This is a genomic window from Pseudomonas sp. LBUM1655, assembly GCF_059716085.1.
Map to the genome: position 1 here is coordinate 5981335 of NZ_CP166801.1, position 229364 is coordinate 6210698.

At 58.6% G+C, this 229364-nt stretch carries 211 protein-coding genes and 5 pseudogenes (2 of these 216 only partly in view); 88 read left to right on the top strand and 128 right to left on the bottom strand.

The features are described from left to right. Positions 1-483, top strand: the 3' portion of a protein-coding gene (elbB, locus tag ACA074_RS26970) for an isoprenoid biosynthesis glyoxalase ElbB (protein WP_401264517.1). 186 nt of this gene lie to the left of the window's left edge; only the last 483 of its 669 coding nucleotides appear in the window; its start codon lies off the left edge, out of view; it ends in the stop codon at positions 481-483. Positions 484-549: 66 nt separating this feature from the next. On the opposite strand, the gene ACA074_RS26975 is transcribed toward elbB, so the two are convergent. Both ACA074_RS26975 and ACA074_RS26980 read right to left on the bottom strand, forming a co-directional pair. Then, positions 550-1005 (bottom strand): YaiI/YqxD family protein, encoded by a 456-nt coding sequence (locus ACA074_RS26975; RefSeq protein WP_187678228.1) that lies wholly within the window; start codon positions 1003-1005, stop codon positions 550-552. A 109-nt stretch (positions 1006-1114) separates the two neighbouring features. Further along, the gene (locus ACA074_RS26980) at positions 1115-3010 is read right to left on the bottom strand and encodes an FTR1 family protein (RefSeq protein WP_497678089.1); all 1896 of its coding nucleotides are present in this window, start codon (positions 3008-3010) and stop codon (positions 1115-1117) included. A 233-nt stretch (positions 3011-3243) separates the two neighbouring features. Between ACA074_RS26980 and ACA074_RS26985 the strand changes: the two genes are divergently transcribed. The 5 genes from ACA074_RS26985 (at position 3244) to ACA074_RS27005 (ending at position 8015) form a co-directional block, all read left to right on the top strand. Beyond that, the gene (locus tag ACA074_RS26985; RefSeq protein ID WP_497678090.1) at positions 3244-4653 is read left to right on the top strand and encodes a COG3014 family protein; all 1410 of its coding nucleotides are present in this window, start codon (positions 3244-3246) and stop codon (positions 4651-4653) included. Positions 4654-4857: 204 nt separating this feature from the next. Beyond that, positions 4858-6252 carry a COG3014 family protein gene (locus ACA074_RS26990; RefSeq protein ID WP_497678091.1) on the top strand — a complete coding sequence of 465 codons (1395 nt, stop codon included), beginning with the start codon at positions 4858-4860 and terminating at the stop codon, positions 6250-6252. Positions 6253-6267: 15 nt separating this feature from the next. Continuing rightward, the gene (locus ACA074_RS26995) at positions 6268-6642 is read left to right on the top strand and encodes a YcfL family putative periplasmic lipoprotein (RefSeq protein WP_187678232.1); all 375 of its coding nucleotides are present in this window, start codon (positions 6268-6270) and stop codon (positions 6640-6642) included. A gap of 38 nt (positions 6643-6680) precedes the next feature. Next, positions 6681-7268: a penicillin-binding protein activator LpoB gene (gene lpoB, locus ACA074_RS27000; RefSeq protein ID WP_016772610.1), complete on the top strand. Its 588-nt coding sequence runs from the start codon at positions 6681-6683 to the stop codon at positions 7266-7268. A 3-nt stretch (positions 7269-7271) separates the two neighbouring features. Next, positions 7272-8015, top strand: coding sequence for a penicillin-binding protein activator LpoB (locus ACA074_RS27005; protein WP_401264528.1), 744 nt, complete (start codon positions 7272-7274; stop codon positions 8013-8015). 203 nt (positions 8016-8218) lie between these two features. On the opposite strand, the gene ACA074_RS27010 is transcribed toward ACA074_RS27005, so the two are convergent. The 3 genes from ACA074_RS27010 to ACA074_RS27020 all read right to left on the bottom strand — a co-directional run bounded on the left by ACA074_RS27010 (position 8219) and on the right by ACA074_RS27020 (position 11409). Further along, positions 8219-8851 carry a LysE family transporter gene (locus tag ACA074_RS27010; protein ID WP_497678092.1) on the bottom strand — a complete coding sequence of 211 codons (633 nt, stop codon included), beginning with the start codon at positions 8849-8851 and terminating at the stop codon, positions 8219-8221. A 66-nt stretch (positions 8852-8917) separates the two neighbouring features. Continuing rightward, on the bottom strand, positions 8918-9499 hold the full coding sequence (locus ACA074_RS27015; RefSeq protein ID WP_187678235.1) for a mechanosensitive ion channel family protein: 582 nt from the start codon (positions 9497-9499) through the stop codon (positions 8918-8920). Then, positions 9499-11409 carry an ATP-binding cassette domain-containing protein gene (locus ACA074_RS27020; protein WP_497678093.1) on the bottom strand — a complete coding sequence of 637 codons (1911 nt, stop codon included), beginning with the start codon at positions 11407-11409 and terminating at the stop codon, positions 9499-9501. Before ACA074_RS27020 ends, ACA074_RS27015 begins: the two co-directional genes overlap by 1 nt. A gap of 50 nt (positions 11410-11459) precedes the next feature. Here ACA074_RS27020 and ACA074_RS27025 point away from each other — a divergent pair, with 50 nt between their 5' ends. Beyond that, positions 11460-11921, top strand: coding sequence for a TIGR02444 family protein (locus tag ACA074_RS27025; protein WP_497678094.1), 462 nt, complete (start codon positions 11460-11462; stop codon positions 11919-11921). On the opposite strand, the gene ACA074_RS27030 is transcribed toward ACA074_RS27025, so the two are convergent. Then, entirely contained in the window at positions 11918-13066 is a 1149-nt protein-coding gene (locus tag ACA074_RS27030) for an AlgP family protein (RefSeq protein ID WP_497678095.1), read from the bottom strand. The genes ACA074_RS27025 and ACA074_RS27030 overlap by 4 nt on opposite strands. Positions 13067-13258: 192 nt before the next feature. Here ACA074_RS27030 and ACA074_RS27035 point away from each other — a divergent pair, with 192 nt between their 5' ends. Further along, positions 13259-13924 carry an FKBP-type peptidyl-prolyl cis-trans isomerase gene (locus tag ACA074_RS27035; protein WP_187678239.1) on the top strand — a complete coding sequence of 222 codons (666 nt, stop codon included), beginning with the start codon at positions 13259-13261 and terminating at the stop codon, positions 13922-13924. 55 nt (positions 13925-13979) lie between these two features. Here the strand turns inward: ACA074_RS27035 and rsd are convergent, their stop codons facing one another. The 7 genes from rsd to ACA074_RS27070 all read right to left on the bottom strand — a co-directional run bounded on the left by rsd (position 13980) and on the right by ACA074_RS27070 (position 20373). Next, positions 13980-14438 carry a sigma D regulator gene (gene rsd, locus ACA074_RS27040; RefSeq protein WP_497618318.1) on the bottom strand — a complete coding sequence of 153 codons (459 nt, stop codon included), beginning with the start codon at positions 14436-14438 and terminating at the stop codon, positions 13980-13982. Between the two features lie 182 nt (positions 14439-14620). Beyond that, positions 14621-15172 carry a disulfide bond formation protein B gene (locus ACA074_RS27045; protein ID WP_187678240.1) on the bottom strand — a complete coding sequence of 184 codons (552 nt, stop codon included), beginning with the start codon at positions 15170-15172 and terminating at the stop codon, positions 14621-14623. Positions 15173-15390: 218 nt separating this feature from the next. Beyond that, positions 15391-16629: a heme biosynthesis protein HemY gene (locus ACA074_RS27050; RefSeq protein WP_497678096.1), complete on the bottom strand. Its 1239-nt coding sequence runs from the start codon at positions 16627-16629 to the stop codon at positions 15391-15393. Then, entirely contained in the window at positions 16626-17768 is a 1143-nt protein-coding gene (locus ACA074_RS27055) for a uroporphyrinogen-III C-methyltransferase (RefSeq protein ID WP_497615586.1), read from the bottom strand. Before ACA074_RS27055 ends, ACA074_RS27050 begins: the two co-directional genes overlap by 4 nt. Before the next feature lie 16 nt (positions 17769-17784). Then, positions 17785-18552, bottom strand: a complete 768-nt coding sequence (locus ACA074_RS27060) for a uroporphyrinogen-III synthase (RefSeq protein WP_497678097.1) — start codon at positions 18550-18552, stop codon at positions 17785-17787. Continuing rightward, positions 18549-19490, bottom strand: coding sequence for a hydroxymethylbilane synthase (hemC, locus tag ACA074_RS27065; protein WP_497678098.1), 942 nt, complete (start codon positions 19488-19490; stop codon positions 18549-18551). Before hemC ends, ACA074_RS27060 begins: the two co-directional genes overlap by 4 nt. Before the next feature lie 136 nt (positions 19491-19626). Further along, positions 19627-20373, bottom strand: a complete 747-nt coding sequence (locus ACA074_RS27070; RefSeq protein WP_187678245.1) for a LytR/AlgR family response regulator transcription factor — start codon at positions 20371-20373, stop codon at positions 19627-19629. Positions 20374-20843: 470 nt separating this feature from the next. On the opposite strand from ACA074_RS27070, the gene argH reads away from it, so the two are divergent. Beyond that, positions 20844-22238, top strand: coding sequence for an argininosuccinate lyase (gene argH / locus ACA074_RS27075; RefSeq protein ID WP_497678099.1), 1395 nt, complete (start codon positions 20844-20846; stop codon positions 22236-22238). Between the two features lie 118 nt (positions 22239-22356). Here the strand turns inward: argH and ACA074_RS27080 are convergent, their stop codons facing one another. Next, a complete protein-coding gene (locus tag ACA074_RS27080) occupies positions 22357-23016 on the bottom strand; it encodes a glutathione S-transferase family protein (RefSeq protein ID WP_401264553.1) in 660 nt (219 codons plus the stop codon). A 123-nt stretch (positions 23017-23139) separates the two neighbouring features. On the opposite strand from ACA074_RS27080, the gene ACA074_RS27085 reads away from it, so the two are divergent. The 3 genes from ACA074_RS27085 to ACA074_RS27095 all read left to right on the top strand — a co-directional run bounded on the left by ACA074_RS27085 (position 23140) and on the right by ACA074_RS27095 (position 26906). Beyond that, positions 23140-23430, top strand: a complete 291-nt coding sequence (locus ACA074_RS27085; protein ID WP_489880577.1) for a hypothetical protein — start codon at positions 23140-23142, stop codon at positions 23428-23430. A gap of 192 nt (positions 23431-23622) precedes the next feature. Next, on the top strand, positions 23623-23868 hold the full coding sequence (locus ACA074_RS27090; protein ID WP_401264557.1) for a TIGR02647 family protein: 246 nt from the start codon (positions 23623-23625) through the stop codon (positions 23866-23868). A 194-nt stretch (positions 23869-24062) separates the two neighbouring features. Continuing rightward, complete coding sequence (locus tag ACA074_RS27095) at positions 24063-26906, top strand: class I adenylate cyclase (protein ID WP_497678100.1); 2844 nt, start codon at positions 24063-24065, stop codon at positions 26904-26906. A gap of 7 nt (positions 26907-26913) precedes the next feature. Here ACA074_RS27095 and rnk read toward each other — a convergent pair whose 3' ends face one another. From rnk to cyaY, 3 genes are all read right to left on the bottom strand, one after another. After that, positions 26914-27324, bottom strand: a complete 411-nt coding sequence (rnk, locus tag ACA074_RS27100; RefSeq protein WP_187678250.1) for a nucleoside diphosphate kinase regulator — start codon at positions 27322-27324, stop codon at positions 26914-26916. A 128-nt stretch (positions 27325-27452) separates the two neighbouring features. Further along, positions 27453-27674 (bottom strand): DUF1289 domain-containing protein, encoded by a 222-nt coding sequence (locus ACA074_RS27105; RefSeq protein ID WP_497615590.1) that lies wholly within the window; start codon positions 27672-27674, stop codon positions 27453-27455. Between the two features lie 4 nt (positions 27675-27678). After that, the gene (gene cyaY, locus ACA074_RS27110; protein WP_187678252.1) at positions 27679-28011 is read right to left on the bottom strand and encodes an iron donor protein CyaY; all 333 of its coding nucleotides are present in this window, start codon (positions 28009-28011) and stop codon (positions 27679-27681) included. Between the two features lie 319 nt (positions 28012-28330). On the opposite strand from cyaY, the gene lptM reads away from it, so the two are divergent. Genes lptM through ACA074_RS27140 form a run of 6 tightly spaced genes read left to right on the top strand, consistent with a single transcriptional unit; the run spans position 28331 to position 32940 of the window. Beyond that, positions 28331-28504, top strand: coding sequence for an LPS translocon maturation chaperone LptM (gene lptM, locus ACA074_RS27115; RefSeq protein ID WP_042561715.1), 174 nt, complete (start codon positions 28331-28333; stop codon positions 28502-28504). Between the two features lie 9 nt (positions 28505-28513). Further along, positions 28514-29761 (top strand): diaminopimelate decarboxylase, encoded by a 1248-nt coding sequence (gene lysA / locus ACA074_RS27120; protein ID WP_187678253.1) that lies wholly within the window; start codon positions 28514-28516, stop codon positions 29759-29761. A 3-nt stretch (positions 29762-29764) separates the two neighbouring features. Further along, positions 29765-30595 (top strand): diaminopimelate epimerase, encoded by an 831-nt coding sequence (gene dapF / locus ACA074_RS27125; protein ID WP_497678101.1) that lies wholly within the window; start codon positions 29765-29767, stop codon positions 30593-30595. Between the two features lie 13 nt (positions 30596-30608). Then, positions 30609-31334 carry a DUF484 family protein gene (locus tag ACA074_RS27130; protein WP_305440452.1) on the top strand — a complete coding sequence of 242 codons (726 nt, stop codon included), beginning with the start codon at positions 30609-30611 and terminating at the stop codon, positions 31332-31334. Between the two features lie 2 nt (positions 31335-31336). Further along, entirely contained in the window at positions 31337-32236 is a 900-nt protein-coding gene (gene xerC / locus ACA074_RS27135; protein WP_497678102.1) for a tyrosine recombinase XerC, read from the top strand. Further along, entirely contained in the window at positions 32233-32940 is a 708-nt protein-coding gene (locus ACA074_RS27140; protein WP_497678103.1) for an HAD family hydrolase, read from the top strand. Before xerC ends, ACA074_RS27140 begins: the two co-directional genes overlap by 4 nt. Positions 32941-33179: 239 nt before the next feature. On the opposite strand, the gene sutA is transcribed toward ACA074_RS27140, so the two are convergent. The 4 genes from sutA to glnK form a co-directional block, all read right to left on the bottom strand. Beyond that, entirely contained in the window at positions 33180-33506 is a 327-nt protein-coding gene (sutA, locus tag ACA074_RS27145; protein ID WP_187678258.1) for a dormancy-specific transcriptional regulator SutA, read from the bottom strand. 101 nt (positions 33507-33607) lie between these two features. Then, positions 33608-34033, bottom strand: a complete 426-nt coding sequence (locus tag ACA074_RS27150) for a secondary thiamine-phosphate synthase enzyme YjbQ (protein ID WP_100846853.1) — start codon at positions 34031-34033, stop codon at positions 33608-33610. Between the two features lie 215 nt (positions 34034-34248). Further along, positions 34249-35586 carry an ammonium transporter gene (locus ACA074_RS27155; protein WP_497678104.1) on the bottom strand — a complete coding sequence of 446 codons (1338 nt, stop codon included), beginning with the start codon at positions 35584-35586 and terminating at the stop codon, positions 34249-34251. 37 nt (positions 35587-35623) lie between these two features. Then, positions 35624-35962 carry a P-II family nitrogen regulator gene (glnK, locus tag ACA074_RS27160; RefSeq protein ID WP_002555808.1) on the bottom strand — a complete coding sequence of 113 codons (339 nt, stop codon included), beginning with the start codon at positions 35960-35962 and terminating at the stop codon, positions 35624-35626. 413 nt (positions 35963-36375) lie between these two features. On the opposite strand from glnK, the gene ACA074_RS27165 reads away from it, so the two are divergent. From ACA074_RS27165 to ACA074_RS27175, 3 genes are all read left to right on the top strand, one after another. Next, positions 36376-36636: an accessory factor UbiK family protein gene (locus ACA074_RS27165; RefSeq protein ID WP_007920416.1), complete on the top strand. Its 261-nt coding sequence runs from the start codon at positions 36376-36378 to the stop codon at positions 36634-36636. A 364-nt stretch (positions 36637-37000) separates the two neighbouring features. Continuing rightward, a complete protein-coding gene (locus ACA074_RS27170) occupies positions 37001-37519 on the top strand; it encodes a BRO-N domain-containing protein (protein ID WP_497678105.1) in 519 nt (172 codons plus the stop codon). Continuing rightward, positions 37516-37725 (top strand): hypothetical protein, encoded by a 210-nt coding sequence (locus ACA074_RS27175; RefSeq protein ID WP_497678106.1) that lies wholly within the window; start codon positions 37516-37518, stop codon positions 37723-37725. The genes ACA074_RS27170 and ACA074_RS27175 overlap by 4 nt, the downstream gene beginning before the upstream one ends. A 109-nt stretch (positions 37726-37834) precedes the next feature. Here the strand turns inward: ACA074_RS27175 and ACA074_RS27180 are convergent, their stop codons facing one another. Together ACA074_RS27180 and ACA074_RS27185 are read right to left on the bottom strand one after the other, a co-directional pair. Continuing rightward, the gene (locus tag ACA074_RS27180) at positions 37835-38140 is read right to left on the bottom strand and encodes a HigA family addiction module antitoxin (RefSeq protein WP_093097040.1); all 306 of its coding nucleotides are present in this window, start codon (positions 38138-38140) and stop codon (positions 37835-37837) included. Positions 38141-38147: 7 nt separating this feature from the next. Next, positions 38148-38426: a type II toxin-antitoxin system RelE/ParE family toxin gene (locus tag ACA074_RS27185; RefSeq protein WP_331693068.1), complete on the bottom strand. Its 279-nt coding sequence runs from the start codon at positions 38424-38426 to the stop codon at positions 38148-38150. Positions 38427-38749: 323 nt separating this feature from the next. Here ACA074_RS27185 and ACA074_RS27190 point away from each other — a divergent pair. From ACA074_RS27190 to ACA074_RS27200, 3 genes and pseudogenes are all read left to right on the top strand, one after another. Further along, positions 38750-39601, top strand: a pseudogene (locus ACA074_RS27190) (YifB family Mg chelatase-like AAA ATPase); the annotation flags it as partial. A 329-nt stretch (positions 39602-39930) separates the two neighbouring features. After that, positions 39931-40704 (top strand): hypothetical protein, encoded by a 774-nt coding sequence (locus ACA074_RS27195; RefSeq protein WP_497678107.1) that lies wholly within the window; start codon positions 39931-39933, stop codon positions 40702-40704. 49 nt (positions 40705-40753) lie between these two features. Beyond that, positions 40754-41665, top strand: a complete 912-nt coding sequence (locus tag ACA074_RS27200; RefSeq protein WP_497678108.1) for a hypothetical protein — start codon at positions 40754-40756, stop codon at positions 41663-41665. A gap of 568 nt (positions 41666-42233) precedes the next feature. Here the strand turns inward: ACA074_RS27200 and ACA074_RS27205 are convergent. From ACA074_RS27205 to ACA074_RS27225, 5 genes are all read right to left on the bottom strand, one after another. Then, positions 42234-43097, bottom strand: a complete 864-nt coding sequence (locus ACA074_RS27205; RefSeq protein ID WP_497678109.1) for an SGNH/GDSL hydrolase family protein — start codon at positions 43095-43097, stop codon at positions 42234-42236. 21 nt (positions 43098-43118) lie between these two features. Continuing rightward, positions 43119-44396 carry a cytochrome P450 gene (locus ACA074_RS27210; RefSeq protein WP_497678110.1) on the bottom strand — a complete coding sequence of 426 codons (1278 nt, stop codon included), beginning with the start codon at positions 44394-44396 and terminating at the stop codon, positions 43119-43121. 10 nt (positions 44397-44406) lie between these two features. Further along, on the bottom strand, positions 44407-45774 hold the full coding sequence (locus ACA074_RS27215; RefSeq protein ID WP_497678111.1) for a Dyp-type peroxidase: 1368 nt from the start codon (positions 45772-45774) through the stop codon (positions 44407-44409). A gap of 17 nt (positions 45775-45791) precedes the next feature. Next, positions 45792-46265, bottom strand: coding sequence for a hypothetical protein (locus ACA074_RS27220; protein ID WP_497678112.1), 474 nt, complete (start codon positions 46263-46265; stop codon positions 45792-45794). Between the two features lie 1157 nt (positions 46266-47422). Beyond that, positions 47423-47695: a hypothetical protein gene (locus tag ACA074_RS27225; RefSeq protein WP_497678113.1), complete on the bottom strand. Its 273-nt coding sequence runs from the start codon at positions 47693-47695 to the stop codon at positions 47423-47425. Positions 47696-47888: 193 nt separating this feature from the next. Here ACA074_RS27225 and ACA074_RS27230 point away from each other — a divergent pair, with 193 nt between their 5' ends. Beyond that, positions 47889-48524: an antitoxin Xre/MbcA/ParS toxin-binding domain-containing protein gene (locus tag ACA074_RS27230; protein WP_497678114.1), complete on the top strand. Its 636-nt coding sequence runs from the start codon at positions 47889-47891 to the stop codon at positions 48522-48524. 21 nt (positions 48525-48545) lie between these two features. Here ACA074_RS27230 and ACA074_RS27235 read toward each other — a convergent pair whose 3' ends face one another. Further along, positions 48546-49160 carry an HAD family hydrolase gene (locus ACA074_RS27235; protein ID WP_497678115.1) on the bottom strand — a complete coding sequence of 205 codons (615 nt, stop codon included), beginning with the start codon at positions 49158-49160 and terminating at the stop codon, positions 48546-48548. 347 nt (positions 49161-49507) lie between these two features. On the opposite strand from ACA074_RS27235, the gene ACA074_RS27240 reads away from it, so the two are divergent. Beyond that, positions 49508-49777, top strand: a complete 270-nt coding sequence (locus ACA074_RS27240; RefSeq protein ID WP_497678116.1) for a hypothetical protein — start codon at positions 49508-49510, stop codon at positions 49775-49777. A gap of 297 nt (positions 49778-50074) precedes the next feature. Beyond that, positions 50075-51148 carry a PIN domain-containing protein gene (locus ACA074_RS27245; protein WP_497678117.1) on the top strand — a complete coding sequence of 358 codons (1074 nt, stop codon included), beginning with the start codon at positions 50075-50077 and terminating at the stop codon, positions 51146-51148. Positions 51149-51352: 204 nt separating this feature from the next. On the opposite strand, the gene ACA074_RS27250 is transcribed toward ACA074_RS27245, so the two are convergent. The 3 genes from ACA074_RS27250 to ACA074_RS27260 form a co-directional block, all read right to left on the bottom strand. After that, positions 51353-52153: a hypothetical protein gene (locus ACA074_RS27250; protein ID WP_497678118.1), complete on the bottom strand. Its 801-nt coding sequence runs from the start codon at positions 52151-52153 to the stop codon at positions 51353-51355. An 88-nt stretch (positions 52154-52241) separates the two neighbouring features. Beyond that, positions 52242-52973 carry a hypothetical protein gene (locus ACA074_RS27255; RefSeq protein WP_497678119.1) on the bottom strand — a complete coding sequence of 244 codons (732 nt, stop codon included), beginning with the start codon at positions 52971-52973 and terminating at the stop codon, positions 52242-52244. Next, positions 52970-56020 carry an HsdM family class I SAM-dependent methyltransferase gene (locus ACA074_RS27260; protein ID WP_497678120.1) on the bottom strand — a complete coding sequence of 1017 codons (3051 nt, stop codon included), beginning with the start codon at positions 56018-56020 and terminating at the stop codon, positions 52970-52972. The genes ACA074_RS27255 and ACA074_RS27260 overlap by 4 nt, the downstream gene beginning before the upstream one ends. A gap of 797 nt (positions 56021-56817) precedes the next feature. Between ACA074_RS27260 and ACA074_RS27265 the strand changes: the two genes are divergently transcribed. Continuing rightward, positions 56818-57819: a toll/interleukin-1 receptor domain-containing protein gene (locus ACA074_RS27265; protein WP_497678121.1), complete on the top strand. Its 1002-nt coding sequence runs from the start codon at positions 56818-56820 to the stop codon at positions 57817-57819. On the opposite strand, the gene ACA074_RS27270 is transcribed toward ACA074_RS27265, so the two are convergent. After that, positions 57813-58529 (bottom strand): hypothetical protein, encoded by a 717-nt coding sequence (locus tag ACA074_RS27270; RefSeq protein ID WP_497678122.1) that lies wholly within the window; start codon positions 58527-58529, stop codon positions 57813-57815. The two genes, ACA074_RS27265 and ACA074_RS27270, sit on opposite strands and share 7 nt — an antisense overlap. A gap of 856 nt (positions 58530-59385) precedes the next feature. Between ACA074_RS27270 and ACA074_RS27275 the strand changes: the two genes are divergently transcribed. The 3 genes from ACA074_RS27275 (at position 59386) to ACA074_RS27285 (ending at position 61900) form a co-directional block, all read left to right on the top strand. Next, positions 59386-60168 carry a GAF domain-containing protein gene (locus ACA074_RS27275; RefSeq protein WP_497678123.1) on the top strand — a complete coding sequence of 261 codons (783 nt, stop codon included), beginning with the start codon at positions 59386-59388 and terminating at the stop codon, positions 60166-60168. After that, positions 60161-61323, top strand: a protein-coding gene (locus ACA074_RS27280) for an IS3 family transposase (RefSeq protein WP_497677316.1) whose coding sequence is annotated in 2 segments (ribosomal slippage) — positions 60161-60416 and positions 60416-61323 — 1164 coding nt in all. Because the reading frame shifts where the segments join, the coding sequence is not laid out codon by codon here. Before ACA074_RS27275 ends, ACA074_RS27280 begins: the two co-directional genes overlap by 8 nt. A 145-nt stretch (positions 61324-61468) precedes the next feature. Continuing rightward, a complete protein-coding gene (locus tag ACA074_RS27285; RefSeq protein ID WP_497678124.1) occupies positions 61469-61900 on the top strand; it encodes a hypothetical protein in 432 nt (143 codons plus the stop codon). Positions 61901-62242: 342 nt separating this feature from the next. On the opposite strand, the gene ACA074_RS27290 is transcribed toward ACA074_RS27285, so the two are convergent. Beyond that, positions 62243-62464: a hypothetical protein gene (locus ACA074_RS27290; protein WP_497678125.1), complete on the bottom strand. Its 222-nt coding sequence runs from the start codon at positions 62462-62464 to the stop codon at positions 62243-62245. Positions 62465-62549: 85 nt separating this feature from the next. Further along, positions 62550-62777: a hypothetical protein gene (locus tag ACA074_RS27295; protein WP_497678126.1), complete on the bottom strand. Its 228-nt coding sequence runs from the start codon at positions 62775-62777 to the stop codon at positions 62550-62552. A 264-nt stretch (positions 62778-63041) separates the two neighbouring features. Between ACA074_RS27295 and ACA074_RS27300 the strand changes: the two genes are divergently transcribed. Next, positions 63042-64439: a hypothetical protein gene (locus ACA074_RS27300; protein ID WP_497678127.1), complete on the top strand. Its 1398-nt coding sequence runs from the start codon at positions 63042-63044 to the stop codon at positions 64437-64439. Position 64440: 1 nt separating this feature from the next. Here the strand turns inward: ACA074_RS27300 and ACA074_RS27305 are convergent, their stop codons facing one another. The 5 genes from ACA074_RS27305 to ACA074_RS27325 all read right to left on the bottom strand — a co-directional run bounded on the left by ACA074_RS27305 (position 64441) and on the right by ACA074_RS27325 (position 70306). Next, positions 64441-65367: a hypothetical protein gene (locus ACA074_RS27305; RefSeq protein WP_336356479.1), complete on the bottom strand. Its 927-nt coding sequence runs from the start codon at positions 65365-65367 to the stop codon at positions 64441-64443. A 505-nt stretch (positions 65368-65872) separates the two neighbouring features. Then, positions 65873-66994, bottom strand: coding sequence for a TniQ family protein (locus ACA074_RS27310; RefSeq protein ID WP_497678128.1), 1122 nt, complete (start codon positions 66992-66994; stop codon positions 65873-65875). Continuing rightward, positions 66952-67842, bottom strand: coding sequence for a TniB family NTP-binding protein (locus tag ACA074_RS27315; RefSeq protein WP_497678129.1), 891 nt, complete (start codon positions 67840-67842; stop codon positions 66952-66954). The genes ACA074_RS27310 and ACA074_RS27315 overlap by 43 nt, the downstream gene beginning before the upstream one ends. Next, positions 67839-69761, bottom strand: coding sequence for a transposase (locus tag ACA074_RS27320; RefSeq protein ID WP_497678130.1), 1923 nt, complete (start codon positions 69759-69761; stop codon positions 67839-67841). Before ACA074_RS27320 ends, ACA074_RS27315 begins: the two co-directional genes overlap by 4 nt. Next, a complete protein-coding gene (locus ACA074_RS27325) occupies positions 69758-70306 on the bottom strand; it encodes a TnsA endonuclease N-terminal domain-containing protein (RefSeq protein WP_497679351.1) in 549 nt (182 codons plus the stop codon). The genes ACA074_RS27320 and ACA074_RS27325 overlap by 4 nt, the downstream gene beginning before the upstream one ends. Positions 70307-70564: 258 nt before the next feature. Here ACA074_RS27325 and ACA074_RS27330 point away from each other — a divergent pair. Beyond that, positions 70565-71212 (top strand): annotated as a pseudogene (locus tag ACA074_RS27330) (ATP-binding protein); the annotation flags it as partial. On the opposite strand, the gene ACA074_RS27335 reads toward ACA074_RS27330, so the two are convergent. From ACA074_RS27335 to ACA074_RS27345, 3 genes are all read right to left on the bottom strand, one after another. Continuing rightward, complete coding sequence (locus ACA074_RS27335) at positions 71209-72423, bottom strand: aldose 1-epimerase family protein (protein ID WP_497678131.1); 1215 nt, start codon at positions 72421-72423, stop codon at positions 71209-71211. The pseudogene ACA074_RS27330 and the gene ACA074_RS27335 overlap by 4 nt on opposite strands. A gap of 219 nt (positions 72424-72642) precedes the next feature. Further along, positions 72643-74619 (bottom strand): methyl-accepting chemotaxis protein, encoded by a 1977-nt coding sequence (locus ACA074_RS27340; RefSeq protein WP_401264613.1) that lies wholly within the window; start codon positions 74617-74619, stop codon positions 72643-72645. 181 nt (positions 74620-74800) lie between these two features. Beyond that, entirely contained in the window at positions 74801-75721 is a 921-nt protein-coding gene (locus ACA074_RS27345) for a LysR substrate-binding domain-containing protein (RefSeq protein WP_187680366.1), read from the bottom strand. Positions 75722-75879: 158 nt separating this feature from the next. Between ACA074_RS27345 and ACA074_RS27350 the strand changes: the two genes are divergently transcribed. Beyond that, complete coding sequence (locus ACA074_RS27350) at positions 75880-77277, top strand: NorM family multidrug efflux MATE transporter (protein WP_497678132.1); 1398 nt, start codon at positions 75880-75882, stop codon at positions 77275-77277. 182 nt (positions 77278-77459) lie between these two features. On the opposite strand, the gene ACA074_RS27355 is transcribed toward ACA074_RS27350, so the two are convergent. After that, positions 77460-79133, bottom strand: coding sequence for a putative bifunctional diguanylate cyclase/phosphodiesterase (locus ACA074_RS27355; protein WP_187680364.1), 1674 nt, complete (start codon positions 79131-79133; stop codon positions 77460-77462). A 262-nt stretch (positions 79134-79395) separates the two neighbouring features. Between ACA074_RS27355 and rep the strand changes: the two genes are divergently transcribed. Together rep and ACA074_RS27365 are read left to right on the top strand one after the other, a co-directional pair. Next, on the top strand, positions 79396-81405 hold the full coding sequence (rep, locus tag ACA074_RS27360; RefSeq protein ID WP_038359196.1) for a DNA helicase Rep: 2010 nt from the start codon (positions 79396-79398) through the stop codon (positions 81403-81405). A 57-nt stretch (positions 81406-81462) separates the two neighbouring features. Then, a complete protein-coding gene (locus ACA074_RS27365; protein ID WP_007920398.1) occupies positions 81463-82035 on the top strand; it encodes a xanthine phosphoribosyltransferase in 573 nt (190 codons plus the stop codon). 124 nt (positions 82036-82159) lie between these two features. Here ACA074_RS27365 and ACA074_RS27370 read toward each other — a convergent pair whose 3' ends face one another. From ACA074_RS27370 to dadA, 6 genes are all read right to left on the bottom strand, one after another. Further along, a complete protein-coding gene (locus ACA074_RS27370) occupies positions 82160-84082 on the bottom strand; it encodes an acetyl-CoA hydrolase/transferase C-terminal domain-containing protein (RefSeq protein ID WP_497678133.1) in 1923 nt (640 codons plus the stop codon). 135 nt (positions 84083-84217) lie between these two features. Next, positions 84218-84634 (bottom strand): c-type cytochrome, encoded by a 417-nt coding sequence (locus ACA074_RS27375; protein ID WP_497679352.1) that lies wholly within the window; start codon positions 84632-84634, stop codon positions 84218-84220. Positions 84635-84816: 182 nt separating this feature from the next. Continuing rightward, a complete protein-coding gene (locus ACA074_RS27380; protein WP_187680362.1) occupies positions 84817-85365 on the bottom strand; it encodes a cupin domain-containing protein in 549 nt (182 codons plus the stop codon). An 88-nt stretch (positions 85366-85453) separates the two neighbouring features. Beyond that, entirely contained in the window at positions 85454-86527 is a 1074-nt protein-coding gene (gene alr / locus ACA074_RS27385; RefSeq protein ID WP_401271967.1) for an alanine racemase, read from the bottom strand. A 96-nt stretch (positions 86528-86623) separates the two neighbouring features. Next, the gene (locus ACA074_RS27390; RefSeq protein ID WP_401271968.1) at positions 86624-86977 is read right to left on the bottom strand and encodes a RidA family protein; all 354 of its coding nucleotides are present in this window, start codon (positions 86975-86977) and stop codon (positions 86624-86626) included. Then, a complete protein-coding gene (gene dadA, locus ACA074_RS27395; RefSeq protein WP_401271969.1) occupies positions 86949-88253 on the bottom strand; it encodes a D-amino acid dehydrogenase in 1305 nt (434 codons plus the stop codon). The genes ACA074_RS27390 and dadA overlap by 29 nt, the downstream gene beginning before the upstream one ends. Positions 88254-88406: 153 nt before the next feature. On the opposite strand from dadA, the gene ACA074_RS27400 reads away from it, so the two are divergent. Next, positions 88407-88895, top strand: a complete 489-nt coding sequence (locus tag ACA074_RS27400) for an Lrp/AsnC ligand binding domain-containing protein (RefSeq protein ID WP_003177284.1) — start codon at positions 88407-88409, stop codon at positions 88893-88895. 69 nt (positions 88896-88964) lie between these two features. Here ACA074_RS27400 and ACA074_RS27405 read toward each other — a convergent pair whose 3' ends face one another. Beyond that, the gene (locus ACA074_RS27405) at positions 88965-89318 is read right to left on the bottom strand and encodes a YkgJ family cysteine cluster protein (RefSeq protein ID WP_187680379.1); all 354 of its coding nucleotides are present in this window, start codon (positions 89316-89318) and stop codon (positions 88965-88967) included. A 138-nt stretch (positions 89319-89456) separates the two neighbouring features. On the opposite strand from ACA074_RS27405, the gene ACA074_RS27410 reads away from it, so the two are divergent. Then, positions 89457-90746 (top strand): NAD(P)/FAD-dependent oxidoreductase, encoded by a 1290-nt coding sequence (locus ACA074_RS27410; protein WP_497678134.1) that lies wholly within the window; start codon positions 89457-89459, stop codon positions 90744-90746. Between the two features lie 60 nt (positions 90747-90806). On the opposite strand, the gene ACA074_RS27415 is transcribed toward ACA074_RS27410, so the two are convergent. Further along, positions 90807-91052 carry a DUF1127 domain-containing protein gene (locus ACA074_RS27415; protein WP_187680358.1) on the bottom strand — a complete coding sequence of 82 codons (246 nt, stop codon included), beginning with the start codon at positions 91050-91052 and terminating at the stop codon, positions 90807-90809. A 179-nt stretch (positions 91053-91231) separates the two neighbouring features. Here ACA074_RS27415 and ACA074_RS27420 point away from each other — a divergent pair, with 179 nt between their 5' ends. Together ACA074_RS27420 and ACA074_RS27425 are read left to right on the top strand one after the other, a co-directional pair. Continuing rightward, complete coding sequence (locus tag ACA074_RS27420) at positions 91232-92653, top strand: aminotransferase-like domain-containing protein (protein ID WP_187680357.1); 1422 nt, start codon at positions 91232-91234, stop codon at positions 92651-92653. Positions 92654-92713: 60 nt separating this feature from the next. Beyond that, positions 92714-94282, top strand: coding sequence for a phospholipase D family protein (locus ACA074_RS27425; RefSeq protein WP_401271971.1), 1569 nt, complete (start codon positions 92714-92716; stop codon positions 94280-94282). A 16-nt stretch (positions 94283-94298) separates the two neighbouring features. Here the strand turns inward: ACA074_RS27425 and ACA074_RS27430 are convergent, their stop codons facing one another. Together ACA074_RS27430 and ACA074_RS27435 are read right to left on the bottom strand one after the other, a co-directional pair. Further along, entirely contained in the window at positions 94299-95444 is a 1146-nt protein-coding gene (locus ACA074_RS27430; RefSeq protein WP_497678135.1) for an MFS transporter, read from the bottom strand. A gap of 261 nt (positions 95445-95705) precedes the next feature. Continuing rightward, on the bottom strand, positions 95706-97199 hold the full coding sequence (locus ACA074_RS27435) for an aldehyde dehydrogenase (protein WP_187680354.1): 1494 nt from the start codon (positions 97197-97199) through the stop codon (positions 95706-95708). Positions 97200-97436: 237 nt separating this feature from the next. Between ACA074_RS27435 and ACA074_RS27440 the strand changes: the two genes are divergently transcribed. Both ACA074_RS27440 and ACA074_RS27445 read left to right on the top strand, forming a co-directional pair. Beyond that, on the top strand, positions 97437-97796 hold the full coding sequence (locus ACA074_RS27440; protein WP_401271973.1) for a cupin domain-containing protein: 360 nt from the start codon (positions 97437-97439) through the stop codon (positions 97794-97796). 86 nt (positions 97797-97882) lie between these two features. Further along, positions 97883-98083 (top strand): hypothetical protein, encoded by a 201-nt coding sequence (locus ACA074_RS27445; RefSeq protein WP_401271974.1) that lies wholly within the window; start codon positions 97883-97885, stop codon positions 98081-98083. Between the two features lie 109 nt (positions 98084-98192). Here ACA074_RS27445 and rpmG read toward each other — a convergent pair whose 3' ends face one another. Together rpmG and rpmB are read right to left on the bottom strand one after the other, a co-directional pair. Then, on the bottom strand, positions 98193-98348 hold the full coding sequence (gene rpmG / locus ACA074_RS27450; RefSeq protein WP_016772554.1) for a 50S ribosomal protein L33: 156 nt from the start codon (positions 98346-98348) through the stop codon (positions 98193-98195). A gap of 11 nt (positions 98349-98359) precedes the next feature. Beyond that, the gene (rpmB, locus tag ACA074_RS27455) at positions 98360-98593 is read right to left on the bottom strand and encodes a 50S ribosomal protein L28 (protein ID WP_007920377.1); all 234 of its coding nucleotides are present in this window, start codon (positions 98591-98593) and stop codon (positions 98360-98362) included. 448 nt (positions 98594-99041) lie between these two features. Here rpmB and ACA074_RS27460 point away from each other — a divergent pair, with 448 nt between their 5' ends. Next, positions 99042-100628 carry an ABC transporter substrate-binding protein gene (locus tag ACA074_RS27460; protein WP_187680351.1) on the top strand — a complete coding sequence of 529 codons (1587 nt, stop codon included), beginning with the start codon at positions 99042-99044 and terminating at the stop codon, positions 100626-100628. 130 nt (positions 100629-100758) lie between these two features. Here ACA074_RS27460 and radC read toward each other — a convergent pair whose 3' ends face one another. Further along, positions 100759-101433 (bottom strand): RadC family protein, encoded by a 675-nt coding sequence (radC, locus tag ACA074_RS27465; RefSeq protein WP_401272146.1) that lies wholly within the window; start codon positions 101431-101433, stop codon positions 100759-100761. A gap of 134 nt (positions 101434-101567) precedes the next feature. On the opposite strand from radC, the gene coaBC reads away from it, so the two are divergent. The 7 genes and pseudogenes from coaBC (at position 101568) to ACA074_RS27500 (ending at position 107204) form a co-directional block, all read left to right on the top strand. Further along, complete coding sequence (coaBC, locus tag ACA074_RS27470; protein ID WP_187680377.1) at positions 101568-102776, top strand: bifunctional phosphopantothenoylcysteine decarboxylase/phosphopantothenate--cysteine ligase CoaBC; 1209 nt, start codon at positions 101568-101570, stop codon at positions 102774-102776. Between the two features lie 5 nt (positions 102777-102781). Then, positions 102782-103237, top strand: a complete 456-nt coding sequence (dut, locus tag ACA074_RS27475) for a dUTP diphosphatase (protein WP_016985816.1) — start codon at positions 102782-102784, stop codon at positions 103235-103237. A gap of 228 nt (positions 103238-103465) precedes the next feature. Further along, positions 103466-104869 (top strand): annotated as a pseudogene (locus ACA074_RS27480) (phosphomannomutase/phosphoglucomutase); the annotation flags it as partial. 17 nt (positions 104870-104886) lie between these two features. Next, entirely contained in the window at positions 104887-105795 is a 909-nt protein-coding gene (gene argB / locus ACA074_RS27485) for an acetylglutamate kinase (RefSeq protein ID WP_187680348.1), read from the top strand. 187 nt (positions 105796-105982) lie between these two features. After that, positions 105983-106243, top strand: coding sequence for a hypothetical protein (locus ACA074_RS27490; RefSeq protein ID WP_187680347.1), 261 nt, complete (start codon positions 105983-105985; stop codon positions 106241-106243). Between the two features lie 18 nt (positions 106244-106261). Next, the gene (locus ACA074_RS27495) at positions 106262-106834 is read left to right on the top strand and encodes a hypothetical protein (RefSeq protein WP_187680346.1); all 573 of its coding nucleotides are present in this window, start codon (positions 106262-106264) and stop codon (positions 106832-106834) included. Beyond that, positions 106821-107204: a hypothetical protein gene (locus ACA074_RS27500; RefSeq protein WP_497658320.1), complete on the top strand. Its 384-nt coding sequence runs from the start codon at positions 106821-106823 to the stop codon at positions 107202-107204. Before ACA074_RS27495 ends, ACA074_RS27500 begins: the two co-directional genes overlap by 14 nt. A gap of 75 nt (positions 107205-107279) precedes the next feature. On the opposite strand, the gene pyrE is transcribed toward ACA074_RS27500, so the two are convergent. Continuing rightward, positions 107280-107924: an orotate phosphoribosyltransferase gene (gene pyrE, locus ACA074_RS27505; protein WP_187680344.1), complete on the bottom strand. Its 645-nt coding sequence runs from the start codon at positions 107922-107924 to the stop codon at positions 107280-107282. 82 nt (positions 107925-108006) lie between these two features. Here pyrE and crc point away from each other — a divergent pair, with 82 nt between their 5' ends. Beyond that, a complete protein-coding gene (crc, locus tag ACA074_RS27510; RefSeq protein WP_007920349.1) occupies positions 108007-108786 on the top strand; it encodes a catabolite repression control protein Crc in 780 nt (259 codons plus the stop codon). A 95-nt stretch (positions 108787-108881) separates the two neighbouring features. Here crc and gltS read toward each other — a convergent pair whose 3' ends face one another. The 3 genes from gltS to rph form a co-directional block, all read right to left on the bottom strand. Continuing rightward, on the bottom strand, positions 108882-110090 hold the full coding sequence (gene gltS, locus ACA074_RS27515) for a sodium/glutamate symporter (RefSeq protein ID WP_497678136.1): 1209 nt from the start codon (positions 110088-110090) through the stop codon (positions 108882-108884). 391 nt (positions 110091-110481) lie between these two features. After that, entirely contained in the window at positions 110482-110850 is a 369-nt protein-coding gene (locus ACA074_RS27520; protein WP_401272182.1) for a DUF4870 domain-containing protein, read from the bottom strand. A gap of 28 nt (positions 110851-110878) precedes the next feature. Then, on the bottom strand, positions 110879-111601 hold the full coding sequence (gene rph / locus ACA074_RS27525) for a ribonuclease PH (RefSeq protein WP_095187917.1): 723 nt from the start codon (positions 111599-111601) through the stop codon (positions 110879-110881). Between the two features lie 270 nt (positions 111602-111871). Here rph and ACA074_RS27530 point away from each other — a divergent pair, with 270 nt between their 5' ends. From ACA074_RS27530 to ACA074_RS27555, 6 genes are all read left to right on the top strand, one after another. Beyond that, entirely contained in the window at positions 111872-112735 is an 864-nt protein-coding gene (locus ACA074_RS27530) for a YicC/YloC family endoribonuclease (RefSeq protein WP_187680376.1), read from the top strand. A gap of 12 nt (positions 112736-112747) precedes the next feature. Beyond that, positions 112748-113368 (top strand): guanylate kinase, encoded by a 621-nt coding sequence (gmk, locus tag ACA074_RS27535; RefSeq protein ID WP_187680341.1) that lies wholly within the window; start codon positions 112748-112750, stop codon positions 113366-113368. A gap of 167 nt (positions 113369-113535) precedes the next feature. Further along, positions 113536-113799 carry a DNA-directed RNA polymerase subunit omega gene (gene rpoZ / locus ACA074_RS27540; RefSeq protein ID WP_007894670.1) on the top strand — a complete coding sequence of 88 codons (264 nt, stop codon included), beginning with the start codon at positions 113536-113538 and terminating at the stop codon, positions 113797-113799. Between the two features lie 57 nt (positions 113800-113856). Continuing rightward, the gene (spoT, locus tag ACA074_RS27545; RefSeq protein WP_187680340.1) at positions 113857-115962 is read left to right on the top strand and encodes a bifunctional GTP diphosphokinase/guanosine-3',5'-bis pyrophosphate 3'-pyrophosphohydrolase; all 2106 of its coding nucleotides are present in this window, start codon (positions 113857-113859) and stop codon (positions 115960-115962) included. Between the two features lie 24 nt (positions 115963-115986). Then, complete coding sequence (locus ACA074_RS27550) at positions 115987-116367, top strand: RidA family protein (protein ID WP_003229509.1); 381 nt, start codon at positions 115987-115989, stop codon at positions 116365-116367. Positions 116368-116436: 69 nt separating this feature from the next. After that, the gene (locus tag ACA074_RS27555) at positions 116437-117177 is read left to right on the top strand and encodes a putative periplasmic lipoprotein (RefSeq protein ID WP_401269773.1); all 741 of its coding nucleotides are present in this window, start codon (positions 116437-116439) and stop codon (positions 117175-117177) included. 71 nt (positions 117178-117248) lie between these two features. Here ACA074_RS27555 and ACA074_RS27560 read toward each other — a convergent pair whose 3' ends face one another. Next, positions 117249-118106: an SDR family oxidoreductase gene (locus ACA074_RS27560; RefSeq protein ID WP_497678137.1), complete on the bottom strand. Its 858-nt coding sequence runs from the start codon at positions 118104-118106 to the stop codon at positions 117249-117251. A gap of 188 nt (positions 118107-118294) precedes the next feature. On the opposite strand from ACA074_RS27560, the gene exbB reads away from it, so the two are divergent. The 6 genes from exbB to ACA074_RS27590 all read left to right on the top strand — a co-directional run bounded on the left by exbB (position 118295) and on the right by ACA074_RS27590 (position 125198). Beyond that, entirely contained in the window at positions 118295-119248 is a 954-nt protein-coding gene (gene exbB / locus ACA074_RS27565; RefSeq protein WP_497615611.1) for a tonB-system energizer ExbB, read from the top strand. A gap of 6 nt (positions 119249-119254) precedes the next feature. Beyond that, on the top strand, positions 119255-119683 hold the full coding sequence (exbD, locus tag ACA074_RS27570; protein ID WP_095187912.1) for a TonB system transport protein ExbD: 429 nt from the start codon (positions 119255-119257) through the stop codon (positions 119681-119683). Then, positions 119680-120426 (top strand): energy transducer TonB family protein, encoded by a 747-nt coding sequence (locus ACA074_RS27575; RefSeq protein ID WP_497658323.1) that lies wholly within the window; start codon positions 119680-119682, stop codon positions 120424-120426. Before exbD ends, ACA074_RS27575 begins: the two co-directional genes overlap by 4 nt. A gap of 277 nt (positions 120427-120703) precedes the next feature. Then, on the top strand, positions 120704-121633 hold the full coding sequence (locus ACA074_RS27580) for a hydrogen peroxide-inducible genes activator (protein WP_187680335.1): 930 nt from the start codon (positions 120704-120706) through the stop codon (positions 121631-121633). A gap of 9 nt (positions 121634-121642) precedes the next feature. After that, a complete protein-coding gene (gene recG / locus ACA074_RS27585) occupies positions 121643-123718 on the top strand; it encodes an ATP-dependent DNA helicase RecG (protein ID WP_401269781.1) in 2076 nt (691 codons plus the stop codon). 79 nt (positions 123719-123797) lie between these two features. Next, complete coding sequence (locus ACA074_RS27590) at positions 123798-125198, top strand: aminoacyl-tRNA deacylase and HDOD domain-containing protein (RefSeq protein WP_187680333.1); 1401 nt, start codon at positions 123798-123800, stop codon at positions 125196-125198. Positions 125199-125376: 178 nt separating this feature from the next. On the opposite strand, the gene ACA074_RS27595 is transcribed toward ACA074_RS27590, so the two are convergent. Together ACA074_RS27595 and ACA074_RS27600 are read right to left on the bottom strand one after the other, a co-directional pair. Continuing rightward, a complete protein-coding gene (locus tag ACA074_RS27595) occupies positions 125377-126744 on the bottom strand; it encodes an NHL repeat-containing protein (RefSeq protein WP_489881434.1) in 1368 nt (455 codons plus the stop codon). Between the two features lie 178 nt (positions 126745-126922). Further along, positions 126923-127306, bottom strand: coding sequence for an SCP2 sterol-binding domain-containing protein (locus ACA074_RS27600; protein ID WP_497678138.1), 384 nt, complete (start codon positions 127304-127306; stop codon positions 126923-126925). A gap of 431 nt (positions 127307-127737) precedes the next feature. On the opposite strand from ACA074_RS27600, the gene ACA074_RS27605 reads away from it, so the two are divergent. After that, positions 127738-128100: a DUF6124 family protein gene (locus ACA074_RS27605; RefSeq protein ID WP_497678139.1), complete on the top strand. Its 363-nt coding sequence runs from the start codon at positions 127738-127740 to the stop codon at positions 128098-128100. A 115-nt stretch (positions 128101-128215) separates the two neighbouring features. On the opposite strand, the gene ACA074_RS27610 is transcribed toward ACA074_RS27605, so the two are convergent. From ACA074_RS27610 to ACA074_RS27665, 12 genes are all read right to left on the bottom strand, one after another. Beyond that, the gene (locus ACA074_RS27610) at positions 128216-128377 is read right to left on the bottom strand and encodes a hypothetical protein (RefSeq protein WP_194935780.1); all 162 of its coding nucleotides are present in this window, start codon (positions 128375-128377) and stop codon (positions 128216-128218) included. Positions 128378-128523: 146 nt separating this feature from the next. Next, positions 128524-129123, bottom strand: coding sequence for a lysozyme inhibitor LprI family protein (locus tag ACA074_RS27615; protein WP_497678140.1), 600 nt, complete (start codon positions 129121-129123; stop codon positions 128524-128526). Next, the gene (locus ACA074_RS27620; protein WP_497679353.1) at positions 129120-130199 is read right to left on the bottom strand and encodes a tetratricopeptide repeat protein; all 1080 of its coding nucleotides are present in this window, start codon (positions 130197-130199) and stop codon (positions 129120-129122) included. The genes ACA074_RS27615 and ACA074_RS27620 overlap by 4 nt, the downstream gene beginning before the upstream one ends. Positions 130200-130201: 2 nt before the next feature. After that, complete coding sequence (locus ACA074_RS27625) at positions 130202-131050, bottom strand: tetratricopeptide repeat protein (RefSeq protein WP_497678141.1); 849 nt, start codon at positions 131048-131050, stop codon at positions 130202-130204. Further along, complete coding sequence (locus ACA074_RS27630) at positions 131037-131582, bottom strand: hypothetical protein (RefSeq protein WP_497678142.1); 546 nt, start codon at positions 131580-131582, stop codon at positions 131037-131039. Before ACA074_RS27630 ends, ACA074_RS27625 begins: the two co-directional genes overlap by 14 nt. A 4-nt stretch (positions 131583-131586) precedes the next feature. Next, positions 131587-132042 carry a hypothetical protein gene (locus ACA074_RS27635; protein WP_489881441.1) on the bottom strand — a complete coding sequence of 152 codons (456 nt, stop codon included), beginning with the start codon at positions 132040-132042 and terminating at the stop codon, positions 131587-131589. A gap of 86 nt (positions 132043-132128) precedes the next feature. Continuing rightward, positions 132129-132638 (bottom strand): hypothetical protein, encoded by a 510-nt coding sequence (locus ACA074_RS27640; protein ID WP_497678143.1) that lies wholly within the window; start codon positions 132636-132638, stop codon positions 132129-132131. Continuing rightward, positions 132635-135085, bottom strand: a complete 2451-nt coding sequence (locus tag ACA074_RS27645; protein ID WP_497678144.1) for a PEP-utilizing enzyme — start codon at positions 135083-135085, stop codon at positions 132635-132637. Before ACA074_RS27645 ends, ACA074_RS27640 begins: the two co-directional genes overlap by 4 nt. 9 nt (positions 135086-135094) lie before the next feature. Then, positions 135095-136489 (bottom strand): TIGR01777 family oxidoreductase, encoded by a 1395-nt coding sequence (locus ACA074_RS27650; protein ID WP_497678145.1) that lies wholly within the window; start codon positions 136487-136489, stop codon positions 135095-135097. A 139-nt stretch (positions 136490-136628) separates the two neighbouring features. Next, the gene (locus ACA074_RS27655; RefSeq protein WP_497678146.1) at positions 136629-137993 is read right to left on the bottom strand and encodes a lysozyme inhibitor LprI family protein; all 1365 of its coding nucleotides are present in this window, start codon (positions 137991-137993) and stop codon (positions 136629-136631) included. A gap of 20 nt (positions 137994-138013) precedes the next feature. Then, the gene (locus tag ACA074_RS27660; protein WP_497678147.1) at positions 138014-138475 is read right to left on the bottom strand and encodes an XAC2610-related protein; all 462 of its coding nucleotides are present in this window, start codon (positions 138473-138475) and stop codon (positions 138014-138016) included. 9 nt (positions 138476-138484) lie between these two features. Further along, positions 138485-138910, bottom strand: coding sequence for a hypothetical protein (locus tag ACA074_RS27665; RefSeq protein WP_497678148.1), 426 nt, complete (start codon positions 138908-138910; stop codon positions 138485-138487). 507 nt (positions 138911-139417) lie between these two features. On the opposite strand from ACA074_RS27665, the gene ACA074_RS27670 reads away from it, so the two are divergent. Further along, positions 139418-139804 carry a DUF6124 family protein gene (locus ACA074_RS27670; RefSeq protein WP_497678149.1) on the top strand — a complete coding sequence of 129 codons (387 nt, stop codon included), beginning with the start codon at positions 139418-139420 and terminating at the stop codon, positions 139802-139804. 55 nt (positions 139805-139859) lie between these two features. Here the strand turns inward: ACA074_RS27670 and ACA074_RS27675 are convergent, their stop codons facing one another. The 27 genes from ACA074_RS27675 to ACA074_RS27805 all read right to left on the bottom strand — a co-directional run bounded on the left by ACA074_RS27675 (position 139860) and on the right by ACA074_RS27805 (position 171841). After that, positions 139860-140474: a hypothetical protein gene (locus ACA074_RS27675; RefSeq protein WP_497678150.1), complete on the bottom strand. Its 615-nt coding sequence runs from the start codon at positions 140472-140474 to the stop codon at positions 139860-139862. A 225-nt stretch (positions 140475-140699) separates the two neighbouring features. Continuing rightward, positions 140700-141629, bottom strand: coding sequence for a tetratricopeptide repeat protein (locus tag ACA074_RS27680; RefSeq protein WP_497678151.1), 930 nt, complete (start codon positions 141627-141629; stop codon positions 140700-140702). Continuing rightward, on the bottom strand, positions 141629-144415 hold the full coding sequence (locus tag ACA074_RS27685; RefSeq protein ID WP_497678152.1) for a glycoside hydrolase family 19 protein: 2787 nt from the start codon (positions 144413-144415) through the stop codon (positions 141629-141631). Before ACA074_RS27685 ends, ACA074_RS27680 begins: the two co-directional genes overlap by 1 nt. Positions 144416-144466: 51 nt before the next feature. Then, positions 144467-146521 carry a type VI secretion system Vgr family protein gene (locus ACA074_RS27690; RefSeq protein ID WP_497678153.1) on the bottom strand — a complete coding sequence of 685 codons (2055 nt, stop codon included), beginning with the start codon at positions 146519-146521 and terminating at the stop codon, positions 144467-144469. 28 nt (positions 146522-146549) lie between these two features. Further along, positions 146550-147551: a serine/threonine-protein kinase gene (locus ACA074_RS27695; RefSeq protein WP_187677127.1), complete on the bottom strand. Its 1002-nt coding sequence runs from the start codon at positions 147549-147551 to the stop codon at positions 146550-146552. Next, the gene (locus ACA074_RS27700; RefSeq protein WP_187677128.1) at positions 147548-148276 is read right to left on the bottom strand and encodes a PP2C family protein-serine/threonine phosphatase; all 729 of its coding nucleotides are present in this window, start codon (positions 148274-148276) and stop codon (positions 147548-147550) included. The genes ACA074_RS27695 and ACA074_RS27700 overlap by 4 nt, the downstream gene beginning before the upstream one ends. Continuing rightward, positions 148276-151815: a type VI secretion system membrane subunit TssM gene (gene tssM, locus ACA074_RS27705; RefSeq protein WP_497658340.1), complete on the bottom strand. Its 3540-nt coding sequence runs from the start codon at positions 151813-151815 to the stop codon at positions 148276-148278. Before tssM ends, ACA074_RS27700 begins: the two co-directional genes overlap by 1 nt. A 13-nt stretch (positions 151816-151828) precedes the next feature. Then, positions 151829-152704 (bottom strand): type IVB secretion system protein IcmH/DotU, encoded by an 876-nt coding sequence (gene icmH / locus ACA074_RS27710; RefSeq protein ID WP_095187890.1) that lies wholly within the window; start codon positions 152702-152704, stop codon positions 151829-151831. Between the two features lie 5 nt (positions 152705-152709). Further along, positions 152710-154041, bottom strand: a complete 1332-nt coding sequence (gene tssK / locus ACA074_RS27715) for a type VI secretion system baseplate subunit TssK (protein WP_187677130.1) — start codon at positions 154039-154041, stop codon at positions 152710-152712. Positions 154042-154043: 2 nt separating this feature from the next. Next, positions 154044-154544 (bottom strand): type VI secretion system lipoprotein TssJ, encoded by a 501-nt coding sequence (gene tssJ / locus ACA074_RS27720; protein ID WP_401269840.1) that lies wholly within the window; start codon positions 154542-154544, stop codon positions 154044-154046. A 5-nt stretch (positions 154545-154549) separates the two neighbouring features. Beyond that, positions 154550-155746: a type VI secretion system-associated FHA domain protein TagH gene (tagH, locus tag ACA074_RS27725; protein ID WP_187677132.1), complete on the bottom strand. Its 1197-nt coding sequence runs from the start codon at positions 155744-155746 to the stop codon at positions 154550-154552. A gap of 18 nt (positions 155747-155764) precedes the next feature. After that, positions 155765-155905, bottom strand: coding sequence for a hypothetical protein (locus tag ACA074_RS27730; RefSeq protein ID WP_003229566.1), 141 nt, complete (start codon positions 155903-155905; stop codon positions 155765-155767). A 93-nt stretch (positions 155906-155998) separates the two neighbouring features. After that, on the bottom strand, positions 155999-157519 hold the full coding sequence (locus tag ACA074_RS27735) for a sigma-54 interaction domain-containing protein (protein WP_497615634.1): 1521 nt from the start codon (positions 157517-157519) through the stop codon (positions 155999-156001). A gap of 10 nt (positions 157520-157529) precedes the next feature. Further along, entirely contained in the window at positions 157530-160187 is a 2658-nt protein-coding gene (gene tssH, locus ACA074_RS27740; RefSeq protein WP_497678154.1) for a type VI secretion system ATPase TssH, read from the bottom strand. 11 nt (positions 160188-160198) lie between these two features. Beyond that, on the bottom strand, positions 160199-161206 hold the full coding sequence (gene tssG / locus ACA074_RS27745; protein WP_187677135.1) for a type VI secretion system baseplate subunit TssG: 1008 nt from the start codon (positions 161204-161206) through the stop codon (positions 160199-160201). Continuing rightward, entirely contained in the window at positions 161170-162957 is a 1788-nt protein-coding gene (gene tssF, locus ACA074_RS27750; RefSeq protein ID WP_187677136.1) for a type VI secretion system baseplate subunit TssF, read from the bottom strand. The genes tssG and tssF overlap by 37 nt, the downstream gene beginning before the upstream one ends. Positions 162958-163016: 59 nt before the next feature. Next, complete coding sequence (locus tag ACA074_RS27755) at positions 163017-163331, bottom strand: hypothetical protein (RefSeq protein ID WP_401269850.1); 315 nt, start codon at positions 163329-163331, stop codon at positions 163017-163019. 152 nt (positions 163332-163483) lie between these two features. Continuing rightward, on the bottom strand, positions 163484-163921 hold the full coding sequence (locus ACA074_RS27760) for a hypothetical protein (protein ID WP_497678155.1): 438 nt from the start codon (positions 163919-163921) through the stop codon (positions 163484-163486). Positions 163922-163926: 5 nt separating this feature from the next. Next, positions 163927-164847 carry a hypothetical protein gene (locus tag ACA074_RS27765; protein WP_497678156.1) on the bottom strand — a complete coding sequence of 307 codons (921 nt, stop codon included), beginning with the start codon at positions 164845-164847 and terminating at the stop codon, positions 163927-163929. After that, entirely contained in the window at positions 164840-165358 is a 519-nt protein-coding gene (locus tag ACA074_RS27770) for a PAAR domain-containing protein (protein WP_401269858.1), read from the bottom strand. The genes ACA074_RS27765 and ACA074_RS27770 overlap by 8 nt, the downstream gene beginning before the upstream one ends. Positions 165359-165369: 11 nt before the next feature. Further along, positions 165370-165777, bottom strand: a complete 408-nt coding sequence (gene tssE, locus ACA074_RS27775; protein ID WP_497615636.1) for a type VI secretion system baseplate subunit TssE — start codon at positions 165775-165777, stop codon at positions 165370-165372. Positions 165778-165786: 9 nt separating this feature from the next. Beyond that, positions 165787-167262 (bottom strand): type VI secretion system contractile sheath large subunit, encoded by a 1476-nt coding sequence (gene tssC, locus ACA074_RS27780; RefSeq protein WP_497615637.1) that lies wholly within the window; start codon positions 167260-167262, stop codon positions 165787-165789. Between the two features lie 26 nt (positions 167263-167288). Beyond that, positions 167289-167792 carry a type VI secretion system contractile sheath small subunit gene (gene tssB / locus ACA074_RS27785; protein ID WP_042561805.1) on the bottom strand — a complete coding sequence of 168 codons (504 nt, stop codon included), beginning with the start codon at positions 167790-167792 and terminating at the stop codon, positions 167289-167291. A gap of 32 nt (positions 167793-167824) precedes the next feature. Continuing rightward, positions 167825-169387: a type VI secretion system protein TssA gene (gene tssA, locus ACA074_RS27790; RefSeq protein WP_187677144.1), complete on the bottom strand. Its 1563-nt coding sequence runs from the start codon at positions 169385-169387 to the stop codon at positions 167825-167827. Between the two features lie 651 nt (positions 169388-170038). Then, positions 170039-170314: an HU family DNA-binding protein gene (locus ACA074_RS27795; RefSeq protein WP_003213368.1), complete on the bottom strand. Its 276-nt coding sequence runs from the start codon at positions 170312-170314 to the stop codon at positions 170039-170041. Between the two features lie 190 nt (positions 170315-170504). Beyond that, the gene (locus tag ACA074_RS27800) at positions 170505-171653 is read right to left on the bottom strand and encodes an NAD(P)/FAD-dependent oxidoreductase (protein WP_497678157.1); all 1149 of its coding nucleotides are present in this window, start codon (positions 171651-171653) and stop codon (positions 170505-170507) included. Positions 171654-171673: 20 nt separating this feature from the next. Beyond that, positions 171674-171841, bottom strand: coding sequence for a rubredoxin (locus ACA074_RS27805; protein WP_003437744.1), 168 nt, complete (start codon positions 171839-171841; stop codon positions 171674-171676). Positions 171842-172041: 200 nt separating this feature from the next. Here ACA074_RS27805 and ACA074_RS27810 point away from each other — a divergent pair, with 200 nt between their 5' ends. Together ACA074_RS27810 and ubiA are read left to right on the top strand one after the other, a co-directional pair. Further along, positions 172042-172602: a chorismate--pyruvate lyase family protein gene (locus tag ACA074_RS27810; RefSeq protein WP_497678158.1), complete on the top strand. Its 561-nt coding sequence runs from the start codon at positions 172042-172044 to the stop codon at positions 172600-172602. Continuing rightward, positions 172602-173492, top strand: coding sequence for a 4-hydroxybenzoate octaprenyltransferase (gene ubiA, locus ACA074_RS27815; protein ID WP_497678159.1), 891 nt, complete (start codon positions 172602-172604; stop codon positions 173490-173492). The genes ACA074_RS27810 and ubiA overlap by 1 nt, the downstream gene beginning before the upstream one ends. A gap of 50 nt (positions 173493-173542) precedes the next feature. Here the strand turns inward: ubiA and ACA074_RS27820 are convergent, their stop codons facing one another. Continuing rightward, positions 173543-173926: a COG4315 family predicted lipoprotein gene (locus ACA074_RS27820; RefSeq protein ID WP_497678160.1), complete on the bottom strand. Its 384-nt coding sequence runs from the start codon at positions 173924-173926 to the stop codon at positions 173543-173545. Positions 173927-174077: 151 nt separating this feature from the next. Between ACA074_RS27820 and phoB the strand changes: the two genes are divergently transcribed. The 3 genes from phoB (at position 174078) to ACA074_RS27835 (ending at position 177592) form a co-directional block, all read left to right on the top strand. After that, complete coding sequence (phoB, locus tag ACA074_RS27825) at positions 174078-174767, top strand: phosphate regulon transcriptional regulator PhoB (protein WP_007896474.1); 690 nt, start codon at positions 174078-174080, stop codon at positions 174765-174767. Between the two features lie 74 nt (positions 174768-174841). Further along, positions 174842-176128 carry a phosphate regulon sensor histidine kinase PhoR gene (gene phoR / locus ACA074_RS27830; protein ID WP_497679354.1) on the top strand — a complete coding sequence of 429 codons (1287 nt, stop codon included), beginning with the start codon at positions 174842-174844 and terminating at the stop codon, positions 176126-176128. A 123-nt stretch (positions 176129-176251) separates the two neighbouring features. After that, the gene (locus ACA074_RS27835) at positions 176252-177592 is read left to right on the top strand and encodes a hemolysin family protein (protein ID WP_116028549.1); all 1341 of its coding nucleotides are present in this window, start codon (positions 176252-176254) and stop codon (positions 177590-177592) included. Positions 177593-177778: 186 nt separating this feature from the next. Here the strand turns inward: ACA074_RS27835 and ACA074_RS27840 are convergent, their stop codons facing one another. The 8 genes from ACA074_RS27840 to ACA074_RS27875 form a co-directional block, all read right to left on the bottom strand. Next, positions 177779-178675, bottom strand: coding sequence for a peptidoglycan DD-metalloendopeptidase family protein (locus tag ACA074_RS27840; protein WP_187677151.1), 897 nt, complete (start codon positions 178673-178675; stop codon positions 177779-177781). Between the two features lie 127 nt (positions 178676-178802). Continuing rightward, entirely contained in the window at positions 178803-179759 is a 957-nt protein-coding gene (locus ACA074_RS27845; protein WP_187677152.1) for a response regulator, read from the bottom strand. Between the two features lie 166 nt (positions 179760-179925). Further along, positions 179926-180687, bottom strand: a complete 762-nt coding sequence (phoU, locus tag ACA074_RS27850; RefSeq protein WP_007954334.1) for a phosphate signaling complex protein PhoU — start codon at positions 180685-180687, stop codon at positions 179926-179928. Between the two features lie 72 nt (positions 180688-180759). Further along, entirely contained in the window at positions 180760-181593 is an 834-nt protein-coding gene (gene pstB, locus ACA074_RS27855) for a phosphate ABC transporter ATP-binding protein PstB (RefSeq protein WP_187677153.1), read from the bottom strand. A 132-nt stretch (positions 181594-181725) separates the two neighbouring features. Continuing rightward, a complete protein-coding gene (gene pstA, locus ACA074_RS27860; RefSeq protein WP_497678161.1) occupies positions 181726-183396 on the bottom strand; it encodes a phosphate ABC transporter permease PstA in 1671 nt (556 codons plus the stop codon). 16 nt (positions 183397-183412) lie between these two features. Beyond that, entirely contained in the window at positions 183413-185446 is a 2034-nt protein-coding gene (locus ACA074_RS27865; RefSeq protein WP_401271903.1) for an ABC transporter permease subunit, read from the bottom strand. Between the two features lie 422 nt (positions 185447-185868). Then, a complete protein-coding gene (locus ACA074_RS27870) occupies positions 185869-186867 on the bottom strand; it encodes a phosphate ABC transporter substrate-binding protein PstS (protein WP_095137738.1) in 999 nt (332 codons plus the stop codon). 233 nt (positions 186868-187100) lie between these two features. Then, positions 187101-188399 carry an MFS transporter gene (locus tag ACA074_RS27875; protein ID WP_497678162.1) on the bottom strand — a complete coding sequence of 433 codons (1299 nt, stop codon included), beginning with the start codon at positions 188397-188399 and terminating at the stop codon, positions 187101-187103. 375 nt (positions 188400-188774) lie between these two features. Here ACA074_RS27875 and ACA074_RS27880 point away from each other — a divergent pair, with 375 nt between their 5' ends. Both ACA074_RS27880 and ACA074_RS27885 read left to right on the top strand, forming a co-directional pair. After that, positions 188775-189179 (top strand): acyl-CoA thioesterase, encoded by a 405-nt coding sequence (locus ACA074_RS27880; RefSeq protein WP_003229628.1) that lies wholly within the window; start codon positions 188775-188777, stop codon positions 189177-189179. Between the two features lie 58 nt (positions 189180-189237). Further along, positions 189238-190137: a D-hexose-6-phosphate mutarotase gene (locus ACA074_RS27885; RefSeq protein WP_497678163.1), complete on the top strand. Its 900-nt coding sequence runs from the start codon at positions 189238-189240 to the stop codon at positions 190135-190137. Positions 190138-190309: 172 nt separating this feature from the next. On the opposite strand, the gene ACA074_RS27890 is transcribed toward ACA074_RS27885, so the two are convergent. From ACA074_RS27890 to purE, 4 genes are all read right to left on the bottom strand, one after another. After that, the gene (locus ACA074_RS27890; protein WP_187677157.1) at positions 190310-190846 is read right to left on the bottom strand and encodes a DUF3299 domain-containing protein; all 537 of its coding nucleotides are present in this window, start codon (positions 190844-190846) and stop codon (positions 190310-190312) included. Positions 190847-190936: 90 nt separating this feature from the next. Then, a complete protein-coding gene (locus ACA074_RS27895) occupies positions 190937-191182 on the bottom strand; it encodes a GlsB/YeaQ/YmgE family stress response membrane protein (protein ID WP_187677158.1) in 246 nt (81 codons plus the stop codon). A 112-nt stretch (positions 191183-191294) separates the two neighbouring features. Next, positions 191295-192377, bottom strand: coding sequence for a 5-(carboxyamino)imidazole ribonucleotide synthase (locus tag ACA074_RS27900; protein ID WP_489880205.1), 1083 nt, complete (start codon positions 192375-192377; stop codon positions 191295-191297). A gap of 10 nt (positions 192378-192387) precedes the next feature. Then, on the bottom strand, positions 192388-192879 hold the full coding sequence (gene purE, locus ACA074_RS27905) for a 5-(carboxyamino)imidazole ribonucleotide mutase (protein WP_095081226.1): 492 nt from the start codon (positions 192877-192879) through the stop codon (positions 192388-192390). A 476-nt stretch (positions 192880-193355) separates the two neighbouring features. Between purE and ACA074_RS27910 the strand changes: the two genes are divergently transcribed. Beyond that, positions 193356-194327, top strand: a complete 972-nt coding sequence (locus ACA074_RS27910; protein ID WP_497657519.1) for an IS110 family RNA-guided transposase — start codon at positions 193356-193358, stop codon at positions 194325-194327. Positions 194328-194412: 85 nt separating this feature from the next. On the opposite strand, the gene ACA074_RS27915 is transcribed toward ACA074_RS27910, so the two are convergent. Beyond that, positions 194413-195321 (bottom strand): LysR substrate-binding domain-containing protein, encoded by a 909-nt coding sequence (locus ACA074_RS27915; RefSeq protein ID WP_497678164.1) that lies wholly within the window; start codon positions 195319-195321, stop codon positions 194413-194415. Positions 195322-195501: 180 nt separating this feature from the next. Here ACA074_RS27915 and aspA point away from each other — a divergent pair, with 180 nt between their 5' ends. The 6 genes from aspA (at position 195502) to ACA074_RS27945 (ending at position 207171) form a co-directional block, all read left to right on the top strand. Next, entirely contained in the window at positions 195502-196926 is a 1425-nt protein-coding gene (gene aspA / locus ACA074_RS27920; protein ID WP_187677160.1) for an aspartate ammonia-lyase, read from the top strand. A 608-nt stretch (positions 196927-197534) separates the two neighbouring features. Then, complete coding sequence (locus tag ACA074_RS27925) at positions 197535-198986, top strand: alanine/glycine:cation symporter family protein (protein WP_187677161.1); 1452 nt, start codon at positions 197535-197537, stop codon at positions 198984-198986. A 106-nt stretch (positions 198987-199092) separates the two neighbouring features. Next, positions 199093-200097 carry an asparaginase gene (locus tag ACA074_RS27930; RefSeq protein ID WP_497678165.1) on the top strand — a complete coding sequence of 335 codons (1005 nt, stop codon included), beginning with the start codon at positions 199093-199095 and terminating at the stop codon, positions 200095-200097. 153 nt (positions 200098-200250) lie between these two features. Further along, positions 200251-201246 carry an AraC family transcriptional regulator gene (locus ACA074_RS27935; protein ID WP_187677164.1) on the top strand — a complete coding sequence of 332 codons (996 nt, stop codon included), beginning with the start codon at positions 200251-200253 and terminating at the stop codon, positions 201244-201246. Positions 201247-201401: 155 nt separating this feature from the next. Further along, positions 201402-202430: a histone deacetylase family protein gene (locus ACA074_RS27940; RefSeq protein WP_497678166.1), complete on the top strand. Its 1029-nt coding sequence runs from the start codon at positions 201402-201404 to the stop codon at positions 202428-202430. 148 nt (positions 202431-202578) lie between these two features. Beyond that, the gene (locus tag ACA074_RS27945; protein WP_497678167.1) at positions 202579-207171 is read left to right on the top strand and encodes a dermonecrotic toxin domain-containing protein; all 4593 of its coding nucleotides are present in this window, start codon (positions 202579-202581) and stop codon (positions 207169-207171) included. On the opposite strand, the gene pdxR is transcribed toward ACA074_RS27945, so the two are convergent. Further along, positions 207128-208681, bottom strand: coding sequence for a MocR-like pyridoxine biosynthesis transcription factor PdxR (gene pdxR, locus ACA074_RS27950; RefSeq protein WP_497678168.1), 1554 nt, complete (start codon positions 208679-208681; stop codon positions 207128-207130). The genes ACA074_RS27945 and pdxR overlap by 44 nt on opposite strands. Positions 208682-208773: 92 nt before the next feature. Here pdxR and ACA074_RS27955 point away from each other — a divergent pair, with 92 nt between their 5' ends. From ACA074_RS27955 to ACA074_RS27965, 3 genes are read left to right on the top strand one after another with little or no spacing between them, the layout of a single operon-like run. Continuing rightward, positions 208774-209397, top strand: a complete 624-nt coding sequence (locus ACA074_RS27955) for an FMN-binding negative transcriptional regulator (RefSeq protein ID WP_401266656.1) — start codon at positions 208774-208776, stop codon at positions 209395-209397. 9 nt (positions 209398-209406) lie between these two features. Beyond that, on the top strand, positions 209407-209853 hold the full coding sequence (locus tag ACA074_RS27960; RefSeq protein ID WP_401266659.1) for a GNAT family N-acetyltransferase: 447 nt from the start codon (positions 209407-209409) through the stop codon (positions 209851-209853). A 12-nt stretch (positions 209854-209865) separates the two neighbouring features. After that, on the top strand, positions 209866-210537 hold the full coding sequence (locus ACA074_RS27965) for a GNAT family N-acetyltransferase (RefSeq protein ID WP_497678169.1): 672 nt from the start codon (positions 209866-209868) through the stop codon (positions 210535-210537). 100 nt (positions 210538-210637) lie between these two features. Here the strand turns inward: ACA074_RS27965 and ACA074_RS27970 are convergent, their stop codons facing one another. The 4 genes and pseudogenes from ACA074_RS27970 to ACA074_RS27985 form a co-directional block, all read right to left on the bottom strand. Continuing rightward, positions 210638-210916, bottom strand: coding sequence for a helix-turn-helix domain-containing protein (locus tag ACA074_RS27970; protein WP_489880199.1), 279 nt, complete (start codon positions 210914-210916; stop codon positions 210638-210640). A gap of 179 nt (positions 210917-211095) precedes the next feature. Continuing rightward, a pseudogene (locus tag ACA074_RS27975) lies at positions 211096-211307 on the bottom strand (type II toxin-antitoxin system HipA family toxin); the annotation flags it as partial. A 199-nt stretch (positions 211308-211506) separates the two neighbouring features. Beyond that, positions 211507-211872, bottom strand: a complete 366-nt coding sequence (locus ACA074_RS27980; RefSeq protein WP_497678170.1) for a DUF6124 family protein — start codon at positions 211870-211872, stop codon at positions 211507-211509. A gap of 403 nt (positions 211873-212275) precedes the next feature. Then, positions 212276-213175, bottom strand: coding sequence for a homocysteine S-methyltransferase family protein (locus ACA074_RS27985; RefSeq protein ID WP_497658352.1), 900 nt, complete (start codon positions 213173-213175; stop codon positions 212276-212278). 113 nt (positions 213176-213288) lie between these two features. Here ACA074_RS27985 and ACA074_RS27990 point away from each other — a divergent pair, with 113 nt between their 5' ends. From ACA074_RS27990 to ACA074_RS28000, 3 genes are all read left to right on the top strand, one after another. After that, entirely contained in the window at positions 213289-214110 is an 822-nt protein-coding gene (locus ACA074_RS27990; RefSeq protein WP_497615667.1) for an ABC transporter substrate-binding protein, read from the top strand. Next, positions 214107-214943, top strand: coding sequence for an amino acid ABC transporter permease (locus ACA074_RS27995; protein ID WP_497678171.1), 837 nt, complete (start codon positions 214107-214109; stop codon positions 214941-214943). The genes ACA074_RS27990 and ACA074_RS27995 overlap by 4 nt, the downstream gene beginning before the upstream one ends. 85 nt (positions 214944-215028) lie before the next feature. After that, positions 215029-217986, top strand: a complete 2958-nt coding sequence (locus ACA074_RS28000) for an autotransporter outer membrane beta-barrel domain-containing protein (protein WP_497678172.1) — start codon at positions 215029-215031, stop codon at positions 217984-217986. Here ACA074_RS28000 and ACA074_RS28005 read toward each other — a convergent pair whose 3' ends face one another. Then, entirely contained in the window at positions 217987-218151 is a 165-nt protein-coding gene (locus ACA074_RS28005; RefSeq protein WP_497678173.1) for a hypothetical protein, read from the bottom strand. 365 nt (positions 218152-218516) lie between these two features. On the opposite strand from ACA074_RS28005, the pseudogene ACA074_RS28010 reads away from it, so the two are divergent. Beyond that, positions 218517-219686, top strand: a pseudogene (locus tag ACA074_RS28010) (autotransporter outer membrane beta-barrel domain-containing protein); the annotation flags it as partial. Positions 219687-219821: 135 nt separating this feature from the next. Here ACA074_RS28010 and oadA read toward each other — a convergent pair. After that, positions 219822-221630, bottom strand: a complete 1809-nt coding sequence (oadA, locus tag ACA074_RS28015) for a sodium-extruding oxaloacetate decarboxylase subunit alpha (RefSeq protein WP_187677178.1) — start codon at positions 221628-221630, stop codon at positions 219822-219824. Between the two features lie 11 nt (positions 221631-221641). Continuing rightward, a complete protein-coding gene (locus ACA074_RS28020; protein ID WP_187677179.1) occupies positions 221642-223057 on the bottom strand; it encodes an acetyl-CoA carboxylase biotin carboxylase subunit in 1416 nt (471 codons plus the stop codon). A gap of 190 nt (positions 223058-223247) precedes the next feature. On the opposite strand from ACA074_RS28020, the gene ACA074_RS28025 reads away from it, so the two are divergent. After that, entirely contained in the window at positions 223248-224210 is a 963-nt protein-coding gene (locus ACA074_RS28025; protein WP_187677180.1) for a LysR family transcriptional regulator, read from the top strand. Here ACA074_RS28025 and ACA074_RS28030 read toward each other — a convergent pair. The 3 genes from ACA074_RS28030 to ACA074_RS28040 form a co-directional block, all read right to left on the bottom strand. Continuing rightward, the gene (locus ACA074_RS28030) at positions 224152-224355 is read right to left on the bottom strand and encodes a PA3496 family putative envelope integrity protein (protein WP_187677181.1); all 204 of its coding nucleotides are present in this window, start codon (positions 224353-224355) and stop codon (positions 224152-224154) included. The genes ACA074_RS28025 and ACA074_RS28030 overlap by 59 nt on opposite strands. 175 nt (positions 224356-224530) lie before the next feature. Continuing rightward, positions 224531-225397, bottom strand: a complete 867-nt coding sequence (gene hexR, locus ACA074_RS28035; RefSeq protein WP_007962240.1) for a transcriptional regulator HexR — start codon at positions 225395-225397, stop codon at positions 224531-224533. 127 nt (positions 225398-225524) lie between these two features. After that, positions 225525-228398 carry a putative bifunctional diguanylate cyclase/phosphodiesterase gene (locus ACA074_RS28040; RefSeq protein ID WP_497678174.1) on the bottom strand — a complete coding sequence of 958 codons (2874 nt, stop codon included), beginning with the start codon at positions 228396-228398 and terminating at the stop codon, positions 225525-225527. Positions 228399-228654: 256 nt separating this feature from the next. On the opposite strand from ACA074_RS28040, the gene uvrD reads away from it, so the two are divergent. Beyond that, positions 228655-229364: the beginning of a DNA helicase II gene (gene uvrD / locus ACA074_RS28045; protein WP_187677183.1), read on the top strand. The gene runs 1474 nt beyond the window's last position; only the first 710 of its 2184 coding nucleotides appear in the window; its start codon is at positions 228655-228657; the stop codon falls past the right edge of the window.

Consider the following 229364-nt stretch of genomic DNA (forward strand, 5'->3'; position numbering starts at 1 on the left):
AACGTGCTGGTGGAGTCGGCGCGCATCGCCCGGGGCAACATCAAGGACATTCGTGAGGCCGACGTCGACGACTTCGATGCGCTGATCGTGCCGGGTGGCTTTGGGGCGGCGAAGAACCTGTCGAACTTCGCCATCGAAGGCGCCGGCTGCACCGTGCAGCCAGACGTTCTGGCCCTGGCCGAAGCGTTTGCCGAAGCAGGCAAACCAGTGGGGCTGATCTGCATCTCGCCGGCACTCGCGGCAAAGATCTACGGCCCGGGCGTGACCTGCACCATCGGCAACGATGCCGACACCGCCACCGCGATGAACAAGATGGGCGCCACCCACGAAGAGTGCGCAGTGACCGACATCATCGAAGACAAGGCACGCAAACTGGTGACGACCCCGGCTTATATGCTGGCGCAGAACATCAGTGAAGCGGCTTCGGGGATTAACAAACTGGTCGACCGCGTCCTTGAGCTGACTCACGAGAACGACGCCTGATCCGATCATGCTGAAGAGATTTTGTGGTGAGGGGATTTATCCCCTCACCACAGATATTCGGATGAATCAGGATTGGCGTGAAAGACGGGTGAGGATTCGATCCAGCGCATTGGCAAACGCCTGCTTCTCGCGCTCGCCAAACGGCGCCGGGCCGCCGCTCATCTGGCCTTGTTCACGCAGGTCGGTGAACAGATTACGCACGGCCAGGCGCTCGCCCATGTTCTGCGCATCGAACTCTTTGCCTCGCGGATCAAGCGCCGCCACACCCTTTTTCACCAACCGATCGGCCAGCGGAATATCGCTGCAGATCACCAGCTCACCGGGCACGGCGTGCTCGACCAGATAATCGTCCGCCGCATCCGGGCCGCTGGGCACCACGATCAACTTGACGATGGCCAGCCCCGGTTTGGTCTGCGGCTGCCCCGCCACCAGCACCACTTCGAACTGGCGCTTGAGCGCGAACTTCACCACGAGATCCTTCGCCGCCCGTGGACAGGCGTCGGCATCGATCCATACACGCATGTTGTTTTCCTCAATTCAAAAAGCATCGCGGGCAAGCCCGCTCCCACAAGGTTAACGCTAAACCTGTGGGAGCGTGGCTTGCCCGCGAATGTGAGCGCAGCGAATGCCGTTAGGCGGCGACTCGCTTCTTCTCAGCCAGCCGACTACGGCTATACAGCACGATGATCGCCACAATCGCCACTGCCTGGGCCGTCAGCGAATAGGCATCGGCATGAATCCCCAGCCAGTCGAAATCGAAGAACACCACCGGCCGCGTGCCGAAGATCCCCGCTTCCTGCAACGCCTTCACGCCATGCCCGGCAAACACCACCGACAGCGCACACAGCAGCGCGGCGTTGATGCTGAAGAACAGCGTCAGCGGCAGTTTTGCCGAACCGCGCAGGATCACCCAGGCCAGACCGACCAGCAGCACCAGCGCCGTCGCACCGCCTGCCAATACCGCGTTGTGTCCGGCAGGACCGGCCTGCAACCACAGGGTTTCGTAGAACAGGATCACTTCGAACAGCTCGCGATACACCGAGAAGAACGCCAGGATCGCGAAGCCAAAACGCCCGCCACCGCCGACCAGACTGCTCTTGATGTAATCCTGCCAGGCTGCTGCGTGACGGCGGTCGTGCATCCACACACCGAGCCACAACACCATCACACTGGCGAACAGCGCCGTAGCGCCCTCGAGCAATTCACGCTGCGAGCCGCTGACATCGATCACATACGCCGCCAGCGCCCAAGTCCCCAGGCCGGCCAGCAACGCCAGGCCCCAACCAACGTTAACGCTACGCACCGCCGATTGCTGACCGGTGTTGCGCAGGAACGCGAGGATCGCCGCCAGCACCAGAATCGCTTCCAGCCCTTCGCGCAGCAAAATCAGCAGACCGGAGATAAAGCTCAGCGACCAGCTCAAACCATCGCTGCCGAGCAGACCGGCGGATTCCTTGAGTTTGGCCTTGGCCGCGTCCAGACGCTGTTCGGCCTGGGCCACCGGTAACCCGTCCTGCAACGACTGCCGATAAGCCATCAGGGATTTTTCAGTGTCTTTGCGCACGTTGGCATCGACGTTATCCAGCGAACTCTCGACCAGTTCGAAGCCTTCCAGATACGCCGCCACCGACAGGTCGTAGGCCTGATCGTGGTCGCCAGCGCGGTAAGCCACGAGGCTCTTGTCCAGCGTTGCAGCGGTGTAGTCGAGCAACTGCGCCGGGCCACGCTTGACCTGCGGCGGCTGCGCACGCTGGGCGCGGAACGTCGCGGCGGCTTGCGCGCCTTCGGCAATTTGCACTTCGGCCGGGGTCTGGCGGGCCAGATCGGCGATGTTGTAGGTCTGCCCGGATTTGGCTGCCGAGGCATCGGCGCTGAGCCCGGCGACGTATGTCGCCATGTCCCAGCGCTGGCGATCATCCAGTTGATCGGCAAACGACGGCATATCGGTGCCTTCGACGCCTTGACCGAGGGTGCTGTAGATCGCGTAGAGGCTCAGGTGATCCAGACGGGCGGCGTCGCGCAGGTTGGCCGGGGGCGGTGTCAGGCCGACACCGGCCGGGCCATCGCCCGCGCCCGTTTCACCGTGGCACACCGAGCAGTGCTGGGCGAAGAGCGGTGCGGCACGCGCCGGATCGGGCGTGATGACCGGCGCCTGGCTGACCTCATAGGCCACGGCCAGTTTCGCCCCCAGTTGCCGCGCCTGACGGGCAACTTCCGCGCCGTCCTGCCGAGCGGTGACCGCCGCGCGCAAGGCAATCACACCTTGCTCCAGCCCGGCCTTTTCCGGTTTAACCGGCAAATCCGCGATCAGCCCCTGCAACACCTGAATGAATTCCAGTTGCTCACGGTATTCAGAGTCGTCGACGACTTTGCCCGCTTCCACCGTCGGCGGATAGTCGGCACTGATGTAATCGAGCATGTGCAGCGCTTGCGGCGCGCCTTCCACCGTATCGGCCAACAGGTTTGAGCAACTCAGGGCGCACAACGGGAACAACAGCCAGGCCAGAAAACGGGACGGCGCAGTCATGAACGAATCTCAATTGGTAATACGAAGTAACACATTGTTCACTTCCAATGAGATTCCCTCAAGCTTTGTCAGCGCGGCGGTCGTTTTTTTCAGCGTAACGGTGCAGCTTTTGTCCGGTAATGTGCGTGCTTGAACTCGACGAACACCTGCACCTTGAGTGCGACATGCCGGGGCAAACAGCCCTTATACTGCGTCACCTCCCGCCCTTGCCGTTCAAGGAAGAACCTGCCTCCATGCGCCGTAGCCTGCCGTTTTGCCTGTTGTTCAGCGCCCTCATGCAACTGAACGGTTGCGCCGCTTACCGCGATTACGATGCAGAGATGCAGCAGACCATCGATCAGATGGCGGCGGGCAATCTCAACGAAGCGCTCTATCTGATGGAGTTGAATAATCCCTGGGAAGACAAGGATCTGCTGTATTACCTGGAAAGAGGCGCCATTCTCAGTGCCGGCACGGCCCTGCCAAAAAGTCAGGAAGCCTGGCGCACGGCTGACCGGATGATTGTCCAGCGCGAAGAGGCCGTCCCCTCCGCTGGCATGAAGCTGCTGACCCGGTTCGGCAACGAAATGGGCACCATGCTGGTCAACGACAAGTTGCTGCGCTACGAAGGTTACGACTACGAAAAAGTCATGCTGACCACCGAGATGGCGCTCAACCAACTGGCGGAGAACGATTTCGACGGTGCGCGCGCCGACATCAAGAAAACCCACGAACGCGAAACCCTGATTGCGCGCCAGCGGGAACGGCAATACGAAGAAGCTGAAGAACAGGCCAAAAGCCAAGGGATCACGTTGCGTTACAAGGATCTGCAAGGCTATCCGGTCACTGTCCTCGACGCCCCGCAAGTGGTTGAACTGAAGAACGGCTATCAGAGTGCATTCAGCCATTACCTGGCGGGCTTCACCTATGAAGCGTTGGGCGAACGCACGCTCGCGGCACCGGGTTATCGCCAGGCCATTGAGTTACGCCCGGGCGTACCGTTTCTCGAGAAAGCCTTGCGCAATCTGGACAAGCCCGCGCCGGCAGCGGATGAAAGCGAGATCCTGGTCGTTGTCCAGGCCGGTTTCGCGCCGGTGCGCAGTTCGGTGCAAGTGCCGATCCCGGTGCGGCTGAACGAAAACCTGACGATTGTCGCGCCGATCTCGTTTCCGGTGATGGTGCCCGATACGATCACACCGCCTGTTCCGAGTGTGCTCGTCGACGGCAAACAATACCCATTGACGATGATCAACAGCGTTACTGACATGGCCATGCGTACCTTGCGCGATGACATGCCGGCGATCATCTCTCGCGCCATGTTCCGCGCCAACATGGCCGCCATCAGTCAGGCTCAAAAGAATGAACGCAATCCGGCCACAGCTTCGCTGGTGGTTACTGAACACGATCCTTTCGAAGAGGCGGATACGCGCACCTGGCGCACCCTCCCGGACAAAACCCTGGTCGCCCGTCTACGCCTGAAAAAAGGTCTGCATCGCGTGAGCTTCCCGTACTTGCGTGCAGCGGACGGGTTCACCGTGCGTGTCGACCAGAACCATCAGGTGTTCAACCTGCGGGTATTCATGGGCGTGAACTACTACGTGGGGTCTTCGCTGGTGCTACCCGAAGTACCAGAGCCTGCTAACGCTGGCAGTACCGGGCAGTAATGGCACCTAACTAACCGATGCAATTAAAAAGCTATTACATAGCCACTAGCACCCGCTTATAATGCCGCGCCCTCGCTATCGCGATGCGGCATAAAAGCTCCTCTGGTTATGAGGAATTGGCAGGAGGCCAACGCCACTGTCGATGGGTCACACCAGCCCGACCAGCATCCGCGGCTGTAGTTACTCCAGGGAAGAAGTACCCCCATGGCATTCCGCGCCCCCACTCTGATTGCGCTCAGCGCCGTCACTCTGCTGTCCGGCTGTTCGGCGTTTCGCAACTACGACTCCGAGCTGGCCCAGACCAACCAGCAACTGGCTTCCGGCAATGTCGATGCCGCGCTGACCCTGCTGGAAAAGAACAACACCAGCGCCGACAAAGACCTGCTCTATTACTTCGAGAAAGGTGAACTGCTGCGCGCCAAGGGCGACTTGTCCGGCAGCCAGAACGCCTGGACCAGCGCCGACCAGGTGGTGGGTCAGTGGGAAGACGCGGTCAAGCTCGACACCGGCAAGTACCTGGCCCAGTTCGGCAGCTTCATCGTCAACGACAAGGTTCGCCGCTACGAAGGCTACGACTACGAAAAAGTCATGCTGACCACGCAAATGGCCCTGAACCTGCTGGCGGTCAATGACTTCGACGGCGCGCGCACTGCGATCAAGAAGACTCACGAACGTGAAGCGGTGATCGCCGACCTGCGCGACAAGGAATACCTCAAGAGCGAGGAAGAGGCCGAGAAAGAAGGCATCAAGACTCAGTACAAGGATCTGCAGGGCTATCCGGTCGCCAGCCTCGATGCGCCGGAAGTGGTCGGCCTGAAGAACAGCTACCAGAGTGCGTTCAGCCATTACCTGGCCGGTTTCGTTTACGAAGCCCTTGGCGAAAAAGACCTGGCTGCACCGGGCTACCGCAAGGCCGCAGAACTGCGCCCGAACACGCCGCTGCTGGAACAGGCGCTGGTCAACCTCGACAAGCCGACCAAGAGCGATGACAGCGACATCCTGATCGTGGTGCAAAGCGGTCTGGCGCCGTCCCGCGATTCGATTCGCGTGCCACTGCCGCTGCCAATCTCCAACAACTTGGTGATCACGCCGCTGTCGTTCCCGATCATCAAGCCTGACACCTCCACCGCGCCGTTCGCGCAGATCGGTGTCGACGGCCAGCAAGTCAACCTGACCGGCCTCAACAGCACCACCGCCATGTCTCGCCGCGCCCTGCGCGACGACATGCCGGGGATTATCCTGCGCACCACCGTGCGCGCGATCACCAAAGGCGTGGCACAGAAGCAGATCAACGAAACCAATCCACTGGCCGGTCTGGCCGTGGGTATCTCTTCAGCTGTGCTCGAAGGTGCCGATACCCGTACGTGGCGCACGCTGCCGGACAACACCCAGGTGGTGCGTCTGCGCTTGAAGAAAGGTGAACACCAAGTCACTCTGCCGAGCGCTGTGGGCGGTTCGGTGGTCAAGATCACCGTCGATCAGCGTTATCAGGTGATCAGCCTGCGTGCCGTGGGCAATCAGGTGTTTGCTGGCGGTCTCGCCGCCCACGTGATCCCGAGCGCCGCTGCGACCAACGTCGCCAGCCTCAAACAACCTTAAGAACGGAGTCTTTGCATGCGCTTCAAACTCATCGCCGTCGCCGCCCTCGCCGTGCTGGCCAGCGGCTGCGCCACCCCGCCACCTCCTGAGCCGGGCAGCGCCGCGAGCAAAGTCGTGGCCATGGGGCCGCAAAAACACATCGTCGTCGGCGCCATGCGCGTCGCCCGCGAAAACGGCTTCATGACCGTCAATGTGCAGTTGAGCAACACCCTCAACAGCAACAAGATTTTCTACTACCGCTTCGCCTGGCTCGGCCCTGAAGGCTTCCCGGTCGCGGAAGAAGAAGTCTGGAAAAGCCAGATGATGTACGGCGCGCAAACCAGCTTCGTCCAGGCTATCGCCCCGACGCCGAAAGCCGTGGATTTCCGTCTGGAAATCAAGACGCCTTAAGTCCGCTTCCCCCTATTCCTGTTTTAGAGAGCACTGTCATGTTTGCACGCTTTTCCTGCATCGCCGTTATCGCCCTGCTGGCTTCCGGTTGCGCCAACACCTCGCCAACCCTGGGCAGCAAGAACATCAGCTACGGCGACACCAAGGCTGTTGAAACCGTCACCAACGAATTCGGTTCGACTGACCTGCAAATGATCGCCGAGTCGATGACCCGCTCCCTGGCCCAGTCCGGCATTCTGCAGGGCCGCCCGGTGGTTCAGGTCTACGACGTGAAGAACAAGACCAGCGAGTACATCGATACCCGCGAAATCACCACCAGCATCAAGACTCAGCTGATGAAAACCGGCGTTGCGCGCTTCGCCAGCGACAACAATGCGATGCAGAGCCAGGTTGATCAGCTCAAGCTGCAAAACCAGAGCGGCCTGTACAAGAAGAGCACCGTGGCCAAGACTGGCAACATGGTTGCCGCCAAGTACCGCATCGAAGGTTCGATCAGCTCGATCGTCAAGCGCAGCAGCGATTACAAGGACGTCTTCTACAAGTTCAGCCTGCAATTGATCGACGTTGAAAGCGGTCTGGCCGAGTGGATGGACGAAAAAGAGATCCGCAAAACCACGGAGCGTTAATCGATGCGCACATGGATTGGCATGATGGCCCTGGCTTGCGCGTTTGGCGCGCAAGCGGCCCCGAAAGTCGCGGTGACGGATCTGGCGTATCAGGAACGTGTGGAGCAATACATCCACATCGTTTCGGCGCAGAACAATTACCGCGAGGGTTACTACAGCTCCAGCGGTTCTTCGAGCTATAACGAGATCGAAGCGACCACCAGCTACATCGAGCAGACCGAGCTGCGCAAATTCACCGGCGACATCAAGGGTGAAATTCTGCGTACCGGTATGTTCCAGCTGGTGCAGGGCACGCCGTACACCGCGTCGTCCAAGGGTGACATCTACGACGTGATCAAGCGGATCAAGGCCGGCAACTTCAAGGGTGCCGACTATGTTCTGTTTGGCACCGTGTCAGACATCGACTTCACCCAGGACATGAACGAGCTGGCGCACACCGACAGCTATTCGGCGGTACTGGGCCTGACGCTGGTGGCGGACTTCAGCCTGATCAACACCAAGACCTTCGAAATCACGTCGGCCTTCACGGCGATGGGTGAAGCGCAGGACACCAAATTGGTGAACCACCGCGACATCAAGATCTCGCTGAACCGCCCACGGGTGGTGCGCGAGGTGTCGAAGGCGCTGGGTGAGGACGTGGCCGGACAACTGAGCCAACAGCTCGGAGGCGGCGGTTACGAGCAGCCGCGCGAGCCGCAGCAGCGTAACAACCTGCCGCGCGATACCGCACCGGTGATTTTGCGCTGATTGCAGGCCTGCACAAATCTGCAGTGGACTTTTGTGGTGAGGGGATTTATCCCCGATGGGCTGCATAGCAGCCCCCTTTCTTTCAAGATCAAGAGGGGCCCGCTTCGCGAGCCATCGGGGATGAATCCCCTCGCCACAAAAACATCCTCAGCACTAATAAAAAAGGCGACCTCATGAGGTCGCCTTTTTTGTGCCTGCGGGGTTTATACCGCCGCTTTACGCAACGTCGCCATAAACGCCGCCGCGCCGATGAACAGCCCGGCAAACGTGCGGTTCATGCGTTTCTGTTGTGTTGGCGTGCGCAGCAGGCGCAACACTTTCGACGCCAGACCGGTATAGCCAGCCATGACAATCAGGTCGACAAAGATCATGGTCGCGCCGATCACCAGATACTGGATCAGCAGCGGCGCGTGGGGATTGATGAACTGCGGCAGCACCGCCAGCATGAACACCAATGCCTTGGGGTTGCTGATATTCACCAGAAAACCGCGGAAGACCAGCGCCAACGGCTTGCCGATCGGCCGCACCGCTGCGTCATCGCTCATGTCCATGGGCAGCGCGCGCCATTGCTTGATCGCCAGATACACCAGATAGGCCACACCAAACCATTTGATCGCATGGAACGCAGTGGCCGAAGCGGTAAGAATCGCGCCGACACCGGCGCCGACAATCGCGATCTGCACGGCCAGGCCGATTTGCAGGCCCAAGGCATTCCAGTAACCACGCCAGAAGCCGTATTGCAGACCGCTGGACATCGACGCAATGGCGCCAGCGCCCGGGGAAAGACTGATCACCCAGCAGGCGGCGAAGAACGCCATCCATGTTTGTAGCTCCATCGCACACCTCGACTCTGACTCGTGACAGACGTCCAAGCTAATGCGATCTATGGATCTTGAAAAGCCTTACTTCTCGAAACCGCTCGAAGGGAACACATCCGTCCCCCGCCAACGCCGCACCGAACGCTGGAAGAACAAGCTGTTCGGCACCTGCACCATCGCGCTGCCGGTGCCCAGCTCCTCAGCCTCGATCAACGTGGTGTAGAGCAGATTGATCGCCACCACCCGTCCTTTGACGCCGGGCTTGTCGGTGGTATCGACCAACTCGACCACATCACCGAGGCGAAACGGCCCGACGGTGAAGATCAGAATCGCGCAGAGCAGATTCGACAGCACACTCCACATCGCGAAGAACGCCACCGCCGCCACCGCGACGAAACCCGACAGCGCGGTCCACAGTACCGTGGCCGAGACGCCGAGGCGCTGCAGGACAAAGATCACCGCACTGCCCATGATCAGCCAGCGCAACACGCCACGCAGCGGCATCAGCAGTTGCGGCGGAAACGGGTAACGCTCGCCCAGACGGGTCAGGCATTTGGCGACAAAGCGCTGGGCAATGTAACCGGCCAGCAGGATCAGCAGAATCTGCACGCCGAGCCAGATCGGCTCGACCCACATGGCGGGCAGCGGCAGCTTGAACGCTTCCATCAGGACAACGCCTCCAGCTCCGCCTGCATGCTTTCCAGGGTTTCCAGGGCTTCCATCCACGCTTCTTCAAGTTCGGCTTCGCGCACTTTCAGCTTGGCTTGTTCAGCCAGCAGATCACGCAACTCGTTCTTGCGTGCTGGCTCGTAGATTTCGCTGTCGCCGAGACTGGCATCGACCTTGGCCAGTTTTTCGTGGAGCTTGCCCAGTTCGGCTTCAAGCTTGTCGGCTTCACGCTTGTGCGGTGCCAGTTGCTGACGCAACGCAGCAGCGGCCTGACGCTGAGCCTTCTTGTCGGTTTTGTCCGGGTTCACCGGGGTGTTGCTGACCGGCGCATTGCGTTGACGGTATTCCACCAGCCAACGCGCATAGTCTTCGAGGTCGCCGTCGAATTCTTCGACCTTGCCGTCGGCGACCAGATAGAAGTTGTCGGTGGTGCTCTTGAGCAAGTGACGATCGTGAGAGACCACGAGAACCGCACCACTGAACTCCTGCAACGCCATGGTCAGCGCCAGGCGCATTTCCAGGTCGAGGTGGTTGGTCGGTTCGTCGAGAAGCAACAGGTTCGGCCGTTCCCAGGCGATCAACGACAGGGCCAGACGGGCCTTCTCGCCACCGGAGAAATTCAGTACCGGCTCGTCGAGCCGCGCGCCACGGAAGTCGAAACCACCGAGGAAGTCACGCAGGGTCTGCTCACGCTCGGTCGGCGCCAGACGCTGCAAGTGCAGCAACGGGCTGGCCTTGGAGTCCAGTGAGTCGAGTTGATGCTGGGCGAAGTAGCCGACCACGGTGTTCTCGCCTCGGGTCAGGCGACCGGCCAGCGGTTGCAGCTCACCGGCGAGGTTCTTGATCAACGTCGATTTACCCGCACCGTTGGGCCCGAGCAGACCGATCCGCGCGCCGGGGGTCAGTTGCAGCTTGACCTTCTCCAGCACGGTTCGGTCGCCGTAGCCCAGGTTCGCATCGGACAAATCAATCAACGTGCTGGAGATCTTCGTCGACTCGCGGAACACGAAGTCGAACGGCGAATCGACGTGAGCCGCCGACAACTCTTCCATGCGCTCCAGCGCCTTGATCCGGCTCTGGGCCTGACGGGCCTTGGTGGCCTGAGCCTTGAAGCGGGCGATGTAGCTTTCCATGTGCGCACGCTGCGCCTGTTGCTTCTCGTAGGCCTGTTGCTGCTGGGCCAGACGCTCGGCACGGGCGCGTTCGAACGCGGTGTAGCCGCCCCGATACAGGGTGATTTTGCGTTGATCGACGTGGGCAACATGGTCGACGACTTCGTCGAGGAAATCGCGGTCGTGGGAAATCAGCAGCAAGGTGCCTGGATAGCTCTTCAGCCACTCTTCGAGCCAGATGATGGCGTCGAGGTCCAAGTGGTTGGTCGGTTCGTCGAGCAGCAGCAAGTCCGAGGGGCACATCAATGCCTGCGCCAGATTCAGACGCATCCGCCATCCACCGGAGAAATCTCCTACCTGGCGATCCATCTGCTCATTGGTGAAACCCAGACCGGCGAGCAACTTGCGCGCCCGCGCGTCGGCGGTGTAGCCGTCAGCGCTGTCGAGTTCGGCGTGCAGACGAGCCAGCGCCACGCCGTCATGGGCCGCTTCGGCCACTGCAAGGTCGCGTTGCACCTCACGTAGACGCAGGTCGCCATCGAGCACATAGTCGACCGCCAGGCGCTCGAGGGTATCGACCTCCTGACGCATGTGCGCGATCCGCCAGTCAGCCGGCAGCAGGCAATCGCCCGAATCCGGGTGCAACTCGCCGCGCAGCAAGGCAAACAGGCTGGATTTGCCGGCGCCGTTGGCACCGATGAGGCCGGCTTTGTGGCCGGCGTGCAGGGTCAGCTCGGCGTCTTCTAGCAGACGTTGCGGGCCACGCTGTAAAGTCAGGTTCTGAAGTCGGATCATAATGGCGGCGGAGTCTACCAGCTTCGCTCACAACTGGCGCGAGTAGCACGATGTCCTCTGACCTGTGGAGCTTTTCCCTTGCCACCTACGCCCGCCCGGGCGTGGAAGACGCCTGCCTGCAATTGCAAACGGCGGGGGCCAATGTGTGCCTGCTGCTGTGCGGTTTATGGCTGGAGCAACGTGGCGTGGCCTGCGATCAACAGCGCGTGCAACAGCTTCAGGCGTTGACCGAGCCTTGGGATATCGAGGTCGTGCAACCGCTGCGTGCATTGCGCGTGCAATGGAAGGCGGGGGCTGTGGAGGATGCGGTGTTGAAAGGCATGCGTGACCAAGTCAAGGCGCTGGAGCTTGAGGCTGAGCGTGCGTTGTTGTCACGGCTAGAGGGGATTGCGCAGGTGTGGGCGCGCAATGCATCGGGATCGATGGCGTGGCTGGAGGTACTGGCAGGCCCAGGGGCCAGCCCGAACCGCGATGCGCTGCAAGTGCTGCGCATCGCGGCAACCGGCACTTAGGAAGCGCTGGTTGGGTTGCTGGTAACGCTCGACGCAGCGGCTGGCGTTGGCGCAGTCGTAGAAGTCGAGGTAGTAGCGGCTGGCGCAGGTGCTGCTGGCGAGGCCGAGGTTGCCGGTGCGGCAGGCTTGGCAGCTGTCGCGGTGGCCGGTTTGGCAGCGGCTGGTTTGGCAGCAACTGGTTTTTTCGCGGCTGGTTTTGCAGCTGGTTTTGCTGCGGGCTTGGCAGCCGGTTTGGCAGCGGCGGCCGGTTTAGCGGCTGGCTTGACTGCTGGTTTTGCAGCAGGCTTGGCGGCGGCTTTCACTGCAGGTTTTGCAGCAGGCTTGGCAGCTGGTTTTGCGGCGACTCTGGTAGCTGGTTTTGCAGCCGTTTTAGCAGCAACTGGTTTGGCGGCGGACTTGGCGGCAGGTTTTGCAGCGGCAGTTTTAGAGGCCGGTTTTGCAGCTGCGGTTTTAGCTGGAGTTGCTTTGACTGCGGCTGTTTTTGCAGCGGGTTTTGCCGCAGCAGTTTTGGCGGCAGCAGGTTTTGCCGCAGTGGTTTTAGCCGCCGGTTTCGCAGCGCTCGCCGCAGCCGGTTTTTTTGCCGCAGGCTTGGCAGCGGGTTTTGCTGCAGCTTTCACGGGCGCTTTGGCCACTGGTTTGGCGGCGGCTTTAGCGGCTGGTTTTGCAGCAGCGGTTTTCGCCGGCGCCTTGGCTGCAGCAGGTTTGGCTGCGGCTTTCTTGGCAGGTGCCGCCGCTGGTTTGGCCGAGCGGGACGACAATACTTTGCCCACTGCTTCCTGGACACGACCAACACCCTGGGCCAGTTTCAGGCTTTCCTGGGCATCGCGCTTGAGTTGCAGAATGTAGCTGCGAGTGTCGGACTGACGCTCTTTCAGCGCATCGAGCAGGTCTTCAAGTTCTTTCACTGCGCCTTTGGCTTTGGTCTGCGCCTTGGCTTTGCCGGCGGCAGCTGCGTCCTGCAATTTGGTGCGGGATTTGTGCAGTTTTTCTTGCGCCTTGCCGCGTTGCTTTTCCAGTTTGGCGAGCAGTTTTTCAGCATCAGCCAAGGCTTGGGAGCAAGCGTTTTCCAGATGCTCGAGCAAGCTGCCCGAGAGTTGTTGGAGTAAGTGCAACGGAGTGTTTACAGGCTTCTTGGTGGCCGACATGGTTTACCTCCTGGCTGACGTGAGTGCGGCTCATACTAGACCTCTGCAGTTACCGCCGCTAGGTCATCTTGACAGTATCGAAACCGTTGCGTTGCAACGAAGTGAAAATGTTCTTCAACAAGTCAAAAGCAGTTCACCGTTACAGACGTTCGCGCTGGCATAATCCACCGCAATTCAGGACGGAGAGAGCTCATGTCGCGCTACCTTTTTTTATCCCTCTGCGTGATTTTTTCAGCGGCCCACGCCGACGAAAAAACCACGGCGAACGACGCTCATGATCTGGCCTATAGTCTCGGTGCCAGCCTGGGCGAACGCTTGCGTCAGGAAGTCCCGCAGTTGCAAATCCAGGCACTGGTAGAAGGCTTGCAGCAGGCCTATCAAGGCAAGCCGCTGGCGCTGAGTGAAGCGCGCATCGAACAGATTCTGGCCGACCATGAATCGCAAAATGCCGAACACGCCGCGATGCCTTCGAGCGACGCCGCAATGGAAAACGAGCAGCGTTTCCTGACGGCTGAAAAAGCCAAACCGGGAGTGAAGCAACTGGCCGACGGCATCCTGCTCACCGAGCTGACGCCAGGCACCGGCGCCAAGGCAGGCCCTGATGGAAAAGTCCAGGTGTTGTACATCGGTCGCTTGCCGGACGGCACCGTGTTCGATCAGAACACTCAGCCGCAATGGTTCAACCTCGACAGCGTGATCGCCGGTTGGCGCACCGCGTTGCAAAACATGCCGGTGGGTGCGAAATGGCGACTGGTGATTCCATCGGATCAGGCTTATGGCGCCGACGGTGCCGGCGACCTGATCGCACCGTTTACACCGCTGGTTTTTGAAGTCGAATTACGTGGCGCGACGAGTTGATCAGGCATAAAAAAACGGTGCGCCTGAGCGCACCGTTTTTTGTTGAAAGCGTCAGTCAGGCCTGAACCGAATCTTCTTCCTTGTGTGCCGTATGCAGCACTTCAATCAAGCAGTCTTCCAGTTCAAAACGTTCGTGAAGCAGGCCACCGAGTTCCTTGAATTTCTCCGCAACGCATTTGCCTTCGTCGCAAAGGTCGTTGAACGCGAGGAGTTTTTCGGTGATGACATCGATGCGCGGATAAATTGTCTCGGCCAATTCAAGGCCGCGCTTGTCGTTGAACGCCTTGGCTTCACCGGTCAGTTGTTCGTAGATTTCGAAGTGCCCGGCTGATACGTAGTCGACCAGCACACCGCAGAATTCCTGCAAGGGCTTGCGGTCCTCGCTCAACTTCTCAGGTTTCGCACCAAGAGCATCATAGGCCCGAACCAGTTCATGCCGCTCTTGCAACCAGCGGTCGATCAGCAGATGAACTCCACCCCAACGTTCCTGAGCATTCTGACAACTTTCGAGCATGGCGATCTCTCTTCCCTTGTGGGTCATGCTGCTCTACACCCGCGTCCCGCTTCTGGTTTGGCTTGGGGGACGGTCGGGCAGAGCGTCATCGAGCAACATAAATCCAATGACACGTGCGGGCCAGATTATGCCCGCACGCCTATGGCTTCAAGGTACGCAGGAGATAAAGTTCATACAAGTGTTTAATCCCGGACCAGCGCTGAGTGCGACGCTTCGCCGCTGAGCGGTCGCTGCAGAGCGCCCCAGCCCAGGCGCAACAATTGATAAATGGCAAGAATCGACACCGCGACAAAGAACAACAGACTCCACTCCGGGACACTCAGATCGAACAGCGTCCAGGAAATTTCCGCGCAGTCTGCGCCACCGTTAGACATCCTTTGCAGCGCGCAGAGCCACGGAAAGCCGCTGAACAGCGTCTCGGGCGCCGGTGAGCAATTCAACAGTTGCAGCACCGGATCGCTTTGTATCAGCACCTGCCGCCAGGCCGCCGTGGTGCCGCCGAGGCTCGTCAGCAGCGCAAGCAGCCAGTAAAGCGAAAGGCCGACACGTTTGGGTCCGTGGATCGCCGCCAGACCGCAGAATGCCGACAGCAACGTCAGGAACAGCCGCTGCACCAGGCAGAGACTGCACGGCGTAAGGCCGACCACGTATTCAAGATAATAGGAAGCTCCCAGAGCAAAGGCTCCCGCAGTGAAAGCCATGAAGAACAAGGAGCGTGAGCAGGCCAACGACATGGCTTTTCCGTAACAGTAGAGACAGGCGGTTACGGTAGAGGAAAGCGTGTCAGCCTTTCAAGGCGACACCCTGCCGACAGTTCACCAGAGGTGTAGGGAAAACCCGACAGGCTCGAGAGGAATTGGTGTAGTCCGCTGTAGGACTTTGCCCTTGGCACTCACTGAAGTTGAATTTAGGGTCACCAAAAGTGAGCGAGGGAGCAACCTCCCTCGCGACTTCAAACGTGAGCCGGAACCGGCAGCGGCGCGGCCAAAAGGCGCTCATCGAGCAGACCCAGACCTTCCTGAAACAACTGATTGCTGCGCTCGGTATCGCCCAACTGTGCGAGCAAGCGCGCCAGTTCCGCACAAGCTTCCGGATTGCGCTGCACGCGCAGGCTGTTTTCAAGGTAGTCCCGCGCCTTGCCCCACAGGCTGGCTTGCAGACACAGACGCCCCAACGTCAGGAGCAGGCTCGGATCGTGCGGATGATCCTTGAGCCAGCCTTCGGCGATTTGCAGCTGGCGTGCCGGATCAATGCCGCGCACCAAACCATAAAGACGCGCCAGATGGCTGTCGTACTTGCGTTTGAGAGCGGTACGCAGCACTTCTTCCGCCTCGACCTGAGCACCCAGCTGGCGCAGTTGCTCGGCATAGGCCAACACCAGCGGCGGCTCCTGACGTTGCGCCGAGGTGAGCTGTTGCCATGCCCGGTTGAGCGACTGCAAGCCGACTGTGCCGTCCTCTTCGCGCTGTGCAGCCAGTGAAAGGTTTTCACCCCAGGCACGACGCTCAAGCTCAGCCAGTTCGGCAGCTGGCAGGACTTTGTCCTTGCGCAGTTCGGGCAACAAACGAATCACCGCAGACCATTCGCCGCGCTGCTGATACAGACGCTGCAACTGGCGCAGCGTCTGCACATTATGTGGATGACGCTCGTGCATCGCCTGCAAAGTCACTAGCGCACCGTCGGTGTCGCCACGATCGGTCTGCAATTGTGCGTGGCTCAAGGCAATCGCCAGCTCTGCCTGCGGCTGACGCTCCAGCGCCCGCTCGAGCAGATGATCGGATTCCTCGTAATTGCCTTGCTCGTTCGCCGCGCGGGCAGCGCCGAGGTAATACAGCAGCGGTTGGCGTTCGGCCTCAGCGGCTCGATATAGGTGACGCTGGGCGCTGGCCCAACGACCTTCAGCCAAGTCCAACTGACCATGCTCGATGGCCACCTGCACCCGGCGGCTGCGGTTGCGCCGCGACCATGGATTGACCACGCCGCTGGAGGCCATGACCAGCTCGACCAAAGCCTTGATGCCCCAGATCAGCAGCCACAGCACCGCGATCAGCGCCAGAGTCGCCCACAGGCTCGACTCGTAACGGAAGGACTTGTAAGCAACCAGCACGTAACCGGAATGCTCGGCAATCGCCAGCCCCAATGCCGCCGTCGCGGCGATCACCAGAAACACGATCACATAGAGGCGTTTCATGGCGTGGCCTCCTGCGCGGTGTTGGCTGCAGGTTTGGCGAAAGGTTTCACCGACTCTTCGGCATTGACGTTACGCCGCTCCAGATAGGCCTGAACCGCACTCAACGTGCCGGTCAAATCCGGAGTGTTGACGGTGACCGGTTCCTTGCTCAGCTCGCCGACTTGTTCCAGCATCACTTTGCTTTGCGGATTGTCCGGATTGAAATTGCCTTTCAGGACGTCGCGCGCCTCGGCCATTGCCTGGGTGTACACCGCCGCCTGGCCATTGAGGGCCGCCCACTGCGCCTGCTCCAGCGCCAGACTCAAGGCCAGACGCACTTGGCTCAGACTCTGTCCGGCCAACAGCGGCTTCACATTCTTGTCCGCGTTGAAATCGATACGAATGTAACGCGAGACCTGATCCCACCACTGCGCCCAGCGACTGGCGCCGTCACCATCGGCAGTCAGGCCGAGCAGCGACTCGCCGCGATCCTTGTATTCCGGCGCCAGTTCGGTGAGGTCAATAACCTGATCACGCAAGGCGCCCAGGCGCAGGAACAACCCGGTGCGATCCGGCTGTGCGGTGCTGCGCAGCGCGACCAGGGTTTTCGCCACTTGTTCACGTGCAGCGAAGGAGCCGGGGTCGTTCTGTTCGCGAAGAATTTCGTCAGCGCCTTGCACCAGGGCCTGGGCGCTGCTGATGTCCTGCAAGGCCGAAAGGCGCAGGCTGGCCAAACGCAGCAGATGTTCGGCCTCAGCCAGTCGCCAGTCCTTGCGGCTGGCGCCGAGGACGGTTTCCAGACGTTGATTGAGGCGCTGCTGATCGCCCTGAAGCTGCGTCACCAGACGCTGGCGATCGGCGAGCTCGTCGGCCCCCGGCAACTGCGCGAGGCGCTCGGTCAGGCGCTGTTCGTTGAGCTTCAGGCTCTGCGCCTGATCGTTCAACGCCTGGACCTGGCCGGACTGTTGTTGAGTGTTGGTTTGCAGGTGACGCACCTGCCAGACACCCCAGCCACCGATCGCCACGCCGGCAGCGCCGAGCAACAGGGCGACAATGGCCAGTCCATTGCCTCGGCGCGGCTCTTTGGCCGGCGGTGGAGTTTCAACCTGAGCATCAATCACAGGTTGGACGTCATCTTTAGGCAAGGCTGTTTCGCTCACGTATCCATCCTTTGCATTAGAAAACGGGCACGGGTTGCTCCCGTAACGCCGTCAGCAAAGCCGCGGCACTCGCGCCGCGGCAATCCACAACTGTTTGGGCCCCGGCGGCACGTGCCTGCTCGGCGACCCTCGGGCTTGGTACAAACAACGGCAACTGCGCAATCACAGGCCAGGCATCGCCGGCCATCTGACGCAGGTGCTCGAAACCCTGTCCACTGCTGACCACCAGCCCGTTCAAGCGTTCCGCTTCGATCCGCCGCGGCAATGTTTGCGGCGCATAAGCTGGCAGGTCGCGTCGATACAATTCCAGATACTCGACACTAGCACCAAGCTCACGCAGGCGCTCGGCGAGCAGCTCGCGACCGCCCTCCCCGCGCAGGATCAACACTTGCGCACCGGGCCGGGCCACCGACTCACGCAGACGCGACAACTGCAGCAACGCCTCGCTGTCATCACCCTCGACCGGGAAGCTCACGTCGAGACCATGATCCTTGAGAATCTGCGCCGTCGCTGCACCGACGCTGAACCAAGGGTTCGCCAGTGACTGCAAGCCATGAGCCTTGAGCAGATCCACCGCAATGCGTGCCGCCGGTTTGCTCACCACGATCACGGCGCTGCAAACGGGCAGCCGTGTAATCGCCTGACGTATTTTGTCAGAGACCGGCAACGGTGCAATTTCCAAAAGCGGCAGGCAACTGCTGAAAACCCCCTGCCCGGCCAACGTTTCGGCGAGCGCCGCACAGTCGTCCGCAGGGCGCGTCAGCAGCAGGCGCCAACCGGTCACTCGTGGCCTGCCTCGCCGTAAACTGCCTTGAGAATTTCTTCAGCGCCCTGGCTGAGCAAATCTTCGGCAACCTTCACACCCAGCGCTTCGGCATCGGCGCGCGGAGCTCGGGCTTCGGCGCTGATCAGTCGGCCACCACTCGGCTCGCCCACCAGACCACGCAGCCACAATTGCTCGCCTTCGAGTACGGCGTAGCAAGCGATTGGCACTTGGCAGCCGCCATTCAAATGCTTGTTGAGGGCGCGTTCAGCAGTGACGCGCGAGGACGTGTCCGCATGATGCAGAGGAGCCAGCAAGGCGTGGATTTCACTGTCGACGCTACGGCATTCGATACCGACTGCGCCCTGGCCACCGGCCGGCAAGCTGTCATCGATGCTGATGGCCGAGGTGATACGGTCTTCGAAACCGAGACGGATCAGACCGGCTGCGGCGAGGATGATCGCGTCGTACTCGCCGGCATCAAGCTTGGCCAGACGGGTGTTGACGTTGCCACGCAGGAAGCGGATTTCCAGATCCGGGCGGCGAGTCAGCAACTGCGCCTGACGACGCAGGCTGGAGGTGCCGACGATGCTGCCGGCCGGCAATGCCTCAAGGCTAGGGTAGATATTGGAAACGAAGGCATCACGCGGATCTTCGCGCTCGCAGATGCAAAACAGGCCAAGGCCTTCGGGAAAGTCCATCGGCACGTCTTTCATCGAGTGGACGGCGATGTCGGCTTCGTTTTCCAGCAGTGCGGTTTCCAGTTCCTTGACGAACAGGCCCTTGCCGCCAATTTTCGACAGCGGCGAATCGAGCAACTTGTCGCCGCGACTGACCATGGGCACCAGCGTCACCAGCAGACCCGGATGGGCCGCTTCCAGACGGGCTTTGACGTATTCGGCCTGCCAGAGGGCCAGCGCACTTTTACGGGTGGCGATGCGGATTTCGCGAGAGGACATGGATCAATCCGTACTGAATAGATACGGCGGATAATAACAGCTCAGCCAAATCCACTTTGACTTGAATCAGAAACGGCGTGGCCTCCCTGGCCTGCAATGCCTGGTAACGAGATGAAAGCAACCCGGAATGACCGGGTTAAAGGCCCTGCATCATTTTGCGCACACCCGCCACATGCCGACGGCTGACAATCAGCGCGTCACCATTGAGGCCTTTGAGGAACAGCTGGAAATGTCCCAGCGGCGTGCGTTGCAGACGTTCGATGCGGTCGCGGGCGACCAGCGCGTTGCGGTGGATGCGCACGAAGCGTTCACCGAATTCGTCTTCCAGAGCCTTGAGCGGTTCGTCCAGCAGCACTTCGCCGGTTTCATGGCGCAAGGTCACGTATTTGTGGTCGGCAATGAAGTAGACCACCTGATCCAGCGGGATCAGTTCAATGCCTTTGCGGGTACGGGCGCTGATGTGACTGCGCGGGCCATTGCCGCTTTCGGCGGCGGGGCGGGTCAGGGCCGAGAGTTGCGTCCGGTTGGGACGCTCAGCCCGTTTCAGGGCGTCATGCAGGTGTTCGGTTCGCACGGGTTTCACCACATAGCCCACGGCGCTGGCCTGCAGGGCTTCCACGGCAAATTCATCGGGACTGGTGCAAAACACCACGGCCGGTGGTGTTTCGCGCTCGCACAGACGGGCAGCAACCTGCAGGCCATCCAGGCCCGGCATGCGGATATCGATAAGCACGATATCCGGTTTGTGGCTGTCGATCAGCACCAACGCCTCTTCGCCATTCGTGGCGCTGGGCTCCAGGACTGTGTAACCCTCGAGCTCGCTCACCATTCGGCTGAGGCGCTCGCGAGCCAGTGGTTCGTCATCAACGATCAGGACATTCATATTGCGCTGGATTCCTGCGTGAGTCTCGCACAAGGATAGCGTAGACAGGTGAAGTGACGTCCGTCACCGCGATCCACGCTAAGACTAGCCCGAGCGCCAAAAAGTGCCGTACGTCGGCCAGCAATATTTGCCAGTGTCCGGGTCGTACTGCTCGAAGCCCGCTGTTTCCTGCGCTTTGCGCGGTGTTTGTCCATGGACAATCCACCCACCCCCTCTTCTTATAGTCGGCAGCCAGACCTTTGCGCGATCTGACTTGCACCGACCCTTATGTCCAACTGTAGACGCTCGTCGGAACGTTATTGCTCAATCGAAAAATATCGTTGCGCAAATTCCCGGGAGAACGCGCCGACTATGGATGACACGATGAGAAAAAAACGTATCGACCGGTGTCAGCGACAGGATTGGCAACCCTGTTATTATCCGCGCCAGCGTTTCACGCCTTTTTTCTTCAAGCCGATACGAGCGAATTCATGAGCACTGACAAGACCAATCAGTCCTGGGGCGGCCGCTTCAGTGAACCCGTCGACGCCTTCGTCGCCCGCTTCACCGCCTCCGTCACTTTCGACCAGCGCCTGTATCGCCACGACATCATGGGCTCGATCGCCCACGCCACCATGCTGGCCAAGGTCGGCGTGCTGACCGATGCCGAGCGCGACAGCATCATCGAGGGCCTGAAGACCATTCAGGGCGAAATCGAGGCCGGCCAGTTCGACTGGCGCATCGACCTCGAAGACGTGCACATGAACATCGAAGCGCGCCTGACCGACCGCATTGGCGTCACCGGCAAAAAACTGCACACCGGCCGCAGCCGCAACGATCAGGTTGCCACCGATATCCGCCTGTGGCTGCGTGACGAAATCGACCTGATCCTGGCCGAAATCACCCGCCTGCAAAAAGGCCTGCTGGAGCAAGCCGAGCGCGAAGCTGCGAGCATCATGCCGGGCTTCACTCACCTGCAAACTGCTCAGCCAGTGACCTTCGGGCATCACATGCTGGCCTGGTTCGAAATGCTCAGCCGCGACTACGAGCGTCTGGTCGACTGCCGCAAGCGCACCAACCGCATGCCGCTGGGCAGTGCTGCGCTGGCGGGCACCACCTACACGATCGACCGCGAGTACACCGCACAACTACTGGGCTTCGATGCCGTCGGCGGCAACTCGCTGGACAACGTTTCCGATCGCGACTTCGCCATCGAATTCTGCTCGGCCGCAAGCATCGCGATGATGCACCTGTCGCGCTTCTCCGAAGAACTGGTGCTGTGGACCAGCGCGCAATTCCAGTTCATCGATCTGCCGGACCGTTTCTGCACCGGTAGCTCGATCATGCCGCAAAAGAAAAACCCCGACGTTCCTGAGCTGGTACGCGGCAAGACCGGCCGTGTGTTCGGCGCCCTGATGGGCCTGTTGACCCTGATGAAAGGCCAACCGCTGGCCTATAACAAGGACAACCAGGAAGACAAAGAGCCGCTATTCGATGCCGCCGACACGCTGCGCGATTCGCTGCGTGCCTTTGCCGACATGATCCCGGCGATCAAACCGAAACACGCGATCATGCGTGAAGCGGCGCTGCGTGGCTTCTCCACCGCGACCGACCTGGCTGACTACCTGGTGCGCCGTGGCCTGCCGTTCCGTGATTGCCACGAAATCGTTGGTCACGCGGTGAAGTACGGCGTCGACACTGGCAAGGATCTGGCAGAAATGAGCCTGGAAGAACTGCGTCAGTTCAGCGACCAGATCGAGCAGGATGTGTTTGCCGTGCTGACCCTCGAAGGCTCGGTGAATGCCCGTGACCATATCGGCGGGACTGCGCCGGCGCAGGTCAAGGCTGCGGTTGTGCGCGGCCAGGCCCTGATCGCCAGCCGCTAAAAGCATCGCGGGCAAGCCCACTCCCACAAGTTCTGCGTCGAGCACACAATTGTGTTTCAACGCAAAACCCTGTGGGAGCGGGCTTGCCCGCGATGACTGACTTCAGAACGCTAAAAATCTACTTCTTCGCCGCGATCATCGCCAAAAACGCCGGCATCGCAGCCTCCTTGTCCGCCGCAATACTCTGCACATGCGGATTCTGCTCAAGTCGCTCCAGCAGCGCCTTGGCCTTCGGCATCTCCGCCAGCAAATCAATCCCGAACAACTTCTGCCCCACCGCGCACGCCAACGGCACGCTGTACAGGAAGTACAAATCGGCAATGCTCAGACTGTCGCCTGCCACATACGGGGCGAATTTGCCGTGGCGGCCCAGCGAAGCAAAACCCAGCAGCAACTCTGACTTGGTCTTTTCCTTGATCGCGTCCGGCAAAGTCATGCCGAAAAACGCTTCGCCGTAACAGGCGCGGCCCGGCAGTTCGATGTACAGCTCGATTTCCTTGGCAATTGCCAACACCTGCGCACGCTCGAACGGGTCGCTCGGCAGCAGCGGCGTGCCTTTCTGGGTCTGTTCGAGGTATTCGAGAATGATCGCGGTTTCATTGATGTAACCGGCGTCAACGCCCAGCACCGGCACTTTGCCGCGCGGACTGATCGCCAGTGAATCCGGGGTCTGCCCCGGATAGAACGTGACTTCTTCGAACGGCAGGCCTTTTTCCAGCAGCGCCAGTTTGACCATGTTGTAGTAATTGCTGACTGAGAATCCGTAGAGCTTGAGCATCACATAGCCTCCGGGCCGTGCGGGGTGGGCGGTGTCTGTTTATAGATCGCCGAGGCGAATCCCGCCAGCAGCATCACGCCGCTGAATGCGGGTAAACTGGCGCCTTTCCTTGAGGAGCCTGCCATGAGCGAGCCGACAGACATCGACAACGACATTGACGAAGAAGAGTTCGCCGAGGCTACGTTGATCGAAGCCATCGAGAACCAGATCGAAAGCGACAACCCGCCAGCGGCCAAAGCCACGCTTAACAAACTCACTTTGGTGGGCGTCGAGCGCGAAGAAATCCTCAACCTGATGGCCCATGTGCTGGCGTACGAGATTGACGCGATGCTCGATGAAGACCGTCCGTTCAACACCGAATGGTATGAAGCGGCGCTGCGCGCATTGCCTGAGTTGCCACCGGAAAAGCCGTAACCGGGCCGCTACCTGTGGGAGCAGGTTTGCTCCCACACAATTTGTCACCCATCCATCCAGCCTTCTCCCAGACCCTGACTACACTGGAAACCGCCCCCAGACGAAAACCCTGACGCGCACACTGGACAGTCCGCGCCGGCAGGTTCACCTTAGGGGCGCTGCGTTCCAATTCCTAGAAAGTCTGGAGTCCTTATGTCGCTTACCCCTGAGTTGGTTGCCGAACTGGAAGTCCTTGCACTCTTTCCCCTGGACAGTTCCCAGGAAGGTTTGAAAATTCATCAGACCGCTGCCCCGAAGCACATCGCTGCTGCCCAACGCCTCTATGCTAAAGAACTGACCGATCAGCCCGATGGTGGATATCTGACCAGCCTGGGTCGCGATGCTGCGCAAAATGTGCAAACCGTGCTGACGATCCTGAGAGAGCCAGAAACAGCCTGATCCTTCCTGACTTCGCCCACGGGAACCCCAGTCACGGGATTTCCGCGGGCCCGTCCGGACGTCGACTATCGCCTCGCGATAGAAATCTGACGTCAAAAAACAAATTCAGCTTAAAACTCCCGCTGCGCAAAGGCTAAACTGCCCCCCATTCCGAGACCCTCTTCGTCCGAGCCTGCGAGCCGGTTTGAGCTGACATGACGCGCACCCACGAAATCCGCCCCGATCTGGACGAGGGAATCGACCGCAAGGTTCTCAGCCAGCTACGCGCACGTTTTCTCAAACTCAATGAAGTTCGTCTTGGCCGCGCGCTGGAAGGCTTGTCGACTCGTCAGCAAGGCGTACTGACGCTGCTGCCGCTGTTCTTCCACGTCAACCATCCGCTGCTGCCGGGTTATGTTTCGGGCAGTACGCCCGCCGGCCTGTCGAATTATGAGCCGGATGCCAATACCCTTGCCGAAGCCCAACGCCTGACCCGCTCGTTCTCCTACAAGCCGCGCCACGGCAGCAACCCGCCGCGACCGATTCACGGACTGTTCCTGATGGGCAGCCTCGGCACGCTGGCCCAGGCAGATCAAAGCGATATGGACGTGTGGGTTTGCCACGCGCCGGACCTGAGCGAAAGCGAACTCGCGGAACTGCGCAAGAAATGCCAGTTGCTCGAAACCTGGGCGGCGAGCCAGGGTGCCGAGGCGCACTTCTTTCTGATTGATCCGGTGCGCTTCGTCAAAGGTGAACGCGACAGTCAACTCAGTTCGGAAAACTGCGGCACCACCCAGCACTATCTGCTGCTGGACGAGTTCTACCGCACTGCGATCTGGCTGGCCGGGCGCACACCAATCTGGTGGCTGGTGCCGGTTTACGAAGAAAGCGCCTACGACCTGTACACCCACACGCTGCTGTCCAAGCGTTTCATCCGCGCCGACGAAACCCTCGACCTCGGGCATCTGGCGACGATTCCGCCGGGTGAGTTCATCGGCGCCGGCTTGTGGCAGTTGTTCAAGGGCATCGAGTCGCCCTACAAGTCGGTGCTCAAACTGCTGCTGACCGAGGTCTACGCCAGCGAGCACCCGAAAGTGCAGTGCCTGAGCCTGCGCTACAAGCAAGCGGTGTTCGCCAACCAGCTCGATCTGGATGAACTTGACCCGTACATGGTCGTGTATCGGCGCATCGAGGAATACCTCACTGCGCGCAACGAGCCGGAGCGACTGGAACTGGTGCGCCGCGCGCTGTATCTGAAGGTCAACCGCAAGCTCACCGGCAGCAGTCGCAGCCAAGGCTGGCAGCGTTCGCTGCTGGAGCGCCTGGCCAATGAGTGGCATTGGGATCAACGACAACTGGCGCTGCTCGACAGCCGCAGCCAGTGGAAAGTCCGGCAGGTCAGCGCCGAGCGCCGCGCGCTGGTCAACGAACTCAATTACAGCTACCGCTTCCTGACCCAGTTCGCCCGCACCGAACAGACCGTCAGCCTGATCAACAAACGTGACCTCAACGTCCTCGGTCGCAGGCTGTATGCAGCGTTCGAGCGCAAGGCTGACAAGGTCGAGTTCATCAACCCAGGCATCGCTCCGGATCTGGCCGAAGACACCCTGACCCTGGTGCAATCGCGCAACAAGAAGGAGCCGGGGCAAACCCAGTGGGGCCTGTACAACGGCAGCCTCACGGCGCTGGAGTGGGAACATTTCGCGCCGATCAAGCGCAGCCGCGAATTGCTCGAACTGCTGACATGGTGTCACCGCAACGGCGTGATCGACAGCAGTACCCGGCTGGCCCTGCACCCCGGCAACAGCGACCTGAGCGAGTTCGAACTGTTCAACCTGCTCGGCAGCCTGCAACAAAGCATTGCCCTGCCCTTGCCCACCGTTGCCGAAGAACCTTTGCTGCGCGCCGCGGTGCCAAGCGAGGTGCTGATTCTGGTCAACGTCGGGGTTGATCCGCTCAAGCATCACCGCGACCTGAACATTCTGATGACCACCGAGCGCACCGATTCACTGAGTTACGCCGGGGTGCGCGAAAACCTCGTGCTGACGCTGGACCAGGTCACGCTCAACAGCTGGAATGAAGTGCTGGTCAACCGTTTCGACGGCCCCCACGCCCTGCTCGATTGCCTGCGCGATTACCTCAACAACTTGCCGCGCGGGCCGTTACAGCCGTCGTTGAAGGTGCGCTGCTTCTGCCACAACCGTGCGCAATTCATCGCCCGCCGCGTGGAAGAAATCGTCGATACCGCGCAAAACCTGTTGCTCAGCGAATTGAACCATCGTTACCTGATTCAGGTGCAGCAGCACTATCACGTGCTGGAATTGGTGCCAGGCCAGGTCAACCACGTCGCCCTCGCGACATTGCCGGCACTGCTCGATTACCTCGGTGAAGAACAGGCGCGCTACAGCCCGCTGCATCTGGATCCGATGGCGCTGGAAGATCACGACCTCGCGTTGATCCTGCCGATGGGCCAGCCGGAATCCATTCAGGTGTTCTACCGGATTACCGAGCAGCAAGCCGAGTTGTATGTGCTGGATGAGTTCAACGTTTTGTGGCAACAGCATTTGCCGTATCACGACGAACAAAGCCTGCTGGTGCCGCTGCAGCGTTTCCTGCAGTCGATCCAGTATCGGCGCGAAGCTTCACTGCCGATGGACGCCGCCCCCTCGGCCCGCCTCGAAACGTTGTATTACCAGTTATTGCCTTCAGGCCCGGGACGGGCGCGACGGGTCGAAGCACGGCCAGCGCCGCAGACACCGGTCAACAAGCCGTTCTACGACGTGCAGGCGATTGTCGGCAAAGCCGCACCGGGGGAAGTGCAGGTCACCTTGTATTGCAATCAACGGGAATTCAGCGAGCTGGAACATGGCGACCAACTGTTTAGCGTGGTCGCCCGGGAGATCGTCGAGCAGCGCCGCGAGACCGAACGCTATCGCTGCTACATCACCGACCTGGACCTCTCGGGCCTGCTCGGTGATGGTCAGAGTTCAAGCAATCTGTATCTGCGCTACAAGGCGGACCTGGAGCGCGCCCTGAACGAGGCACTCGAACAGGCATGAGGCGGGGTTATTCCGGAAACGCGCCACCGTTGGCCGGCTGCGATTCGACTTCGAGCAAGGTCAATTTCAGGGTCTTGCCGCCCGGTGCGGGCCAGTCGATGTGTTGACCGACTTTCAGGCCCAGCAGGGCGCTGCCGACCGGTGCCAGAATCGAGATTTTGCCCTCATCGGCGTTGGCATCCTTGGGATAGACCAGCGTCAGGTGATAGTCCTTGCCGCTGCCTTCTTCGCGGCAGTGAACACGGGAATTCATCGTCACGACATCGGCGGGCACTTCATCGTGGCTGACCAGGGTATCGGCGCGGTCCAGTTCGGTTTGCAACGCAATCACGCCCGGCAGCGAGTCATCCAGGCTGTCGATCAGGCGCTCCAGACGTTGCACGTCCAGACGGGTAAGGGTGATGGAAGGTGCGGTCATGATCCGGGCAGACTCCTTTCTTCTGCACACTAAAAAAGCAAAACCCCGCCAAAAAAGACGGGGTTTTCACCAGGCCTCGATGGGTTGAGGCGTGTTTGGACACTATCACAGCTCAAAAAATATACAAGTCACGCCCCGGTGGTGCGGCGTTGCTGTGCCTGGGTGACGATCACCCGCCGGCGCTCATCATCCGCCGAGCGCCACTCGCGAATGTCTTCGACATGCCGGAAACAGCCGAGGCAGACCTTGTGTTCATCCAGCCGGCACACACCGCTGCACGGCGAAGGCACCGCCGGGCTGATGTTGCTGTAAAGCGGCTTGGGCGGACGAACGGGAGCGGTGTCAGTCACAGAATCACAGACCTTCGAAGTCGAATTCGGCGCCGGCCTGTTGCTTGACGATACGCTCAAGCATCTCGCCCAGTTGCTCTTCGCTCTTGTCGCACATCCAGCGTTCGCTTTCTTCGTCGTAGTCGAAGTGGAAACCACCTGACACGGCCGCCAGCCAGAGCTGGCGCAGCGGCTCCTGACGGCTGAAGATCAGCTGCGAGCCGTTCTCGAACTTGACCGTCAGGACACCGGCCGAGCTCTCCAGATCGATATCCAGATCGCTTTCGTCAAAGATGTCTTCCAGCGTTTGCTGGGTGGCATCGACCAGATCGTGAAAACGGGCTTCGGTCAAACTCATTGTGGCAACCTCAAAAAATGTCTGCTCAGGCTCAAGCGCCGAAAGATACGGACGCTGCTTGCCGATTGCAAAGGATAACGACCAAGTACCTGTTGGCCCTTCCAACAACGCCCCTGTGGGAGCGAGCCTGCTCGCGAAAGCGGTGTGTCAGGCAGCGAGCCTGTTGAACTTGCCGGCCCCTTCGCGAGCAGGCTCGCTCCCACGGGGAATAATGATGCACTTCTCAGGAGCCCCGCCGGACGGGAACCCCGTCGCATAGGCAAGCTGCCGGGTGGCCGGTATACTCCGGCGCAATTAACGCATTTTCAAGGATTTCGCCATGAAGCGCCTGATCTCTTCCCTTGCTGCGCTCGTCGCGGTTGCCTGCCTTGTCTCGGCCTGCGGTCAAAAAGGCCCGCTGTACCTGCCCGATGACGATCAGGACCCGGCCGAGCAAGCCCAGTCTTCGCAAAAGCAGCCTGCTTCCAAAGCACACAAGCACGACGTTTACTAAGGGATCGCCATGGACGCTTTTAACTACCGTGGCGGGGAGCTGTTCGCGGAAGGTGTGGCGCTGTCCGCCATCGCCGACCGCTTCGGCACTCCCACCTATGTTTACTCGCGCGCGCACATCGAAGCCCAGTACCTGGCCTTCGCCGATGCGCTGGCCGGCATGCCGCATCTGGTTTGCTTTGCGGTCAAAGCCAACTCCAACCTTGGCGTGCTGAATGTCCTGGCCCGTCTCGGCGCCGGTTTCGACATCGTCTCCCGGGGCGAGCTGGAACGCGTCCTGGCCGCTGGCGGCAGCGCCGACAAGATCGTATTCTCCGGGGTCGGCAAGACCCGTGACGACATGCGTCGCGCCCTGGAAGTCGGTGTGCACTGCTTCAACGTCGAGTCCACCGACGAGCTGGAACGCCTGCAAGTGGTGGCCGCCGAGCTGGGCGTTCGCGCGCCGGTCTCGCTGCGCGTCAACCCGGATGTCGATGCCGGCACCCACCCGTACATTTCCACCGGTCTCAAAGAGAACAAGTTCGGCATCGCCATCGCCGACGCCGAAGACGTGTACGTGCGCGCCGCGCATCTGCCGAACCTGGAAGTGATTGGTGTCGACTGCCACATCGGTTCGCAGTTGACTACATTGCCGCCGTTCATCGACGCCCTCGACCGTCTGCTGGATCTGGTCGATCGCCTCGGCGATTGCGGCATTCACCTGCGCCACATCGATCTCGGTGGTGGTTTGGGTGTGCGTTATCGCGATGAAGAGCCGCCATTGGCCGGTGACTACATCAAAGCCGTGCGCGAGCGTCTGGACGGTCGTGATCTGGCACTGGTGTTCGAGCCGGGCCGTTTCATCGTCGCCAATGCCGGCGTGCTGCTGACGCAAGTCGAGTACCTCAAGCACACCGAACACAAAGACTTCGCCATCGTTGACGCGGCGATGAACGACCTGATCCGCCCGGCGCTGTATCAGGCGTGGATGGACGTCACTGCGGTGAAACCCCGTGACACTGCTGCGCGTAAATACGACATCGTCGGCCCGATCTGCGAAACCGGTGATTTCCTCGCCAAGGACCGTGAGCTTGCGCTGGAGGAAGGTGACTTGCTGGCGGTGCATTCGGCCGGTGCCTACGGTTTTGTGATGAGCTCCAACTACAACACCCGCGGCCGTGCCGCCGAGGTGCTGGTGGACGGTGACAAGGTCTTTGAAGTGCGTCGCCGCGAAACCGTGGCTGAGCTGTTTGCCGGCGAAAGCCTGCTGCCGGAGTAACCCATGCTGCTGCGTTTTACCAAAATGCACGGCCTGGGCAACGACTTCATGGTTCTCGACCTGGTCAGCCAGCACGCGCATATTCAGCCCAAGCACGCCAAACAATGGGGCGACCGGCACACCGGCATAGGTTTCGACCAATTGCTGATCGTCGAAGCGCCGAGCAATCCGGACGTGGATTTCCGTTATCGGATCTTCAATTCCGACGGCTCCGAAGTGGAGCAGTGCGGCAATGGTGCGCGCTGCTTCGCCCGCTTCGTGCTCGACAAGCGACTGACCGCCAAACGGCAGATCCGCGTCGAGACCAAGGGCGGCATCATCGAACTGGACGTGCGTAACGACGGCCAGATCGGCGTGAACATGGGCGCCCCGTGCCTGGTGCCGGCGGACATTCCGTTCGAAGCACCGGCGCAGGCCGCAAGCTATCAACTGGAAGTCGACGGCACCACGGTCGAACTGGCCGCCGTGTCGATGGGCAACCCACACGCCGTGCTGCGCGTGCAGGACATCAACAGCGCGCCGGTGCATGAACTGGGGCCGAAAATCGAACACCATCCGCGCTTCCCGGCGCGGGTCAATGTCGGTTTCCTCCAGGTTATCGACCGCAACCGCGCGCAACTGCGCGTCTGGGAACGCGGCGCCGGGGAAACCCAGGCCTGTGGCACCGGCGCTTGCGCTGCGGCTGTTGCGGCCATCAGTCAGGGGTGGATGGATTCGCCGCTGTTGATCGACCTGCCCGGCGGGCGTCTGTCCATTGAATGGGCAGGCCCTGGCCAACCGGTGTTGATGACCGGCCCGGCAGTGCGTGTATACGAAGGACAAGTGCGTCTTTGAGTGAGCAGAAACCATGACCGATAAGCCCCAGGTACCCGCCCGACAGTCCGACGAATCAGCGTCCGAGAGCCTGGAGGCGGCAGCGGTTGCCGCGTACCTGGAGGCTCATCCGGATTTCTTCGTCGAGCACGAAGAACTGCTGCCGGCCATGCGCATTCCTCACCAGCGCGGCGACACCGTATCGCTGGTCGAGCGCCAGATGACCATTCTGCGCGAGCGCAACATCGAGATGCGTCATCGCCTCTCGCAACTGATGGACGTGGCGCGCGACAACGACCGTCTGTTCGACAAGACCCGTCGCCTGATCCTCGCCCTGATGGACGCCTCCAGCCTGGAAGACGTGGTCATCAGTGTCGAAGACAGCCTGCGCCAGGACTTTCAGGTGCCTTTTGTCAGCCTGATCCTGCTGGGCGACAACCCGGCACCCGTTGGCCGTTGGGTCAGCCACGCCGATGCACAGGTCGCTATCGGCGGCCTGCTCACCGAAGGCAAAAGCGTCAGCGGCACCCTGCGCGAGCATGAGCTGGACTTTCTGTTCGGCGAAGAACAACGCAAGCAGATCGGTTCCACCGCCGTGGTCGCTGTCAGCCACCAAGGCATCCACGGGATTCTGGCCATCGCCAGCCGTGACCCGCAGCACTACAAGAGTTCGGTCGGTACGCTGTTCCTCAGCTACATCGCCGAAGTCATGGGCCGCGTGCTACCACGGGTCAACAGCTCCCTGCGCTCGGTACGCTGAACATGGAACGACAACTGGACGCTTACTGCGAACACTTGCGCAGTGAGCGGCAGGTGTCGCCGCACACGCTGTCGGCCTACCGCCGCGACCTCGATAAAGTCCTCGGCTGGTGCGTCAAACAGAACATCAGCAGTTGGGCCGCGCTGGACATCCAGCGCCTGCGCAGCCTGATCGCTCGCCTGCATGCGCAAGGCCAATCCTCACGCAGCCTCGCCCGATTGCTCTCGGCAGTGCGCGGGCTCTATCACTATCTCAATCGCGAAGGTCTGTGCGACCACGATCCGGCTACCGGACTGGCACCGCCGAAAGGCGAACGCCGCCTGCCGAAAACCCTCGACACCGACCGCGCGCTGCAATTGCTTGAAGGCCCGGTCGAGGACGATTTTCTCGCGCGGCGTGATCAGGCGATTCTGGAATTGTTCTACTCCTCCGGCCTGCGTCTGTCGGAGCTGACCGGGCTCAATCTCGATCAGCTCGATCTGGCCGACGGCATGGTTCAAGTGCTCGGCAAGGGCAGCAAGACCCGTCTGCTGCCGGTCGGCAGAAAGGCCCGCGAAGCCCTTGAACAGTGGCTGCCGTTGCGCGCCATGACCAATCCGGCGGACGACGCCGTTTTCGTCAGCCAGCAAGGTCGGCGCCTCGGGCCACGGGCGATTCAGGTGCGGGTCAAACTGGCCGGCGAGCGTGAACTGGGGCAGAACCTGCACCCGCATATGCTGCGGCACTCCTTCGCCAGTCACTTGCTGGAGTCCTCGCAAGATCTGCGCGCGGTGCAGGAACTGCTCGGGCACTCGGACATCAAGACCACGCAGATCTACACCCACCTGGACTTCCAGCATCTGGCGGCGGTCTACGACAGCGCCCACCCACGGGCCAAACGCATGAAAGGCGACGATTCATGAGCATCCAGTTGATCACCTTCGACCTCGACGACACCCTGTGGGACACCGCCCCGGTGATCGTCAGCGCCGAAGCGATTTTGCGTGAATGGCTGAGCGAACATGCGCCGAATCTGGGCGCTGTGCCGGTGGAGCATTTGTGGTCGATCCGCGAGCGAGTGCTGGCCAACGAGCCGGGACTCAAACATCGCATCAGTGCGCTACGTCGGCGGGTGCTGTTCCATGCGCTGGAAGAGTCTGGCTACGGCCATGGCGAGGCGTCGGAGCTGGCAGACAAGGGCTTTGAAGTGTTCCTGCATGCGCGGCATCAGATCGAAGTGTTCCCCGAAGTCGAGCCGGTGCTGGAGATTCTCGCCAACCATTACGCCCTCGGCGTGGTCACCAACGGCAACGCCGATGTGCGCCGGTTGGGGCTGGCGGATTACTTCAAGTTTGCCCTGTGCGCGGAAGACATCGGCATCGCCAAACCGGATGCGCGACTGTTTCACGAGGCGTTGCAGCGCGGTGGCGCCACGGCCGAAACCGCGGTGCATATCGGTGATCATCCGGGAGATGACATTGCCGGGGCGCAACAGGCAGGGTTGCGCGCGGTGTGGTTCAACCCGGCGGGCAAGGTCTGGGAAGCCGAGCGTCAGCCGGATGCCGAGATCCGCAGCCTGACCGATTTGCCAGCGGTGCTGGCGCGTTGGAATGCCGCCTCCGTCTGACACCAAACCGCTTTTTGTGGCGAGGGGATTTATCCCCGATCGGCTGCAAAGCAGTCGTGAAATCAGCGTGCGCGGCGTGTCAGGGCAACGCTGTATTCTGCGTTTTGGGGCCGCTGCGCAGCCCATCGGGGATAAATCCCCTCGCCACAGGGGCCTCACCCAATCACCTTCATGTGATATTCCAGGCATGAAAAAGCCCGCAGCGACGGCGGGCTTTTTCAGCAAGCAAGCGGCACGCCTCAGATAGGGCGGCTACCGTACTTGTTGTCCGGCTTCTTGGGCGGATCGGCGACCACATTGGCCTCCACTTCCTGCACTTTTCCGCCTCGCGACAGGAACTCTTCCATGGCCTTGGCCAGGGCGTCGCGCTCCTTGTTCTTGGCTTCAATGCTCGGCAACTCATCTACCGACACCGCAGCCTTGGCTTTGCCTTTGGCAGCCGGGACCGGCGCATCGTCACCGCCATCGTCGTCAGCAACGTCTTCCGCTGCTGCTTCCAGGCCTTCCTCGGCCTCGTCTTCGTCGCCTACTTCGAGGTCGTCGGTTTCCAGATCATCGTCGCTCATGTTCTACCTCATGACTTGCGAAAAGCAGATTAGTTATAGACCAGCTTTGGCAACTGTCGAAAGTCGCCGTTAAAAAATCATTCACCGCTGCTGACCAGCGGCTATGCCCCTTCACCGTGCAAGGTGGCGAGGACTTTACGGGCACCGCCATGATCACGGTGCTCGCCCAGATAAACGCCTTGCCAGGTTCCCAGTGCCAGTCGCCCTGCCGAAACCGGCAGACTGATCTGGCAGCCAAGCACGCTGGCCTTGAAGTGCGCCGGGAGGTCGTCCAGGCCTTCGTCGTTATGCTCATAGCCGTCTGCTCCTTGTGGGATCAGACGATTGAAAAATCGTTCGAAGTCGCGACGAACCGCCGGATCGGCGTTCTCGTTGATGGTCAACGACGCCGAGGTATGCTGCAGCCACAAATGCAACAGACCGACCCGACATGCCTTGAGTTCAGGCAGGCCGGCGAGTAACTCGTCCGTTACCAGATGAAAGCCCCGGGGTCTTGCCCGCAGGGTTATCAGAGTCTGTTGCCACATACAGTTCTCCGCACATTCGGGGCGCATTCTAGCGCGCTCTGGGAAAAAACAAAGGCCCTAATATTCCTGCAACGGTGTAAGCCATTGCCCGCAGAAAAACACCCTTCGTAAACTCGACCAAAGCCGTACGAAAAATCCTTTCAGCTTGTCCTTCAATGACAAATTCCAGACAAAAAAATGCCCGGCGAACCGGGCAAGTTTTTTAGTGCGCGTAATTACAGGTTGTAGCCACGTTCGTTGTGTTGTGCCAGATCGAGGCCAACCGACTCTTCTTCCTCGGTTACACGCAGACCCATCACGGCGTCCAGAACCTTGAGGATGATGAAGGTGACGATTGCGGTGTAGATCACCGTGAAGCCAACGCCTTTGACCTGAATCCAGACCTGCGCGCCGATATCGGTAACGGTGCCGAAGCCACCCAGAGCCGGCGCCGCGAACACACCGGTCAGAATCGCGCCGAGGATACCGCCGATGCCGTGTACGCCGAATGCGTCGAGGGAATCGTCATAACCGAGTTTGCGTTTCAGGGTGGTGGCGCAGAAGAAGCACACCACGCCCGCCGACAGACCGATCACCAGTGCGCCCATCGGGCCCACGGTACCGGCAGCCGGAGTAATCGCCACCAGACCGGCAACCACACCCGAGGCGATGCCCAGAGCACTTGGTTTGCCGTGGGTGACCCACTCAGCGAACATCCAGCCCAGCGCAGCCGCAGCAGTCGCGATCTGGGTAACCAGCATCGCCATGCCGGCGGTGCCATTGGCCGCCGCAGCGGAACCGGCGTTGAAGCCGAACCAGCCGACCCACAGCATCGCCGCACCCATCAGGGTGTAACCGAGGTTGTGCGGTGCCATCGGGGTGGTCGGGAAGCCTTTGCGCTTGCCCAATACCAGGCAGGCAATCAGACCGGCCACACCCGCGTTGATGTGCACCACGGTGCCGCCCGCGAAGTCGAGCACGCCCCAGTCCCACATCAGGCCGCCGTTACCGGACCAGACCATGTGCGCGATCGGTGCGTAAACCAGGGTGAACCAGATGCCCATGAAGATCAGCATCGCGGAGAACTTCATCCGCTCGGCGAACGCGCCGACGATCAGCGCCGGGGTGATGATCGCGAAGGTCATCTGGAAGGTGATGAACACCGCCTCAGGGAACAGCGCCGCTGGGCCGGTCAGGCTCGAAGGCGTGACACCGGCGAGGAACGCCTTGCCCATGCCGCCGAAGAACGAGTTGAAGTTGACGACGCCTTGCTCCATGCCGGTGGTGTCGAACGCAATGCTGTAGCCATAAATGACCCACAGGATGCTGATCAGACCGGTAATGGCGAAGCACTGCATCATCACGGAAAGAATGTTTTTCGAACGAACCATGCCGCCGTAGAACAGCGCCAGGCCCGGGATGGTCATGAACAGCACGAGGGCTGTGGAGGTGAGCATCCAGGCGGTGTCGCCGGAATTGAGGACTGGGGCCGCCACTTCGTCTGCCGCCATTGCAAGGCTTGGCATTACGATGGACAACAGGGCTCCTAGCCCTGCGAATTTACGCAGAGTCATATTGTTTTCTCCTGGGGCGTTGGGTTTGTGGCGGCTTTTAAATCGCGTCGGTATCGGTTTCGCCGGTACGGATACGAATCGCCTGTTCCAGATTGACCACGAAGATCTTGCCGTCACCGATCTTGCCGGTGTTGGCAGCCTTGGTTATCGCCTCGATAACACGATCCAGATCCTTGTCGTCGATGGCCACGTCGATTTTCACCTTGGGCAGAAAATCGACCACATATTCCGCGCCGCGATACAGCTCGGTGTGACCCTTCTGCCGGCCGAAGCCTTTGACTTCAGTAACGGTAATGCCCTGCACGCCGATTTCGGACAGCGACTCGCGCACGTCGTCCAACTTGAACGGCTTGATGATGGCAGTGACTAGCTTCATGAAACTCTCTCCCGAATTGGTGGACTTGCCCCAGGAAAACAAACCCGACTCAAGTCTAAGCGCAGTGCCTGGCTTTGTAACGCATCGTCGGCCTTGACCGCCCGACTGACGCCAGCTAACCGCATCAGACGAAACTCCCCGTTCCGCCTGCCGCACTGCATTCGTCACAGCGACTGCATCAGTGCATGGGTCACAGGTGACTAAGCAGAAACCTTGCCATCTCGCCAAAACTCACTGATTTCAATCCCTTGGCCGCTGCCGCAGGCACTCCCGTGCAAAAGGCGTCGCGGATACGCACAACAACGGTGCGTCGCCGTCCGTCCGCCTGCGCGAAAAGCGTGCATCCCTGCCTGCGAGATTGACTATAGACACTGCGTGATACACTGCCCGCCATTGTTTTCAGGACATTCCCCATGCTCGCGCCCAAAGACTTCCTCGACGCCCTGAGCGGCACCGCCTCCCGTCTGTTCAGCGGCGACACCCCGCTGCCGAAAGCCGAAATCGAAAGCCAGTTCAAGATGCTGCTGCAAAGCGCGTTCAGCAAACTCGATCTGGTGAGCCGGGAAGAGTTTGATAGTCAGATGGTCGTGCTGGCCCGCACTCGCGCCCGCCTTGAAAGCCTCGAAGCGAAGGTGGCCGAGATGGAAGCGAAGCTGACTCCGCCAGCCGAGTAACCCTGCTCCCCCTGTAGGAGCTGCCGAAGGCTGCGATCTTTTGATCTTCAGCCCTTCAATCATCTCGGCAACGTCCTACAACCTGAGTGACCGCCGTCCGATTGCGTCGAAAAGCCCCGGTTTCTAAGCTCACCCGATGCTGAATGTTCAGCACCGGGTTTGGCGACCTGGAAATCCTCGACGCAAGACGACCACATTCGTACAGGGCGCTTTTCCCCTCTCGAGTTATGGCGGCTTTGCGTGGGAGACCTTCGGGTCTGCCGGATTTCGGGGTTCCCGGTTCGCCAACCTGCGCATAGCTGCCACCCTTTTCGTTTGGCGACGATTAGAGGCAGTTTCTTCACTCAACCCTGAGAACTGCACCATGGAAGAAACCTATTTAAAGCCGTACATCTTCACTCGCCACAAACTCCCCCTCCACGCCCTCCTGATCCAGAACCAACCCTGGTTCTCCGCCCGCGACCTGAGCCGCCTGCTGCACATCTACCTAAACGCACGCATGCTGCGAAAACTCGACTCCGACCAACACCAAACCCGCAAAACCCTGATCCACAACCAAACCGAAAACACCCTGCTGATCAGCGAATCCGGCGTCTACGCCCTCCTCGTCTACCACTACTGCCCCGAATACCGAGCCCTGCGCGAATGGCTCACCCACCAGGTCATCCCCACCCTGCGCGACACCCAACACCCCACCACAAGCGAACGTCCACACCTCAGCTTGCTCAGTTGGCCGGACATGACGTTGAGTTTGTTGCATTGGAATAATCAGCCGTGGATACGGTTACAAGATGTGCCGCAGATGATGGTGGAGCGAGAGCAGGTAAAACGTCCTATAGGAACAGCAGGTTCTTGGTGGAAAAAGGCGCTGCAGTTGATATGAATACCCAATCTAAACGCCAAGAGCACAAGGTCCGTATGAGTCTAAAAAAGCGAAAAGCAAAGCTGCTTAAAATTTTTGAACTGCGCGCGGAAACGCTTAGTTTGAGCGTGCGCCCTTCAGCCAATCAACTGAGGTTTATTGAAGTTGCCCTGACGTGTGGGCCAGAGCTTGAGCCAAGTGGCCTGCTGGCTGGAAGAAGACATTGAATTTGGCTAGATAGCAAAAAAAGGCGTCCAAAGGACGCCTTACAAATGTTCTCTGAGAAATAGTTACCGCAACTCTTGAGTTCCCAACCGTCCGACCTTGAATTCGGATTCAAGCGCAATGTGCCAGCCGTTCAACTTGATCACGGATGGAAGCTCCTTTCTCAATTTCAGCTTTTCGCAAATCGTAAGTCGATTGCAGGTTCAGCCAAAATTCAGGGGTGGTGTCTAGGCAGATAGCAAGCCTTAACGCCATATCAGCGCTGACACCTCGCCGCTGTAGAACAATATCGTTCACCGTCGGAGTCGACACATTTAGTGCTCTCGCCAACGCAGCTGCTGTAAGGCTCAAAGGCTCCAGGTACTCCTCTTTGAGGATCTCACCGGGATGAACCGGACGCATACCATTCTTAGTCATAGTCACCTCAGTGATAATCGACGATTTCCACACCCTCAGGGCCATTAAGCCCCCAGACGAAGCAAATTCGCCATTGGGCGTTTATCCGAATGCTGAATTGCCCTTTTCGATCTCCTTCCAGAGCTTCGAGCCGATTTCCCGGAGGAGACCGGAGATCAGCTAATACCGCTGCCGCATCAAGCATCGTCAGCTTGCGTTCCGCGACACTCAATATGGCTGACCAGAAACGGGTTTTACCGCTGCGGAACAGGTATTCGGTTTCAGAACATCCGAAGCTAACGATCATAATTTAAATCTTAACGTTATGCATTAATCTTGAGTGTATTCGCGGAAATCATCAAAGCAAACAGTCCATCTTGTGATTTGGGTGTTCTTTCAAGACTCTCAGAAATGGACTACTCACGCGGCCCGGTCCTCACCGAATCCGTTGCTTTTTCCTACACAAACAACTCGCATGTCCGCTTGCAGTACTGGATAGATTCCTTGCGACTTGTTCCAGCAACATCCTGAGAAATTTTCGCGCGCCGCTCGACCCGCTTAAGCGTCTTCTCCCAACTACCCTTCAAAAACCCGCAGGAAGCGGCCCCCGATTCAGCTCAAGGAACGACCATGTCCCTCTCCATCGTCCACAGTCGCGCCCAGATTGGCGTGGATGCTCCCGCCGTTACCGTTGAAGTCCATCTGGCCAACGGCCTGCCGTCACTGACCATGGTCGGCCTGCCCGAGGCGGCGGTGAAGGAGAGCAAGGATCGGGTGCGCAGCGCGATCATCAATTCCGGGCTGCAGTTTCCGGCGCGGCGGATCACCTTGAATCTTGCGCCGGCGGATTTGCCCAAGGATGGCGGGCGGTTTGATCTGGCGATTGCCTTGGGGATTCTGTCGGCGAGTGTGCAGGTGCCGTGTCTGACGCTGGATGATGTGGAGTGTCTCGGTGAGCTGGCGTTGTCCGGTGCTGTGCGGCCGGTGCGAGGGGTATTGCCGGCGGCATTGGCGGCACGCAAAGCCGGGCGGGCGCTGGTGGTGCCGCGGGCGAATGCCGAGGAGGCGTGTCTGGCGTCGGGATTGAAGGTGTTTGCGGTGGATCATCTGCTGGAGGCGGTGGCGCATTTCAACGGGCATACGCCAGTGGAGCCTTACGTATCGGACGGTTTGATGCATGCCGCCAAACCCTACCCCGACCTCAACGAAGTGCAGGGGCAAATGGCAGCCAAACGTGCGCTCCTGATTGCGGCAGCGGGCGCGCATAACCTGCTGTTCAGCGGCCCGCCAGGGACGGGCAAGACGTTGTTGGCCAGTCGATTGCCGGGACTGCTCCCGCCGCTGCCTGAATGCGAAGCGCTGGAGGTGGCGGCGATTCAATCGGTTGCTAGCGGTGCGCCACTGACGCATTGGCCACAGCGTCCCTTCCGTCAACCGCACCACTCGGCATCAGGGCCGGCGCTGGTCGGTGGCAGTTGTCGGCTTTCGAAATAGAGGCGATTTTTTCGAAATTAATGCGACTGGAATATTCTACGCTTGTGGCGCCACAACTGCTTGCAACCTGCGACGCGGCATCCCGGAACACGATCACGCCCATGACTATTGAAAACGCGCACGTCTACACATCGGGGGGGGGGGCAAGCTCTGCCTCAACATGTTCTACGGCAACAACTTTTCCTTCGATTTGCCGCGAGGGATTCGCTTGGCGGAAAATCTTGCTTTTTAAGCCGTCGGCACGGATGGGCTCAGTTGCTTTTGCAGGGCCGCCCAGTTTTCTGGCGTAACATACCCTTCACATGCGAGCCCATTCCATGACTTTTGAGCCACCACAGAAAGGCAACCCGCATCAGTTGACGATAAACCAACACACTTTCCCGAGCGCCAGCATTTCTCGCTTCGCGAACGAGAAAGGGGCGGTTCAGGTGCTGCGCAAGGCGTCTGAAAAGGTCTTTCATGCCAGGCCAGCAGACCAGATCTTCTGCGCCCTACGGGTTTGGGATCAACAGGCGGAAGGCGGGTTCATGAAAGACATCGAGGACGCCTTCCAGGCTCTAGCCAGCGTTATCCTCGATAATCCTGCCTTTCGCTTTGGCCGCCAGCATTTCACCGTGATCAACGAATTCTACTGCCTCTGGAAGATCCGAGCGCAGTGGAAGAAGAACGAACGGCTGGCTAACCCGTCAATCGGCGATGCTCCAGAGGTAATTGGTCTCCGGCATCACTACACCCAAGATGAGCAGGAGCTAATGGAGGCTGAAGGTATCAGCTGTATCCGCCCCGACCTCACTATTTCAAGCCGCGCGCTGGTTGCACCGTCGATCCGCCTCACACTTTCCGACGCGGTAAGGGCGATGAGCGGCGAAGCGTGGCAGCTCCTGCAGGCTGTCGAGGGGGAGTTCGTCGTGCCGGACAACTTTTCCAAATGGCTGTTTGTACCGCTGTCGCCCACCGCCTGCCTCTGCGCGCATCCTGAAGTGAACCCATCCAGGCTGCACCGTGATGGCGTGGCGGTCATTAATCGCCTTGCCATGGAGGCCAGCATCGATTACTACTTCGCTCGCGACCTAGCTCATTGCCCACAATGAGGGGCACATGTGATATTTAAAACTCTAACAACACAAGAATTAGACAGCCATGACGGAAGATGAATACCTAAGGATAGTGAACAATATTAGCAATGAAGAAGTCGCAAAAATAATGTTCGAGGCATTATCAACTTTGCATATGCACCTGGAATGGCAGCACCAAGCCATGTCAGAGGCTGACAAGTGGATATATTGCTTATTCAAAACCTTTTTCAAGATGTACAATACAACCTACCATTTATCTAATGAAATACCTTATTTTTTTAGGCCAGAAATAAATTATATTGACGTAAGAAGCGTAAACATACAAATCCGAAGCTGCCACGAAACATACTTGACCTACAACTATATCACCAAAAGCAAATTTGCCACCGGCGGACGGGAGGAAAGAAAATTCAAATACACCGCTTACGAACTTGCGGGAAACCTAGACAATAAACGCACTTATGAAAGAATAAGACAATTTGAAGGATACAAAGATCTATATGACCAGCAGATCGGGACGATTAACGAAAAAATTCTTGAGTGCCGGAAAATACTTACAAAAAGCCCAATTTACAAGCTGCTTTCCACGGAAATTAAAAATGCAGTGCGAAATGGACAATGGAAGATAACCACTAAAAAAAAGCTTAGCTGGGCTGATTTGCTGGATTGCACCCCTATTCCAAGAGTATATGGTGAATTCGTATACAATAACCTATGCCTTTACACACATGCGAGCCATGCCTCGCTAGCGCTGGAAGCGCAGCATGATCTGAATATGATCAACGCACTCGCACACTTATACAAACTTGCAGCACTTATGTGTGACACTACCGTGTATGCATTCAATCTGGATGACGTGCTTGATCTTCGAACGAGAGCACTTATAAATGACCTAGCGGTCATGGGAAACAATATTGTGGCTAAAGCCGAAAATGCTCGACGTGAACGGCAGGAAGCTCATCAGGCTGCCCCATGAGGCCTCGCTAGCCAGAATCCCCAACTCGCGGTACGATTGCTTCCGTAACCGCCATCCGGGACTTCTTCAGATTCATTGATCCACGTTAAACGCGAGCTTTGCACCTAACGTGTGAAGGCTGCTAAGCAGCTAATGAACTGAAGGAATGCATCATGTCTTATCGTGATCATAAAGCCGTGCAGGTGCAGCAGTACCAGCGTTTTCGCTTTGGCAAGAGGGAGCATGTGCGTAAGCACACGCGCGCTCTACCTCAGCGTTGATTAGGACCTGGTGGCGGTTACACCTAAGAGCTCCGCGAAACCCACCTACCCATAGGTGGGCAGAGCACTCAAGGTCGAATCCATCGATCAGCTAGTTGCCAAGATCGGGACGACCTTTTGAACCGGTCTCCCCGGGCGTTTGAGCCAAAGACCGAAGCCATTGCGTTTCTTGACTCTGTATCCTGCCAATGCCCCCAGCCAGCCTGACTTTCCGTAAAGTTTTGCCGCCGACAACCAAGGCGAGCGGCGGCCTAAGTGAGGAACCAGGAAAACAGGTCGCGCTATGCATCTACCGGGTCAGTTTCCGGTCACGGCAACAAACTTAGTGCTTTTGCATATTTTTCAGCTACAGCTCGAAACCCCCGTTTCGTGGGATGCAGTTCGTTATCCCACCAATCTCTGTATGTGTGGTCGTTTCTCAGTGTGCCACGCAAGTCTAAATGGCGCACATGCCCGAGCCCGTCGACATTACCTAGTAACGCCAGCATTTCGTTTAACCGATCAATTAGTTGAGTCACAATCTGCTGGCGCTGATCCGGATCCTCATACCCTTTTTCCCGAAATCCAGGTTCCAACCATGGTCCCGGTAACGGTCCCCAACCGCCAAAGTAGCCCCTACCGTCTGCGACGGCATAGTCGTAGCCATGTAAAAGAATGGGTACGGGATATCCCAACTGCCGTTTGGTTATTTCCGTCACGGCCGAGAGGATAGTTATGTAGGCTGAGCGAATTCGCACATCCAAAAAACCGCTCACTACCTGTTGGTTAAGGCCCGGGTTCCCGCTTTTAGCATGATTTAAAAGCGCGGCAAAAGACTCTCCCGCCACATCATTTCCGCCTCCCGAAATCAGGATGGCTTTCGGCGCCTTGTTGGACCGAATCATTTTCTCCAACTTGCGCACTAACGGAATGAGCTGTCCCGTGTTATAGGCCATATCCTCAATCCGGTCCCCTCGATGGCTGACAGAATCAACATCGAAGCCGTGATGGTCCTCGAGCTCCGATAGGACATCTTGCCACGGATAATCAAACCAGGAGTCGCCCTCAGCCAAGAGAGTTCCCGCTCCCGGGGGAGCTAGTCCCATTAGACCAATCTGCTGACTGCGGTACTCGTAAGCCTCATCCGCCTGCCTCGATCCAATTTCGATAGCATCATTATCTGGCGTACTCATGAGTCCCTCCTTGTGCCTTGGTCAATTATCGAACTCGAGTAACAGACTGTCGGGAAACGGTCCGTCGTATTTCATCTGCCCATCCTGTCCCGCCTTGCGTCGAAGCCCTTTCCTTCGTAACACGCTTCGGCAGATTGCCGATATCTGGACACGATTGATGTGGGCTCCGAAGCAAGTGTGTCGGCCACTGCCAAACAGCAGGTAATCGCCAGCCGGGCGCCCCGGTCGAAACAATTCCGGGTTTTCGACTACCGCTTCATCGAACATGGCCGACCATACTGCAGCCACAATAAAACTGCCGGCCGGGATGTGAGCCTCACGCGGAGTTCCGCGTGCGATCGTGCAGTCGGAGGCGCAGACCCGATAAAGGAACGGATGTTGCGGTTTGAAGCGCAACGCCTCGAAGACAAAGCCGTCTAACGTCGTGTCGTCGCGATTAGCAGCTTCTTGAGCGGCTGCCAGCATGTCAGGTTGATCGAGTAGTACGTCCAGAACGTTGGCAACACACTCGCTTGTGGTATCGACGGCACCGACTGCCAGTCCCGTAAGATTGCGACGGATACCGTCATCGTCGAGAGCTAGTGATGACGCGGATTGCAGTCGCAGCAAGCGTGTCATGACGTCGTCCGGTGTCGTCTCGCCCTTCGCGATGGCGGCTTTGCGTTCGGTAATAGCTGCAGATAAGTGTGTTTCGAGTGCCATCGCGGCCTCATCTGCAGCCTTCACCGCTTTCGACTCGTTAGTCAGATTTCGGAATAGGTCCCAGAACAAGACCCGCATCCAGTGCTGCAAAGTGCGTTCATCGGGGCCGTTTACCCCAAGATACCAAGCCACGAACCGTGCCGGGACAACGCGTGCGAGATCCCGAACCAGATCCAGGCTACCGTGCTTAGCTGTCGCGACCAGCCTCTCAGCTTCGCTTTGAACAAACCGCTGGATGCTCACGAGATCTCCCCGTCCCGAAGCTAGGCGAAGGGTCGACACCTCGCGCTCGTACTCGGGCGAATCCGGCATACCTAGGAAGAAGTGCGCGTGGACACGCTGCATGCGCGGCGTGTAGATCGCTTCAGTAAATTCAGCATCACGGTACAGGATTTCATGCACATCCGGCTGGCGCGTGACGATGATGGCCCGTGGGGATTTGAAAATGGGTTCTGACCGACGCAGTTCGTCAAACATGGCCTTGGTTTTGGTAGCAAGCCAGTCACGCACTAGGCTCGCTTGAGCCGCAGCCAATTCCATCGGATTCTTGGACAGACTCTCAAGAGCTTTGTACTCGACCAGAAACGACGTTTCCATGGAGATCTCCTTAAAGCGTACCGTCTGCTAAGCGTCCGAGTGTCGTGATACCCGGCATCAGAAAATACCCACCGCCGCGCGTCGAAACAAATCGGCTCAAGCCAAAAAGAAACGGATTATGAGTTGCGCCTGGCACTGTGATCTGGCCGTCGAGGTTGGCTCCAATGATGGGGTCTCTTTCCTCGGCTAACAGGCCGGCGAATTCACCTTTGTTCACCCACTGCTCCTGGATAAACTCAAACTGAGCTTCTATGTCTGCGTTTAGGGCGAGAAATACAAGGCCGCGATCAGCGTCGGGGGCGGTCTCGAAGGGGGGGCCGTAGGGCAAGCCGCGCCGCAGGATGCGGTGAAAGGGCACATGTGTACCATCGCTGAGCGCATCGCGTGGATTGGTCCGTCGAATGTGCGCTCCGAGCGGACAGCGCTGGCCTGTAGGGTCGTCCCGGTAACGAAAGTCGTTCTCAGCCGATCCTGAGTCATGGGACGGTGATAACACAAGTGGTGCACCACTGCGCCAACGTCCTATGAGATTTGCCGCCATTCGATCCTGTGCCACTTGGCTGTCGGAACCAAATGCACTTAAAGCTGCATTCCGCACAAAGGCCCGAAAGGCCGCTACATCCTGCGCCAGTTTTCGAAAGACTACGTATGTACCGTTTGAGCAAAGATCGAAGAGTGGAGGCGGGAATGGCGGCGCTTCTCGCTCCTGTGTGTATCCGAGCAGGAACTCACCCGGTTTGAGTGGTCTCCATCCTCCGTTGTTTTGCGGAACGCCCATACCGGGTTCGTCGACAAATCCGCCCTCAATGCTCGGCTGACCTATGCCGTCTCGAAACCCGAAATGCTCACGCTGCTCCGCTAGGGCATCGGCCAAGATCACCCTGGCCACTTCAATTAGCCCAAGGGTATTAGCCGCCTGCTGCAAGGCCGCGACGCGGCTCTTCCGAGCGCTCTCGCTCTCAGCGTTCACCATCACCATCGCATGGATGGCGGCATCGTGAAGCTGGGGCTCCCAATGATCGGGCGCGCTCATGCCGGTATCGCCCAACTGGTGAGCGCGAGCGTACATCCCCTCTCGAAAGGCTGCAGGCAAAAGAGTTAATCGTTGGGGAGCGACCCCCAAAGTCTTCAGTCCAGCAAATGTGAGGGCACAGTTCAGGGTCGCAGAAGGCTTTTTGCGTTGTCCCGTTACGAAGTCTTCTGGCCAGATTTCCGAACTTGTGACACCCATGTCCAGTAAATGACGCAACCATTTTTTACCTTCTGTCGCACTTGGAAATTGCAAAAAAAGATAAGCGGCCCATGGGTACCGATATGCCCTAAGAATGTTGCCTTGGATATCGGCAAGATTCAGGTAAATGTCGTTGGCTGTTTTCATTCTTTCAGCTACGCCTCCTAAATTTTAGGGGGCTTAGCCAGTTCGCGCTGATAAGCGTTCGTCTTTTTTTCCCAATCGAGTGCTTTGATTACCGTCGGAACACTTGCGTCCGGATAGGCCGCGTAGAAAAGATTGGTCTCCACTTGGTGGGAGCGCACGTACTTCGCGAACGCCTCGTAGGGTTTTGCTCCGGGGTAGCCGACGCAATTGCTCCAAATTGCATCCAGCCCGGCCGCAGCCAGTTCGACGAAATCTCGTAGGTACTTCTCCCATGTGCCGTCAAAATTACTTGTAAATAATAGCCGGGAGTCATTGTCGAAAATTACCCAGCGTGCGTAGTGAATCGACGAGATGCGCTTGATCGGGCTGTCCGGGTTAACCTGAATCCCATTAAGAACGTCCCGCAAATGATTAGCCTTACCCTCGATAATCGGAGTGATTACGGTCAGTTCGGTGACTTGTCCAATGGTCTTGCTAATTATGCTTTCCATGCTTATTCCTCTCCTGAATCCGTCCTAGAACGGGTATTGCAGTGGTCTGCCGACTAAGGAGTAATTCGCCATGCCTTTAGTACGGCTACGTGCGTAAACGAGCATTTTTATAGTAGTACAGGATTTATATTCGGCCAGCAGAGGCAAGTTTTCTGATGAGGTGTTTCAGTCAGGCCGAGCGAAGCTTGGCCTATTTCATCCGTCAAGAATGTCTGACTGAATCGGCAAAGCTGCGGTCTTGTCCGCTCAAATAAAGCGGAATAGCTCGGCCAGTGTCGAGTCTCAGTTCATCGAATCGTTTCTGAGGTGGAGCTTCTGGAGGCGAAAAAAAAGCCCCGCCGAAGCGGGGCCTGTTTTACAGATGGTCGAGGTGGTCGCGCAGCCAAGCATAGGCGCGATAAGCCTGAACCATCCTCAGCAGAGCGCAAAAACCCTGCCATAGACGGTACATCCATTTGATCAGACGCATCAGCGACTTCTCCAACAGAAGCCTGACCCCGTCGCCCTTACCGGGCAGAGCGACAGTTCTACTGAAAGAGGTCGAATGCTTTCAGCGAGCCAGGTGTTAGTCGGCCTTTCCAATCCCGGCACGTTTTCCAAGACGTGGATGCGGAGGGGCCCAGGGCAATCCTCGCCCTTGGGTTAACGTAATACTCCAAAACTGGTACCCAAAAAAAGCACTTTGGTCGATTAATCAGATTATTTTTCATATGCGCAGAAAGCGCTTGACGCTAGTGACAGCCAAGTGATTGGCATGCTGTCAAAGAATTGCCAGATGTTGACAAGGCGGTACTATCTGTTTGTTTTCGCCGAAATTATCCTTTACTCGACGTCTTTCAGTTTGTCCACAAAAAGTTTTAACCACCAGTTAACCCGCTTAATTGCGAGGTTTCCTCAACATAATGTGGTGTATTCACTATTGCATAAAGACGAATACGTAACCTATGATCGGCTCGTCGAATGCTTTCAGCGAACCGTTAAACCGAATGCCCAATTCGGTTGACACAGAAAACCGCCTCTCCAACGGCGGTTTTTTTGTGCCCGTGATTTTCCTCACGCGATCTTCTCAGATCCACCAGAAACCCGCGCGACACAACCCCGCGCACGGCGACCTCTTGCACCAAAGCGACCTTGCACTGCTTAGCGTTCTAGACTTTTCATGGTTTGTCTATCCTTTCCGCATGCAGTCGCTCCAGGACATCGCTCAGCGCGCGAAGGGCTGTTGTGGCCATGAGCTTCAAATCGGCGCTGTCGATCAAGTCCGAATCATGCAGAGCGGCCATATAACCCTGCGCCTTCTGGTAAAACTCCCGAGCATCCGCTTTCGAGATCGCACCCATGAGCTGGGTCAGCAACTCAAACCAGGCGACCTGGGCTCGGTCATTCGGCAAAAGCGGTTGTCCGGATAATTCGTGAGGGGTGTCGGCCATGGCGCATCCTTTTCGGGTGACTTGCGGTCGGTGGGAAATTAAGGGGATGGCGGTGATTGACGCCCAGACAGGGGGAAGTGGGTACCGCCCTCCCAGACAGTCACGCCAGGTGAAAACGCTGCGCCAACCGTGCGTAGGCATGATAAGGCGAGCATAATCGAACCACTCGAACGATAACGCGAGTGCATGGATTATGAGCGAAAAGAACCGTTGGGTAGTCGAGAGCATCGATCCAAAAGATGGCAGCGGAGATGTAATTATCAATCTTCCTGCCGAACTCCTTGCCCAAACCGGCTTGGAGATTGGCGACGAGCTCAGTATCGAGATGCAAAATGGCTTGATTATGCTAAGCCCTATAGGTCGCTCATCAATTATTCGGCCATCGTCGGAATCCCCACGGGCGGCCCTACATAGGACTTACAGGTCCCTGCTTGAAACGTATTTGCGTATCCCGCCTGACGCCTCAGATCTCGCCATACATAAATCGATAGAGTCCGGCTTTCCAGCCGCTAGGCTCCAGGCGCTCTGCAATGACGGCGTCTTAAGGTCTATGGACCGGGAATGGATCATCTCAAATAAAATGTTCCACGCTTATCTAAAAGACGATCTGCCCTTAGACGTCGGTGCCAGCGATCGGATGTACCGCGCCTTGCATATGGTTGCGATGGCGACCGCTGTTTTCGGTGCATCCGAAAAAGCGACGCACTGGCTCACCAAACCAAAATCCCATCTCGCAGGAAAAAGCCCGTTTGAGTTACTTCAGACCACCGTTGGCTTTCATTTCGTCGAAGAAATGTTGATCCGCATAAGCGAAGGCTTGTACAGCTAAAAGCTTCTACCAGCGGCATGACTACAAGTAGACGCCAAGAACACCTTCGACAAATTTATCTAGAGAACTATGGGGGCTTCGGCCTTGCCGATCCAACCAGAACCCTCGCATCCCGAACGCAGTTGGGCCATCGCAATCGCACTCCTTAGAATCCCCAATCATCCACACGTCTGCCGGCGATGCCGATACAGCGTGAACCGCATGGCTGTATATTTTGAAAGAGGGCTTAACGGCGCCAATCTCAAAGCTGTAGGAGTATCCATCGAGTGTTGGATAGAGGCGTTCAATGGCCGCTGCATAGGGTTTTGCGAGATTTGAACAGACCGCTACCTTGACGCCCGCTTCTTGCAGCTGTCGAACGGCATGAATGCCATCCGGGTAGGCCCGGATGTCGGCAAGTTCGCGGCCGAGGTCTGACTCCAAGCAAACCATCAGCGAGGGATCGACACTAATCCCGAAAAAATCAGCCGCCTGGCGTAAGTCCATAGGCAAAGACAGGATGCATTCCGCATCGTGTGGCTGAGGTCGGCGACCCTGCTCGATCCCGATTTTCAGGATTTTTCGGTAAGGGCTACTGCCTTTACTGATCTTTATGAGGGTGCCGAAGGCGTCGAAGATGACTGCGGGAATGGGCATAACAGCACTGGGCCTCGAAAGGGTGCGTTTCCAGGCAATATGAAAGATTCAGCCTATTCCGAGCATACATTTTCCAATGAATATCCAGACGATTGGACTTCGCTACAACCCGCCTCAATCTCTCGATGCGAGCTGCCGCAGCTTTGGATTGTCAATCGCGAGGTTAGATTTGAGAATAGATGTGCCTGTGATTCATGTGTCGTTACCCGACGCACGGACCGTCGCAGCCGATGAAAGTACCCGCTCCTAAGGCAGGGTTGGTCTACGCTGTTAAAGCCGATTTTCGGCTACGTTCGCTGAAGTCGCTTATCAGTTTGGCATCAATGATCAATGAATCGGAGGTGAGCATGAAAAATCGTGAAGATTACGATGCTGGGTGGACGCAGAAAACGTTTAACCCTGTAACTGGTAAATGGTCGTCGAGGGGCGCCTCCCGAAACATGCTTTTGGCTCAACAGGGTGGTGCACAAGCTGTACGGAATGCAGGCGCTATCGACGCTTATAACCTAATGGCGCCTTTGTTCGAGCAGTATCAAAGCCAGCTGGATGCTTCGCAAAAAATCAATATTCAATTGTTGCAAGAGCTTTACAAACTCCAGGGCAAAAAGAGGCCCTGACATGATCCCGCCTTCAGCGTTCAAAGCCTGCTCTCGCGGGCTTCTTATCTATTTTTGCCACCGTGTACCAACCAGAATCAGTAACAAAGCTTTGAATCAAGTGATCAGTATCTAGTCTTTTTAACGAAATGTATTGAATAAATGCTGCGAAAAGATTGCGCGCAGAAATATCCATAGATGTTGACAGCATTTTCAATGCGGCACATGCGAGAGCCGACAACCGCTAAGAGTAGTCAGTATCGACGTTCTTAGTGGTGATGCGAGAGTAGCGGACAAACTTAAGCGGGAGAAGGAAAAATGCCGTTAGTAACTCGAAACGTTTTTATCGATACGCAATTTTTTGTCAGAGCAAACCTTGACTTCAACTCTCGAACAATAAAACACTTTGAAGAGCTATGCAGCAAGAGCGAGCTCAACCACCTTACCAGTACCATTGTGGTAAAAGAGGTCCGCCGAAAAATTGTTGATCAAATTCAAGAGGCACTGAAAGGCATTAAGAATTTTCGGCGGAAAGCCGCTGTTCTTAAGGAGCACGATGATGAAAACATTAAAAAACTTTTCACAGAAATAAATGAAAATCTATTAGAGGAACGAGCACTAAAAGCGTTCGAAGACTTTATTGAGGAATCTAATACAAGCGTCATAACCATGGATGGTGTAGATGGCAATGAGATAATTGACATGTTTTTTAATTTCACCAGCCCATTCAGCGCTCAAAAACCTAACGAATTCCGTGATGCTTTCTCTCTCCTTTCGATACGTTCAGCGTTAAACACCCAGGAAAAGGTATACGTCGTTTCGGCCGACCCAGACCATATAGCTTTCTGCGAGACCAACGATAAATTTATCAGCATTGAAACGCTCAGCGAACTTCTCGATGTTTATAACAAGCACAATGACGAACGGACCAACTTCATTGAGCGTTTTCTGGAAATCAAGAAAGACGAAATTACGCAGCAAATTAAATCCCAACTCGAAGATGCGGAGACCTATAACTCTTCTACATGGGAGGATGCAGAGGTCGACGACTTTGAAGTTATAGAAATAGAAGAGTTTGAGCCACAGATAATCTATCTTGATGATGAAAGCTGCCAAATAACTTTTGAGGTGACTGCAAAATTTTTAGTGAATGTTAGCGGCCCTGACACTGCGAACGGACATTACGATAAAGAGGATGGAACTCTCTATACCTTTGGCTCTACAGACCGCCAAGAAGAGGAAGAAAAAACATTTTCGGTGGAGTTGGACTTGTCGTTCGAGGAAGATGAAGGGGAGTTCATAAACGATGAGTTCCACTTGCGCATAAATGGATTAGGCGGTGGCATCGAATTCGGCGTTGAAGAAACTCCATGGGAAGATCCTAGGATGTGATTTTCTAGCGAGCAGCGGCCTGGACACTAGCTGCCGCTGCCCGTATGGCATTCCCGGTGGCGGGTCGGGGGCTAAAGAGAAAGCGCGGCTAAATGCACTTGACTAGCTGTGCTAGGATCAGATTTGGAACATCTCTGGAACGACATGCACCGCTTATCCACCATAGCCCACAGCTATAGGCTGAAATCTATCGTTAAAACAAGTCTAACGCTTTGGCAACTTTAGATCTTTTTCTCTTGCTTTTTCAAACCACGCCGGCACGTTAAGAGTTTCACTACTTACTCTGTTCGGAATCATGCGCCAAAATTCAACGATTGCGTCGGAAAACTCCCCTAGCTGATGATCTGTAACCAACAGATTGGCGTGATCAATGCAACGAACGTCGAGGTCGCTTCCGTCAGCAGACTGAACACGCAGGTACTCAGAATGACCGGCTTTTAGCTTATCCAAGGAATTGCCTTCGCCGTGCTTATAGACATTGACGACGTATCGACAAGCGCTCAACTTTAAGAGGCAGCCTGCGTCGGGGTTTGCAAGCCCGCAGCTCACTAGTAGCTCTACAATGTCTTCGAAGGTGGCTTTCCACACCGCATCTGTAACGTTGGGCCCCCTGTGCCAGTGTTGAATCTCCGTCATAAGCCACCGCCGCAACTCCTTATCCCAAGCGTGGTACATACCCGCGACGATTCCAAGCCTGGTTTGGTCTCGTAGCTCACTCAGTAGCAGGAAATACTCGACGCCTTCATGAAAGGCGTCCTCTTCGATACTTCCTGGATCATCTCGATCAGGGTCAAAATATTTAGAATGCTGATCCAACCAACGCTCTGCTGCCTCTTCCGCTTCCTTCTCAATGTTATTGAACTGAGAAAGCAGCTTATTTACTCCCTGTTCAACGTAGAAACGATGTTGCTCAATAACGGATTCTCGCCATGGGCCCCAAATGTCAAAATACGTCGCTGGGCGCATTTTCTTTTTGCCTTCCTGATCCTCTAGTGTACTGAACATACTTGGTCTCCGAGATGGCAGTTACAAAGCCCTGCTAGTGACTAGCGGTTTTCATTCAAGGGCAACGGTACAGATATACACAGCAAGTTTAAGGAATATCGAAAGCCCAGAGATGCCAGAGGCTGATCTCCCCGGGCGCCCCACCAGCTTGATAATTCCACTGACGCTCATGCGTGCTCTTGCCACAGGCAGGCACCGGCAGTCCGGACTGAATGAGATGCTGCGCATTGTCCTGAATTACCAGCAATGACTGATCCTTTTTCAGCGGTGCCTCCAGCGTTGCTATCCCCCGATGGGGCTGCTTGCGGTACGCGATCATGAGGCCATCTTGCATTGCCCAAGCATAATCACCACGCACAAATCGAGAAACGCCTTCCTTGGTGTAATTGGTGAGACTCTTCTTTTGGGATACAACTTTTGTCTCAGCAAATATGCCAACGTAACGGCGAGTATTAGAAATCGGACGGTTAGCAAGACGGATCACGAGGTCTGGCTGTTTGTTGATGACTTTTAAATCAAAGTTTCCAATGTTAGGTGAGCGTTCGACATTCTCAAACACATCGGACGTAAAACCATCAATAGGACAGTCGTCAGAATCCAGAAAATGAGAAAGTATTTCGCAAAGAGCGTCCGTGTAGCGGTCCTCCTCTGGGTTGCCTGGCGTGACAGGCGAGAGGTGCTCTATCGGGTCTGAGCAGATGACGGACCAGGCCTGCTGCAATGCTTGGATCACTACGGCCAAGACATTCGGGGAGACCCTAACGGGGAATCCAGCATTACCAGAGATCAATTTTCCAGGACTTCCATGTGGACCAATCATCTAGCGACCCTGCTCCTTGTCACACGATTGAGGATTGCATCGTTACGTTTGATTAAATCCAAAGCAAGCGTACGTGCGGCGGTTCGGGTCCAGTATCGACGCTGATTCAAGATACCTAAATAGACAGCGCTCTCCTGATGGAACTCCACCAGTGTGCATCCCATGTCATCTGCCATGTTCAACGCCCCAAGCAAATCAGAAGTTTTGGGCATGTCATCAAGACTGCGCTCCCCGACCCTTATGAATCGCCATGGCGAAAGCGGACTCTGTGGGTACGCAGTCAGCTCAAGCGGCTCATCACTAAGATCGAAAGGCGTAAGGATCTTTTCGAGCGACTCCAAGTATCGGTTTACATCCGCCTCATTGGGTGGAGATACAGCGAACCGTTTCACCCGAGAGAAAGGAAGAGCAGTGGACAGGCGATCTTCAACGAGAGTGATATCCGCCGGCGCTAATCGATAGATGGAACTGACAATTGAATCAACGTCCTGCATTACGAAACCACCAGATTCGGCCTTCGCGAGGAGTTCGTGTAAGAGATCGATACTCTTCTTGGGTAGCGAGTCGAGCGGGATTACCGGAAATTGCTCGATATCCGATTTCTGTATAGCTTCGCGCTCGCAACCAAAAATGCTGCTGGTCATCAATGCGTAGTACAGAAACAGCTTGCTGTTCATCAAAGCCCACAGATATACGGACATAAGATGAGGCTCTGCCACTGCTGCGCAGCTGTATCCAATGTACGATTCGCGGTATGCGACTCGGTCAAGAGCCAGCATTGCAGTAGGCGCGTTGTCCTGAGTACTAGGTGATTTCCTCAGCAACACCAACGGCGGATCATAGATATTGGAATGACGCTTGCGGTGCACACGCTTAAGTTCGAACGGGAGCAAATCTTGAGTAGGTACTACGTGCCACAGCGCTTCCCTCGGGTCCGGCATCATCGGCAAACCAGTGAGGAACCCTGCTTCTTCGTCTTCGCTACTGGTCTGATATCCATGGCCATGATGGATGCCGACACTATCGGCGTAGGCTTTTAACGTTGGTCGCTGCGCATCGGGTTGTACGCCGCACTCGCGCTTTTCGGGGCTCTTGAGAGGCCGCTTAACGTCACGCTGTATTTTCTCCAGCAAGGCAACATCCAAGCCATTGCCTTTCGCGAGCGTTTTAAACAGATGAGGCATTTGCCCGACCATATCGGCGTCAGATGCCCAAGCATCTTTGTGATCGATACGTATACGGCCCTCTGCATTGAGCGTTCGGTCAACTGCAGGTGTCACTGCATAGAACTGGCTTCCCGCCTCAGCGGCGCGATTTCGCGCGAAAAGAAGACAGAAATATGCGGCGTTGCTAGGCCAGACTGGGGTATTACGCAGCTCCATTCCGTTCAGAACGTATTTGACATCCAATCCACTGAAAAGCGCCTTGCGCGCATCTAGACCCTGCGGTGTCGTTTTGATCAATAAGCGGGCGTGGAGAGCAAAAGCCAACACGGCGCCGGGCTTTGCCCAGCGGGTTGACTGCCAAACGAATGGCAAATCTGGGACCCCATCAGGATTGGCCACAGGAGTTATTCCACGCTCGACCATTGCCTGACGCGAGACTTGATCAAACGCTTTCTTTTGCTTAAGCGCGGCAACGGAGGTCCAAGGTGGATTACCGACGATCACATCAAACTGTCCGCACAAGAACTCGTTGGCCGGCCTACTCAGACTGCCTAAGCACAGGCCACTGGTCTCATCTACCCAGTTTTCAGCGTCAAGCAAGACACGCCCTTGAAGGTGGTCAAACTTAAGATCCTGTAACTTGGCAACATCAGGATCCAGCTCCAAAGCGGTCAAGTACAAGGCCAGAGCACTTAACTGCCGCGCTGCCGGGTTGATGTCCATTCCGACCAACTGGTTGTTAAGTATGTGCCGTATTACCTTCGTAGTTGGCTGCTTGCCTGTAGCCCTCCAGTAGCCTTGAACAAGCCGTCGAAATGCGGCAAGCAGGAACACGCCACCACCTGCAGCAGGGTCCAATACCCTTGCCTTGTAGGCATCTTGGCCCAGCATACCCAACGCTTGGTCTACAACGTACTCTGCCAAGTGCCGGGGCGTGTAATAGACGCTCTGCGCTTTTGCAGTTGCCGTCTCAAAGCGATGAATGTATTCCTCGTACACCTGACTAAGGAGGCCTACGGGGATATAGGCAAAATGCAGATCGCTCCAGGAAAACTGTGTCTGATAAGCACCATCACCCACAGGCTTGTCGCCTCTGATTATCGCGCTCAGATCGTCCAAAGCCGATGTTCCGTTACTGACATTCAGGCCCTTAAAATAGGCCTCACTTCCATCATTCGGGAGGGTCAGCAAATCGCCGTTAAACGTCTCGTCAAGCCACGCTGAACTGATCGCGGCAAACTCTGGTGTAGACAAGCAATCCATAAAACGTGGTACGCCGGGGAAGGGGTTTTGATCCTCAAGAATCCCCCGGTCGTAGAGGAATCGAAGAAAAATCGCCCGCCCCGTCATTGCCAATGCCTCAGTTGCACTGACTCCCCGGAACTCAATCAACTCCTCAGTGACGACATTCAGCAACTCGAGCATTAGGTCATGCGTGCTGATACCGTCTGAGCGCCCCGACACATCCCCAAAAGCTAGTTTGGCGAGTAGACCTGGATGCAGATCCGCAGTCTCCAGTAGCGGCGAGGCATTTACATCGCGAGCTTGCCCTAGCGCGTAGACCTGCACACTGCCAGGACGCAGAAATACGACATAGGGAGCATCCGACCTTAGTGCAAGGCGGGACATGTCCCTGCATCGATCTTGAGAATGCTGCAGGGGCTCATGCCTAAGGTCCCAAATGTAAAACAGTGGCTGATCGTCCTTAAGAACCACTGCATCCGGTGTAGGCTCCTCACGCGCGTGTGCATTGACCAGACCCAAGAAATCTAGGTGCTCTGGCCGAAGTGCAAATGACGCCTGCGCAAAGGTCACCACTGTCTCAGGCTGCGTGCCCAAGGCAGTAGCAATGGATTGGCGGGTTAACTCAGCAGGCAACATCGTAAACTTTTCCCTGTTTTCGCACTGTGTAGACTGGCTTCTCGACTCGCAAGCAAAGTGATGAGCAGCTTTGTATTGGCATCACGCCGGCCTTCCTTTCATCACTTCGAGCGGAGGAAACACTAAGCTGGATTGAGGGCTTCCCTCTTCAACGGAGAGACATTTTCGAAGCGCTGAGATCAACGGGCTAAGCGGTATCACGATGCGCGCGCGCGTATCCCATTTTGGCTCAGCAGATAAGCTAGTTAACTCAATGGACTCCCCATCGAAAACTACTGCTTTGTCCTCAAGACCAAACCAGGCCACTTGAGAGCAGCTCTGGAATAAAGCATCAGCATAGGGGGCGACGTGGCGCACTTGAATACCCAATGCATGCAACTGAGCCACGACCTTAAGCGAGAGTAGATCACCAGAGGAAAAACAAGGGCCGTAACCCCGCTTCCCTTTCAAGGGTGCAAGTGTTTGTCGCCAATGCCGGAATGTCTCTTCGGAGATTCCGATGGCTTCTTTGACTTGGGCAGGTACAAATCTCATATTGGGAGTATACGCCTCCTAATTCGTTGCTATCCACGATTTAGAATAGGGCTAATCACGTACCTATGCTTGTTCGGTAGACGGACGCAGAGCCGACACCTCGCTCCAGAGAATTCTTTGCGTGGGGAGAGAGCTCCATGACGCTGATAGCTGCCTTAACTCTTTCCAAGTAGGGTTTCCTTCATTGACGCTTGTTCCTCTGCAGTCAATCCAGTCAAGCGGCTTGGCTGTTGCCGTCCTCAACAGATCACAGAGAGTGAAAAATGACAGAAGTAGAGAACCGTAACTCGATCTTCATTTCCTACGCATGGGGCAAAGGATTAGAAAACAAGGAATGGGTACGTCAGCGCATCGTTAGCAGTGTGGATTGGAACCACGACGTATTCTGGGATCGCGACAGCATCGCCTATGGGGAATCAATCGACGCCGCTATTGCGCAGGCTTTAGCCAAGCGCCCGATACTAATTCTGTGCCTATGTGACCAAGACTATGTGAGTGCTGCTCAACAAGAAGGCTCGGGACTGTTCCGCGAGCTGCAGATGCTGACCAACATTGCCGACGAGCCTGGAGTTCGTATCGTCCCTCTCATTCTTGAAAACGGATGCACTGACAATCTGCCCGCCCCTCTGACTGGGCGTCTTTACCTAAATCTACAACCTCTACACCAACTGAGCATTGATCTCGGAATGGCTGTAATGAGCGTGGCCGAGGGCATGAAACCGGCACAGGTACAAAACGGCATCAACTCTCAACTGGCTGCATTCAAATTACGCCATCGCGCACTCGACTTCCTGCGCAAACGGCCAGTGACGATCTGGGGTAATGGCCGCTCCCACGAGGTGATGGTTTATCGACAAGATGCGACACCCCATCCACTGCTGCCGGCACAGTGGATGTGGGAAAGCGATAACTGGAATTACATGCTCAACGATGATAGCCCAACGTTCTGCCCATCAAAGGCTCGCTGGCATTGGGAACTTTCGTCCTCGTCAATCGATATGCGCCCCCTCGCGACAGCAGTGCTGTCAACATTCTTCGAGCAGCTAACCGGCGAGAACGAACAAAAACTCCTAAATCAGGGAGGCGTCGTCCTCGCGAACACGTTCTTCAGAACGGTCATGATTTCCGAGCCATTTAGTTTTGACGCAGATGACATCGTTGGATTCCTGATGCGTCGCGATGAGGGTTACGAAGCGCTGGAAATGCTATTAAACGCAGCTGATTCGAATGTCGAAGTCGCCCAGCGACAAGCAGCAGATTACTGAGTGGCTCCGGCTGCTGGCGATGCCGGCGCACTGAGGGGCGCAGGCGAGCCGGTTACCAAGTTGGCTGGACTGGGTACCGGTGCCGCAGCCACTGTCGGCGTACTCGGGTTGTGGTAAGCCAACGCGGCGTATCCGACCGCTGCGACCGTCCCCACAAGCGTTGCGACCGCAACAAAGCGATTACGACCTTCCTTGTTCTGACGCTGCAAACGCTTGATCAGATCTTCGCGGAACGATTCCAGCTCTTCGTGTGCGACGCGCAGATTTTCCAGATGAATTGAGCACTGGTCGTAATACTCAGAGCGATCCTTTGCGGGATCCCTGGGTGCCAAGATCAGCTTGTGAGCTGCATTAATCTGAGTCCTGATTTCCGGATACCGGCTGACCGTTTCGGAAATGATCAGATTACGGAAATCTTGCTGAAAGATTTTGATCAGTTCTAGCTGATGCGTCACACCCGCTTCGACCGCATCGTAGATCGCACGCTTGCAGTGATTCTCGGCCTTGCCAAGTTGCGCGCTAGCTCCGTCACCGGTGCCAGCCAGAAATTGGGTCATGTGATAGCCGGCGTAGCGCAACTCATTGATTGCGGGTATCGACAGCTCCTGGTTGAGGTTCTCTACCAGTTTGATTTTCTCTTCAGCGAGCTGGAAAAGGCGCACCAATTCTTGTGCGCGAACGCGCACATCCAGCTCCTGGATGTCAGGCATGGACAAGTCTGTCACGGCGAGAGCTTTCTCAGAACGAATGTTGAGCAAGCTTTTGCTTGCGAGCTTCGATTTGGGCGGCGGTCACGTATCGACCACGCTGCAAATTGACATTGCCACGGGCATACGAGCGAACGAGGCCCGCAGCTACAGCGGCGGAAGCCGCTTTGGAAGTGCTCGCCGGTATCCGTGCGAGAGTAGGGAGCAGAGCCCTAAGAAGCTTTGTGAACCACATCTGATGATCCTTCATGTGTGACCCGCACGGCTCGAATAATGAGCAACTGGGTCGGCGGTTCTTGAGACGCCACCGTAGAGGTAAGCGGCGATAGCCAAAGGCCATCATTGATATGTAAAAAGGCGCCAGAATTATAGAGAGAGAACGCCAGCAATACCATCCTTTTTTTGAAACGGCATTTACATGCCTAAGTGATGCCACTAAAAAATATTTCTAATACGATGTCTAGCTTGTTTGACGCCTCAGGTCAACGACCCCAGCGTTAATATCACCGTTTAAAACGGCACTTCAATTAACAAACGTTACAGGCCTACTCGTTCACGACCCTGCTGGTGCCACTTCCTTGACGTCGTGAGCGTCATACCAGACTTCAATGAACTCGCCGCGTCCGGTAATTTGGGCAGCTTCGGCATATACCTCCAAGAATTTGGTCCTCCCTATCTGCGGGCCAATAACCTCGGCGATTCACTTTGCAGGCCTAGCCGGCGGTACTGAGCTAGGCCTGACTTCCTTTGTTCAAGGGCTTGCCTACCCAAACGTTGCATCGGCATTATCCCTCCAGGCAGTATCCACGACGTCGGGTAGCCGACTCCCGCATAAAAAATCGAATAGGGACTAGGGCAGATGCTACGGACGGGGCCGAAACGAAAATTATTATTTGCAGCTTCGGGAATCATTTACGTTGTCGCCGGATTGCTCTCTTCCCTGACCATCTGGCTGATGGATGTGGAGAAGGACGACAAGTGGATCGCACAAAAGCCCATAGCATGGGTCTTGATAGAACGATTTCAAGAAGCGGCAATCTGGTTTCTACTGGTAATCGCCCTTGTCGTAGCCGTCACGGCCATCATCAAACAAATGGCCGACCCTTGGGTTGTGGAAAAACTGCAGTTCATTCTGGATGAGTATCAAGACAAGGTTTTTAAGAACGTAAATGTTCCCAAAGATCACAACCGAGTCACCTTATTCAAGTACAAGCGAAACCTCTGGTTCCGCCGGCACTGGCTCGAATTGCCAACCGCCAAGTGGGGCCTGTTCAAAACCCGCCGCTGGTGCGGGGATTATCTCGTTCCGTACATGCGCTCCGGGCACCTCACGCTCAGAACGAAGACAATTTTTTTCATCGATAGCGATAACAGCCTCAACTCGCAGGGCGTAGCTGGCTTGGCATGGTCGCAGCGAGGGGTTGTGATTATTCCTTCGCTGCCCCAAATTACGAAAACCTCTAAACCAAAAATAAAAGAGAGCTATGCTACGGGAACAAAAACCTCCATTCGCTTTCTGGAAAGGTATTTGTCGGAAGGAAGGACGCCTTCTCGTGCGATGGCGGCGATGTGTAGTGGTCTAATGAAACCGGACACCCATTTAGGCGAGAATGCTCGCCAGATCGAGGTGTCAGATGACTAAACAACGCCGCTCCTTTACTCCTGAATTCAAGCGCGAGGCTGCTGACCTTGTGCTCAAACAAAACTACAGCTACATCGAAGCCAGCCGTTCGCTCGGCATTGGTGAGTCGGCATTGCGCCGCTGGGTTGACCAGATTCAGAAAGAACATAAAGGCGTCACTCCGCAGAGCAAGGCACTGACTCCGGAACAGCAAAAAATTCAGGAGCTGGAAGCCCGGATTGCTCGGCTTGAGCGAGAGAAATCAATACTAAAAAAGGCTACCGCGCTCTTGATGTCGGAAGATCACGAGCGTTCGCGCTGATTGACCAGTTGAGGGCACATGAGCCGGTTGATTGGCTGTGCAAGGTGTTTGACGTCACTCGCTCGTGTTACTACGCCCAGCGCCTGCGGCGCCGCACGCCGGATGTCGAACGGCTTCGATTGCGTAGTCGCGTAAGTGAGCTGTTCTCGCAAAGTCGCAGCTCTGCGGGCAGTCGCAGCATCCTGTCACTGATGCGTGAAGACGGTGAGCAACTCGGTCGATTCAAAGTGCGTAGCTTGATGCGCGAGCTTGATTTAGTCAGCAAACAACCCGGCTCCCATGCCTACAAACGAGCAACAGTAGAAAGACTGGATATCCCGAACACATTGAATCGCGAGTTCGACGTGCCTGCGCCCAATCAAGTCTGGTGCGGCGATATCACCTACATTTGGGCACAAGGAAAGTGGCATTACCTGGCTGTCGTCCTGGATCTTTGTACGCGTCGGATCGTGGGCTGGGCGCTGTCGGAAAAGCCAGACGCTGAGTTGGTGATCAAAGCGCTGGATATGGCTTACGAGCAGCGTGGCAGGCCTTCGGATCTGCTATTCCACTCGGACCAGGGATCGCAATATGCAAGCCGACTCTTTCGCCAGCGGTTGTGGCGATACCGCATGCGTCAGAGCATGAGTCGACGAGGAAACTGCTGGGATAACGCACCGATGGAGCGCGTATTTCGTAGCTTGAAAACAGAATGGATACCGACCGTGGGCTATCGAACTGCGCAGGAAGCACAGCGCGATATCAGCCACTTTTTGATGCATCGCTACAACTGGATTCGGCCTCACCAGTTCAACGAGGGGTTGGCACCAGCGCGGGCCGAGGAAGAACTTAACGTCGTGTCCGGGATTGGTTGACCACTACAATGCCAGTCGAGTGCAATGGGAAGCTTTGGGGCGTGATCGTGCTTGATAGCCTGGATCCACAAGGCGTGACGGCAGACTCAGTCGATCATTACACGTTAACCGTGGCTCTTATCGGGCACCTTTTGGAGAGAGCTTGATGCACACATCTAGCGAAGAATGGATTTCAGTCTCTCAGCATGACTTGAACAAGGTTGAGTCCCACGACCGTGGAGGCATAAAGCTGCAATTTATGCTCTCCCCAGCTGATCTGCCTACGGCATGGCGCGCTTACCCTGTTGAGCAAAGTACATTCGCCGTCGAGTTCAAATACCTTTCCGGCAACGAAGCGAAATATTTCGAGTCGCTTGACGACGGCGTGACGCTGGAAGTGGGGAAAAACAGCAAACGAGTCTATCGAATCGTCCTTGATTTGTTGAAAATCCCTTCACCTGGCGAAATTATGATCAACCGCGCTGCCGGAGCGCTGGAGCAGAGTCACAGCCTGAATAAGCGTAATTCAGATGTGATTCACAAATTTCTCGTCTCCAAAAAATCGCGGCCCGACCTGATCGAGCGAATCGAGGCCTGACTGTAGCCTCGATTGCCATCTCGGTAGGTTTCAGGAATCGAGTTACAGACTGAGAGAAACCCTTAACCATCGGTGCAAAGCAATTCTCGCAACGACAGAGCGCTAGGTGAGGACATTTAGGCGGCGCGCGCCAGTCATCACCGCGGGTGTTCGCATATCGGATAAGCACTCTGTTCACGAGTCACGCCATGAAAGGATGACTAGTGAACGCTCTCTACAACGCAATCAAATACGCTGATATAGAAGCTCGACGAATTTGGTTTGAAGCTTGTGGTTACGACAAAATCTGGATCCGCTTCATCATATTTCGAAGTGTCATCGCGCCCCATGGCTAGTGCTCAGTTATCCCAGTCCCACCACATCTCTCACTTGAGATACATCGACGATCAAACGCACGGCGTGTTGAATTGCCATCTTCCTCGCCGGAAAGGCGTCCTGCGGATTGTTCTCGGGATTAGGTTCGCAGAAGAACGTCGAAGGGAAATCAGCGGGGTCGAGCACATCCAGGTCTACCATGCACACCGATTGGACACGCAACGACGTGTGCAGAGTTTTATGAATCATGCCGTGGAGCATTTTCGAGAGCAAAGGGAACAATTTCGGATACGGCAAGAGCAAAGGGAAAAGCTTCGTAAGGCGTTCCAGCCAATCATTTGAATTGGAAAGCGTTACCAAATTTGCAGGCGGCGAAACTCATCAAACAGGCGCCATTTTTGCGTCGCAGGAGAGAAAGCAAACCGGTAGACTCTGAATCATGGCGATCTAAAATGACGGGAGTATCAGTTTGGCTGAAAAGCTTCAACGCATTGATTTGTCCTACTCTCGCGCCAATCTCCGACATCCCGATAGCGCTGTCGAACGCCTCAAGGGCGATCATTTGGTCTGGTGGTACGGTCCTTTGCGCTCGGGGAGGCCCTCCCGAACTATCCCTTTAGCCATTGTCATTTTTCGACAGCTGTTCAACGATGTGCCAGGCCCTTGGACTCCGGCCACAGTGCCGCTCAGCAGCTTGCCTCATTATCGTACAGGCACCATTTGGCGTAACGGAAAATGTATCTCCGATACAAATCTAGCCTCACCCGCTCGGATATTTGAGGTGGACTTCAACGAGTCAGGGTGGTCGCCGACGTCAAGAGCAGACTTGCTAAAGCAAGATAGGGCTAACGTTTTCCATCATGACGAATACCCCCTGAAGTACCGACACGACCTTTCTCGCCTGATCGACTTCAAGCTGGATGGCGAAAAGAATTTGCTCGTTCCATGCACCGAATACTTCGTACGTGCTTACGCCAGGAATACGGAAGTTTGCCGAGCCTTGGCCACGTTGCGTTGGTCCGACGTTAAATCCGTTTTTTATGAAGACGAGCAACGTGACGAACATCGGTGGTTAGTCAGGCCCTCCCGGAAAATGCGCAACTACGATGCGGTTTTTCTCGCGCACCTACTCTACGATGATTACACAGAAGACTGTATCAAGCGTGTAAACGCACAATTTACGTCGCAAGATCCGATGACGAAGATATTCATGGAGGCAACCCCTTGGTTTAGGGGTAAAGGGCAGCTCCAGTGTCGAGGCAGATGGATCAACGACGGCAACACCTTCCTGTGCCTCAATCTAGTTGGTTCCTCTCAACCGACTGGGCAAGAAATCGAATGGCAACGCAAGTACTTTGACAGCAGCGAAGGTGAGGATGGTGGACGGATAGTGCTCCCCAGGCCGGTCCGAACCGCCGAGGCCGAAGAATTCTTGACTGAGCATTCACACGCCGAGCCAGACAACCACTCCGAAACCGTCATTGTTAAAACGCCACCTTTCAAAACTTTGGGCGAAAAACGCAAAGTTAAAAAAATCAAGGAAGTGATCAAAGCCAACCGAGGTCGCCTAGGCCCGCGACCTCCAGAGGCGAACTCGCATTCATCCGGAGAAGAAACCGGTTCCGGCAAGAACATCGGTAAGCTAAACCATGTCGCCGATCCTGATTCCGATCCCGACTTTAAGGTCGAGCTCGTAACGCATGGCTTCCTTAATAACATTTGGAAGGCTTTCCAATCGATCATGGCGGCTAACCCAGGTCGAGTGACGGAGGTGAATTGGTACGCACCTCCTGAGTTCCAGAATCAGGGTCCTCCGGGGACCATCTTGTTGCGCCCAATAACTGATTGGACACCGGAGGACAAAACTGCCCTAGGATGGGTATATCTGGATCCTCGTAAAGAGAAGTGTCGGGGCTTGATGGTCTTGCGCATTAAGATCGATAAAAAAGACTACTTCTGCTTCGAGGTTCAGCCGACCAAACCTCACAATGCTGAGTACTCTGGCGTGCTCATGAGGTCACACGTCCACAGCCCTGAAGAGTTTGAAGAATTCGTTAGGGAGATTTGCTCGCGGGTGCGATACGTCGTGGGCAGATTCATACACATGCACAGGTCTTTTCCGCCCAACGCCAAGATCTTCAAGCATCACCTTAGGGATGCAAAAATACCTTATCGAAGCCGTTTGATTAACGTATTTATGGAAATGGGAGTGGCGCTAGATTGACTCATCCTGGATGCTCGCCTCGCCGATAACTGCTAGCTGACGGCACCCAAAGATTTTTCTCCTCATGGGTAACGCTGTAGCCAGCGACGTCTCGGTAGTCTTGCCGCTGGAAAACCAGTTTTTTCCGACTTGCTCTCGTCACATCGTGAAAATACGCGAGAGCCTTAACGATCCAGCGTCCCTCGAAGTCACCCTCGGCAGTTTCACTTAACATCGCGACCAGCTCACGCTCTGCTTTTTGCCGTCTCGCCTGGGACAACCAGCGCGCGTCAGGCTTCACTTGCAGTTCGAGTCCGTGCCGCTTATTTAAATGGCCGATGAAACCAGCGACTGCCGCAACCTGGCCTGGTGAGCCTCTCCAGAAAGACTGTAACGACTTCTGGGTCGGCAACTCCCCCAACTTCAGTTGAGCATTCTCTAGCAAGTTAGCGGCGGCGCGGGCGGCTAACCGGACTGACCGCAGATCTGTAAGGCCGCGCTCCATTTTCGCCTTCAAGACGCTGACATACTCGCTAAGCAATTGAGCCGACCAGTTGCTGGAAGGCACCGACAAAATTGCCGCAAGACGACGATGCTCTGTGTGCTCATCGCGCAGCTGCACATCGACAGTAACCACACCAGTTTCTGTCAAAAACCGCATTGGACTTTCGGCCTTGCGCAGCCCCGCCGCACCGAAATGCTGGAGGAGTTGTTCGTAGGAGGGAGCCGCACTCCAGTTCGAGTCGAGTACTGCAAAAAAGCGGTAATGAACGTTGATGTTCAGCGCAGCTTTATGTGCCCCGACACTCGCTAGGAACCATTCCCCGAATTGACTGAACAGCTCAGTGATGTGATCACTGCTGAAACCTTTGACGTTGATCGCTAACCGCTTATGAAAAACGCGTAGCCACTCACATATTTCGCATTCGCGGCCGCGACCAGCAGGCATCTGTTTGCCGCACATATCGCACGGATGGGAGATCGCAACAGTGCAAGGTTCGCAAGCGCTGGAGCCGTCCTGTCCAGGGATTAATACACGATGACGCCGGCAGCTTGGACAGGTCCCCTTCGCAGGGCCACTGCAACTCGGGCATCTACGCAGTCCTGTCGACTTGCTTCGAGCCAGTCGCTGGGAAAGCTTGCCGCACATCTCGCATGGCTCCGGGACGTTGAAATAAGGCCGACACGGCTTGCACACTGGACCGTATTGCGTACGTAGGCCTATTTTAAAATCCACTTTTGCGCATCGTACGCACGGTCCGGCGCGCTCACAGGCTGAGCAGTGTGCCGACTGATCAAAAATCGGAAGCCGAGCGAAGTGCCCGCAGCTAGAACACATTCGCCGTTTGAAGAGCCGTGCGTAGCATGTCTCGCAGTAGCGCTTGTTCGCATGCACCTTCTTGGCTTTGGCCATCTCGCCGCCGCAGCCGTGGCAGCCCGGCGGAGTGGGTGTGTCATGAGATGCCATTTCTATGCGTCCTTCTCTGCAATCGATTCCACATACGCCAAACTTCGAGGGGCTCGCGTGTCTGCCTTCGACTGGGTTGGCTTGGCTGGTGTCGAGTGTGCTGCACGAGTACCGAGACCATTTGCGCGAGAATTGGCGATCCTCCAATCCCCCGGACCGGAAATATCGTCACAGGCAACTCAACCTCACCCGCAAGCTCCAGAAAACGCTCCGGACCTGCCTGCATTATCACCCAAGCCTGCCCCAACAACCCAGCACGCTCGGCAGGCGTTGCGTATTCGAAAGGCAATCCAAGAGACGATGACTTCAGCTGTGAAAGATCCAAACCCATCGCCTGGCAGAACAGTTGCGATTTGGTCGTAGGATTGCGCGTTACGTTCCTGAGAAAGCTGACCATGACCCGAGCAATGCACATCCACTCCGCAAAGCTCAATGAAGTCAGACCATAAATCGCTGTCGATTGGCTGGCTGAGTCCGCAAAGCTCTGAAACGCCAAAGCTGAGTTCACAACGGGCTCGGGCGAAACGTCAGCTAATGACTGGCCACAGTGGTGGCACAGAGATAAGGGACGATCAGGACGAAGGCGATTTGGCTGGAGGGCCGAACTACACCGCCAACACCGATCAATAAGCAAAATGCGATGGCGGGGACAGACTGTGTGCCACGCCAATCGGTACTGCAAGAGATAATGGGGAACAGGATCTGCCATGCAGTGAGGACAGCAGAGCAGCCCGCCTGCGTGAGATCGGTTCCGGCAACCGAGCGGCAAAATCCAAGACAAAGGTGTCGTGTTTTCAGCTACACAGTTGGGATGCAAGTTTTGAATGATTGGCCAAAGCGTCGCGGCCAACAGTGAAGGTGCCTGGACGCCCGTCGTGCTGGCCAAGGCCTCCATATTTGCCCAGTGGTGCTTACGATCTAGATCGACTCTCCAAGCCTGTGCACCGGGCCAGACAATACTGGTCAATGTGCGAGGCAAGCACCCATGGGCATGCGCTGTTCTCACTAGCCAGGAAGAGAACAGCTCATCAGGTAACATCTCTGGAGTAAGTGGCCAACGAGGATTTAGACAACGCGCTCCCTGATGCCACGTGTAGGTCGCTTCCACGACTTAGCCTCAATGAGCTGCCGATCAATGCATTCCTTACCAGAATTGATGGCTTCCGTGGCGCACTCCAGTAACAGACCGTGCAGGTCCCCAGTATTGCCGCCTGAAATGGAATGGATCAGTTGAGCCAACTCAGGCTTGTAGATAGCCGACGGTTTTTTCAACGGCAGCACGGCTTCGAAAGCTTTCAGCATTCGTTGAAATTCGGCGTCTAACTTCCACGTTTCCAGTTTGATGACATCAAACCGGCTTGCGTGTTGCGGGTCCAGGTGCAGGATCTGCACAGCGTCCGGAGTTCCTACGCCAACAACCGGAATTACCAAGGTGTTGCACAGCATTTTTAGCGCGTTCATGACCTCACGCTGCTTCATAGCGGAGCCGGTGAGCATTGAGTGCACTTCATCGATGATCAGCATGCGTACCTTGAGCTCGCGCAGCGCGTGGATCACCTGAAACCGAAGCGTTACCTTAGAATCGGTCGTTCTGTAAGGCATCCACAGGCGATCAAGGATCGCGATGTATAAGTCCTTCTCATCAGCAGACGGCGGTGCCTCGGCCACGATGATCGGTCGCACCGCCTCCGAGTTCTCGTCCACATAACCTTGCCCATGCATCTTCTCGAAGTGCCTGACGATCGTCGTTTTCCCATTGTTCGAATCACCGACAATGAGCAGGTTGGGCATCCTTGGGCGCTTGGGTGCCTCAAGCAGGCATTCAAGGCTATCCAATATGTGATGTGCTGCCTTGTAGCCGATCCACCGAGGCTCACCCATGAAGCGAATACGCTCCCGAGCTGATAGCTGCAGCACTGGCCTGAAATCGGCGTGTAGATGTGCGTACTCAGTCATTGGATATCACCGATCAGATCAACATCATCAAGGAGTAACCCTTCGCTTGTAGAGATGGACGGTATGGATTGCAAAGGCGCTTTGACAGGCTGCGCTGGGGTCGTATTTTTACTGTGTACCTTGTGCTTCTGAGCTTCACGACGCGCTCTCTTAGTGCTTGCGGATGCACCATCGACGATCTGGCGACGCTCCAAAATCAATCTGCCGATCAACGCCTCGTCAATATGCTTTCGACCTTCATCAACAGCTTGTTTCTTGGCCGCTCGGAATTCCCACAAGGTAGCTGCCGGGAACGCTTGGTTGGCCACCGGCACCCGGAAATATTGCTTCAGGACAGGGTCGTAGAACCAGATAACGCTGATGTCGCGAGGATCCCGTCTGAATAAAAATTTACGCGCCTGACCAGTCTCTGGATCCGTCGTACCGATCCAGTGACGCAATGCCTCCGAGTAATAGTACACATCTAGCTGGACGCCATAATGTTGAACGGTCCGGCGTTCCGAGGGCATGAAATCCAGCTGCACCGTAAGAGGATCCGCAGGTCGAGGCGGAATACTCACCAACGCATCGGCTTCACGGCTCCCGAAGAAACCTAAATGCCACTTGCGCGAAGGGCTCATGTAAAGCGCTGAGTGGAGTCGGTTGTGATACAGAATGATCGTTCGAACCAGCCACTCTTCAAACTCACCCATCGTGAGTGCAGCATGCTTGTCGGAATCGTAGCCGTCTCTCTTGGGCACGCTGCTGTGAGTAGTACCTGGCAGCTCATGTAGCTCTCTCATGAAAGTACCGAGCAGGCGTTCAATATGGCCGCCGTATTTGGGCCGCTTTACTGGGCGGAATTGGTTTTCGATATTGTAATTCGCGCACGAACGACGGAAGTTTTCTGCCTGGAAGTCAGGTCCGTTATCGGTATGGACCATTCGAGGGAAACCCCACACTGGCCATTCACCGCGAACGTTGTGAAGATTCAACCAAGCCTCTTTTGGCAGGATAGAGTGGGCAACGCACATGCCGACGGAAATTTCGGAAGGTTCCTCAAGGGCCAGGTAATAGCCTGTGATCATGCGCGAGTGCACATCGATCGCTAGGCTCAGCCACAGACGACCAATAGGCTTGCGGTGCCGGTCATCCACAATGATCAGGTCAATTGGCGTGTGATCGATTTGAACGACCGCGAGCGGGTAATCGGCGCCTGGAAACTTACCGACTGAGGGTGTATGCCGATTACGAGCCTGATCAGCGTATCCGCGTCTACGCAGCTTGATCTTCTCTGGGATGCGCTTGATTCTCGCCCTGATAGCGGATGCGCTGGGGGGTTTAAGTCCCTTTGCCTTGGCCTGTAATTCGATTTCGGCAATGGTCGATTGGACAGTTCGCCGCTGAATCGTCAGGTAGTGCTGCTCGATTACTTCATCAATGAGTTTGTCGGCTTGCGCAGTCAGTCGGCTATTACCTGATTGCCAACCCCGCTTGCGCGGTACGAGCGCAAGCACCTCGTGCCAACTTTGGTACCGATCCAGCCACCGATAGAGAGTGGCAGTATCAACACCTACTTCTTTGGCTCTCTCTTCTACGCTCGCTCGGGGCAAGATCGAATCGCGCAGCAATGGTTTGATGGCTGAGAAACGCTGTTGCGCTATTGCCCACTCATCCGAGCTGATCGTCGAGATGTCGTAGTTCACGTAGAGGCCGTCGACTCGGTCTTGCGCGACGGGTTGGAGTTCGGAAATGCGGAGCGAGACGCTACGGCCGGTCTCGACTTCTACTCCGACGACGTTCTGAAAGTCGAGTAGCTGGACGATTCGAAAGATTTGCTTGTCACAGCTAACCATTTCACCGACTTCGACCAAAACACGCTCTCTGGAGGGTTCGAATGGGGTGAAGTGCTCATCCGTGTCGATTTCATAAATGTTCATGGCGTAGCCACCCAGAGTTCAAGGTATTCATTCAGCGGCTCGGTGATATCACACTCCACCCGGCCAGTAGCGATTAGGTGCCAGAACAGTGCAACACCGCGATCCCGGTACACGCCTTTGAAATGGCGAGCCAAGAGATAGTGCACAGGTGCAAATTCCATTTCCTGAAGCGTCTTCAGGACCATCTCAATGTCTTCACGATCAAAGTCCAAACGCTCGAAACGCTCTAGGAACGTGATGTTATCGAGCGGCAACCCACGAATGCGCGACTCGTCATAGATGCTGAAGGTCCAGCCCTCTTCCCGCGCGTATCGGCGTGCAGCCTTCCATTTCCCAAGCCAGGCGCGCCAGTTATTTCGCCACTCATAAGCGGGCTTCACTTCAACCAACATTGGCTTGATGTAGTCCATGTAGTTAACGCCCGCCGGCTGACGGTAATGCACCAGAAAGTCAGGGGTGTAGGTCAAATCGCGCCCTCGTGAATCGACAAAGTTGACGCGGACTGGCTGGGCAACCACCGACTCGACCCGATGAGAAAACCTCATTCGCTTTAAGAAGTCGCGCTCAAGCAGTGATTCGTACGGCACGCCACCTGCGCCGCGAAACGGCAAGAAACCTGAAACGCTGCGACGTGTCGGCTTGATAGGGCGGACCTGTTTAGGCTGGTCGCAGCTATTTCGAGTCATTTTCAATCCTGTCGCATCCAATTTGAAAGTTTTTCGCATCTATTTGCGCAATCAAAAACCATATCTCGCGGCCTCTAGCCTAGTGCTTTCGCAGCTATTTAGGAAGGCGACAGCAGTTCAAAACCGCAACCCGGCGAGATCACCCTCGCCCACCACGGCGTGCTGTTTCTCGATGAGCTGCCGGAGTTTGATCGCAAGGTGCTGGAGGTACTGCGCGAACCGATGGAGTCCGGGCATATCGTGATTGCCCGGGCCAAGGATCGCGTGCGTTTTCCGGCGCGGTTTCAGTTGGTGGCAGCGATGAATCCGTGCCCCTGTGGATATCTTGGCGAGCCGAGCGGCAAGTGTTCCTGCACGCCGGACATGGTGCAGCGCTATCGCAACAAACTGTCGGGGCCGCTGCTGGACCGGATCGACTTGCACCTGACAGTCGCACGGGAAGCGACTGCGTTGAATCCACAGGTGAAACCGGGAGAGGACAGCGCCAGCGCAGCGGCGTTGGTGGCCGAGGCGCGTGAAAGACAGCAAAAGCGTCAAGGCTGTGCGAATGCGTTCCTTGATCTGCCGGGCCTGAAAAGGCACTGCAAGTTATCCACAGCCGACGAAACCTGGCTGGAGTCCGCCTGTGAGCGACTGACGTTGTCGCTGCGCTCAGCCCATCGTTTACTCAAAGTCGCCAGAACCCTGGCAGACCTTGAGCAAGTCGATGCAATCAGGCGTGAGCACTTGGCCGAAGCGCTGCAGTATCGGCCGGCGACGCCTTAATGCTCGGTCAGATCAACCAGTGGCGCCTGCCGCACTTCGGTTGCGCGCCCGGCCTGAATTTCGGTTACACGCTTCAAGGCGTTATCCACAGCATTTTTGTCGGCGAGCAGGCTGTAGCTGATCTGGAACTGTTTGTGTTCCTTCGGCGCAATGGTCGGCACCAGATTCAGCGGACGCTGATAGCGGCGGTTGTAGGAGAAACTGGTGCCCGGCTCCAGTCCCGTGACATAGCCCTGCCCTTGGGTGTCAGTGTTTTTCCACAGGGAAAACACCGGCAACTGCTGGGTGTTGAAGCCGACGGAAACACCGAGGCTGCCGGCCTTGTTATGCAGAACGGTCAGGGTTTCGCCTTTGGCGTCAGCATAGGGCACGACGTTGTAGACGGTTTCGTCGTAGTCCTTGGTCGGGGCGCGGTAGGTCTGCCAGTCGGGCAAATCGCCCTTGGCCTTGTCGTTGAAAGGCGAGACCTGTTTCACCGGCGCAGCAAAACGGGCGCCCTGCTCAAGGAACGGCGTACTGAAGTTGCTGTGATACAGCGCCTGATATTCCTTTGGATAATCGCCGTTGTTGGTCAACTTATCGTTGAGTGCGAAACGCACGCTGCCGGGCTCGGTGACCAGTTCAGTGATGACCGTGAAGTCGACTTTCTTGAACGCCTGCTCTTTCAGTTCGCCGCGCAGACTGATGGCGTAGGGTGGTTCTTCATCGATGTGCAGCGTGACAGTGCTGGCCGGGATGTTGGCGGCGCGCCCGTGCAGGGTCAGCAGTTCACCATTGTCCATGCCGGGATGGCCGACCCATTCGTAACCGCAGCGGGTCACCAGTTCGTTGAAGCCTTCCAGCCAGCCCAGGCCACCGCGTCCGTTGAGTTCGATGAATGCCGGATTGACCACATCCTTGACCGGCGAATCCCAGCCCATGCGCACGTTGCCAACGGAGGCGTGCAAGACATTCATGCCACGGGTCGGCACCACCGAGAGTTTCATCGTGCCGTTATCGATATCCACGATGCTCACACCTTCCTGCCGCCCACCATGCAAGGTGCGCAGGCTTACCGAGAAGGGTTTGTCGGTTTTCACGCCGAGTTGCTCACTGGTGATGGTCCAGTTTTGCGCGGGCTTATTGGTATCGAGAAGGACGTAATCCCAAGCCATGGCATGGGAGGCAGCGGACAGTGCGCCGAGTGCGGCGACGAGTTTGAGCGGGGACATGGCAGCAGCCTTTATTGGAGTTGTGCCATTTTTATAGCGCTGCGGAAACGTTTCAGCAAGTGTATTAGATCGACAGATCGCATGTTCTGCCGAAGACCTTCAGTGATGCAATCGCGAGCAGGCTCGCTCCCACAGGGGATCCGGGTCTTCACAAAATCTGTGATTCGCACCGGACACTGTAGGAGCGAGCCTGCTCGCGATAGCTATTTCAGGCGCACATCAACGGAAGCGATCAACCTCGGAACGCAAGTCCGCCGCCAGTTTCTCAAGCTCCTTGGCGGTCACGGCCAGGTTGGAAACCACTTCACGCTGCTCGCTGTTGGCCAACGCAATACTTTGCAGGTTGCTGCTGAGCAACGTCGCGGTGCTGCTCTGCTCCTGCGTCGCCGTGGTGATCGCTGCAAACTGCTGCCCCGCCGAACGGCTCTGCTCGTCAATCCGCGCCAGCGCAGATGCCACGTTGGCGTTGCGCGACAGGCCTTCCTGCATCAGCACATTGCCCTGCTCCATGGTGCTGATCGCGTTGCCGGTTTCCTGCTGAATGCTCTGGATCATGCCGGAGATTTCATCGGTCGCCTGACGAGTACGCGACGCGAGGTTACGCACCTCATCCGCCACCACCGCAAAGCCGCGACCTTGCTCGCCCGCACGCGCCGCTTCGATGGCCGCGTTGAGCGCCAGCAGGTTGGTCTGCTCGGCAATCGAGGTAATTACGCTGACGATGCCACCGATTTCCTGGGAACGCTGACCAAGCGTGTTGATCACGGTGGCGGTGGTGTTCAGCGCGCCGGCGATTTGCTCCAGAGAGGACGAAGCCTCTTCCATCGAGCTGCGACCAATCTGCGTTTGTTGCGCGTTTTCCTGAGCCAGACGCTGGGTGGCGCCCATGTTGTCGGCGATGTCCAGCGAGGTGGCGCTGAATTCTTCAACCGCGCCGGCCATGCTGGTGATCTCGCCGGATTGCTGCTCCATGCCTTCGTAAGCGCCGCCGGACAAACCGGAGAGCGCCTGCGCGCGGCGGTTGACCTCTTCCGAGGAGCGGCGGATGTGCTCGACCATGGTCGACAACGCCTGGCTCATCTGGTTGAACGCGCGGGACAGTTGACCGATTTCGTCGTTGCTCGACACGTTCAGACGCACGCTCAGATCCCCGGCGCCCAAGGCTTCGGCCTGACGCACCAGATCACTCAACGGTGCCAATTTGCTTCGCAGCAACCACACCACCGAACCGACCGCCAACAGCATCGCCAGCAAACTGCCGATGGCCAGTTGCGTACCCACGCTCCAGGTCACCGCACGGATTTCGGCTTTCGGCATGCTCGCCACGACCGCCCACGGCCCACCGTCGAACGGCACCGAAACGCTGTAGAAATCTTCAGCCTTGTCGCTCCAGAACTGGCCTTTGCCCGGGGTTTTGGCCAGGCCGCCAATCACCGTAACCGCCTGATCCAATGCTTGTACGCCCGCCGGGGCAACCAGCCATTTGTTTTGCTCATCCAGCAGCGCCAACGAGCCGGTCTGGCCGATACGGAAGCGCTTGAGGTTGTCGAACTGGGCGTTCTGCGCGTCGGTGTAGTCGAAGCCGACAAACAGCACCGCGATCACCTTGCCGCTGCTATCACGCACCGGGGTGTATTGAGTCATGTAGGAACGATCAAACAACAGGGCGCGACCGACATAACCCTGGCCCGCCATCAATTTCGCATAGGCCGGGTGAGCGTGATCAAGCAAGGTGCCGATGGCGCGAGTACCGTCCTGTTTGGTCAGGGAGGTGCTGACACGGACAAAGTCTTCGCCACTGCGCACGAACAGCGTGGCGACACCAGCAGTCATCTGCTTGAACTCGTCGACTTCCTTGAAGTTGTTGTTCAGCACTTCGCTGCCCAGGTGCAGGCCCGGTGTCTGGGTGCCTGCCACGCTCACGGGCTCACTCGGGTGAATGCTCAAACCTGCGCTGAAGCGCTTCTCGAACAGCCCGCTCAGGCGCTGGGTGCTTTCACGCAGCGTACCGTGGAAGGTGCTCAGTTGGTCGGCGAGCAGACGCGCCTCACTGGCCAAGTGCTCTTCACGGGTGGCGAGGTTGGCTGTATCCAGCGAACGCAGGGCGAACACCGTACTGCCGCTGATGACAATCGCCAGTATCACGGCGAGCGCGAGACCCAGCTGTGAGGCGATCCGAGCGCGAGGTTGAGACATGGACAGCTCCTGGCCGAACTTGCCGATCCTCCTTGATCGCAGCTCGGATAATTTTCTAATGGGGGTGAATCCTGGATACCGGCACGACGGTTCCACATGCACGTATTCGGCGGCAAAACCGAATACTTGAGCGAACAGCAGGGTTATGGCACAAGGCCGGCATTGTGACGGCTCGATCGTTTCAGCTCAAGCGCGTGACGGCCGGCAGCGCCATGGCGCGGACTTCGCCTTGCAGGAAGTCACTGAGGCGGCGCAAACGTTCACCTCCCGGCCGGGTTTTTGGCCACACCAGATAATAATTCAGTCCACTGGCGACGGCGGTGGGCCACGGCAGACTCAAACGTCCCTGCGCGACATCCTCGGCGACCATCAACAGATCGCCCATCGACACGCCGTAACCGCGCGCCGCTGCAATCATCCCCAACTCCAGCGTATCGAACACCTGGCCGCCCTTGAGCGACACCTGATCAGAAAGCCCCATATGCTCCAGCCAACTGCGCCAATCACGGCGATCCGGAGTGGGATGGAGCAATTCGGCGGACGCCAGACGCGCCACGTCCCATGGCTGGTCATTCAGCAGGTTGGGCGCGCCCACCGGGATCAGCTCTTCGGGAAACAGCAGGCTGGCCTCCCAGTCCGGCGGAAAATGGCCGTCGCTGAGTAACACGGCGCAGTCAAAGGGCTCATCGTTGAAGTCCACCGAGTCCACGTCCATCCAGGCACTGGTCAATTGCACTTCGTTACCCGGCTGCAAATGACGAAAGCGACTGAGGCGCGCCAGCAGCCAGCGCATGGTCAGAGTCGACGGGGCTTTCATGCGCAGGATGTCGTCCTCTGCGCGCAAGGTGTTGCAGGCGCGCTCAAGGGCAGTGAAGCCTTCACGGATGCCCGGCAGCAGCATGCGCGCCGACTCGGTGAGTTGCAGATTGCGCCCGCTGCGGTGAAACAAGCGGCAGGCGAAATGTTCCTCTAGCGTACGAATGTGCCGGCTCACCGCGCTCTGGGTGATCGACAGCTCCTCGGCCGCGCGAGTGAACGAACTGTGCCGCGCCGCCGCTTCAAATGCGCGCAGGGCATACAAAGGAGGAAGACGACGAGACATTCGGAAAGCTCCTATAGCGGGATGCGGCCAACTTATCAGAATCTGTTCAGGATGAGTTTTAATCATGCAACCCATCCTTTTTATCCCTTTGTGCATTCCCTGCCAAGCGCCGAGAATCGACGCTCTCCTGTTCCCTCTATTGATGAGTGGTGAAGACCATGCAGCATCCTGTGCGTACCGAACTCTGGGCCATCCTGCGGCTGTCGGGGCCGTTGATTGCTTCACAGTTGGCGCACATGTTGATGGTGCTGACCGACACCGTGATGATGGCGCGCATCAGCCCCGAAGCGCTGGCCGGCGGCGGCTTGGGCGCGGCAACTTATTCGTTCGTGTCGATTTTCTGCATCGGCGTGATTGCCGCGGTCGGCACCCTGGTGGCGATCCGTAAGGGCGCCGGCGACATCATTGGCGCCGCCCGCCTGACCCAAGCGGGATTGTGGCTGGCATGGCTGATGGCGCTGGGCGCAGGCTTGCTGCTGTGGAACCTGAAACCGGTGTTGCTGCTGTTCGGCCAGACCGAAACCAACGTCATCGCTGCCGGGCAATTTCTGATCGCCCTGCCCTTCGCCCTGCCCGGCTATCTGAGCTTCATGGCACTGCGCGGTTTCACCAGTGCGATTGGCCGGGCGACGCCAGTGATGGTGATCAGCCTTGCTGGCACGGTGGCCAACTTCCTGCTCAATTACGCGCTGATTACCGGCATGTTCGGCCTGCCGAAACTGGGTTTGATGGGCATCGGGCTGGTGACGGCGATCGTCGCCAACTGCATGGCGCTCGCGTTGGCCTGGCACATTCGCCGGCATCGCGCATATGACGCGTATCCGTTGCGCGCCGGCCTGTCGCGGCCGAACCGGCAATACCTCAAGGAACTCTGGCGGCTCGGTCTGCCGATTGGTGGCACTTACGCGGTGGAAGTCGGGTTGTTCGCCTTCGCGGCGTTGTGCATGGGCACCATGGGCAGCACGCAAATGGGCGCGCACCAGATTGCCCTGCAGATCGTTTCGGTGGCATTCATGGTGCCGGCGGGGATGTCGTACGCGATCACCATGCGTGTCGGCCAGCATTACGGCGCCGGTCAGTTGCTGGATGCACGCATGTCCGGCCGGGTCGGCATCGCTTTCGGCGCGGTGATGATGGTGGGTTTTGCGATGGTGTTCTGGCTGCTGCCGAATCAATTGGTCGGATTGTTTCTCGATCACAACGATCCGGCGTTTGCCGAAGTGATCCGCCTGGCGGTCAGTCTGTTGGCAGTGGCGGCGTGGTTCGAGTTGTTCGACGGTACACAGACGATTGCCATGGGCTGCATCCGTGGGCTCAAGGATGCCAAAACCACGTTTCTGGTCGGGCTCGGGTGCTATTGGCTGATCGGCGCACCGGCGGCGTGGTGGATGGCGTTCCACCTGAACTGGGGACCGACGGGTGTCTGGTGGGGCTTGGCGTTGGGGCTGGCGTTTGCGGCGGTGAGCCTGACGCTGGCGTTTGAATGGAAGATGAAGCGGATGATTCGGCGTGAGCCTGCGTCATCCAATCAATACACAGTCGCCCAGACCGACTGAGATCCCTTGTAGGAGAGAGCCTTTGTGGCGTGGGGATTTATCCCCGATGGGTGGCGAAGCCGCCCCAAAACCGGTAGCTGGGGTTTATCAGATGTATCCAGTGCTATGGTCTTGCGACTGCTTCGCAGCCGATCGGGGATAAATCCCCTCGCCACAATGTTGTTCCAAATTGAGTTATGGAGTTAGCTCACGACTTCCAGGGCTGGATGCTGACTCGAACCAAACGTCAGGTACTCCACCAGCTCCGCCAACGGCAGCGGCTTGCTGATCAGGTACCCCTGCACCTGATCGCAACCAAAGCCACGCAGCAGATCCAGTTGCTCCGGGGTTTCCACCCCTTCGGCGACCACTTCCAGATGCAGGTTGTGCGCGAGGTTGATCATCGCGTGCACCAGTTTGCGGTTCTCTTCGCGCTGCTCCATGCCGCCCACGAAACTCTTGTCGATCTTCAGCAAAGTGATCGGCAAGCTATTCAAGTGCACGAACGACGAAAACCCGGTGCCGAAGTCATCCAGCGAAAAACGCACGCCGAGGCGGCCGAGGGCGTCCATGGTCTGTTTGACCAGATCACTGCGGCGCATCACAGCGGTTTCGGTCAGTTCGAATTCCAGCCACTGCGCCTCGACGCCACGCTCGGCAATCAACCGGCTGAGCGTCGGCAGCAACTGGCTGTCCTGAAACTGGCGGAACGACAGGTTGATCGCCATGTGCAACGCCGGCAGCCCGCGCTCACGCAAAGCCTGCATATCGCGCAGGGCCCGGGAAATCACCCAGTAACCCAGCGGCACGATCAGACCGCTCTGCTCGGCCAGCGGCACGAATTCGCTCGGCGGCAGCAGACCGCGTTCGCCGTGACGCCAGCGCACCAAGGCTTCGAGGCCGACGATCTGGCCGTCCTCAAGATTCAGACGTGGCTGGTAATGCAGCTCCAGCTCATCGCGACGCAAGGCCCGGCGCAGCTCGCTTTCGAGGTCGGCCATGCTCCGCGCGTTGCGGTTGATGCGTTCGTTGAAGATATGAAAGGTGCAGCCCTGGGTGCTTTTGGCCTGCTGCATGGCGATGTGCGCGTGCCACATCAGTGGGTCGGCGCCACCCTGTGCGCGGGCATGGGCGATGCCGAGGCTGGAGCCGATCAGCAGGCTTTCGCCATCGACCCAGTAAGGTTCGGCCAGGGCTTCGGTAATGCGTTCGGCCATCCACTCGGCGCGTTGCGGCGCGCGGCGGGTGTCGATCAGCAGGGCGAATTCATCGCTGCCCAACCGCGCCAGTTGATCGCCGGCCTCGAGCTGACTCTTCAGCCGTGCGACGACTTGCAGAATCAAGCGGTCGCCGGCCTGATGACCGAGGGCGTCGTTAGCGTGGCGGAAGTTATCGAGATCAAGATGCCCGAGCGCAAGGCCCCGGCCGTCGTTTTCCGCGAGGCGCGCCGCCAGCAAGGTCTGAAAACCCTGGCGGTTGGCGATGCCGGTCAGCGGGTCTTGTTCGGCGAGGCGTTGCAGGGTGTTTTCCAGCACGCCGCGTTCGCGCACATGGCGCAGGCAACGGCGGAGCATGTCGGCGTCGAGGGCGTCGAACACCAGCCAGTCGCTGACGCCAACGGGCGCGGTGGCCGGCTCGTGATCCAGCAGCAACACCGTCGGCAAACTGCAACGGCCCGGCGCGGGTTGCAATGCGGGAAGGGTCAACAGCACCGCGTGGCGGTTGTCTTCGAACAAACTGCTGACCGACTCCCAGTTCGGCGCGCTGATCAGCACTGCCGCGCTCCCCATCGGAGCCAGACACTCGCGCAATAACGCTGTCCACGCTGGCTCTTCGGCCAGTAGCAGCAAACGCAAGGGTTCGACAGGCGTAGACAAGCTAGCTCCCTAGACTCTGCAATGATGTGGGCGGGGCATTATGCCGTTGCGCTGTTCAATGACCAAATGACAACGGTTATCAAAACGTTATTTTGTGTCACGAATGAGAACATTAGCCGCAAAATCTCCACGCATCCTGCGTGAAAGTAACAAAACCGGCAAATTTGAATCGCGTGGTGCGTCACAAGTCGGACAGAGCAGCACAAATCGCTGAGCCTGTTAAAATGCCGGCCCATTTCGTCAACGACTCCCGAATTTTCGTATGTCCCGACTCAATCCCCGGCAGCAAGAAGCCGTGAACTACGTCGGCGGCCCTCTATTGGTGCTCGCCGGTGCTGGCTCCGGCAAGACCAGCGTGATCACGCGCAAAATCGCGCACCTGATCCAGAACTGCGGCATCCGCGCCCAGTACATCGTCGCCATGACCTTTACCAACAAGGCCGCGCGCGAGATGAAGGAACGGGTCGGCACCCTGCTGCGTGCCGGCGAAGGACGCGGCCTGACGGTCTGCACCTTCCACAACCTGGGCCTGAACATCATCCGCAAGGAACACGTGCGCCTGGGCTACAAACCCGGTTTCTCGATCTTTGACGAGACGGATGTCAAGGCGCTGATGACCGACATCATGCAGAAGGAATACGCGGGCGACGACGGCGTCGACGAGATCAAGAACATGATCGGCGCCTGGAAAAACGACCTGATCCTGCCGCCTCAGGCGCTGGAAAACGCGCGTAACCCGAAAGAGCAGACCGCTGCCATCGTCTACACCCACTATCAGCGCACGCTCAAGGCGTTCAACGCGGTGGACTTCGACGACCTGATCCTGCTGCCGGTAAAACTCTTCGAAGAGCACGCCGACATTCTCGAAAAGTGGCAGAACAAGGTTCGCTATCTGCTCGTCGACGAATACCAGGACACCAACGCCAGCCAATACCTGCTGGTGAAAATGCTCATCGGCAAGCGCAATCAATTCACCGTGGTGGGCGACGACGACCAGTCGATCTACGCCTGGCGCGGCGCACGGCCGGAAAACCTGATGCTGCTCAAGGACGACTATCCGTCCCTGAAAGTGGTGATGCTGGAGCAAAACTACCGCTCCACCAGCCGCATCCTGCGTTGCGCCAACGTGCTGATCTCGAACAATCCGCACGAATTCGAAAAGCAGCTGTGGAGTGAGATGGGCCACGGTGACGAGATCCGCGTGATCCGCTGCCGCAACGAGGACGCCGAAGCCGAGCGCGTGGCCATGGAAATCCTCAGCCTGCACTTGCGCACCGACCGGCCGTACAGCGATTTTGCGATCCTCTATCGCGGTAACTACCAGGCCAAACTGATCGAGCTGAAGTTGCAGCATCACCAGGTGCCTTATCGCCTGAGCGGCGGCAACAGCTTCTTCGGCCGCCAGGAAGTGAAGGACCTGATGGCCTACTTCCGCCTGATCGTGAACCCGGACGACGACAATGCCTTCCTGCGGGTGATCAACGTGCCGCGCCGCGAGATCGGCTCGACCACCCTGGAAAAACTCGGCAACTACGCCACCGAACGCAAGATCTCGATGTACGCCGCCACCGACGAAATCGGTCTGGGCGAGCATCTGGACAGTCGTTTCACCGATCGCCTGTCGCGCTTCAAGCGCTTCATGGACAAGGTCCGGGAGCAGTGCGCCGGCGAAGACCCGATCTCGGCGCTGCGCAGCATGGTCATGGACATCGACTACGAGAACTGGCTGCGCACCAACAGCTCCAGCGACAAGGCTGCCGATTACCGGATGAGCAACGTCTGGTTCCTGATCGAGGCGTTGAAAAACACCCTCGAGAAGGACGAAGAAGGCGAAATGACCGTCGAGGATGCCATCGGCAAACTGGTCCTGCGCGACATGCTGGAACGTCAGCAGGAAGAAGAGGACGGCGCCGAAGGCGTACAGATGATGACCCTGCATGCGTCCAAGGGTCTGGAATTCCCTTACGTGTTCATCATGGGCATGGAAGAGGAAATCCTCCCGCACCGCTCCAGCATCGAAGCCGACACCATCGAAGAGGAGCGCCGCCTGGCTTACGTGGGCATCACCCGCGCGCGTCAGACCCTGGCCTTCACCTTCGCCGCCAAGCGCAAGCAGTACGGCGAGATCATCGATTGCGCGCCGAGCCGCTTCCTCGATGAGCTGCCGCCGGACGATCTGGCGTGGGAAGGCAACGACGACACACCGACCGAAGTCAAAGCCGTGCGCGGCAACAACGCATTGGCCGATATACGCGCGATGTTAAAGCGCTAGAATTGACCACTTTTTACTAGACCTTCGGCGCACAAAGCGCCAAATGAGGACAGCTTCATGGAAGCATTGCACCAGAAAATCCGCGAACAAGGCATCGTGCTTTCCGACCAGGTCCTGAAGGTCGACGCCTTCCTGAACCACCAGATCGACCCGGCCCTGATGAAGCTGATCGGCGACGAATTCGCCTCGCTGTTCAAGGACTCGGGCATCACCAAGATCGTCACCATCGAAGCTTCGGGCATTGCCCCGGCGATCATGACCGGTCTGAACCTCGGCGTGCCGGTGATCTTCGCCCGCAAGCAACAGTCCCTGACCCTGACCGAAAACCTGCTGTCGGCGACCGTTTATTCGTTCACCAAAAAGACCGAAAGCACCGTGGCCATCTCCCCGCGTCACCTGACCAGCAGCGACCGCGTGCTAATCATCGACGACTTTTTGGCCAACGGTAAGGCGTCCCAGGCGCTGATCTCGATCATCAAGCAGGCTGGCGCCACCGTCGCCGGCCTGGGCATCGTCATCGAGAAATCGTTCCAGGGCGGCCGCGCCGAGCTGGATTCGCAGGGTTATCGCGTTGAGTCGCTGGCGCGCGTTAAATCGCTGAAGGATGGCGTTGTAACCTTCATCGAATAAACCCCGCATTACCCCTGTAGGAGTGAGCCTGCTCGCGATCGCTTAGTGTCAATCAACCATTTCGGTGACTGATACACCGCTATCGCGAGCAGGCTCACTCCTACCGTTGTTTTGGGGTGGGCAGTTATTGCGCGGTGGCCTTCAGGCCGGTGAGCAGCAGGCGTTGGAACAAGTCTTCCTTCAGGCCCTCTGGATTCGTCAGCTGCATCCGCTCCAGATGCTCCGGATACAACGAAGCTTCCGGCGCATCCAGCGCGGCCTTGCCCAGCTCCAGAATCTCGGTCAGCTTGAACTTGCTCTTGAGCCAGTTCAGCGCTCGCAACACATCCCGCTCGATCACCGTGAAATCACAGCCCAGCGGATATTCCGGAAACAGGTTCGGATGCCGCGCGGCAATCGCCTGCAAGCGTTGCGGCGTGTTCTCGGCAAAACGCGGATCGATGCGGAAATCCTTCGGCAGTTTGCCAACCTTCTGCGCCTGCTCGATGAGCCCCGACTGGAAGCGTGAGTCGCTGATATTCAACAATGCCTCGATCACCGCCGCGTCGGTTTTGCCGCGCAGATCGGCAATGCCGTACTCGGTGACAACGATGTCGCGCAGGTGCCTAGGGATCGTGCAATGGCCATATTCCCAGACGATGTTCGAACTGACGTCACCGCCGGATTCGCGCCAACTGCGCAGGATCAGAACCGAGCGCGCATCGTTCAGCGCATGGCCCTGGGCAACAAAGTTGTACTGCCCGCCGACGCCGCTGAGCACCCGCCCGTCTTCCAGTTGGTCCGCCACGCCTGCGCCAAGCAACGTCATGGTGAACACGGTGTTGATGAAACGCGCATCAAGGCGCTGCAAGCGCTTCAACTCTTCCTGACCGTACAGCTCGTTGATGTAGCTGATGCGGGTCATGTTGAATTCGAGGCGTTTGTCCTGCGGCAGCTCGCGCAGGCGCTCGTAAAAACTGCGCGGGCCGAGGAAGAAACCGCCGTGCACCGAGATGCCGTCAGTCTGCGCGGCCTCGTCGAGGGTGCCGGCGTTGGCCTGTTCCTGAGTCGGCACGTCGGGGTAAACCTTGCGCCGGATAATCCCTGCATCCGCCAGCACCAGAAGGCCGTTGACGAACATTTCGCTGCAACCGTAAAGCCCTTTGGCGAACGGCGCGGTGCCGCCCTCGCGCTCGATCAGTTGCGCCCACTGGCTGAGGTTCACGTCGGCGAGTAACGCTTGATACCCGGCGTTATCGGCTTGGCGCGCCAGCAATGCGGCGGTCAGCGCATCGCCCATCGAGCCGATGCCGATCTGCAACGTACCGCCATCGCGCACCAGGGTGCTGGCGTGCAGACCGATGAAATGGTCTTGAAAACCGACCGGCATATTCGGCGTGGAAAACAGCGTGCTGCTGTCCTTTTCGTCGATCAGCAGGTCGAAGGTGTCGATATCAACCTCGGCATCGCCGGGCATGTACGGCAGATCGGTGTGCACCTGGCCGACCAGCAGAATGGTCTCCCCGGCGTCACGGCGCTTGGCGATCATCGGCAACAGGTCGAGGGTGATGTCCGGGTTGCAGCTCAGGCTCAGACGGTCGGGATGTTCGCTGCTGCTGGCGAGCAGTTGCGCCACGAGATTCAGACCGGCGGCGTTGATATCGCGGGCGGCGTGGCTGTAATTGCTGCTGACGTAATCCTGCTGGGCCGGCGCGCTGTGAAGCAGGCTGCCGGGCTGCATGAAGAACTGCTGAATGCGGATGTTGGCGGGCAGGGTGTCGCGTTGCAGGTCGGCGAGGAAATCGAATTCCGGGTAATCGCCGAAGACGCGCTCGACGAAGGGCTCGATAAAGCGCTTCTGCAAGCCATCGCCCAAACTCGGCCGACCGAGGCACAGAGCGGTGTACATCGTCAGTTGCCGCTCAGGCAGCTCTTTGACGCGCCGGTACAGCGCGTTGACGAAGTGGTTGGGTTTGCCCAACCCCAGCGGCAAGCCCATGTGGATATGCGCCGGCAACCGCGCGAGCACGTCGTCCACTGCCTGTTCGATCGAACACAACTGCACCATCTGAAGCCTCCCGCCCGTTCCGTGAATAGAGGTAGACCGAGATTGCCTCGACTTTGCTGCAAAGGACAGCCCAAGCCGTGAATCGCAGGCACAAAAAAACCGTCCGAAGACGGTTTTTTTCGTCAGAAGCGCGCCTTACTTCAGGCCGGACATCTTCTCGATTGCGCCCTTCAGATCGGCGTCGGTGCAATCGGCACAGGTGCCTTTTGGCGGCATGGCGTTGATGCCAGTGATGGCCTTGGCCAGGATGCCGTCGAGGCCGCCCTGGTGATCGGCACGTTCTTTCCAGGCGGCGGTGTCACCGATTTTCGGCGCGCCCAACAGACCGGAGCCATGGCAAGCGTTGCAATGTTTGGCAATCACTTCGTCCGGGGTTTTCGCACCGCCGCCACCGCCGGCGGTCGCTACCACTTCCATCCCTTTGCATTCCTGACCCTGAACGCACACCTGGCCGACAGGCTCAAGGCGTTTGGCAATGTCGTCATTCGTCGCAGCTTGAGCGCTGACAGCCCAGAGGGCCAGTACGGTTGCTGGTGCGGCCAGCATTTTCATAATTAGGTTCACGCGTTCACCCTCAATGGTGGCTATTCACGCCTGCGGCCACGGTTCGCAGGCGGGCGCAAGTATAGCGGGTAGCCCGCCACTCTGAAACAACCCCATAGACAAAGGGGTTATACCGCGCTGTGGAAAAACGGTTCGGATGCCTTCGTCGTTATGGCTTGGCGTCTCTTTGTTTAAAAATTTGCCGGTGTTGCTGCGCTGATTAGCCGCGCCGGAGTATCGAACGGATTACGGAATCGATGCGGCTTGGTACTTTCAAAATAGTAGCTGTCGCCGGCTTCGAGAATAAAAGTTTCCACACCCACCACCAACTCCAGACGACCTTCCACCAGAATCCCGGTTTCCTCGCCCTCATGGGTAAGCATTTCTTCGCCAGTATCGGCGCCCGGCGGGTAGATTTCGTTGAGGAACGCGATGGCCCGGCTCGGGTGCGCGCGGCCGACCAGTTTCATGGTCACGGCGCCGTCGGAAATGTCGATCAGCTCGTTGGCCTTGTAGACGATCTGGGTCGGTTTTTCCTGCAGGATTTCTTCGGAAAAGAACTCGACCATGGACATGGGAATCCCGCCAAGAACCTTCCTCAGCGAACTGATCGAAGGGCTGACGCTATTCTTTTCGATCATCGAAATGGTGCTGTTGGTGACGCCCGCGCGCTTGGCGAGTTCACGCTGGGAAAGCCCTTTGAGCTTGCGGATCGATTGCAGTCGTTCACCGACGTCCAAGGCTGGAGCCTCCTGATATTGTAGAAATATTGAGCGTTATCATGGCGACAGCGTTCAGTATTTACAACACATGGGCTCCGTAGCGGCCTCAAGCCTCGGAATAGAGCCTTGGCACTCGACGCAGGTTGCAGAAAATCTGATACGGAATGGTGTCCGCCCACTTCGCCACTTCGCTGGCGAGGATGTTTTTGCCCCACAGCTCGACGGTCGAACCCAATCCGGCTTCCGGTACATCGGTCAGGTCGATGCAGAGCATGTCCATCGACACGCGGCCGATGATGCGACTTCGTTGGCCAGCCACCAGTACCGGCGTGCCGGTCGGTGCCTGGCGCGGGTAGCCATCCGCGTATCCCATGGCAACCACGCCGATGCGCATCGGTTTGTCGGTGATGAATTTGGCACCGTAGCCAACGGGCTCACCGGCGGGTAATTCGCGTACGCAGATGACTTTCGATTCGAGCGTCATCACCGGTTGCAGGCGCTCGGCCACGGCGCTGGCTTCTTCGAACGGCGTCGCGCCGTAAAGCATGATCCCCGGACGCACCCAATCGCTATGAATTTGCGGCCAACCAAGCACGGCCGGCGAGTTGCGCAGACTGACCTCGGCGGCCAAACCCTGACGCGCCGCTTCAAATACCGCCACCTGATCGGCGCTGCTCTGCTCGTGCAATTCATCGGCACGGGCGAAGTGACTCATCAGCACTATCTTCGCCACTTTGCCGCTGGCCAGCAGCCGTTGATACGCCGCTGGATAATCTTTCGGATGCAGACCGACGCGATGCATGCCCGAATCAAGCTTAAGCCACACGGTGATTGGCTTACTCAGCGCCGCCTGCTCGATCGCTTCGAGCTGCCACAGCGAATGCACCACGCACCAGAAATCATGCTCGACGATCAGCGCCAGCTCATCGGCCTCGAAAATCCCTTCAAGCAACAACACCGGAGCCTTGATGCCGGCAGCACGCAGTTCCAACGCTTCTTCGATGCAGGCCACGGCAAAACCGTCAGCCTCGGCTTCCAGCGCCTGGGCACAACGCACGGCACCATGGCCGTAAGCATCGGCCTTGATCACTGCCAGCGCCTTGGCACCGGTGACTTCGCGGGCAATTCGGTAGTTGTGACGCAGGGCTTGGAGGTCGATCAGGGCACGGGCAGGACGCATGGCGGCAGACTTCTAGGCGGTCATGGGAAGAAAAACCGGCGCTGGCTGACGGCGTGAACCGCCAACAGCACCGGGAGAGGGATCATTACAAAAGGTTTACGGCAGCGCGGCAACGATAGAGATTTCCACCAGAATGCTCGGCTTGGCCATCTTCGCTTCCACAGTAGCGCGGGCTGGGGCGGCGCCTTTGGGCAGCCACTGATCCCACACCGAGTTCATCCCGGCGAAGTGCGCCTCGATGTTGTTCAGGTAGATCGTCGCCGAGAGCAAATGCTGTTTGTCCGTCCCGGCCAGATCCAGCAAGCGCTCGATATTGGCAAGCACTTCGCGGGTCTGCTGCTCAACCCCGGCGTCGAAGTCGTCACCGACCTGCCCGGACAGGTACACCATACCGTTGTGGCTGACGATCTGACTCATGCGCTCATTGGTGAGCTGGCGCTGGATTGCCATGTTTTGCGGACTCCTGTGGCTTGTTGCCGTAACGGGAAATATCGAGGCCTTCGGCGCTGATCTGCGGCTTTTTCTTCGCCATCAGGTCAGCCAGCAAACGACCGGAACCGCACGCCATGGTCCAACCGAGCGTGCCGTGACCGGTGTTGAGGAACAGGTTCTTGAAAGGCGTAGCGCCCACGATCGGCGTGCCGTCCGGGGTAGTCGGACGCAGGCCGGTCCAGAAACTCGCCTCGGCCAGATTGCCGCCCTGAGGATAAAGGTCGTTGACGATCATCTCCAGGGTTTCGCGCCGACGCGGATTAAGCGACAGGTCAAAACCGGCGATTTCGGCCATGCCGCCCACGCGGATGCGGTTGTCGAAACGGGTGATCGCGACCTTGTAGGTCTCGTCGAGAATGGTCGACGTTGGGGCCATGTCCGGGTTGGTGATCGGCACGGTCAGCGAGTAACCCTTGAGCGGGTACACCGGGGCCTTGATGCCCAGCGGCTTGAGCAGTTGCGGCGAGTAGCTGCCGAGGGCCAGCACGTAGCGGTCGGCGGTTTCCAGCTTGCCGTCGATCCATACGCCGTTGATGCGATCACCGGCGTAATCAAGTTTCTGGATGTCCTGGCCGAAACGGAATTCAACGCCCAGTTTCACCGCCATTTCGGCGAGACGGGTAGTGAAGATCTGGCAGTCGCCGGTCTGGTCGTTCGGCAGGCGCAGGGCACCGGCGAGGATGTCGGTGACGCCAGCCAGAGCTGGCTCGACCCGGGCAATGCCGGCGCGGTCGAGGAGTTCAAATGGCACACCGGATTCTTTCAGTACGGCGATGTCTTTGGCGGCGTTATCCAGTTGCGCCTGGGTACGGAACAACTGAGTGGTGCCGAGGCTGCGGCCTTCGTAGGCGATGCCGGTTTCCGCGCGCAATTCGTCGAGGCAGTCGCGGCTGTACTCGGACAGACGCACCATGCGCTCCTTGTTCACCGCGTAACGGCTGGCGGTGCAGTTGCGCAGCATCTGCGCCATCCACAGGTATTGATCGATGTCAGCGGTGGCCTTGATCGCCAGCGGGGCGTGGCGTTGCAGCAGCCACTTGATCGCCTTGAGCGGCACGCCCGGCGCGGCCCACGGCGAGGCATAGCCCGGCGAAACCTGGCCGGCGTTGGCGAAACTGGTCTCCATGGCCGCGGCAGGCTGCCGGTCGACCACCACCACTTCAAACCCGGCACGGGCCAGATAATAAGCACTGGCGGTACCGATGACGCCGCTACCCAAGACCATAACGCGCATTTTTGTATCCCTCGTCGCGGCGGATCGCCGACGTGTTGTCAGAGCAATGATGCGCGCAGTGTAAAAAATAAATGCCAGTGCTTTTCACTATATAAGCGCCTATATTTGGCGACAATTCTCGGCAAAAACCCTTTTCACGGAGGCGCATCCCCTATGCGTACCAACACTCAGACCAAACGTGAGCTGGACAAGATCGACCGCAATATCTTGCGGATCCTGCAGGCAGACGGGCGGATTTCCTTTACCGAACTCGGGGAAAAGGTCGGTCTCTCCACCACGCCGTGCACCGAGCGGGTGCGCAGACTGGAGCGCGAGGGGATCATCATGGGCTACAACGCCCGGCTCAATCCGCAGCACTTGAAGGGTAGTCTCTTGGTGTTCGTCGAGATCAGCCTCGACTACAAATCCGGCGACACTTTCGAAGAGTTCCGACGCGCGGTGCTGAAATTGCCTCACGTGCTGGAGTGTCACTTGGTATCAGGGGATTTCGACTATCTGGTGAAGGCGCGGATTTCCGAGATGGCCTCGTACCGCAAGCTGCTGGGCGACATCCTGCTCAAGCTGCCGCATGTGCGCGAGTCCAAGAGCTATATCGTGATGGAAGAGGTGAAGGAAAGCCTGAGCCTGCCGATTCCGGATTGATCACCACAATGATCGTACCCACGCTCTGCGTGGGAACGATCATGACTCGGTCCAGAATGGACGCAGAGGCTAGACCAACACCTGCCGATTCGCCGCCATGTACTCGAAGATTTGCTTTTCAGCGCGCGGATGAATCAGCTCCACAGGCCCCCGCCCATTCGGGCAAGGCAACGTCTTCGTCGTCCCGAACAACCGGCAAATCAGTGGCCGCTCGCCATACACCGTGCAGCCATTCGGTCCCAAGTGCACACAGTTCAACGCCTCCATCGCCGCATCCTGCTCGGCGCGGGTCTTGCGCGGCAGGCGCGCCATCTCCTCAGGCGAAGTGGTTACCGGCCCGCAGCAGTCGTGGCAGCCCGGCACGCAATCGAACGTGGGGATCTGCTGGCGCAGGGTGCGGATTTTTTCGCTGTTGCAGCTCATCGAAGCGGTGACCAAGGTGAAATAGGCCGCAATTGTGCCGCAAAAGCCGTGATCCAGACACTGCAGGCCGACCAGTGTTGCCCGACCTCGCGCGAGCGGCTTATGCTCCGTCAAATTTTTTCGACACTTAGCCGTTGGATGATACTCATGCCTCACGTTGCCTCTTACTACGCCGCCAGCAGCCTGCCGCAACCGGATCATCCGCTGCTGCAAGGTGAAGTGATTGCCGACGTGTGCGTGGTCGGCGGCGGGTTTTCGGGGCTGAACACCGCGCTGGAATTGGCCGAACGCGGCCTCAGCGTGGTGTTGCTGGAGGCGCACAAGATCGGTTGGGGCGCCAGCGGTCGCAATGGCGGACAACTGATTCGCGGGGTCGGCCATGGCCTCGATCAGTTCGCCAACGTCATCGGTGTCGACGGCGTGCGGCAGATGAAACTCATGGGCCTGGAAGCGGTGGAAATCGTCCGCCAGCGGGTCGAGCGGTTTCAGATTGCCTGCGATCTGACCTGGGGCTATTGCGACCTCGCCAACAAACCTGCCGACCTTGAAGGGTTTGCCGAAGATGCCGAGGAGCTGCGCGGCCTCGGTTATCGCTATGAAACCCGCTTGCTGCAAGCCAATGAAATGCACACCGTGGTCGGTTCCAAGCGCTATGTGGGCGGCTTGATCGACATGGGTTCCGGGCATCTGCATCCACTGAATCTGGCACTGGGTGAAGCGGCCGCAGCGCAGCAACTGGGAGTCAAACTGTTCGAGCATTCGGCAGTCACCCGCATCGACTACGGCCCCGAAGTGAAGGTCCATACAGCGCAGGGTTCGGTACGCGCCAAGACTCTGGTGCTGGGCTGCAACGCTTACCTCAATGATCTCAACCCGCAACTCAGCGGCAAGGTGCTGCCAGCGGGCAGCTACATCATCGCCACCGAGCCTTTGAGCGAAGAACAGGCGCACAACCTTTTGCCCCAGAACATGGCGGTCTGTGACCAGCGGGTAGCGCTGGACTACTACCGACTCTCGGCGGATCGGCGTTTGCTGTTCGGTGGCGCCTGCCATTATTCGGGGCGCGATCCAAAGGACATCGCCGCGTACATGCAACCGAAAATGCTCGAAGTCTTTCCGCAACTGGCCGGGGTGAAGATTGATTACCAGTGGGGCGGGATGATTGGCATCGGCGCCAATCGCCTTCCGCAGATTGGCCGGCTCAATGATCAGCCGAATGTGTATTACGCCCAGGCTTATTCCGGCCATGGCGTGAATGCCACGCATCTGGCGGGTCAGTTGCTCGCCGAGGCCATCAGTGGGCAGCAAAGCGGTGGCTTTGATCTGTTTGCCAAGGTGCCGCACATCACCTTCCCGGGCGGCAAACATCTGCGCTCGCCGTTGTTGGCGTTGGGGATGTTGTGGCATCGGCTTAAAGAGTTGGTCTGATGGATATGTGCCGCCTTCCATGATCGTTCCCACGCAGAGCGTGGGAACGATCAGTTGCAGTCAGATCCGCCAGAACGGTTTCAACCCCTCCTCCAGCGCTTGCTCACGCGTCAACCCGACATCCTTGAGCTGATCAGCCGTCAACCCCAACAACGCCTTACGCGTGTGCAGACGATGCCAGATCAGGCCCCAGCGGCTCAGTCCGGATGGCGCGTTGCGCATGGCCGAATTCCACGCACTGTCCTCCTGCCCTGCCGCCAATTCCTGACTGTGTAACGTCAGCCGCACATCGCTCAAGCCGTTCATTTTTGTCGCTCCTGTTTACTTGGGTAGCCAGAGATTCCATGATGCGCGGGCCGGCAAAAGCATTACAGATTCAACCAATCTGTATTAACTCCATACAGATTTGCTGTTTCTGCTACTGAATTGTCGATTTACGCCGCATCTGTACTGGTTTTTCGAATCACCTGCATCGAGGCAGTGCCATGACGCTTTATGTGAACCTCGCCGAACTGCTCGGCACGCGCATCGAACAAGGCTTCTATCGTCCTGGTGACAGGCTGCCGTCGGTGCGCGCCTTGAGCGTAGAACATGGCGTCAGCCTCAGCACGGTGCAGCAGGCTTATCGCATGCTCGAGGACAGCGGCCTGGCCACGCCGAAACCCAAGTCGGGGTATTTCGTGCCGGTCGGTCGCGAACTGCCGGAGCTGCCCGCCATCGGGCGTCCGGCGCAGCGGCCGGTGGAAATTTCGCAGTGGGATCAGGTGCTGGAGCTGATTCGCGCGGTGCCGCGCAAGGATGTGGTGCAACTCGGTCGCGGCATGCCCGACGTCACCTCGCCGACCATGAAACCGCTGCTGCGCGGGCTGGCGCGCATCAGTCGCCGTCAGGACATGCCCGGTCTGTATTACGACAACATCCACGGCACCCTCGAACTGCGCGAACAGATCGCCCGGCTGATGCTCGATTCCGGCTGCCAGTTGAGCGCCGCCGACCTGGTCGTCACCACCGGCTGTCACGAAGCGCTGTCGACCAGCATCCACGCGATCTGCGAGCCGGGCGACATCGTCGCAGTGGACTCGCCGAGCTTTCACGGTGCCATGCAGACGCTCAAGGGGCTGGGCATGAAAGCCTTGGAAATCCCTACCGACCCGCTCACCGGCATCAGCCTCGAAGCGCTGGAACTGGCGCTGGAGCAATGGCCAATCAAGGTCATCCAGCTCACGCCCAACTGCAACAACCCACTCGGCTACATCATGCCGGAAGCACGCAAACGCGCCCTGCTCAACCTGGCTCAGCGTTTCGACGTGGCGATCATCGAGGACGATGTGTATGGCGAACTGGCCTACACCTACCCGCGCCCACGCACGATCAAATCCTTCGACGAAGACGGCCGCGTGCTGCTGTGCAGTTCGTTTTCCAAGACCCTCGCGCCGGGGCTGCGCATTGGCTGGGTCGCTCCGGGGCGTTATCTGGAACGGGTGCTGCACATGAAATACATCAGCACCGGCTCTACCGCGCCGCAACCACAGATCGCCATTGCCGAATTTCTCAAGTCAGGTCATTTCGAACCTCATTTGCGGCGGATGCGCACGCAATACCAGCGCAATCGCGACATGATGATCGACTGGGTCACGCGCTACTTCCCTGCTGGCACCCGCGCCAGTCGTCCACAGGGCAGTTTCATGCTGTGGGTTGAATTGCCGGAGGGTTTCGACACCCTGAAACTGAATCGCGCGCTGCACGATCAAGGCGTACAGATTGCCGTCGGCAGCATCTTTTCCGCCTCGGGCAAGTACCGCAATTGCCTGCGGATGAACTACGCTGCCAAACCGACACCGCTGATAGAAGAGGCGGTACGCAAGGTCGGCGCGGCAGCAATCAAACTGCTGGCTGAAGCCGACTGACCTTTTTCCAGTGACCAGCATCCAAATGCCACCCCCTGCCGCCAACCGGAACGATCCTACGTGAGCCTCAGACAGCCCCTACTCGCTTTGTTGATGCTCACCGCGCTTCTGAGCGGCTGCGCCAGTCTCAATGTGCCGCGCGAACCGAGTCAGGCATTGCCCGCCTCCGACTCAAGTTTCGGCCGCTCGATCCAGGCTCAGGCCACGCCGTATCAGGGCCGTTCCGGTTTTCGCCTACTGTCCAACAGCACCGAGGCGTTCACCGCCCGCGCCGAGCTGATCCGCAACGCGCAGAGCAGCCTCGACTTGCAGTACTACATCGTTCACGACGGCGTCAGCACGCGGATGCTGGTGGAGGAACTGCTCAAGGCTGCCGACCGTGGCGTGCGCGTGCGAATCCTGCTCGACGACACCACCAGCGACGGCCTCGACCAGATCATTGCCACGCTGGCAGCGCATCCGCAGATCCAGATTCGCCTGTTCAACCCGCTGCATCTGGGGCGCAGCACGGGCGTGACCCGGGCGGCCGGTCGCCTGTTAAACCTGTCGCTGCAACACCGGCGAATGCACAACAAGCTGTGGCTGGCGGACAACAGCGTGGCCATCGTCGGTGGGCGCAATCTGGGCGACGAGTATTTCGATGCCGAACCGAATTTGAATTTCACCGATATCGACATGCTCAGCGTGGGGCCGGTGGCCGAACAACTCGGGCACAGCTTCGACCAGTACTGGAACAGTGCCCTGAGCAAACCCATCGAAGAATTCCTCTCCAGCAAACCCTCGGCCAGGGATTTGCAGAACACCCGCACGCGCCTGGAGGAATCACTGGAAGAAACCCGCAAGCAGAATCATGCGCTGTATCAGCAGTTGATGACCTTCAAAACCGAACCGCGCATGGACATCTGGCGCAAAGAGCTGATCTGGGCCTGGAGTCAGGCGCTGTGGGATGCCCCGAGCAAGGTGCTGGCCAAGGGTGAACCTGATCCGCAGTTGCTGCTGACCACACAACTGGCGCCGGAACTCACGGGCGTCAGCAAAGAGCTGATCATGATCTCGGCCTATTTCGTGCCGGGCCAGCCGGGGCTGGTGTACCTGACCGGACGTGCCGATGCCGGTGTGTCGGTGAAACTGCTGACCAATTCACTGGAAGCCACCGATGTGCCAGCCGTGCACGGCGGTTATGCGCCTTATCGCAAGGCGTTGCTGGAACACGGTGTGAAACTATTCGAACTGCGCCGCCAGCCCGGTGATGGTGGTGGTAGCGGCCCGCATATTTTTTACGGCAAGTCGTTTCGCGGGTCGGATTCCAGCCTGCACAGCAAGGCGATGATCTTTGATCGGCAGAAGTCGTTTATCGGCTCATTCAACTTCGACCCGCGCTCGGTGCTGTGGAACACCGAAGTCGGCGTACTGGTGGATAGCCCTGAACTGGCCACGCACGTGCGCGAACTGGCCCTGCAAGGCATGGCGCCAGCGCTGAGTTACGAGGCGAAGCTTGAGAATGGGCAGATCGTCTGGGTAACCGAGGACAACGGCCAACTGCACACGCTGGCCAAAGAACCGGGGAGTTGGTGGCGACGCTTCAATGCGTGGTTCAGCACTACCGTGGGCCTTGAGCGGATGTTGTAGCCCCGGCGAGAGCTATTCAGGCAGGCTCGGCCTCTGTGCCGAACGCACCTTGACGCGACAGCAGAATCACCAGCCCGAATGCCCCGGCCGCCATCAGCCACGGCAGCGCATGCCCGCTGATCCACTGACTGCCCGCCCCCGCCGCCAAAGGCCCGACCAGACAACCCACACCCCACAACTGCGCAATATGTGCATTGGCTCGCACCAGCGCATCGTCGCGATATCGCTCACCGATGAGGATCAGCGACAAAGTGAACAAGCCACCGGCACTGGCGCCGAACAGCACCCACAAAGGCCAGATCAGCAGCGTATCGAGCAGCACGGGAATCGCCAGACTCGATAGCATCAACACCACCGCGCAGCCGGTAAACAGCGTGCGCCGCGACAGATAATCGGCCAATGCGCCAATCGGTAATTGCAGCAACGCATCCCCCACGACGACGGTGCTGACCATCGCCAGGGCGATCTCTGCAGTAAAACCCTGTTGCAGGCAATACACCGGAAGCAGCGTCAGGATCATCGCCTCGAACGCGGCAAACAACGACACCGCCCAGGCAATCGCCGGCAGCTCGCGTGCAAAATTCCACAGGTCGCGGAAGGTCACGCTGCTCGCTTCACTGCTTGGCGCACCGCTGCGTCCCAGCAAGAGCAAGGGCGAAACCAGCAACAAACCGACTCCCACCCAGAAACCATAGTCATGCTCGGTGCCGAGCGCACTCAACAGCAGCGGGCCCGACAGTTGGCTCAACGCATAACTGCTGCCATACAGCGCCACCAGTCGGCCGCGCCACTGCTCGACCACCAGTTGATTGATCCAGCTCTCGCCGAGGATGAAGACGATGGTCAGGATCACACCGATCATCAGCCGTAGCACCAGCCAGATCGGATAGCTCGGCAACAACGCCAGCAGCCCGATCGACAGCGCGCCGGCCCACAAGCACAGGCGCATCAGGTTCGCCGTGCCGAAACGCGCAGCCAGATGACTGGAAATCTTCGCGCCCAACAGCACACCAATCGCCGGCATCGCCGCCATCACGCCAATGGCGAAGGACCCGTAACCCCAACCTTCCAGACGCAACGACACCAACGGCATGCTGACCCCCAGGGCCAGGCCGACACTCAAGACAGACGCCAACACGGCGAAATACGTCGCCCACCGCATGTTCCACGCTCCTGTGGATGTTCTTGTTTTCATCACAAAACTAATGTGGGAGCGAGCCTATGTGGCGAGGGGATTTATCCCCGATGGGTCGCGCAGCGGCCCCAAAACCTGAACTCGCGGCGTATCAGCTACACCGCATTTACTGGTTTTGCGACTGCTTCGCAGCCGATCGGGGATAAATCCCCTCACCACAAAGGCTCGCTCCCACAGGGGATCTGCTTCGTCTGGAAGGCCTGCTCGTGACAGGCCTTCGTTAACGACTTACAGCTTGATCCACGTCGCCTTCAGCTCGGTGTATTTGTCGAACGCGTGCAGCGACTTGTCGCGACCGTTACCCGACTGCTTGAAGCCGCCGAAGGGTGCAGTCATGTCACCGCCATCGTACTGATTGACCCACACGCTGCCAGCGCGCAGTGCCTTGGCAGTCAGATGCGCCTTGGAAATGTCCTGCGTCCACACTGCTGCGGCCAAGCCATAAGGCGTGTCGTTGGCGATCTGGATCGCCTCTTCGGCGGTATCGAAAGCGATAACCGACAGCACCGGGCCGAAGATCTCTTCCTGAGCGATCTTCATCGCATTACTGACGCCGTCGAAAATCGTTGGCTCAACGTAAGTGCCGCCGGTTTCCTGAAGAATGCGCTTGCCCCCAGCGACCAGTTTGGCGCCATCGGTATGCCCGGATTCGATGTACGACAGCACGGTGTTCATCTGCTGGGTATCGACCAGCGCGCCGACGTTGGTTGCCGGATCGAGCGGATTGCCCGGTTTCCAGGATTTCAGCGCCTCGATGACCATCGGCAGGAATTTGTCCTTGATCGAACGCTCGACCAGAAGACGCGAACCGGCGGTGCACACTTCGCCCTGGTTGAAGGCGATGGCGCTGGCAGCGGATTCGGCGGCGGCTTGCAGATCCGGCGCATCGGCAAAGACGATGTTCGGGCTCTTGCCACCGGCCTCCAGCCACACGCGTTTCATGTTCGATTCGCCGGAGTAGATCATCAGTTGCTTGGCAATCTTGGTCGAACCGGTGAACACCAGGGTATCGACATCGTTGTGCAGGGCCAACGCCTTGCCGACGGTGTGGCCGTAGCCCGGCAGCACGTTGAGCACGCCTTTCGGGATACCGGCTTCAACGGCCAGTGCCGCGATACGGATGGCGGTCAGCGGGGATTTTTCCGATGGCTTGAGGATCACCGAGTTACCGGTCGACAGTGCCGGGCCGAGTTTCCAGCAAGCCATCATCAGCGGGAAGTTCCACGGCACGATGGCGCCAACCACGCCCACTGGCTCGCGAGTCACCAGACCCAGTTGATCGTGCGGGGTGGCCGCGACTTCATCGTAGATCTTGTCGATTGCCTCACCGCTCCAGCTCAGCGCTTGTGCCGCGCCCGGAACGTCGATGTACAGCGAATCGCTGATCGGCTTGCCCATGTCGAGGGTTTCGAGCAGGGCCAGTTCTTCGGCGTGCTGCTTGAGCAGGCTGGCGAAGCGAATCATGGTGGCTTTGCGTTTGGTCGGCGCCAGGCGCGACCAGACGCCGGAATTGAAGGTGGCGCGGGCGTTTTCCACGGCGCGCTGGGCGTCGGCGGCATCACAGCTGGCAATCTTGCCCAGCAGACGGCCATCGACCGGGCTGATGCACTCGAAAGTCTCACCGGAGACGGCGTCGGTGTATTCGCCATTGAGGTAGGCGCGGCCTTCGATCTTCAAATCGCGGGCGCGTTGTTCCCAGTCGGCACGAGTCAGGGTGGTCATTTAAGTGTCCTCCTCTTGTTGAATACGAGCGCCGCGCGATCGTCGCCAGCGTCCTCAGGAATTCTGCCTGGCCAGCCTGCTTTTCGGCCCAAGGCACCCGCCACCCTAAACCAGCGGCCGGGGTTGTTTCAATATATTTGACATAAGCGCGCTATACAGCCTTGCGGTGTTCAATTTAATAAACATAGACTTTGGCCCTTTCCAGCCATTGCGCCGTCATTACGGGAGAAAACAACAATGAACATCCAGAACGTCGTCGACATCAGCCTGACCACCAGCGAAGCCGAGCGCTATCGCCCGGACCCGACCAAAGTGCTCAAGGGGGATCCCGAGCAAGCGGTGTTCAACCAATACGACAGCCCCTGTGGGCAGATGAACGTCGGCGTGTGGGAAGGTGCGGTGGGCCAGTGGACGGTGAATTACACCGAGCATGAATACTGCGAAATTCTGCAGGGTGTTTCGGTGCTGCGTGACAGCGATGGCAATGCCAAGACATTGCGTGTGGGTGACCGTTTCGTTATTCCGGCGGGGTTCCGCGGCACCTGGGAGGTGCTGGAGGCGTGCCGAAAGATTTATGTGATCTTTGAGAAAAAATAACTATATACCGCACGGGTTGGCGAAACTGATCAGAGAATCGAGTGGCCCGAATAAGGGCACCCAACTTACGCATAAGGAAATGCGACATGCCCAATGAAGAAGTACTGCAACAAATTCACCACTTGATCGGTACCCGCTACGTACCGAGCGTAGAGGCCTACATCACAGAACTGACGGGCCGTACGCATGTCCGTAGCGGACCGGTTGGCACCACTGATCATCGGCCCGAACGACTAAACATCGACCAGGATCTGACAGGCAACATCGTGTCGTTCCACTTTGGCTGAGAGCGACTCAAACCGGAGGCATGAGGGATAAATCCCAACTGGTTTCCAGGCAACAAAAAAGGCCCGTATCGTGAGATACGGGCCTTTTTTGTAAGTCGGGAAAAATCAATTACTTGATTTTGCCTTCCTTGTACATCACGTGCTTGCGAACAACCGGATCATATTTCTTGATCTCGATTTTGTCCGGGGTAGTACGCTTGTTCTTGTCGGTAGTGTAGAAGTGACCAGTACCGGCGCTCGAGATCAAACGAATCAATTCACGCATGATTAGCTCCCTTAAATCTTGCCATCGCGGCGAAGTTCGGCGAGCACGACAGTGATGCCACGCTTGTCGATGATACGCATGCCTTTGGCAGATACGCGCAGACGCACAAAACGTTTCTCTTCTTCAACCCAGAAGCGGTGATGCTGCAGGTTCGGCAGGAAACGACGACGGGTTTTGTTGTTTGCGTGGGAAATGTTATTCCCAGTCACCGGACCCTTACCGGTAACTTGACATACTCTCGACATGCCTCAGCCCTCTAAAACCACATGCCCAACCCGGCATGGGTTGGCCGCTTAATCTCTCAGTCATTTGGCGCCAGGCGCCGCGTTTCTTTAGAGGTCTTACCGGCTACACCTACAGTGAAGGAACCGGGCCCCTAGAAAAGAGCGCTGCTTTATACCAGAAAGACCGGGGTACAACAACATTCGGTGTGCAATCAATCAATAAAAGCACGGAAATTCTGCCTGCAAGGGCTTTGGATAAAGGCCGGCACCGGTTTTTACCGCTCGTCGCAGAAAACCGCTGATACACGCGATTCGCCCTCGTCGTCTCGCCACCAGCCACACATAACTGCCTACGGCCGCCCCCAAAAATGCAAAAAGGGGATAGTCATTTGCAATCGCGCCCTCTAGGGTAGGACTTTTCCAGACTGCACTTGCAGATGGGCCTTCGATCTGTAAAAGGAAACCGACCATGCGCCTCGCTGCCCTACCCCTGTTGCTCGCCCCGCTCCTGCTGAGCCCCCTGGCCCAGGCCGCCGCGCTGAGCGTCTGCACCGAGGCCAGCCCTGAAGGGTTCGACGTGGTGCAATACAACTCGCTGACCACCACCAATGCCTCGGCCGACGTGCTGATGAATCGCCTGGTGGACTTCGACACCGCCAGCGGCAAGGTAGTCCCGAGCCTGGCCGACAGCTGGGAAGTCAGCACTGACGGCCTGACTTATATCTTCAAACTGCACCCGCAGGTGAAGTTTCACACCACCGATTACTTCAAGCCGAGCCGCGAGCTGACCGCAGAAGACGTCAAATTCAGTTTTGACCGCATGCTCGACCCAGCCAATCCTTGGCACAAAGTCGCCCAGAGCGGCTTCCCGCACGCGCAGTCAATGCAATTGCCGGCACTGATCAAGAAGATCGATGCCCTGGACCCGCTGACCGTGCGCTTCACCCTTGATCACCCGGACTCGACCTTCCTCGCCACCCTGAGCATGGGTTTCGCCTCGGTCTATTCCGCTGAATACGCCGACAAGCTGCTCAAGGCCAACGCGACAGAGAAGCTCAACAGCCAGCCGATCGGCACCGGCCCGTTCGTCTTCACCCGTTTTCAGAAAGACGCCGCGATTCGCTATAAAGCCAACCCGGATTACTTCGGCGGCAAGCCGTCTGTTGACCCGCTGATCTTCGCTATTACCCCGGACGCCAACGTGCGCCTGCAAAAGTTGCGGCGTAACGAATGCCAGATCGCCCTGTCGCCAAAACCCCTGGACGTACAGGCAGCGCTGAAAGAACCGACGCTGAAAGTCGAAAAGACTGACGCATTCATGACCGCATTCGTTGGCATCAACAGCCAGCATCCGCCATTGGACAAGCCAGAAGTGCGGCAGGCCATCAACCTGGCTTTCGACAAGACCAACTACATCAAAGCCGTGTTCGAAGACACTGCCGAAGCGGCCAACGGGGTTTATCCACCGAACACCTGGGGCTACGCGAAGAACCTCGCGGGCTACCCTCACGACGTGGCGAAAGCCAAGGCACTGCTGGCCAAGGCCGGTTTGAAGGACGGCTTCCAGACCACCATCTGGACGCGTCCGTCCGGCAGCCTGCTCAACCCGAACCCGAGCCTCGGCGCACAGATGTTGCAGTCTGATCTCGCCGAAATCGGCATTCAGGCGGAGATCCGCGTGATCGAGTGGGGCGAGCTGATCCGCCGCGCCAAGGCGGGCGAGCATGACTTGCTGTTCATGGGCTGGGCCGGCGACAACGGCGACCCGGACAACTTCCTCACACCGCAGTTTTCCTGCGCGGCGGTCAAGTCCGGCACCAACTTCGCCCGCTATTGCAACGCCGACCTGGACAAGCTGATCAGCGCTGGCAAGACCACCAGCGAGCAAGGGGTGCGCACCAAGCTCTATGAGCAGGCGCAGGCGCAGATTCAGCAGCAGGCGCTTTGGCTGCCGCTGGCGCATCCGACCGCGTACGCACTGACCCGCAAGGATGTGCAGGGCTATTCGGTGAGCCCGTTCGGCCGGCAGGACTATTCGAAGGTCAGCCTCAAATAACCGCAACAACACAAAACCTGTGGGAGCTGGCTTGCCTGCGATGACGGCGGCACATTCAGCACAACTGCGGCCTGTCAGTCTGCTATCGCTGGCAAGCCAGCTCCCACAGGGAGTAGCGTTTTCCTGAGATTTACATCCAGCCGCATTCCGCCATCGACAGTGGCTCGCCATCACCAACGATGAAGTGATCCAGCACCCGCACATCAATCAGTTCGAGCGCCTTCTGCAATCGCTTGGTCAGGAGTCGATCCGCCTGGCTGGGATCGGTATTACCCGACGGGTGGTTATGGCACAGGATCACCGCCGCTGCGTTGTTTGCCAGAGCACGTTTTACGACTTCCCGGGGATGCACGCTGGTGTTATCGATCGACCCGCGAAACAGCGCCTCGAACACCAAAACCTGATGTTTGGAATCGAGAAACAGGCAGCCAAACACCTCGTGCGGCTCGTGGCGCAGCATGGATTTCAGATAATCGCGAACCGCTTGCGGACTCTCCAGCGCCGGTTTTTTACGCATGCGCTCGGCCAAGTGCCGACGGCTCATCTCCAGCACCGCCTGCAACTGGGCAAACTTTGCCGGCCCCAGTCCCAATTGCTTGCTGAACGCCACTAGATCGGCCTCCAGTAGCGCGCGCAGGCTGCCGAACTGATTCAACAGGTGTCGCGCCAGATCCACCGCGCTTTTTCCAGTGACCCCGGTTCGTAAAAAGATCGCCAACAACTCAGCGTCGGAGAGAGCCCCCGAACCCTGTTCAAGCAGCTTCTCCCGCGGCCTTTCCGCCTCCGGCCAATCGCGAATACTCATACACATTCCTTGTCTGTGGGCGCCGCTGTTCCGTAGCGGTCGCTGTGATATCGTAGCCCATCTTTTTTGCGGTCGATTTATCCCTGGGGAGGGGGCATCGCACCGCAGTCATCAACGAATTGAAAGGCAGACCTATGCAGCGGCTGTATCGGAAACGCATCGTTCTGGGCGTCGGCGGCGGCATCGCGGCCTACAAGAGCGCTGATCTGGTTCGTCGCCTGATCGACCAGGGTGCCGAAGTGCGCGTGGTCATGACCCACGGCGGCGCCGAGTTCATTACCCCGCTGACCATGCAGGCCCTGTCAGGCCACCCGGTTCACCTGGATTTGCTCGACCCGGCCGCCGAAGCGGCGATGGGCCACATCGAGCTGGCAAAATGGGCCGATCTGGTGCTGATCGCACCGGCCACCGCCGACCTGCTCGCCCGTCTGGCGCAAGGTATCGCCAACGATTTGCTGACCACGCTGGTGCTGGCCACCGACGCCGTAGTGGCAGTCGCTCCGGCGATGAACCAGGCAATGTGGCGCGACCCGGCGACCCAGGCCAACCTGCAACTCCTCGAAAGCCGTGGTCTGAAAACCTTCGGCCCGGCCTCGGGCAGCCAGGCCTGCGGCGACGTCGGTATGGGCCGGATGATGGAAGCCACCGATCTGGCCCAGTGCGCGGCGGACTGCTTCCAGCGTCAGGCATTGACCGGCAAGCATGTGGTGATCACCGCCGGCCCGACCCAAGAGAACATCGACCCAGTGCGCTACATCACCAACCATAGCTCCGGAAAAATGGGCTTTGCCCTGGCCGAAGCAGCGGTTGAGGCCGGTGCCCGCGTGACCCTGATCAGCGGCCCGGTGCACCTGCCGACCCCGGATCGCGTCACGCGCATCGACGTGGTCAGCGCCCGCGACATGCTCGCGGCGTGCGAAGCCGCAATCCCTTGCGACGTGTTCATATCCTCGGCAGCGGTCGCGGATTACCGCCCGGAAGTCATCGCCCCGCAAAAACTCAAGAAAGATCCTACGAGCGGCGACGGTTTCGTCCTGCAAATGGTGCGTAACCCGGACATCCTGGCCACCATCGCGACCCGTCCCGACCGTCCGTTCAGTGTCGGCTTCGCCGCCGAGACCGAACACCTGCTCGACTACGCTGCTCGCAAGCTGAAGGACAAGAATCTCGATTTGATCGTCGCCAACGACGTCGCCAACCCGAGCATCGGTTTCAACAGCGAAGAAAACGCCTGCAGCGTGATTGACCGTGAGCTGCACGCCACGGTTTTCGCCCAGACCAGCAAGAGCAAGATCGCTCGCCAACTGGTCACTTTTATCGCCGAACGTCTGAACCAGGTTTAATTTACATGCACGCTTTGCAAGCCAAGATCCTCGACCCACGCATCGGTACCGAATTCCCGCTGCCGCAATACGCCACCCCAGGCTCCGCCGGCCTCGACCTGCGCGCCATGCTGGAACAGGACATCGTGATCAAACCGGGTGAAACCGTGCTGATCCCTACCGGTCTGTCGGTTTACATCGGCGACCCGAACCTCGCAGCGCTGATCCTGCCGCGCTCAGGCATGGGCCACAAACACGGCATCGTGCTGGGCAACCTCGTTGGCCTGATCGACTCCGATTATCAAGGCCCGCTGATGGTGTCCTGCTGGAACCGCGGCCAGACCGACTTCACCATGACCGTCGGCGAGCGCTTGGCGCAACTGGTGCTGGTGCCAGTGGTACAGGCGCACTTCGAAATGGTTGAAGAATTTGTCGAAACCGAACGCGGCACGGGCGGTTTCGGGCATACCGGCACCAAATAAGCCGGTACCCCTGTAGGAGCAGCTTCTACAGGGGAAATTTGTGCGGATTCATCTGAAAGATTTACCGCCGCAAATCAAGGTTTTGCCGGGCCAAAGCCACGCCAGCCGAGGCGTCATGGCCCTTTCATACCACGAACTCTCTGTGGAAAACGCCGTCATACCCTTCAGTTTGAGCCTGCCGTCGAGTGAATCGTCGGTGTGACCCACCACTTTCGAGATGGAGCATTTCCGCAGATGAGCACCCCAGCCAAGATTGCCCCGAAGCTGCCCGACAGCATCTTTCGCGCCTATGACATTCGCGGCACCGTGCCGGAATTCCTCAATGCCGAAACCGCTTACTGGATCGGCCGCGCCATCGGCTCGCAGAGCCTGGCCCAAGGCGAGCCTAACGTTTCCGTCGGCCGCGACGGCCGTTTGTCCGGCCCGGAGCTGGTCGCAGAACTGATCCGCGGTATTGCCGAGAGCGGTTGCCACGTCAGCGATGTCGGTCTGGTGCCAACGCCTGCGTTGTACTACGCCGCCAACGTACTGGCCGGCAAGTCCGGCGTGATGCTCACCGGCAGCCACAACCCGTCGAACTACAACGGCTTCAAGATCGTGATCGCCGGCGACACCCTCGCCAACGAACAGATCCAGGTTCTGCACGAGCGCATCAAGACCAACAATCTGAGCAGCGGCCAAGGCAGCGTGACTCAAGTCGAAATTCTCGATCGCTATAACACAGAAATCGTCCAGGACATCAAACTGGCCCGCCGCCTGAAAGTCGTGGTCGACTGCGGCAACGGCGCAGCCGGCGTGATTGCTCCGCAACTGATCGAAGCGCTGAACTGCGAAGTCATCCCGCTGTTCTGCGAAGTTGACGGCAATTTCCCGAATCACCACCCGGATCCGGGAAAACCGGAAAACCTCGTCGACCTGATCGCCAAGGTCAAGGAAACCAACGCCGACCTCGGCCTGGCTTTTGACGGCGACGGTGACCGCGTCGGCGTAGTGACCAACACCGGCAGCATCGTCTATCCAGATCGCCTGCTGATGCTGTTCGCCCGCGACGTGGTGGCGCGCAACCCGGACGCGGAAATCATCTTCGACGTCAAATGCACCCGTCGCCTGGTACCGCTGATCAAGGAATACGGTGGCCGGCCGCTAATGTGGAAGACTGGTCATTCGTTGATCAAAAAGAAGATGAAACAATCCGGCGCGCTGTTGGCCGGTGAAATGAGCGGGCACATCTTCTTCAAGGAACGCTGGTTCGGTTTCGACGACGGCATCTACAGCGCCGCCCGGCTGCTGGAGATCCTCAGCAAGGAAAAATCCACGGCAGAAGAGTTGTTTGCGACCTTCCCGAACGATATTTCTACGCCGGAAATCAATATCCATGTGACCGAAGAGAGCAAATTCAGCATCATTGATGCACTGCACGACGCACAGTGGGGCGCAGGCGCTGACCTGACCACCATCGACGGCGTGCGAGTCGATTACGCCAAAGGCTGGGGCCTGGTGCGCGCGTCCAACACCACTCCGGTGCTGGTGCTGCGCTTCGAGGCCGATGACGAGGCTGAATTGCAGCGCATCAAGGATGTGTTCCACGCCCAATTGAAACGCGTTGCACCTGATCTCCAACTACCGTTCTGATCCACCCGGAGCCCTGAATGACCCTCGAACGCGAAGCCGCCGCCCATACCGCCCAGGTCCTGTCCGAAGCGTTGCCTTACATCCGACGTTATGTCGGCAAGACCCTGGTGATCAAATACGGCGGCAACGCGATGGAAAGCGAGGAGCTGAAAACCGGCTTCGCCCGCGACATCGTGTTGATGAAAGCCGTAGGCATCAACCCGGTCGTGGTTCATGGTGGTGGCCCGCAGATCGGTGATCTGCTCAAGCGCCTGTCGATCGAAAGCCACTTCGTCGACGGCATGCGCGTCACTGACGCCGCGACCATGGACGTGGTTGAAATGGTTCTCGGCGGTCAGGTCAACAAAAGCATCGTCAACCTGATCAACCGTCACGGCGGCAGCGCCATCGGCCTGACCGGTAAAGACGCCGGGCTGATTCGTGCGAAGAAGCTCACCGTCACCCGCCAGACCCCGGAGATGACTCAACCGGAAATCATCGACATCGGTCAGGTAGGCGAAGTGGTCGGGATCAACACCGAGCTGCTGAACCTGCTGGTCAAAGGCAATTTCATCCCGGTGATCGCGCCGATCGGCGTGGGTGAAAATGGCGAGTCGTACAACATCAACGCGGATCTGGTGGCCGGTAAAGTCGCTGAAGCGCTGAAAGCCGAAAAGCTGATGCTGCTGACCAACATCGCTGGCCTGATGGACAAATCGGGCACGGTGTTGACTGGTCTGAGCACCCAACAGGTCGACGACCTGATCGCCGACGGCACGATCTACGGCGGTATGTTGCCGAAGATCCGCTGCGCACTGGAAGCGGTTCAGGGCGGCGTAGGTAGCTCGCTGATCATCGACGGCCGCGTGCCGAACGCGATCCTGCTGGAAATCTTTACCGACACCGGTGTGGGCACGCTGATCAGCAATCGCAAGCGCCACTCATAGCTGAAACACAACAGATCGCAGACTGCGTCAGCCCCTTCAACACAGTACGAAAGTGCTGTAGGAACTGACGAAGCCTGCGATTTTTTTATGCGCGCAAGAAGTGTCCGACAAGAACCAGCGAAACGTCCGACATCTCTAAAGAACAAATCTCCCTAGGATCTTCCCCTCATCCACCGGAGATTTACCCATGCAAAAAGACCACGTTGCTTACGGCAGTGATGTTTCCCCCGGCACCTACGAGTGCGTGGATTGCGGCCACCAGTATTCCAATCAGGCCAAAACCTCGATGCCACCCTGCCCGCAATTTCGCAAGACCGCGCATGTTCTGAACGGCTGGAAGATCCTGACCGGACAAGGTGACGCGCCTAATGATCCCTATCCACAGAAAACCGATAAACCTTCCGGTATCAAGAGCGCCGAGGTCATTACGCCCTCGCACAAAAAATAACCTCGGAGCGCCTGAGCCATGCAGATATCGTTCACCATCGACGCCGACGCTTTCGAGCAGGAGCAAAAGGAACCGGTCAAAAAGACCCTGCGCATCGGCGACGCGGAAATCGCCCACGCTCTCCAGCGCATTGCCAAGGCCAGCCTGACCGAATACCTGAAAATGCTGGTCGAGGGCGGCATGCCCAGCCGGGCTGACGAGGCCAAACAGGATCGCCTGCTCTATCTGATTCAAAGCTACTTCGGGCAGACCTTGCCGACCGAATCGCAGATATCGACGATTTTTCAGTTGACCCAGAGCCAGAGCAAAACCCTGCTGAAAAACACTGTCTCGCGCTTTCGCAATCAGCTCGACGACATCCTGAAGCACAGCATGCGCGCGGTCGTCGAGTCTGCGGAACACGCAAAAGATGTCTATCTGGTGGTCATCAGTTCAGATGTGATCCGCGATGAACTGAACATGCTGATCACGCAAAACGAGCCGACATTCAAGCCCATCACCAAACGCAAAGGCAGCGCCGGACAGTTTGAGATCAGCGAGGATTCCCACGAGTTGCTGTGCGCAACGCTGGGGCTCAATGCCGTTCAGTGACATCGTCGCGGTCAGCGGCTTACTGCTGACCCTGACAACTTTCCTATTCAATCTCGCTTGGCCCAAGCTCAATGAAGCCTTGGCTCTGGATGAACATCAACAAGGCCTTCAGGCGAGAAAACGCAGCAGGGGAAAGGTCGTGGGGATTCTCTTGAGCTGTGCGTTGCCGCTGACAGGCGCCTTTACAGCGCTGTTTTACGTCAACCTACCAGCCGCCGTGCGCATTATTAGTAGCAGCACGCTGGATCTGTGGGATTTTGATGTTGATCGCACGCTGTATGTGATGGTGGTCACGGCGCTACTGGCATTTGCGCTGATTAATGCAGGATTGACGCTGAAATTGCTCAAAAAATGGCGAAACCTGCGTTGAACGCAAAAAAAAACCCCGCTCAGCCTAACTGAATGGGGTCTTTTTTTAACCTGCGATCCCTACACGGGCATTGCGTTAAACGCCGAACTGGGCGCGGTACGCTTCGACGGCCGGCAAATGCTGCTTGAGCTGCGGATCATCAGCGAGAAACTCCAGCACCTGATTCAGCGAAACGATGCTGATCACCGGAATACCGAAATCACGCTCCACTTCCTGAATGGCCGACAACTCACCGTTGCCACGCTCCTGACGGTTCAGGGCGATCAGCACGCCGGCTGCCTTGGCGCCGTCTTGGGAAGCGATGATCTGCATCACTTCGCGGATCGCGGTGCCGGCGGTGATCACGTCGTCGATGATCAGCACTTCACCGGTCAGCGGTGCGCCGACCAGGCTGCCGCCTTCGCCGTGGGCCTTGGCTTCTTTGCGGTTGAAGCACCATGGCAGGTCACGGTCGTGATGCTCGGCCAGCGCAACGGCAGTGGTCGCCGCCAGCGGGATGCCTTTGTAGGCTGGGCCAAAGAGCACGTCGAAGGCAATGCCGCTTTCGACAATGGCCGCCGCGTAGAAACGACCCAGTTGCGCCAGGGCAGAACCCGAGTTGAACAGGCCGGCATTGAAGAAGTAAGGACTGGTACGCCCGGACTTCAGGGTGAACTCACCGAAGCGCAAAACGCCGCGATCGATGGCAAAACGAATGAAATCGCGCTGATACGCTTGCATGAAAAAAACCCCAAATACCACGGATTTAGCTAATTAGCTTGACGCCGTGTATCATACACGCACGCGATTTTTGGGGCCATTTATGCGGATCATCAGTGTGAACGTCAATGGTATTCAGGCTGCAGTCGAGCGTGGTTTGCTCAGTTGGCTGCAAGCACAGAATGCCGACGTCATCTGCCTGCAGGACACCCGTGCCTCCGCCTTTGAACTGGATGACCCAGCCTTCCAACTGGATGGCTACTTCCTTTATGCCTGCGATGCTGAAGTCCCTGCCCAAGGTGGCGTGGCTTTGTATTCGCGGTTGCAACCGAAGGCTGTCATCAGCGGTCTCGGTTTCGAGACGGCCGACCGCTACGGGCGCTACCTGCAAGCAGATTTCGACAAAGTCAGTATTGCCACCTTGCTGCTTCCTTCTGGGATGAACGGCGATGAGGACTTGAACCAGAAGTTCAAGCTCATGGACGACTTCGGCAAGTACCTGGACAAACAGCGACGCAAACGTCGCGAGTACATTTATTGTGGCTCGCTGTACGTGGCGCAGCAGAAGCTCGACATCAAAAACTGGCGCGACAGCCAGCAATCCCCGGGCTTCCTGGCGCCAGAGCGCGCCTGGATGGACGAGATTGTCGGCAACATGGGCTACGTCGATGCCCTGCGCGAAGTCAGCCGCGAAGGCGACCAGTACAGCTGGTGGCCGGACAACGAGCAGGCCGAGATGCTCAATCTGGGCTGGCGCTTTGACTACCAGATCCTGACGCCGGGCCTGCGGCGCTTCGTGCGCAGCGCACGCCTGCCACGTCAGCCACGGTTCTCGCAGCACGCACCGCTGATCGTCGACTACGACTGGACGCTGACCATCTAAGCGTCGATTCGCAGACACAAAAAAATGCCCGTATCGAAAGATACGGGCATTTTTTATGCGTCAGACCACGGTGAAAGCGGCTTGACGCTTAATGCTCAAACAGCGGCGAAAAACGGCAGGGCCAGGTACAGCTTGATCACGATGACATTAATGATGTCGATGAAGAACGCCCCCACCATCGGCACCACGAGAAACGCAATCTGCGAAGGCCCGAAGCGTTGCGTCACTGCCTGCATGTTGGCAATGGCCGTAGGCGTCGCACCCAGCCCAAAACCGCAGTGCCCTGCCGCCAATACCGCCGCATCGTAGTTGCTGCCCATCATTCGGAACGTCACGAAAATCGCAAACAGCGCCATGACCAAGGCCTGCGTAGCCAGAATAATGAAGATCGGCAATGCCAGAGCGGCCAGATCCCACAATTTCAGAGACATCAAGGCAATCGCCAGAAACAGCGACAAGCTGACATTGCCCAGTACCGAGACTTCACGCTCGAACACCTGATACAGGCCCAGCGCCGACAGCCCATTACGTAGCACCACACCCACGAACAAAACGCAGACAAACGTCGGCAATTCGAAAGCGGTTCCTTGCAACAGGCCATTGAGAACATTGCCGGCCAATAGACTGACGGCGATCAGCGCCAGTGTCTCGATAAACGAAAAGGGGGTAATCGAGCGCTCTTTGTTCGGCTGCTCGAAACCCTTTGGCAAGCGTGGCGTTTCTTGAGGCTGGCAACCCGGCACTTGCACGCGCTTGATAAGCAGCCGGGCCACCGGCCCACCAATCAAGCCACCCAGGACCAGGCCGAATGTCGCCGAGGCAATCGCAAGCTCGGAGGCCGATGCCAGACCGTACTTCTCGCTGAACACAGCTACCCACGCAGCACCCGTACCGTGGCCACCCGACAAGGTAATCGAGCCCGTCAGCAGCCCCATCAACGGATCCAGTCCCAGCATTGTCGCAAGACCGATGCCCATGGCGTTCTGAACGACCAGAAGCCCGGTAACCGCCAGTAGAAAGATGCCGACTACGCGACCACCCTTCTTCAGGCTGGCAAAGTCTGCGCTCAAACCGATTGTGGCGAAGAATGCCAACATCAAAGGTGTTTGTAGTGACGTATCGAATCTGATTTCTATATCAAACGTTCGCAACATCAATAAACCCAGCGCAACCACCAAGCCACCGGCGACGGGTTCAGGAATATTGTAATTACGTAGAAAACCGACTCGTGCAACAAGCCCGCGACCCAGTAAAAGCACCAGAGAGGCGGCCACGAGCGTTCCATAAAAATCGAGCTGAATCATTGGGATTATTCTTGGCTATATATTCACCAGGCGTACTTTTTACCCGCGCACGCCTATTGAATCGGCTGATTGTCTCAACACTGATTGATTTGGAATTCAAAGACCTTCGATGGCTTGAATATATCGAGATGTTTCTGAAGCAACGTTGCGCGGAGTAACCTTAACAATCGCCAAGTCTTATTGCCAAGGACTCAGATCGCTCTAAAGCATTGCAGTTGTGACTAGAAGTGTAAGAGCTGAATATATATAAAAATATCGCCTACCGATTGTCGCGCGTAGAACCAGTCCTACACGAAAGAGTAATTAGTAGGGTTGCAAGAACACAAATGCCCTGACAAGTCAGGGCATTTGTATTAAAACTTTACGGGTCACGGAGGCTTCGTATTGATCGTTATTTGATCAGTCGCCAGGTGAACGGATATCGATAAGGGAATCCCTCATTGGCTTTCACCCCCGCGATGATCGTCAAGACCAGCGCACCGATGGCCAGCAGGCCCAACAGGAAGAAGCCGATAATCAGCAACATCAGCAAAAGGCAGATGGCCGAGGCAATCGCCACGGTGATCTGAAAATTCAGCGCTTCTTTACCCTGCGCATCGATGAACGGATCCGTCTCACGCTTCATCTGCCACAGAATCAGCGGCCCTATCAGGTTGCCAAACGGAATCCAGATCCCCAACAAGGCGGACAAGTGACAAAACATCGCCCATTGGCGAACCTGTTGGCTCGGTTTGGGTAGCAGCTCTTGCTCGTCACTCATCGCGTCCTCCTTGCGGGTTTGAACCTGCTCAGTCGGCCAGTGCAGCCTTCTGCAGTTCGAAGATTTCGTTCATGCCTTTCTTGGCCAGTTCCAGCATGGCGTTCAGGTCTTCAGGCTGGAACGGCGCGCCTTCAGCAGTACCCTGCACTTCGATGAAGCCACCGGAGCTGGTCATCACCACGTTGAGATCAGTCTCGGCGGCGGAATCTTCAAGATAGTCCAGATCCAGTACTGGCTCGCCCTGATACATGCCAACCGATACGGCGCCGATCATTTGCTTGAGCGGGTCGCCGCCTTTCAGGCCGCCACGCTTCTTGATCACTTTCAGCGCATCGACCAAGGCAACCATGGCGCCAGTGATGGACGCCGTGCGGGTGCCACCGTCGGCCTGGATTACATCGCAATCGACGTAAAGGGTCACGTCCCCCAGCTTGGACATGTCCAGAGCAGCACGCAGAGAGCGGCCGATCAGGCGCTGGATTTCCAGGGTGCGACCGCCCTGCTTGCCACGGCTCGCTTCACGCTGGTTACGCTCGCCGGTGGCGCGCGGCAGCATGCCGTATTCAGCGGTCAACCAGCCTTGGCCCTGACCCTTGAGGAAGCGCGGCACGCCGTTTTCGACGCTGACGGTGCAGATGACTTTGGTATCACCGAATTCGACCAGTACCGATCCTTCGGCGTGCTTGGTGTAGTTGCGGGTAATGCGGATCGAGCGGAGCTGATCGGCAGCGCGACCACTTGGACGTTTCATAGGAGATACCTGTACTGGGGACGGAAAACTGCGGAGCATTATAGAGCGCTGCACCGCCACTGGGCACTCGTTAAAAAAACAGGCCGACGACCGAAAGCCCTGAAACACGCATTACCGACGGGCTGCAGCCCTTTGTCACACCGTGTGTTTGGGCGCCTTCGCCGCACTGCGCTACAATCCTGCGCCTTTGCTGCCAGTCGGCTTAAATTCATTCATATCGCGCCTGCGGGACACATGTTCTGCGCCGATCTGCATTGCGAGGTCACCGCCATGGTGCACAGCATGACCGCCTTCGCCCGCGTCGAAAAAGCCGGCGCCCAAGGCACCCTGAGCTGGGAACTGCGCTCGGTCAACAGCCGCTATCTGGAGCCGCATCTGCGCCTGCCAGAGTCTTTTCGCGAGCTCGAGGGCGCCGTACGTGAAGCGCTGCGTCAGGGCCTGTCGCGGGGCAAACTGGAATGCACCCTGCGGTTCACCGAAGAAAGCACCGGCAAGCCGCTGCAAGTCGATCGTGAGCGCGCCGCACAATTGGTCGCCGCCGCAGAGACCGTTGCCGGCCTGATCAAGAACCCTGCCGCGCTCAACCCTCTCGAAGTGCTGGCTTGGCCCGGGGTTCTGGTCGCTGACGCAAGTGACCCGCAAGCCTTGAATGCCGAAGCCTTGGCTCTGTTCAATCAAGGGCTGAAAGAACTCAAGGCCGGTCGCGAGCGTGAAGGCGCAGAACTGGCGCGACTGATCAACGATCGCCTGACTTCCATCGAAGAAGACGTTGTGACCCTGCGTGAACTGGTTCCGCAGATGCTCGCCACACAGCGCCAGAAGGTTCTCGACCGCTTCGCCGACATGAAGGCCGAGCTGGATCCGCAGCGCCTTGAACAGGAAATGGTCATGCTCGCGCAAAAAAGCGATGTGGCCGAAGAACTGGATCGCCTGAGCACCCACATCATTGAAGTTCGCCGGGTGCTCAAGTCCGGTGGTGCGGCCGGACGTCGCCTGGACTTCCTGATGCAGGAACTCAACCGCGAAGCCAACACACTGGGCTCCAAGGCCTTTGACCCGCGCAGCACCCAAGCCGCCGTCAACCTCAAGGTGTTGATCGAGCAGATGCGCGAACAAGTGCAGAATATTGAGTAAGGCTACCCCGACATGACCCACAGCACCGGCACCCTGTACATCATTTCCGCGCCATCGGGCGCGGGCAAAAGCAGTCTGGTCAAGGCTTTGACCGACGCCAACCCGGAGATCCGTGTGTCGATCTCCCACACCACCCGCGCCATGCGCCCGGGTGAGGTGAACGGCGTGAACTATCACTTCGTCGAGCGCAACGAGTTCGTGAAGATGATCGAGCACGGTGATTTCCTCGAGCGCGCCGAAGTCTTCGGCAACCTCTACGGCACCTCGCAAAGCCACCTGCAACAAACCCTGGACGAAGGCCACGACCTGATTCTTGAAATCGATTGGCAAGGCGCCGAGCAAGTGCGCAAGCTGATGCCGCAGGCACGTTCGATCTTCATCCTGCCGCCGTCCTTGCAGGCTCTGCACCAGCGCCTGACCAATCGCGGCCAAGACAGCGACGAAATCATTGATGGCCGCATGCGCGAAGCCGTCAGCGAGATGAGCCACTACGTCGACTATGACTACCTGATCATCAACGACGATTTCGCCCACGCGCTGGACGATCTGCAGGCGATTTTTCGCGCCAATCAGCTGATCCAGAAGCGTCAGCAACAGCGTCACGGTAAATTACTGGCCGAATTGCTCGGTTAATCAGCACTTCCCAAAACCGCTGCAAGCGCTTTACATTGGCACTTGCAGCGCGTTGAAGAGTCTGGTTAAAAAATCAGCGCTTCCCTAATCGCTGGTGATTTTTTAAACTGTTGAGTCCGCTCGCCCAACCGGGCAGCGCGCATATTGCATTCGCTCCGAGGAATACCATGGCCCGCGTAACCGTTGAAGACTGCCTGAACCACGTGGAAAACCGTTTTGAGCTGGTCATGCTCTCTACCAAACGTGCCCGTCAACTGGCCACCGGCGGCAAAGAGCCTCTGGTTCAGTGGGAAAACGACAAGCCTACCGTTGTAGCGCTGCGTGAAATCGCGGAAGGCCTGATGAGCTATGAGTTCATTGCCAACGCTGAAATCGTCGAAGACGAACCGCTGTTCGCAGCGTTCGAGGACGAGTCCAACGAGGCCGTCTAAGCCTATGCCTGGTCGACGTAGCACGGCGCGGGGTCACAGCGAACGGCAGGAGTCATCATGCCGAGCATAGACGCCCTCGCCGATCGCTTATCGACCTACCTCGGCAATGACCAGGTCAACCTGGTCCGCCGAGCGTATTTCTACGCCGAACAAGCCCATGACGGTCAACGCCGCCGCAGCGGCGAGGCGTACGTCACGCATCCTCTTGCGGTGGCGAATATTCTTGCCGACATGCACATGGACCATCAGAGCCTGATGGCAGCGATGCTGCATGACGTGATCGAAGACACCGGTATCGCCAAAGAAGCGCTGCAAGCGCAGTTCGGTGAAACCGTGGCCGAACTGGTCGACGGGGTCAGCAAACTGACCCAGATGAATTTCGAGACCAAGGCCGAAGCCCAGGCTGAAAACTTCCAGAAAATGGCCATGGCCATGGCACGCGACATTCGTGTGATCCTGGTCAAGCTTGCCGACCGCCTGCACAACATGCGCACGCTGGAAGTGCTGTCCGGCGAAAAGCGCCGGCGCATCGCCAAGGAAACCCTCGAAATCTACGCGCCCATCGCCAACCGGCTGGGCATGCACGCCATTCGTATCGAGTTCGAAGACCTCGGTTTCAAGGCGATGCACCCGATGCGTTCCGCGCGGATCTACCAGGCAGTCAAACGCGCCCGGGGCAACCGCAAGGAAATCGTCAACAAGATCGAAGAATCCCTGGGTCATTGCCTCGCCATCGACGGCATTCAGGGCGAAGTCAGCGGTCGCCAGAAACACCTCTACGGCATCTACAAGAAAATGCGCGGCAAGCGTCGGGCCTTCAACGAGATCATGGACGTCTACGCGTTCCGGATCATCGTCGACAAGGTCGATACCTGCTACCGCGTGCTGGGCGCTGTACATAATTTGTACAAACCGTTGCCGGGACGTTTCAAGGATTACATCGCGATTCCCAAGGCCAACGGCTATCAGTCGCTGCACACCACGCTGTTCGGCATGCACGGTGTGCCGATCGAGATCCAGATCCGCACCCGCGAAATGGAAGAGATGGCCAACAACGGCATCGCCGCCCATTGGCTGTACAAATCCAGTGGTGATGAGCAACCGAAAGGCACTCATGCCCGCGCCCGTCAGTGGGTCAAGGGCGTGCTGGAAATGCAGCAACGTGCTGGCAACTCGCTGGAATTCATCGAAAGCGTGAAGATCGACCTGTTCCCGGACGAGGTCTACGTGTTCACGCCCAAAGGCCGGATCATGGAGCTGCCCAAAGGCTCCACGGCGGTCGACTTCGCCTACGCGGTGCACACCGATGTTGGCAACAGTTGCATCGCCTGCCGGATCAACCGCCGTCTCGCACCGCTGTCCGAGCCGCTGCAAAGCGGCTCCACGGTCGAGATCGTCAGCGCTCCCGGCGCACGGCCGAACCCGGCGTGGCTCAACTTTGTGGTCACCGGCAAGGCGCGAACGCACATTCGCCATGCGCTGAAACTGCAACGCCGCTCCGAGTCGATCAGCCTTGGCGAACGCCTGCTGAACAAGGTGCTCAACGGCTTCGACAGCGCGCTGGAAAAAATTCCGGCCGAACGCGTCGCGGCGATGCTCGCCGAATATCGCCTCGAACTGATCGAAGACCTGCTGGAAGACATTGGCCTGGGCAATCGCATGGCTTACGTGGTCGCCCGTCGTCTGCTTGGCGAAGGCGAACAGCTACCAAGCCCTGAAGGCCCGCTGGCGATTCGCGGCACCGAAGGCCTGGTACTCAGCTACGCCAAATGCTGCACGCCGATCCCGGGCGACCCGATTGTCGGGCACCTGTCGGCGGGCAAAGGCATGGTCGTGCACCTGGACAACTGCCGCAACATCAGCGAAATCCGGCACAACCCGGAAAAATGCATCCAGCTCTCCTGGGCCAAGGATGTCACCGGCGAATTCAACGTCGAGCTGCGCGTCGAGCTGGAACATCAGCGCGGCCTGATTGCGCTGCTCGCCAGTAGCGTCAACGCAGCCGACGGCAATATCGAGAAAATCAGCATGGACGAACGCGATGGTCGCATCAGCGTCGTCCAGTTGGTGGTCAGCGTCCACGACCGTGTGCACCTGGCCCGTGTGATCAAGAAACTGCGCGCCCTGACCGGAGTGATCCGCATCACCCGCATGCGTGCCTGAGCCCACCATTACAAGGAGTCATACATGACCAAGACTGTTATCACCAGCGACAAGGCCCCGGCTGCCATCGGCACCTACTCCCAGGCAATCAAGGCTGGCAACACCGTTTACATGTCGGGCCAGATTCCTCTGGACCCAAAAACCATGGAACTGGTGGAAGGCTTCGAAGCCCAGACCGTCCAGGTGTTCGAGAACCTCAAAGCCGTGGCCGAAGCCGCCGGCGGTTCGTTCAAGGACATCGTCAAACTGAACATCTTCCTCACCGACCTGAGCCACTTCGCCAAGGTCAACGAGATCATGGGCAAGTACTTCGACCAGCCATACCCGGCGCGCGCCGCCATCGGCGTGGCAGCCCTGCCAAAGGGTTCGCAGGTTGAAATGGATGCCATTCTGGTCATCGAGTGATGCGCACGGCGCGGCCTTAAGACGCCGCGCCGACTGCTCAGCAAGAAAAGGTTTTGAAAGGATTCCACCATGCGCAAAGCGCTAGCTCTCCCGCTGCTCGCCATTTTCCTCGGCGGCTGCGCCAGCAACCCTGCCGACCGTGACATCAGCGGCACCTGGATCAACCAGGTGGCGATCGATGCTGCAGCCAAGGGCGGCCCCCTGCGCGAAGCGCTTCAGGCCTACGGCCCGAACCTGGAGTGGGACGTCAACACCAAGGCCGGTCAGGCCCGCTATACCAACGGTTTTGAGAACGTCGAAGGACGGCTGCTGGGCGAACAGTCCGGCGCCTGGAAAGTCGACTTCTATGGCAGCTCCGCCAGCGAGCTGAAACGCGACGGCGGGCAACTGCAGCAAGCCGCCAGCGAAAACGAACCGGAACAGGTCTTCGACCGCGCACAGATTCCGGTGCCGGAAGGCGCACCGATCGGGGCCAGTTTCGAACGGGCACTGTATTCGGCCTACATGGGCGGCAGCTGGACAATTGCCAGTGGTCAAGGCGAAGGCGGCACCGTGCAGTTCCAGGCCGATGGCCAGGTCTCCGGTTTGCCGGGTGCCGATCGCTATGCGTTGTGCCTGGCGGGCGATTGCGCGTCGATGAGCAGCACCAATGACAACATGTGGCTGCAACTCAACGGTCAGGGCAATGCCTATATCTTTGCGCGCAAGGGCAAGGAACTGGAAATCTTCCAGGCCGTGAACACGGCGTTGGCGGATGAAATGCCGCAGTACACGCCAGGCGAACGAAAGTGGTTGCTTGAGAAGCAGTAAACGTACCTGAGAGCAACACATAATACTGTGGGAGCGAGCTTGCTCCCACAGGTGTTTTTGGCGTCTTTAAGTCAGCATTTTCCTTCAAGGATCGCCGCGTAACCTTCGCGGTAACTCGGGTATTTCGGCGTCCAACCCAAGGCCTTCGCCCGGGCATTGCTGCACCGCTTGCTACCGGTACGCCGCACACTGGCATCCTCCGCCCACTCGGTCACACCGAGGTACTCACGCAACCAGCCCACCACTTCGGCCAACGGTGCCGGTGCATCATCGACGCCAATATAGAACTGTTCCAGCGCCACACCTCGATGATCAGCATCCAGCAGGAACGCCAGCAATCCCGCCGCGTCATCGGCATGTATGCGATTGCCATACAGCGGCGGATCAACTGCAACCCGATAACCACGACGTACCTGAGTCAGCAGCCATTCACGGCCCGGACCGTAGATACCGGTCAGACGCAGGACGCTCGCCGGGATACCGCTGTTAAGTGCCACCTGCTCGGCTTCGAGCATCAATCGACCTGAGTAACCGGTGGCGACGGTTTCGGAAGTCTCATCCACCCACTCGCCGTCCAGTTGCCCGTAGACACTGCTGCTAGACACGAAGATCAGGCGCTCGGGCACTTGCCCATAGTCGTCCAGCCAACTCAGCACGTTCTGCAAGCCCTGCACATAAGCCGCGCGATAGCCGGCCTCGTCGTGATCGGTCGCCGCTGCGCAATACACCAGGTAATCCACGGCACCGACGGGCCAGGTCGCCGGACAGTCTTCGTTGAACAGGTCGCCGGCAACACCGATGACACCCTCAGGCAAACGCGAGACATCACGGCGCAGGCCATGAACTTCCCACCCGGCGGTCAACAATTGCTTGGCCAGACGACTGCCGACATCACCACAACCGGCAATCAAAACAGAAGGCGCGGACATCAAAAAACTCCCATCGGAAAGGGACAGACTAGCCTTGGCAGGAGACGTGCGGCTAGCAATCAAGGAAAAAAAGATACTCTATTACTTTTGTTAACAAGAATTACTTGCAATAATGCAGGCCACTTTTGTTCTCGGCCTCACGAGGCCTGGAAGAGCATCATCGTTTTTCTATCTCAGGTCCGGCCAGCATGACACGTAATCACATCCCCGCTTCGCCAACCAACCGACCTCGCGCCTGGAGCGCGGTGGCAGCTCTGCTGCTCAGCCTGATGCTGGCACCGACCGCCGCCTTCGCCGACGCCCAAGCACCTGCGACGCCAGCCGCCACCGAGCAGAGCGCTCCCGCGGCTGCCGCACCTGACGCAACAGCCCCTGTTCAGACCCTAGATGCCACACCGGCCGAAGTCCCTCAAGCCCTCGAAGCCGACAACAGCCTTGGCATGGCCCACGACCTGTCGCCATGGGGCATGTACCAGAACGCCGACATTATCGTGAAAATCGTGATGATCGGCCTGGCCATCGCTTCGATCATCACCTGGACCATCTGGATCGCCAAAGGCTTTGAGCTGATGGGTGCCAAGCGTCGTCTGCGGGGTGAAATCGCCGCGCTGAAGAAAGCCACCACCCTTAAAGAAGCCAGTTCCACTGCGGGCAAGGAAGGCACCCTCGCCAACCTGCTCGTGCACGACGCGCTCGAAGAGATGCGCCTGTCGGCCAACAGCCGCGAGAAAGAAGGCATCAAGGAACGCGTCAGTTTCCGTCTCGAGCGTCTGGTTGCCGCTTGTGGTCGCAACATGAGCAGCGGCACCGGCGTGCTGGCTACCATCGGTTCCACCGCACCGTTCGTCGGCCTGTTCGGTACCGTGTGGGGCATCATGAACTCCTTCATCGGCATTGCCAAAACCCAGACCACCAACCTCGCCGTCGTGGCCCCAGGCATTGCTGAAGCACTGCTGGCCACCGCACTGGGTCTGGTTGCTGCGATTCCTGCGGTTGTGATCTACAACGTGTTCGCCCGCTCCATCGCCGGTTACAAGGCGCAGGTGTCCGACGCTTCGGCAGAAGTCCTGCTGCTGGTCAGCCGCGACCTCGATCACCAGCCTGAGCGCAGCTCGCAACCGCACATGGTGAAAGTGGGGTAATCGGCCATGGGCCTGCATTTGAAAGAAGGCGCAGACGACGATCTGGCCGAGAACCACGAAATCAACGTCACGCCGTTCATCGACGTGATGCTGGTGCTGTTGATCATCTTCATGGTGGCCGCTCCATTGGCCACGGTGGACATCAAAGTCGACCTGCCTGCCTCGACCGCCAAACCGGCGCCGCGGCCGGAGAAACCGGTGTTCCTCAGCGTCAAGGCTGACCAGCGCCTGTTCCTCGGCGAAGACGAAGTGAAGCCTGAAGCACTGGGCGCCACCCTCGACGCGCGCACCAAAGGCAAGAAAGACACCACCATCTTCTTCCAGGCTGACAAAGGCGTGGATTACGGCGACCTGATGAGCGTCATGGATAACCTGCGCGCAGCAGGCTACCTGAAGGTCGGTCTGGTCGGACTCGAGAGCGCAGTCAAGAAATGATCACGACGCGCCATAAGCTGACGCGTTACAGCGGTAGCCTGGCCGTGGTGCTGGGCGTTCACGCGCTGGCCATCGCGCTGGCGCTGAACTGGACGACCCGCCCGCCCATCGAATTGCCGCCTCAGGCAATGATGGTCGAGCTGGCACCGGTTCCAGCCCCGCCACCGCCGGCCCCGCCGAAAGTCGTCACGCCACCGCAGCCACCTGCGCCGGTCGAAGAGCTGCCGATTCCGAAATTGGCCGAAGCGCCGAAAGCCGAAATCGCAGTGCAGAAACCCAAACCGAAGCCAAAGCCTAAACCGCCGAAGCCGATCGAGAAAAAGCTGCCCGATCCGCCGAAGGAAAAACCTTCCGAGGAAAAACCGGCCGACACGCCACCGACTCCGGCACCGACGGAGAAATCCGCGGCACCGGCACCAGGCCCGTCGCCGGCACAAATGGCCGCCAAGGCCAGTTGGCAAGGCACCCTGCTCGCGCATCTGGCCAAGTACAAAAAGTATCCGCAAAGTGCTCAGGCACGTGGCAAGGAAGGCCTGAACCGACTACGTTTCGTGGTCGATGGCGAAGGCAACGTGCTGTCGTTCGAACTGGTGGGCCGCTCCGGCAACGCCGATCTGGACCGGGCCACCCTGGAAATGATCCGCCGCGCGCAGCCGCTACCCAAGCCACCGGCCGACATGTTGACCAATGGCTCGATCGAAATTGTTGCGCCGTTTGTTTACTCGCTCGAACGCCGCCGCTAAGAAACACCGCAATACCTGTGGGAGCGAGCCTGCTCGCGAAGGGGCCATGTCAGTCAGCACATTTTTGTCTGACCTACCGCTTTCGCGAGCAGGCTCGCTCCCACAATGGTTCTCCGCTGGCCGGATGATCCAGTCAAAAGGCACCGAAAGGTGCCTTTTGCATATCTAGCAACGGCAAACCCACATTGCCCGGTGTCGCACTCCTCCCTCAGTCTGATAACGTGCGTCTATCGATCGCAGCCGGTATGCTTGGCCCGCATCTTCATGGACGCTTGCTATGACCCTCACAGAATTACGCTACATCGTCACCCTCGCCCAAGAGCAGCATTTCGGCCACGCCGCCGAAAAATGCCACGTCAGCCAGCCGACCCTGTCGGTGGGCGTGAAGAAACTTGAAGACGAACTCGGTGTGCTGATTTTCGAGCGCAGCAAAAGTGCCGTGCGTGTGACGCCGGTCGGCGAAGGCATCGTCGCCCAGGCACAAAAAGTACTTGAGCAGGCACAAGGCATTCGCGAACTGGCCCAGGCTGGCAAAAACCAGCTGACAGCCCCGCTGAAAGTCGGCGCGATCTACACCGTCGGCCCGTACTTGTTCCCGCACCTGATTCCACAACTGCACCGGGTCGCCCCGCAGATGCCGTTGTATATCGAAGAAAACTTCACCCATGTGCTGCGCGACAAACTGCGCAACGGCGAGCTCGACGCGGTCATCATCGCCCTGCCGTTCAACGAAGCCGACGTGCTGACCCTGCCGCTCTACGACGAGCCGTTCTACGTCCTGATGCCGGCGCAGCACCCGTGGACGCAAAAAGAAACCATCGACGCCGGCCTGCTCAACGACAAGAGCCTGCTGCTGCTCGGCGAAGGTCACTGCTTCCGTGATCAAGTGCTCGAAGCCTGCCCGACCCTCACCAAGGGCAACGACGGCGCCAAGCACACCACGGTCGAATCCAGCTCGCTGGAAACCATTCGCCACATGGTCGCGTCCGGCCTGGGCATCTCGATCCTGCCGCTGTCGGCCGTCGACAGCCATCACTACGCCCCGGGCGTGATCGAAGTGCGGCCATTGTCGCCGCCGGTACCATTCCGCACCGTGGCGATTGCCTGGCGCGCGAGCTTTCCGCGACCGAAAGCCATCGAGATCCTTGCCGACTCCATTCGCCTGTGCTCGGTGGCCAAGCCAGCGGCACCGGTTACAGCCGGTTAAGCGAGCGTCATGACGGAGCTGTCGCAAGTGTCGGTGACGGCACTCAAGGGTGTCGGCGAAGCCATGGCCGAGAAATTGGCCAAGGTCGGTCTGGAGAATCTCCAGGACGTGCTGTTCCACCTTCCGCTGCGCTACCAGGATCGCACCCGCGTGGTGCCTATCGGCCACTTGCGTCCGGGACAGGACGCCGTGGTCGAAGGCACCGTCAGCGGCGCTGACGTGGTCATGGGTCGTCGTCGTAGCCTCGTCGTGCGCTTGCAGGACGGCACCGGCGGCCTGAGTCTGCGCTTCTACCATTTCAGCAACGCACAGAAAGAAGGCCTCAAGCGCGGCACGCGAGTTCGCTGCTACGGTGAAGCCCGACCCGGCGCATCAGGACTGGAAATCTACCACCCGGAATACCGCGCAATCACTGGCGACGAGCCGCCACCGGTGGATGAAACCCTGACCCCGGTCTACCCGCTCACCGAAGGCCTGACCCAGGCGCGACTTCGCCAGCTATGCATGCAAACGCTGACGATGCTCAAGCCTGACACCCTGCCCGACTGGCTGCCGACCGAGCTGGCTCGTGACTATCAACTGGCGCCGTTGGCCGATGCGATCCGCTACCTGCACAACCCGCCCGCCGATGCCGACGTCGATGAACTCGCCCTCGGTCATCACTGGGCCCAGCATCGCCTCGCCTTCGAAGAGCTTTTGACGCATCAACTGTCCCAGCAACGCCTGCGCGAGAGCATGCGTTCGCTACGCGCGCCGGCCATGCCGAAAGCGAAAAAGCTGCCGCCGAAATATCTGGCCAACCTCGGCTTCAGCCCGACCGGTGCGCAACAACGCGTTGGCAACGAAATCGCCTACGACCTGAGCCAACACGAACCGATGCTGCGGCTGATTCAGGGCGACGTTGGCGCGGGTAAAACCGTGGTCGCCGCCCTCGCTGCGCTGCAAGCGCTGGAGGCCGGCTATCAAGTTGCACTGATGGCGCCGACCGAGATCCTCGCCGAACAACACTTCATCACCTTCAAGCGCTGGCTCGAACCGCTGGGCATTGAAGTCGCGTGGCTGGCCGGCAAGCTCAAGGGCAAGAATCGCGTCGCCGCGCTGGAGCAGATCGCCAGCGGCGCGCCGATGGTGGTGGGCACCCACGCGCTGTTCCAGGACGAAGTGCAGTTCAAGAATCTCGCGCTGGTGATCATCGACGAACAGCACCGCTTCGGCGTACAGCAACGTCTGGCGCTGCGGCAGAAAGGCGTCGGCGGGCGCATGTGCCCGCATCAACTGATCATGACTGCCACACCGATTCCGCGGACGCTGGCGATGAGCGCCTACGCCGACCTCGACACCTCAATCCTCGACGAATTGCCGCCCGGTCGAACCCCGGTCAACACCGTGCTGGTCACCGATACCCGCCGCGTCGAAGTCATCGAACGGGTGCGCGGTGCTTGCGCCGAAGGGCGTCAGGCCTATTGGGTGTGCACGCTGATTGAAGAGTCGGAAGAGCTGACCTGTCAGGCCGCCGAGACCACGTTCGAAGACCTCACCGCCGCCCTCGGCGAGCTGAAAGTCGGGCTGATCCACGGCCGCATGAAACCCGTCGAAAAAGCCGCGGTGATGGCCGAGTTCAAGGCCGGCAACTTGCAACTGCTGGTCGCCACCACGGTGATTGAAGTCGGTGTCGACGTACCCAACGCCAGCCTGATGATCATCGAAAACCCTGAACGCCTCGGCCTCGCGCAGTTGCACCAGTTGCGCGGCCGCGTGGGTCGAGGCAGCGCCGCCAGCCATTGCGTGCTGCTCTACCATCCGCCACTGTCACAGATCGGTCGCCAGCGCCTGGGCATCATGCGCGAGACCAACGACGGTTTCGTCATCGCCGAAAAAGACCTCGAACTGCGCGGCCCCGGCGAAATGCTCGGCACCCGCCAGACCGGCCTGCTGCAATTCAAGGTCGCCGACCTGATGCGCGACGCCGACCTTCTGCCCGCCGTGCGCGATGCAGCGCAAGCTTTGCTGGAACGCTGGCCGACGCACGTCAGCCCATTGCTCGACCGCTGGCTGCGCCATGGGCAGCAATACGGCCAAGTGTGAGCACCGTCGCAGTTTCTGAACCCTCGTTCCAACCAAGCTGGTTATACTCGTGCAATTGTTTCAAAAACGGATACAGACCATGACCGAAGCTGCTCTCGCCCCCGAATCTCCGCACGCTCCGTCTGTTATTCGGCTGCTGCTCAACAAGCTGGGCATTGCCTACGAAGAAGTGCTCGACCACCACGGCCTTAATGCTTCGCGCAAAGTGCAAGCCGTGTTGCTGGACGACGCGGTCGGTGCGCTGATGGTGCTGTTTCCCCAGAGCCAGTTGCTGGATCTCAACCGCCTCGCCGAACTGACGGGCCGTCGCCTGACCGCCGTCTCCACCGAGCGCCTGGAAAAGATGCTCGGCAAACACAGCCTGAGCCTGCTGCCGGGCCTGCCCGCGCTGACCAGTTCGCCGTGCCTCTACGAAGAAAGCCTGCTGCGTGAGCCGAAGTTGCTGATCAACTCCGGCGAGCCGGGCGTGCTGCTGGAAATTGCCAGCGAAGCCTTCAAGACCATGCTGACCAAGGCCAGCGCCGCCAACTTCGGCGAAGCCCTGAGCAGCATCCGCCCGAACCTTGATCGCCCGGACGACGACCGCGAGGAAATCACCCAGGCCGTGCAAGCGTTCACCGCGCGCCGCATCCAGCAACGCCTGGAAGCGACCATCGAAATTCCGCCGCTGGCCGAAACCGCGCAGAAAATCATCAAGCTTCGTGTAGACCCGAACGCCACCATCGACGACATCACCGGCGTGGTCGAAACCGACCCGGCGCTGGCCGCACAAGTGGTGAGCTGGGCAGCGTCGCCATACTACGCTTCGCCGGGCAAGATTCGCTCGGTCGAAGACGCGATCGTCCGCGTGCTCGGTTTCGATCTGGTGATCAACCTCGCGCTGGGTCTGGCCCTCGGCAAGACCCTGAGCCTGCCGAAAGACCATCCACAACAAACCACGCCGTACTGGCAGCAGTCGATCTATACCGCCGCCGTCATCGAAGGCTTGACCCGCGCCATGCCGCGCGCCCAGCGCCCGGAAGCCGGCCTGACGTATCTGGCGGGTCTGCTGCACAACTTCGGTTACCTGCTGCTGGCGCACGTCTTCCCGCCGCATTTCTCGCTGATCTGTCGTCACCTGGAGGTCAACCCGCACCTGTGCCACAGCTTTGTGGAGCAGCACCTGCTGGGTATCAGCCGCGAACAGATCGGCTCGTGGCTGATGCGCTACTGGGACATGCCGGATGAACTGGCCACCGCCCTGCGCTTCCAGCACGACCCAAGCTACGACGGCGCCTACGCCGAATACCCGAACCTCGTCTGCCTGGCCGTGCGCCTGCTGCGCAGCCGTGGCATCGGTTCCGGCCCGGATGAAGACATCCCCGACGCCCTGCTCGAACGCGTCGGCCTGACCCGCGACAAAGCCAACGACGTCGTCAGCAAAGTGCTTGAAGCCGAAGTCCTGCTGCGCGAACTGGCTTCGCAGTTCAGCCAGGCCTAAACGCAAACAGGCCCTCTCCCTCAGGTTTTACACAATCCCTGTAGGAGCGAGCCTGCTCGCGATGAATCCAACTCGGTCTATCTGACTGACAAAAAACCAGTGGTGAGGGGATTTATCCCCGACCGGCTGTGCAGCAGTCGCATACCCAGCCCCCATAGCGTGTCTTGTGCAACGAAGATCAAGCCAGGTAACGGATCATCCAACCGCCCTCTACAATGGGGGATCCTTTGACTGCATATTCACCGCACACAACAATCTGACCCTGAGCCGTAGTTGTCATATCGAACATGACATCCAGCCAATTACGATTATCAAAAACAACCCAACCCACTCTGTTAAAGGTCAGATCCAATTCGCCCGTCAGCAAATAACGTGCGGTCAAGGCAAGGGTGTTATCCGTCTGAGCATCGCTGCCTGTAACACCTGAAATGATTAGCTTGTCATCGCCATCGCCGCCGAAGGCGCAACGACGCCAGGTCTGACCCATATCCGTCAACTTGGAGTAATGCGGTTTGCCTCCATTGAAGACCAGATTGAAATCGCCATCCCGGTTCAATACAAAAATCGCCCCTTTGGCCGAATAAAGACCTTCAAAAACGTCTCCGACGAGAGCGATCAAGCCATCTTTTCGCCGCACAGCAATGTCACTAATAACCAGTTGATCGCCCTGGCTGGGCAACATCAAGGTCGAGAAAAGCGGGTCTTGTTTTCCATTTGCGTTAAAGCGTGTGACATACATGCCTATATCGTTGCCCGGTGTGAAGTACGGACCGAATACCACTAACTTTCCATCTGCCTGAATGGCCAGGCCCGAGCCATAACTCCCGGTCGTCCCCTCCAACTCGACAAAAGCCCTACCGGTTCCGTTGAAGGTTTTATCAAACGTGCCATTCGAATTCAGCCGAACAACCAGCCCCTTGTATTCGCCGACGGAGTAATCAGCGGCGGAAGTCATTACGACTATCTTGCCATCTGGCTGCTCAACCCCCGCCGCCAGAGAATTGCCATCGCCCTTGCGGGCCGCATGAATAGGGTCAGCAGCTTTTCGCTCACCGAGATGAGCTTCCATTTTTTTTGCCTGATCAGGCGTCCCGCCACTCAAGGGATCCAGAAATACGACTCCGCCGTCTCCAAAACTTTCGTCAAGACGACCATCCTTGAGGAGCCGGATGATCGCCACTTTGCTGTAGGCTTCGTCTTTTTTTCGGGCTTCACAGGCAATCAGCACCCCAGCATCAGCTAACAGGCCCGCCCCTAAGATGAAAGGTATGTGCGTATCAGGAAAAGAGATCTCAACAAAGCCTTGCTGTTCGGTACCAAACCCCGTTCCAGCATCAATCTTTCCGCCGGCAGTCAATCGCACCACCGCAAAACCGACCGGAAAACCTGATAAACGACTCACGGCAATCAACTTACCGTCGGGTAATGAAACAACAGCCTGAGGCGCCAGGCTGGATACCTCGGGAAACGCCCAATTGAGTACGCCACCGTCGGCAAACGTCGGATCGAGCGTCCCCGCCTTTGCGGTGTCCTGTGCCTGAGTCATGATCTTGCTCCATCAAGTTTTTATGAAAGCCCTGCATCCAGGACTCGAACTTGAGTAGAGCACTGCGACTAGCGTTTCCACACCTGATAGAAATAACAGTCAGATTGTCTTTGGAAGCCATACCACCGACACAAGAGGCCAATGCTGATAGCTGCACCACCGCCCTCGCTACACCAACTCAAACCTTAGGCTTGGCCTTGCGCGGCCTCAAATACTTCATCAATCCCTGAAACCACATCACCAGCGCCGGGTTGCCCTTGATCTGGATCGACTTGTCCTGAATCCCCTGCATAAACGCCAACTGCTTGTTCTTCGCCTGCATCGTGGCAAAGCCATAAGCCGCATCTTTAAAGGCAATCGCAAACGCCGGCTCGGCATAAGTGCCAGACTTGCTGGTAATCCGCTGATTCTTCACCACGAAATGCCGCGCCACCTTCCCGTCCAGCGTCTGCATCTGAAACACCAGATCCTTGTCACCCAACTGCTGCTGGAACGCAGGATTAGTCCGACTGGCCTTACCCATCAACAGACCCAGCATCCACAGAAGAAAACGAAATTTCATGCGCACAGCCTCAAAAGGAAAATGAACGGCCGGCGCAGTGTAAGGGATTCAAACGATAACGCCACTATCTGCCTCTATTGGAAGAGGATGCAGACCATTTCCCGCACGATGACTACCAAGTCACGATTCAGCGTTCAGCCGCTGATCGTTCCCATGCTCCGCGTGGGAATGCATCCCGAGGCGCTCCGCGTCTCACCATTCACCTGTCCTACACCTGTTGAAACACATCCCTGTAGGAGCTGGCGAAGCCTGCGATCTTTTGATCTTCCGCCCTGCAAATCCATGGGAAATTTCCTGCAAAGTGCCGGGCTGTCCATGAACTAGGCGAGTTGGTGCGATGTGGATAGGCTCTGTGGGTCGCCGCAAAATCGGTGGCCGGATGTGCAAGTCCGAACTCGGGGAAATCAATTAACTGCTCAGGATTTACACCGATGACCGATGAAACATTCAGCACTGAAGCAACCTCGCCCTACGAATCCCCCAATTCGAAGAAATTCCACGAAGCCGCCGAGCGCGCCCTCGACCACCATTTCAAACCCGCCGCCGAACCCCGCCCCAAACGCGAAACCGGCCTCTTCAGTCTCTCCCCCGGCACCGACGCCGAAGCCCTCATGGCCAACGCCTCGGAAGACCTGCTGTCCATCAACGTCATCGCCTGCGACCTGGCCGACGACCTCCACGGCTCCCGCCGCTCGGTCGCGCTGGCCCTGAGCAGGATGGCGGACGGGGTGCGGTTGATGGTCGAAGGGATGCTCGATCACATTGAAGTACGGAGTGTGAAGACCAAGCCGTAACGGGATTTGCGGATGGAAAAAAGGGGACGTTAAGTCCCCTTTCTGCAGCTGTCTGTAAAAAATCCGGACACAAAAAAGCTGCCAATCAGGCAGCTTTTTTGAGAATCCGAAACCTTCAACCGGCCAGTCGACCAACAGGCTCGAAATCACTGCCGTTGGACAGAGCAACATCCAGAAAGCGGCTGCGCTTACCAGAGCGCTTGGCCAAAACTTCACGAGCTTCAGCCTGGAACCGGGCAGCCATCATAGGCTTTGGTTCATGTTTGGACTTTTTCATGGAAACCTCTCGGGTCTCGAAATTTGACTGGATGTTAGAGGCTCGACGCCCCCAATAACAAGTCAACTACAAGGGAATATTGAGTCCTTTTCTGTCAGCGGACAGGTAAACAAAACGCAGGAAACGCTATTAAACCAATCATTGCATCAACGATTCATAGGCAACTGAAAACGCATACGAACAATGCAATACGCGAAGTCTTCACGAAACAACCGGCCAACCATTTCGCAGTGCCCATCAGCGTATTGTTTCCAAAGCGGATCGTCGAAGGCTGCTCCGCCCAATCGCTCCATCGAAGTCGCCAGACCTTTTTCCCGGTCCTGCCCAGCCATGGCCGTGGCGGCTTTGTAAAAACCGTCCAGCGGTAACCCGGTTTGCAGAGCAATCAACTCTCCCAAACGTGCGTTGGTTGTTTGCACCAGACACCCAAGCCTATCAATCGGCGCTTCAGCACCCGGGAACGTGCCTTGATAGATCTCCTCGCAAAACCCTTCTTTGAAGCGCACCCAATTCTTCTGCACGTCTTTGAGTTGCATCTTTTCCGCAGGCGCTAAACTGACCAGCCCTTTCTTATATTGCTCATTCAAGGCTGCATCGACTTTCTCGAAAGTCTGCTGACCGCAGATGATCAAATCGCGATTGGTAAAGCTGTCAGGATTGCAGGCTTCCTGCGCATGCGCTGGAACCAGCGAAGCAGCCAAAAAAACACCCGCGATCAGCTCAAAGAACGTCTTGAGTTTGATCATGATCCGGATCCGGATCCGCCAACACTGCGCTCAACCACCCTCGCCGGGATCTTCGAAGCCTTTCCCGCTTCCGACATACGCGATGCATATTGCTTGTACGCCGGCACCGCTCGCTCTTTATCGTTCATAGCCCAATAGCTATCTGCGAGATTCAGGTAAGCCACCGTCCGCTCTGGGTTGTGTGCAATTACCGCATTCAACAGTTCAATGGACTCTACGTAGTAACCCGCTTCGCCGAGTAGAAAACCAAGGTCGTTGGACCAGCCAGGATGCTGTCGGAAGTAGTACTTTCCGGTGATATAACTCTCCGGAGAGCACGCGCCATGTGAGTCATCGCCCATCAGTGCCTCACTCATCACTCTTTTGAAAGAGCTGCTGTCACCCTTCCGATACGCCGCCAACGCCGTATCCAGCAGGTCCGCCGAATAGACTGTCATGAGTTTTCTATAACCGTCCTGAGGTCCGCTAATGTTCGCAGCGCGCAGCTTTTGAAGAGCCTCGAACCCATCGAAGGACGCCAGAGTGATAGAGCCCAATGTCCGCACCGGCAACTCCGCCACGCTGATGAGCGAGCGATCGCAATACTCGTTGTTAACCAACTGCAATATTTGCTTTAGCTCAAACTGCCTTGAAATTCTATTGAAGGCGAACAACAGGTTGAAGTTGTAAACAGCGTTATCTTCTTCGCTGGTTACCAGCGCGATGTAATCCCCAGCCTCAACGAACGGCTGCTTGACCACAGCTTCCTCAGCCTGCGGATCAATGACCGTCATGACGCCAGGGCGACCTTTGAGTACATGGACGCTGAATACACCCTGAAGCGCAGACGAGTACTGACTCTTGATCAGAGGCAGCGCCTTCGACGTATCGAGCAATATGTCCTCGTCACGCGCTTGTTCCGGCGCAATCAACAATCGGTTAGAAACTTCGTCGGCATCGCCCGCCAGCACAAATACCTTTTGCCGTGATGCATCACCCAGCAAGCTAGCCGGAATTTCCTTCAGGACTTGTGGGGCAGCGAGTGCGTATGAAGTGGTTAGCAGCCCAAGGCTCAACACGATAAAGCGGAAGAACATATTCACTGTTTCAGTCCCTGAATTTCAGATCGCTCAACGACGCGTTGCGGAATCTTCTGCGCTTTACCGGCGGCACTCATCGCGTCGCGGTACTCGCGGTAATAACGCTGCGCTTCTTCTTTCCGATCAAGGCGCCAGAGTGAATCGGCGATGTTCAACATCAGCACTGTGCGTTTGCCGACAGCCTCTACGCCGCGATAAAACTTCAGCGCCAACTTATCTTTACCGCCCTCGGCCAGATAAAAACCCAGGTCGTTGTACGCCTGAACATTTTGCGCCGGGGGATGGCACGCCATGTAGGACTCTGGACTTAGAAAGTTCAGGCTCGATTCGATGGACTCTGCGCGGGACTGCGCAGCTTTGATGGTCGAGATATATTTCAACCACTCCTTCGGGGACTCCGTTTCCAGGATAGGCGTAAGGACTTCGCCATCTTCCGAAAACCACTGATTACCCACCCATTTACCGAGACAAAAACGAGGGGAACGCTCGGCCAGCACGCAACCGGTTTCCATGGAGATCACATCGCAATGCTGTTGCGACACGAGTTTTTCTTCTTGATTCTCGTCCGACAACATGCCGAAGACCACCGGGTCGAGCAATAAGGTTTTCTTGTCAGGACTGAGCCAATCCGAGTGTCCATCGGCGCCAACATCAGCACTGAAGAGCGGGAAGGTTTTGCCGTTGGCGGTGAACCATGCGGTCGCCGAATCCACACCGGGCATCGTCCATTTTGTCGCTCTAAACGTCACGGAGTGCCCATCGATACCGACTATTGGCGGGTCCTCGGCAAGGGCACTTGTGACGGTAAGAAGGCAGCTGATCATCAACACCCACTTAAGGCTGGCCATAGACGATCCTCTTCACCGCCGGGCTTTCTGACATTAACTGTCTCTTCGTAACGCCATAGGCCTTGATCAGCTCGTCTCGAGATCCCTTCGAGCCAAACGAGCGCTGGTTATTATCGAAGCTGTATTGCTCCAATCGCCCTGCTGTCGAGTAATACCCATGCCACTCCGCGCAGGCACCACAACCGCCATACCCGCCTATCGAAACAAGACTGCCCTTGGTGCCTTCCACGCAATCCATCGCCACAACAACATTGCTCAACATCTTCCTCTTCGCACCGTCGGAAGTGAGTTGTGAAACTTTGCTGATATCGCGTCGAAGCACCTTGCTACCGATGTTGATGGTCTGGTCGGAGCAGACCGGGATGACGTGGGTTTCCGCACCATCCACTGTCACGGATCGGCAGGACGACACCAACACCACTTCAACACCGCCGCACTGCATGACATCGCGCTGGGTAAAGGCGTCCGAAGGCGCGGCGAAGGCTGGCAGAGAGAGCAGCAGCGAAAGGCTGCCCGCGAGAAAACGATGCATCCACTCACTCCTCATCCATCGGCGACGATTCCACGTCGGTCATGCTCAGCAGCCGAAACTCATTGTTCACAAACTCGTAGTAACGATCCCGGTTACCGCTTTCCAACGCGTTCCCCTGCGCATCTTCTTCGCCGTCGAGGGTGATGCCGGACACGATGATCAAGCGGCTCTCGGGTTGGTAAACCATGCCGAACGTGCTGCCGTCGTAAGCATTCGGCAGACCGCCAACCACTTCACCGGTCTGGGCGTCCAGCACTTCGCCGCAAATGGTGCTACCGCCACAGCCGAGCCTGTGCAGGATGTAATGGCCGGCGAAGTTGACCTTGCCTTTCAGGGCTTGCACCCGTGCCTGATCCATCATTGGGCTGCTGTTTTCTTGCGGCACCAGCTTATGGTTGGGGCCGGTGAAAACTGGCGTGACGGTGTAATCCTTGAAGGTTGGATCGGCAGCGAATGCCATGGACGCGGCAGCCAATATCAAGCTGCCGAGAAGAACCGAAAATCCTTTCACGTAGTAACTCCGTAAATGCAGTGGGGACCGTCGGCTTACTCAGCCTGCCCTTCATAACGCTGTGCCTGCGGGTCGAATTGCCACAGATGTGGCCGGGTCATGGCATTTCCACCCTTGTAGAGAATCCGCCCGCGCCTGTCCCTGATGTAGGAGTAGATCTCGATGTCCTTGAACTCACCTCCCCTCTTGGGTGGGCCGTCCAGAACTTTGACCCCGGCGAGGTAATCGCCGCCCGAATACCTCAAATAACCACGGCACTGGATCAGGAAGGCAAATGTGCTATCCATTGATGAGCCAATGCCGACGCGGGAATTGAAGATGAAGTCTTCGATGCCATCGCCATTTAGATCGCCGCGAAAAACCACGTGGCCCGGCTCGATAGAAAATTCTTTTCCATCGAGACTGGAAAGTATGTCTTCCGGATGTTCACTGCTCTGCGACCATGGCGATAAGAAATATTTTGAGTCAGCTTCCTGATTGCAAACATCTGCCGCCATAACCGCTATCGGCAACCAGCTCACACATAACACCAGCAATCGTTTCACTTCGTATCCTTCGAATTGATCAATTCCAACTCACCATCCCGGTACAACACCTCACACCCCACCCACGCCGGATCAACCTGCGGCATCACCGCCGACGGTTTGCGCAACTCACGCAGCAACGTCGAGCCATGGGACAACCGCCCACCCATCCGCGCAATCACCGCCCGCGCGGCTTGATAGTGCGCATGCCGCCCCGGATCGAGGGTGTCTTCCAGCAAGATGTCCTCACCGAGAACACCCTGCACCTGCCCTGGGTAGATCATGAACCCGGTGGCCTGCTCAGCGCCCTCGCGACCGTCCTGCCAGAAGCTGCCGTCGCGGCTTCGAATGTCGGGATGCGGCGCGAACCAGTGCTCGCGATCCGCCAACGGCATAGCGTGATGCAGGCGGAAGAAGATGCGCATCAGGTTGTCGCGATACCACTCGCGCACTTGCAGGTAGTAACCACGCAGGCCCGGCAGTCCGGCCGAATGCGCGAGGCGGATTAGCCGTGACCATTGCGGGAATGGCTGGAGCGGCAATTCGCTCGCCGTCGGCCGAGGGGTGGCCGGATCGGTCTCCCACGGCAATCGATGCGGGCTGTTTTCGAGGTTGTCGTAAGCGGTCGGCGGACGCCCCAGCCAATCGCCGCCACTGCTGGCCAGCGCCGTGGCGATGCACAGGTTGCCTTGCACCACGAACACATAAAACCGAGTGAACCAGTCGGCCAATTGTTGGCCGCCGGCACCTTGGGCGACGAGTTCGGCAAGCTCTTGATCGAAGCGCTGCAAACCACGCTCAAGCGTCAGCAGATGACCACGGGCAATGTGTTGCATGCGCAGGAACAGCGGCAACGAGCGCAGCATCTTCAGCGGCTGCCACGGCAGGTGCGGGGTCGCGCCGCCGACTTCACCGGCGTAATTGCTGGCGCTGATGCCCCAGTCGGCGAGTCGGGCGAGAAATAGGTCGTTGTTGATGTAGGACGCGCCGCCGAACAACGCGGTGAACGGCTCGTTGTCCTGCAACACCCGCGCATCCCAGCGCGCCATGATTGCCGGAATACTTGCCGCAGCGCGACGCTGGGCGTACTCCACAAAAACGCTAGGTTGCGGCGGCAAGATCTCGGCGATGTTCGCGGCGGTCAGGTGCCGGCGCCAGCCGTAATCGCTGATCGGGCGGTATTGCAGCAGCCACAGTTGCGCGCCGTCCCAGGCCCATTCGACGTCGCCGGGCACATAGTGGAACACCCGCAACACGTCTTGCAGAAAGCGCCACAGCATGTCTTCGGTCAAACCGTGAGACTCGGTGAACGTGCCGCTACGCCAGGCATCGCCAAGCCGCGAAAGCGTTGCCCGCGATGGGCTGACATGACCGTCGGCCAACGACTCCAGATGGCCTTCAACCCATTCCAGTTCTACCGACAGATGCCGCACAAACGCGATGCCGGAAACGATCGGCGTGATAAAGCGCTGCACCACAACTTCCTCGACGCCTTCGGCGGTCAATTCGGCGATGCGGTTTGGCACGTTGGAGCGCGGCTCGCGCAGGTAAGTCGTGCTCAACCCGGCGTTGGCCGAATCGGCCTGATCTTCGCCGTAACTGGAGGAGCGCACCGCCCAGGTCACGTCGAGTTGGGCAGCGAGAAATGTTGGCAGACGCGGATCATTGCAATCGTTGAGCGCCAGCGCTGCCGGCACCGGTTGCCGGGCCAGCTCAGCCAAGCGCAAACGCCCGCCCTTGGTGTGCGCAACAAACCCGCGCACGCCTGACTCCAGCCACTGCACGAACTGCGCGGGCGCGTCGATCCACGGGTAATGACCCCAACCGGGTTTGAGGCTGATGGTCAGGTCGGCGCGAGCGAGAATCGCCGACCACGCCGCCGCTTGCTCGATGCCGAGCACGGCGTCCTGATCGCCCCAAACCAGCTCGACCGGATCGGTGATCCACTCCAGCAGTGGCAGCGCAGTATCAGCGCGAATCAGGTCCCAGTGCGGCACGAACGCACGGCAGCGCGCATAGCCGGCGCCCATGCGCTGGTACTGCGCGGGCGTCCAGGTCTGGTTGGAGAACTTGCGCGCGAACAGCGTGGGTTTGTTCGATAGCAGCCAGTGAATGGTCTTGCGGATCGGCAGCGGCGACATCAATGCCGGCAAGCGACGCTGCCACAAAAACGCACCGACCGGCGCCAACAGAACACTGCGCGAAAAGTGCCCTGGCCGACGTTGCAACGCATGCAGCACCAACAACGCATTGACCCCGACTGCCATGATCGCGCTGCCCTGCTGCGTCATCGCCAGCAACGTCTGCGCGTAGTCCGCCAGATCCTCGCAGGGTGGCTGCGGATTGGCGCCGAAGCCCGGCAACTCCAGCGGCACCACGTCGTAGCGCTGGAAGTGCGGCAGCGCGTCATCCCACCAATCGGCGGCGCTGCCGTTGCCGGCCAGCAGGTACATCAACGGCTTGCTCATGGACGATCCTCAGGTCAGATCGCGCAGAGCGGCGTCGAGGGTTGGATAGCGGAATGTGTAACCGGCCTCAGTCAAACGCTGCGGTACAACGCGCTGACCGTCGAAAAACAGCTCCGCCATTTCCCCAGCCAGCGCGCGTACTGGCGCCGCCGGAATGTGGAACCACACCGGGCGCTTGAGAACCTTGCCGGCATGGGCGGCGAACGCTGCCTGAGTAACCGTTTCGGGCGCGACCATGTTGTAAGTGCCGACCAGACTTTCATCGTCGAAGGCACGGGCGATTACCTGAAGCACATCGTCGCGATGCACCCAGCTCATGATCTGCCGACCGTCGCCCATGCGCCCGCCGAAACCCAAGCGGAACGGCAGCAGCAACGGCGTCAACGCACCGCCGGGGCCGAAGACCACGCCAAGACGCAGCACCACCTGACGCACGCCGAACTCCTTGGCCGGTTGCGCGGCGGCTTCCCAACGCGCGCAGAGTTCGGCCATGAAACCGTCGCCCTTGCTGGCGTGTTCGTCGAGGTTTTCACTGGCATCGCGTACGCCGTAGAAGCCGATGGCCGAGGCTTGAATCCACAGCGTTGGTTTGTGCTTGGTGTTCTTCAGCCAGGTTATCAACGCTTCGGTGGTGCCGACTCGGCTGGCGAGCAGTTGCGCGTGACGTTTGGGAGTCCAGCGTGGGCCGGCGACGGGGGCGCCGGCGAGATTGATGATTACGTCGAAGGTTTCGTCGTGGCTGAGTTCGCGGAGCGAATGCACGCAGCGGGCGCGGCCGTTGAATAGATTGGCTGCTTTCAATGGATCACGTGCCAGCACACTCACGGTGTGGCCGGCGTCGAGTAATTGGTTGACCACCGCCTCGCCGATAAACCCGGTGCCGCCGGTGATTAGCACGCGCTTGTAGGCGCTGCCGGCAAACGGGTTGGACTGACTCGGAATTTTTACCGAAGGGGATTTCCGGCGGTCATGGCGGTACAGCCAAATCAGCGGCGGCAACAGCACCAACAGGGCAAAACCATCGAGCCACAGATGCGACCAGACCTGTTGTTGCGCTGACAGCCACATGTCCTGTGGCGCCCATAACAAGATGCCGGCCATCAACCAGCCCCAAAATACCGGGGCCTTCAGGCGATTGCCCAGGTGCACCAACGCAAGCATGTACAACGAATAACTTTGCAGCGTCGCGCCGAAGAGTGCGAGCCACCAGACTTGTTGTTCGTGGCCGGCGGCGGGTACTGCGTCAGTGCCCCAGAATGCTAGTTCGAGAACTTGCAGATAGCCGTCGAGTAAACCGGAATGCCCGGCCCAGGTCAGGGTGAGACCGGCGAGTATGTGCACGATCGCGGCGGCGTACAGCCAGAGCACTAGCGCGGGGCGAAGCGAAGTCGAGGGGGCTGGCATTCCGTGTCCTGAGCGCATTCCTTGGGGGTGGGGAGTTTAAAGGAAAAGCGTAGTCGTCAGACGTTCAACCACGAAACGTTTTACCGTGAGGGATTCAGGCTCAACGCGTGCGAAAGCGCATCAAACATGACTGCGAACTTCAAATGCAGTGACTTGCCTTGATCGGCTCTGTGACCTGCGATCCCAATCGCTTCACATTGTCGATGCTCGACTGATCACCTTTGTCAGCCGCCATTTGATAACAGGCTAACGCTCGGGACATATCCTTCGTTCCCAACTCGCCACCCTCAAAGGTAGAAGCCAGATAACTCATCGCGTCTGTGGAACCCATGGTAATCGCCCGAATGACCTGCTCTTCTGCCTGCTTGGGATGGAGGCAAGGGCCGTTGTAGTCGGTGGAGTTTCCGACACAAAAAAACGTGGCATAGGCCAACGCGCCACTCGGTATTTTCGAGGCCGCTTTGAACAGCGCATCAACCTTAGGGGTTTCCAACTGAGACGCCATTTGCGAAAGGCTCAGGCTTGCCGCCGAAAGACTCGCCTGTGCGTCACCCGACTCTGCAGCACACACAAAATTCTCCAGGGACGCTTCAATCAACTCCACGGTCAGCGGGTATTGCTCAAGAAACCCTAGCCCACCTAACGCTTCTGCACGTTGATAACAGAAGTTCTCGGCGCGGCTCATTCCAGGGTTTTCCGTTGCGACAAGATCCTTTTCGCTGATCGACCAATCCTCAATCCCCTCAAGCACCCAACATGCCTGACGAGAGAAGTTGAAGATTTTCACATTGCTGTTCCCCCCTCGCTTATCAACCACGTTGACGTGACTGTCGTCCACTTCTTCGATTTCGACTCCAGGTGTCTTGCCGGGTGTGATGGCGGCCATCAGTGGATAGCTGAAACTGGTGCCGCTAACACCCGAGGTCGAAGGCTCAAAAGTACTTCGATCCTTTCCTGCTACCGGTTTCAACACCAGCGACTTGACCGTCATCGCAGTGAGACGGCGTTGTGATTCGCTGTTGGCGGAAAACGCTGTCAGGAAAGCAGGGAACTCCTCCGAAGGACAAGCGCCGCTGGCCGGCGCCGTCGAAGCGCTCTTATCGGACGCAAGAGCAGGGACGATCTTGTCCAGATATGCCGAGCGCTCGCGACTCATTCTGGCGATGCACAAGTTGCTGACCGCCACGTAAGCAGGCTTACCCACCTCGATCTCGAACGCCTCCAACGGACAGTTCACATCGCGCAATTTCAGCCATGCACGCTGCGACTCCTTGACCTTCGCCGCGTACTCCGCGCCCAACGCAGGATCTGTTCGATAGTCAGATTCAAGCCGCGCCATCAATTGCTTGTAGCTGACATTCAACTGCGCATCGGCAGCCTTCTTCGCCGCCTCCGAGCAAGGCACCATTTCCAGACTGGAGGTGACATGGCTGCAGTCATCCTGCGCATAGGCCGCTGAAACCGGCAGCAGCACGGCCAGCAGGGTAAAAATAAAACGGTTCACAGTGTTCTTCCTTGAGTCATTCAGGCTTTGCGTTTGGTGAATCGGGTGATGCATTGCTTGGGTATGTTCATTTCCCAGTAAGTGCTGAGCAACGCCTTACGTTTTTTGTCGACGCGCAGGTTAACAAAGCCATCGCCGCAGTCCGGTTGCAACTCTTCGAACGTGCCGGTTTTGGCTTGGTAAACGAATACCCGGTAGTAGTCGTAAGTGCCCATGCCGTCATCCAGCTGCCAGATCGCGAAATCCTGGGCGCCGTCGAAATTGAAATCATCGAACTGCACATGGAGTTCGTTTACGGCTTCAAAATCGATTGTCCGAGACTCGTTGTGCGTTTCGCCTTTAACCGCGATGTTCAGCTTGGCGCCTTCGAGAACCAGCGTCGCGTCGACGCCTTTGGTTGGGCTGAACGTGGTGGTTTCGGCCAACGCCGGGATCGTCCACATCAGGCCGAGCAGTGATAACGCCAAAGTTTTGAATTGCATGTACTCGCCCTACTCCAACTTGCATCCGGACTCCAGAGAGGAGTCGATGCTGGTATTGATTCCGAAGCTGTATACCTTGCCGCTGGACTGCTTTGTGTAAGACATCGAGACGATCTGTGAGCCTTGAGTTATCAACTCATAAGTGCCCGTGACCTTGCCGTTGACGACTTCAGACCAAGTTCTGGTGTGCTGCCAGGGAGCATCCGGGTCGAGGATTTCGTTTTCTGAATCCGTCAGCACAATGGAAATGGGTTCACTGGACTTGGCGTACTTGACGAAGCCGCCCGACCATTTGCTGGCTTCGTCGTAATAAGTGCGGAGTTCGAACTTTACCGGGCTGGATTTCGAGAGTTCGAAGCAGAGTGATTCGGTAGTGACTGCGCTGTGCGCCATCAGCGGGAAGAGGCTAACCAGCAGAAGAAGTACTTTTTTCATGTTCATTTCCTTATGAGAGTCGGGTTCACTGCTGTTCCACTCCCGACTTTCTCCAGCAAAAAACCTGTCATCGGTAGGCGTCGGTTACGTGGATAGGCCGTTGTTGTCAGACCGATCCTCACTGTGTCGCAACCACTTAAACAGAAGTCACGATCTTTCGGTCTCCTGCTAAACGGCTGTCATGTTCGTCGGACATTTCCCGCAAGACGCCGAGCCACCCATGAACTATCCGCCCCTTGCTTTCACCGCTAACCTTGATGTGTCGCCGCAAAAAACGGTGACACGGACGTGCAAGTCCGGTACATATCGCCGCACAAACGCCTAGCCAGAGTTTCGAGCTTTCAAATGCTCGCTATGACGATTTATGGCGGCTGTGCGCGGGAGGTCCCTCTGGGGTCTGCCGGGTCCGATATGCCCGGTCTTGCACACCTGCGTACAGCTGCCACCTTCATTCGAATGCAAGCGAACGGGTGTCAGTCCCTATAAATACTCATATCGGGTGTATCTATGTTCAAAGTAACGCCAAACCCACCAGAAAATACTGGCACCCCCGCCGAAGAATCCCTCGACACTGCGACGCTCGACAAAGAAGCCGCCGACCGCGCCTTCGCCCACTACTTCCCGCCTACCAACGACAAACCGTCCAAACGCCGCAAAGGCAGACTTTTCACCGTCTCCAATGACATCGACTCGGAAGCCCTCTTGGCCAACGCCTCCGAAGACATGCTGTCCATCAGCGCCATCGCCGCAAAATTAGCGGACGATGTCGAAGGCTCAAACCGCTCGGTGGCATTGGCACTGAGTCGTATTGCCGATGGTGCGCAGCTCATGGTGGAACGTGCGTTGGATCATCTGGAAGAGTTGATCGCGGCAAGGCAGGAAGCGAAGACGTAAAAAAGGTAAGTGGGGACGGATTAATCTGAAAATCCGTCCCTATTCCACTGTGCAACTAGTTCTTGCTAGGTGTTATAGCCTCAAATGACGATCGAATATCAGATAACTTAGGATCACCTTTTAGATTCGACCTAGGCACACATGCTGAAAACTTGACCGTGGAACCTTTCACACCTTTCAATCCATAGAAACAGTCGAACCACAGCCCCTTTTTTTTCAATGAGAATTTGCGATCAGCAGCAGCAATGTCTTCATCAGAATCCCAAAGCATAAAAGGGGACATTAATACTCTGACTTCGGCGGAACCCGACGCTGATGAATGAGCAAGATCTACCGCTCCCGTCTGCACGCCTTGCTGAAAAGAATCATCAGCAGCGTAGTTGTATATGTATTTACCATTGTTATCGAAGCGCCCAGATGCAGCCAAGATCTTCTCAAACTCAACAGGCTCAATTAGGAAAACATTCTCATCCGTCAAAACACCTGGATTTAAATTAATGCTCGAAATAAGCTCACCATAACACACGCCATCCTCTGCTCTCACACTCAGCTTAAAACCAGGAATCTCGGGAATTACAACACCGCAATTATCTAGAGGCTCTGATTGAGCAACTGGCAAAAAAAACGCGCAGAGTGCAAAGCCAACAAACAGAAACAAATAAGCCTTCATCACAATGACCTCTTATGAAAAGCACTCGGCGGCGAAGATACTAACTCCGAAAGTAAATAATAGGCATGCTTAAAGAAGTGCCTACGCCTTACAAGGTGAAGAGCTCCCCTGTTTACTTGCCGAGTCAAGCTAAGAATTTTTGTGTCTGCCGGAAAAATGGGACAGACCACGTTTTTCTGATAATTACTAAAACGTGATCTGTTCCCACCCCTACTATTGGTCATATCAACTACAGTTTTCTCGAGATTTAGCCGACTGTGGAATACGTCCACCCTTTCCGTTTTTTGTCATTTTAGCGATATATTCTTTATAAAGCGGACACGCGTCGGACTTCATACCTATATCCCAATACGCATCTGCCAAATTCAATATTGCAACGACTCTCTCCGGGAATTTTTTATGAATCTCCTTCAAAAGCAAAGCAGCTAAAACGCTATTTTTGTTACGATACAAATAATAGGCATAATCATTTAGCGGCCCGACATTATCATCGGACACTATCAAAGTCAGCTCATACACCAGCTCCTGGGGAATGCTCCTTCTTACTTTATTACCGCCATCATCGACCCCATAAAACAACTCTCCTTTTTCGCCCTGAGGAAGCTTACCAAGGATGTATTTAAAATCTTTCCTGACTTCTGCAAGCTGAGCCTCATCATTCAAAGAACGAAAATTAGGCCCATTTTCAGAGAACTGAGAAAACAGCGTGCAACACGCTATACGCTGAACATCAAACTGCTGCGGAAACAAAGCTTCAATTGGTACCTTCTCACCACCCAAGGTATACTTTTCATCCCTACTAGGTTCAACCCATGTAGATTTTTTATAGAGCACCCAATCTTTCTGCGCAGAGCTCCATCTAAAACTATACTGCGTAAGATCAGTATTACGAGTATAAAAATCCAGTAACAACGAGAATTCGCTTGGTAGATAACCTACAGACAGCCCACCATCTCCAAGTTCAAAATTTCCCGTAACTGACTTGTCGCTCCCGCCTATATCGATAGTGATTCGCGAAACTGTACCGTCATCCTCGAGCGGGCTAACACTATACGAATCGCAGACTCCGTCCCCATTTAGATCAGCCTCGCAGCTAGAGTTTGCACTTGCCACTGTTGCCATGAACACGAAAACAAAAAAAACTGCAATTCTCATTATAATGTCCCCCCAAGTGCAAGGATGCGCGCTTCGGCGTGTTGTTTAGCTACTGATGCTATTCGTCCTGACGCGTAGTACTTAGTGTTGGTATTTCCACTTACTGCCGAGTCCGAATTATACAACTCCAAAAACCGCTTATATCCTATTATCGCTTGCGTAGCGTCCGGCGTCTTTCCCTCTTTTCCGCCGGCGGGATCGCTCCACAGTCCCCAAGCAAACGAAAACTTAGCTTTGTTATATGCCTTACTATCGCACAAGTCATAGGTGCCAGACTTATTCAGTTTCGCACACCCTTTTATATCCAAGGCTTTTAGAGCATTATTCAAAAACAATAATCTTTCATCATAATTATTCAAACCACCATTCACCAAAATCGTACAGTATATAAAATCATCCGCATCCGAGTGAGATATAATCTTTTTATAGTCGACCCAGTACCAACCTGCTGAAAGCACGCTATGCGGCAACTGGCCAAGCTTATTACAATTTGGCGCACCTATGAAACTTTCACCAGCGAACTGGCCATAGGCCTCATAATTGACCCTATGGGTTATTTGCATAAGGCCGCGACCAATATAAGGGTGATATGTTGGCAAAGGCTTAGTTGAATCTAGTACTTCTACAGTATAGTGCAGATGCCCGCTCTCATGCAGCATTTGCGCAATAATATGCGCCTTACTTATACATTTATTGACTCCAGACCTCTGAAACATCCCACCTAAAAGATCTGTATATTTATCAATATTTGCTTGAGTTGCCGCAGGGTCAATCAACTTCATTTGTGCTTTCGTAATAGTATCCGAACAGCTACATCCACCTGCATGTGCAAATGACGAAATTAGCCCAATGGGGTGTATATGCTGCACATTCGCATTGCCGGTTATTCCATGCTGCCCTAGCAATTTGCTCCACCAACCGAGTTTCTCAATCCTCGTTTTTTCTTCTAACCATTCTTTGTGGGGCTCGGAATCGCTATGCCCAATGATTTCGTCTAACGCATCCCACTTATCCTTCTTGAAGTCCCACTCATTTTCATATCGGGTTACCATTTGCGATATTGGTTGAGAGAACCAAGGTTTACTCAATGCATCTGCGATTTCAGACGGGGCGAGTTTTTTGTCGCCGTTCCGGTCAAGTATTTTATACAACGTCTCGTTAACCGAGCCTGCAATGGCTGCCTCAACGTTTGGCAAATAGCTGTCCCGTTCCTGCTCATTGAGGTTTTCTTGAGCATGCAGAAACGCTGCAAAGTGATCGGCGTTACTGGTGGTCTCTTCAATAAAGTTAAAGCCGGTCCATTCAAATGGGGAATGTCGCGAGATGACTGTATCTTGCTCCGCAAACCAACCATCAATCCCGTTACCGTCCTTGTCTCCTAAAAGACCATCTAAACGCCACCAATAAGTGGTTGTTGTTGACTGCCCCATTGTGACTGCTTGTTTTATTTTTTTGTCCGCAGGTAAAGCCTCCAGCAATCCTACAGGAACATAAAAGTCGTACCCTACATCGCTCCCAGCATCCGATGCTTTAGGTGGGTTCGTAGCGTCCATTCCCTGCACATGAGTTATAAGCTTGGTGCCTACTGGAATTTTTACTATAGATTTCTCAGCGACGGGAAAACCGCCAGCCTTAGCTTTACTTTGCTCAGTGAAAGCTTTCACATCCTCACAGCTAAAAACCTCTAGGTGCAGAAGGTTCTTCGGAGCTGCATCTGAATGATTCTGATACTTGCCAACATGCCCTAGAACCTCACCAGCCTTGATCTTATATGTCGGAGAGAGGACAACAACATCTCCCATCGGGCTGTGCGGCTCACTCTTTGGCGTAAGTGATTGCAGCCAAATAAACCCAGGAAGCTTCCCATCTGCACCGGGCGCTAAGGCTGGCGTTGCCTGGCCACTGACGATTTCGGCGAGTTTACGAAAGTTGTTAGGTGTCGCTTCGTCACCAAGCCGTACTTGTGCGCCTGCTGGTAAGTGGCTAAGCGGGAGGCCGCTGGTATGGGCGCCGCGGATATTCGCTCCGTGCTGAGCGCCTCCAGGGATAGGATCTTGAGCTTCGTTACCCACGAAATACTTGCCACCCCCCAAGTCTTTCAATTGACCCTTATATACCCATCCGCCCGCAGGTAAGCCTGCGATTTCAGGACTAACGCTGATAACCGCAACCCACATTTGATTCGCTGGGGCAGGTTGTGTAACCACGGTCGTCCCCCGGGGCAAAACTGCCAAGACGGGAAAGTGTCCGGCGTTACCACTTCGCATCCGTATGCCCAAAGGCTTGTCTGGAGCATTGGCCTTAACTTCATAAAGCCCCTTTCCCCAGAAACCCGGCCGGTCTTTAAGCGTGGGGTTCGCTTTGTAACCTTCCCAGTCCAGCAGGTGCATATAGAGGCTGAAGAATGTGAGGCTTGGCCCGGGCGTAGCAGGAGCCGCTCCTGGCGCAGGAGGTGCCGGAAGTTCAAGGCGATGCTTTACCAGCACAAACCCAGTCGAATAAACCGAGGGTGTCGAACCAAAATCAGAAGTCGGGTACTTCTCGTCGATGCGGTACGCGACGACCTCTCCATCAGCGATGCATCTGACCTCCGTCAGATCGCTGACCAAACCCGAAGCTTCATCGAAATGCACACCACCATGCCAAAGCCCATTGGCCCCCAGCGGATAGTAACCATCCTTCGCTTTGGCTAACGCCTTGTAGAACTGCTGCGGATCGGTCGCTTCAGCTGTCCCCACTTTCAGGGGATACGACCATTTTTGAATTTTGTTCGTTGTCTCTGTCATTACCAATTACCTGAATTCTGATCCCTGGTGGCTTGGATTGCCGTCGATGTCTTACCCGGAAAAATTGAGCATGCGCTTCGGTTTGCGTTTGATCTTCTCCTCAGACGCATTCAACAACGCCTGATCCATCAAACTCCCCGCCTTATCCTTATCCGCCGCCCCCGGCAGCACCGGCGGTTTAATCCCGATCCCCGTGCCGGAACCAGCCGAGCCACCGGCATTGATCTTGATCACCGGCCCAACCACCGTCACACCACCGCCATCAAGCTTGATAAAGCTCCCACCACCCAAGATGGTCAGCTCTGTCCCCGCCTCAATAACAATCTTGTCCCCAGCCTTGAGGTGTATCTCTTTCCCCACGCTGGTCAGTTGCGCCGTCCCCAGCTTCACATGCTGGTTCTGCCCAACCGTCAGGTGATCATCGAGCTTCGCTTCAATCTTGCGATCGGAAATCGTGGTGCGGTGTTCTTCAGCCTTGAGCTCGGTGTAGGTGTTCTTCACCACCGTGTCGTGGCGTTCGTTGCCGACCCGAATCTTCTGGTCGTGCTCAACGTTTTCATCCCAATCGCGCTGGGCGTGGATGTAGATCTGCTCGGCGCCTTTTTTGTCTTCGATGCGCAGTTCGTTGTAACCGCCGCCCCCCGGGGAGCTGAGTGTTTTGAACACGCTGCGAGTCTTGTTCGCCGGCAGTGCATACGGCACCGGGTTTTCCTTGTGGTACAGGCAGCCGGTCACCAGCGGTTGGTCGGGGTCGCCTTCAAGGAAGGTGACGAGGACTTCCATGCCGATGCGCGGGATGCTGATGGCACCGTAGCGGTCGCCGGCCCAGGAGCTGGAGACGCGCAGCCAGCAGCTGGTTTTGTCGTCGGCCAGGCCTTCGCGGTCCCAGTGGAATTGGACTTTGATGCGGCCGTATTGGTCGCAGTGGATTTCTTCGCCTTTGGGGCCGGTGACGTGGGCGGTCTGGCTGCCGAGGACGCGGGGTTTCGGGTGTTCGAGCGCCGGGCGGTAGAACACGTCCCACGGGGTGGCGAGGAAGGTGTTGCGGTAGCCCTGGTGGAAGTCGTCCTTGTTATCGGTGGTGTCGCTGGTCACGCCTTCTTCGAGGACTTGCGGCTGTTTGCCTTCGTGGACGATTTCGGTGAGCAACCACAGGTCGTTCCACTCGCTGCGCGGGTGATCGGACATGGCCATGAAGTGGCCGCTGACCAGTTTGGTCTGGTCGCCGCGACCTTCGGCCTGGCGGTAGTCGGCGCGGTGGCGTTCGAGGGCGCGTTGGCTGAGGAACTTGCCGCGCGCGCGGTCGATGAAGCGGCCGGGGTAGTCGTAGTCTTCGAGATCCGGTTCGGCGTCTTTGCTATCGAGAGCGCCTTCAGGTTTGTACGCCGCTTCCATTTGCAGGCGCGGCTTTTCGAAGTCGTAGTCGCGGCGCGTGGTGCGGCTGGTGCGGGTTTCCAGGCGCAGCTTGAAGCCTTTGATCACCGGTTCGTCGGCGACCATCCCGCTGCCTTGCACATACGCGGTCGGCTGGCCGAGGTCGGGGAACACGGTCTGGTCGTCGCCGAACACCAGCAGGTGGCCTTTGTCGCTGTGCTGGAAGTGGTAGTGAATGCCTTCTTCTTCGCACAGGCGCTGGACGAAGTGCAGGTCGGTTTCATCGTACTGCACGCAGTAGTCGCGATCCGGGCACGGCTGGCTGAGCTGGAAGCTGTAGGCGTTGCCCTTGATGCCGTGTTCTTCGAGGATCAGCGCGATGATTTTCGGCGCCGACATCTGCTGGTAGATGCGCTGGTTGGTGCGGTGATGCAGGTATTGCAGTTGCGGCACCATCGACACTTTGTAGCGGGTCAGGCGCTTGCCGGCATCGCCTTGGGCGACGCGGTAGATCTGGCCGTGGATGCCGCTGCCCTGCGGATCGAACGCCAGGAAGGCCTGCTTGTGCAGGAGCTTTTCCAGGTCGAGATCGGGGTTTTCGCTGACCAGTTCGAGGTCGAAGCGATACGGCTGGCTGATGCCTTCGGTGCCGACAAACGACAGCACTTGCAGGTCGCCCACGTAGTCTTCGACCTTGAGGCTGAAGTGGGTTTCGTTAGCTGAGTTGAACATCGTGTGCTCCCTGTTCGAATGTCATCCGTTACGCCCGAAGTCGCAGACGTTGTAGCCAGGACGAAGTGGCGCCCATGGCGTCACGCAGTTGGTCGGCAGTGATGGTGCGTGCTGCCGGATCAAAGCTCAGCGCGGTTTGCAGCGCTGGCCAACAGTGTTTCGGTAGGTTTTGCGGTGCTTGCAGTTCGCGCTCCAGGTGCTCGTCGCGGGCCTGGGTCGAGGGCAAGCGGCGGAACGGGTGTTTGCCGCTCGCCAGTTCATAGATCACGCAGGCCACGCCGTACACGTCCGCGCTGGCCGACAACGGTTGGCCCTCAAGCAGTTCGGGGGCGGCGTAGCCCGGGGTCCAGGCGTTGAAGCGCTCACGGCTGAGGTGCGGCAGGCCGGGCAAGGTGCCCTCTTCTGCCTGGCCCAAACCGAAGTCGAAGAGGCGCAGGCCGTCTTCGCTGAGCATGACGTTGCTCGGTTTCATGTCACCGTGCAGCACGCCGCGACGGTGGGCATAGGCCAGCGTGTCGAGCAGCGGCAGGACGATGTCGCGCAGTTCTTTCCACGGCAGGCCGAGGGGCCGCTCGCAGAGCAATTTGTCCAGGGTCAGGCCACGCATGTATTCCATGGTGATGAAGGCCCGCTGGCAGTCGGTGTCGACTTCAAAGGTGTGCGCACGCACGACGTTGTCGTGGCGCAGGCGTCGGGTCAGGGCGAACTCGCTGTAGAGCAAGGCACTGGCATCCGGCGACTCGGCAAATTCTTCGCTGAGGATTTTCAGCGCAATGTAAGGGTCGGGATCGCCGAACTGTTCGTGCAGCAGATCCCTTGCCCGGTAGACAGCACCCATGCCGCCCGCCCCGAGCAGACGCTCGAGGTGGTAACGACCGGCGAGCACGTCCGGCAGCGCACCGATGCTGGCCTTGGTCGGGGCCAGCGCAGGCTCTGCGTTGTTGGACTTGGCGAAGGCGAAGTAGGTCAGGTTGTTGGCCTGTTCTTCGCTCATCAGCAAGTCATCGATTGGCGATTCGATATTGGTCATTGGCGGATCACCACGGCAGTCAGGTTGTCGCGAGCGGAGCCCCGCAGGGCGCCGTCGAACAAACGTTCCAGCGCCACATGCGGCGCACTCAGACTGAGGGCGTTGCCGAGGGCATCGCTGCTCAGGCCTTGGTACAAACCATCGCTGCAGAGCAAAAACGCATCGCCCGGATACACCTCAAGTTCCAGCACATCCAGGGTCAGTGTTTCGGCCGCACCAACAGCTCGGGTCAATGCCTGAGCCGCCGGATGCGCTGCCGCCTGTTCGACGCTCATTTGCTGTTCGTCGATCAATTGCTGTTGCAGCGAGTGGTCTTTGGACAGCTGATACAGACGCTGCCCGCGCCACATATAGCAACGGCTGTCGCCGGCCCAGATGCAGGCCGCGCGATTGCCTTCCACCAGCAGCGCCACGACGGTGCTGCCCATGATGCTGTCGTGACGGCCGGCAGTGACGGTCAACTCCTGCCCCAAACGCCGGTTCAGCCAGTGCAGGCACTGGCGGATGGCTTTGAGGCGTTCGTCGAAGTCTTCGTGTTGCGGCAACTCAGCCAGGCTGGCGACGATCAACTGGCTGGCGATGTCGCCCCCCTGATGACCGCCCATGCCGTCCGCGACCACCCACAGCCCCTGCTGTGGCGAGTCGAGGAAGGCATCTTCGTTGCGCGCCCGCACCTTGCCCGGGTCGGTACGCGCCGCGCTGCGCCAGGTACTGGCCACGAGCATCAGAGCTGCACCGGCATACGGAAGGTGCGCAGTACGCCCATGTCGAACGGGTTCGGCGTGCGTTGGCTGGTCAGCAGGTAGTTAGCGCGCAGGCCACCCACGTCGGCTTTCAGCACCAGCACGTCGCGACCGGTCAGGTACTCGGTCTGCATCAGGTCGAACAGACGGAACAGCGACCATGGGCCGGAGTTCTTCTCGATGCCGATCGGACGCCCGGCCATTTTGTCCATGACCAGACTGGTGCGGCCGTCTTCAGCATCGGTCGGCCACTTGAACGACATAGGCAGGATCGGGCCGTGACGGTATTCCATGGTCTTGTCGCCGAACTTGAATTCGGAACGGCTGACCGCCGGGTCGAGGGTGTACGGCTCAAGCTTGAACTGCACGGTCGGCTCGGCCGGGTTGATCGAGAAGAAGCTCTGACGAATTGTCAGCGCTGCAGCCATCTGATCGAGGTAGACCTTGGACACCGGCAGGCTGTGGCCGTCGACGCTGCGCATCCGGTAATTGCCCGGATCACCGCTGACGAACGGACGCATGTAGCTGTCGAAGAAGCGGTCGACGGTACCTTGAGCCCGGAAGAACTCGCGGAAGTCGCTGATCGCCACGTCGCTGGTGCTGCTGGCGCTGAACGGATAACGCTTGCTGATGGTTTTGCCATACACGCTGTACAGCTCGTTCTGATAACGGCCGTTCAGGTATTGGTAAGCATCGTTGAGCACCAGGCGCCACGAGTCTTCGGCCAGCACGTTGAACCACACGCTCAGCGGACGCGGCAGACGACCCGAGGCGGCACGCAGGTTGGTCAGCGCATCACGCTGGCCGCTCATGCGGGTTTTGGCCATTTCGAAGGCGGCTTGTTCCGGCGTACTGGAACGGGCCAGACCGGACAGTTGCAGTTGCAGGTCGTTGAGCGCGCTGAGGGCCGGAGTCAGGTCAGCGGCCGGGCCGTTGTTGTCATCGAGCAAACGATGCAGCGGTTCGAAGCGACGTTGCAGGGACTTCTTGGCGGTGTCCGGCAGATTTTTCGCGACGTTCAGGGCCGAAGCCTTGTCCGCCACGGCCGAGGCCAGTTTGCCGACTTTGCCAATCTTGCCCTTCTGGCCGGCCAGCGCATCAGCGGCATCACCAGCTTCATCCACCGGATCGGCGGCTGCTTCGAAGCGGGTGTTTTCGCGGACTTCAGTCAGCAATGCCAGTACCGGCGAGTTGGCCGAAGTCAGGCCCGCCAATTGCTCGGCGCCTTCACCGGCGTCGCTGATCGGCGGCAAAGCCACCTGGCCAACGGCCTCGCTCCAGTAGTTGGCGTAGTCGCGGAAGTACAGTTGCTCCAGCTCGACCATCAGGCGACGCAAGTCCATGTCGCTGATGCCCACGCCTTCGCCCAGCACCCAGTTGTCACGCAGGATGTCGGTGACCAGCGCCGAACCCTGTACCGAGAAGTACTGCTGATAACCCTGTTGGGTGTAGAAACCCGGGATCACGTATTCGGTGCCGATAAACAGCGAGCCTTGTGGGCCGAGGTGTTGGCTGAAGCGGTATTCCGGCAGGTTGCGTGCCTGCTCGCGGAGCATGCGATAGACCACGGTCGCCAGTGATTCGGCGCGCAGAACCTGACGTGCCTGCGTCACCAACTGATCGTTCAGCGGGTAGATAAACGGCTGCTTCAGCAGGCGTTCGAGGTGGGTGTTCAGACCGTTCTGCACCGCGGTGTTGCCGGTGTAGCGCTGCGACCAGTCAGTGGCGACCCAGTCCTTGAGCCATGCGGCGTCGCGACGATCTTTCATGTTCAACATCAGGTACGCACGCAGGCTGTTGAGCAGCTTTTCGCGGTCCTTCATGTTGGCGCGGATCTGCCCTTCGAGCATCGTCGCAACCCGAGGCAGCAGTTGCGTTTCAAGCTCGCGCTCGTAAGCCACTTTGACCACTGGATTGACGTCTTCGCCCTGATACAGACCACCACGTTCGTGGTACGAAACGTCGCCTTTTTTCGGGAACGCCTGCGTCGCCGCGTAGCTGGTGTCGAGGGTTTTCAGCGCGCCCATCGCGTCATCACGCGGGGACAGCGCCGTGCGTTGCTGAGTCCAGTTCTGCGCCAGTGTGCGCAGGTTTTCCAGACGCTCGTAGTTGGCCGAGAAACCGCCCGCCCAAAGCATGCCGAACAGCGCCAGTGCTGCCAGTGCGCCGACGTACAGCGCGCGCTGGCCCCAATGAATGCGGCTGCGTTCGCGCTTGTCCAGACCGGCCAGATCGGCCTCGGGGAAAATCACCTGGCTGAACAGATGATGGATGAACCGCGAACGACCGCTGCGCAGAGTCGGCAGCACACCGGCATTCATGCCGAGGCTGGCACCGATGCCGGCGGTGGTTGCGTCCATCTCTTGCGTCAGGTGCGGGGCGCTGGTCAGGTAGAAACCACGCAGTTGCGTGGCACGCTGATAACGGTTGCCGGTGAACGCCATGTCGACGAACAGGCACAGGCGCTCGCCGATCTGCCCCAGTTGATGCGGGAAGTCGAGGATGCGGCCACGGCGCTGGGTATCGCGCTCGGAGTGCATGCGCATGATCACCTGGCTATTGAGGCGACGCAGCAGTTCTTCGAACTCGTTGCGCAGCACAGCCACGTCGGTGCCCTGTTGATCCTTGCGGAAACTGGTACCCAGCACCTGATCGCTTTCTTCGCGGGTCAGTTGATCGAAGAACTCGTCGAAGCCCAGCAGCTTGTCAGCCTTGCTCAGCACCAGATAGACCGGCACATCGACGTGCAGCTTCTGATAAACGTCTTGCAGACGGCCGCGTACCTGGCGCGCCAGGGTGTCGATGTCCTGCTCGCTGCCACCGGTGAGGGTTTCCACCGGAATGGTTACCAGCACGCCGTTCAACGGACGGCCGCGACGACGCTTGCGCAGCAGCTCCAGCAAGGTGCGCCAGGCGCTGCCGTCGACTTCCGCGTCCGGCTGGGTGGTGTAACGCCCGGCGGTGTCGATCAGCACACCGTGGTCGGCGAAGTACCAGTCGCAATGCCGGGTGCCGAGGGTGTCGCGGGTCAGCTTGCGGTCGATCTTGTTGATCGGGAATTCCAGACCGGAAAAGTCCAGCAGGCTGGTCTTGCCCGACGCCTGTGGGCCGATCAGCAGATACCATGGCAATTCACTGCGCCAGCGTTCGCTGCGGCCGCGATACAGGCTCGAAGTCTTCAGGGTTTTCAGCGCGTCTTTGAAGCGCGCCTTCAACTCTTTCTGCTCGTCGTCGATCAGCTCTTCACGGCGGATACGATCCTGGCCGTCTTCGGTGGCTTCGACTTCTTTCTTGCGTACACCGGCGCGCCAGCTGACGAAGACCATGGTCAGGCCCCAGATCAGGAACAGCACGCTGATGGTCAGCAGGCGCGAGGTCGCGCTCTCCCAGAACTTGTAGTCATCTACCGCCAACAATGGACCTGCGAACCACACCAGCAGCGCTACGAACAGCACCAGCAGCAGGGTCCAGACCCAGGTCTGGCGCAGGAAGGCGCCGACTTTCTTGAAAAACTTTTTCATCACACGTCCCTGTTTACGGCTGCGACTGCGGTTGAACCGCGGCTGGATCAAGCGGCTGATAAGGTTGCAGAACGGTGTCGCGCTGCTCGCCCAAGACCCAGGCGAAGCCCGAATACATCACCACCAGACAGACGAAAGTGAACAACACCACCATCCACGCCGGCACGATGCGCACCAGGTTGCGACGCTGATCGTTCAGGCCTTCCCAGTGCGGCGACAACTCGCGCGGCACGTCGCCACGCAACTGACGGATCTGGCGATACAAGGCATCGCGGATGCCTTCGAGTTCGAGCATGCCGCGCGCCTGTACGCGGTACTTGCCCTCGAAACCGAGGGACAGGCACAGGTACATCAGCTCCAGCATCGGCAGGTGCTTGACCGGGTTCTTCGACAACCGATCGAGCAGCTGGAAGAACTTCTCGCCACCGAAAGTTTCGTTGTGGAAGCTGCTGAGCAGGCTCATCTGCGACCACTCGCTTTCGTTGCCCCACGGCGTGGTCACGACGGCTTCGTCGACCACGGTGCAGAGCACGTAACGCGCGGCCATCACCTGGCTGCTTTCGGCGCCATTGTGCAGGGCGCGCACTTCAAACAGCTTGAGCCCGGCGGTCAGGCGCTCGTTGAGCGCGTACAAATCTTCGCGGGTCTCGCTGTGTTTGAGGCGCACCACTTCCGAGAGCAGTTCGGACGACGCCGCCACCAGCGAATTGAGGCTGATGTTGAACGCTTCCGCCGGACGCAGGCGCGCAGCGTAGATCATGCGTTCTTCCAGTTGCTCGAAACGCGGCGGCGCGGCGAAGTCGGTCAGCGGACTGGCTGCCGGTCCGTGGCCCTGACGATCGAGCAGGACGGTTTTGTCGTCCTGGTTGTAATCCGTTTCCTTGATCATGTCGGTCAGTTCCTGATGGCCCAGAATTTCAGTTCAAGCTCGGCGAATTCGCCGGACACGTGGAACGCGAAGCCGCCGGAGCGCTCGAGTTGTGCCAGGTCTTCGGAACTGAGTTCGAGGATGAAATAGGTTTTGTTGGAGTGGAACGCGATCTGCCGCGGGGCCACCGGCAACGGTTTGACCTTGATCCCCGGCAAGTGCAGGTTGACCAGTTGGCGGATGCGCTCCACCGGGCCGACCTTGAGGTGCGCCGGCAAGCGGTGGCGCAGTTCTTCGGAGTCGCAGTTGGCACTGGCCGCCAGCACGAACGAAGCCGAGCCGAGCAGTTTGTGGTCGTGCAACGGCGACACGATGATGCCGTACTGACGCGCTTGCAGGATCAGTTCGATGGCGTGCTGTTCGAGCACCATCGACAGCACCTGACGAATCGCTTCCATCAGTTTGCGGAAGCTCGCGCCCTGGTCGGCGTGGGAGTAGCGGCTGTCCAGACGCGGACGTTTGCTCTCGCCGGAGAAGGTCGCCAGATCGCCGAGCATGGTCAGCAGCGTGCGATACAACTCTTCCGGATGCACCTGCTCCAGACCCAGATAGTGGCGCAGCAGCAGTTCAGTGCGGTTGATCAGTTGCAGCATCATGAAGTCGCCGACTTCCGCACCGCCGACCTTGCCGTTGGAGCGAATCCGCTCGGCAATGGTGTCGCCACGGTGGCTGAGCATGCTGATGACTTCTTTCAGGCACGACAGCAAGTAGCTGGAGGCGTGGGCCTGAATGTAGGTCGGCACGAAGTCCGGATCGAGGCTGATCACGCCGTCGGGCGTGGTGTCGAGCACGTCGCAGATCTTCAGCTTCACGTAGGCCTGATCGCTCTGCTGCTCGCCGAGCAACAGTTTGAAATCCGGGCGACCGCAGCTGACCTGGCTGGCGGAATCGTCGCCGGCGTTGGAGTCGGCCACTTCGGCGTCGTACGCGGTGTAACGCGCGAGCACGTCGGACTGCTCCGGACGGCGCGCCTCGATGTGGTTGCCGGTGACCAGCGGCAGTGCCAGGTAGATCGGCGTGTTGCCGGTGTTCGGCGGCACGTCGAGCGCCAGCGGTTCGGTGTTGCCACCGAGTTCGAACAGGCTGCCGTCCGGCAGAATCCCCGAGGCTTCACTGATCACCAGTTTGCCCATGTTGAGGAACTGCAAGTCGATCTCCAGATTGAGGAAACCCCAGGTGTAGCCACCCAGCAATTGGGTGCGGGTTTTCATCTGGTGATCGAAGTAGCGATCGTTGTGCTGGAAGTGCTGCGGACGCAGCAGCATGCCTTCCTGCCAAATGACTTTGTGGGTATTCATGTTCAGTCATCCGCCTTGGCGAGCACTTCGTTGGTGTTGCGGATACCGGCCTGATCGAGGGTCAAATCGGCGTCGGTAAGTTCCAGCGGAGTGATCTGCACCGTGTAGCGCCATTTGGTTTCCGGCAGGTCGCGGTAGGCGGCGAGGATGCCGACGTAACGGCTGCCCTCCTCCACGCTGAGTTTCAGCTCCACGGTTTCACCCGGGCGCAATTCGAGTTCTTCGCTGGCCACCAGATCCGGGTTGAGGGATTCCTTGGCGCGCTCGTAGAGGCTGAAGAAGTCAGCGTTCTCGAAGGTCACCGGGTGCTTGAGTTCGAACAGGCGCACCACGATCGGCGAAGGACGGCCGTTGAGATCCGGGTTCAACTGATCGCTGCCGGTCAGTTTCAGGTTGACCTTGGTCACTTTCGAGTACGGCGATAGCGACGAGCAACCGGCGAGCAGCACCAGCACGGTGAGCGCAGTCAGCGTCTTGAAAAAAGCGGTCGAGCGGCGAGACATGCGCATCATCCTTGGTGGTCGGTGTGGAGGGTGGAGATCAGGCGGATCTGTTCTTCGTAGGCCTGGGCAAAGTCGCGGGCCAGCAGACGCTCGCTCCAGTCATCGTCCTGACGCAGCGCCTGGTGATAACGGCCGAACGCTCTCCAGCGCCCGCCGGACGTGGCGATCAGCGGCTTGTTGTCGCGCTCGAAACGCAGGGTCAGTTGCTCCGGCGAGAAGTGCTCCAGCGTGCCGCGCACAGCGGCGCGGCTGGCGGTCAGCAAAGCCACCTGATGCGCCTGCAAGTCACGGAACGCGCGCGAGATGGCTTGCTCGGCCGGCAGATGCCCGGGCTTGCTCGGCTGCAACAGAATCTGCAGTGCTTCGCTCGGGTCGACGGCGAATTTCAGCGGATTCTTGTTGGTGCCTTGCACGGTGGTCTGGGCCAGACGCAGTTCATTTTTCAGCTCCGAACGGGTGCGCAGGCTCTGCTGCAAACCGCCGATGCTCTGACGCAGCAGACGCGCGGCGTTCAGCGCCAGGGCTTCGCGTTCGTCATGGCTGAGGCCTTTGACATCCACGCCCAGCGCAGCACCGAAGTGATCCCAGAAACCTTCGCTCTGACGCTCGACGGCTTTAGGCGCCGGAGCAGGCTCAGGTTCGGCGGGCGCGGCGATCAGTTCCGGCACCATCAGGCTTTCCATGTCGATGCGCGCGTAGTCGGCACGCTGACGGGAGTCTTCAGGCTTGGTGTTCGGCGCCAGCAGTTCGTCGATTTCCGAGTAGACGCGCTCTTGCTGTTCGAGGGCGTTAAGCGGATCGAGATCGAGGAACGCGTCATCGGGGATGATGCTGCCAGCGGCGCGTGGACGGCCGACTTCACCGTCGAAGGTTGCCGGGTCACGCACCAGTCGCGCGCGAATCTCGAAGTCACCCAGCACGTAGGTGCTGCCGTGCTCGATGCGCATCGGTTCGCCCTTGTGCAGGCGTGCGCCGCTTGTGCCGTCCTGAACACCATTGCTGCTGGTGTCGGTCAGGAAAAACGTGCCTTCGCGGTAGCTGACAATCGCGTGATGATTGGACAGATGACGCTTGCGGTCAGGGATGATCCAGTCGCAGTCCTCGCCCCGCCCGATCACGCCGCCGGCCTGTTTGAAGGTCTTCTGGCACAACTCGGTGGGCACGAACTGCTTGGTGTTCAGCATTTCGAAAACCAATTCCATGTTTGATGCTCCTTGCGGTCACTTGCCGCGATTGACCGCTTGCGGATCACCCAACGGGCGATAGTCGTTGTCGTTGAATTTGTAATTGCCGCTACAGCCGCCAAGGCCGCATAGAACGACGAGGGTCAGCAGGACAGCGTGCCAGTGACGAACAGACATCAGAGGGTCTCCAGGGGTAGACAAAGCACAAAGCGCCGACCCTTGCGGGCGGCGCTGAAATTGTTTTTTTGCGGGGAAATCGATGATTTTGGCCTACCCATCGAAATCTCCCAGATTGATGTTCAACCGCCCGAGGCGATACAGCAGCGTGCGCCGGGGCAGGCCCAGTTCGCGGGCGGCGAGGGTCTGGTTGCCGTCGTTTTTGCGCAGGCAATCGAGCAGTAAAGTGCGCTCGACCTGTTCCAGGCGTTCGCGCAGATTCAGACCGCTGCTGTCTTCAGGCATCGGCTCCATGCGCAGGGAAAAATGCTCGGCGAGCAACTCGCCGCCCTCGCACAACAGCACCGCGCGTTCGACCAGCGCCTTGAGTTCGCGAACGTTGCCGGGGAAGGTGTAACCGCACAGGTGCTCAAGCGCCCCGTCCGACCAGCGCACCGGATCACGCTGCAAGAAGGTGCAGGTCTTTTCGGCGAAGTGCCGAGCCAGATCGAGGATGTCGCCTTCGCGCTGGCGCAGGGCCGGCAGTTCGATCGGGAATTGCGCGAGGCGGTAGTACAAGTCCTCGCGGAATTTACCTTCGCTGACCAGCACCGACAGATCGCGGTGCGTCGCGGCGATGATGCGCACGTCGATCTTGTGCGTGTCGTTGGAACCCAGCGGACGGATCTCGCCCTCCTGCAACACGCGCAGGATCTTGGCCTGCAACGACAGCGGCATGTCACCAATTTCGTCGAGCAACAGCGTGCCGCCATTGGCCGCGTCGAACAGCCCGGCGCGGTCGCGGTCGGCACCGGTGAAGGCACCCTTGCGATAACCGAACAGTTCGCTTTCCAGCAGGTTTTCCGGGAACGCCGCGCAGTTCTGCACGATGAACGCCTGGGAACGACGCGGGCCGCAATCATGAATCGCCCGCGCCACGACTTCCTTGCCGGTACCGGTCTCGCCGCGCAACAGCACGGTGTACGGGCTGTGCAGGACTTTGCTGATCAGCGAGTAGGTCTGACGCATCGCCGCGCTTTTGCCGATCAACCCGTAACCGCTGATGCTCGGCACACTGCGCAGTGCAGGTTCCATTACATCCAGCGGCTGACGCAGGCGTTGCAGCAAATGCAATTGCCCCAGCACAAACGAGCCGAGCTGGCCGAGCGAATCAGCAAAGCCCTGCAGGTCGGTGCGATGACGACTGGCACACAGCAGCAAGCCTTCGACAGCCTTGTGCTGATTGACCAGCGGCACGCACAACAGCGACTGCCACGGCGTCGTCGCGGCGGGCAGGAAACTGGTTTCGTGCAGGCTGCCACTGAGGTCGTCGAGGCACACCACGCGGTTCTGGCACAGAGCGAATTGCAACAGTTGCTCACCGTTGTAATCCGCCGGCAGGCTCGCGGCCTGACGCGGTTGCAACGCACCGTCGAGGTACTCGGCGTTCATCCCGAGGCACGTGTGGGTGGCGTCGAGCAGATACAGCTGCGTCAATTCGCAACCACTCAACTCGGCCAACCCTCGCACGAATTCACCCAGCAACGCAGCACCGTCCGCCGCCCGCGACAGACTGGCGAACTGCGCCAGCAACGCTTCGGCATAGACCAGCGGCTGCGGCACTTGAGTGAACATCACGCCCACCTCAGGCGAACTCGCACATCACGCTGGCGTTGCCGTCGAGCGTGGCATGCACACGCTTGAGGCTTTCGCCGGTGGCCATCGCGTCGAGCAGACGATCCGCCACCAGCGGCAGTACGTGCTGATCAAGCAGATGATCAATCAGGCGTGCGCCGCTTTCGCTTTGCGTGCAGCGCTCGGACAGGTGATCGACGAGGTTCTGGCACCAGCTGAAATCCAGTTGACGACGGTTGAGGCGCTCGCCGAGACGACCGAGTTTGATCTCGATCAGCTCGCGCAATACCGGGCCACCGACCGGGTAGTACGGCACCACTTTCATCCGCGCCAGCAGCGCCGGCTTGAAGTGTTTGCTGAGTACCGGGCGAATGGTTTCTTCGAGCAGTTCGGCGGTTGGCCGCGCGCCGTCTTCGCAGAGGTCGCTGATCTTGTCGCTACCGAGGTTCGAGGTCATCAGGATCAACGTATTGCGGAAGTCGATCTCGCGACCCTCGCCGTCGTTGGCCACGCCTTTGTCGAAGATTTGGTAGAACAGGTTGAGCACGTCCGGATCAGCCTTTTCGACTTCATCGAGTAGCACCACCGAGTACGGTTTCTGGCGCACGGCTTCGGTAAGCATGCCACCCTCGCCGTAACCGACGTAGCCCGGCGGTGCACCGATCAGGCGCGAGACGGTGTGCTTCTCCTGGAACTCGGACATGTTGATGGTGGTGATGAAACGATCACCGCCGTACAGCAGATCGGCGAGTGCCAGTGCGGTTTCGGTCTTGCCGACGCCGCTCGGGCCAACCAGCAGGAACACGCCGACCGGTGCATCCGGCTTGTTCAGGCCGGCGGCGGTGGCGCGCATCGAGCGATCCAGGGCGTGTACGGCTTGTTCCTGACCACGGATGCGCGTGCGCAGGTCGGTGGCGAAACTGGCGACTTTGGCGTTGTGCTCACGGGCCAGTTGCGCCAGCGGCACGCCAGTCCAGGCGCTGATCACTTCAGCCACCAGACGCGGGCAGACTTCGAAGCTGACCAGACGCTCTTTGACTTGCGCGGCGGTCAGAGCACTGTGGGTTTCGTTGAGCTGGGCTTCCAGCGCTTCAACGCTTTGGCCGTCCTCGACCTCGGCAACGATGGTTTCGATCACGGTGCCTTCAGCGTCTTCTTCAACGTTGACGGTCGGCTCGACGGCGGCAGCTTCGCGGGCCTTGGCCAGTTGCTGACGCAGCTCCAACAGACGCTCGGCCAGTTGCTTCTGCTCAGTCCACAGGGTTTCCAGCGCGACCATCTCGTTTTCGGCTTCGTCCAGGCGCGCTTCCAGTGCCTCCAGCGCTTCGTGGTCGATCAGCAGACCGGCTTCGGCATCGCGGCGCAGGGCCTGACGCTGACGGCCACCTTCGGCCAGTTCGCCACGCAGGCGCTCAAGGCTTTCCGGGGCGGCGGCGAGGCTGATGCGCACGCGGGCGCACGCAGTGTCGAGGACGTCGACGGCTTTGTCCGGCAGTTGCCGACCGGCCAGATAACGCGCGGACAGCTCGGCGGCAGACACCACCGCGTCATCACGCAGGTAGATGCCGTGGCTCTTCTCGTAGACCTGAGCCAGACCACGGAGGATGGTCACCGCTTCGCTGACAGTCGGTTCGTGCAATTGCACTGGTTGGAAACGACGGGCCAGGGCCGGGTCTTTCTCGAAGTATTTTTTGTACTCGGCCCAAGTGGTCGCGGCGATGGTGCGCAGCTCACCCCGAGCCAGTGCCGGTTTCAGCAGGTTGGCCGCGTCGGAACCACCGGCATTGCCGCCGGCGCCGATCAGAGTGTGGGCTTCGTCGATGAACAGGATGATCGGCTTCGGCGAGGCTTTGACCTCGTCGATCACGCCTTTGAGACGGCGTTCGAATTCGCCTTTGACGCTGGCGCCAGCCTGCAACAGGCCCATGTCCAGCGACAGCAGCTCAACGCCTTTGAGCACTTGCGGCACTTCACCAGCAGCAATGCGCGAGGCCAGGCCTTCGACGATGGCGGTTTTACCGACACCGGCCTCACCGACCACGATCGGGTTGTTTTTGCGGCGACGGGCAAGGATATCGACCATCTGACGGATCGCGCCGTCGCGGCACAGCACCGGGTCGAGTTTGCCGTCACGGGCCTGTTGGGTCAGGTTGTGGGTGAAACGCTGCAACAGCGATTCGCCCTGCGCGGCCGGTTTGCCATTGGCCGCCGGTTGCTCCTGTTGCGACAGAGCAAATTCTTTCAGGCGATCGATGTTCAGCTTGGCGAGCAGCGGCTGATAACGGCTGCCGGCATAACGCATCGGGTTACGCAGCAGGGCGAGGATCAGCGCGGCGTCTTCGACCTGGGTCTGGCCCAGTTCGAGGTTGGCCACCAACAGGGCGTCTTGCAGCCATTGCACCAGTTCCGGGGCGAACACCGGGTTGCGCGAAGCGCTGTGTTCAACGCGCGATTGCAGCGCGGCACTCAGCTCACCGGCGTCGACGTCAGCATCTTGCAACGCGCGTGCGAGCAAGCCGTTTGGACGCTCCAGCAGGCCGAGCATCAAGTCTTCGACGAGGATCTTGCTGCCGCCACGGGCAACGCAACGCTCGGCCGAACGCTCCAGGTCACGACGGGTTTCGGCGTCCAGCGCCTGAATGAGTTGTTGCAGGTCTACGTTGATCATGGCTCACGTCCTTAATGAATTTTGCTGCCCAGGGTCACCACGCCGTCCGCTTTCTCGCGGCCCAGCCAACTGGTCCAACCGAGGCGACAGGCGTTCTGCTCACCAATGCGCAGTTCGCGGATTTCTTCCTGGCGCAAAACCAGGCGAATGTCGTAATCGAGCGGGTCACGCAGGGTGAACCGCACCAGCGCGCAGAGCGGCTGGTAACCGAAGCCGATCGGCAGGAATTCGTGGAATCGCTGCCAGTCGAGTTGGGTGATGTGAATGCGGAATTTGCCGCTGCGGTCGCGCACGTGTTCGCCGAGCACCAGGTCTTCGCCGAGCATGCTATTGGCACGCCCCAAACGATTGCGCTGCTCTTCGAGAATTTCCACGCGGCGCTCGATGCACTGCTCGATGACCAGGTCTTCGTGCTTGAAGTAGTAACGCAGCACGGCTTCGATCAGCGCCGCCGAGTGCGCCCGCAAGCTGAGCAGGCCGAGGTACGGCAGCAGGCGTTTCCAGTTGAGTTCCTTGGCCTTGCGAATCTCGTCACCGCCCAGACCGATCAGCGCGAACAGTTGCGACGAGAACGGGTCGATCGCGCCGCTCTGGAAACTCGCGCGGTAGCGGTACTTGCGCCAGATCGGCAGCATCAGCCGTTGCAGGCGATGGTGGAACAGGTCGAGGAAATTGCGCGTCGGGTTGCCGTCTTCGCTGTCGCCCAGCGCCTGCTCGCCATAGAACGCCGGCAGCGGCGAGCCGGAACCAACCAGACCGATCAGGTTGAACCGCATACGCGCGCGCATCTGCCCGTGCTCTTCGAAAAACTCCACGCGATCGACATCGCTGCGCGGGAATCCGAGGCTCGGGTTGGCCTGGAACTCGACGTGATCGTACAAATCGTCTTCGCTCAGGTGCGGGTGTGCCTCGCGCAGCCGGTCGATCACCAGCAGCACGGCCTGAAACAGCGAGTATTCGCGTATTACCCGGGTCAACCCGCTTAAAGCAGGGGTTGCAGACCCATACGTGGTGTCCATTGGTACACCTCTCCCTGTGTGCTTTTTACCCGCAGCTCATGGAATGAATTGAGACTGGCGTAAAGCGCGAAAAACTCGTTAAGAACCGAAGCGAAAACGAACAGGTCGCCTTCGCCGATATACCCTTCCGGGTCGATGGTCAGTTCGGTGCGCAAACCGCGCACCGGCAGGCCACGGTGCAACCGATCGACGTGGTGGTGCTTGATGTGTTTGAGGCCGCCGAGCAGGCGCTTGCTGACCTTCTCCGCGTGCTGGTCGTAGTAGCGCGGCAGGTCGTAGGTTTCCAGAATCACCTTCAACGCATTGACGTCGGCCAGCGACAGATAGTTAAGCGACATGTTGCTGATCAGCTTCCACAGGAAGTCACGGTTCAGCGGCGGCGCAAAACTTGAAGTGGCCGGGGTGATGTTGCGGAAACTCAGGAACTCCGGGGTCTCTTCGCAGGCCATGCAGATGTCGCCGAGCTTGAGCTTACGCGGCAGGTTCTGGTTGGTGCACATCAGCTCGATCGAAAGGGTTTCATGGGCTTCGGTATGACGAATACCGAAGCTCAGGTAAGTGTCGAGGCCGTCGTGCAGCAGCGACGAACGCTGGCGGATGCTGTAATGCGGACGGCTGTTGGGCACGTCGAAACTCGGGTCGTGTTCGAAGGATTCGAACGGCACGTACTCCTGATAACCGAGGCCACCGGGCTTCCAGCCAGTCACGGTTTCCACCGAGAACACACCGCAGTTTTCCAGATCGTATTCCGCCGGCAGCAGCAGGTATTCGTCCTGTTTGCCGTCGAGGCGAATCGGCAATGCGTCGTGCGCGAACAGGTTGGCAATCGGCGTGCAGAACAGCTTCACGTTGTCCAGGGTCGGACGCATGCGCATGATCCCGCTCTTGCGGATATCAAAGCGCAACTCCAGGCCGCGCATCTGCTTGAGGGTGTCTTCCGGCAGTGCCTTGAGAATGTCCAGACCGTTGACGTCGACGAACAGGAACTTGTCCTGAAAGGCGAAGTATTCCTGCAGGTAGCGATAGCCCCGGAAGGTGTTCAGCGGATACGGAATCAGCGCTTCTTCTTCGGCAAAGCCCACCGGTTTGACCCGGTCACCGGGAATCTTGAACGCCATCGGTTTGCCGCTGACGCCATCAATCGGCTTGCCGGCGCCGTCGAGCGGGATCAGTTCGATGCCTTCGAGGTTGCGCAGCAGGCTCAGGTAAAGCATCTGACTGATGTAGCGCTCACCGGCAAAGTGCAGGCGCAGTTTGCTCAGCTCCAACTCGCCGAGGTGGCCGTCGGCGCTCATTTCCAGACGCAGGCTGAGCAACGACCCGTCGCCCTTCACCGAGTAGTTCAGCGCGGCCAGATCCAGCGGCAACACCTCGGTCGGGTAGCAGGTGCGGAAGCGGCAGCGCACGTCTTCGATCGGCTTGCTTTCCACCGGCGTATCGCGCTCGACCACCAGCGCCGGACCCGAGCGCTTGAGCGGATCGAACTGCAAAATGCTGAACGCCGGCAGCGGGCGCATGTAGTTCGGCCACAGCAATTGCATCAGGGAATGGCTGAGTTCCGGCAACTCGTCATCGAGCTTCTGGCGCAGACGCCCGGTCAGAAACGCAAAGCCTTCCAGCAACCGCTCCACATCCGGATCCCGCCCGGCCTGGCCCAGATACGGCGCCAACGCCGGACTACGCTCGGCGAAACGGCGACCGAGTTGGCGCAGTGCGGTGAGTTCGCTTTGGTAGTAGTGGTTAAAGGACACGGGGTACCTGCCTGAAAAATGAACTCATAAAAAAAACGCTCCGCCACCGAAATGCCGACTCATTTTTTACCGCCGCCTTCTGCGGCGCACCACGTGGCATGGTCAAGCCGATCAAATGACGGGCATGCATTGGATTTGCGAATGAATACGTAAGGCGCTGCGGGCTCGTAGGAGAAGTAGTAATAGTTCTTCCCATCCTCGCCATAGATCCAGTAATTCGACGACCCCTCATTTATCTCATAAGGCTCGAATGAAAAAATGGAGGATTCAGACGGGATGAAGTTAACGCCATCCATCAACATCATGAGCGCATTGGGAAACACGTTTGTCAGTGAAAACAAAGCCACAGCAAGAATTGCGACAGACAGCTTCATGAGCTTGCGCCTACATACTTCATCATTTGAAAAATATAATAGAGCCGCACTCATCACTTCACCTTTCTCGATTTCCAAATCACGAACTTACTACCATTTGGAACAGCCACCTTTTTTGATACGCCACATAATAGGGCTTATCACAAGCATCTCTAACGCCTCTCGGAAAACAGTAAAAACTTACTCAAGATTTTAAAAGTAAAAACCGTAACAACTGAAAAAAATGCGCCAACCACTAAAACATAGGGAATATAAGTCAACCACAAAAACATCATACCCAGACCAGCTAGCCTGCCAAACGCCAAACATCCGATGCCATAAACAACCCAAGGCACACCATAAAACGGGATAAAAACTACAGGAGCCCACCAAGCAAGACGCAGAACTTCAAGCTCAGTTCTCCTAGAAATCAAACGAGTAGAAAAAACCGCGAATAACACATAGGCCACCAGTCCGAAACCAAGAACGTATATAAGGACGAACTGTTCCATCCCACCACGTAGCGGGCTGGAAAAATAGAAAGCATCAAGCAACAGCAAAACCGGCAACACCACCATTGGCAACCAAATCGCTGATTTAAAATAACTCACATACGTCATTTCAACGTCGACTCAGTAGAGTCGTCCGGCATAGGCTCTTCCCAGATACCCATCCAGCGACCATCGTTCGGACTAAGATTTTTGAAAAAATTATTCCACTCCTCAATCGGCCGCATTTCCAGAGCTTCTTTTTTTAACTTTCGCCTTCTCATCTCGTTCCCAAGAGTGCCTTTGAAGTTTCCCTCTTCATCAACTTCTATGCGAATCGCCGAAGAGATCATCGGATACTTCTTATCACCAAATAGCGCAACAAGAGCTGCAGCCTTCCGAACATGCACACCTAAAAAAACAGACTTTCCAGAAGCATCAGTAATAAAAGCCTCACAGTTCGGAAAGCCATCACCAGTTATATATGTCACTACATCTAAATGCTTCGCCACTCGATCGAGCGTCATTATAACTTTGTAACTTACGTCCAGGCTTGGCACGAATGTCACTCCTGTCAGTTTTTTTGTTTCCGCTGAAAATGGAAAAGCGTGATTCTCACCTGCGTAACCACCATCAACCCAAACAGTAGTGACTGCACCCTTTTCACTTTTAATTGATGGCCAGCTTCCGCCTTTGGGCTTTAACTCTGCATCATAGTGAGTATGTTCTTCACCCGCCTTCCCGGAATCATTCGACTCCGTTTGCGTATTAACAACTTCGTTCGTTGCCAGCTTTACAAAAAACCTATGCCATACACGTGAAGTTATGAGCGTACCTTGAGCGCCAGAGAGGCCGCTTGGCTTTAACGAAAAGCCGCGTGCATCACCTTCGAAGTAAAAGCCGCTCCACCCAAACGTTTTCCCTGGGTGAAACGATCTTATATTGAATTCATAAGTTGAAAGCTTTGCTAATTTTACGGTCGCGACCTGCCCCTCACGATTGGTAGAAGGGGTGGAAGGAGCCTGGGCCAGAGGCGTAACGTTAGACATTCGCGACTCCTGCTGGAGGAAGCAGGGAAATTTTCAGTATCTGGGAAGCTTTACCGGTGCTAACAGCGTTGGTGTGACCGTTGGCGTCCGTCACGCCCTCATAAATCTCACCTGACTCGGTCTCCAATCGGTAGCCGTAATTTGCCACCGGGTTACCTTCGTCGTCCCTCAAAACGAAAAAGTCATTGAAATAGCCAGGCATTGGAACTGGCGGCACAAACGGCGCCGGCGAATGCGAATTGCCGATAATCACCGTCCCGGACCCAGCCGTGACCTTGTTGCCGTGAGATCCAGCTGAACCTACTGTCGCAGCCGGTTTGCCGTTGATCAAAACGGTAGTGGCAAGGTCGCCGACCATCGCACCACCACACGCCGAGGCATCGCCTTGGCGGGCGGCCGCGAGGCCGTCGAAGAACACGTCGCCGGAACCGGCGGCGATCGGGTTGGTGCCGTGGCCAGGAAGCGGGCAAGCGGTGGGGTCGGATACACGTGCTGCGGGTTTGCCAGACATCGGGGTTCTCCTTAGTTGACCTTCACTTGACCGCTGCCATCCAGGCGCGCGGAAAAACTGACCTGACGCTTGAAACCTTCAACTTCCAGCAAGCCTTCGATACTGAAGGCCAGGCGAAGCTGATCGTGGTCACGCGGCAGGGAAATGACACGCACGTTGCTCAGGCGCGGCTCGTAGGCTTCGATGAAGCTTTCGATGGCCAGGCGGGCCTGACTCAGGGAGTCGTGCAGGCTCAGACGCATGTCATTGAGATCGGGCAACCCGTAGTCGGACAGCGTTTGTACGCTGCCGGCCCGGGTGCTGAGCATTTTGGCCAGATGGGCAGCGACTGACGCCATGGCAGAAACCTCGAGGCTCCTGCCCTTGCGTTTTTCCGCGTCGCCATTGAGACGTTCGAAAAGGCTGCCGTATCCGTCCATGAGTCGCTCTTACTCTTTGTCCAGCTTGCCAACCAGCGACAGGGTGAAATCGGCACCCATGTACTTGAAGTGCGGACGCACGTTCAAGCTCACGCGGTACCAGCCCGGCTCGCCTTCAACGTCGCTGACGATGATTTGCGCAGCGCGCAGCGGACGACGGCCACGTACTTCGGCGCTCGGGTTTTCCTGGTCGGCCACGTACTGGCGGATCCACTTGTTGAGTTCCAGCTCGAGGTCGGTACGTTCTTTCCACGAACCGAGTTGCTCGCGCTGCAGCACTTTCAAGTAGTGAGCCAGGCGGTTGACGATCATCATGTACGGCAGTTGGGTGCCGAGCTTGTAGTTCAGCTCTGCTGCCTTGCCTTCTGCGCTGATGCCGAAGAACTTCGGCTTCTGCACCGAGCTTGCGGAGAAGAACGCCGCGTTGTCGGAGCCTTTACGCATGGTCAGGGAGATGAAGCCTTCCTCGGCCAGTTCGTATTCACGACGGTCGGAAACCAATACTTCGGTAGGAATCTTGGTTTCGATTTCGCCCATGCTTTCGAAGTGGTGCAGCGGCAGATCTTCAACCGCGCCACCGCTCTGTGGGCCGATGATGTTCGGGCACCAGCGGAATTTGGCGAAGCTGTCGGTCAGCTTGGTGCCGAACGCGTAAGCGGTGTTGCCCCACAGGTAATGCTCGTGGCTGTTGGCAACGGTTTCCTTGTACACGAACGATTTGACCGGGTTTTCTTCCGGGTCGTACGGGTTACGCAGCAGGAAACGTGGCACAGTCAGGCCAACGTAGCGGGAGTCTTCCGAGGTACGGAAGCTCTGCCATTTGGCGAATTGCGGGCCTTCGAAGTGGTCTTTCAGATCTTTCAGATCCGGCAGGCCGGTGAAGCTTTCCAGACCGAAGAACTTCGGACCGGCCGCAGCGATGAACGGCGCGTGGGACATGCAGGCTACGCTGGAAACGTACTGCATCAGTTTCACGTCCGGCGAGCTTGGGGACATGTAGTAGTTGGCAATGATCGCGCCAACCGGCTGACCACCGAACTGGCCGTATTCAGCGGTGTAGATGTGCTTGTACAGGCCCGACTGCATGACTTCCGGCGAATCTTCGAAATCGTCCAGCAGGTCGTCTTTGGAGACGTTGAGGATTTCAATCTTGATGTTTTCGCGGAAGTTGGTGCGATCGACCAGCAACTGCAAACCACGCCATGCCGATTCCAGCGACTGGAAGTCCGGGTGGTGCAGGATTTCGTCCATCTGACGGCTGAGCTTGGCATCGATCTCGGCGATCATGCGGTCAACCATGGCTTTCTTGACCGGTTCACCGTTGTTCTGCGGCTTGAGCAGCTCTTCGATGAAGGCCGACACACCGCGCTTGGCGATGTCGTAGGCTTCGTCGTCCGGCGTCAGGCGGGTTTCGGCGATGATGCTGTCGAGAATGCTGTACTCGCCGCTCGCGGCGCCTTTCTCTTGTGCTGCACTAGTGCTCATTGTGTTGGCTTCCTTGGCTGCTGGGTTCAGGCGTCGGTGGCTGCGGCGTTCAGGCCCAGCTCACCGAGTACGCGACCGCGGGATTCGTCGTCGGCGAGCACGCCTTCGATGGCTTTACGGAAAGCAGGTGCGTTACCCAGCGGGCCTTTGAGGGCTACCAGCGCGTCACGCAGTTCCATCAGCTTTTTCAGCTCAGGCACTTGCTCGACCAGGCTGGCCGGGTTGAAGTCCTTCATCGAATTGACGCGCAGTTGCACGCCCAACTCTTCAGTGCTGCCTTCTTCCTGCAGACGGTTCGGCACGTTCATCGTCAGGCTAAGCTCTTGCTTGGCCAGCACTTCGTCGAAGGTCATCTTGTCGATGCTGATCGGCTTGCGATCTTCGATCTTGCGCTCGTCCTTGCGGTGGGTGTAGTCACCGATTGCCAGCAGTTTCAGCGGCAGTTCAATCTCTTCCTGAGCACCGCCGGTGGCGGGTTTGAAGGTGACGTTGATGCGTTCCTTGGGGGCTACCGAGCCTTCTTTGGCCATGGCTTTTCTCCTTGCGGTTGTGGCCCTGGGGCCTATTCGAGTACCACTTCGAGATCGAGGTGGCACAGCCTGCGATAAATCTCTTCCTTGCGTTCACGCACTGCATGGTTCTGCGGCAACAACTCGCAGCAGCTATGCAGCAGGTGCAGCACTTCCAATGCAAGATCGGGCTCCCAGGCGTGCAGGCCTGAGTCCTGTAATGTCTGATCGAGTGTTTCGAGCTGGTTCTTGGCCAGTTCGTATTTCTTGGCCATGAAACACAGGCGGGCGAGCGCGAACTGCCAGAAAAAGCGCTCGCGTCCACCGTGGGCCGACTGCAGCCCTTGCTTGAGGATCTGCACGGCAGGCTTGAGGCCTTCCTTGCGCAGCAGTGGCAGCACCTCTTCGAGGGCTTTTTCCCAGGCTGGCTGCGTCTGAACGTCTTCGGTTTCGACCTTGCGCGGCGCGCTGGCGCTTTGCAGGTGCGGCATGACATTGCCGGCGATCCACGCCCGGGTGGACGGATCGGCAAACGGCGCGCCGTCATGGAAACGACATTCGATGATGCCGGGCAGGCGCTGAACCAAAAGCGCGAAGTGGATTTCCACTTCGCGCATTGCCAACTCGGCGTTGAGGTTCTGGAGACACTCCCAGACCATTCGCTGGCCATCGAACCAGAACGGCGCCTTCGCCAGGCTCGCCTCCAGTTCCACCAGCAGATCCGCGTATTTGCCCTGATCGAAGCGATCCTGATATTGCTTGAGCTTGTCGACCGGCAGACCGCGCAGCACGGTGATCTGCTCGGCGTTGCGTTCGGGTACCGCGTCGATGGTCATCCACAGCAGCGTGCGATTCAGGCGCAGGGCGCGCAGGTCGGTGGCTTTCTGCTTGAGCCACCAGGCGCACAGCGGCCGCGCGCTTTCCTGCTGGGCGCGCAGTGCCTTGTGGGCGTCTTTTTCGTTGTCGATCGGTGCGCCGGGGGTGAGCAACTGGCTCGCGGCCTGCTTGACCTGCGCCACCGCCGCGCCCACTACCCCGGGTGCCGGCTGGTTGTCGGAAGCGCGCTGGATCATGGTTTTCAGGCGACGGGAGAGCGGCAGCAGCAGCGGCGCGTCATCACCCAGATGTTCGGTGCAGGCAGCGTCGAGGCCAGCCAGATGCTCGGAGAGCTGCCGGAACATCGGCAACTGCTCTTTGATCGCAATGTTTTCGGTGATGACCTGCTCAAGACGCGGCACCAGCCAGCCAATGGCGGCAGCACGGGTGCGGGGTTTGAGCGGGTGAACGTCGGCCCAGTTGTTTTCCGACAGATGGTGCAGCAATCCGAGACCGGCCAGCAGCCCGGGGAAGGATTCACGCTGGTACAGCGACCAGGTCAGCCAGGCGCCGACACGCAAATCCTTGGATTGGGTACGCAGGAGGTTTTCGCTGTTTTCGCGAATTTTCAGCCAGTCGATCTGCCCGCTTTCGTGCATCGACGAGGCTTTGGCCAGCTCGCTTTCCAGCGCCTCGAATTCGCTCGAAAAACGAACGTCTTCGCCCGCAAAATTCTCTTTGGAAACAGAGACTTTAGCGAGTTCGAGGTAATGGGCGGAAAGTTTGCTTGAGTAGGACATCCATGGCCTTTGATTTGGATAACGTCATGCGCCTATTGGAAGTACAGCGGCGCGGGACAGTATCGAAGAGCGGTGAAGCGGCTCATCCAATTGAGTTGTGCTCTTACAAGTGGGCGCATCGTAATCACTATGATGGCCACTAGCAAGCATCTGGTTAAACAACAAGACGAAGTGTTCTTTATTTGTTGTAGGAGGTTTCCCTATATTCAGTCAGGGAATCCCCGATACCTTCTTTATATCCACGCACGCGTGGAGACAACCTGAAAACCCCGATTTAGAGCGCTCGTTCCAATTCCCGCTCACCACGCGGAAAAGCGCCTGAGTGGAACGGCGCAGAGCATGACAAGTTTTGAAAAATCTGGCTGTAGGATGATTCCGAAAGATTTCGGTATTGTTTCAACAAAACGCAGATGGACAACAGGCACTTAAAAAAGTGCCATCACTATGATGGCTTTATATATAGAGCATCCCGTCATTATTTAGGCGAGTCGATAGCTATCAAATGCAACGAATACCCAATGCGTATTAACACCTGGACAAAAACCGTATCTCCGGATAACTCAACATCCATAAAAAATGGGCACCCGACCGCAATCGGTATGCCCATTTTTTCATTGCGCTTCTCCCCGTTATTCAGGGAGTTCGCCGCAATTACGGATTAACGCTGTCTTTCAACGATTTGCCTGGCTTGAACGCAACGGTGTTGCTGGCCTTGATTTTCACCGGTTCACCGGTTTGCGGGTTTTTGCCGGTGCGGGCGCCGCGGTGGCGTTGCAGGAAGGTGCCGAAGCCCACCAGCGTGACGCTGTCCTTGCGGTGCAGAGCGCCGGTGATTTCTTCGAGAACGGCGTTGAGCACGCGGTTGGCCTGTTCTTTGGTCAGATCTGCTTTTTCAGCGATTGCAGCGGCGAGTTCTGGTTTACGCATTAGTGAAGCCCCTTTGACGGTTTTTTGTTGTTATGTCCGTGCTGTTCTCGTTGGAACAGCGCCCAAGGCGCCGCAGGCTCTACTCTGCGGCAGACGGGAGTGAGGATGGCACGCGGATACCGGCGGCGCCAGTCTCCCCGCGACCTTTGTAGGGGCAAAAGCGGGGTGATTCCGACAGAACGACCGGTATTTACGCCAGCAGGGCAGGAAGCTGTTTGTTCAGGGCGAGTTTTTCCATGACGGCCGCGCCAGTCAGGGCATATCCGAGCAACTGACCATCGGTGCCATGACACAGCGCCTTGATGTCGGCGCCCTGCCCTTCGACTGTCCAGAGACCTTCGCTGCCCCGTGGCGGTGGCGAAACCACCAGCGGGCACACCGGGGTTTTCACAGTGATCGGCATCGGGCCGTAGCTCACCGCTGCCGGGTTCCCCGCCAACGTTTGGGCAAGCGCTCGCGCACAGCTCATCAGGGGCATCACGTACAGCAAATTCAGCCCGTCGACCTCGGCGCAATCGCCCAGGGCGTAGATGTTGGCGTGTGAGGTCTTCAAATGCCGGTCGACCACGACGCCGCGATTGACCTGCACGCCGGCAGCCGCCGCCAGATCGATGCGAGGGCGCAGGCCGATGGCCGAGACCACCACGTCGCAGGGAATGACCTGACCGTCGGACAAATGCGCTTCCAGGCCGTCGGCGACCTTGTGCAGACGGGTCAGCACCGGGCCGAGGTGGAATTTTGCGCCAAGGCTTTCCAGCCCGGACTGCACCGCTGCTGCGGCCGCTGGATGCAGCAACATCGGCATGACCTGCTCGCACGGCGCGACCAGTTGCACTTCGTAGCCACCGAGGATCAAGTCGTTGGCGAATTCACAACCAATTAGCCCGGCGCCGAGCAGCAGCACACGACGCTTGCCGGCCGCTGCGATGCGAAAGCGTGCGTAGTCTTCAAGATCGTTGATCGGGAACACCCGATCCGCGCCATCGCCTTCAATCGGCACACGCACGGTTTCCGCGCCCCAGGCGAGGATCAGGTCGCGGTAGTACACCGCTTCTTCGCCGATCCACAGGCGCTTGTGGCCAGCATCGATGCCGCTGATGCGCGTATGGGTGCGCACTTCGGCCTTCAACTGCTCGGCCATGGCGCCCGGTTCGGCCATGCTCAGGCCATCGGCGTCCTTGTTCTTGCCGAAACCGGTGGAAAGCATTGGTTTGGAGTAAGAGCGGCCGTCATCGGCGGTAATCAGCAGCAGCGGGGTTTCGCTATCGAGCTTGCGAAACTCCCGGGCCAGGTTATAGCCCGCAAGCCCGGTGCCGATGATTACGACAGGTGCGTTCATGCCTTACTCCTTGGGTTTGCTCAGTTGATTTCGATCATTTCGAAGTCCATCTTGCCGACGCCGCAGTCCGGGCACAGCCAGTCTTCCGGCACGTCCTGCCACAGGGTGCCCGGTGCGATGCCGTCATCCGGCCAGCCGTCGGCTTCGTTATAGATCAGGCCGCAGACGATGCATTGCCACTTTTTCATTCAGGTACTTCCTCAGGTTTCAGGCTTTTGTCGGCGCGAACGGTCGATGGGTGGTGCTCTGCCATCCGGCTCAGCGCGTTTTGTACTGATGGTGCCGGGCAGATGCAAGCCTGTTCGGCGCAACGGCTTCCCGGATCAATCAATCTCGCGGCCTGCCATGGTAAGCTCGCCGCCTCATTTGCGGCCAATAATGACTCATTGTGCAACATTCAAATGCCTGCCCGGCCCCGCTCTGGCTGACTCAAAGTCGACTGACGCCTCTCCCCGATTCGTCGACCCTCGACTGGTTGTTCGACGAAGGTTCCCTGACTCGCCGCCTGACTCGTCTATCCAACGATGGCTTCAGCGTCACGCCGCTGTTCGAAGGCTGGGACACTTTGCGCCCGGACGAATGCGCCGCGCTGGATCTGGCCGAAGGCAGTGAAGGCTGGGTGCGTGAGGTGTATTTGCGTGGCCATGGCGAGGCCTGGGTGTTCGCCCGCAGCGTGGCCTCGCGCAGCGCCTTGCAGGGCGACGGTTTGCACATGGATGAGTTGGGTAGCCGGTCGCTGGGTGAACTGCTGTTTTGCGATCATGCCTTCCAGCGCCGCGCCATCGAAGTCTGTCGCTACCCCGAAGTCTGGCTGCCGCAAACCTCTCGCGCCCCTGAGCTGTGGGGCCGTCGTTCGCGTTTCGACCGAGGCGCACTGAGCGTACTGGTCGCCGAAATCTTCCTGCCGAGCCTGTGGCACGCCGCCCGCGCCCATCCGGAGAACTGCTGATGTACCAGAGCCTGCTCAAGTCCCTGAACCGCTTGAACCCGCGCGCCTGGGACTTCATTCAGTTGACCCGCATGGACAAGCCGATCGGCATTTACCTGCTGCTATGGCCGACCTTGTGGGCCTTGTGGATTGCTGGCAAAGGTTCGCCGTCGCTGGCCAACGTCGTGATTTTTGTCCTCGGCGTGGTGTTGACCCGCGCCGGTGGCTGCGTGATCAACGACTGGGCCGACCGCAAGGTCGACGGCCACGTCAAACGCACCGCGCAACGGCCGCTGGCCAGCGGCAAGATCAGCTCGAAAGAGGCGCTGGTATTCTTTGCGATTCTGATGGGCGTGAGTTTCCTGCTGGTGCTGTGCACCAACGCGCCGACGATCTGGCTGTCGTTGGGCGGCCTTGCGCTGGCGTTCACCTATCCGTTCATGAAGCGCTACACCTATTACCCGCAAGTGGTGCTGGGCGCGGCGTTTTCCTGGGGCATGCCGATGGCGTTCACCGCCGAGACCGGCGAAGTGCCCGCCGCTGCGTGGTTGCTGTGGATCGCCAACCTGCTGTGGACGGTGGGTTACGACACCTATTACGCGATGACCGATCGGGATGACGATTTGAAGATCGGCGTGAAATCCACGGCGATTCTGTTTGGCGAGGCGGATCGGGTGATCATTTTGACCTTACAGGCGCTGTCGCTGGGCTGTCTGTTGCTGGCGGGGTCGAAGTTCGAACTGGGGATCTGGTTCCATCTCGGTCTGCTGGTGGCCGCCGGATGTTACGCGTGGGAGTTCTGGTACACCCGAAGCAACGACCGGATGCGTTGCTTCCAGGCGTTTTTGCACAACCACTGGGCCGGGTTGGCGATTTTTGTGGGGATTGTGCTGGATTACGCGTTGCGCTAATCCGCAAAACTTGTGGGAGCGAGCCGGCTCGCTCCCACAGGGAATTGCGCTTACTTGGCCTTGACGACTTTCCAGGCACCATCCATTTTGCCGTCACCGGTCTTGTCACCAGCCGCCTTATCCATCACAAAGGTGTACAGCGGCATGTCTTTATAGGCCCACTGCATTGAGCCGTCTTCGCGTTTGATGACAGTCCAGTCACCCATCGAATTGTCGCCCGCCGCAGCCGTCAATGGCGGCCAATTGGTTGCGCATTTGTCGTTACACACCGATTTGCCGGCGGAGTCCTTGTTGAAGGTGTACAGGGTCATGCCTTTGTGATCGACCATCATGCCGTCTTTCATCATGGCGGGTTCTGCTGCCATCGCCAGTACGGGCAGTGTCAGGGCGGCGGCAAGCAGCAAACCTTTGAAGCAAGCAGTCATCTGAGTCATGGAAACCTTCTTTTGCGGTTGTCAGGATTCGGACTTAAAGCTTAGTTCAGGATCCCTCCCACCGCCGGGCGACTAAAATACTGTCACACGACTGCAATAATTCCGTTATCTAATGCGGCGCAAGACAGTTAAATGACAAGAGGATTAAGGCATGGTTGGCAGGAGCATTCTGATCGTCGACGACGAAGCGCCCATTCGCGAAATGATCGCCGTTGCGTTGGAGATGGCCGGCTATGACTGCCTCGAGGCGGAGAACTCGCAGCAGGCGCACGCCATCATCGTCGACCGCAAACCGGACCTGATCCTGCTCGACTGGATGCTGCCCGGCACCTCCGGCATCGAGCTGGCCCGCCGCTTGAAGCGTGATGAGCTGACCGGAGACATCCCGATCATCATGCTCACCGCCAAGGGCGAAGAGGACAACAAGATCCAGGGCCTGGAAGTCGGCGCCGACGACTACATCACCAAACCGTTTTCCCCGCGTGAACTGGTTGCACGCCTCAAAGCCGTGCTGCGCCGCGCCGGTCCGACCGATGGCGAAGCGCCGATCGAAGTCGGTGGCCTGCTGCTCGACCCGATCAGCCACCGCGTGACCATCGACGGCAAGCCTGCCGAAATGGGCCCGACCGAATACCGTCTGCTGCAATTCTTCATGACCCACCAGGAACGCGCCTACACCCGTGGCCAGTTGCTGGATCAGGTCTGGGGTGGCAACGTCTACGTTGAAGAGCGCACCGTCGACGTGCACATCCGACGCCTGCGCAAGGCTCTCGGCGACGCCTACGAAAATCTGGTACAAACCGTGCGCGGCACTGGCTACCGGTTTTCCACCAAGGCCTGACCCGACCGCCAGACTCGCTGACAAGGACTGTAATTTCCGTGAATCAAAACTGGCATGGCACCCTGATTCGCCACATGCTGCTGCTGGTCACCGCCTGTCTGGTGATCGGCCTGATCACCGGCTATTACGGCTGGAGCCTCGCGGCGGGCCTGGGTATTTACCTGGCCTGGACGCTCAAGCAATTGCTGCGTCTGCACGAATGGTTGCGCCTACACCAACCCGATGAAGCTCCGCCCGATGGCTATGGCCTGTGGGGCGAAGTGTTCGACAGCATCTATCACCTGCAACGCCGCGACCAACGGGTGCGCGGGCGCCTGCAAGCGGTGATCGACCGGGTGCAGGAATCCACCGCAGCGCTGAAAGACGCGGTGATCATGCTCGACAGCGACGGCAATCTGGAATGGTGGAACCGCGCCGCCGAAACCCTGCTCGGCCTCAAGACCCCGCAAGACAGCGGCCAACCGGTGACCAACCTGGTACGGCATCCGCGCTTCAAGGAATACTTCGAACAGGACAGCTACGCCGAGCCGCTGGAAATCCCCTCGCCAACCAACGATCGCGTGCGCATTCAGCTGTACCTGACCCGCTACGGCAACAATGAACACTTGATGCTGGTGCGCGACGTCACCCGCATTCATCAGTTGGAACAGATGCGCAAAGACTTCATCGCCAACGTCTCCCACGAACTGCGCACGCCGCTGACGGTGATCTGCGGCTATCTGGAAACCCTGCTCGACAACGTTGAGGAAGTGAACCCACGCTGGAGCCGCGCCTTGCAGCAGATGCAGCAACAGGGCGGACGCATGCAGACGCTGCTCAATGACTTGCTGCTGCTGGCTAAGCTGGAAGCCACCGATTATCCGTCCGACAACCAACCGATACAGATCGACACGCTGTTGCAATCGATCACGAGCGACGCGCAGCAATTGTCCGGGTCGAAAAACCAACGCATCACTCTTGAAGCCGACGCCAGCCTGTTGCTCAAGGGCAGCGAGGCGGAACTGCGCAGTGCGTTCTCCAATCTGGTGTTCAATGCGGTGAAGTACACCCCGGCCGAGGGCAATATCCGCATTCGCTGGTGGGGTGACGCACATGGCGCGCACCTGAGCGTGCAGGACTCGGGGATCGGCATCGACAGCAAACACCTGCCGCGTCTGACCGAACGCTTCTACCGCGTCGACTCCAGCCGCAACTCCAACACCGGAGGCACCGGCCTAGGCCTGGCCATCGTCAAACACGTCTTGTTGCGCCACCGCGCACGCATGGAAATCAGCAGCGTGCCCGGTCATGGCAGCACGTTCACCTGCCATTTCGCCCAGGCTCAGGTGGCTCAGGCACGGGCGATCAGCGCCGCCGAGTGATACCGGCCGGCACGCGCCACTAGGCAATCGCCCAGTCAGCCGCTACATTGGCGGACTTGCGCCTGCCTTTCAGGCGCGACTTCTTCTCTCTTACGAATCACACGGAACCCGCAAAACTCCATCATGGACCCTTCCCCTGGCTTGTCCCTCGCTACAATTTTCGCCGATTTCGGCATGATCCTTTTTGCTCTGATCCTGGTTTTGCTCAACGGCTTTTTCGTTGCGGCGGAATTCGCCATGGTCAAACTGCGCTCGACCCGGGTCGAGGCCATCGCTGAACAGAACGGCTGGCGCGGACACATCCTGCGCACCGTCCACAGTCAGCTCGATGCGTACCTCTCGGCGTGCCAGCTCGGTATCACCCTCGCCTCTCTTGGCCTGGGCTGGGTCGGTGAACCGGCGTTTGCGCACATTCTCGAGCCATTGCTTGAAAGCGTTGGCGTGCAGTCGCCCGAAGTGATCAAAGGCGTGTCGTTCTTCGCTGCGTTCTTCGTGATTTCGTACCTGCACATCGTCGTCGGCGAGCTGGCACCCAAGTCATGGGCGATCCGCAAACCCGAGTTGCTGTCGCTGTGGACGGCGGTGCCGCTGTACCTGTTCTATTGGGCGATGTACCCGGCGATTTATCTGCTCAACGCCAGCGCCAACGCCATTTTGCGTATCGCAGGCCAGGGTGAACCCGGCCCGCACCACGAACACCATTACAGCCGCGAAGAACTGAAACTGATCCTGCACTCCAGCCGTGGCCAGGACCCGAGCGACCAAGGCATGCGTGTACTGGCCTCGGCGGTGGAAATGGGTGAACTGGAAGTGGTCGACTGGGCCAACTCCCGGGAAGACCTGATCACTCTGGAATTCAACGCCCCGCTGAAAGAAATCCTGGCGATGTTCCGTCGCCACAAGTTCAGCCGTTATCCGGTGTACGACAGCGAACGTCAGGAGTTCGTCGGCCTGCTGCACATCAAGGATCTGCTGCTGGAACTGGCGGCGCTGGATCACATTCCCGAGTCGTTCAACCTGGCTGAACTGACCCGTCCGCTGGAGCGCGTGTCGCGGCACATGCCGCTGTCGCAGTTGCTGGAGCAGTTCCGCAAGGGCGGTTCGCACTTCGCCGTGGTCGAGGAGGCTGACGGCAACATCATCGGCTACCTGACCATGGAAGACGTGCTGGAAGTGCTGGTCGGCGACATTCAGGACGAACACCGCAAGGCTGAACGCGGGATCCTCGCCTATCAACCGGGCAAGCTACTGGTGCGTGGCGACACGCCGTTGTTCAAGGTTGAACGCCTGCTGGGTATCGACCTTGACCACATCGAAGCCGAAACCCTCGCCGGGCTGGTCTACGAAACCCTGAAACGGGTGCCGGAAGAGGAAGAAGTGCTGGAAGTCGAAGGCCTGCGGATCATCATCAAGAAGATGAAAGGGCCGAAGATTGTGCTGGCCAAGGTGTTGATGCTGGATTGATGGGTGTTTTGGGGGACGCTTCTGTGGTGAGGGGATTTATCCCCGATGGGTCGCGGAGCGGCCCTGTAATCTGCAATCGCGTAACTCCTGACTCAATGCCTTCAATGATTTTGGGACGGCTGCGCCGTCCATCGGGGATAAATCCCCTCACCACAAAAGCCCCTCCACAGCGGCCCCCTAACGGTTCTACTGCTTGCCCAACGCAAAGTTGGGCAACGCCCCCAGCGGCTGGTTGAACTGATACGGGATGGACACCAACCCCAACCCGGTATTGCGCTGCACCACAAAGTGCAGGTGCGGGCCGCTGCTGTTGCCGGTGTTGCCCGACAGCGCCAACGGGCTGCCCACCACCACCCGCTGCCCTTCGCGCACGCTTACAGACCCTTGCTTGAGATGCAGGTACACGCCCATCGTGCCGTCATCGTGCAGCACCCGCACGAAGTTGCCGGAAGGGTCGGTGCCGCGTCCGCTCTGCGAATTCTCGGTTTTCACCACAACCCCTGCCCGCGCGGCAATGATCGGCGTGCCGACCGGCATGGCGATGTCCATCGCATATTTGTTCTTCGGCCCGTAATGGCTGTATTGGCCCTCGGCGCCCTGACTCAAGCGGAACGGCCCGCCACGCCATGGCAGTGGATAGCGATAGCCCTGAGCCGTTCCGGCAGGGTCACCCAGGGCGTAATGAAACTGCGGCGTATACACCAGCGGTTTGCCGCCGGTAATCGCCTTCAGCAACGCTAACCGCGTATTGCTGCGTGCCGGCAACACCCGGCGGATGGTTTGAGCCGGTGCGCCACGTACATTGCTCATCTCGGTAAACGCCAGTGCCACCTCAACCGGCGCATACAGATCGTTGCGCACGAACACCACGTCGACGCCCTTCTGCTTTTTGATGTCGAGATAGACCTGCCGCTCGAGGCGTTCGACCATCCGATCCTGAAAGACGAACACCTGCGAGCCTTTGCTCGGACGGTCGCTGTACGAGACCACGCCGTTGGCATCGGTGGATTTGTAAATGGTCATGGCCACAGTCGAGGTGGAGGCCATGAAAAGACCACAGAAAAACAGCAGGCGCGCGAGCATGGCAAAGGTTCTGTCGAAGTAAGGCCTGGGAAAGAGCCTAGCAGGTGAAGCAGACCAGGCTAGTCGACAGATGTTTCAAATGATCGTCCCCACGCTCTGCAAGGGAACGATCAGCGTAAAGCTTTGATCAAGCGCCGGGAACGAAGTGCTTCTGCGCCGTGCCGCGGGCGATCAGGCGGGAGATGTAGTCGAGCTTCTGTGCGTCCTGGTCGACGAAACGGAAGGTCAGTTGCAGCCAGTCGCTGTCGGCTTTCTGCTCAAAGGCGACGATGGCGTGCAGATAACCGTTGAGGCGGGCGATTTCGGCGTTGTCGCCCTGCTCCAGGTCGAGCACGGCGCTGTCGAGGATCTGCGGCAGGGTGTCGGTGCGTTTCACCACCAACAGCGCTTCCTTGATGCTCAGGGCCTTGATCACACACTGCTGATTGCCGCTTGGCAGGCGCAACTGGCCTTGACCACGACCACCTGCAGGCGCTGCCGAGGCAGTTGGCGCTTTGACTGGCGGGCTGTTGAGCAAGCCACGAGACGGCGCAGCGGCTGGTGTCGGCGCGACAACAGCAGGCTTGGCGAACGGGTTGACCGCAGCGGCCGCCGGAGCACCACCGACCACGGCAGGCTTGCCGCCGGTCAGCGCGCTCAGGGAGTCATTGCCGAATGCCGAGTTCATCTTGGTCGGTGCGCTGTTCATCAAGGTGTCGAGCTTGCCGACCTTGTTCAGCGCCTGCTTGACCTTGGTCAGCAGTTGCTCGTTGGTGAACGGTTTGCTGACGTAGCCGGAAACGCCGGCCTGAATCGCCTGCACCACGTTTTCCTTATCGCCACGGCTGGTGACCATCACGAATGGCATGGTCTTGAGATTGTCTTGCTCGCGGCACCAGGTCAGCAGTTCGAGGCCGGACATTTCCGGCATTTCCCAGTCGCACAGAACCAGGTCGAACGCTTCCTTGGCCAGCATGGCCTGAGCCTTTTTACCGTTGACGGCGTCCTCGGTGCGGATCCCCGGGAAGTAATTACGCAGGCACTTTTTCACCAGGTCACGAATGAACGAAGCATCGTCCACGACCAACACACTGATCTTGCTCATCCAACACCCCTATAAAAATCCCGGCAAGCATACCGCTTTGCTGATGGCACATTGCCAACAATCTTCAGTCACGCCGGGACTTTTCGTTCGCGGGTGCTGCTTTTTAATTCGAAAGCCCCTAACAAAAACGCCCGGCCAAAGGGCCGGGCGCTTTTCTCAGGCAATCTTACTTATCGTCAGCATCGCCCGGAACATTAGCGGTTTCGCCGCTTGTGCCTTCAACTTCTTCCTTCATGCGCTTGAGGCCCATGTGGCGAACGTCAGTGCCGCGCACCAGATAGATCACCAGTTCCGAGATATTGCGCGCGTGGTCGCCGATGCGCTCCAGCGAACGCAGCACCCAGATAATGCTCAAGACCCGGGAGATAGAGCGCGGGTCTTCCATCATGTAGGTGGCCAGCTCACGCAGGGCGGTCTTGTATTCGCGGTCGATGATCTTGTCGTACTGCGCCACCGACAAGGCCAGATCGGCGTCGAAACGGGCAAACGCGTCCAGCGCATCGCGAACCATGTTGCGCACCTGGTCGCCGATGTGGCGAACCTCGACGTAACCGCGCGGCGCTTCGCCTTCTTCACACAACTGAATGGCACGACGGGCGATCTTGGTCGCTTCGTCGCCGATGCGCTCAAGGTCGATCACCGACTTGGAGATGCTGATGATCAGCCGCAGGTCAGACGCCGCCGGCTGACGACGGGCCAGAATGCGCAGGCATTCTTCGTCGATGTTGCGTTCCATCTGATTGATCTGGTCGTCGATCTCGCGCACCTGCTGAGCCAGACCGGAGTCGGCTTCGATCAGAGCGGTCACCGCGTCGTTGACCTGCTTCTCCACCAGCCCGCCCATGGCCAGGAGGTGGCTGCGCACTTCCTCAAGCTCGGCGTTGAACTGCGCGGAGATGTGGTGGGTAAGGCCTTCTTTACTAATCATGTTGGCGTCCTTGGAGCGTCCGGTAAGGTGCGGTGGGCCGCAGCATCAAATTCTGTGAATAACCCGCAACTGTTAGCCATAGCGACCAGTGATGTAGTCTTCGGTCTGCTTCTTCGCCGGATTGGTGAACAGGGTATCGGTGTCGCCGAATTCCACCAGTTTGCCCATATACATGAACGCCGTGTAGTCGGACACCCGCGCCGCCTGCTGCATGTTGTGGGTCACGATAACGATGGTGAACTTGGATTTCAGCTCGTAGATCAGCTCTTCAACCTTCAGGGTCGAGATCGGGTCGAGGGCCGAGCACGGTTCGTCGAGCAGCAGCACTTCCGGCTCAACCGCGATGGTGCGGGCGATCACCAGACGCTGCTGCTGACCACCGGACAGACCGAGTGCGGACTCGTGCAGACGGTCTTTGACTTCGTCCCACAGTGCCGCGCCTTTCAACGCCCACTCAACGGCTTCGTCGAGGATGCGCTTTTTGTTGATGCCCTGAATGCGCAGACCGTAAACCACGTTTTCGTAGATGGTTTTCGGGAACGGGTTGGGCTTCTGGAACACCATGCCGACGCGACGACGCAGTTCAGCAACGTCTTCGCCTTTGCGATAGATGTTGTTGCCGTACAGGTTGATCGCGCCTTCGACGCGGCAGCCGTCAACCAGATCGTTCATACGGTTGAAGGTACGCAGCAGTGTGGACTTGCCGCAGCCGGACGGGCCGATGAAGGCAGTCACGCGCTGTTTCGGGATGTTCAGGCTGACGTCGTACAGCGCTTGTTTATCGCCGTAAAACAGGTTCAGGCCCGGGACTTCAATGGCCACGGTTTCCTGTTCAAGATTCAGGCTCTGCTTGTCGCGGCCCAAGGCAGACATGTTGATGCCGTGGCTATGTGTTTCGTGCTGCATGGGAGGCTCCCTGTGCTAACAAATTCGGTTCGGTTTTTTGTAGGAGTGAGCCTGCTCGCGATTCAGGCGCTGCGGTTTGTCTATTAAACCGCGGTGTTGCCATCGCGAGCAGGCTCACTCCTACATAAGAAATCAGCTATCCAGCGCTTTGTACTTCTCGCGCAGATGGTTACGGATATAAACGGCCGACAGGTTCAGTGTCGCAATCACCAGCACCAGCAACAGCGCCGTGGCGTACACCAGCGGGCGTGCGGCTTCGACGTTCGGGCTCTGGAACCCGACGTCATAAATGTGGAAGCCCAAGTGCATGATCTTCTGGTCCAGGTGCAGGTACGGATAGTTGCCATCCACCGGCAGCGACGGCGCCAGTTTCACCACACCTACCAGCATCAGCGGCGCCACTTCACCGGCGGCACGGGCCACGGCGAGGATCATGCCGGTCATCATGGCCGGGCTGGCCATCGGGATCACAATCTTCCACAAGGTTTCAGCCTTGGTCGCGCCGAGGGCCAACGAGCCTTCACGCACGGTGCGAGGAATCCGCGCCAAGCCTTCTTCGGTGGCCACGATCACCACGGGCACCGCCAGCAACGCCAGGGTCAACGAAGCCCAGAGCAGGCCCGGCGTACCGAAGGTCGGTGCCGGCAGTGCTTCGGGGAAGAACAAGCGGTCGACCGAACCACCCAACACGTACACAAAGAAGCCCAGACCGAACACGCCGTAAACGATCGCCGGAACGCCCGCCAGGTTGTTCACCGCGATACGGATGATCCGCGTCAGGGTGTTCTGCTTGGCGTATTCACGCAGGTACACCGCCGCCAGTACGCCGAACGGGGTAACGATCATCGCCATGATGAGGGTCATCATCACGGTGCCGAAAATCGCCGGGAAGATCCCGCCTTCGGTGTTGGCTTCACGCGGATCGTCGGAGAGGAATTCCCAGATCTTGCTGAAGTAGAAACCGACCTTGGTGAAGGTGCTCATGGCGTTCGGCTGGTAAGCGTGAACCACTTTGCCCAGACCGATTTCGATCTCTTTACCGTTGGCATCGCGAGCCGTCAGCGCATCGCGGTTGAACTGCGCATGCAGATCGGCCAGACGCGCTTCGATGTCCTGATAACGGGCATTGAGCTCGGCACGCTCGGACTCCATGTCCGCTTGCGCGGTGGCGTCGAGTTTGCCTTCCAGTTCCAGTTTGCGACTGTGCAGACGGATGCGTTCCAGCCCTGCGTTGATCGCGCCGATATCGACTTTTTCCAGCGACTTGAGCTGCGCGGCGAGGCCGTTCACACGGTTGATCCGCGCTTGCAGCTCTGGCCATGCGGCTTCGCCTTCGGCGATGACCTTGCCGTCCTGTTTGACGTTGACCAGGTAGCCGTAGAAGTTGCCCCACTCGCGACGCTCCAGCGCCATCAGCTCTGGCGGCGTCTTCTGGTTGGTCAGCCACTCGCCGACGATCCAGGTGAAGTCGTTGCCGTTCAGGTCACGGTTGCCGACCTTGATCAGCTCCCGGGTCATGAATTCCGGGCCTTCGTCCGGCACTGGCAAACCAGCGCTTTTCAGGCGGGCACGGGGCACTTCTTCCTTCTGTACCACTTCGCCGACCACGAGGTGCTGGGCCTGGCCCGGTACGTCGTAGCTGGCGTGGATCAGATCCGCCGGCCAAAAGTGACCCAGACCGCGCACGGCAATCACCGCCAGCAGGCCAATGGTCATGATGACCGCGATGGACACCGCGCCACCGCTGATCCAGACGCCCGGGGCGCCGCTCTTGAACCATCCTTTCAGGGAGTTCTGTTTCACAGACTTCTACCTTTGCTTAAAGCGACGAGTATTTCTTGCGCAGACGCTGACGAATCAGTTCTGCCAGGGTGTTCATGACGAAGGTGAACATCAGCAGCACCAGCGCCGAGAGGAACAGCACGCGGTAGTGGCTGCCGCCGACTTCCGACTCCGGCATTTCCACCGCGACGTTGGCGGCCAGTGTGCGCAGGCCTTCGAACAGGTTCATTTCCATGACCGGGGTGTTACCGGTGGCCATCAGCACGATCATGGTTTCACCGACCGCACGGCCCATGCCGATCATCAGCGCCGAGAAGATGCCCGGGCTGGCGGTCAGGATCACCACACGCGTCATGGTCTGCCACGGTGTGGCACCGAGGGCCAGCGAACCGAGGGTCAGGCCACGCGGCACGCTGAACACGGCGTCTTCGGCAATCGAATAGATGTTCGGGATCACCGCAAAACCCATGGCCAGACCGACCACCAGAGCGTTGCGCTGGTCGTAGGTGATGCCCAGGTCGTGGGAGATCCACATGCGCATGTCGCCGCCGAAGAACCAGTTCTCCATGTACGGGCTCATGTACAGCGACAGCCAGCCCACAAACAGGATCACCGGAATCAGCAGCGCACTTTCCCAGCCATCCGGGACTCTCAGGCGGATCGACTCAGGCAGACGGCTGAAGGCGAAACCGGCGACCAGAATGCCGATCGGCAGCAGCATCAGCAGGCTGAAGATGCCCGGCAGATGCCCTTCGACATACGGCGCGAGGAACAGACCGGCGAAGAAACCGAGGATCACCGTCGGCATCGCTTCCATCAGTTCGATCACCGGTTTGACCTTGCGGCGCATGCCCGGGGCCATGAAGTACGCGGTGTAGATCGCGGCGGCAACGGCCAGAGGCGCGGCTAGCAGCATCGCGTAGAACGCGGCTTTCAGGGTGCCGAAGGTCAGTGGCGACAGGCTCAGCTTTGGTTCGAAGTCGGTGTTGGCCGCGGTCGATTGCCAGACGTATTTAGGCTCGTCGTAGTTTTCGTACCAGACCTTGCTCCACAGCGCGCTCCAGGAAACTTCCGGGTGCGGGTTGTCGAGCAGCAACGGTTGCAGCTTGCCGCCAGACTCGACGATCACGCGGTTGGCGCGCGGCGACAGACCGAACAGGCCCGGGCCCTCGACCACTTGGTCAACCAGCAAAGTACGGTGCGCGGTGCTGTGGAACACGCCGAGCTTGCCGCTGGCATCCAGGGCAACGAAGCCTTTGCGACGCTCTTCGGCGCTGATTTCAACGATCGGCGTGGTGCCCATCTGGAAGGTGCGGATCTGCTTCAGACGCAGCTCACCATCGGTGTCGCGGGCCATGAACCATTGGGCCAGGCCGCCCTTGGAGTCACCGACGATCAGCGAGATACCGCCCACCAGCTGTGTGGTCGCAGTGACTTCGGTATCGGCGTTTTCCAGCAGTTTGTAGCGACCGTTGAGGCTCTTGTCGCGCAGGCTGAATACGTCCGCCTGGGCACGACCGTTGACCACGTACAACCATTGCTGACGCGGGTCGACGAAGATGTTTTTAACCGGCTCAGTCATTTGCGGCAGATCGATACGCTTCTGCTCGTTGGTGACTTCGCCGGTCATCATGTTTTCTTCGCTGGTCAGCGACAGCACATTGAGTTGCGAACCGGTCGAACCCACCAGCATCAGCGTCGTATCGGTGGCGTTGAGGCTGACATGCTCCAGCGCACCGCCCGCTTCGTTCAGCGCGATTGGCGCCTCGCCGTACGGGTATTCGATGGCCGGGGTGATGGTTTTCTTGCCGTCGGGGTAGCTGACCTTATAAGTGTGACGGAACACCAGCGCCTGACCGTTGGACAGACCCACGGCAACCAGCGGATGACCTGGCTGGTCTTCACCAATGGAGGTCACGGTTGCACCGGCGGGCAGCGGCAGATCGACGCGCTTCAGTTCAGCGCCACTGTCGATATCGAAGAACAATGCCTGGCCCTTGTCGGAAACGCGCATGGCCACCTGATTCTGCTCTTCGAGCGAAATCATCAGCGGCTTGCCGGCGTCCTGCATCCAGGCTGGAGTGATCGAGTCTTTCGCCTCCAGGTCAGCGCCCTGGAACAACGGCGCGACCACGTAGGCGAGGAAGAAGAAGATCAGGGTGATGGCTGCCAGCACCGCCAGACCGCCAACGAGGACGTACCAGCGAGTGAAGCGATCCTTGAGCGCGCGAATGCGGCGCTTGCGTTGCAGCTCAGGCGTATTGAAATCAATGCGCTTGGGAGGATTAGTAGTCATTTGGGAATTGGCCAGATCATTCATGCGCTCACCCTAGCGATCCTGTATGACAGAAAGATGACAGTGCAGTGACGCAGCAAATCCACCGCCAGCGGGGCTGGCAGAGGATCGAAAATTTGAGGTGTGTAAAAGGCCGGTCTGCGGGCAGATCCGGCCTTTCACTTGAGTCCGACGGGGTTCACCCCGGACTCAATTTGTTACTTCTTTACGACTGCAGCGCCTTCTTGCAAGCCCAGGTCAGCCAGTGCTTTGGCAGCGACTTTGGCTGGCAACGGGATGTAACCGTCCTTGACTACAACTTCCTGGCCCTGTTTGGACAGAACCAGTTTCACGAACTCGGCTTCCAGCGGGGCCAGAGGCTTGTTCGGGGCTTTGTTGACGTAAACGTAGAGGAAACGCGACAGCGGGTACTTGCCGTTCAGGGCGTTTTCTTCGGTGTCTTCGATGAAGTCAGTGCTGCCCTTCTTGGCCAGAGGCACGGTCTTCACGCTAGCGGTCTTGTAGCCGATGCCCGAGTAACCGATGCCGTTCAGCGAGGAGCTGATCGACTGCACGACCGAAGCCGAACCTGGTTGTTCGTTGACGTTTGGCTTGTAGTCACCTTTGCACAGGGCTTCTTCTTTGAAGTAGCCGTAAGTGCCGGATACCGAGTTACGGCCGAACAGTTGCACTGGCTTGTTGGCCAGGTCACCGGTTACACCCAGCTCACCCCAGGTTTTCACGTCGGCTTTGGCGCCGCACAGACGGGTGGACGAGAAGATCGCGTCAACCTGTTCCATGGTCAGGTGCTGGATCGGGTTGTCCTTGTGTACGAAGACAGCCAGGGCATCCACGGCAACCGGGATTGCGGTTGGCTTGTAGCCGTACTTCTGTTCGAAGGCCGCCAGTTCGGTGTCCTTCATCTTGCGGCTCATCGGGCCGAGGTTCGAAGTGCCTTCAGTCAGCGCAGGTGGCGCAGTGGCGGAGCCAGCGGCCTGAATCTGGATGTTTACGTTCGGGTATTCTTTCTTGTAGTTCTCGGCCCACAGGGTCATGAGGTTGGCCAGGGTATCGGAGCCGACGCTGGACAGGTTGCCCGACACACCAGTGGTCTTGGTGTAGCTCGGGATAGCAGGGTCAACAGCGGCAACCGCGTTGGCAGTCGCAACGCCAGCAGCGACAAAAGTCATTGCCGCCATCAAACGCTTCAGTTTCATGCCTTACTCCTAGCAGATAGGGTGTGTTAAGTCGGGGCCAAGTATCAGCAGGCCGTGTGAACACTCTATGGCTGAAATATGACAATTGGATGAAAGGCCAGCATCCAAGGTTTTACTGGATGATTCGTGGTGCCCCCATTCGCGAGCAGGCTCGCTCCCACCGTTTGAAATGCATTCCAATGTGGGAGCGAGCCTGCTCGCGAAATGGCCGTGACTACTGAGGAGATTTCGGATCAGCGACCCTTCTTCCAGAGCCACGCCCCCACCAGAATCCCCATCGCACACAGCACTGCCACGTAGTAGGCCGGGCCCATCGGGCTTTCTCTCAGCAGCAGGCTTACCACCATCGGCGTCAGGCCACCGAAGATTGCGTACGCCACGTTGTAAGAAAACGACAACCCACTGAAACGCACCACCGGCGGGAACGCCTTGACCATCACGTAGGGCACCGCACCAATGGTGCCGACCAGCAAACCGGTCAACGCATACAGCGGGAACAGCCAGTTCGGGTGATCGGCGAGGCTGTGATAGAAGGTCCAGGAGCTGATCAGCAAGCCCAGGCAACCGAACACAAACACCCGGCCGGCGCCAAAGCGATCCGCCAGCGCACCGGAAATGATGCAACCGAAGCTCAGGAACACGATCGCCAGGCTGTTGGATTGCAGCGCGGTGGTCGGCGAGAAGTGGTAAACGGTTTGCAGCACAGTCGGGGTCATCAGAATGACTACGACGATCCCGGCCGACAGCAGCCAGGTCAGCAGCATCGAGATCGCAATCGCCCCGCGATGGTCACGCAGCACCGCGCGCAGCGGCACTTCTTCGGCCAGCGCCTTGCGCAGTTGCAGCTCGGCAAACACCGGGGTTTCGTGCAGCCAGCGGCGCAGGTAAACCGAGAACAGACCGAACACGCCACCGAGCAGGAACGGAATCCGCCAGGCGTAATCCGCAACCTCGGTCGGCGTATAGATGCTGTTGATCGCCGTGGCGACCAGCGAGCCGAGCAGAATTCCGGCGGTCAGGCCGCTGGTCAGGGTGCCGCAGGCGTAGCCCATGTGCTTCTGCGGGACATGTTCGGAAACGAAGACCCATGCCCCCGGTACTTCACCGCCAATCGCCGCGCCTTGAATCACCCGCATCAGCAGTAAAAGGATCGGCGCCCACATGCCGATCTGCGCATACGTCGGCAGCAGACCCATGATCAGGGTCGGCACGGCCATCATGAAGATGCTCAGGGTGAACATTTTCTTGCGCCCCAGCAGGTCGCCGAAGTGCGCCATGACAATGCCGCCCAGCGGCCGCGCAAGGTAACCGGCGGCAAAGATGCCGAAGGTCTGCATCAGGCGCAGCCACTCAGGCATGTCGGCCGGAAAGAACAACTTGCCGACCACGGTGGCGAAGAATACGAAGATGATGAAATCGTAAAACTCCAGCGCACCGCCCAGGGCCGATAGCGACAGAGTCTTGTAGTCATTGCGGGTCAATGGTCGTGCGGGTTGGTCGGGCTGCGCGAGGCTCGAAGGCGCTGTGGTCATGGCAAGGGCTTCTCTTATAGGCGGATCTGCGACTCCAACAACGCTGGCTGGAGCTTTGGCAGGTTCGGCACCATAGCAAATTGTTCGAAAAAGCACATAGAGGCGCGTATTTGACGGTCAAAATCAGAACCGGGTGGTCGTCGCGGAGTCTACCGACCGATATACTCGCAACCTTGCCCCGGTTTGTAGGGGGTTGCTGTGCGAAAACGTCGTTGGCCCGCCCTTTGAACGGAGCAGCCGGTTTCGCAGAGTTTCCCTTTAGGCGCCTTATGGAAGACGTGACGAACGTAGTATGTTCGGTGCTGAATCGTTTTTCCTGAAGACGGCTACCACCAGCAATACCAACAAGAGTCACGGGTCAGAGGCACCCCCGGCATGATAGAGCTCGAACAAGAAGATCCAATCCCGCAAGGCGACCTGGCCCTGCAAATCACCGCTCTCCCGCGTGAAACCAACGGCTTTGGCGATATTTTCGGCGGCTGGCTGGTGGCACAGATGGATTTGGCCGGCACCGCGATGGCCAGCCGTGTCGCCGGAGGCCGCGTGGCCACCGTCGCTATCGACCGCATGGCGTTCCTGGTTCCGGTCGCCGTTGGCGCGCAGTTGTCCTTCTATACCCAGACCCTGGAAATCGGCCGCAGCTCGATCCAGATGATGGTCGAAGTGTGGAGCGACGATCCGTTGTCCAGCGAGTGGCGTAAAGTGACCGAAGCGGTGTTTGTCTTCGTCGCCATCGACGGCAGTGGTCGCACCCGGTCGGTTCCGCCGCGCGCACGCTAAACCTCACGGCCGTTTCACGGTCGATAGTTGTCCCAAGTGTCTGATCGAGAGCTGTCCCATGAACACGCCCAACGTTGAAGCCGTGAAACTGGATGAACTGAACTGCTGGCGCATCCGCCACGGTCAGGCCGAAGTGCTGGTAGCCCAGCAAGGCGCGCACATCCTCAGTTATCAGGTTGACGGCCAGCCGCCGATCATCTGGCTCAACGACAAGGCCGAGTTCAAGACCGGTAAGAGCATCCGTGCTGGCGTGCCGGTGTGCTGGCCGTGGTTCGGCAAATTCGAACGCAACCCGCAGAACGTCCAGGCCATGTACACCGGTGAGCAACCCGCACCCGCGCACGGTCTTGTGCGGGCGATGGATTGGGAGCTGGGCGGCATAGAAGCCGAAGGCGATGGCCTCAAGGTCGAGTTCAAACTGCCCTACCCTGAAGGCGGTCTGCCGGGCTGGCCGCATCAGGTCGATCTGACCCTGACCCTGCGTCTGGACGATCAGTTGCACCTCAGCCTGACCAGCCATAACCGTGGCGGCGACACTGTCAGCCTCAGCCAGGCGTTGCACACCTACTTCGCCGTCAGCGATGTGCGCCATGTGCATGTCGAAGGTGTGGACGGTTTGAATTACATCGAGACCCTGGACGACTGGAAGACCAACGCCCAGACAGGCGACCTGCATTTTGCCGGCGAAACCGACCGCATCTACCTCGACGCCCCGCCGCAGCTGAGCATCGTCGACCCGACGTGGGAGCGGCGCATTGTCCTCACCAGCACGGGCTCGCGCACTGCGGTGATCTGGAACCCGTGGATCGACCGTGCGGCCGCGCTCAGCGATATGGATAACGATGGCTGGCAACGCATGCTGTGCATCGAGACGGCGAATGTGATGGATGATGTGGTGAGTCTGGCGCCGGGTGCGAGCCATACCATGGGTGTCAGCATCGGCAGCAAACCGCTCTAACCCAAACCAGATAACTCATGGAAGCGAGCCTTTGTGGCGAGGGGATTTATCCCCGATGGACTGCGCAGCAGTCCCCGACTCTTGATTTGAACAGCCGGGGCCGCTTCGCGACCTATCGGGGATAAATCCCCTCACCACAAAAGCTCACTCCTACAGTTAATTTGTGTAGGTCCTAGAGATCGGACTCCTGCACCACCCGCACCTTGTCCGCCTCCAGCGCATACGCCGCGTCAGCCAGATCGTTGCTGACCTTTTCGACCTTCAGCGTGCCGGTCACCCACAGCGGCGTGTAGATGTCTTCCAGCTTCAGCCCCTTCGGATAGCGCACCAGTACCAGTTGATTCGGCGGCGGTGGCGGCACGTGGATACACGCGCCCGGGTACGGCACCAGGAAAAACAGGGTGCTGCGACCCTTGGCATCGGATTCCAGCGGCACCGGATAACCACCGATGCGGATGTGCTTGTCGTTCATCGACGCCACGGTTTTGGTCGAGTACATCACCGCCGGCAGACCTTTGGCCTGTTTCATCCCGCCCTTCTCGGTGAAGGTGCCGGTGGCTTCCGGGGAGTTGTGGTCGATGTCGGGCATGGCCTCCAGGGCCTTTTGATCCGACTTGGGCATCAGTTCGAGCCAGTCGGTTTCCGGCAGTTCGCCGGCGTGGGCCAAACCGCTGCCCAGGAAAAGGAGAGTCAACAGAAGACGGCGCATGAAGGTGCTCGGACAAAGGAAAGGACTATAAATCGCCGAGCATTCTAGCCCTCCCCGCCCGATTGGCAGAGAGGGCTTTGTCGCTTTGGATCACTTCTTTTTGATCAGGCCGTAGATCACCAGCAACACGATCGCGCCAACCAGTGCGCCGATGAAACCTGCGCCCTCGCCCGCCCGATAGATGCCCAGGGCCTGGCCGCCGTAGGTGGCTGCCAGCGAACCGCCGATACCGAGCAGGATGGTCATGATCCAGCCCATGCTGTCATCGCCCGGTTTCAGGAACCGAGCCAGCAGGCCGACGATCAAGCCGATAAAGATGGTTCCGATAATTCCCATGGCATTTCCCTCTGTGTGAATTGGCTATGCCAAAGCCTAGACAGACTTTGGCATCCTGCCATCAGAGAACGGCGGCCCCTGAATGGTTCCGCCGCTGCCACATGAAACTGTTTTACTCGGCGATCAGCGCCTGGACCTTGAGAATCTGCGCCTGGAGCGTGGCCTTGTCGGCGCAGCGCAGGTTGGCGTGACCGACCTTGCGCCCGGCCTTGAAGGCCTTGCCGTAGTGGTGCAGATGGCAGTCTTCGATGGCGATGACCTTCTCTACCGGCGGCACCACACCGATAAAGTTGAGCATCGCGCTCTCGCCGACCTTGGCCGTCGAACCCAGCGGCAGACCGGCAACGGCACGCAGATGGTTTTCAAACTGGCTGCACTCGGCACCTTCAGTGGTCCAGTGCCCGGAGTTGTGCACGCGCGGGGCGATTTCGTTGGCCTTGAGGCCGCCGTCGACTTCAAAGAACTCGAACGCCATCACGCCGACGTAATCCAGTTGCTTGAGCACGCGGCTGGAATAGTCTTCGGCCAAGGCCTGCAACGGGTGATCGGTGCTGGCCACAGAGAGCTTGAGGATGCCGCTGTCGTGGGTGTTGTGAACCAACGGGTAGAACTTGGTTTCGCCATCGCGAGCGCGAACGGCGATCAGTGAGACTTCACCAGTGAACGGCACGAAGCCTTCCAGCAGGCAGGCCACGCTGCCGAGCTCGGCGAAGGTGCCGACCACGTCTTCGGGTTTGCGCAGGACTTTCTGGCCCTTGCCGTCGTAACCCAGGGTGCGGGTTTTCAGCACGGCCGGCAGACCGATCGAGGCTACGGCGGCATCCAGATCGGCTTGCGACTGGATGTCGGCAAAGGCCGGGGTCGGAATCCCCAGATCCTTGAACATGCTCTTTTCGAACCAGCGGTCGCGAGCAATGCGCAGGGCTTCGGCGCTCGGATAAACCGGCACGAATTGCGAAAGGAACGCCACGGTTTCAGCCGGGACGCTTTCGAACTCGAAGGTCACCAGATCGACTTCATCAGCCAGTTGACGCAGATGATCCTGATCGCCGTAATCGGCCCGCAGGTGTTCGCCCAGCGCAGCGGCGCAAGCGTCCGGCGCAGGGTCGAGGAAAGCGAAGTTCATGCCCAGCGGGGTGCCCGCCAAGGCCAACATGCGACCCAACTGGCCGCCACCGATTACACCGATCTTCATCTCAACAACCTCAGGCAATACGTGGGTCTGGATTGTCCAGGACGCTGTCTGTCTGCTCGGCACGGAAGGTTTTCAGTACCGCGTGGAACTGTGGATGCTTGGCGCCGAGGATGCTCGCCGAGAGCAGGGCGGCGTTGATCGCGCCCGCTTTGCCGATGGCCAGGGTGGCGACCGGAATACCGGCCGGCATCTGCACGATCGACAGCAGCGAATCGACGCCCGAGAGCATCGACGATTGCACCGGAACACCCAGCACCGGCAGGTGGGTCTTGGCCGCACACATGCCTGGCAAGTGGGCTGCGCCGCCGGCACCGGCGATAATCACCTCGATGCCGCGGCTTTCAGCCTCTTCGGCGTACTGGAACAGCAAATCCGGGGTGCGGTGGGCAGAGACCACCTTGACCTCGTACGGGATGCCGAGCTTTTCCAGCATATCGGCGGTGTGGCTAAGGGTGGACCAATCGGACTTGGAGCCCATGATCACGCCAACCAGTGCACTCATCGTCGCGCCTCTTCTCTCTGGGCGCCCGCAGGCGCGTCAAAAACAACAAGCCACGCAGAATGCGTGGCTTGTTGTAGGAAAAATGGCCGGACGTACCGGCCGAAGGCCGCGCAGTATACCGCAAAGAAAGCAATAAACAGCCCCCGTCACGACCATCTGTCATCTGCCGCAAAAGCCCGGTTTTATTGACTTGAAGGTCAGCCAAAAAGATCAAAAGATCGCAGCCTTCGGCAGCTCCTTGTATCTCGACTATCGCTCCGTCAGGAGCGATAGTTCTCGACTGATCATCGAGGGAGGGACTTGGAAGCCGTGCAGCTCCTTAGGCTTTTTGCCTGTGATGTAGATCGTGCTCCAGCCCTCCACACTCACTCGTATAGTTCGAACGGTATCTTGGGCCCGTCTCTGGCGAGAGCCCGCATTCGCAAGGTTGGACAGAGTGCAGTGATGATCGAAAACGGATTAATGGAGAAACGGTCATGTCCAATTTCGTCGGCGTCGATGTCGCTAAAAATACCTTTGATATTGCCACTCACCTGCCAAACGGCAAGCACAAAACCAAGGCCAAACTGGCTAACGACTCAAAAGGTTTCAAAGAGTTTGACGCCTGGCTGAACAAGCAGGTCGAGCCTACAGCTCTGATCGTGATGGAAGCCACCAGCGTTTATCACCTGGAACTTGCCGAGTTCGTCTACAACAAGGGTTACCGGGTCTGCGTCGTCAATCCGGCTACGACCCACGCTTACGCTGACAGCGAGCTGCGCCGGATCAAAACCGACAAAAGCGACGCCAAATTGATCGCTGACTTTGCTCGGGAAAAGGCTGAAAAGCTTCAGCTTTGGGCTCCAGAGCCGCTGAAATATCGTCAGCTAAAGGCGATGGTACGTCGCTTGGATGACCTTCAGGAAATGGAGCAAATGGAGCTCAATCGCCTGGATGTGTCCGACGAAAAGGTCAAAGACTCGATCAACTCTGTGCTGCGTCACATCGAGAAAGAGATCGTTGAAACTCACAAAGCAATCAAAAAACACATCGACGATGATCCAGACATGCGCCAAATGCGCGACTTGATCGTGACCATCGACGGTATCGGCCAGAAAACCCTTGAGCGGCTGCTGGCCGAGTTGGGCGACCTGCGTAAATATGACGACCCTCGCAAGCTGGTCGCTGCCGCCGGGTTGAACCCAAAGCTGCAGGACTCGGGAAAGTTCAAAGGCAGAACAGTGATTTCGAGAATCGGATCGGCTCGCGTTCGGGCGGGTCTATACATGCCTGGGTTGGTTGCACTGAAGCACAACAAGGCAATCATCGCCATGAAGGACCGCTTGAAGGCCAACGGCAAGGCCCCCAAGCAAATCATCTGTGCAGCGATGCGCAAACTCCTACATTTTGTCTACGCCGTTCTTAAATCGGGCCAGCCATTTGACCCGAAAATTGCCCTTGCCCGATGAGGGGCAAGACGGTATCTACAGGGAAACGCACTTCAACATGTAGGAGCTGCCGAAGGCTGCGATCTTTTCCCCCAGACACCATCCATCAGGAAGCTTGGGCGGCGCCACCTTCGAGCTTGCGCCACAACAACCGCACGTTGGCCTTGCGCACCAGCGCGCAGCGGTACAGACGAATCTCCAGCGGCACATGCCATTGCGGGCCGCCGCATACGACGAGTTCGCCCCGGGCCAGTTCGGCACGCACGCTCAACTGCGGCACCCAGGCAATCCCGAGGCCTTCCAGCGCCATGCTCTTCAGGCTGTCGGCCATCGCGGTTTCATAGATCGTGGTAAAGCGCAGCTGTCGCTGACGCAGCAAACCATTCACCGAACGTCCGAGAAACGCCCCGGCGCTGTACGCCAGCAACGGCACGCTGGCGTCACCTTCCAGATCGAACAGCGGCTTGCCATCGGCATCCGCCGCGCACACCGGGAGCATCTCGGTCTGGCCCAAATGCAGTGACGGGAAAATTTCCGGGTCCATCTGCATCGCCGCGTCCGGGTCGTAGAACGCCAGCATCAAGTCGCAGCCACCTTCGCGCAGTGCGTGCACGGCGTCACCGACGTTGGTCGCCACCAGTCGCGTGGCGATGTTCAGGCCTTCATTGCGCAACTGCGCGATCCAACGCGGGAAAAAACCCAGTGCCAGGGAGTGAGCGGCGGCAACCTGCATCACCTCGCCCTGCCCGCCCTCCAGATGATGCAGATGGCGCAGCACTTCACCGAGCTGTTCGACCACGGTGCGCGCGGTCACCAGAAACAATTGCCCCGCCGCCGTCAGCTCGACTGGCGTGCGCGAGCGGTTGACCAATGTCAGCCCCAGCGCGGCTTCCAGGCTGCGTATCCGCCGACTGAAGGCCGGCTGGGTCACGAAGCGCCGTTCGGCGGCCTTCGAGAAGCTGCGGGTGGCGGCCAGAGCACTGAAGTCCTCGAGCCATTTGCTTTCCAGATTCATCACGTCCTCCCGGACACGCACCAAAACAGGTCACACGTCTGCCGCGCACGCGGCGTCACACGGGCATTATGCCGAATGTGCATAGGTCAGTGCTGAACAGCATTGGCCCAAAATTTCCCACAAGCCTAGCATTCGCAGCGTTCCGGCATCGACCGGGTCCATATCGAGATGATTTCTATCATGTCCTCCGCTGCATCTTTCCGCACAGAAAACGACCTGCTTGGCGCCCTCGAAGTACCGGCTCAAGCGTATTACGGCATCCAGACCCTGCGAGCGGTGAACAACTTCCGCCTCTCGGGCGTTCCGATTTCGCATTACCCGAAACTGGTTGTCGGTCTGGCGATGGTCAAACAGGCCGCCGCTGACGCCAACCGTGAGTTGGGTCACCTGAGCGAAGCCAAGCACGCTGCCATCAGCGAAGCCTGTGCCCGATTGATCCGCGGTGATTTCCACGAAGAGTTCGTGGTCGACATGATTCAAGGTGGCGCCGGTACTTCCACCAACATGAACGCCAACGAAGTGATCGCCAACATTGCGCTCGAAGCGATGGGTCACCAGAAAGGCGAGTACCAGTACCTGCACCCGAACGACGACGTGAACATGGCGCAGTCGACCAACGACGCCTACCCGACGGCCATCCGCCTGGGTCTGCTGTTGGGTCACGACACCCTGCTGGCCAGCCTCGACAGCCTGATTCAGGCATTCGCGGCCAAGGGCAAAGAATTCGATCACGTCCTGAAAATGGGCCGTACCCAGTTGCAAGACGCTGTGCCGATGACCCTCGGCCAGGAGTTCCGTGCTTTCGCCACCACCATGGGCGAAGACCTGGCCCGTCTGAAGACGCTGGCCCCGGAACTGCTGACTGAAGTGAACCTGGGTGGCACCGCGATCGGTACCGGCATTAACGCCGACCCGCGTTATCAGGCCTTGGCTGTACAGCGTCTGGCGCTGATCAGCGGTCAACCGGTGGTACCGGCAGCCGACCTGATCGAAGCCACCTCCGACATGGGTGCCTTCGTCCTGTTCTCCGGCATGCTCAAGCGCACCGCGGTCAAGCTGTCGAAGATCTGCAACGACTTGCGCCTGCTGTCCAGCGGCCCACGCACCGGCATCAACGAAATCAACCTGCCGGCGCGTCAGCCAGGCAGCTCGATCATGCCCGGCAAGGTCAACCCGGTGATCCCGGAAGCCGTTAACCAGGTGGCTTTCCAGGTCATCGGTAACGACTTGGCGCTGACCATGGCGGCTGAAGGCGGCCAGTTGCAACTGAACGTGATGGAGCCGCTGATCGCGTTCAAGATCTTCGACTCGATCCGCCTGCTGCAACGCGCCATGGACATGCTGCGCGAGCACTGCATTGTCGGCATCACTGCCAACGAAGCCCGCTGCCGCGAACTGGTCGAACACTCGATCGGTCTGGTCACCGCGCTGAACCCGTACATCGGCTACAAAAACGCCACCCGCATCGCCCGTATCGCCCTTGAAAGCGGCCGCGGCGTGCTGGAACTGGTGCGCGAAGAAGGTCTGCTCGACGAAGCCAGTCTCGCCGACATTCTGCGCCCGGAAAACATGATTGCTCCGCGTCTGGTTCCGCTCAAAGGCTGAACCGACGTGTTGTTTGTAGCACCGCTCACCAGGTCGAGGGACTAGACACCTCTCACCTTTTGAGGGCCTGGGGATCAGTCCCCAGGCCCTTTTTTTTAACTTTCTGATCCTGAGACCCGTATGTCTGGGGATTGCTTCATGTGGAGGTGAGCCCTTGTGGCGAGGGGATTCATCCCCGATGGGTCGCGAAGCGGCCCCAAAAACTGCAATCGCAATGTATCCGGTGCACCGCGCCGAATGGTTTTGCGACTGCTTCGCAGCCGATCGGGGATGAATCCCCTCGCCACAGGGTTTGCGTCAACAAAAAAGCAGTTCCCACACAAGCCCGGCGCCGGTAACGCCGGGTGTTTCAAAGCTTCGTTTCGTCGCTTGCACCACTACCGTGCAGACGGGCGCGCCACTGATCGGTATAGTGCCGCCCCTCTTCGCGTGAGCGGTCGTCGGTAACGAGGCCATAACCCATGCGAAACCCGAACTAATAACAAACCCGCGAAATGGAACCGGGACGAAACCTTCGCCCCACCTGTTGTGCCGCGCGCAAACCGGTGTAACGCGATGTTTCCGAACATCCAGCATTTGCTTACACAAAAAACAGCGAGGAAAAATCCATGCTCGAAGTCATTAACGACTTCCTCTCAGGGAAAGTACTGATCGTGCTCATTGTCGGGCTCGGTAGCTACTTCACGATTCGCTCGCGTTTCGTTCAATTGCGTCACTTTTTCCACATGTTCGCGGTGTTCCGCGACAGCCTGAAAAGCAGCGCCGGGCAGCTCAGCTCGTTCCAGGCCCTGATGCTCAGCCTCGCCGGCCGCGTTGGTGCAGGCAACATCGCCGGTGTCGGCATCGCCGTGACCCTTGGTGGGCCAGGTGCGGTGTTCTGGATGTGGGTAACCGCACTGGTCGGCATGTCCAGCAGCTTCTTCGAGTGCTCCCTCGGTCAGCTGTACAAACGCACTGATTCAGACGGCACCTTCCGTGGCGGCCCGTCCTACTACATTCAGCACGGCTTGCAGAAGCGCTGGTTGGGTATGGTCATGGCGTTCCTGTTGCTGGTGACCTTCGGTTTCGCCTTCAACGGCCTGCAAGCCCACGCCGTGACTCACTCGCTGAACAACGCCTTCGGCCTCGACACCACTTACACCGGCCTCGCGCTGGCGGTACTGCTGGGTCTGGTGTTCATCGGCGGGATCAAGCGCATCGCCAAGGTCGCTGACCTGCTGGTGCCGGTGAAAACCCTGGTCTACATCGGCGTGACCCTCTACGTGATCGTGCTGCAATTCGACCACGTTCCAGCCATGCTGATGACCATCGTCAAGAGCGCCTTCGGTCTCGACCAGGCTTTCGGCGGCCTGATCGGCAGCGCGATTGTCATGGGCGTGAAGCGTGGCGTGTTCGCCAACGAAGCCGGTTTGGGCAGTGCGCCGAACGTGGCGGCGGTGGCTTCGGTCGAGCACCCGGTGGCACAAGGTGTGGTTCAGGCATTCAGCGTGTTCCTCGACACTTTCGTGATCTGCACCTGCACCGCGTTGTTGATCCTGCTCTCCGGTTTCTACACCCCGGGTTTCGAAGGCGACGGCATTGCCCTGACCCAGAACTCGCTGGCCGCCGTGGTCGGTGAATGGGGCCGGATGTTCATCTCGGTGGCGCTGGCGTTGTTCGTGTTCACCTCGATCCTCTACAACTACTATTTGGGCGAGAGCAACCTGCGTTTCCTGATCGGTGAAAACCGCAAGGCGCTGATCGGCTACCGCGCACTGGTACTGGTATTGATCTTCTGGGGTGCCATCGAAAACCTCGGCACCGTGTTCGCCTTCGCCGACATCACCATGACCATGCTGGCCTTCGTCAACCTGATCGCGCTGTTCCTGCTGTTCAAGGTCGGCATGCGCATCCTGCGTGACTACGATGATCAGCGTGCTGCCGGCATCAAGACCCCGGTGTTCGATTCGAGCAAATTCCCGGATCTGGACCTCGACCGCAAAGCCTGGCCGGCCAACCCGCCTGCCGCTGCCGGCAATACTTGCGCCGAGCCGCAAGGCGTACCCGCAGCGCAACGCTGATGGGTAAATGACGGGCGCATCCTCTGCGCCCGTCAGTTACAGTTCGAAAAACTGTGGGAGCCGACTTGCTCGCTCCCACAGGAACTCTTCCTCTCGGAGAATCCTCATGAATTCGTCGACTTATCCTGCCGCCCAGCACGTCATGGTTTTGTACACCGGTGGCACCATCGGCATGCAGGCCAGCGCCAATGGCCTGGCCCCGGCGTCCGGTTTTGAAGCGCGGATGCGCGAGTACCTGCACAGCCAGCCTGAACTGGTCGTGCCGCAGTGGCGCTTTCGCGAGATATCGCCGCTGATCGACAGCGCCAACATGACCCCGGCCTATTGGCAGCAACTGCGTGAAGCGGTGGTCGATGCCGTGGACGTGCAAGGCTGCGACAACGTGCTGATCCTGCACGGCACCGACACCCTGGCTTACAGCGCCGCAGCCATGAGCTTCCAGTTGCTCGGCCTGCACGCCCGCGTGTGCTTCACCGGCTCCATGTTGCCGGCGGGCGTGACCGACAGCGATGCCTGGGAAAACCTCGGCGGTGCGCTGGTCGCCCTCGGCCAAGGCCTGGCGCCGGGCGTGCACCTGTACTTTCACGGCGAACTGCTGGCGCCAACCCGTTGCGCGAAAGTGCGCAGCTTCGGCCGTCACCCGTTCAAACGTCTGGAGCGTCAGGGCGGCGGCGTGAAAGCCACTTCGATTCCAGCCGCGTTGAACTACAACCAGCCAAAGCAATTGGCGAAAGTTGCCGTGCTGCCGCTGTTCCCCGGCATCGGCGCCGAGATCCTCGACGGCCTGCTCGACAGCGGCATTCAGGGGCTGGTGCTGGAATGCTACGGCAGCGGCACCGGGCCGAGCGACAACCCGGAATTCCTCGCCAGCCTCGGCCGTGCGCGGGATAACGGTGTGGTGGTGGTCGCGGTCACGCAGTGCCATGAAGGCGGGGTCGAGTTGGATGTGTATGAGGCTGGCAGCCGTTTGCGCGGCGTCGGTGTGTTGTCCGGGGGCGGCATGACGCGCGAAGCGGCGTTCGGCAAGTTGCATGGGTTGCTGGGGGCAGGCCTGGAAACCGCTGAAGTCCGCCGACTGGTCGAACTCGACCTGTGTGGCGAACTGATCTGACACCACACAAAACCCCTGTAGGAGCTGCCGAAGGCTGCGATCTTTTGATTTGGTTTTTCAGGATCAAAAGATCGCAGCCTTCGGCAGCTCCTACAGGAGGGCGATAGGCATGCAACTTGCTCTGTTCCCAGCCTCCTAAGGCTGGAACCCACCATGCTCCACTCCCACCTCACCACCCTCAATGCCGTCTCCCTGATTCTCAAAACCTTCAACGAAGAAGGCTTGCCGAGCGAAGCACTGCTGGCCGGCAGCGGCATCAGTGCGGCGGATCTGAACCGTGCCGACACGCGCATTACCACCAATCAGGAAATGCAGGTCTGCGCCAATGCTGTCGCGCTCAAGCACGACATCGGCCTGGAACTGGGCCGGCGCATGCACGTTTCCTGCTACGGCATGCTCGGTTACGCGCTGCTCACCTGTGCCACCTTCGGTGACGCTTTGCGTCTGGCGATCCGTTATCCGGCGCTGTTGGGAACACTTTTCGAGCTGAGCCTGGAAGAGGACGGCGAACGCGTCTGGTTCGTCGCAGCCGACTATCGCGAGAGCCCGGCGATGGCGGTGTTCAATGCCGAGTTCTGCCTGGTTTCGCTGAAAGTCATTTGCGATGACTTGCTTGGCCATCCGCTGCCGCTACTCGCCACGCGGTTCGAACACGCCGCGCCGGATTACCGCGACAGCTACGCCGAGCACTTCGCCAGCCCATTGCACTTCGCCGCCAAGGACAATGCCTTCGCCTTCGACCGGCACTGGCTCGATCAGCCGCTGCCGCTGGCCGATGCCATCACCCATCAAGCCATGGCCGAACGCTGCCGCAAGCAGAACCTCGAGTTCACCGGGCGTCAGGCGTGGCTCGGGCGCATCCGTCAGTTGCTCAGCGCCCAGTTGAACGCGGCCCCGGGGCTGGAAGGCTTGGCGCAGCAGATGAAGTGCTCGCCTCGTACCTTGCGCCGACACCTCAAGGACATGGGCAGCAGTTATCAGGAGCTGCTCGACGAACTGCGCTTCGAACGGGCCAAGCAGATGCTTTGCGAAGATCAGTTGCCGATCTACCGTATCGCCGAGACATTGGGCTTTAGCGAGACCGCGAGTTTCCGCCATGCATTCGTGCGCTGGAGCGGCGTGGCGCCGAGTCAGTTCCGGCCGCACTGATAAACCCTGTGGGGGCAGGCTGCTCCAGCGAGGGGCGAATAGCGGTCAGCATTTTTGGCCAGATCAATCCCCTTTTGGCCTTTCCTGCCGTTCTCCGAATCGCCTCGCGCCGCAACACTGGGTGCAACCCGACTCAGCCCTGCGGAGAACAACAAATGCTGACGATCTACTCGGACGATCACCACCTGCACCATGGCCGCTGCGAATTGATCGATGGCCAGCTCAAGCCGTGCTTCGAGATGCCGTCGCGCGCCGACCATGTGCTGCAACGGGTGCAACACCAGCACCTCGGTCCGGTGGAAGCGCCGAAGGATTTCGGCCTCGAACCGATCGCCCGCATCCACAGCCGCGACTACCTGGATTTCTTCAAAGGCGCGTGGGCGCGCTGGACCGAATTCAACACCGACGGCGATTTGTTGCCCTACACCTGGCCGGCGCGCACCTTGCGTGCGATCAAGCCGACCAGCCTGCACGGCCAACTCGGCTATTACAGCTTCGACGGCGGCGCGCCAATCACCGCCGGCACTTGGCAAGCGGCGTACAGCGCGGCGCAGGTGGCGCTGACCGCGCAAGCAGCGATCCAGGCTGGAGCACACAGCGCCTTCGCCCTGTGCCGTCCACCGGGGCACCACGCCGCCAGCGACTTGATGGGTGGTTATTGCTACCTCAACAACGCTGCCATTGCCGCGCAGGCGTTCCTCGATCAGGGCCATAAAAAAGTCGCGATCCTCGACGTCGACTATCACCACGGCAACGGCACGCAGTCGATTTTCTATGAGCGCAGCGACGTGTTGTTCACCTCGATTCATGGCCACCCGGAAGCGGAATTCCCGTTCTTCCTCGGCTATGACGATGAACACGGCGAAGGCGACGGTGAGGGTTTCAACTTCAACTATCCGCTGCCGGCCGGCTCTGGCTGGGATGCATGGAGCGCAGCGCTGGATCAGGCCTGCAACGAGATCGACAGCTACGGCGCCGACATCATCGTCGTGTCGCTGGGTGTCGACACCTTCAAGGATGATCCGATCTCGCAATTCAAACTCGACAGCCCGGATTATCTGGCGATGGGCAAGCGCATTGCCGCCCTTGGCAAACCGACCCTGTTCGTCATGGAGGGCGGCTACGCCGTGGAAGAAATCGGCATCAACGCGGTGAACGTCCTCGAAGGATTTGAAAACCCGTAGAGAGCAACGCAGCCGTAAACGACCCGCACTCGCGGGTCTTTTTTTGCCCGCAACATTTATGTACCGCACAGCGCCACAACGTGACCTCTACCTTGCCCTGATATGACGCCCTTGCGGCGCGCCTCTTTCGTCAGATCAGGAATTGCTCATGCCCGAATCTTCCATACCCAGCGCCGTTGATGTCGTGACACAACTGGTGACCGGCCCTTCGTTGCGCGAAGTCGCCTCGAAAACGCTGCAACCGGCGCTCAAGACGCTGTACCCGACCCTGCACATCGATCCGCAACAGGCCATGGTGGTGACACCGACGTGGGTCATCGAAGGCGAGCAAGTCGTGCCCGGCCGCGAGCAGATCGAGTCTCTGACCGATGTTCTGGTACGACTCACGCTGAGCGGCACCACGGTGAACTACCTCGACGGAGAGCACTTTCTGACCTTGCAGCCCGGCCGGTCGGCAATCCAGCTGCCCGTGAAGATCGACGCGGTCGGCCGCCTGCTCAATGAATTTGCGCCTTTGATGTTCGTCGCCTTCAAAGAACAACATATCGCTTACTGGGGCACCTTCATCGCCCCGGAGCGGCCGCGCTGGCAGCAAATGTCGGACGCCCTGCGCAACCTGTGGAACGTCGACGCCCGCCAAGGCTGGGATGCCGAACAACGGGCCATGGCCCATGCCGTTTTCAAGGTCCCGGACAAACAACAGCGCTTGCCCAATGACAAATACAAGACCCGCGCCTGCCTGATTGACCTCGACCAGGGCGACAGCAACGAGCATCTGACCCTGCTGGACAGCGCAGTGCTGATTGGTAGCGTCGACGAGCGCACGATAATCCTCACCTATTCAGTGATCCATGGTTTCCAGAGTTTCGACTCCCTGGATGAACTCGGCGACGCATTGCCGCGCAAATCCTGGCAAAGAACCTCCAGCAGCCCGCTCAAGTGGCGGTTACTGGAACCGGAAGGCAACTTTTTCGACCACCAGGCCTGCACACTGATCGCCCTGGAAGGCGACGCCCTCGGGGAGATCAATTTCTTTGGGAGCTCGACAACCGATCAGCTCTACCCGCACACCGGTAAACCTCGGCAACCACCACCCAACCTTAAACCGCATATCGATCGCATGCGTCCGATACTGCCAGTCTGGCTGGATGACGCCGCGCCCGCAGACCAGGCCGCCTACAGTCGTTATCTGTTGGACCTGACGGTGTTGCAGCATTCGAACAAGGGCAAGTCGTTTCAGGAGCAGGTTGCCAGCCTGCAGACCTTTACTCGCGATGCCCTGAGCCGACAAATGCTCGAGGATCACCCGACAGCAAAAGATCTGAAGATCGACAAGATCGAAATCAGCATTGCCAGCCTGGAGGTGTGGGGCACGTTCGTCCTGCCGGGCAATATTCAGATCAAAAGCCTGTCGCTGACCGAGCTTGCCCTGCAAAACCTGGCGGGCCTGCCGCTGGGCAATAAAACCGTGCATTACAAGGACGGTAGCGCCCTGCCGGACTGGATGACCGTGACGTACCTCGAACAACTGGTCAGCAGCGTCGATATTGGCAAAACCTACCCCGCACACTTGAAAAAGCTGCTGGTGGACGATGCGGTGCACGCGGCGGCCTTGCAGAGGTTGTACACCTGCCAGTTATCCCTCGAGCTGCCGCTTCTGGCGCTGCAACACAAGATCCGTGGCAATGCCGGTATCAACGAACTCGGTTACCGGTATGTGGTTGCCGCCCTGAACAGCAGTGCCCAGGCGCGTCAGGTCGATGGGCATGAGATCGTCATCCGGCCGCTCGCGTTCGCTGCCCACCGCAGCGGTTCACAGACCGACACCGTGACCAACATGTTCGTCATCGGCCCGCGCGACGCGGACAAAGGCCCCTGCGTGCTTTATCGACCGCTGTTCCAAATGGCACTGATTCAGTACCCCAGCCACGCCAACCTGCTGTATGCGATCCAGCATTCCCGGCAACTGAGTGAATCGGTTCTGGCCTGGTTGCCGGACGATGTGCGATTCAACTACAGCCAGTTCGTGTTCACCGCCAAACTGCCGTCGGTGTGGACGATTCCGCAACTGTTGGTCAACCCGCTCACCGCCCTAGACATGTCCGGCCCTGTGACACTCGGCGCTGCAGTGATCGAAGGCGATATCCTGGCGACACTGCACACCACCAACGTTCAGGCAGTCATCACCCAGGCCGATCGCCAGTCCGTCTCCAATGCCGAAGCACGCTGGGCCAGCCTCAAGCGCGGCGGCTGGATGCTATTCAATGCGGCATTACCGTTTCTGGGCCGCAGTGTTGGTACGGCGGCATGGATATGGCAAATCATGGACGACTTGCAGGAGATCAGCGACGTCGCCAATCAAGAGTCCGGCAAGGTGGCCTGGACGGCGCTGGCCGATATTTTCCTCGCGCTGGGTATGGTGCTTGCTCATCGCGCAGCGGTCGGTGACAGGCCAGCCAGCGAATCGCTCCCCCTGGTGCAGGAGGAAGAACCGCAGGCAATAACCCCACCCTCCGAGGTGATCAAACCGCTCCGTTTGCCTGACATTACCAGTACCGAGTTGCCCGCCGCCCACGAGACCTCCGTCAACGCCATCGCCGCGCTACTGCGCTCGCCCCTTGCGCTGACCGCCCTGCTCGACAGCTTCAATATCTCCAAACCCGAAGGGCTCGGGGAGGCGGCCAGTACAGGTCGGCATCAGCACCTCTATGCACACGAGAACAAATGGTATGCCCCCGTCGGCAAACGCTGGTTTGAAGTGGAGATCAATGACAACGAAGACGTGCAGATCATCGACTCACGTCAGCAACCGCCATTAAAAGGCCCCTTGCTGACCCGCACCGCCGGCGGTCAATGGGTCCTCGATCTTCGCTTGCGCCTGCGCGGAGGCGGGCTGCGCAATCGCCGCAAGGAAGCCAAAAGCAAACGCGACAAACAAGCCGAAAAACTAACCGCCGACCTCAAGGCTTTCGACCTGACCATGGAGGATAAGCAAGCCCGCCTCGACCAGGCCCACAGTGCAATGACCGCTGCTCAGCCACAAGCCGTTGACGTGGCACGCCAACAGTATCTGGACACCCTCGACTCACAGAGCAAGGCGTACGGCGCGAACATCGAGCAGATCAAGGCATTGAACCTGGTGCAGAACATTCCCAACTACCGCACCACCATGATCCAGCGGCTGGAAATGCAGTTGTTTCTCGGCCAGCAGTGGCTCACTGAAAACGCCACCGACTATCAAACCAACGTGACCGCGACGATGGCGATGATTGCTGACGACGCCAATGTCGAACGGCAGGCCTTTGTCCAGGCCTGCGAACGAATGACCGATCAGACCCAGAGCATCATCGAAAAGGTCGAGTCGGCTCATAGCCGATTCCAGGAACTGGAACTGCTGGGCAAGGACGCCGTGGAAACCCTGGCCCTTTATCGAAAGGCGTTGCCGACCTACGACCTGAATGACCTCAAGCTTTTACAGATCAGCCTCGGGCAGGAAATCGGCCTCAAGCCCGGCGAGAACGCCTTCCGGGTCGAGGCACAACAGGCTTTGGAAACCCTGATCGAAGATGCTGCGCTGAATATTCAGAGTTCACTGAATCTGACCGCCGACGATGGCCTGAGCAACCTGCGTGAACGGATCGAAGCCCTGAGCAATGTTTCCGAGCAGTTCAGCTCGGTGGATCAACGCTTTGCCGACTTCACCGCAGAGTTTGCCAACCAGATTCAGACTGATCGACTCAGACACATACGCACGCGGGTGAGCGAGTTCAAGGCGGGAACAGATGTGCGCCTGGCGGATCTGCTGCGCAACAAACATTTACTCGACCCCTTGCCCGGGCCGTCGAGACCCTCCTCCGGTTCAGCCTCCGGGCGAAAAATCATCAAGACCAAGTTCAAGGGCACCTTGGTCGGCGAGCGGAAAAAAAGTGTTGATGGTCAAGACACTGACCAGGTTGAAGTGCGTAGCGAGCTCACAGGGGTGATCGCTACGTTTCATGAGAAGTCGCCGGGGGAATGGGTCGAACAGGGCAGTACACACTCGCAGCCTGCCAAGGCCAGACCGAATCTCAAAAGAAGCCTCGCGCAGGGTCAGGCCTTGATCGACGGGCTGGCGGCGTTTCATCGACTGATCGAAGCGCGCATCAAACGAGATCGACGAGTTCCCGTCGAGATTGAGGAGGAATACCACCGCCATGCCGACCGTTTAACCAGAGCCAATGCAGCAATAGATGAGGCGTTGACCGCCAGCAATCTCACCGCCGGCTCCTCCGCCGGAACTGAAGCCCTCGGTCACGCGCTCAGCGACGCCGCGACCCGCCTGTATGAAAAAGGCACCAGCACCCGCATCCGCATGATCAAACAACAACCGCCATCGGCTGCCGGGGTCGAGTGGCTTAAAAGCAAAGATGAGGTCTACATCTACAAAACCGTTACGCGACGCAAACTCCAAAGCCGTCCCAATGACTTTCTGGACGAGTACGAAGTACGCGAGGTCAAGACCCGAAAGGTCCTGTGTTATGCGCACTTTCACTACACCAGCGTGAGCGCCCCGGACATTGCGTTCGAAGCCGGCCACATGAAAACCGTCGCACAGCGTCACCTCGGTGGCGCCTATGAACTGCGCGGCCTCAATAATCAGCAAGTCATTGATATTTACCGCAGCGAGATTTCAACGCAGCTCGCCGAGAACGTGTTCTTCACTCTCGCCAAGCCTGTTGCAACCGGGTCAGCGCCGCTTTGATCGCAGCCTCAGGCACGGCGGCAAAGCCCAGAACCAGACCGGCGCGTTGGTCGGGCGAGGTCAATGAGTCAGGCAACCAGTAATTGCTCAAACCGTTGATCTCCACATCCACGCGAGCAGCCTGCTCAACCAGTTGCTGCTCGCGCTCGATGCTGTCTACAGCCACCGTCAGGTGCAACCCGGCAGACACCGCCGGCAGCTTTCCGACACCGGCGATGGCTGTCGGCCAACCGTCGAGCAGGGTATTGCGACGGCTCAGCGCGGCCCGGCGCATCCGGCGGATATGCCGCTGGAAATGCCCGGCCGCCATGAATTCGGCCATTACCGCCTGCGTGCTCACCTCGGAATGCCGGACGTCCACCGCCCGGCGTTGCGAAAACGCTTCCACCAGCCCCGGTGGCAGCACCAGATATCCCAGGCGCAACGCCGGGAACGCGACCTTGCCGAAGGTGCCGACATACAGCACGCGCCCCTGGCGATCGAGCGCCGCCAACGGAGCCAATGGCGCGCCGGTGTAGCGGTACTCGCCGTCGTAGTCATCCTCAATGATCCAGCCTTGGGTGCGTTCAGCCCAGGCCAGCAACTCAAGACGTCGCGCCAGACTCATCACCACGCCCGTCGGGTATTGATGGGACGGCGTGACATAAGCCACGCGGCAATCAGTGGCCGCCGACAATGCCGAGCAATCCATACCCTCTTCATCCACAGCAATCCCGCGCAACCGGCCACCCGCCACAGCGAACGCATGACCGGCCGCGCGGTACCCCGGATTTTCGATGCCGACACCATCGCCCGGCTCCACCAGCAACTGTGCACAAAGGCTAATGCCCTGCTGTGCGCCACTGGTGATCACAATTTGCTCAGCCGAGCACTGCATACCGCGCGAACTGCGCAAATAAGCGGCGATCAGCCCGCGTAACCGCGCATCGCCTGCCGGATCGCCGTAACAGAGCTGCTGAAGATCCGGTTTACGCCAGAAAGCCGCGTTGAGCTTGGCCCAGACGTCAAACGGAAAGAGATCGAAGGCCGGCACGCCGACGCGAAATGCCCGTGGCGGGCCACTGGGAGGTTTGGATAAATGGTTGTTTTTCACCCGACTCAGCGGATCGTTGTGGATAACTTTACTGGATGGATCAACAGGCAAATCCAGCCAATTTGTGGATAAGGCTGTGGGTAAGCCTGTTGAAAACCCTGTGGATACTTTTGTGGATAGTTTTTTTGCCGAGAGTTGTTCACCGGGCAATTGCGCCACGTAAGTACCATCGCCCACTCGTCCCTCAATAAAGCCTTCGGCGTAGAGCTGATCGTAGGCACGAACCACGCTGTTGCGCGAAATCGCCAGTGCCGCCGCCAGATCACGACTGGCCGGCAGCCGCGTGCCACTGCTCAATCGACCGTCGAGCACGCGCAGGCGCAACGCTTGATAGAGCTGGCGGCTCAAGCCTTGGCGACGGTCGAGTTCAATACCGGCCGGGTTGAAGGAAAGCGACAGCGTGCTCGAATCGGGCATGGCAATGGACCTATGAAATTGGTCATCAATGGCTCTTACAACAGACCAATAGCCTGCCTACGATGCTGGCATTCGCCAAGGAAAATATCTCCATGTACACGCCACGCGCCTTTGCCATCGACGAGTTGTCGCAGCTCCACGAACTGATCCTCGCCACCCGCCTCGCCATTCTGGTGACCCACGGCGAAACCGGTCTGCAAGCCAGCCATGTGCCGGTGCTGCTGCATTGCGAGCAAGGCGAAAACGGCACGCTCTACGGGCACCTGGCCAAGGCCAATCCGCAGTGGAAAGACCTGCGCGACGGCGCCGAAGCGATGCTGATCTTTGCCGGCCCGGACGCCTACGTCAGCCCGGGCTTTTACCCAAGCAAAGCCGAACACGGCAAAGTGGTGCCGACCTGGAACTACGTCGCCGTCCACGCCTATGGCCACGCCGAAACTTTCAGTGATGGCGGACGCCTGCTCGACATCGTCAGCACCCTCACCGACCGCCATGAAGCCGGCCGTGCGCAACCATGGAAGGTCGACGACGCCCCCGCTGATTACATCGACGGCATGCTCAAGGCCATCGTCGGTTTCGCCATTCCCATCGACCGTCTCGAAGGCAAACGCAAGCTCAGCCAGAACCGCAGCCCCGAGGACATTGCCGGTGTGCGCGAAGGGCTCGCGGCCAGCCCCGAGGTCAACGACCAAACCCTCGCCCAATTGATGCGTTAAGGAAAACACATGAGTCAGATCGATATCCGCCCAGTTACCGCTGGCGACCACGCCGCCTGGCTGCCGCTGTGGCAGGCTTACCTGGCCTTCTACAAAGGCGAACTGCCGGACGCCGTCACGCACAGCACCTGGCAGCGCTTTCTCGATCCGAGCGAGCCGACTCATGCCGCGCTCGCCTGGGCGGACGGCAAAGCGGTGGGCATGGTGCATTACATCTACCATCGCTCGAACTGGAGCATCGAAAACTCCTGCTACCTGCAAGACTTGCTGGTCGAGGAACACACTCGCGGCAGCGGCGTCGGTCGCCTGCTGATCGAACACGTCTACGCCACGGCCAAGGCCGACGGTTGCTGCAAAGTCCATTGGCTGACCCACGAAACCAATGCCACCGCGATCCAGCTCTACGAGCGCATCGCCGAGCGCCCGGGGTTCATCCAGTTTCGCAAAGCCCTTTAAGGAGAGACGCTCATGACTGCTTCACTTGCCGACTGGAAAGGCGTCCCCGCCCCGATCACCAAACTGCTCGAAGGTCGCTTCATCCGCCTGGAAAGACTCGACCCGGCGCGCCACGCCGACGAGCTGTTCAACGCCCTGCAAGGCGCCGGTGCCGACCCGAAACTCTGGGATTACTTGCCCTACGGCCCGTTCCCGGAGCGCAGCGTGTTCAATGCCTGGCTGAACAATCACGCAGCCAGCAGCGATCCGTATTTCTTCAGCGTCATCGACCGCGCAACAAATCAAGTGCAAGGCATCCTCAGCCTGATGTCGATCGTCCCGGCTCAGGGCCGCATCGAAATCGGCCACGTCACCTTCGGCGCACCGATGCAGCGCTCACCGAAAAGCACCGAGGCGGTTTACCTGCTGGCCAAATATTCCTTTGCGCTCGGCTACCGCCGCCTCGAATGGAAGTGCAACAACGGTAACGCCCGCTCCAAATACGCGGCCGAGCGCTTGGGCTTCAGCTTCGAAGGCGTGTTCCGCCAGCACATGGTGGTCAAGGGTCAGAACCGCGACACCGCGTGGTACTCGATTCTGGATGGTGAGTGGCCGGCGATTGCGGCGGGGTTTGAGCGCTGGCTGTCGGATGAAAACCAGACGCCTGATGGGCAGGTGAAAGGGTTGGTCGAGTGCCGTTCTTAACCTTTTAAAAGCAAAAGATCGTCCGAACGCGGCCCGAGCCTTCGGCAGCTCCTACACAAGGCAAATGTAGGAGCAGCCGCAGGCGGCGATCTTTTGATCTTTAACTGATATCTCGCCGAATCCGCACAACGCCCATCTTCATCCCAAACGGACGAAACACGGCGTTCAGCGACTTCAGCGTCTGATTACCTTCACCATGTTCGATGTGCACCAAGGTACGAACCGAAATTTTGCACATTTTCGCGAATTGGGTCTGATGCAAACCCGTCACTTCCACACGCAAGCGGCGAACGGCTTCACCGATCTCAAGCGTTTCCTGCGCCAGCCCCTCTTTTATGTTTTCAATAAGCACAGTGCGTTCGGCAACGGTCAGGCTCATTTCAGATCCCACCCTTTCAATCGCTGCTCCAGATTTTTCAATGCAATGCCTGGGTGATTCATGGTTCGGTCCGGCAGACCGCTCTCGGTCAAAATATCGGGAAGGGCCGCGAGGCGTTGTGCGTCCTGACGCAGGCGCTCGAATGAATCCGGCGCGCCAGCCAAAGCAGCCAAGGGGTCAAACTTCACAAACCAGTGTTGACTGACCTCTGAATCCTCAAGGACTGCATCGGGGAACAGGAGACCCGCCTTGTTCTCTGCCAACAAAAGCTTCGGTGCTTCCCCCCCGCCCCCGTTGCACCACCAATGGCTGCACCCAGTTCATAGGCGTACTCGAGAAACCGGTTGTCACGCAGGATCACGTCCTGACGCTGAAATCCAATGGGCTCTCGCTCATCGTCAGGTCGTACATACGCTTTGCACCTGCATTTAAATGCACTTTAGCGAAGAGTTTTCAGTAATAACTGCAATATAGTGCATATTTCATCGAGAGCCACGCATACATCTGCAACAAAATGCAGAAAAGCATCAACAACGTATTTCCCAGCCAATGTGCTGGAAGCACATTCGCATGCGCCGCCAGCACGTTGATCACTCCGTTGGCACTAACCTGTCCAGCACCCGATTGACCGCCAGCTCTGCCAGCATCACCACCTGAGCGATGCCTTGCAGGGTTTTGCGGTGGGTACCTTCAACCTGCGCGATATGGTTGTTGATCATGACGGTGGCCGAGCCAAGGGTTTCACTGGCATCTACCAGCAGGGACTCGTTGTCGGCCTCGGGGCTTGCCATGTAGAGCGTGTTGGGTTTGTAAGGCGCGGCCATGATGTCGGCCGCCGATGGGCCGAGATAGTGGTCGAGGGCGCGCTCGGCGGCTTCGTGGAATTTCTTTGAATCGGGCGATTCGTAGGGGGATGCCGGGTCTGTCGTCGGCGGGTTTGGCGTTGGTTTGAACATGGTGACTAACCTCTGTGAGGCCGCCATCTTTTCGCCGCTAAGCGAAAGGGTGGCGGCTGTGCGCAAGTTAGCGGACCGGTAGTCACCAAAAACCCGGTGCACCCGAAGGTGCCATGCGCACAGCCACCATCAAGTGCAGGCGAATGCCTGACTGGACAGATATGTGCAACCGTAGTGACTAGCCGGGCCGCTAAGCCCGATCACTGGAAATCAGTGATGCAAACCAAGTTACGCAGCCAGCCAAAGGCGCACAAGCCGGCGGATTCTGGTGCATGCGTAGGCAGCGGCGCAAGGTTTTGTAGGTCGCAAGACGTAAAGCCAACAGGCTTTAAACAAGAGCGACGGCAGAGGTTTACTGCACAAGAATAATTGGCGATTTTTCTGCCGTATCAGGCCTCTTCTCTTAACCGAGTTTCTGCGCCAGCACCGCGATATGCTCCGGGCCGATCCCGCAGCAACCGCCCAGGTGACTGGCGCCACGCTGCTGCCAATCAAGCGCCCAATGCAGATAACCCGGCGGGTCGAGATCTTCGCGCAACGGGTCGAGTCCGTCATTGGCCGTGGCTTCTTTGGGCTGCGGCGGAAACGCATTGGCATACGCGCCGATGTGAATCTTCACCCCCAGACGTTCAAAGGTGTCGCGCGCCGCATCAATCGCCGCGCCGATCACTTCCGGCTGGCTGCAATTGAACAACAGCGTCTCGACGCCCAACTCGGCGGCCACTGCAGCCGCGTCGGCCACTGGCTCGCCGGAACGCAAACGCGGCACTTCGTCGGTGTCTTCGTCCTTCAAAGTAAACGACAGCCAGAACGGCTTGCCGTCCTGCGGCAGGCCGGCGTGAATGGCGCGCGCCTCGACGATCGAGCTCTGGGTTTCCGCCAGCCACAGATCAACGTGCGGTGCCAGGCCCTTGACCAACGGGTTGAGCAACTCGGTCACACGGGACGCCTCGAACAGATCCGGGCGATAAGAACCGAACAACGGCGGCAAGGAACCGGCCACCCGCACGGCTTTGCCCGAAGCCTCTACCGCACGCCGCGCCAGTTCACCGGCCAACGCCGCCAGCGCCTGCCCTTCAGCGGCGAAGCGCTCTTCGCCGATGTGGAACGGCACCACCGCGTAACTGTTGCTGGTGATCACATTGGCACCGCTGGCGATGTAGGCGGCGTGTACCGCTTCCACTGCTTGCGGCGCTTCGCTCAGCGCCAGGGCTGACCACTCTGGCTGCCGGAATGGCGCACCGGCGCGTTGCAACTCACGGCCCATGCCGCCATCGAGAATAATCGTGTTTGCTGCGCCCATATGCCTTTCACTCATAAGCTTATGAAAATAACTCACTATCAGAGTCGTTCTTATAACTATTTAATACGCACCATTCCGTTAATAACAACCTCTTTTTTAACCAGGGATCGACTGTGAAATTTCAACCGCTACTGGCCCTGGGCCTGACGATTCTGGCCGCCTCCACTCAAGCTTTCGGCGGCGCCACGCTGGATCGCGTCGAGCAGAAAAAAGAACTGGTTGGCGTGTTGATGGAGAGCTATCCACCCTTCTCGTTCCTTAACGAGCAGAACCAGCTCGACGGCTTCGACGTCGATGTGGCCAAAGCCGTGGCGGACAAACTCGGCGTCAAGCTGCGCCTCGAAACACCGTCCTGGGACGTCATCGCCGCCGGCCGCTGGAGCGGGCGCTACGACATCTGCATCTGCTCAATGACCCCGAGCAAGGCACGCGCCGAGGTGTTCGACTTCCCGGTCGAGTACTACGCTTCGCCAGCCGTGATCGTGGTCAACGCCAAAGACGATCGCATCCACAGTGCCAAGGATCTGAGCGGCAAGAAAGTCGGCCTCACCAGCGCCTCCAGCTATGAAAGTTATCTGAACAAGAATCTGGTCATCGAAGGCGCCGAAGACACGCAGTTGCAGTACCCGTTCGAGGAGGTGCAGATCGCCCCGTACGACACCGACAACGTTGCCTTCCAGGACTTGGGCCTGGGTGCCGGCGTGCGTCTGGATGCGATCCTCACCAACCTCGTCACTGCGCAGCCACGCCTGAATGAAGACAAGCGCTTCAAACTGGCCGGTGCGCCGCTGTATTCGGAGCCGAACTCGGTGGCCATCGAAAAGGGTGATGCCCAGTGGGATGCGAAAGTGCGCGAGGTGTTTGCGCAGCTCAAGCAGGACGGCACCCTGAGCAAGCTCTCGCAAAAATGGATCGGCGCCGATATCAGTCAATGACTTCTTTTCCGACACCTCCACAGCCACCGCAACCGGTGGCTGAATCACTTCTGCGCCGACTCTTCGGTTTTCGTACGCGGCTGTACCTGACCTGGGCGGTGATGCTCTGCCTGTTCGCCGGGTTCTTCCTGAGCTTCGACCTGAAGTTCTCGATCATCCTCGACAAACTGCCCAACCTGGTCGGCCTCAAACTCGCACCCAATGGCTTCCTGCAAGGCGCGGCGCTGACGTTGTTTCTGTGCGTATGCTCGATTGTCACCTCGTCATTACTGGGCTTCGTGACGGCTTTGGCGCGACTGTCGAAAAGCGCTGTGGCCTTTGGCATCGCCAGTTTCTACGCCTCGTTCTTTCGCGGCACGCCACTGCTGATCCAGATCCTGCTGATCTACCTCGGCCTGCCGCAACTGGGCATCGTGCCCGGCGCCATCGCTGCCGGGATCATCGCGCTGTCGCTGAACTACGGCGCCTATCTCAGCGAGATTTTCCGCGCCGGCATCCTCGGCGTCCCCTACGGCCAACGCGAAGCGTCGCTGGCGCTGGGCATGCGCGAGAGCGTGATTTTCTGGCGCATCACCCTGCCCCAAGCCATGCGCACCATCATCCCGCCGACCACCAACCAATTCATCTCGATGCTCAAAGACTCGTCGCTGATCTCGGTGATGGGCGTTTGGGAAGTGATGTTTCTGGCGCAGTCGTATGGTCGTTCAAGCTATCGCTACATCGAGATGCTCACGACCGCCGCGATCATTTACTGGGTGATGTCGATCGGGCTGGAGCTGATCCAGGCGCGCATGGAACGGCATTACGGCAAGGCTTACGAGCGCCGAACTTAAGGTGTTCTGCAACACCACAGACATCATTCTGTAAAAACCCATCGCTATACAGGACGGCCCGCTTATAACAAAAGGCCGTCCGTCCATGCCCTTCCCGCCTCAGCGCCTGTCCCTCGCCATCGCCCTGTTGATCGCCACCACGGCCGCCCACGGTAAAACCGTGCAGATCGACACTGCCACCACCGCCTCGCAAACCCTGGGCGGCAGCGACACGCTGACAATTTCGGCGCCGGGCAGCATCACCAACAGTGGCAAGGCCGTCAGCCTGAAGGACAGCACCAGCGGCGCCGGGGTGGTGATCGATAACGCCGGCAAAATCGTTTCAACCGGTGGCCGGGCCATCGACAGCAGCGGCGACCTGACCCAGGCGCGCAACTACACCCTCTACAACCGCAGCGGCGGGCAGATTCTCGGCGCCAACGATGCCTTGCGCATCGACAGCAACTTCGTCAGCGGCAGCCTGTTGATTGATAACAGCGGCATCATCCGCTCCACCACCGGCCAAGGGCTGGATCTGGATGCATTGCGCAACGACGGGGTGAAAACCACGATCATCAACCGCACAGGCGGACTGATTCGCGGCGACGCCAGCGACGGCATGAAGACCGGCGCCAATGCGACGATTACCAACTACGGCGAGATTTCCACGGGTGACTCGCACAACGCCGATCAGAAATTCGACGGCATCGATATCGACACCGCAACCGGTGTCAGCGTGACCAACTACGGCGTCATTTCCGGCGGCCGCCACGGCATCACCACCGACCTCGGCGCAACACTGATCAACTACGGGCAGATCACCGGGCGCAATGGCTCGGGATTCGGCTCCGATGGCGACGGCACGGTGATCAACCACGGCACCATCACCGGCGCCTACTCCGGGCTGCAACCCAACGGTGACGGCGACGGCGTGGACATCGACAAGATCGCCCACATCGAAAACTACGGCACCATCCAAGGCGTCGGCGCGGGCGGTGTCGACAAGGGTGGTTTTGCCAATGGCAGTGAGGGCATCGCCCTCGGCGGCGGCTACATTCTCAACGCCAGCGGCGCGATGATCAGCGGCGCCACCAGTGCCATTCTGGTGGATGACGGCAGCGGTGGCTCGGGGCTGGCGGCGACCACGCTGGAGAACTTCGGCACCATCCAGGGCCTCGACGGTTTCGGCGTGAAGCTTGTCGGAGAGTTCGCCGACAACGTCATCAACGGCGGCACGATCAGCGGCAGCAATGGCCTGGCGCTGGATCTGGGCGGCGGCGATGACAGCCTGAACTTGCGCAATGGCAGTCGCTTCGTCGGTAGGGTCGATGGCGGTAGCGGGTACGACCGGGTGGTGATGGACGACGCGGCGGGCGGCAGCTTCGGCGAGAGTCGCAACTTTGAATGGCTGGAGGTCAAGCAAGGCGCGTGGACGCTGACCGGTACTGGCGATTTCAGTGATGGCGGTGCGGTGCGTAACAACGCGACGCTGATCAACCAAGGCAGTATCGCAGGCAACCTGACCGTGGATGCCGGCGGTGTATATGCCGGCGGTGGTTCGGTGGGCAACCTCAACGTCAACGGCACGCTGCGAACCGACACCAGCCTCGGCCGCGCGACCATTGTTCATGACCTGAACATGGGCAGCGCCTCCACCCTCGCCTACGGCGTCAACGCCGACGGCAGCAGCGCGTCAGTGCAGGTCGGCGGCACCGCGAATCTCAACGGCGCGAACCTGGCGGTAAACCCCGGCAGCGGCACTTATCCATGGCAGAGCCATTACACCGTGCTGCAAGCAGCGCAGGTCAACGGCACCTTCGGCAAAGTCAGCAGCGACTACGCGTTTCTCACGCCGACGCTGGCCTATACGCCGACTCAAGTCGATCTGACGTACACCCGCAACGACGTAGCCTTCAATGATTTCGCCGCCACCGGCAACGGCAGCAACGCCGCCAACAGCCTGGCCTCGATGGGCAAGAACAACGCGCTGTACAACGCGTTGCTTAACACCACCCAAAGCACGGCCGGCGCGGCGATCGAGCAACTGGCCGGCGCCAGCAACGCCAACCTCACCAGCGCGACCCTCGGCGCCAGCAGTCAGGTCGGCAGCAGCATGCTCTCGGCGATGCAGCAGATCGGCGGCAGCCCGGGACTGATGGTCGGCCTCGATCAGCGCGATACACCGGTGTTGGCGGCCAACGGCGTGCCATCCGCAGCGCGTAACCTGAATGATCCGAACGCGCGCGGCCGCCTCTGGCTGCAAGGCATCGGTGGCTACGGCAAGCTCGACGGCGAACACGGCAGCAGCGGTCTGGAACAGCGCACCAAGGGCAGCGTACTCGGTGCCGACTGGTCTCTGAATCCGCAATGGCGTCTAGGCGTGCTCGGTGGTTATTCGAAAACCGATCTGGACGCTACCGGCGTCGATGGCAACGTCGAGAGCTGGCATGCCGGTGTCTACGCGCTGCATCAGAACGGCCCGATCTCTCTGCGCCTCGGCGCGGCGTACAGCGGCCATCAAGGCGAAAGCAAACGCACCATCGCCTTCAACGGTTTCAGCGATCGCCCGAAAGGCGACTACGACGCCGACAGCCAGCAAGCCTTCGCCGAACTCGGCTACGCCATGGGCAGCGGCCGTCTCAGCGCCGAACCGTTCGCCAGCCTCGGCTACCAGCGCTACCACCGCGACAGCTATCGGGAAAAGGGCGGCGCCGCGGCGCTGCAAGTCGACAGCCAGACCCAGGACAACTTCAACAGCACCTTCGGCCTGCGCCTGGCGCACCTGAGCAGCCTGGACAACGGCATGAGCCTGACCCCGCGCATGGCGGTGGGCTGGAAGCACACCTATGGCGACGTCAGCAGCTCGACGCGTCAGGCCTTCGTGGTCGGCGGCACGGCGTTCAGTGTCGATGGCAGTTCGCTGGATCGCGATAGTCTGGTGCTGGAGGCGGGCCTGGACGTTGGGATTTCTGCTCGGCATACGCTGGGTGTGGGTTACAGCGGTGAAATGGGTAGCAACAGTCGTAACCACGGCTTGATTGGGCAGTGGCAGATGAGTTTTTGATTATTGAATAGCCGGCGGGGGGCTTGATTGCGCGTAGGAAAAAGAGCCGGTGCCGCGGGTTAAAAACACCGGTTCCGGATCTGGTGGAAGATTTCGACACCACGATGCGATGTCGCCTGCAAGGCTGCGGGAAGCAGCCGACATCGGAATTTTCAGCGCCTTCATAGAGTTGGGTCTCCAGTTCAACGAGGCTCAACTCAATGACCATTCACTACACGTTCCGCCCCCACCACCTGGCATTAGCGATTGCGCTGACAATGGGATGGACGGGGGCTTCCTTCGCACAAGAGCCGAACATCCAGGCCATCGAAAATGCTACTGAAGGAAAACTCAAAAAACCAAGGAAACGAACGCCCAAAGCGCCAGTTGATTCAGGCAGTCTCTCCACCCTTGATAAAGGGATTGATCAGAGCCCTGGGCGGCAATCCACTCAACCGCCGGGTCATGTGCCGTCCACGGAGTTGCTGAGTGATACCTCTCCCGACACCAGAGGTGGGCTGGCGCCCGACAGGGACGCGACGGTCGCGCCTTTGGCATCCAGCCCGAATGCTCGGGCGCTCGAACTCAGCATTGAAGAACCCCCCTCTCCACTTGAAAAACCCCAACAACCTGAGGCATCCGAGCAACCGGCGAACGCTATCAGCCCTGCCGCACCGTCGAATAGCGCTGTCTCGGCCCTGCTCAACACCGATGAACAGAAGGCTGGTATGGCCCTCGAACAACTCGCCGCCGGCAGCAACGCCAACCTCGCCAAAGCCACACTGAGCAGCATCACGCCTATAACCGCGAGCATGCTTTCCGCCATGCGCCAATTGGATAGCCGCTCGGGCGCTGCGTCTGGCTCTGGCAGTTCACCTCGACAGGCTGCCGGGAGCGCAGAATCCGGGCGCGTCTGGGTTCAGGCGCTGGGTCATGGCGGCAAGGTTGATCGTGAAGCTGACAGCACCCTCAAACACGCCACCCAGGGTCTGGTCGTGGGCGCTGACTGGCGGCTCGATGAGCAATGGCATGTCGGTCTGCTGGGTGGCAAATCCCAGACCAGACTCGACGCTCGCCAGTACGATGGCGACCTCGACAGCTGGCACCTCGGCGCCTACGCCGTACGTCAGGACGGGCCGCTGGCGCTGCGCCTCGGTGCCACCTATGCCAGCCATGACGGCAGCAGCAAACGTCGGGTGGCGTTCAATGGATTCAGCGATCGCCTCAAAGGCAATTACGACGCCAACACCCAGCAAGCCTTTGCCGAACTGGGCTTCAACCTCGGTCGTAACAACGTCACGCTTGAGCCATTCGCCAGCCTTGGCTATCAACGTTATCAACGTGACAGCTACAGCGAAAAAGGCGGCGATGCAGCGCTGAAAGTTTCTGGGCAAACCCGCGATAACCTCAGCAGTACCTTTGGCCTGCGCACGGCAAAACTCAATCGCCTGGATAACGGCATGAGCCTGACACCTCGATTCAGTGCCGGCTGGAAACACACCTTCGGCGAGCTCGACAGCGATACTCGCCAGCAACTGGTCAAGGGTGGCAAGCGCTTCGAAGTGGCCGGTGCCGCGCTGGATCGCAACAGCCTGGGCATCGACGCCGGTCTCGATCTCGGACTGTCGGCCAACCACACATTGGGCGTGGGTGTCACCGGTGAGTACGGTACCGAGAGCCGCAATCAGGGTGTGATGGGCCAGTGGCGAATGGCGTTCTGATGGTCTGAACACTGTCCCTGTGGGAGCGAGCTTGCTCGCCCCCACAGGGGATTTGTGTGAGTCAGTAATTTCAGGCGAAAAAAAGGGGAGCACATGCCCCCCCGAGGTTTAAAGCGTTGGATCGCGGCCGTTATCTCAGCCTTCGATCTCGATCAGGATTTCGCCCGGATTCACCCGGTCGCCCTTGGCGACATGAATGGCGGTGACCTTACCGGCGATGGCCGCCTGCACTTCGGTTTCCATCTTCATGGCTTCAGTGATCAGCACAGCCTGGCCAGCCTTGACGGTGTCGCCTTCCTTGACCAGCACATCGACGATGTTGCCCGGCATGGTGGTGCTGACGTGGCCCGGTGCAGAGGCCTGCTTGCGCTTGCTGCTGCCACCGCTGACGAATTCGTTGAGCGGTTCGAACACCACTTCTTCCGGCATGCCGTCGATGGACAGGTAGAAGTGACGCTTGCCTTCAGCCTTCACGCCAACACCGGTGATATCAACGCGGTAGGTTTCGCCATGAACGTCGATGACGAACTCGGTTGGCACACCCGCACCGCCCGCCGACGCGACACTGCCTGGCTCTGGAATCGGCAGCAGCACTTCCGGCGTGAGGGTGCCGGCGGCACGCTCTTCAAGGAACTTGCGGCCGATGTCCGGGAACATGGCGAAGGTCAGCACGTCTTCTTCGGACTTGGCCAGTGCGCCGATGTCGGCACGCAACTTGGTCATTTCCGGCTTGAGCAGATCGGCCGGGCGCACGTCGATGACTTCTTCGCTGCCGATGGCCTGACGACGCAGCTTCTCGTCGACCACGCCCGGTGCCTTGCCGTAACCACCTTGCAGGTAGAGCTTCACTTCGTTGGTGATGGTCTTGTAGCGCTCGCCGGCCAGGACGTTGAAGAACGCCTGAGTACCAACGATCTGCGAGGTCGGGGTCACCAGCGGCGGGAAACCGAGGTCTTCACGTACTCGCGGGATTTCCGCCAGCACTTCGGCCATGCGGTTCAGCGCGCCCTGCTCTTTCAACTGGTTGGCGAGGTTGGAGATCATCCCGCCCGGCACCTGGTTGACTTGCACACGGGTATCGACGGCGGTGAATTCGCTTTCAAACTGGTGGTACTTCTTACGCACGGCGTAGAAGTACAGGCCAATTTCTTGCAGCAGCTCCAGGTTCAGACCGGTGTCGTACTCGGTGCCTTTAAGGGCGGCGACCATCGATTCGGTGCCCGGGTGGCTGGTGCCCGAGGCGAAGCTGGAGATCGCGGTGTCGATGTGGTCGGCGCCGTTTTCGATGGCCTTGAGCTGACACATGGTCGCCAGACCGGCGGTGTCGTGGGAGTGGATGAACACCGGCAGCGACTGCTCGGCTTTCAGCGCCCGGACCAGTTCGCCAGTGGCGTACGGGGTCAACAGGCCGGCCATGTCCTTGATCGCCACCGAGTCGCAACCCATGGCTTCCATTTGTTTGGCTTGCGCCACGAAGGCGTCGATGGTGTGCACCGGGCTGGTGGTGTAGGCGATGGTGCCTTGGGCGTGTTTGCCCGCCGCTTTCACCGCTTCGATGGCCACGCGCAGGTTACGCACGTCGTTCATGGCGTCGAAGATGCGGAACACGTCGATGCCATTAACAGCGGCTTTAGCGACGAAGGCTCTGACCACATCGTCGCTGTAGTGGCGGTAGCCCAGCAGGTTCTGGCCACGCAGGAGCATTTGCAGACGCGTGTTAGGCAACGCGGCGCGCAGTTGGCGCAGACGTTCCCACGGGTCTTCTTTCAGGAAACGTACGCAGGCGTCGAACGTCGCGCCGCCCCAGCATTCCAGCGACCAGTAGCCGACTTTGTCGAGCTTGTCGCAGATCGGCAGCATGTCTTCGGTGCGCATGCGGGTGGCGAGCAGCGATTGGTGAGCGTCGCGCAGGATGGTGTCGGTTACAAAAATCTTTTTAGTCATTGTTCTATTCCTCACAGGCCTGCGTGGGCGGCGATGGCGGCGGCGATGGCCAAGGCCAGCTCTTCGGGTTTGCGCTTGATCGAGTAGTTGGTCAGTTCAGGGTGGCTTTCAACGAAACTGGTATTGAACTGGCCGCTACGGAATTCCGGGTTGCGCAGGATTTCCTGGTAGTACGCGGCGGTGGTCTTCACGCCTTGCAGACGCATGTCGTCGAGGGCGCGCAGGCCGCGATCCATGGCCTCTTCCCAAGTCAGCGCCCAGACCACCAGTTTCAGGCACATCGAGTCGTAGAACGGCGGGATGGTGTAACCGGTGTAGATCGCCGTGTCAGTTCGCACGCCCGGGCCACCGGGGGCGTAGTAACGGGTGATCTTGCCGAAGCTCGGCAGGAAGTTGTTTTTCGGGTCTTCGGCGTTGATGCGGAACTGCAACGCGAAACCACGGTGCTGGATGTCTTCCTGCTTCACCGACAGCGGCAGGCCGGAGGCGATGCGAATCTGTTCGCGGACGATATCGATCCCGGTGATTTCTTCAGTGATGGTGTGTTCCACCTGCACCCGGGTGTTCATCTCCATGAAGTACACCTCGCCCTCGGCGAGCAGGAACTCCACGGTGCCGGCGTTCTCGTAACCGACAGCCTTGGCCGCACGCACCGACAGGTCGCCGATGTAGGCGCGCTGTTCCGGGGTCAGTTGCGGGCTCGGCGCGATTTCGATCAGCTTCTGGTTGCGACGCTGGATCGAGCAGTCACGCTCAAACAGGTGCACGACGTTGCCAAAGCTGTCGCCGAGGATCTGCGCTTCGATGTGCTTGGGATTGACGATGCATTTTTCGAGGAACACTTCCGCCGAGCCGAAGGCCTTGGTGGCCTCAGAGATTACGCGAGGGAAATTCTGTTCGAGCTCTTCGCGGCTGTTGCAGCGACGGATACCGCGACCGCCACCACCGGAAGTGGCTTTGAGCATCACCGGGTAACCGATGCGGTCACCCTCGATCAGCGCTTCTTCGATGCCTGCGACGTTGCCTTCAGTGCCCGGCGTGACCGGCACGCCGGCCTTGATCATGCTGCGGCGCGCTTCGGTCTTGTCGCCCATGCGGCGAATGACTTCTGCCGACGGGCCAATGAATTTGATTCCGCGTTCGGCGCAGATGTCGGCCAGTTCGGCGTTTTCCGAGAGGAAACCATAACCGGGGTGCAGTGCATCACAGCCGGTTTCCACGGCCAGGTTCACCAGCTTGCGCGGGTTGAGGTAGCCGGCCAGTGGCTCGGCACCGATGCTGTGGGCCTCGTCCGCACGCTTCACATGCAACGCATGCCGGTCGGCGTCGGAAAAAATCGCAACCGAGCGAATGCCCATTTCGGCGCAGGCTCGCACGATTCGTACGGCAATCTCACCACGGTTGGCGATCAGGATCTTTGTTATCACTTGGAGGTTCCCTTGAGCCGGTGGCACCACGACCTGCTAGACCCAGGTCGACGCGTGACCAAATGTTTCAATTTAGTCGCGACCCCACACTAGCGCCCACAAGGGATTAACAAAAATGAATAAAAATTGGGTTAGCCATAAGTAAAGACTTATAGTCAGCACATCATCTAGCGTTCAGAGCTTGTAGAAAATGCGTAAGTCCTTGATGCGTATGACATTGCGTCAGTTGCAGATCTTCAACGAGGTTTGCGATTTACGTTCTTATAGCCGCGCAGCCGATGAAATGTCTCTCACACAACCGGCCGTCAGCCTACAGATTCGTCAGTTGGAAGAGCTGATCGGGCAGCCATTGTTCGATTACGTCGGCAAAAAACTCTACATGACCGAAGCTGCCGAAGCCCTTCAACGTGCCAGCCGCGACATTTTCGGGCGCTTGGAAAACCTCGATATGCAGCTGTCGGACATGCAGGGATCGCTGCAGGGCCAACTGAAACTGGCGGTGGAATCGAGCGCCAAGTATTTCGTGCCGCACCTGTTCGCGGCGTTCAAGCGCCAACATCCGGAAGTCAATCTGCAACTGACTGTGGTCAACCGCGGCCAGGTGATCCGGCGTCTCTCGGACAACCGTGACGATCTGGTGATCATGTCGATGGTGCCGCAGGACATGGGCCTGGAATTTCTGCCGTTCTTGAACAACCCCATCGTGGCCACGGCGCGCCCGGATCATCCGTTGGCGCATATGGGGCCGCTGCGCTTGCAGGATCTTGAACCGTATACGTTACTGATCCGCGAACCCGGTTCAGGCACGCGACTGGCCTGCGAGGAATACTTCAAAGAGAAACGCGTGCACTTCACCCAGACCCAGGAAGTGGCCTCGGCCGAAGCTCAGCGCGAATGCGTGGTGGCGGGTCTGGGCCTGGCGCTGTTGACGCGCCACGCCCTGAACCTGGAGCTGGCGACCGGCGGCCTGGTCGAGTTACCGGTCGAAGAGTTGCCGCTGTTCCGTAGCTGGTGCCTGGTGCAAGCCAAAGCGAAACGACTGTCACCGGTGGCGCACGCCTTCCTGGCGTTTATCCGCAGCGAGCGCGTGCAGATCAGTGCGCTGGTTGAGCGCTTCGACGGGAAGCTGCCGGTGCTGCCTGCCAGTGATTGATCTCGGGAAAATCGCCGATTTCGGCCTGAAGCTGACGGAGTTCGAAGCGATCTTCGATCGCGCGGCGAAACTCCATGCGGCGCTGGTCTTCCTGCTGACGACGGGTTTTCGCGGCGCTGTTGCGTTCTTCGTAAGGCTGAGCCATTTCGAGTCTCCCAAGGCGTTTACGGGAGTTTCACGATAGGCGTGGGGGATGACGGTTTGGCGGCGAGGGGATGACAGTCCGATGAAAATTTCCATCGAAAAGCAAAAGATCGCAGCCTTCGGCAGCTCCTACACCGATCTCTGTAGGAGCTGCCGAAGGCTGCGATCTTTTGATCTTAGTCGTCGAGGGCTTTTACGGCTTTGGGCGACAACCGCAAGCTGCGCAAACTGCGCTTCACGCTCTTGAGATGGTTGACCAGACTCGGCCCGCGCGCCATCGCCACGCCCATCGCCAGCACGTCAATCACCACCAGATGCGCAATGCGCGACGTCAGCGGCGTATAGATTTCCGTGTCTTCGTGTACATCGATGGCGAGGTTGACCGTCGACAGTTCCGCCAACGGCGTCTGGCTCGGGCACAGGGTGATCAGCGATGCACCGCTCTCACGCACCAGATTGGCGGTGATCAGCAGATCTTTCGAACGCCCGGACTGGGAAATGCAGATCGCCACGTCGGTCGGTTTCAGCGTCACTGCCGACATCGCCTGCATGTGCGGATCGGAATACGCCGCTGCGGTCAGCAGCAAACGGAAGAACTTGTGCTGGGCATCCGCCGCCACCGCGCCCGACGCGCCGAAGCCGTAGAACTCGACACGCTGCGCCTGGGACATCAGCGTCACCGCGCGCTGCAACTCCACCGGATCGAGCTTCTCGCGAACCTCCATCAGGGTGTGCAACGTAGTGTCGAAAATTTTCAGGCTGTAATCGGCGACCGAGTCGTCTTCATGGATCGCGAACTGGCCAAAACTGGCACCGGCGGCCAGGCTCTGCGCGAGTTTCAGTTTCAGATCCTGAAAACCGGAACAACCGATGGCGCGACAGAAGCGCACGATGGTCGGCTCACTGATGCCGACGCTGTGCGCCAGGTCAGCCATGGAACTGTGCATCACTGCCGCAGGGTCAAGCAGCACGTGGTCGGCGACCTTGAGCTCCGACTTGCGTAACAGGTGACGTGACTGGGCGATGTGTTGCAGCAGATTCAAGGGGCTGGACTCTTGTTATGGTCGGGGATGTAGCAAGCTTGTAGTTATACTACATGAATTGGCTTTTTGCCTGCTCAATGCGTAACTCCATGTCCCCATATCAGGCGCGATGGGGTGCATGTAGCCCTTAAAGCGGATTTCCCTGTTCGCGCAAAAGCCCGGCCAGACCGGCAGCCTCCACCGGTCGACTGATCAGATAGCCCTGCACTTCATCGCATCGCTCTGCGCGCAAAAATTCCAGCTGCTCTTGCCGTTCGACGCCTTCGGCCACCACTTTCAGCGACAGTCCATGGGCCATGGCAATGATCGCGCGGGTGATCGCCGCATCTTCACTGCCCTCGCCCAAACCGCGAATGAACGCCTGATCGATCTTCACGTAATCCACCGGAATCCGCTTGAGATAACTCAATGACGAATAGCCGGTGCCAAAATCGTCGATGGCAAGCTTCACGCCCAGATCGCGCAGTTGCTGGAAGGTCGCGATGATGTGCTCAACACTGTCGAGCAACTGGCTTTCGGTCAGTTCCAGCTCAAGGTAGTGCGGCGCCAGGCCGGTTTCCTCCAGCACCTGGCGCACCAGACTGACCAGTTTGCCTTGGCGCAACTGATGCACCGACAGGTTCACCGAAACACGGATCGGCGCCAGCCCCTGACGCTGCCATTCGCAGGCCTGCCAGCAGGCCTGACGCAGTACGAATTCGCCGATCGGGCCGATCAGACCGGTTTCCTCGGCCAGCCCGATGAAATCTCCCGGCGGCACTCGGCCCATCGTTGGATGATCCCAGCGCACCAACGCCTCCGCCGCATTCAGGCGCCCGGTTTCCAGGCACAGCTTCGGCTGATAAAACACCTTCAACTGCTTGTCATCGATGGCTTTGCGCAACTGGTTTTCCAGCTGCAAACGCTCAAGCGTGCTGGCCTGCAAGCTCTCGGTGTAGAACTGGAAGTTGTTGCCGCCCAAGTGTTTGGCATGTTGCATGGCCATGTTCGATTGACTGACCAGCGCGGAAATCTCCCGGGCGTTGTCCGGCAACATGCTGATGCCCATCGAGGCGCTGACCACTAACTCATGCCCTTCGACCGTCAGCGGCAGACGCAGCTTGGTCGACAGTCGTGTGGCGACGCGCGCCAGACTCGACAGGTTGCCGTAAGCATCGAACAACACCGCAAATTCATCACCGGACAGTCGGGCGATGGTGTCGGCTTCCGGTAAGGCGTTGACCAGCCGCCGGGCCATTTTCTGCAACAACTGGTCAGCGACTTCATGGCCGAGGCTGTCGTTAAGCAGTTTGAAGCGATCGAGATTGATGTGCAGCAACGCCAGGCTGCGCCGCCCGCCCTGCCGCACCCGTTGATGCGCCTCGTGCAGGCGTTCGCGGAACAGTGAGCGGTTCGCCAGCCCGGTCAGTTCGTCGTAATGGGTCAGATAACGCATGCGCTCTTCGGATTCGCGTCGCGCCGACAGATCGGCGAAGAAGCCGACGATATGGCTGACATTTCCCCGACTATCGCGCACCGCGTTGAGTTGCAGCCACTGCGGATACAGCTCACCGTTCTTGCGGGTTTCCACCAGTTCGCCCTGCCAACTGCCGTGCTGCTCCAGCGCATGACGGATCGCGACGTAATGGCGGCGGGCATCGCGACTGCACGGCAGCTCGACGACGTTGCGCCCGAGCATGTCGTCGATGTCATAACCCGTCACGCGGCTGAAGGCCTGGTTGATCGCGATCAATGCGTAGTTCGGGTCGAGAATCACGATGCCTTCGCTGGCAGCTTCAAACACCGTTGCCGCCAATCGCTGCTGCTCTTCCAGATGCTTGCTGGCGCTGATGTCGCGCCGCGTGCCGAGCATGCGGATCACCCGCCCGCTGTCGCTGCGCTCCACGGCGCGGCCACGGTCTTCTATCCACACCCAATGGCCATCGCCGTGACGCACGCGGTATTCGATCTGATAGTCCTCGGTGCGGCCCTTCAAATGCTCTATCAGCGCGTGCTTGAGCGACGGCAGGTCTTCCGGGTGCAGCCGCGGCTTGAGGTCGCGCAGGATGGCCGTGACGTATCCCGGGGCAAGGCCGACCAACTCCTGAATCTGCGTGTGATGGACTTCGTCGGTTTGCAGGTTCCAGTCCCACAGGCCCAACTCACTGGCCTTCAACGCCAGCGCCAGACGCGCCTCGCTTTTGCTCAAGGCCTGATTGGCCGCGTCCAGTTCGCGGCTGCGCAGGGCAACGCGGTCTTCCAGCTCAACCTGGGCTTCGCGCAATTTGCCCTCGGCACAGCGACGGTGTTCGATTTCCTTGGCCAGCTCCTGATTGAGCTGCTCGCTGCGAGCTTGCGTCTGTTGCAGGTGTTCGATCAGGTGCTGATTCTGAAAGCGCCGTAACAAGCCACGATCAATCAGCCGATTGACCTGCCACGCCACCACACTCAGCGAGCCCAACAGGATCAACCCGAGCCAGCCCCAGCCCCGCGCCATGTCATCACCGCCCCAGAACAGAAAGCCAATCGCCGGCAGCAGGCACGGTAAGGTAAAGGACAGAAACGCCGGCAGGCTCACCGCATAGGCGACGCTGGCTGACAGGGTCGCCGCGCCGATCAGGCCGAACACCCAGGCCTGCTGCATAAAGTTGTCGGCGGGCACGAGGGCGATGCCGGCTCCTGCCAGGGTCAACCCGGTCATGGTCGAACCGATCAGAAACATGCGGAACCAGATCGGCTGGGCCTGACGATCAGGGATCGCCGAGTCGAACGCCGCGACCTGAATCACCCGCAGCGCCACCAGCGACAACAGCCACACCAGCCAGACGCTGACCACGAAGTAGCGCTGCGGGCTCCAGAGCAAACCGGCGCAGACCAGACCATTGATCAACATGAAAAGGGTGGGCAACAAGGAGCCCTGATACAGCAGGCGTGTGCGCTCGACTGCCATTTCGACGGCATAGTGCTTGCGGATAACCCGGGGTTCCACAGAGGGGCCCGACAGTTCGGCGCTGAGGGTCATGGGCAACGTTCTTGTTCTTATAAGGGGGCGTGCGCCCGAAACGTGAACGGAGCATACACAAGCCAACCCCTTTGCCAAACTGCCCCGGATCATAATTTCAGCGAAACTTTTCGCCCCCGTGGCACCGACAAAACCCGCAAAGCGAGACGGGCTGACGCTTGTAGCCAGTGACCGACCGGTCGTCATCGGCAGCAGTTTCATCGGCTAATGCAAAGCTCGGTTTGCCCGGGCCTGCGGCGCACCCTAGAATGCCCCGATGCGCGATGATCTCTCCCTTCTGCTGAACTCCCTCAACGATGCCCAACGCCAGGCCGTAGCAGCCCCCGTTGGCCGTCAGTTGGTCCTGGCCGGTGCTGGCTCCGGTAAAACCCGAGTGCTGGTGCACCGTATCGCCTGGTTGATCCAGGTCGAAAACGCCTCGCCCCACTCCATTTTGTCGGTGACCTTCACCAACAAGGCTGCTGCCGAGATGCGTCACCGCATCGAGCAGTTGCTGGGCCTCAACCCGGCCGGCATGTGGGTCGGCACCTTCCACGGCCTGGCGCACCGCTTGTTGCGGGCGCACTGGCAGGAAGCGGGCTTGAGCCAGACTTTCCAGATTCTCGACAGCGATGACCAGCAACGCCTGGTCAAGCGGGTGATCCGCGAACTGGGCCTGGACGAGCAACGCTGGCCGGCCCGTCAGGCCCAGTGGTTCATCAACGGACAGAAAGACGAAGGTCTGCGTCCGCAACACATTCAGGCCAGCGGCGACTTGTACCTGGCCACCATGCGCGGCATTTATGAGGCTTACGAGGCTGCTTGCCTGCGCGCGGGCGTTATCGACTTCTCAGAACTGCTGCTGCGCGCTCTCGATTTGTGGCGTGATCACCCGGGCCTGCTGGCGCACTATCAGAAACGCTTCCGGCACATTCTGGTAGACGAGTTCCAGGACACCAACGCCGTGCAGTACGCCTGGTTGCGCTT

Bases quoted from the DNA above. Each gene is read 5' to 3' on its own strand.
- ACA074_RS27275 (WP_497678123.1), top strand. From the start codon at position 59,386: ATGCTACGGACGGGGCCGAAACGAAAATTATTATTTGCAGCTTCGGGA.
- rpoZ (WP_007894670.1), top strand. From the start codon at position 113,536: ATGGCCCGCGTAACCGTTGAAGACTGCCTGAACCACGTGGAAAACCGT.
- ACA074_RS27755 (WP_401269850.1), bottom strand. From the start codon at position 163,331: ATGAAGCTGTCTGTCGCAATTCTTGCTGTGGCTTTGTTTTCACTGACA.
- ACA074_RS27650 (WP_497678145.1), bottom strand. From the start codon at position 136,489: ATGCCAGCCCCCTCGACTTCGCTTCGCCCCGCGCTAGTGCTCTGGCTG.
- ACA074_RS27955 (WP_401266656.1), top strand. From the start codon at position 208,774: ATGTACACGCCACGCGCCTTTGCCATCGACGAGTTGTCGCAGCTCCAC.
- ACA074_RS27400 (WP_003177284.1), top strand. From the start codon at position 88,407: ATGCGTACCAACACTCAGACCAAACGTGAGCTGGACAAGATCGACCGC.
- ACA074_RS27035 (WP_187678239.1), top strand. From the start codon at position 13,259: ATGTCGCGCTACCTTTTTTTATCCCTCTGCGTGATTTTTTCAGCGGCC.
- ACA074_RS27255 (WP_497678119.1), bottom strand. From the start codon at position 52,973: ATGATTGGTCCACATGGAAGTCCTGGAAAATTGATCTCTGGTAATGCT.
- icmH (WP_095187890.1), bottom strand. From the start codon at position 152,704: ATGATCAAGGAAACGGATTACAACCAGGACGACAAAACCGTCCTGCTC.
- tagH (WP_187677132.1), bottom strand. From the start codon at position 155,746: ATGGAATTGGTTTTCGAAATGCTGAACACCAAGCAGTTCGTGCCCACC.
- ACA074_RS27020 (WP_497678093.1), bottom strand. From the start codon at position 11,409: ATGATCCGACTTCAGAACCTGACTTTACAGCGTGGCCCGCAACGTCTG.
- ACA074_RS27165 (WP_007920416.1), top strand. From the start codon at position 36,376: ATGCTCGCGCCCAAAGACTTCCTCGACGCCCTGAGCGGCACCGCCTCC.
- rnk (WP_187678250.1), bottom strand. From the start codon at position 27,324: ATGACCGCACCTTCCATCACCCTTACCCGTCTGGACGTGCAACGTCTG.
- ACA074_RS27840 (WP_187677151.1), bottom strand. From the start codon at position 178,675: ATGCTCGCGCGCCTGCTGTTTTTCTGTGGTCTTTTCATGGCCTCCACC.
- ACA074_RS27415 (WP_187680358.1), bottom strand. From the start codon at position 91,052: ATGAACGGCTTGAGCGATGTGCGGCTGACGTTACACAGTCAGGAATTG.
- gmk (WP_187680341.1), top strand. From the start codon at position 112,748: ATGACCCACAGCACCGGCACCCTGTACATCATTTCCGCGCCATCGGGC.
- ACA074_RS27005 (WP_401264528.1), top strand. From the start codon at position 7,272: ATGCGCACATGGATTGGCATGATGGCCCTGGCTTGCGCGTTTGGCGCG.
- ACA074_RS27730 (WP_003229566.1), bottom strand. From the start codon at position 155,905: ATGTCTGTTCGTCACTGGCACGCTGTCCTGCTGACCCTCGTCGTTCTA.
- ACA074_RS27945 (WP_497678167.1), top strand. From the start codon at position 202,579: ATGCCCGAATCTTCCATACCCAGCGCCGTTGATGTCGTGACACAACTG.
- ACA074_RS27405 (WP_187680379.1), bottom strand. From the start codon at position 89,318: ATGAGCTGCAACAGCGAAAAAATCCGCACCCTGCGCCAGCAGATCCCC.
- ACA074_RS27230 (WP_497678114.1), top strand. From the start codon at position 47,889: ATGAGCGAAAAGAACCGTTGGGTAGTCGAGAGCATCGATCCAAAAGAT.
- tssA (WP_187677144.1), bottom strand. From the start codon at position 169,387: ATGTCCTACTCAAGCAAACTTTCCGCCCATTACCTCGAACTCGCTAAA.
- tssJ (WP_401269840.1), bottom strand. From the start codon at position 154,544: ATGTCTCGCCGCTCGACCGCTTTTTTCAAGACGCTGACTGCGCTCACC.
- crc (WP_007920349.1), top strand. From the start codon at position 108,007: ATGCGGATCATCAGTGTGAACGTCAATGGTATTCAGGCTGCAGTCGAG.
- ACA074_RS27015 (WP_187678235.1), bottom strand. From the start codon at position 9,499: ATGGAAGCGTTCAAGCTGCCGCTGCCCGCCATGTGGGTCGAGCCGATC.
- ACA074_RS27895 (WP_187677158.1), bottom strand. From the start codon at position 191,182: ATGGGAATTATCGGAACCATCTTTATCGGCTTGATCGTCGGCCTGCTG.
- spoT (WP_187680340.1), top strand. From the start codon at position 113,857: ATGCCGAGCATAGACGCCCTCGCCGATCGCTTATCGACCTACCTCGGC.
- ubiA (WP_497678159.1), top strand. From the start codon at position 172,602: ATGTACCAGAGCCTGCTCAAGTCCCTGAACCGCTTGAACCCGCGCGCC.
- lpoB (WP_016772610.1), top strand. From the start codon at position 6,681: ATGTTTGCACGCTTTTCCTGCATCGCCGTTATCGCCCTGCTGGCTTCC.
- argB (WP_187680348.1), top strand. From the start codon at position 104,887: ATGACCCTCGAACGCGAAGCCGCCGCCCATACCGCCCAGGTCCTGTCC.
- ACA074_RS27675 (WP_497678150.1), bottom strand. From the start codon at position 140,474: ATGAAGGCTTATTTGTTTCTGTTTGTTGGCTTTGCACTCTGCGCGTTT.
- radC (WP_401272146.1), bottom strand. From the start codon at position 101,433: ATGAGTATTCGCGATTGGCCGGAGGCGGAAAGGCCGCGGGAGAAGCTG.
- ACA074_RS27305 (WP_336356479.1), bottom strand. From the start codon at position 65,367: ATGCCTGCTGGTCGCGGCCGCGAATGCGAAATATGTGAGTGGCTACGC.
- ACA074_RS27845 (WP_187677152.1), bottom strand. From the start codon at position 179,759: ATGAGCAAGATCAGTGTGTTGGTCGTGGACGATGCTTCGTTCATTCGT.
- ACA074_RS27220 (WP_497678112.1), bottom strand. From the start codon at position 46,265: ATGGAAAGCATAATTAGCAAGACCATTGGACAAGTCACCGAACTGACC.
- ACA074_RS26985 (WP_497678090.1), top strand. From the start codon at position 3,244: ATGCGCCGTAGCCTGCCGTTTTGCCTGTTGTTCAGCGCCCTCATGCAA.
- ACA074_RS27620 (WP_497679353.1), bottom strand. From the start codon at position 130,199: ATGTTCTTCCGCTTTATCGTGTTGAGCCTTGGGCTGCTAACCACTTCA.
- ACA074_RS27070 (WP_187678245.1), bottom strand. From the start codon at position 20,373: ATGAATGTCCTGATCGTTGATGACGAACCACTGGCTCGCGAGCGCCTC.
- ACA074_RS27690 (WP_497678153.1), bottom strand. From the start codon at position 146,521: ATGTTCAACTCAGCTAACGAAACCCACTTCAGCCTCAAGGTCGAAGAC.
- ACA074_RS27140 (WP_497678103.1), top strand. From the start codon at position 32,233: ATGAGCATCCAGTTGATCACCTTCGACCTCGACGACACCCTGTGGGAC.
- ACA074_RS27880 (WP_003229628.1), top strand. From the start codon at position 188,775: ATGATAGAGCTCGAACAAGAAGATCCAATCCCGCAAGGCGACCTGGCC.
- ACA074_RS27555 (WP_401269773.1), top strand. From the start codon at position 116,437: ATGCGCAAAGCGCTAGCTCTCCCGCTGCTCGCCATTTTCCTCGGCGGC.
- phoR (WP_497679354.1), top strand. From the start codon at position 174,842: ATGCTGCTGCTGGTCACCGCCTGTCTGGTGATCGGCCTGATCACCGGC.
- ACA074_RS27900 (WP_489880205.1), bottom strand. From the start codon at position 192,377: ATGAAGATCGGTGTAATCGGTGGCGGCCAGTTGGGTCGCATGTTGGCC.
- ACA074_RS26975 (WP_187678228.1), bottom strand. From the start codon at position 1,005: ATGCGTGTATGGATCGATGCCGACGCCTGTCCACGGGCGGCGAAGGAT.
- ACA074_RS27410 (WP_497678134.1), top strand. From the start codon at position 89,457: ATGATACTCATGCCTCACGTTGCCTCTTACTACGCCGCCAGCAGCCTG.
- ACA074_RS27050 (WP_497678096.1), bottom strand. From the start codon at position 16,629: ATGAAACGCCTCTATGTGATCGTGTTTCTGGTGATCGCCGCGACGGCG.
- ACA074_RS27390 (WP_401271968.1), bottom strand. From the start codon at position 86,977: ATGGCAATCCAGCGCCAGCTCACCAATGAGCGCATGAGTCAGATCGTC.
- ACA074_RS27430 (WP_497678135.1), bottom strand. From the start codon at position 95,444: ATGCGGTGGGCGACGTATTTCGCCGTGTTGGCGTCTGTCTTGAGTGTC.
- ACA074_RS27150 (WP_100846853.1), bottom strand. From the start codon at position 34,033: ATGTGGCAACAGACTCTGATAACCCTGCGGGCAAGACCCCGGGGCTTT.
- ACA074_RS27560 (WP_497678137.1), bottom strand. From the start codon at position 118,106: ATGTCCGCGCCTTCTGTTTTGATTGCCGGTTGTGGTGATGTCGGCAGT.
- ACA074_RS27615 (WP_497678140.1), bottom strand. From the start codon at position 129,123: ATGATCAAACTCAAGACGTTCTTTGAGCTGATCGCGGGTGTTTTTTTG.
- exbB (WP_497615611.1), top strand. From the start codon at position 118,295: ATGACACGTAATCACATCCCCGCTTCGCCAACCAACCGACCTCGCGCC.
- ACA074_RS28040 (WP_497678174.1), bottom strand. From the start codon at position 228,398: ATGACCCTCAGCGCCGAACTGTCGGGCCCCTCTGTGGAACCCCGGGTT.
- ACA074_RS27635 (WP_489881441.1), bottom strand. From the start codon at position 132,042: ATGGCATTCGCTGCCGATCCAACCTTCAAGGATTACACCGTCACGCCA.
- ACA074_RS27440 (WP_401271973.1), top strand. From the start codon at position 97,437: ATGAACATCCAGAACGTCGTCGACATCAGCCTGACCACCAGCGAAGCC.
- tssM (WP_497658340.1), bottom strand. From the start codon at position 151,815: ATGAAAAAGTTTTTCAAGAAAGTCGGCGCCTTCCTGCGCCAGACCTGG.
- ACA074_RS26980 (WP_497678089.1), bottom strand. From the start codon at position 3,010: ATGACTGCGCCGTCCCGTTTTCTGGCCTGGCTGTTGTTCCCGTTGTGC.
- ACA074_RS27320 (WP_497678130.1), bottom strand. From the start codon at position 69,761: ATGAACATTTATGAAATCGACACGGATGAGCACTTCACCCCATTCGAA.
- ACA074_RS27520 (WP_401272182.1), bottom strand. From the start codon at position 110,850: ATGAGTGACGAGCAAGAGCTGCTACCCAAACCGAGCCAACAGGTTCGC.
- ACA074_RS27080 (WP_401264553.1), bottom strand. From the start codon at position 23,016: ATGCTCAAGCTCTACGGATTCTCAGTCAGCAATTACTACAACATGGTC.
- ACA074_RS28000 (WP_497678172.1), top strand. From the start codon at position 215,029: ATGCCCTTCCCGCCTCAGCGCCTGTCCCTCGCCATCGCCCTGTTGATC.
- ACA074_RS27350 (WP_497678132.1), top strand. From the start codon at position 75,880: ATGCAGCATCCTGTGCGTACCGAACTCTGGGCCATCCTGCGGCTGTCG.
- ACA074_RS27580 (WP_187680335.1), top strand. From the start codon at position 120,704: ATGACCCTCACAGAATTACGCTACATCGTCACCCTCGCCCAAGAGCAG.
- ACA074_RS27605 (WP_497678139.1), top strand. From the start codon at position 127,738: ATGACCGATGAAACATTCAGCACTGAAGCAACCTCGCCCTACGAATCC.
- ACA074_RS27210 (WP_497678110.1), bottom strand. From the start codon at position 44,396: ATGGAAACGTCGTTTCTGGTCGAGTACAAAGCTCTTGAGAGTCTGTCC.
- ACA074_RS27885 (WP_497678163.1), top strand. From the start codon at position 189,238: ATGAACACGCCCAACGTTGAAGCCGTGAAACTGGATGAACTGAACTGC.
- ACA074_RS27200 (WP_497678108.1), top strand. From the start codon at position 40,754: ATGACGGAAGATGAATACCTAAGGATAGTGAACAATATTAGCAATGAA.
- rpmG (WP_016772554.1), bottom strand. From the start codon at position 98,348: ATGCGTGAATTGATTCGTTTGATCTCGAGCGCCGGTACTGGTCACTTC.
- ACA074_RS27940 (WP_497678166.1), top strand. From the start codon at position 201,402: ATGCTGACGATCTACTCGGACGATCACCACCTGCACCATGGCCGCTGC.
- gltS (WP_497678136.1), bottom strand. From the start codon at position 110,090: ATGATTCAGCTCGATTTTTATGGAACGCTCGTGGCCGCCTCTCTGGTG.
- ACA074_RS27085 (WP_489880577.1), top strand. From the start codon at position 23,140: ATGAGCGAGCCGACAGACATCGACAACGACATTGACGAAGAAGAGTTC.
- ACA074_RS27890 (WP_187677157.1), bottom strand. From the start codon at position 190,846: ATGCGCCGTCTTCTGTTGACTCTCCTTTTCCTGGGCAGCGGTTTGGCC.
- ACA074_RS27915 (WP_497678164.1), bottom strand. From the start codon at position 195,321: ATGAATCTGGAAAGCAAATGGCTCGAGGACTTCAGTGCTCTGGCCGCC.
- ACA074_RS27910 (WP_497657519.1), top strand. From the start codon at position 193,356: ATGTCCAATTTCGTCGGCGTCGATGTCGCTAAAAATACCTTTGATATT.
- ACA074_RS27770 (WP_401269858.1), bottom strand. From the start codon at position 165,358: ATGTCTGGCAAACCCGCAGCACGTGTATCCGACCCCACCGCTTGCCCG.
- ACA074_RS27700 (WP_187677128.1), bottom strand. From the start codon at position 148,276: ATGCTCGTGGCCAGTACCTGGCGCAGCGCGGCGCGTACCGACCCGGGC.
- xerC (WP_497678102.1), top strand. From the start codon at position 31,337: ATGGAACGACAACTGGACGCTTACTGCGAACACTTGCGCAGTGAGCGG.
- ACA074_RS27695 (WP_187677127.1), bottom strand. From the start codon at position 147,551: ATGACCAATATCGAATCGCCAATCGATGACTTGCTGATGAGCGAAGAA.
- ACA074_RS27960 (WP_401266659.1), top strand. From the start codon at position 209,407: ATGAGTCAGATCGATATCCGCCCAGTTACCGCTGGCGACCACGCCGCC.
- ACA074_RS27175 (WP_497678106.1), top strand. From the start codon at position 37,516: ATGAATACCCAATCTAAACGCCAAGAGCACAAGGTCCGTATGAGTCTA.
- ACA074_RS27250 (WP_497678118.1), bottom strand. From the start codon at position 52,153: ATGTTCAGTACACTAGAGGATCAGGAAGGCAAAAAGAAAATGCGCCCA.
- ACA074_RS27460 (WP_187680351.1), top strand. From the start codon at position 99,042: ATGCGCCTCGCTGCCCTACCCCTGTTGCTCGCCCCGCTCCTGCTGAGC.
- ACA074_RS27285 (WP_497678124.1), top strand. From the start codon at position 61,469: ATGCACACATCTAGCGAAGAATGGATTTCAGTCTCTCAGCATGACTTG.
- rph (WP_095187917.1), bottom strand. From the start codon at position 111,601: ATGAAACGTCCAAGTGGTCGCGCTGCCGATCAGCTCCGCTCGATCCGC.
- pstB (WP_187677153.1), bottom strand. From the start codon at position 181,593: ATGCAGCACGAAACACATAGCCACGGCATCAACATGTCTGCCTTGGGC.
- ACA074_RS27295 (WP_497678126.1), bottom strand. From the start codon at position 62,777: ATGATCGCCCTTGAGGCGTTCGACAGCGCTATCGGGATGTCGGAGATT.
- tssH (WP_497678154.1), bottom strand. From the start codon at position 160,187: ATGATCAACGTAGACCTGCAACAACTCATTCAGGCGCTGGACGCCGAA.
- ACA074_RS27155 (WP_497678104.1), bottom strand. From the start codon at position 35,586: ATGACTCTGCGTAAATTCGCAGGGCTAGGAGCCCTGTTGTCCATCGTA.
- ACA074_RS27660 (WP_497678147.1), bottom strand. From the start codon at position 138,475: ATGCAATTCAAAACTTTGGCGTTATCACTGCTCGGCCTGATGTGGACG.
- ACA074_RS27090 (WP_401264557.1), top strand. From the start codon at position 23,623: ATGTCGCTTACCCCTGAGTTGGTTGCCGAACTGGAAGTCCTTGCACTC.
- pdxR (WP_497678168.1), bottom strand. From the start codon at position 208,681: ATGCCCGATTCGAGCACGCTGTCGCTTTCCTTCAACCCGGCCGGTATT.
- tssC (WP_497615637.1), bottom strand. From the start codon at position 167,262: ATGAGCACTAGTGCAGCACAAGAGAAAGGCGCCGCGAGCGGCGAGTAC.
- ACA074_RS27500 (WP_497658320.1), top strand. From the start codon at position 106,821: ATGCCGTTCAGTGACATCGTCGCGGTCAGCGGCTTACTGCTGACCCTG.
- ACA074_RS27600 (WP_497678138.1), bottom strand. From the start codon at position 127,306: ATGAAATTTCGTTTTCTTCTGTGGATGCTGGGTCTGTTGATGGGTAAG.
- ACA074_RS28030 (WP_187677181.1), bottom strand. From the start codon at position 224,355: ATGGCTCAGCCTTACGAAGAACGCAACAGCGCCGCGAAAACCCGTCGT.
- pyrE (WP_187680344.1), bottom strand. From the start codon at position 107,924: ATGCAAGCGTATCAGCGCGATTTCATTCGTTTTGCCATCGATCGCGGC.
- coaBC (WP_187680377.1), top strand. From the start codon at position 101,568: ATGCAGCGGCTGTATCGGAAACGCATCGTTCTGGGCGTCGGCGGCGGC.
- ACA074_RS27490 (WP_187680347.1), top strand. From the start codon at position 105,983: ATGCAAAAAGACCACGTTGCTTACGGCAGTGATGTTTCCCCCGGCACC.
- ACA074_RS27045 (WP_187678240.1), bottom strand. From the start codon at position 15,172: ATGTCGTTGGCCTGCTCACGCTCCTTGTTCTTCATGGCTTTCACTGCG.
- ACA074_RS27765 (WP_497678156.1), bottom strand. From the start codon at position 164,847: ATGTCTAACGTTACGCCTCTGGCCCAGGCTCCTTCCACCCCTTCTACC.
- ACA074_RS27215 (WP_497678111.1), bottom strand. From the start codon at position 45,774: ATGAAAACAGCCAACGACATTTACCTGAATCTTGCCGATATCCAAGGC.
- ACA074_RS27420 (WP_187680357.1), top strand. From the start codon at position 91,232: ATGACGCTTTATGTGAACCTCGCCGAACTGCTCGGCACGCGCATCGAA.
- ACA074_RS27265 (WP_497678121.1), top strand. From the start codon at position 56,818: ATGACAGAAGTAGAGAACCGTAACTCGATCTTCATTTCCTACGCATGG.
- ACA074_RS27365 (WP_007920398.1), top strand. From the start codon at position 81,463: ATGGAAGCATTGCACCAGAAAATCCGCGAACAAGGCATCGTGCTTTCC.
- ACA074_RS27875 (WP_497678162.1), bottom strand. From the start codon at position 188,399: ATGACCACAGCGCCTTCGAGCCTCGCGCAGCCCGACCAACCCGCACGA.
- ACA074_RS27610 (WP_194935780.1), bottom strand. From the start codon at position 128,377: ATGAAAAAGTCCAAACATGAACCAAAGCCTATGATGGCTGCCCGGTTC.
- ACA074_RS27795 (WP_003213368.1), bottom strand. From the start codon at position 170,314: ATGCGTAAACCAGAACTCGCCGCTGCAATCGCTGAAAAAGCAGATCTG.
- tssG (WP_187677135.1), bottom strand. From the start codon at position 161,206: ATGGACACCACGTATGGGTCTGCAACCCCTGCTTTAAGCGGGTTGACC.
- ACA074_RS27235 (WP_497678115.1), bottom strand. From the start codon at position 49,160: ATGCCCATTCCCGCAGTCATCTTCGACGCCTTCGGCACCCTCATAAAG.
- glnK (WP_002555808.1), bottom strand. From the start codon at position 35,962: ATGAAGCTAGTCACTGCCATCATCAAGCCGTTCAAGTTGGACGACGTG.
- dadA (WP_401271969.1), bottom strand. From the start codon at position 88,253: ATGCGCGTTATGGTCTTGGGTAGCGGCGTCATCGGTACCGCCAGTGCT.
- ACA074_RS27205 (WP_497678109.1), bottom strand. From the start codon at position 43,097: ATGAGTACGCCAGATAATGATGCTATCGAAATTGGATCGAGGCAGGCG.
- ACA074_RS27930 (WP_497678165.1), top strand. From the start codon at position 199,093: ATGAATTCGTCGACTTATCCTGCCGCCCAGCACGTCATGGTTTTGTAC.
- argH (WP_497678099.1), top strand. From the start codon at position 20,844: ATGAGCACTGACAAGACCAATCAGTCCTGGGGCGGCCGCTTCAGTGAA.
- ACA074_RS27800 (WP_497678157.1), bottom strand. From the start codon at position 171,653: ATGAACGCACCTGTCGTAATCATCGGCACCGGGCTTGCGGGCTATAAC.
- ACA074_RS27315 (WP_497678129.1), bottom strand. From the start codon at position 67,842: ATGACTGAGTACGCACATCTACACGCCGATTTCAGGCCAGTGCTGCAG.
- ACA074_RS27980 (WP_497678170.1), bottom strand. From the start codon at position 211,872: ATGTTCAAACCAACGCCAAACCCGCCGACGACAGACCCGGCATCCCCC.
- ACA074_RS27335 (WP_497678131.1), bottom strand. From the start codon at position 72,423: ATGTCCCCGCTCAAACTCGTCGCCGCACTCGGCGCACTGTCCGCTGCC.
- hemC (WP_497678098.1), bottom strand. From the start codon at position 19,490: ATGTCCTCTCGCGAAATCCGCATCGCCACCCGTAAAAGTGCGCTGGCC.
- aspA (WP_187677160.1), top strand. From the start codon at position 195,502: ATGTCCTCCGCTGCATCTTTCCGCACAGAAAACGACCTGCTTGGCGCC.
- dapF (WP_497678101.1), top strand. From the start codon at position 29,765: ATGCTGCTGCGTTTTACCAAAATGCACGGCCTGGGCAACGACTTCATG.
- ACA074_RS27225 (WP_497678113.1), bottom strand. From the start codon at position 47,695: ATGGCCGACACCCCTCACGAATTATCCGGACAACCGCTTTTGCCGAAT.
- cyaY (WP_187678252.1), bottom strand. From the start codon at position 28,011: ATGAGTTTGACCGAAGCCCGTTTTCACGATCTGGTCGATGCCACCCAG.
- ACA074_RS27735 (WP_497615634.1), bottom strand. From the start codon at position 157,519: ATGTTCACTCAAGTGCCGCAGCCGCTGGTCTATGCCGAAGCGTTGCTG.
- ACA074_RS26995 (WP_187678232.1), top strand. From the start codon at position 6,268: ATGCGCTTCAAACTCATCGCCGTCGCCGCCCTCGCCGTGCTGGCCAGC.
- alr (WP_401271967.1), bottom strand. From the start codon at position 86,527: ATGCGTCCTGCCCGTGCCCTGATCGACCTCCAAGCCCTGCGTCACAAC.
- ACA074_RS27245 (WP_497678117.1), top strand. From the start codon at position 50,075: ATGCCGTTAGTAACTCGAAACGTTTTTATCGATACGCAATTTTTTGTC.
- ACA074_RS27575 (WP_497658323.1), top strand. From the start codon at position 119,680: ATGATCACGACGCGCCATAAGCTGACGCGTTACAGCGGTAGCCTGGCC.
- tssB (WP_042561805.1), bottom strand. From the start codon at position 167,792: ATGGCCAAAGAAGGCTCGGTAGCCCCCAAGGAACGCATCAACGTCACC.
- ACA074_RS28025 (WP_187677180.1), top strand. From the start codon at position 223,248: ATGCGTAAGTCCTTGATGCGTATGACATTGCGTCAGTTGCAGATCTTC.
- ACA074_RS27290 (WP_497678125.1), bottom strand. From the start codon at position 62,464: ATGATTCATAAAACTCTGCACACGTCGTTGCGTGTCCAATCGGTGTGC.
- phoU (WP_007954334.1), bottom strand. From the start codon at position 180,687: ATGATTAGTAAAGAAGGCCTTACCCACCACATCTCCGCGCAGTTCAAC.
- sutA (WP_187678258.1), bottom strand. From the start codon at position 33,506: ATGAGCGACGATGATCTGGAAACCGACGACCTCGAAGTAGGCGACGAA.
- rpmB (WP_007920377.1), bottom strand. From the start codon at position 98,593: ATGTCGAGAGTATGTCAAGTTACCGGTAAGGGTCCGGTGACTGGGAAT.
- ACA074_RS27550 (WP_003229509.1), top strand. From the start codon at position 115,987: ATGACCAAGACTGTTATCACCAGCGACAAGGCCCCGGCTGCCATCGGC.
- ACA074_RS27995 (WP_497678171.1), top strand. From the start codon at position 214,107: ATGACTTCTTTTCCGACACCTCCACAGCCACCGCAACCGGTGGCTGAA.
- ACA074_RS27240 (WP_497678116.1), top strand. From the start codon at position 49,508: ATGAAAAATCGTGAAGATTACGATGCTGGGTGGACGCAGAAAACGTTT.
- ACA074_RS27340 (WP_401264613.1), bottom strand. From the start codon at position 74,619: ATGTCTCAACCTCGCGCTCGGATCGCCTCACAGCTGGGTCTCGCGCTC.
- purE (WP_095081226.1), bottom strand. From the start codon at position 192,879: ATGAGTGCACTGGTTGGCGTGATCATGGGCTCCAAGTCCGATTGGTCC.
- ACA074_RS27870 (WP_095137738.1), bottom strand. From the start codon at position 186,867: ATGAAACTGAAGCGTTTGATGGCGGCAATGACTTTTGTCGCTGCTGGC.
- ACA074_RS27375 (WP_497679352.1), bottom strand. From the start codon at position 84,634: ATGAAAATGCTGGCCGCACCAGCAACCGTACTGGCCCTCTGGGCTGTC.
- ACA074_RS26990 (WP_497678091.1), top strand. From the start codon at position 4,858: ATGGCATTCCGCGCCCCCACTCTGATTGCGCTCAGCGCCGTCACTCTG.
- ACA074_RS27835 (WP_116028549.1), top strand. From the start codon at position 176,252: ATGGACCCTTCCCCTGGCTTGTCCCTCGCTACAATTTTCGCCGATTTC.
- ACA074_RS27260 (WP_497678120.1), bottom strand. From the start codon at position 56,020: ATGTTGCCTGCTGAGTTAACCCGCCAATCCATTGCTACTGCCTTGGGC.
- ACA074_RS27680 (WP_497678151.1), bottom strand. From the start codon at position 141,629: ATGAGAATTGCAGTTTTTTTTGTTTTCGTGTTCATGGCAACAGTGGCA.
- dut (WP_016985816.1), top strand. From the start codon at position 102,782: ATGCACGCTTTGCAAGCCAAGATCCTCGACCCACGCATCGGTACCGAA.
- ACA074_RS27965 (WP_497678169.1), top strand. From the start codon at position 209,866: ATGACTGCTTCACTTGCCGACTGGAAAGGCGTCCCCGCCCCGATCACC.
- ACA074_RS27010 (WP_497678092.1), bottom strand. From the start codon at position 8,851: ATGGAGCTACAAACATGGATGGCGTTCTTCGCCGCCTGCTGGGTGATC.
- ACA074_RS27805 (WP_003437744.1), bottom strand. From the start codon at position 171,841: ATGAAAAAGTGGCAATGCATCGTCTGCGGCCTGATCTATAACGAAGCC.
- ACA074_RS27185 (WP_331693068.1), bottom strand. From the start codon at position 38,426: ATGATCGTTAGCTTCGGATGTTCTGAAACCGAATACCTGTTCCGCAGC.
- oadA (WP_187677178.1), bottom strand. From the start codon at position 221,630: ATGACTAAAAAGATTTTTGTAACCGACACCATCCTGCGCGACGCTCAC.
- ACA074_RS27530 (WP_187680376.1), top strand. From the start codon at position 111,872: ATGGTGCACAGCATGACCGCCTTCGCCCGCGTCGAAAAAGCCGGCGCC.
- rep (WP_038359196.1), top strand. From the start codon at position 79,396: ATGTCCCGACTCAATCCCCGGCAGCAAGAAGCCGTGAACTACGTCGGC.
- ACA074_RS27935 (WP_187677164.1), top strand. From the start codon at position 200,251: ATGCTCCACTCCCACCTCACCACCCTCAATGCCGTCTCCCTGATTCTC.
- ACA074_RS27180 (WP_093097040.1), bottom strand. From the start codon at position 38,140: ATGACTAAGAATGGTATGCGTCCGGTTCATCCCGGTGAGATCCTCAAA.
- ACA074_RS27595 (WP_489881434.1), bottom strand. From the start codon at position 126,744: ATGACTCAGGCACAGGACACCGCAAAGGCGGGGACGCTCGATCCGACG.
- ACA074_RS27685 (WP_497678152.1), bottom strand. From the start codon at position 144,415: ATGACAGAGACAACGAACAAAATTCAAAAATGGTCGTATCCCCTGAAA.
- lysA (WP_187678253.1), top strand. From the start codon at position 28,514: ATGGACGCTTTTAACTACCGTGGCGGGGAGCTGTTCGCGGAAGGTGTG.
- exbD (WP_095187912.1), top strand. From the start codon at position 119,255: ATGGGCCTGCATTTGAAAGAAGGCGCAGACGACGATCTGGCCGAGAAC.
- ACA074_RS27435 (WP_187680354.1), bottom strand. From the start codon at position 97,199: ATGACCACCCTGACTCGTGCCGACTGGGAACAACGCGCCCGCGATTTG.
- ACA074_RS27270 (WP_497678122.1), bottom strand. From the start codon at position 58,529: ATGCCTGACATCCAGGAGCTGGATGTGCGCGTTCGCGCACAAGAATTG.
- ACA074_RS27625 (WP_497678141.1), bottom strand. From the start codon at position 131,050: ATGGCCAGCCTTAAGTGGGTGTTGATGATCAGCTGCCTTCTTACCGTC.
- ACA074_RS27325 (WP_497679351.1), bottom strand. From the start codon at position 70,306: ATGAGGTTTTCTCATCGGGTCGAGTCGGTGGTTGCCCAGCCAGTCCGC.
- ACA074_RS27130 (WP_305440452.1), top strand. From the start codon at position 30,609: ATGACCGATAAGCCCCAGGTACCCGCCCGACAGTCCGACGAATCAGCG.
- ACA074_RS27370 (WP_497678133.1), bottom strand. From the start codon at position 84,082: ATGGTGCAGTTGTGTTCGATCGAACAGGCAGTGGACGACGTGCTCGCG.
- tssE (WP_497615636.1), bottom strand. From the start codon at position 165,777: ATGGACGGATACGGCAGCCTTTTCGAACGTCTCAATGGCGACGCGGAA.
- ACA074_RS27820 (WP_497678160.1), bottom strand. From the start codon at position 173,926: ATGACTCAGATGACTGCTTGCTTCAAAGGTTTGCTGCTTGCCGCCGCC.
- ACA074_RS27025 (WP_497678094.1), top strand. From the start codon at position 11,460: ATGTCCTCTGACCTGTGGAGCTTTTCCCTTGCCACCTACGCCCGCCCG.
- recG (WP_401269781.1), top strand. From the start codon at position 121,643: ATGACGGAGCTGTCGCAAGTGTCGGTGACGGCACTCAAGGGTGTCGGC.
- ACA074_RS27445 (WP_401271974.1), top strand. From the start codon at position 97,883: ATGCCCAATGAAGAAGTACTGCAACAAATTCACCACTTGATCGGTACC.
- ACA074_RS27495 (WP_187680346.1), top strand. From the start codon at position 106,262: ATGCAGATATCGTTCACCATCGACGCCGACGCTTTCGAGCAGGAGCAA.
- ACA074_RS27985 (WP_497658352.1), bottom strand. From the start codon at position 213,175: ATGGGCGCAGCAAACACGATTATTCTCGATGGCGGCATGGGCCGTGAG.
- ACA074_RS27030 (WP_497678095.1), bottom strand. From the start codon at position 13,066: ATGTCGGCCACCAAGAAGCCTGTAAACACTCCGTTGCACTTACTCCAA.
- ACA074_RS27590 (WP_187680333.1), top strand. From the start codon at position 123,798: ATGACCGAAGCTGCTCTCGCCCCCGAATCTCCGCACGCTCCGTCTGTT.
- tssK (WP_187677130.1), bottom strand. From the start codon at position 154,041: ATGAATACCCACAAAGTCATTTGGCAGGAAGGCATGCTGCTGCGTCCG.
- ACA074_RS27670 (WP_497678149.1), top strand. From the start codon at position 139,418: ATGTTCAAAGTAACGCCAAACCCACCAGAAAATACTGGCACCCCCGCC.
- ACA074_RS27195 (WP_497678107.1), top strand. From the start codon at position 39,931: ATGACTTTTGAGCCACCACAGAAAGGCAACCCGCATCAGTTGACGATA.
- rsd (WP_497618318.1), bottom strand. From the start codon at position 14,438: ATGCTCGAAAGTTGTCAGAATGCTCAGGAACGTTGGGGTGGAGTTCAT.
- ACA074_RS27095 (WP_497678100.1), top strand. From the start codon at position 24,063: ATGACGCGCACCCACGAAATCCGCCCCGATCTGGACGAGGGAATCGAC.
- phoB (WP_007896474.1), top strand. From the start codon at position 174,078: ATGGTTGGCAGGAGCATTCTGATCGTCGACGACGAAGCGCCCATTCGC.
- ACA074_RS27170 (WP_497678105.1), top strand. From the start codon at position 37,001: ATGGAAGAAACCTATTTAAAGCCGTACATCTTCACTCGCCACAAACTC.
- ACA074_RS27645 (WP_497678144.1), bottom strand. From the start codon at position 135,085: ATGAGCAAGCCGTTGATGTACCTGCTGGCCGGCAACGGCAGCGCCGCC.
- ACA074_RS27345 (WP_187680366.1), bottom strand. From the start codon at position 75,721: ATGTCTCGTCGTCTTCCTCCTTTGTATGCCCTGCGCGCATTTGAAGCG.
- ACA074_RS27630 (WP_497678142.1), bottom strand. From the start codon at position 131,582: ATGCATCGTTTTCTCGCGGGCAGCCTTTCGCTGCTGCTCTCTCTGCCA.
- ACA074_RS28005 (WP_497678173.1), bottom strand. From the start codon at position 218,151: ATGAAGGCGCTGAAAATTCCGATGTCGGCTGCTTCCCGCAGCCTTGCA.
- lptM (WP_042561715.1), top strand. From the start codon at position 28,331: ATGAAGCGCCTGATCTCTTCCCTTGCTGCGCTCGTCGCGGTTGCCTGC.
- ACA074_RS27865 (WP_401271903.1), bottom strand. From the start codon at position 185,446: ATGCAGGACGCCGGCAAGCCGCTGATGATTTCGCTCGAAGAGCAGAAT.
- ACA074_RS27665 (WP_497678148.1), bottom strand. From the start codon at position 138,910: ATGAAAAAAGTACTTCTTCTGCTGGTTAGCCTCTTCCCGCTGATGGCG.
- ACA074_RS27925 (WP_187677161.1), top strand. From the start codon at position 197,535: ATGCTCGAAGTCATTAACGACTTCCTCTCAGGGAAAGTACTGATCGTG.
- ACA074_RS27970 (WP_489880199.1), bottom strand. From the start codon at position 210,916: ATGAGCCTGACCGTTGCCGAACGCACTGTGCTTATTGAAAACATAAAA.